The organism is Robiginitalea sp. SC105, from assembly GCF_014243345.1.
Taxonomy (GTDB): domain Bacteria; phylum Bacteroidota; class Bacteroidia; order Flavobacteriales; family Flavobacteriaceae; genus Robiginitalea.
Genome location: NZ_JACLZF010000001.1, coordinates 1,776,514 through 2,007,199 on the forward strand (window position 1 = coordinate 1,776,514; position 230,686 = coordinate 2,007,199).

The 230,686-nt window shown below is 56.9% G+C and carries 184 protein-coding genes and 2 tRNA genes (2 of these 186 running past the window's edge); 67 read left to right on the forward strand and 119 right to left on the reverse strand.

The features are described from left to right. The 3 genes from H7F20_RS07885 to nagB all read right to left on the reverse strand — a co-directional run. Window positions 1–953, reverse strand: partial view of a glycoside hydrolase family 3 protein gene (locus tag H7F20_RS07885; protein WP_185785551.1) — the 5' portion only. It extends 661 nt beyond the left edge of the window; 953 of the gene's 1,614 nt are visible here — the first part of the coding sequence; it begins with the start codon at window positions 951–953; the stop codon falls past the left edge of the window. Continuing rightward, window positions 946–2,211 (reverse strand): AmpG family muropeptide MFS transporter, encoded by a 1,266-nt coding sequence (locus H7F20_RS07890; RefSeq protein WP_185785552.1) that lies wholly within the window; start codon window positions 2,209–2,211, stop codon window positions 946–948. The genes H7F20_RS07885 and H7F20_RS07890 overlap by 8 nt, the downstream gene beginning before the upstream one ends. A 108-nt stretch (window positions 2,212–2,319) precedes the next feature. Continuing rightward, a complete protein-coding gene (gene nagB, locus H7F20_RS07895) occupies window positions 2,320–4,263 on the reverse strand; it encodes a glucosamine-6-phosphate deaminase (protein ID WP_185785553.1) in 1,944 nt (647 codons plus the stop codon). Between the two features lie 167 nt (window positions 4,264–4,430). On the opposite strand from nagB, the gene H7F20_RS07900 reads away from it, so the two are divergent. Then, window positions 4,431–5,180 (forward strand): DeoR/GlpR family DNA-binding transcription regulator, encoded by a 750-nt coding sequence (locus H7F20_RS07900; protein ID WP_185785554.1) that lies wholly within the window; start codon window positions 4,431–4,433, stop codon window positions 5,178–5,180. Window positions 5,181–5,237: 57 nt separating this feature from the next. After that, window positions 5,238–6,056 (forward strand): N-acetylmuramic acid 6-phosphate etherase, encoded by an 819-nt coding sequence (locus tag H7F20_RS07905; RefSeq protein WP_185785555.1) that lies wholly within the window; start codon window positions 5,238–5,240, stop codon window positions 6,054–6,056. Window positions 6,057–6,168: 112 nt separating this feature from the next. On the opposite strand, the gene H7F20_RS07910 is transcribed toward H7F20_RS07905, so the two are convergent. After that, window positions 6,169–7,287, reverse strand: a complete 1,119-nt coding sequence (locus H7F20_RS07910; protein WP_185785556.1) for a PQQ-dependent sugar dehydrogenase — start codon at window positions 7,285–7,287, stop codon at window positions 6,169–6,171. A gap of 127 nt (window positions 7,288–7,414) precedes the next feature. On the opposite strand from H7F20_RS07910, the gene H7F20_RS07915 reads away from it, so the two are divergent. Beyond that, window positions 7,415–15,925 (forward strand): T9SS type B sorting domain-containing protein, encoded by an 8,511-nt coding sequence (locus tag H7F20_RS07915; protein WP_185785557.1) that lies wholly within the window; start codon window positions 7,415–7,417, stop codon window positions 15,923–15,925. Window positions 15,926–16,042: 117 nt separating this feature from the next. Here the strand turns inward: H7F20_RS07915 and H7F20_RS07920 are convergent, their stop codons facing one another. The 10 genes from H7F20_RS07920 to H7F20_RS07965 form a co-directional block, all read right to left on the reverse strand. Continuing rightward, a complete protein-coding gene (locus H7F20_RS07920; RefSeq protein ID WP_185785558.1) occupies window positions 16,043–16,768 on the reverse strand; it encodes a hypothetical protein in 726 nt (241 codons plus the stop codon). Window positions 16,769–16,803: 35 nt separating this feature from the next. After that, complete coding sequence (locus tag H7F20_RS07925) at window positions 16,804–18,012, reverse strand: glutamyl-tRNA reductase (protein ID WP_185785559.1); 1,209 nt, start codon at window positions 18,010–18,012, stop codon at window positions 16,804–16,806. 81 nt (window positions 18,013–18,093) lie between these two features. After that, on the reverse strand, window positions 18,094–18,498 hold the full coding sequence (locus H7F20_RS07930; protein ID WP_255444011.1) for a cytochrome c: 405 nt from the start codon (window positions 18,496–18,498) through the stop codon (window positions 18,094–18,096). After that, window positions 18,495–19,373 (reverse strand): hypothetical protein, encoded by an 879-nt coding sequence (locus tag H7F20_RS07935; RefSeq protein WP_185785560.1) that lies wholly within the window; start codon window positions 19,371–19,373, stop codon window positions 18,495–18,497. The genes H7F20_RS07930 and H7F20_RS07935 overlap by 4 nt, the downstream gene beginning before the upstream one ends. Continuing rightward, on the reverse strand, window positions 19,370–20,683 hold the full coding sequence (gene nrfD, locus H7F20_RS07940; protein ID WP_255444012.1) for an NrfD/PsrC family molybdoenzyme membrane anchor subunit: 1,314 nt from the start codon (window positions 20,681–20,683) through the stop codon (window positions 19,370–19,372). Before nrfD ends, H7F20_RS07935 begins: the two co-directional genes overlap by 4 nt. Next, window positions 20,680–21,657, reverse strand: a complete 978-nt coding sequence (locus tag H7F20_RS07945; RefSeq protein WP_185785561.1) for a 4Fe-4S dicluster domain-containing protein — start codon at window positions 21,655–21,657, stop codon at window positions 20,680–20,682. Before H7F20_RS07945 ends, nrfD begins: the two co-directional genes overlap by 4 nt. A gap of 9 nt (window positions 21,658–21,666) precedes the next feature. Continuing rightward, window positions 21,667–21,942: a hypothetical protein gene (locus H7F20_RS07950; RefSeq protein WP_185785562.1), complete on the reverse strand. Its 276-nt coding sequence runs from the start codon at window positions 21,940–21,942 to the stop codon at window positions 21,667–21,669. Between the two features lie 2 nt (window positions 21,943–21,944). Continuing rightward, window positions 21,945–22,826, reverse strand: a complete 882-nt coding sequence (locus H7F20_RS07955; protein WP_185785563.1) for a DUF5777 family beta-barrel protein — start codon at window positions 22,824–22,826, stop codon at window positions 21,945–21,947. 12 nt (window positions 22,827–22,838) lie between these two features. Beyond that, window positions 22,839–23,234 (reverse strand): hypothetical protein, encoded by a 396-nt coding sequence (locus H7F20_RS07960; protein ID WP_185785564.1) that lies wholly within the window; start codon window positions 23,232–23,234, stop codon window positions 22,839–22,841. 45 nt (window positions 23,235–23,279) lie between these two features. Beyond that, window positions 23,280–24,338: a hypothetical protein gene (locus H7F20_RS07965; RefSeq protein WP_185785565.1), complete on the reverse strand. Its 1,059-nt coding sequence runs from the start codon at window positions 24,336–24,338 to the stop codon at window positions 23,280–23,282. Between the two features lie 348 nt (window positions 24,339–24,686). Here H7F20_RS07965 and H7F20_RS07970 point away from each other — a divergent pair. Together H7F20_RS07970 and H7F20_RS07975 are read left to right on the forward strand one after the other, a co-directional pair. Continuing rightward, a tRNA-Pro gene (locus H7F20_RS07970) sits at window positions 24,687–24,760 on the forward strand. Between the two features lie 316 nt (window positions 24,761–25,076). Continuing rightward, window positions 25,077–25,922, forward strand: coding sequence for a hypothetical protein (locus tag H7F20_RS07975; protein ID WP_185785566.1), 846 nt, complete (start codon window positions 25,077–25,079; stop codon window positions 25,920–25,922). A gap of 99 nt (window positions 25,923–26,021) precedes the next feature. Here the strand turns inward: H7F20_RS07975 and H7F20_RS07980 are convergent, their stop codons facing one another. From H7F20_RS07980 to H7F20_RS07990, 3 genes are all read right to left on the reverse strand, one after another. Next, the gene (locus H7F20_RS07980; protein ID WP_185785567.1) at window positions 26,022–26,795 is read right to left on the reverse strand and encodes a hypothetical protein; all 774 of its coding nucleotides are present in this window, start codon (window positions 26,793–26,795) and stop codon (window positions 26,022–26,024) included. A gap of 98 nt (window positions 26,796–26,893) precedes the next feature. Further along, window positions 26,894–27,472, reverse strand: a complete 579-nt coding sequence (locus H7F20_RS07985; RefSeq protein ID WP_221898705.1) for a DUF502 domain-containing protein — start codon at window positions 27,470–27,472, stop codon at window positions 26,894–26,896. Between the two features lie 225 nt (window positions 27,473–27,697). Beyond that, a complete protein-coding gene (locus H7F20_RS07990) occupies window positions 27,698–28,705 on the reverse strand; it encodes a helix-turn-helix transcriptional regulator (RefSeq protein WP_185785568.1) in 1,008 nt (335 codons plus the stop codon). Window positions 28,706–28,982: 277 nt separating this feature from the next. Here H7F20_RS07990 and H7F20_RS07995 point away from each other — a divergent pair, with 277 nt between their 5' ends. After that, window positions 28,983–29,354, forward strand: coding sequence for a hypothetical protein (locus H7F20_RS07995; protein WP_185785569.1), 372 nt, complete (start codon window positions 28,983–28,985; stop codon window positions 29,352–29,354). A 74-nt stretch (window positions 29,355–29,428) separates the two neighbouring features. Here H7F20_RS07995 and H7F20_RS08000 read toward each other — a convergent pair whose 3' ends face one another. The 23 genes from H7F20_RS08000 to H7F20_RS08110 form a co-directional block, all read right to left on the reverse strand. Further along, window positions 29,429–31,726, reverse strand: coding sequence for a tyrosine-protein kinase domain-containing protein (locus tag H7F20_RS08000; protein ID WP_185785570.1), 2,298 nt, complete (start codon window positions 31,724–31,726; stop codon window positions 29,429–29,431). Between the two features lie 76 nt (window positions 31,727–31,802). Continuing rightward, window positions 31,803–32,552, reverse strand: a complete 750-nt coding sequence (locus H7F20_RS08005) for a glycosyltransferase family 2 protein (protein WP_185785571.1) — start codon at window positions 32,550–32,552, stop codon at window positions 31,803–31,805. 41 nt (window positions 32,553–32,593) lie between these two features. Then, entirely contained in the window at window positions 32,594–33,142 is a 549-nt protein-coding gene (locus H7F20_RS08010; protein WP_185785572.1) for a WcaF family extracellular polysaccharide biosynthesis acetyltransferase, read from the reverse strand. A 77-nt stretch (window positions 33,143–33,219) separates the two neighbouring features. Beyond that, entirely contained in the window at window positions 33,220–34,329 is a 1,110-nt protein-coding gene (locus tag H7F20_RS08015; protein ID WP_255444013.1) for a glycosyltransferase, read from the reverse strand. A gap of 23 nt (window positions 34,330–34,352) precedes the next feature. Next, window positions 34,353–35,336: a glycosyltransferase family 1 protein gene (locus H7F20_RS08020; RefSeq protein WP_185785574.1), complete on the reverse strand. Its 984-nt coding sequence runs from the start codon at window positions 35,334–35,336 to the stop codon at window positions 34,353–34,355. Continuing rightward, window positions 35,329–36,765, reverse strand: coding sequence for a hypothetical protein (locus tag H7F20_RS08025; RefSeq protein ID WP_185785575.1), 1,437 nt, complete (start codon window positions 36,763–36,765; stop codon window positions 35,329–35,331). Before H7F20_RS08025 ends, H7F20_RS08020 begins: the two co-directional genes overlap by 8 nt. Window positions 36,766–36,796: 31 nt before the next feature. Beyond that, window positions 36,797–37,915 carry a glycosyltransferase family 4 protein gene (locus tag H7F20_RS08030; RefSeq protein WP_185785576.1) on the reverse strand — a complete coding sequence of 373 codons (1,119 nt, stop codon included), beginning with the start codon at window positions 37,913–37,915 and terminating at the stop codon, window positions 36,797–36,799. Beyond that, a complete protein-coding gene (locus tag H7F20_RS08035) occupies window positions 37,912–40,158 on the reverse strand; it encodes an oligosaccharide flippase family protein (RefSeq protein ID WP_185785577.1) in 2,247 nt (748 codons plus the stop codon). The genes H7F20_RS08030 and H7F20_RS08035 overlap by 4 nt, the downstream gene beginning before the upstream one ends. A 50-nt stretch (window positions 40,159–40,208) precedes the next feature. After that, window positions 40,209–41,141: a GDP-L-fucose synthase gene (locus H7F20_RS08040; RefSeq protein WP_185785578.1), complete on the reverse strand. Its 933-nt coding sequence runs from the start codon at window positions 41,139–41,141 to the stop codon at window positions 40,209–40,211. Between the two features lie 2 nt (window positions 41,142–41,143). Further along, complete coding sequence (gene gmd / locus H7F20_RS08045; RefSeq protein ID WP_185785579.1) at window positions 41,144–42,262, reverse strand: GDP-mannose 4,6-dehydratase; 1,119 nt, start codon at window positions 42,260–42,262, stop codon at window positions 41,144–41,146. A 92-nt stretch (window positions 42,263–42,354) separates the two neighbouring features. Then, complete coding sequence (locus H7F20_RS08050) at window positions 42,355–43,659, reverse strand: MraY family glycosyltransferase (RefSeq protein WP_185785580.1); 1,305 nt, start codon at window positions 43,657–43,659, stop codon at window positions 42,355–42,357. Window positions 43,660–43,973: 314 nt separating this feature from the next. Continuing rightward, entirely contained in the window at window positions 43,974–44,735 is a 762-nt protein-coding gene (locus H7F20_RS08055) for a LytTR family DNA-binding domain-containing protein (protein ID WP_185785581.1), read from the reverse strand. Then, window positions 44,732–45,766, reverse strand: coding sequence for a sensor histidine kinase (locus H7F20_RS08060; RefSeq protein ID WP_185785582.1), 1,035 nt, complete (start codon window positions 45,764–45,766; stop codon window positions 44,732–44,734). Before H7F20_RS08060 ends, H7F20_RS08055 begins: the two co-directional genes overlap by 4 nt. Window positions 45,767–45,870: 104 nt before the next feature. Beyond that, a complete protein-coding gene (locus H7F20_RS08065) occupies window positions 45,871–46,293 on the reverse strand; it encodes a hypothetical protein (protein ID WP_185785583.1) in 423 nt (140 codons plus the stop codon). A gap of 148 nt (window positions 46,294–46,441) precedes the next feature. Then, window positions 46,442–47,224, reverse strand: a complete 783-nt coding sequence (locus H7F20_RS08070; protein ID WP_185785584.1) for an ABC transporter permease — start codon at window positions 47,222–47,224, stop codon at window positions 46,442–46,444. Further along, the gene (locus H7F20_RS08075) at window positions 47,217–47,924 is read right to left on the reverse strand and encodes an ABC transporter ATP-binding protein (protein WP_185785585.1); all 708 of its coding nucleotides are present in this window, start codon (window positions 47,922–47,924) and stop codon (window positions 47,217–47,219) included. The genes H7F20_RS08070 and H7F20_RS08075 overlap by 8 nt, the downstream gene beginning before the upstream one ends. After that, complete coding sequence (locus tag H7F20_RS08080) at window positions 47,921–49,231, reverse strand: nitrous oxide reductase family maturation protein NosD (RefSeq protein ID WP_185785586.1); 1,311 nt, start codon at window positions 49,229–49,231, stop codon at window positions 47,921–47,923. The genes H7F20_RS08075 and H7F20_RS08080 overlap by 4 nt, the downstream gene beginning before the upstream one ends. 8 nt (window positions 49,232–49,239) lie before the next feature. Further along, window positions 49,240–49,533, reverse strand: coding sequence for a cupin domain-containing protein (locus H7F20_RS08085; protein WP_185785587.1), 294 nt, complete (start codon window positions 49,531–49,533; stop codon window positions 49,240–49,242). Window positions 49,534–49,536: 3 nt separating this feature from the next. Next, window positions 49,537–49,965 carry a nitrous oxide reductase accessory protein NosL gene (locus tag H7F20_RS08090; RefSeq protein ID WP_185785588.1) on the reverse strand — a complete coding sequence of 143 codons (429 nt, stop codon included), beginning with the start codon at window positions 49,963–49,965 and terminating at the stop codon, window positions 49,537–49,539. After that, a complete protein-coding gene (locus H7F20_RS08095) occupies window positions 49,965–50,561 on the reverse strand; it encodes a hypothetical protein (RefSeq protein ID WP_185785589.1) in 597 nt (198 codons plus the stop codon). Before H7F20_RS08095 ends, H7F20_RS08090 begins: the two co-directional genes overlap by 1 nt. Before the next feature lie 84 nt (window positions 50,562–50,645). Beyond that, window positions 50,646–52,601, reverse strand: a complete 1,956-nt coding sequence (gene nosZ / locus H7F20_RS08100; protein ID WP_185785590.1) for a Sec-dependent nitrous-oxide reductase — start codon at window positions 52,599–52,601, stop codon at window positions 50,646–50,648. A 35-nt stretch (window positions 52,602–52,636) separates the two neighbouring features. Further along, window positions 52,637–53,212: a fasciclin domain-containing protein gene (locus H7F20_RS08105; protein ID WP_185785591.1), complete on the reverse strand. Its 576-nt coding sequence runs from the start codon at window positions 53,210–53,212 to the stop codon at window positions 52,637–52,639. Between the two features lie 6 nt (window positions 53,213–53,218). Further along, on the reverse strand, window positions 53,219–53,725 hold the full coding sequence (locus H7F20_RS08110; protein ID WP_185785592.1) for a cytochrome c: 507 nt from the start codon (window positions 53,723–53,725) through the stop codon (window positions 53,219–53,221). A 121-nt stretch (window positions 53,726–53,846) separates the two neighbouring features. Between H7F20_RS08110 and H7F20_RS08115 the strand changes: the two genes are divergently transcribed. Continuing rightward, the gene (locus H7F20_RS08115) at window positions 53,847–54,278 is read left to right on the forward strand and encodes an Rrf2 family transcriptional regulator (protein WP_185785593.1); all 432 of its coding nucleotides are present in this window, start codon (window positions 53,847–53,849) and stop codon (window positions 54,276–54,278) included. A gap of 127 nt (window positions 54,279–54,405) precedes the next feature. Continuing rightward, window positions 54,406–54,482: transfer RNA gene (locus H7F20_RS08120), tRNA-Pro, on the forward strand. A gap of 422 nt (window positions 54,483–54,904) precedes the next feature. Here H7F20_RS08120 and H7F20_RS08125 read toward each other — a convergent pair. After that, on the reverse strand, window positions 54,905–55,291 hold the full coding sequence (locus tag H7F20_RS08125) for a GerW family sporulation protein (protein ID WP_185785594.1): 387 nt from the start codon (window positions 55,289–55,291) through the stop codon (window positions 54,905–54,907). A gap of 10 nt (window positions 55,292–55,301) precedes the next feature. Next, complete coding sequence (locus tag H7F20_RS08130; protein ID WP_185785595.1) at window positions 55,302–55,853, reverse strand: hypothetical protein; 552 nt, start codon at window positions 55,851–55,853, stop codon at window positions 55,302–55,304. A 228-nt stretch (window positions 55,854–56,081) separates the two neighbouring features. On the opposite strand from H7F20_RS08130, the gene H7F20_RS08135 reads away from it, so the two are divergent. The 4 genes from H7F20_RS08135 (at window position 56,082) to H7F20_RS08150 (ending at window position 61,964) form a co-directional block, all read left to right on the forward strand. Further along, entirely contained in the window at window positions 56,082–56,756 is a 675-nt protein-coding gene (locus H7F20_RS08135) for a hypothetical protein (RefSeq protein WP_185785596.1), read from the forward strand. A gap of 66 nt (window positions 56,757–56,822) precedes the next feature. Beyond that, window positions 56,823–59,078: a xanthine dehydrogenase family protein molybdopterin-binding subunit gene (locus tag H7F20_RS08140; RefSeq protein ID WP_185785597.1), complete on the forward strand. Its 2,256-nt coding sequence runs from the start codon at window positions 56,823–56,825 to the stop codon at window positions 59,076–59,078. Window positions 59,079–59,191: 113 nt separating this feature from the next. Continuing rightward, entirely contained in the window at window positions 59,192–59,659 is a 468-nt protein-coding gene (locus H7F20_RS08145; protein WP_185785598.1) for a (2Fe-2S)-binding protein, read from the forward strand. Between the two features lie 43 nt (window positions 59,660–59,702). Continuing rightward, window positions 59,703–61,964, forward strand: a complete 2,262-nt coding sequence (locus H7F20_RS08150) for a molybdopterin cofactor-binding domain-containing protein (protein ID WP_185785599.1) — start codon at window positions 59,703–59,705, stop codon at window positions 61,962–61,964. 10 nt (window positions 61,965–61,974) lie between these two features. Here the strand turns inward: H7F20_RS08150 and H7F20_RS08155 are convergent, their stop codons facing one another. Next, the gene (locus tag H7F20_RS08155; RefSeq protein WP_185785600.1) at window positions 61,975–62,745 is read right to left on the reverse strand and encodes a class I SAM-dependent methyltransferase; all 771 of its coding nucleotides are present in this window, start codon (window positions 62,743–62,745) and stop codon (window positions 61,975–61,977) included. An 88-nt stretch (window positions 62,746–62,833) separates the two neighbouring features. On the opposite strand from H7F20_RS08155, the gene H7F20_RS08160 reads away from it, so the two are divergent. The 3 genes from H7F20_RS08160 to H7F20_RS08170 all read left to right on the forward strand — a co-directional run bounded on the left by H7F20_RS08160 (window position 62,834) and on the right by H7F20_RS08170 (window position 65,826). Next, window positions 62,834–63,631: an AraC family transcriptional regulator gene (locus H7F20_RS08160; RefSeq protein ID WP_185785601.1), complete on the forward strand. Its 798-nt coding sequence runs from the start codon at window positions 62,834–62,836 to the stop codon at window positions 63,629–63,631. A 64-nt stretch (window positions 63,632–63,695) separates the two neighbouring features. After that, entirely contained in the window at window positions 63,696–65,063 is a 1,368-nt protein-coding gene (locus tag H7F20_RS08165; protein ID WP_185785602.1) for a serine hydrolase, read from the forward strand. A gap of 61 nt (window positions 65,064–65,124) precedes the next feature. After that, on the forward strand, window positions 65,125–65,826 hold the full coding sequence (locus tag H7F20_RS08170; protein WP_185785603.1) for an intradiol ring-cleavage dioxygenase: 702 nt from the start codon (window positions 65,125–65,127) through the stop codon (window positions 65,824–65,826). 84 nt (window positions 65,827–65,910) lie between these two features. On the opposite strand, the gene H7F20_RS08175 is transcribed toward H7F20_RS08170, so the two are convergent. The 8 genes from H7F20_RS08175 to H7F20_RS08210 all read right to left on the reverse strand — a co-directional run bounded on the left by H7F20_RS08175 (window position 65,911) and on the right by H7F20_RS08210 (window position 72,129). Then, on the reverse strand, window positions 65,911–66,150 hold the full coding sequence (locus tag H7F20_RS08175; protein ID WP_185785604.1) for a hypothetical protein: 240 nt from the start codon (window positions 66,148–66,150) through the stop codon (window positions 65,911–65,913). 241 nt (window positions 66,151–66,391) lie between these two features. After that, on the reverse strand, window positions 66,392–66,799 hold the full coding sequence (locus H7F20_RS08180) for a hypothetical protein (protein ID WP_185785605.1): 408 nt from the start codon (window positions 66,797–66,799) through the stop codon (window positions 66,392–66,394). A 30-nt stretch (window positions 66,800–66,829) separates the two neighbouring features. Continuing rightward, window positions 66,830–67,597 (reverse strand): OmpA family protein, encoded by a 768-nt coding sequence (locus H7F20_RS08185; protein ID WP_185785606.1) that lies wholly within the window; start codon window positions 67,595–67,597, stop codon window positions 66,830–66,832. A 190-nt stretch (window positions 67,598–67,787) separates the two neighbouring features. Then, window positions 67,788–68,636 (reverse strand): fumarylacetoacetate hydrolase family protein, encoded by an 849-nt coding sequence (locus H7F20_RS08190; protein WP_185785607.1) that lies wholly within the window; start codon window positions 68,634–68,636, stop codon window positions 67,788–67,790. After that, window positions 68,633–69,547, reverse strand: coding sequence for an SMP-30/gluconolactonase/LRE family protein (locus H7F20_RS08195; RefSeq protein WP_185785608.1), 915 nt, complete (start codon window positions 69,545–69,547; stop codon window positions 68,633–68,635). The genes H7F20_RS08190 and H7F20_RS08195 overlap by 4 nt, the downstream gene beginning before the upstream one ends. 5 nt (window positions 69,548–69,552) lie before the next feature. After that, window positions 69,553–70,341: an SDR family NAD(P)-dependent oxidoreductase gene (locus tag H7F20_RS08200; RefSeq protein WP_221898706.1), complete on the reverse strand. Its 789-nt coding sequence runs from the start codon at window positions 70,339–70,341 to the stop codon at window positions 69,553–69,555. Beyond that, entirely contained in the window at window positions 70,328–71,086 is a 759-nt protein-coding gene (locus H7F20_RS08205) for an SDR family NAD(P)-dependent oxidoreductase (protein ID WP_185785609.1), read from the reverse strand. Before H7F20_RS08205 ends, H7F20_RS08200 begins: the two co-directional genes overlap by 14 nt. 176 nt (window positions 71,087–71,262) lie before the next feature. Continuing rightward, complete coding sequence (locus tag H7F20_RS08210; RefSeq protein ID WP_185785610.1) at window positions 71,263–72,129, reverse strand: AraC family transcriptional regulator; 867 nt, start codon at window positions 72,127–72,129, stop codon at window positions 71,263–71,265. Window positions 72,130–72,453: 324 nt separating this feature from the next. Here H7F20_RS08210 and H7F20_RS08215 point away from each other — a divergent pair, with 324 nt between their 5' ends. Both H7F20_RS08215 and H7F20_RS08220 read left to right on the forward strand, forming a co-directional pair. Continuing rightward, the gene (locus H7F20_RS08215; RefSeq protein ID WP_185785865.1) at window positions 72,454–73,425 is read left to right on the forward strand and encodes a phytanoyl-CoA dioxygenase family protein; all 972 of its coding nucleotides are present in this window, start codon (window positions 72,454–72,456) and stop codon (window positions 73,423–73,425) included. A gap of 230 nt (window positions 73,426–73,655) precedes the next feature. Beyond that, complete coding sequence (locus H7F20_RS08220; RefSeq protein WP_221898754.1) at window positions 73,656–75,314, forward strand: carboxylesterase family protein; 1,659 nt, start codon at window positions 73,656–73,658, stop codon at window positions 75,312–75,314. A 36-nt stretch (window positions 75,315–75,350) separates the two neighbouring features. Here the strand turns inward: H7F20_RS08220 and H7F20_RS08225 are convergent, their stop codons facing one another. Beyond that, window positions 75,351–76,841, reverse strand: a complete 1,491-nt coding sequence (locus H7F20_RS08225) for a sulfatase (protein WP_255444015.1) — start codon at window positions 76,839–76,841, stop codon at window positions 75,351–75,353. Between the two features lie 203 nt (window positions 76,842–77,044). Between H7F20_RS08225 and H7F20_RS08230 the strand changes: the two genes are divergently transcribed. Continuing rightward, on the forward strand, window positions 77,045–77,743 hold the full coding sequence (locus H7F20_RS08230; protein ID WP_185785612.1) for an NRDE family protein: 699 nt from the start codon (window positions 77,045–77,047) through the stop codon (window positions 77,741–77,743). Window positions 77,744–77,761: 18 nt separating this feature from the next. On the opposite strand, the gene H7F20_RS08235 is transcribed toward H7F20_RS08230, so the two are convergent. Next, window positions 77,762–79,498 carry a sulfatase gene (locus H7F20_RS08235; RefSeq protein WP_221898707.1) on the reverse strand — a complete coding sequence of 579 codons (1,737 nt, stop codon included), beginning with the start codon at window positions 79,496–79,498 and terminating at the stop codon, window positions 77,762–77,764. A 158-nt stretch (window positions 79,499–79,656) separates the two neighbouring features. Between H7F20_RS08235 and H7F20_RS08240 the strand changes: the two genes are divergently transcribed. Further along, the gene (locus H7F20_RS08240) at window positions 79,657–83,271 is read left to right on the forward strand and encodes an alpha-L-rhamnosidase (RefSeq protein WP_185785614.1); all 3,615 of its coding nucleotides are present in this window, start codon (window positions 79,657–79,659) and stop codon (window positions 83,269–83,271) included. A 4-nt stretch (window positions 83,272–83,275) separates the two neighbouring features. On the opposite strand, the gene H7F20_RS08245 is transcribed toward H7F20_RS08240, so the two are convergent. From H7F20_RS08245 to H7F20_RS08265, 5 genes are all read right to left on the reverse strand, one after another. After that, window positions 83,276–84,694 (reverse strand): cytosine permease, encoded by a 1,419-nt coding sequence (locus tag H7F20_RS08245; protein ID WP_185785615.1) that lies wholly within the window; start codon window positions 84,692–84,694, stop codon window positions 83,276–83,278. Window positions 84,695–84,738: 44 nt separating this feature from the next. After that, a complete protein-coding gene (locus H7F20_RS08250; RefSeq protein WP_185785616.1) occupies window positions 84,739–85,905 on the reverse strand; it encodes an alpha-hydroxy acid oxidase in 1,167 nt (388 codons plus the stop codon). Between the two features lies 1 nt (window position 85,906). Beyond that, a complete protein-coding gene (locus H7F20_RS08255) occupies window positions 85,907–87,280 on the reverse strand; it encodes an FGGY-family carbohydrate kinase (RefSeq protein ID WP_185785617.1) in 1,374 nt (457 codons plus the stop codon). Window positions 87,281–87,290: 10 nt separating this feature from the next. Continuing rightward, a complete protein-coding gene (locus H7F20_RS08260) occupies window positions 87,291–88,571 on the reverse strand; it encodes a TIM barrel protein (protein ID WP_185785618.1) in 1,281 nt (426 codons plus the stop codon). Window positions 88,572–88,663: 92 nt separating this feature from the next. Beyond that, window positions 88,664–90,763, reverse strand: coding sequence for a bifunctional aldolase/short-chain dehydrogenase (locus H7F20_RS08265; protein WP_185785619.1), 2,100 nt, complete (start codon window positions 90,761–90,763; stop codon window positions 88,664–88,666). A 93-nt stretch (window positions 90,764–90,856) separates the two neighbouring features. Between H7F20_RS08265 and H7F20_RS08270 the strand changes: the two genes are divergently transcribed. From H7F20_RS08270 to H7F20_RS08285, 4 genes are all read left to right on the forward strand, one after another. Beyond that, a complete protein-coding gene (locus H7F20_RS08270) occupies window positions 90,857–91,879 on the forward strand; it encodes a GntR family transcriptional regulator (RefSeq protein WP_185785620.1) in 1,023 nt (340 codons plus the stop codon). A 206-nt stretch (window positions 91,880–92,085) separates the two neighbouring features. Next, window positions 92,086–94,839, forward strand: a complete 2,754-nt coding sequence (locus tag H7F20_RS08275) for an alpha-L-rhamnosidase (protein WP_255444016.1) — start codon at window positions 92,086–92,088, stop codon at window positions 94,837–94,839. Window positions 94,840–94,986: 147 nt separating this feature from the next. Beyond that, window positions 94,987–95,991, forward strand: coding sequence for a formylglycine-generating enzyme family protein (locus H7F20_RS08280; protein WP_185785621.1), 1,005 nt, complete (start codon window positions 94,987–94,989; stop codon window positions 95,989–95,991). Window positions 95,992–96,057: 66 nt separating this feature from the next. Beyond that, the gene (locus tag H7F20_RS08285) at window positions 96,058–97,386 is read left to right on the forward strand and encodes a Gfo/Idh/MocA family protein (RefSeq protein WP_185785622.1); all 1,329 of its coding nucleotides are present in this window, start codon (window positions 96,058–96,060) and stop codon (window positions 97,384–97,386) included. 1 nt (window position 97,387) lies between these two features. On the opposite strand, the gene H7F20_RS08290 is transcribed toward H7F20_RS08285, so the two are convergent. Continuing rightward, entirely contained in the window at window positions 97,388–99,778 is a 2,391-nt protein-coding gene (locus H7F20_RS08290; protein WP_185785623.1) for an alpha-L-rhamnosidase C-terminal domain-containing protein, read from the reverse strand. A 137-nt stretch (window positions 99,779–99,915) separates the two neighbouring features. Between H7F20_RS08290 and H7F20_RS08295 the strand changes: the two genes are divergently transcribed. Next, a complete protein-coding gene (locus H7F20_RS08295) occupies window positions 99,916–101,190 on the forward strand; it encodes a serine hydrolase (RefSeq protein ID WP_185785624.1) in 1,275 nt (424 codons plus the stop codon). Window positions 101,191–101,192: 2 nt separating this feature from the next. Here H7F20_RS08295 and H7F20_RS08300 read toward each other — a convergent pair whose 3' ends face one another. Together H7F20_RS08300 and H7F20_RS08305 are read right to left on the reverse strand one after the other, a co-directional pair. Further along, window positions 101,193–102,440: a sodium:proton antiporter gene (locus tag H7F20_RS08300; RefSeq protein WP_185785625.1), complete on the reverse strand. Its 1,248-nt coding sequence runs from the start codon at window positions 102,438–102,440 to the stop codon at window positions 101,193–101,195. Window positions 102,441–102,529: 89 nt separating this feature from the next. Further along, on the reverse strand, window positions 102,530–103,894 hold the full coding sequence (locus tag H7F20_RS08305) for a rhodanese-like domain-containing protein (RefSeq protein WP_185785626.1): 1,365 nt from the start codon (window positions 103,892–103,894) through the stop codon (window positions 102,530–102,532). A gap of 156 nt (window positions 103,895–104,050) precedes the next feature. On the opposite strand from H7F20_RS08305, the gene H7F20_RS08310 reads away from it, so the two are divergent. The 13 genes from H7F20_RS08310 to trxB all read left to right on the forward strand — a co-directional run bounded on the left by H7F20_RS08310 (window position 104,051) and on the right by trxB (window position 123,340). Continuing rightward, a complete protein-coding gene (locus tag H7F20_RS08310; RefSeq protein ID WP_185785627.1) occupies window positions 104,051–104,971 on the forward strand; it encodes a dihydrodipicolinate synthase family protein in 921 nt (306 codons plus the stop codon). Between the two features lie 54 nt (window positions 104,972–105,025). Then, entirely contained in the window at window positions 105,026–106,624 is a 1,599-nt protein-coding gene (locus H7F20_RS08315) for an aldehyde dehydrogenase (NADP(+)) (protein ID WP_185785628.1), read from the forward strand. Further along, window positions 106,621–108,360, forward strand: a complete 1,740-nt coding sequence (locus tag H7F20_RS08320; RefSeq protein ID WP_255444017.1) for a DUF885 family protein — start codon at window positions 106,621–106,623, stop codon at window positions 108,358–108,360. Before H7F20_RS08315 ends, H7F20_RS08320 begins: the two co-directional genes overlap by 4 nt. 3 nt (window positions 108,361–108,363) lie before the next feature. After that, window positions 108,364–109,371 (forward strand): 4-hydroxyproline epimerase, encoded by a 1,008-nt coding sequence (locus H7F20_RS08325; RefSeq protein ID WP_185785629.1) that lies wholly within the window; start codon window positions 108,364–108,366, stop codon window positions 109,369–109,371. A gap of 92 nt (window positions 109,372–109,463) precedes the next feature. Further along, window positions 109,464–109,868, forward strand: coding sequence for a hypothetical protein (locus tag H7F20_RS08330; RefSeq protein WP_185785630.1), 405 nt, complete (start codon window positions 109,464–109,466; stop codon window positions 109,866–109,868). A 108-nt stretch (window positions 109,869–109,976) separates the two neighbouring features. Next, window positions 109,977–113,759, forward strand: coding sequence for an efflux RND transporter permease subunit (locus H7F20_RS08335; protein WP_185785631.1), 3,783 nt, complete (start codon window positions 109,977–109,979; stop codon window positions 113,757–113,759). Beyond that, window positions 113,756–114,988 carry a TolC family protein gene (locus H7F20_RS08340; RefSeq protein ID WP_185785632.1) on the forward strand — a complete coding sequence of 411 codons (1,233 nt, stop codon included), beginning with the start codon at window positions 113,756–113,758 and terminating at the stop codon, window positions 114,986–114,988. Before H7F20_RS08335 ends, H7F20_RS08340 begins: the two co-directional genes overlap by 4 nt. A gap of 63 nt (window positions 114,989–115,051) precedes the next feature. Next, complete coding sequence (locus tag H7F20_RS08345) at window positions 115,052–115,597, forward strand: DUF3347 domain-containing protein (RefSeq protein WP_185785633.1); 546 nt, start codon at window positions 115,052–115,054, stop codon at window positions 115,595–115,597. A gap of 26 nt (window positions 115,598–115,623) precedes the next feature. Next, window positions 115,624–118,146: a heavy metal translocating P-type ATPase gene (locus H7F20_RS08350; protein WP_185785634.1), complete on the forward strand. Its 2,523-nt coding sequence runs from the start codon at window positions 115,624–115,626 to the stop codon at window positions 118,144–118,146. 7 nt (window positions 118,147–118,153) lie between these two features. Next, window positions 118,154–118,870, forward strand: coding sequence for a hypothetical protein (locus H7F20_RS08355; protein ID WP_185785869.1), 717 nt, complete (start codon window positions 118,154–118,156; stop codon window positions 118,868–118,870). A gap of 5 nt (window positions 118,871–118,875) precedes the next feature. Then, window positions 118,876–120,594, forward strand: a complete 1,719-nt coding sequence (locus H7F20_RS08360) for an efflux RND transporter periplasmic adaptor subunit (protein ID WP_185785635.1) — start codon at window positions 118,876–118,878, stop codon at window positions 120,592–120,594. Window positions 120,595–120,628: 34 nt separating this feature from the next. Then, window positions 120,629–122,227 carry an arylsulfatase gene (locus H7F20_RS08365; protein WP_185785636.1) on the forward strand — a complete coding sequence of 533 codons (1,599 nt, stop codon included), beginning with the start codon at window positions 120,629–120,631 and terminating at the stop codon, window positions 122,225–122,227. Between the two features lie 141 nt (window positions 122,228–122,368). Then, entirely contained in the window at window positions 122,369–123,340 is a 972-nt protein-coding gene (gene trxB / locus H7F20_RS08370; protein WP_185785637.1) for a thioredoxin-disulfide reductase, read from the forward strand. An 82-nt stretch (window positions 123,341–123,422) separates the two neighbouring features. On the opposite strand, the gene H7F20_RS08375 is transcribed toward trxB, so the two are convergent. From H7F20_RS08375 to H7F20_RS08410, 8 genes are all read right to left on the reverse strand, one after another. Further along, window positions 123,423–123,863: a hypothetical protein gene (locus H7F20_RS08375; RefSeq protein ID WP_255444018.1), complete on the reverse strand. Its 441-nt coding sequence runs from the start codon at window positions 123,861–123,863 to the stop codon at window positions 123,423–123,425. Window positions 123,864–123,973: 110 nt separating this feature from the next. Beyond that, on the reverse strand, window positions 123,974–125,041 hold the full coding sequence (locus tag H7F20_RS08380) for an aminotransferase class I/II-fold pyridoxal phosphate-dependent enzyme (RefSeq protein ID WP_185785638.1): 1,068 nt from the start codon (window positions 125,039–125,041) through the stop codon (window positions 123,974–123,976). Between the two features lie 49 nt (window positions 125,042–125,090). Then, the gene (locus H7F20_RS08385; protein ID WP_185785639.1) at window positions 125,091–126,107 is read right to left on the reverse strand and encodes a dipeptide epimerase; all 1,017 of its coding nucleotides are present in this window, start codon (window positions 126,105–126,107) and stop codon (window positions 125,091–125,093) included. Between the two features lie 110 nt (window positions 126,108–126,217). After that, complete coding sequence (locus H7F20_RS08390) at window positions 126,218–126,940, reverse strand: head GIN domain-containing protein (protein WP_185785640.1); 723 nt, start codon at window positions 126,938–126,940, stop codon at window positions 126,218–126,220. Window positions 126,941–127,081: 141 nt separating this feature from the next. After that, a complete protein-coding gene (locus H7F20_RS08395) occupies window positions 127,082–128,833 on the reverse strand; it encodes a PspC domain-containing protein (RefSeq protein ID WP_185785641.1) in 1,752 nt (583 codons plus the stop codon). A gap of 1 nt (window position 128,834) precedes the next feature. Continuing rightward, complete coding sequence (locus H7F20_RS08400; protein WP_185785642.1) at window positions 128,835–129,170, reverse strand: PadR family transcriptional regulator; 336 nt, start codon at window positions 129,168–129,170, stop codon at window positions 128,835–128,837. A 110-nt stretch (window positions 129,171–129,280) separates the two neighbouring features. After that, window positions 129,281–129,772 (reverse strand): nuclear transport factor 2 family protein, encoded by a 492-nt coding sequence (locus H7F20_RS08405; RefSeq protein WP_185785643.1) that lies wholly within the window; start codon window positions 129,770–129,772, stop codon window positions 129,281–129,283. Next, window positions 129,772–130,254 carry a DUF4870 domain-containing protein gene (locus tag H7F20_RS08410; RefSeq protein ID WP_185785644.1) on the reverse strand — a complete coding sequence of 161 codons (483 nt, stop codon included), beginning with the start codon at window positions 130,252–130,254 and terminating at the stop codon, window positions 129,772–129,774. Before H7F20_RS08410 ends, H7F20_RS08405 begins: the two co-directional genes overlap by 1 nt. A gap of 133 nt (window positions 130,255–130,387) precedes the next feature. On the opposite strand from H7F20_RS08410, the gene H7F20_RS08415 reads away from it, so the two are divergent. The 5 genes from H7F20_RS08415 to H7F20_RS08435 all read left to right on the forward strand — a co-directional run bounded on the left by H7F20_RS08415 (window position 130,388) and on the right by H7F20_RS08435 (window position 134,267). Further along, on the forward strand, window positions 130,388–130,846 hold the full coding sequence (locus H7F20_RS08415; RefSeq protein WP_185785645.1) for a DUF4442 domain-containing protein: 459 nt from the start codon (window positions 130,388–130,390) through the stop codon (window positions 130,844–130,846). A gap of 162 nt (window positions 130,847–131,008) precedes the next feature. Continuing rightward, window positions 131,009–131,815, forward strand: coding sequence for a TIGR00266 family protein (locus H7F20_RS08420; protein ID WP_185785646.1), 807 nt, complete (start codon window positions 131,009–131,011; stop codon window positions 131,813–131,815). Window positions 131,816–131,821: 6 nt separating this feature from the next. Then, window positions 131,822–132,475, forward strand: coding sequence for a DUF2461 domain-containing protein (locus H7F20_RS08425; RefSeq protein WP_185785647.1), 654 nt, complete (start codon window positions 131,822–131,824; stop codon window positions 132,473–132,475). A gap of 44 nt (window positions 132,476–132,519) precedes the next feature. After that, on the forward strand, window positions 132,520–133,575 hold the full coding sequence (locus H7F20_RS08430; RefSeq protein WP_185785648.1) for a hypothetical protein: 1,056 nt from the start codon (window positions 132,520–132,522) through the stop codon (window positions 133,573–133,575). Between the two features lie 80 nt (window positions 133,576–133,655). Further along, window positions 133,656–134,267, forward strand: coding sequence for an NUDIX domain-containing protein (locus H7F20_RS08435; protein ID WP_185785649.1), 612 nt, complete (start codon window positions 133,656–133,658; stop codon window positions 134,265–134,267). Here H7F20_RS08435 and H7F20_RS08440 read toward each other — a convergent pair. Beyond that, window positions 134,261–135,598, reverse strand: a complete 1,338-nt coding sequence (locus H7F20_RS08440; protein WP_185785650.1) for a D-alanyl-D-alanine carboxypeptidase/D-alanyl-D-alanine-endopeptidase — start codon at window positions 135,596–135,598, stop codon at window positions 134,261–134,263. The two genes, H7F20_RS08435 and H7F20_RS08440, sit on opposite strands and share 7 nt — an antisense overlap. 104 nt (window positions 135,599–135,702) lie before the next feature. Here H7F20_RS08440 and H7F20_RS08445 point away from each other — a divergent pair, with 104 nt between their 5' ends. Next, a complete protein-coding gene (locus tag H7F20_RS08445) occupies window positions 135,703–135,900 on the forward strand; it encodes a hypothetical protein (protein ID WP_185785651.1) in 198 nt (65 codons plus the stop codon). A 33-nt stretch (window positions 135,901–135,933) separates the two neighbouring features. On the opposite strand, the gene H7F20_RS08450 is transcribed toward H7F20_RS08445, so the two are convergent. Next, the gene (locus tag H7F20_RS08450) at window positions 135,934–136,887 is read right to left on the reverse strand and encodes a LysR family transcriptional regulator (RefSeq protein ID WP_185785652.1); all 954 of its coding nucleotides are present in this window, start codon (window positions 136,885–136,887) and stop codon (window positions 135,934–135,936) included. Between the two features lie 97 nt (window positions 136,888–136,984). Here H7F20_RS08450 and H7F20_RS08455 point away from each other — a divergent pair, with 97 nt between their 5' ends. Continuing rightward, a complete protein-coding gene (locus H7F20_RS08455; RefSeq protein WP_221898708.1) occupies window positions 136,985–137,158 on the forward strand; it encodes a hypothetical protein in 174 nt (57 codons plus the stop codon). A 78-nt stretch (window positions 137,159–137,236) separates the two neighbouring features. On the opposite strand, the gene H7F20_RS08460 is transcribed toward H7F20_RS08455, so the two are convergent. The 3 genes from H7F20_RS08460 to H7F20_RS08470 form a co-directional block, all read right to left on the reverse strand. Beyond that, window positions 137,237–137,674 carry a DUF2141 domain-containing protein gene (locus tag H7F20_RS08460; protein ID WP_185785654.1) on the reverse strand — a complete coding sequence of 146 codons (438 nt, stop codon included), beginning with the start codon at window positions 137,672–137,674 and terminating at the stop codon, window positions 137,237–137,239. A 178-nt stretch (window positions 137,675–137,852) separates the two neighbouring features. Continuing rightward, a complete protein-coding gene (locus H7F20_RS08465; RefSeq protein WP_185785655.1) occupies window positions 137,853–138,233 on the reverse strand; it encodes a hypothetical protein in 381 nt (126 codons plus the stop codon). Between the two features lie 44 nt (window positions 138,234–138,277). After that, entirely contained in the window at window positions 138,278–138,886 is a 609-nt protein-coding gene (locus tag H7F20_RS08470; RefSeq protein WP_185785656.1) for an FMN-binding negative transcriptional regulator, read from the reverse strand. A 234-nt stretch (window positions 138,887–139,120) separates the two neighbouring features. On the opposite strand from H7F20_RS08470, the gene H7F20_RS08475 reads away from it, so the two are divergent. The 6 genes from H7F20_RS08475 (at window position 139,121) to H7F20_RS08500 (ending at window position 143,325) form a co-directional block, all read left to right on the forward strand. After that, window positions 139,121–139,954 carry an alpha/beta fold hydrolase gene (locus tag H7F20_RS08475; RefSeq protein WP_185785657.1) on the forward strand — a complete coding sequence of 278 codons (834 nt, stop codon included), beginning with the start codon at window positions 139,121–139,123 and terminating at the stop codon, window positions 139,952–139,954. A 210-nt stretch (window positions 139,955–140,164) separates the two neighbouring features. Beyond that, window positions 140,165–141,502 (forward strand): 2TM domain-containing protein, encoded by a 1,338-nt coding sequence (locus H7F20_RS08480; RefSeq protein WP_185785658.1) that lies wholly within the window; start codon window positions 140,165–140,167, stop codon window positions 141,500–141,502. A gap of 102 nt (window positions 141,503–141,604) precedes the next feature. Continuing rightward, window positions 141,605–141,886 carry a 2TM domain-containing protein gene (locus tag H7F20_RS08485; RefSeq protein WP_185785659.1) on the forward strand — a complete coding sequence of 94 codons (282 nt, stop codon included), beginning with the start codon at window positions 141,605–141,607 and terminating at the stop codon, window positions 141,884–141,886. A gap of 28 nt (window positions 141,887–141,914) precedes the next feature. Further along, window positions 141,915–142,217: a 2TM domain-containing protein gene (locus tag H7F20_RS08490; protein WP_185785660.1), complete on the forward strand. Its 303-nt coding sequence runs from the start codon at window positions 141,915–141,917 to the stop codon at window positions 142,215–142,217. 27 nt (window positions 142,218–142,244) lie between these two features. After that, a complete protein-coding gene (locus tag H7F20_RS08495) occupies window positions 142,245–142,556 on the forward strand; it encodes a 2TM domain-containing protein (RefSeq protein WP_185785661.1) in 312 nt (103 codons plus the stop codon). A 13-nt stretch (window positions 142,557–142,569) separates the two neighbouring features. Then, window positions 142,570–143,325, forward strand: a complete 756-nt coding sequence (locus H7F20_RS08500) for a LytTR family DNA-binding domain-containing protein (protein ID WP_185785662.1) — start codon at window positions 142,570–142,572, stop codon at window positions 143,323–143,325. Between the two features lie 61 nt (window positions 143,326–143,386). On the opposite strand, the gene H7F20_RS08505 is transcribed toward H7F20_RS08500, so the two are convergent. Further along, window positions 143,387–144,571, reverse strand: coding sequence for an LETM1-related biofilm-associated protein (locus H7F20_RS08505; protein ID WP_185785663.1), 1,185 nt, complete (start codon window positions 144,569–144,571; stop codon window positions 143,387–143,389). 171 nt (window positions 144,572–144,742) lie between these two features. Here H7F20_RS08505 and H7F20_RS08510 point away from each other — a divergent pair, with 171 nt between their 5' ends. The 4 genes from H7F20_RS08510 (at window position 144,743) to H7F20_RS08525 (ending at window position 148,687) form a co-directional block, all read left to right on the forward strand. Beyond that, on the forward strand, window positions 144,743–145,420 hold the full coding sequence (locus tag H7F20_RS08510; RefSeq protein WP_185785664.1) for a DUF4331 family protein: 678 nt from the start codon (window positions 144,743–144,745) through the stop codon (window positions 145,418–145,420). A gap of 20 nt (window positions 145,421–145,440) precedes the next feature. Further along, window positions 145,441–146,211, forward strand: a complete 771-nt coding sequence (locus tag H7F20_RS08515; protein ID WP_255444019.1) for a DUF4331 family protein — start codon at window positions 145,441–145,443, stop codon at window positions 146,209–146,211. A gap of 91 nt (window positions 146,212–146,302) precedes the next feature. Next, the gene (locus H7F20_RS08520; RefSeq protein ID WP_185785665.1) at window positions 146,303–147,592 is read left to right on the forward strand and encodes a hypothetical protein; all 1,290 of its coding nucleotides are present in this window, start codon (window positions 146,303–146,305) and stop codon (window positions 147,590–147,592) included. A 396-nt stretch (window positions 147,593–147,988) separates the two neighbouring features. Then, on the forward strand, window positions 147,989–148,687 hold the full coding sequence (locus H7F20_RS08525; RefSeq protein WP_185785666.1) for a glycosyltransferase: 699 nt from the start codon (window positions 147,989–147,991) through the stop codon (window positions 148,685–148,687). A gap of 43 nt (window positions 148,688–148,730) precedes the next feature. On the opposite strand, the gene H7F20_RS08530 is transcribed toward H7F20_RS08525, so the two are convergent. The 7 genes from H7F20_RS08530 to H7F20_RS08560 all read right to left on the reverse strand — a co-directional run bounded on the left by H7F20_RS08530 (window position 148,731) and on the right by H7F20_RS08560 (window position 158,081). Beyond that, complete coding sequence (locus tag H7F20_RS08530) at window positions 148,731–149,519, reverse strand: anti-sigma factor domain-containing protein (protein WP_185785667.1); 789 nt, start codon at window positions 149,517–149,519, stop codon at window positions 148,731–148,733. Further along, entirely contained in the window at window positions 149,519–150,049 is a 531-nt protein-coding gene (locus H7F20_RS08535; RefSeq protein ID WP_185785668.1) for an RNA polymerase sigma factor, read from the reverse strand. Before H7F20_RS08535 ends, H7F20_RS08530 begins: the two co-directional genes overlap by 1 nt. Before the next feature lie 50 nt (window positions 150,050–150,099). Next, entirely contained in the window at window positions 150,100–150,687 is a 588-nt protein-coding gene (locus H7F20_RS08540) for a superoxide dismutase family protein (protein ID WP_185785669.1), read from the reverse strand. Between the two features lie 133 nt (window positions 150,688–150,820). Beyond that, on the reverse strand, window positions 150,821–152,035 hold the full coding sequence (locus tag H7F20_RS08545; protein WP_185785670.1) for a bifunctional alpha/beta hydrolase/OsmC family protein: 1,215 nt from the start codon (window positions 152,033–152,035) through the stop codon (window positions 150,821–150,823). A 79-nt stretch (window positions 152,036–152,114) separates the two neighbouring features. Further along, window positions 152,115–152,834: a DUF2490 domain-containing protein gene (locus H7F20_RS08550; protein ID WP_185785671.1), complete on the reverse strand. Its 720-nt coding sequence runs from the start codon at window positions 152,832–152,834 to the stop codon at window positions 152,115–152,117. 15 nt (window positions 152,835–152,849) lie between these two features. Next, window positions 152,850–154,799: a S9 family peptidase gene (locus tag H7F20_RS08555; protein WP_185785672.1), complete on the reverse strand. Its 1,950-nt coding sequence runs from the start codon at window positions 154,797–154,799 to the stop codon at window positions 152,850–152,852. Window positions 154,800–154,847: 48 nt separating this feature from the next. Further along, window positions 154,848–158,081, reverse strand: coding sequence for a hypothetical protein (locus H7F20_RS08560; RefSeq protein ID WP_185785673.1), 3,234 nt, complete (start codon window positions 158,079–158,081; stop codon window positions 154,848–154,850). Between the two features lie 157 nt (window positions 158,082–158,238). Between H7F20_RS08560 and H7F20_RS08565 the strand changes: the two genes are divergently transcribed. The 7 genes from H7F20_RS08565 to H7F20_RS08595 all read left to right on the forward strand — a co-directional run bounded on the left by H7F20_RS08565 (window position 158,239) and on the right by H7F20_RS08595 (window position 164,877). Beyond that, entirely contained in the window at window positions 158,239–159,087 is an 849-nt protein-coding gene (locus H7F20_RS08565; RefSeq protein ID WP_185785674.1) for a DUF4886 domain-containing protein, read from the forward strand. A 64-nt stretch (window positions 159,088–159,151) separates the two neighbouring features. After that, window positions 159,152–160,000, forward strand: coding sequence for a LytTR family DNA-binding domain-containing protein (locus H7F20_RS16025; RefSeq protein WP_185785675.1), 849 nt, complete (start codon window positions 159,152–159,154; stop codon window positions 159,998–160,000). Window positions 160,001–160,261: 261 nt separating this feature from the next. Then, window positions 160,262–161,239: a cupin domain-containing protein gene (locus H7F20_RS08575; RefSeq protein WP_185785676.1), complete on the forward strand. Its 978-nt coding sequence runs from the start codon at window positions 160,262–160,264 to the stop codon at window positions 161,237–161,239. A 218-nt stretch (window positions 161,240–161,457) separates the two neighbouring features. Then, entirely contained in the window at window positions 161,458–162,012 is a 555-nt protein-coding gene (locus tag H7F20_RS08580; RefSeq protein ID WP_185785677.1) for a hypothetical protein, read from the forward strand. Window positions 162,013–162,057: 45 nt separating this feature from the next. After that, window positions 162,058–162,921: a hypothetical protein gene (locus H7F20_RS15880; protein ID WP_221898709.1), complete on the forward strand. Its 864-nt coding sequence runs from the start codon at window positions 162,058–162,060 to the stop codon at window positions 162,919–162,921. Between the two features lie 139 nt (window positions 162,922–163,060). After that, window positions 163,061–164,575 (forward strand): S10 family peptidase, encoded by a 1,515-nt coding sequence (locus H7F20_RS08590; RefSeq protein WP_185785678.1) that lies wholly within the window; start codon window positions 163,061–163,063, stop codon window positions 164,573–164,575. 122 nt (window positions 164,576–164,697) lie between these two features. Next, window positions 164,698–164,877 carry a quinol oxidase subunit 4 gene (locus H7F20_RS08595; RefSeq protein ID WP_185785679.1) on the forward strand — a complete coding sequence of 60 codons (180 nt, stop codon included), beginning with the start codon at window positions 164,698–164,700 and terminating at the stop codon, window positions 164,875–164,877. Window positions 164,878–164,936: 59 nt separating this feature from the next. Here the strand turns inward: H7F20_RS08595 and H7F20_RS08600 are convergent, their stop codons facing one another. The 9 genes from H7F20_RS08600 to H7F20_RS08640 all read right to left on the reverse strand — a co-directional run bounded on the left by H7F20_RS08600 (window position 164,937) and on the right by H7F20_RS08640 (window position 181,362). Further along, window positions 164,937–166,361, reverse strand: coding sequence for a TolC family protein (locus tag H7F20_RS08600; protein ID WP_255444020.1), 1,425 nt, complete (start codon window positions 166,359–166,361; stop codon window positions 164,937–164,939). After that, window positions 166,358–167,035: an ABC transporter ATP-binding protein gene (locus H7F20_RS08605; protein WP_185785680.1), complete on the reverse strand. Its 678-nt coding sequence runs from the start codon at window positions 167,033–167,035 to the stop codon at window positions 166,358–166,360. Before H7F20_RS08605 ends, H7F20_RS08600 begins: the two co-directional genes overlap by 4 nt. A 33-nt stretch (window positions 167,036–167,068) precedes the next feature. Further along, a complete protein-coding gene (locus tag H7F20_RS08610; RefSeq protein WP_185785681.1) occupies window positions 167,069–169,525 on the reverse strand; it encodes an ABC transporter permease in 2,457 nt (818 codons plus the stop codon). 24 nt (window positions 169,526–169,549) lie between these two features. Further along, window positions 169,550–171,988: an ABC transporter permease gene (locus tag H7F20_RS08615; RefSeq protein WP_185785682.1), complete on the reverse strand. Its 2,439-nt coding sequence runs from the start codon at window positions 171,986–171,988 to the stop codon at window positions 169,550–169,552. A 37-nt stretch (window positions 171,989–172,025) separates the two neighbouring features. Then, window positions 172,026–174,440, reverse strand: a complete 2,415-nt coding sequence (locus H7F20_RS08620) for an ABC transporter permease (RefSeq protein WP_185785683.1) — start codon at window positions 174,438–174,440, stop codon at window positions 172,026–172,028. A gap of 37 nt (window positions 174,441–174,477) precedes the next feature. After that, on the reverse strand, window positions 174,478–176,862 hold the full coding sequence (locus tag H7F20_RS08625) for an ABC transporter permease (protein ID WP_185785684.1): 2,385 nt from the start codon (window positions 176,860–176,862) through the stop codon (window positions 174,478–174,480). 37 nt (window positions 176,863–176,899) lie between these two features. After that, window positions 176,900–179,302, reverse strand: a complete 2,403-nt coding sequence (locus tag H7F20_RS08630) for an ABC transporter permease (protein WP_185785685.1) — start codon at window positions 179,300–179,302, stop codon at window positions 176,900–176,902. A gap of 72 nt (window positions 179,303–179,374) precedes the next feature. Then, a complete protein-coding gene (locus tag H7F20_RS08635) occupies window positions 179,375–180,058 on the reverse strand; it encodes an ABC transporter ATP-binding protein (protein WP_185785686.1) in 684 nt (227 codons plus the stop codon). A gap of 50 nt (window positions 180,059–180,108) precedes the next feature. Beyond that, window positions 180,109–181,362: an efflux RND transporter periplasmic adaptor subunit gene (locus tag H7F20_RS08640; RefSeq protein WP_185785687.1), complete on the reverse strand. Its 1,254-nt coding sequence runs from the start codon at window positions 181,360–181,362 to the stop codon at window positions 180,109–180,111. A gap of 207 nt (window positions 181,363–181,569) precedes the next feature. Between H7F20_RS08640 and H7F20_RS08645 the strand changes: the two genes are divergently transcribed. Both H7F20_RS08645 and H7F20_RS08650 read left to right on the forward strand, forming a co-directional pair. After that, the gene (locus H7F20_RS08645) at window positions 181,570–182,913 is read left to right on the forward strand and encodes a sigma-54 dependent transcriptional regulator (protein WP_185785688.1); all 1,344 of its coding nucleotides are present in this window, start codon (window positions 181,570–181,572) and stop codon (window positions 182,911–182,913) included. Beyond that, window positions 182,903–184,246 (forward strand): PAS domain-containing sensor histidine kinase, encoded by a 1,344-nt coding sequence (locus H7F20_RS08650; RefSeq protein WP_185785689.1) that lies wholly within the window; start codon window positions 182,903–182,905, stop codon window positions 184,244–184,246. Before H7F20_RS08645 ends, H7F20_RS08650 begins: the two co-directional genes overlap by 11 nt. A 98-nt stretch (window positions 184,247–184,344) precedes the next feature. Here H7F20_RS08650 and H7F20_RS08655 read toward each other — a convergent pair whose 3' ends face one another. The 7 genes from H7F20_RS08655 to H7F20_RS08685 form a co-directional block, all read right to left on the reverse strand. Beyond that, window positions 184,345–185,595, reverse strand: a complete 1,251-nt coding sequence (locus tag H7F20_RS08655; RefSeq protein ID WP_185785690.1) for an amidohydrolase family protein — start codon at window positions 185,593–185,595, stop codon at window positions 184,345–184,347. Between the two features lie 156 nt (window positions 185,596–185,751). Then, window positions 185,752–187,980 carry a DUF5916 domain-containing protein gene (locus H7F20_RS08660; protein WP_185785691.1) on the reverse strand — a complete coding sequence of 743 codons (2,229 nt, stop codon included), beginning with the start codon at window positions 187,978–187,980 and terminating at the stop codon, window positions 185,752–185,754. 1 nt (window position 187,981) lies between these two features. Next, entirely contained in the window at window positions 187,982–190,321 is a 2,340-nt protein-coding gene (locus H7F20_RS08665) for a glycoside hydrolase family 3 N-terminal domain-containing protein (RefSeq protein WP_185785692.1), read from the reverse strand. 76 nt (window positions 190,322–190,397) lie between these two features. Next, window positions 190,398–190,961, reverse strand: a complete 564-nt coding sequence (locus H7F20_RS08670) for a YceI family protein (protein WP_185785693.1) — start codon at window positions 190,959–190,961, stop codon at window positions 190,398–190,400. 238 nt (window positions 190,962–191,199) lie between these two features. Next, window positions 191,200–192,177 (reverse strand): sugar phosphate isomerase/epimerase, encoded by a 978-nt coding sequence (locus tag H7F20_RS08675; RefSeq protein WP_185785694.1) that lies wholly within the window; start codon window positions 192,175–192,177, stop codon window positions 191,200–191,202. Between the two features lie 52 nt (window positions 192,178–192,229). Then, window positions 192,230–193,648 (reverse strand): amidohydrolase family protein, encoded by a 1,419-nt coding sequence (locus H7F20_RS08680; protein ID WP_255444021.1) that lies wholly within the window; start codon window positions 193,646–193,648, stop codon window positions 192,230–192,232. Next, window positions 193,645–194,208, reverse strand: a complete 564-nt coding sequence (locus H7F20_RS08685) for a YdeI family protein (RefSeq protein WP_221898710.1) — start codon at window positions 194,206–194,208, stop codon at window positions 193,645–193,647. Before H7F20_RS08685 ends, H7F20_RS08680 begins: the two co-directional genes overlap by 4 nt. Before the next feature lie 118 nt (window positions 194,209–194,326). On the opposite strand from H7F20_RS08685, the gene H7F20_RS08690 reads away from it, so the two are divergent. Next, the gene (locus tag H7F20_RS08690; protein ID WP_185785695.1) at window positions 194,327–197,728 is read left to right on the forward strand and encodes a ThuA domain-containing protein; all 3,402 of its coding nucleotides are present in this window, start codon (window positions 194,327–194,329) and stop codon (window positions 197,726–197,728) included. A gap of 106 nt (window positions 197,729–197,834) precedes the next feature. Here the strand turns inward: H7F20_RS08690 and H7F20_RS08695 are convergent, their stop codons facing one another. The 7 genes from H7F20_RS08695 to H7F20_RS08725 all read right to left on the reverse strand — a co-directional run bounded on the left by H7F20_RS08695 (window position 197,835) and on the right by H7F20_RS08725 (window position 207,528). Continuing rightward, window positions 197,835–199,163: a serine hydrolase gene (locus tag H7F20_RS08695; RefSeq protein ID WP_185785696.1), complete on the reverse strand. Its 1,329-nt coding sequence runs from the start codon at window positions 199,161–199,163 to the stop codon at window positions 197,835–197,837. A gap of 138 nt (window positions 199,164–199,301) precedes the next feature. Then, on the reverse strand, window positions 199,302–200,951 hold the full coding sequence (locus tag H7F20_RS08700; RefSeq protein WP_185785697.1) for a M1 family metallopeptidase: 1,650 nt from the start codon (window positions 200,949–200,951) through the stop codon (window positions 199,302–199,304). Between the two features lie 52 nt (window positions 200,952–201,003). Beyond that, window positions 201,004–202,323: a hypothetical protein gene (locus tag H7F20_RS08705; RefSeq protein ID WP_185785698.1), complete on the reverse strand. Its 1,320-nt coding sequence runs from the start codon at window positions 202,321–202,323 to the stop codon at window positions 201,004–201,006. 6 nt (window positions 202,324–202,329) lie between these two features. Continuing rightward, window positions 202,330–203,667: a M28 family peptidase gene (locus tag H7F20_RS08710; protein WP_185785699.1), complete on the reverse strand. Its 1,338-nt coding sequence runs from the start codon at window positions 203,665–203,667 to the stop codon at window positions 202,330–202,332. After that, window positions 203,664–204,293 carry a TMEM175 family protein gene (locus H7F20_RS08715; protein WP_185785700.1) on the reverse strand — a complete coding sequence of 210 codons (630 nt, stop codon included), beginning with the start codon at window positions 204,291–204,293 and terminating at the stop codon, window positions 203,664–203,666. Before H7F20_RS08715 ends, H7F20_RS08710 begins: the two co-directional genes overlap by 4 nt. A 59-nt stretch (window positions 204,294–204,352) precedes the next feature. Then, the gene (locus tag H7F20_RS08720) at window positions 204,353–205,255 is read right to left on the reverse strand and encodes a PD40 domain-containing protein (protein ID WP_185785701.1); all 903 of its coding nucleotides are present in this window, start codon (window positions 205,253–205,255) and stop codon (window positions 204,353–204,355) included. A gap of 62 nt (window positions 205,256–205,317) precedes the next feature. Then, complete coding sequence (locus H7F20_RS08725; protein ID WP_185785702.1) at window positions 205,318–207,528, reverse strand: bifunctional alpha,alpha-trehalose-phosphate synthase (UDP-forming)/trehalose-phosphatase; 2,211 nt, start codon at window positions 207,526–207,528, stop codon at window positions 205,318–205,320. 100 nt (window positions 207,529–207,628) lie between these two features. Between H7F20_RS08725 and H7F20_RS08730 the strand changes: the two genes are divergently transcribed. Next, window positions 207,629–209,431: a glycoside hydrolase family 15 protein gene (locus H7F20_RS08730; protein WP_185785703.1), complete on the forward strand. Its 1,803-nt coding sequence runs from the start codon at window positions 207,629–207,631 to the stop codon at window positions 209,429–209,431. Here the strand turns inward: H7F20_RS08730 and H7F20_RS08735 are convergent. The 6 genes from H7F20_RS08735 to H7F20_RS08760 all read right to left on the reverse strand — a co-directional run bounded on the left by H7F20_RS08735 (window position 209,428) and on the right by H7F20_RS08760 (window position 218,908). Further along, window positions 209,428–210,849 carry a pyridoxal-dependent decarboxylase gene (locus H7F20_RS08735; RefSeq protein WP_185785704.1) on the reverse strand — a complete coding sequence of 474 codons (1,422 nt, stop codon included), beginning with the start codon at window positions 210,847–210,849 and terminating at the stop codon, window positions 209,428–209,430. The two genes, H7F20_RS08730 and H7F20_RS08735, sit on opposite strands and share 4 nt — an antisense overlap. 116 nt (window positions 210,850–210,965) lie before the next feature. Further along, on the reverse strand, window positions 210,966–212,777 hold the full coding sequence (locus H7F20_RS08740; RefSeq protein WP_185785705.1) for an acyl-CoA dehydrogenase family protein: 1,812 nt from the start codon (window positions 212,775–212,777) through the stop codon (window positions 210,966–210,968). Window positions 212,778–212,796: 19 nt separating this feature from the next. Further along, window positions 212,797–213,987 (reverse strand): acetyl-CoA C-acyltransferase, encoded by a 1,191-nt coding sequence (locus H7F20_RS08745; RefSeq protein ID WP_185785706.1) that lies wholly within the window; start codon window positions 213,985–213,987, stop codon window positions 212,797–212,799. 85 nt (window positions 213,988–214,072) lie between these two features. Next, window positions 214,073–216,478 carry a 3-hydroxyacyl-CoA dehydrogenase/enoyl-CoA hydratase family protein gene (locus tag H7F20_RS08750; protein ID WP_185785707.1) on the reverse strand — a complete coding sequence of 802 codons (2,406 nt, stop codon included), beginning with the start codon at window positions 216,476–216,478 and terminating at the stop codon, window positions 214,073–214,075. 20 nt (window positions 216,479–216,498) lie between these two features. Further along, window positions 216,499–216,966 carry a MarR family winged helix-turn-helix transcriptional regulator gene (locus H7F20_RS08755; RefSeq protein ID WP_185785708.1) on the reverse strand — a complete coding sequence of 156 codons (468 nt, stop codon included), beginning with the start codon at window positions 216,964–216,966 and terminating at the stop codon, window positions 216,499–216,501. A 172-nt stretch (window positions 216,967–217,138) separates the two neighbouring features. Continuing rightward, the gene (locus H7F20_RS08760; RefSeq protein WP_185785709.1) at window positions 217,139–218,908 is read right to left on the reverse strand and encodes a long-chain fatty acid--CoA ligase; all 1,770 of its coding nucleotides are present in this window, start codon (window positions 218,906–218,908) and stop codon (window positions 217,139–217,141) included. 138 nt (window positions 218,909–219,046) lie between these two features. Here H7F20_RS08760 and H7F20_RS08765 point away from each other — a divergent pair, with 138 nt between their 5' ends. After that, the gene (locus H7F20_RS08765; RefSeq protein WP_185785710.1) at window positions 219,047–219,466 is read left to right on the forward strand and encodes a hypothetical protein; all 420 of its coding nucleotides are present in this window, start codon (window positions 219,047–219,049) and stop codon (window positions 219,464–219,466) included. Between the two features lie 8 nt (window positions 219,467–219,474). On the opposite strand, the gene H7F20_RS08770 is transcribed toward H7F20_RS08765, so the two are convergent. The 3 genes from H7F20_RS08770 to H7F20_RS08780 form a co-directional block, all read right to left on the reverse strand. Continuing rightward, the gene (locus H7F20_RS08770) at window positions 219,475–219,930 is read right to left on the reverse strand and encodes a DinB family protein (protein ID WP_185785711.1); all 456 of its coding nucleotides are present in this window, start codon (window positions 219,928–219,930) and stop codon (window positions 219,475–219,477) included. 16 nt (window positions 219,931–219,946) lie between these two features. Continuing rightward, a complete protein-coding gene (purL, locus tag H7F20_RS08775) occupies window positions 219,947–223,609 on the reverse strand; it encodes a phosphoribosylformylglycinamidine synthase (RefSeq protein WP_185785712.1) in 3,663 nt (1,220 codons plus the stop codon). A gap of 101 nt (window positions 223,610–223,710) precedes the next feature. Continuing rightward, window positions 223,711–224,925 carry an RsmB/NOP family class I SAM-dependent RNA methyltransferase gene (locus tag H7F20_RS08780; RefSeq protein WP_185785875.1) on the reverse strand — a complete coding sequence of 405 codons (1,215 nt, stop codon included), beginning with the start codon at window positions 224,923–224,925 and terminating at the stop codon, window positions 223,711–223,713. 60 nt (window positions 224,926–224,985) lie between these two features. Here H7F20_RS08780 and H7F20_RS08785 point away from each other — a divergent pair, with 60 nt between their 5' ends. Further along, window positions 224,986–226,017, forward strand: coding sequence for a YCF48-related protein (locus tag H7F20_RS08785; protein WP_185785713.1), 1,032 nt, complete (start codon window positions 224,986–224,988; stop codon window positions 226,015–226,017). Window positions 226,018–226,024: 7 nt separating this feature from the next. On the opposite strand, the gene H7F20_RS08790 is transcribed toward H7F20_RS08785, so the two are convergent. The 5 genes in view from H7F20_RS08790 to H7F20_RS08810 are tightly spaced (at most 60 nt apart) and all read right to left on the reverse strand, a layout consistent with a single transcriptional unit that may run on beyond the window. Continuing rightward, window positions 226,025–226,477, reverse strand: a complete 453-nt coding sequence (locus H7F20_RS08790; RefSeq protein WP_185785714.1) for a hypothetical protein — start codon at window positions 226,475–226,477, stop codon at window positions 226,025–226,027. Beyond that, window positions 226,470–226,997, reverse strand: a complete 528-nt coding sequence (locus H7F20_RS08795; RefSeq protein WP_185785715.1) for a hypothetical protein — start codon at window positions 226,995–226,997, stop codon at window positions 226,470–226,472. Before H7F20_RS08795 ends, H7F20_RS08790 begins: the two co-directional genes overlap by 8 nt. A 40-nt stretch (window positions 226,998–227,037) precedes the next feature. Next, window positions 227,038–227,586 carry an RNA polymerase sigma factor gene (locus tag H7F20_RS08800; RefSeq protein ID WP_185785716.1) on the reverse strand — a complete coding sequence of 183 codons (549 nt, stop codon included), beginning with the start codon at window positions 227,584–227,586 and terminating at the stop codon, window positions 227,038–227,040. A gap of 60 nt (window positions 227,587–227,646) precedes the next feature. Beyond that, window positions 227,647–229,470, reverse strand: coding sequence for an ABC transporter ATP-binding protein (locus H7F20_RS08805; protein WP_185785717.1), 1,824 nt, complete (start codon window positions 229,468–229,470; stop codon window positions 227,647–227,649). Continuing rightward, window positions 229,467–230,686, reverse strand: the 3' portion of a protein-coding gene (locus tag H7F20_RS08810) for a phospho-sugar mutase (protein WP_185785718.1). Its footprint extends 499 nt past the window's final position; 1,220 of the gene's 1,719 nt are visible here — the last part of the coding sequence; the start codon falls outside the window, past its right edge — the gene reads right to left on this strand; its stop codon occupies window positions 229,467–229,469. The genes H7F20_RS08805 and H7F20_RS08810 overlap by 4 nt, the downstream gene beginning before the upstream one ends.

The window sequence follows — 230,686 nt, forward strand, 5'->3', positions numbered from 1 at the left end:
GCAAAGCAAAGCATGTCGTTCCCGGCGGCAAAGGCCCGCCACGCCACTTCACCTAGCTCGGGGAACATCTTGCTTACCGCATGCATGTTGAGCGCATCGCTGATCACCGGGCCTTCAAATCCCAGCTTTCCCCTGAGGGTGCCTTGGATGATGGCTGCGGAAAGGCTTGCCGGCATGCCGGAGGGGTCCAGGGCAGGTACCGAAAGGTGCCCGGTCATTACGGCATCGGCCCCTGCCGCGATCAGCGACCGGAAAGGGGCCAGCTCCACCTGGTCCAGGGCTTCGGCGGTTTTGTCGATGACCGGCAGCGCCAGGTGGGAGTCGACCCCCGTATCCCCGTGCCCCGGGAAATGTTTGGCGCATCCCAGGATGCCACCGTTGCGAAGCCCGCGGAAAAGTTCGGTTGCCCGATGGGCCACGGCCTCGGGATCCGTCCCAAAGGCCCGGTAACCGATTACCGGGTTCGCGGCATTGTTGTTCACGTCGGCAACGGGCGCCAGGTTCCAGTGGATGCCGGCTTCCCGGCAATCGGCCGCCATCCGGAGGCCGGTCTGGTAAATCAGCGGGTCCCCCGGTTCCAGTGCCCCCAGGCACAGCGCATAGGGGTAGCCCTCCCCGTTCTCAATCCGCATGGCAAGCCCCCATTCGGCGTCCATGGCGATCAGCAGTGGGTGGGATGCTGCAGCCTGGTAGCGACGGATCAGGGATTTAAGGTTGCCCAGGCTGTCCGGGTTCTTCGGGATTTCCTTCTCACCTTCAAAATTTGTTGCGGCGCTGGCCGGGCTGTGGAAAAAGCAAAGGCCGCCGATATGGTAATCCCGGATCAGGCGTTCCAACCGGCCGATGGCTTCCTCCGTATCGTTGATAAAGGCAGCAGGCATGAACAGTTGTCCCACGCGCTCTTCGAGGGTGGTGCGGTCCTGCATTTGGCTGGATGTAGGGAACTCAGGCATCGGATGCGGATTTTTTGCCGTATTCGGCAGGATACCGGATTTTGGAAAGCATCAGCAGGGCCGGCAGGGCGGCGATGACCACCCAGGTAAAAAAACCGCCATACCCCAGCCATTGCTGCATGTACCCGCTGATCATGCCCGGGAGCATCATGCCGAGCGCCATAAAGCCGGTGGCTATGGCATAATGGGCCGTTTTAAACGGGCCGTCCGCAATATAGATGAGGTAGATCAGGAAGGCTGCAAAACCGAACCCGTACCCGAATTGTTCAGCTACCACGGTGCCCACCACTGCCCATGTATGGTCCGATTGGGTGAGTGCTAGCACGGCATAGAGGATATTGGGCAGGTTCAGGGAGAGGATCATGGGCAGCATCCACCGCCGGAGCCCGTCCCGGGAAATGAGGATCCCCCCCAGGATGCCCCCGGTAGACAGGCAGATGACCCCGACGGTCCCGTAGATGGTCCCGACTGCCTCCGTGGAATAGGATAGCCCGCCTGCGGACGCGTCGTCGAGCAGGAAGGGTGCGGCCATCTTGACCAGTTGGGACTCGCCGAGCCGGTAGGTCAGGATAAAGGCCAGAGCCCACCCGATATGCGGCCGGTCGAAGAAACTCCTGAATATTTTCCAGAAGCCCCCCGGGCCGTCCGGAGCCCGCGGGGTTTCATAGGCAGGTGTGGCGAAATAATTGGACAGGGTCATCAGCAGCATCAGACCGGCCGTGGCCGTGAGGGTGACGGACCAGGCCCTGGTGTTGTCGCCGTAATAGGTTTCCAGGAAACCGGCCAGGATGACGATCAGCCCCTGGCCGGTAATCATGGCCAGGCGGTAGAAGGTACTGCGCATCCCCACGAAAAAACTTTGCTTTTTCTGGCTCAGGGCAATCATGTAATAACCGTCCGAGGCAATATCATTGGTGGCTGAGGCAAACGCGGCAATCCAGAAACAGGCCAGGGAGGTGATCAGGAACTGGTTGGTGGGCAGGCTGAGGCCGGCAGCCAGCAGGGCAACCGATATCAGGAGTTGCATGGAGAGGAACCATTTGCGCTTGGTGCTGCGCAGGTCCACAAAAGGGCTCCAGAGGGGCTTGAGGACCCAGGGGAGGTAGAGCCAGCTCGTGTAGAGGCCAATGTCGGCATTGCTTACCCCCAGTTGTTTATAGAGTATTACCGATACGGTAACCACCAGCACATAGGGGAGTCCCTGGGTAAAGTACAGTGTGGGTACCCAGAGCCAGGCCCGTTTATCTTTTGGCGTCATTATGCGAATTTGGCTTAAATGTAATAAATGCCTGCGGACCGACGGGTAGTCAAAAAAATAAGCCCCGGCTATGCTGCCGGGGCCTAAGATTCGAATTATGCAGGTCGCTTACAGGAAATGGTAGCGCACAAAGCCTTCCATAGCCTCGTACTCTGCCATGCCAAGGGCATTGTATTTCCGGGCGGTCTCCTTGTTCCGCTGTTCGGCCCGCTGCCAGAATTCCCGTTCGTCATTTCCCGGGAACATGGCGCTGTCCTTCTGGGACTGGTGCTTGAAGATGGCGTTCTTTTTCCGCTCCATGTCCTTGGGGCCGATGGGGACCGCCATTTCCATGTCGGCGATGTCCCATTCCTGCCATGCCCCGCGGTAAAGCCATACATAACAGTCTTTCAGCCATTCGGCCCCCTCCTCCTTGAGTCGTTCAAGGGCCTGGAAGATAATCTGCAGGCACACGCGGTGGGTCCCGTGGGGGTCGGAAAGGTCCCCGGCGGCGAATATCTGGTGGGGTTTTACCTTTTGCAGCAGGTCGTAGGTGATCTGTATGTCCTTTTCGGAGTGGGGTTTCTTCTTAACCGTTCCCGTCTCGTAAAAAGGCAGGTTCTGGAAGTGGGCATTGGACTCCTTTACCCCGCAGTAGCGGCAGGCTGCCAGGGCTTCCCCTTTGCGAATCAGTCCCTTGAATTCCTGAATTTCCGGGCTGTCCACAGCCCCGGGTTCCTTGTTGGCAAGGAATTCCCGTACCTCGCGGAATTGTTCCATCAGCGCCTTGTTGTCCCGCTGCACGTCCGTGGCAAAATCGAGGAATCGGATCACTTCGTCGTCGAACACGGCAATGTTCCCGGAAGTCTGGTAGGCCACATGTACCTCATGCCCCTGGTCGACCAGGCGCAGGAGGGTGCCGCCCATGGAGATCACGTCGTCGTCCGGGTGCGGGCTGAAAATCAGGGAAGTTTTCGGATAGGGATCCTTGCGTTCCGGCCGGTTGCTGTCGTCCGCATTGGGCTTGCCTCCCGGCCATCCCGTGATGGTCCGCTGCAGGGCATTGAAAACCCGCAGGTTGATGTGTTCGGCCGACCCGATTTCCGCCACCAGGTTCCCCATGCCATATTCGTTGTAGTGTTCGTTGGTCAGTTTCAGGATGGCCGTGTCCAGTTTTTCGGAAAGCCAGAGCACAGCCTTCTTGATAAGGGCGTCATTCCAGTCGCACTCGGAAACCAGCCAGGGCGTATCTGTCCGGCTCAGGGAGGAAGCTGCTGCCATATCCAGGATGACCTCACAGTTCGGGTGGTGCTGCAGGAAAGTGGCGGGTACCGATTCCCGGACTTTTCCCTCCACAGCCTGCTTGATGATACCGGACTTGCCTTCCCCCCAGGCCATCAGAATGATCCGCTTGGCGGCCAGAATGGTGCCGACCCCCATGGTGATTGCCTTGGTGGGGACGTTTTCCAGGCCAAAGAAGTCGCTGGCCGCGTCCAGGCGGGTAACCCGGTCCAGGCGGACCATCCGCGTAACGCTCTTCAGGGAGGAGCCCGGTTCGTTAAAGCCGATATGGCCCGTCCGGCCTATGCCGAGTACCTGTATATCCAGGCCTCCGGCCTCGCGGATTTTTTCTTCATAGGCCTTGCAGAAATCCCTCACGTCTTCCTTGTCGAGCCGCCCGTCGGGTATATGGATGTTTTCTTTTTTGATGTCGATATGGTCGAACAGGTGTTCGTTCATAAACCGGACATAGCTGTGGATGGAATCCGGCTGCATGGGGAAGTACTCATCCAGGTTGAAGGTGATGACATTCTTGAAGCTCAGGCCTTCTTTCCGGTGGAAATCCACCAGGTAGTCGTACACCTTGGTCGGAGTGGAGCCGGTGGCCAGTCCGATGACGGCTTTCTTGCCCTGTTTCTGCCGCTGGCGGACCAGCCCGGCGATTTCTAAGGCTACCTGGTAGGAGGCAGTCTCCGAATTGTCGTAAATCCGGGTGGGGATCTTTTCGAATTTGCGGGATTCCTCATCCGTGGGGATGACGCCATAGGGAGAGGTAGTTGCGATTTCGGTCATAGTATAGCTGTTTGTTTGCTGGGACAAAAATAATAATAAAATTTGATATTTGCAGCTTTTTGCAGTTTAGTTTGCAGTAACATGCAATATTTAACCTTAAATTAAACAGCAACCTCAGAAAACTGCAAGTTCAGGAATTTACTATCTTTGCCGCAAATCCCTTTAAATTGCTCAAGGAAGAACGACAGCGCATTATCCTCAGTGAAGTGGACCTGCACAACCGTGTCCAGTTAACGGACATGGCTGATTTGCTGGAGGTTTCCATAGATACCGTGCGTCGGGATGTCAAGGAACTCGATGCGGAGCAGAAGCTCCGCAAGGTCCACGGAGGGGCAGTATCCCTGGGTTTCATCAGCCCTGCCACCGGCAGTGGCCACACCTATGCGCTGGAAGAGAAACGGGTGATTGCCCGGAAAGCGGCCGGATTGCTAAAAGAAGGCTCCGTAATCTTCATCGATGGGGGTACCACTTGCCTGGAGCTGGTCCGGGAGCTGCCTGAGAACCTGAGTCTGACCTGCTTTACCCTCAGCCTGCCCGTAGCCTTGCAGCTCCTTTCCAAACCCAGGGTGGAGGTGATCCTGATCGGGGGGAAGATTTCCCGTGAAGCCCAGATTGCCACGGGGGCCAGTGCGATTCACGCCTTATCCGACATCCGGGTCGATTACGGTTTTATCGGTACCGGGTACGTGGATGCCCTGCATGGCCTTACCGAATTTGACTGGGAAGTCGTTCAGGTCAAAAAATCCGTGATCGAGGCTTCCCGAAAGGCGATCTTACTCTGTATTTCCGAAAAACTCAATTCCCAGCACCGGTACCGCACCTGCGATATCAGCGCCATCAATACGCTGGTTACGGAACTTCCACCGGAGCACAACCGCCTCAACCCGTTCCGGGAACGGGAAATTCACCTGTTATAATCAATCCATCCCCAGTCACTTTTCACAAACCATTCATTCGCAAATCTCCACCGGACCATGTCAGATTTTCACAAGATTACCGAGCAGGCATCCAACCACGACCACCTCGAAAAGCTGGATGCCGCCGCCCTGTTGGAAAAAATCAACCAGGAGGACCGCAAAGTGGCCCCCGCCGTGGCCCGCTGCATTCCCGAAATCGCAAGGCTGGTAGCTGCCATGGAGCCGCGTTTTTTGAGCGGGGGCCGGCTGTTCTACATCGGCGCCGGGACCAGCGGGCGCCTCGGGATTCTCGATGCCTCCGAAATTCCGCCCACCTACGGCATGCCGCACGACCGGGTGATCGGTCTCATCGCCGGGGGAGACCAGGCCATCCGCAAAGCGGTGGAGCACGCGGAAGATGACACGGAACAGGCCTGGAAAGACCTGGCCGCCTACGATATCGGGAAACTGGACACCCTGGTGGGGATAGCGGCCTCGGGTACAACGCCCTATGTACTGGGAGGTATCCGGAAGGCCCGGGAGGAAGGAATCCTGACGGCCGGGATCACGAACAACCCCGGATCCCCCCTGGCGGCAGCCGCCGAGATTTCCATCGCGGTCGACGTGGGCCCGGAATTTGTCACCGGCAGTACCCGCATGAAAAGCGGCACCTCCCAGAAGCTGGTCCTCAACATGATTTCAACGTCCCTGATGATCCGTATTGGCAGGGTGAAGGGGAATAAGATGGTCCACATGCAGCTCAGCAACAACAAGCTGATCGACAGGGGGACGCGCTACCTGATGGAAAGTCTGGACCTGGATTACCAGGCGGCAGGGGCAGCCCTGAAGCGGTATGGCTCCGTGCAGGAGGCATTGCAAAACCTGAAGAAGGATTAGGAAGCGGGCGGGGGTATCAGCGCGGGCCCGTCCCGGCAACCTCCTCTTCGGTTACGGGAGGGTCTCCTCAGGGCGGTTGCCCCAGGAATTCCGCACTTAGGGAATCCTCATTTCAGCCGTTGGGGAGCAGCCGGTAGATGCCCTTGCCCTCTACGGCAACGTATACATATCCGTCGGGTCCCTGGCGCACGTTGCGGACCCGGCCGATGCCGTCCATCAGTTTTTCCCGTTTTACCACCGCGGCACCCTCGAATTCCAGCCGTTCCAGGTACTGGAAAGACAGAGACCCGACCAGCAGGCTCCCCTGCCATTGGGGATAGCGCTCCGAGGTTACGAAGGCCATGCCGCTGGGTGCAATGGAGGGTACCCAGTAGTGGATGGGCTGCTCCATGCCCGGCATCTCCGTTTGGTCGGTGATGGGCGTGCCACTGTAATTGATGCCATAGGTAATCACGGGCCAGCCGTAATTGGCCCCTTTTCGGACGATATTGATTTCATCACCGCCCCTTGGGCCGTGTTCATGTATCCAGATTTCACCCGTCTGCGGATGCCGGGCCATGCCCTGGGGGTTCCGGTGCCCGTAGGAGTACACCGCATCCAGGCCATCTGAGCCCACAAAAGGGTTGTCCTGGGGGATGCTGCCATCCGGGTTGATCCGGTACACCTTGCCCCCGTCCCGCTCCGGATCCTGGGGGTTGACATCCCGCTGGCCGCGTTCCCCTATGCTGAAATACAGGTGGTCCGCCTCGTCGAATTCAATCCGTGAACCAAAGTGCTGGCCTGCGGTGGTATTCGGGGTCGCCTTGTAGAGGACTTCAAGGTCTGTCAGGCTGTTACCTGTTAATTTGCACCGGGCCAGGGCCGTATGCCCGCCGGATCCAGGCCCGTCTTCTGAGGCATAGGTCAGGTAGATCCAGCCATTGGAACCATAGTCCGGGTGGAGTTCGATATCCAGCAGCCCTCCCTGTCCGCGGTTGTATACCTCGGGGACCCCGGAAATTTCGTTCCTGGTGCCATCCTTAAACCGGAGGAGCCTGCCGGCTTTTTCGGTGATCAGCAGGGAGCCATCCGGGAGGAAGGCCATCCCCCAGGGGATATCCAGGTCGGGGACCAGCAATTCAGGGGTGAATACCTCGGATTTTGGCGTGCTTACCTCGTTTTCAGGGCCCTGTGCACAGGAGTTCATCGATAATGTGGCCAAAAAAGCAGATAAAACAATACTATTTCGCATCTTGGTTCGTTAGAATCTAAAGTATAATAGGCATTACGCCTAAGTTAAAGGGTTTCTATAAGATAAATAATTACCCCGGCGGATATTCGTTTCCCAAATCGCGGATAAGCGCCACAAGACTTAACCTATGCTCCCGAAAAAGAACAGGCATCACTGGTATGCCCTGTTGATGCTAGTGGCCACTATCATCAGCTCTTCAGCGATTGCTGGCGGTACTCTGGGAAGCTTTTTGTCCCGTATCGACAGTTCGTTTACCCAAACTGCTTCATCCAAGGAGCAGGCGGCAGTTCGTCCACAGGATTCCGCGTCTTCCGGAATGGATGTGTTTGCAGCCGCTTCATCCCCGCTCTTTGCTACCATCATCCAGAATGCCGACGAGGAGGTCACCTGTGCGGACAACGGGTTCACCATAGCGCGGTTCAACCTGTGCGGGGATTTTGACGATCGCATCATCTCGCTGAGCGGTAGTTATGGCAGTTATCAATGGCAACAACTGGTACCCGGTGGGAGCTGTACCTTTGATGTGAATGAGGACTGCCCGCCCATTATCGGGAGTGAGTGCAACACCAACTGGCAAACCATCGCCAGCTCTTCCACCCTTACCCTGAACGCCGCTTCCATCCCCGCCTCCAGTGGGGCCGAATTCCGCGTGCGCGCCGGGGGAGGGGCCTACTATTACTTCAAGGTCAAGAAAAGCACCATTACCCAGACCCATGTCAAGCGGGACTATATCTGCGGGGTACCCGGGCGGATACAGATCACGAACCTCTCCAGCGCCTATGAATACAGCATCGACAGCGGTACCGGCTTTGGCCCCTGGCAAACCTCGCCCATCTTCGGCAACCTGGACCCGGGGACCTATGTGGTCAAGGCACGCCTGCAGAATACGCCGAATACCTGCGAATACCCCTATGCACCCATAGTCGTTGAGGAGCAGGAGATCGATATCGACGTGGAATTCACCGATGCCCAGTGTTCCGGGGAAACCGGGAGCATTACGGTGACCGTCAACGATGTGCCTGGCCCATTCAAGTACACCCTGCTGGATGCCTCCGGGGTCCCCCAGGAGTTCACCACCTTCATCCCGAACAACCCCTATACCTTTGCAGCTGTTGGCTTTGGCACCTACAGCGTCCAGGTGGAGACCCAGCAATGCGCCGGCGACCCGGGCAACGGGATCCCGCCGCCCCGGCAGAGCCTGGATATCAACGGGAACCCCATCGTGATCGGGAACGGCCTGATGGCCCTGAGTGCATCCACGGAGGTAAATGAAAGCCTCAGTTCAGACCCGGCCTGCGGCGCCAATGATGCGGATATCATCGTCCGGACCTCCGGCGGGGCCGGTCCCTATACCTTTTCCGTCAGCGACGGGGGGAATTCCGGCGGCTCCTACACGGGGCAAACGACCTATAATGTCACGGCTGCCGGGACGTATGAGTTTTATATTACCGATGCCAACGGTTGTACCATCACGGCGACCGCCAGCGTGGAAGAGCTGACGCCTCCCGTCGTAACGGCCGCGGGTACGGACGGGGACTGCAACAACGGAGCCCGGATCACCCTGAGTATCGTCGATGCCAAGGGCTATAACCTGCAATTCCGGGCAGACCCCGGAGACCCCTGGTCCACCAACCCCGTGCTGAGCGTGCCTACCGGGACCTACAACCAGATCCAGGTACAGTACCAGCAGGCCGCCTTCAGCTGTATCTATACGCTGCCCACCACCATTTCCGTGACCAATGTGGGGGCCATCACAGGCAATGCGGTCAAGATCCAGGACCGGCTTTGTAACGGAGCCGGCGTGGATGGCGGGATCATCGAATTCCAGGGGCCGTATTCCGGGGGTTCCGGCAGCGGCTACCAGTTCAGTATCGACGGGGTGAATTTCAGCACCCAGGAGACCTATGCGAATCTTGCGCCGGGAACCTACACGCCCATTATCCGGGATTCCGGGGGGTGCCGCCTGGAGCTTACGGCCATCACCATTGCCGACGTGGACCCGCCCACCGACCTGGCCTTCGCCCAGAGTGCCATCAATTGTGCGACCGGGACTTCCGATGTGCAGCTGACGCCCACCAGCAATGCCCCTGTCGTCCTCTATGAAGTGATCAGCCCCATCACCCTGAACAATGGGGGGAGCGACACCTTTTCGGGCCTGGCCGTCAACACGGCCTATACCTTTCGGATCACCGATGCCAACGGGTGTAGCTATACCGAAAGTTTTACACCGGCGGTCATCAGTTCCATCCGGGCCCGCGTCAAATCCGGGGGAGATACCCGGGTCTGTACCGGGGCCTCGGACGGGACCGGGACCTTCCTGGTAGACGGGTTCACGAACAACTATACCTATAATATCAACGGCGGGCCGGAAAGTGCCCCCCAGAACGATGCTGAGGTCAACCTGCCACCTTCTGGCGCGGGGACCTATACCATCACCGTTACCGACGCGGATAGCGGATGTTCGGATACGTCCAGCATTACGATACAGGAGCCCGCCAGCCCGATCACCCTGACCGGCAGCGTGACCACCATGAGCTGTGCCAACGGCAACACCGGCCGGGTAGTGGCGACTGCCTCTGGCGGCTGGGGCACCTACCGCTACAGCCTGGAAATGCCGAACGGTTTCGTGAGCGGACCCAAAAGCGGACGGACCTTTGGGAACCTGACCCAGAGCGGGAATTATATCCTCAGCGTGGAAGACGCTGAGGGGTGTACGGCCACCTTCAATTTCAGCCTGACAACCATAGATGCGCCGGCTATTGCCCTGGATGCAGGGGCATCCGATTATTGTTATGTGCCGGGTACCGGGGCCACCCTTGCGGTGACCTCCACGGCCGGGACCGCACCCCTGGGATCCCACCAGTACCGTATCAATGGGGGCGCCCTCCAGGCCAGCCCGGTATTCAGCGGCCTGAACCCGGGTAACTACACCATCGAGGTAGTGGACGGCAACAATTGTTCGGACGCGGTGACCGCTACCATCAACTCCCAGCTTCGGGTCACCACGAGCATTGACGCGGAAATCCCCTGCGGCGGTGCAGACGGCGGCATCCGGGTCCAGGTTACCGGCGGGTACCTGGCCGGGGCCGGGCCCAAACAATACGAGGTGAGCATCGACGGGGGTACTTCCTTCGGGGGTGCCGTCCCGCTGACCAGCAACAGCTTTACCTACAACACCAACGTGTCCGGGGATTACGTATTCCGGGTAACCGACAACCAGGGCTGCGTGGCAGTATCCACCCCGATTACCCTCAGCCCGCCGGTGAATATCGACCCGGCTACGGCCGTGGTAACCCCAGCCAGCTGCGGGGAGACCAACAACGGGATCGTCACGATTACCCCGGATGCCACCAGCGGCATCCCCCCCTATGAAATCAGTTTTGACGGCGGGGCCTTTGGTTCCCAGTCCGTGTTTTCCAACCTGGTTGCAGGCCAGACCTATACCTTTGTCGTCCGGGATGCCCGGGGCTGTGAAACCATCCCTGATGACATTACCATCCCCCTCGACGGGACGCCCCCGCCGGATGCCACCGTGGCCCCGATAACCGCAACCTGCGCTGCCGGGACCGTGGAGGGCAGCATCCAGGTCACGTCCGTAGCCGGCGGCACCGCCAACTATACGTACATCCTGCAGGACGCCTTTGGCGTGGAACTCGACCGCATCGGCCCGACGGCCAGTACTTCCGAAACCTTTGCCAACGTCATCCCGGGAATTTACACCGTGGTGACCATCGATGCCCTGGGCTGCCGGGACGAAGACACAGTTACTGTAGACCAGACCACCCTGGATGTGGTCCCGGACCCGGTGCCGGCCCCGACCTGCGATCCGGGCGGTTTTACCAACACCGTGGAGATCGTCGGTGGGGTAGGACCCTTCCTGATCCGCCTGGCTACGGACCCGATCCCCCCGGTATCGCCCAACAGCCCGCCGCGGCGCCATACCTTCAGCGGCCTGCAGTTCGGGGTTTCCTACGAGGTAGAAGTCACCGACCTGGGAACAGGATGCATCTACCTTGATGTAATCGACCCGGTCGACGGCCCCAGCCCCCTGGACGTGACTGCCACGAGCACCCCGGGCTATTGCGATGCAAACCGGAACGGGCAGATCCTCTTTGAGGTAATCGGTTTTGCGCCCGGCTCGGACCTGCTCATCGAATTGCTGAATACGGATGACGGCACGCGGATCACTATCGACAACCCGACCAATGTCAGTCCGACCTATTCCGGTTCGCACGAGACGCTGCCGGGCAACTACCAGGTCATCGTCACCGACCTGACGAACGACTGTACGGATGCCACAGCCATCATGATCGACCAGAATACGCCCTCCATCGACATCCTGGCCCAGGAACCGGCCAACTGTAATGCCTTCGGGCAGTTTACCGTACAGGGATCCGGCGGGGGAGGCGGCCCGTATACCTTTGCCTTTATGGATGCCGGCGTACCCCCGTCCCCTGGGGATTTCGATACGGCGACCACCTTTATTGGCCCGGCCGGGAACTACGACATCTATGTGCAGGACGCCACCGGGTGTACCTCTTTTGCGATCGCCCAGATCATCAACCTGGAACCGGACCTGCCCAGCCCCGCCTTCGTGGTGGAAAACCAGTGCGACAATACGGTGACTTCCTTCGATATCCTGGTGCAGATGCCTTCCAGTGTGGATACGCCCCGCTTTACCCTGAACGGGGACGAACAGTTCCCGGTCCTCAACGGCGGGTTCTGGGAGCATACCTTTACGGTTGCAACCCCCGGGGATTACACCGTGGACGTAGTGGATGCCAATGGTTGTACGAGCCAGGGGACGGCTACCGTCTATGAATTCCTGAGCGCCTCCGGCGGGTTCAGTACAGACCCCACCTGCAATGCGCCCGATGGGGAGATCACCATCAGCACCCTGGGCGGCAGCGGGGACTTTACCTTTGAGTTGCGCACCGGCGCCGGCGCGTACCTGGCAGACAATACCACCGGCGTCTTCACCGGCTATGCCCCCGGGGATTATGAGGTGCTTGTTACCGACAATATAGTGACCGACGGGGTGATCAACTGTTTCTTCCTCGTAGACGGGATTACCCTGGATCCGGCCATCCCGCCCGTGATCAGCGCCGTGCTGGATACGGATATCTCCTGCAACGGAGCCGATGACGGCGCCATCGACGTCTTCCTCCAGGCGGGCACGGATGCAGACAGCCCGATCACCTATACGCTCTACCAGGCCGGGACCTCGACGGTCGTCCAGCAAAACAGTTCCGGTTCATTTACAGGGCTGTCATCCGGCACGTATGACGTCACCGTGGTGACCAGCCGCGGGTGCGAAGACCGGCAGGATGACATTGAAATTTCCGAGCCGACGGTGTTCTCCATCTCGGCCAACGCCCCGGATTTTGCCTGCGAACCCGGTGCCAACCGCTACAGTTCCACCATTGTGACCGTCAACGTGGTGGACGCAGGTACACCTGGTTACCAGTACAGCATTACGGGCTTTGGGAATTACCAGACCTCGAACACCTTTGAGATCGTGGATAATGGTTCGCCCCAAAACATCGTGGTGTATGCCATCGATGCGAATGGCTGCCAAGACACCTTTGCACTGCCAACCCTCAATCCTCCTACGGACGTGCTGCCGACACTCTCCCTGCAGGCGGCCCTCACCTGTACCACGGACGAGCGTATCCGGGTAGACGTAGTGGGAAGCACTGATTTTACCCTTTCCGTGGCCAGCGGCCCGGCGGCCCCGGCTCCCAGGACGAACAACCCGGGCGACAGCTTTGTGGAGATGGACCTGCCGGTGGCCGGTGGCTACCTGCTGGAAATCACCGACAATATCGGCGGGTGTACCTATCCGCTGCCCCTGCACGAGGTGTTCGAACCCACCTATCCCGTCCCGGTCATCAGCGAAGCCAACCCGGTGCGCTGCGCCATCCCGGGGAATGACGGGGCCCTGTTTATCGAGGTTTCCGACTATACCGGGGTATACGACTACCAGGTCTACCGGGTAGACAGCGGCGGGAACCGCATCCTGCCGGCCCTGGCCAGCGGCAGCTTTGATACGGCCAATTACCCGGATGTGAGCGGGGATCCGGCCCGGATTACCGGCCTGCCCGGCGGCAACTTTATCGTGGATATCGTTTCCCAGGATTCCCCGGGATGCCCGGCCGAATCCAACGTGGCCACCGTCCGCGCCCCCAATGGCCCCCTGCTGCCGACTCTCGAAGAGGAGGGCAACGTATCCTGTAACGACAACCTCGGGGTTATCGTGGCTTCCGCTACCGGTGGCTGGGATATCGCCCCCTATGAGTACCGCCTCCTCCGGGATGACGGGAGCGGCTATACGGAGGTAGTGGCCTTCTCTGCCAGCGACCGGTTCGAGAACCTGAGCAGCGGTGACTACCGGGTGGAAGTCCGGGATATCGAAGGCTGCATCGAAGCGGCAGATATCACCCTTTCCCCGATACCGCCCATCCTCGTGGGGATCCGCGAGCCCCAGGCACTGATCTGCCCCGGCGGCAACAATGCCATCCTGGAGGCCTATGACCCGGCCACAGGCGATGCCACCACGGCCCTGACCGGCGCTTCGGGCGGTGTCCCGGGTTCCGGATACAAGTACCAGCTGATCTACCTGGGCAGCAATGACATCACGGACGAAATCTCCCGCAGCGGCCTGCAGGACACCCCGGTGTTCGCCGGTGCGGCGGGGGAAGGGTACATCAGCACGGGCTGGTATGCCATCGAGGTATCCTCCACCTACGACTGCGTCGGGGTGAGCGAACCCTATTTCGTAAACCCCCCGCCCCCCATCATCCCAACCCTGGTACAGGTCCGTGCCCCGGGTTGCGGGGGGCAGGGCGAAATGCGCCTGAGCATCCAGAACCCCGAGCCTGGGTTCGACTACGAATACCGGTCCATTACGGCCCTGCCATCGGATCCCTTTATTTCCATGGGACCCGGACAAACCTCCGTACTGATCATGGGAGGCCCCGGGTTCTACCAGTTCGACGTCCGCAAGATCAACGCCTCCAATGTATGTGACGTGGTCCGCGCCAACGGGCTGACACTCATCGATGCCCAGGACCTGGACCTGGTGGTCAACCTGCCGGACGATATTTCCTGTGCCAATGAGATCGACGGCCGGATCGAATCCTTTGCCAGCGGCGGGGTAGGGAACAACAGCTTTATCCTGTATGACGGGGATCCGGGGCCGGACCCTTTCAACCCGCTACCGGGCGCAACAGTGGTCCGCGGGCCCCAGCCGGACGGCACCTTTGAACAGCTTTCGGACGGGAACCAGTATTACGTGGCGGTAACCAGCGGGAATACCTGCGGCGATGTGGAAGGCCCCCTGACCATCATGCGCCCCGCACCGATTGTCTTCACCGCATCTGCCACTCCGGTTTCCTGCGCGGGCGAGGACGACGGCAGCATTACCGTTGAGGTGACCAGCGGGGGCGAAGGCCTGATCCAGTTTGCCATCGCGCCGAATTTCAATGAGTTCTTCAGTGACCCGGCCACCCCGGGGCGCTATACCTTCACCGACCTGGAAGGCGCACCCGGAGGGCGTACCTACGACATCCTGATCCAGGATGCGGAGGGCTGTTCCGAGCTTACGACGGTGACGGTAACCGAACCCCAACCCTTGGAGCTGAGCTTTTCGGCCACGGATGAAACATGTATCGGTGCGGCGGACGGATCGGCCCAGCTGACTATTACGGGCGGCACCCCCTTTGTGGATGCCTCCGGGATCCCGTATTACGAAACGAGCCTGGATTCCTCCGCCGATGTGGACTACGTCCGGAACGATGCCCTTTTCTACGACAACCTGTTGGGCGGGCAGTCCTATGTGGTCTTTGTCCGGGATGCCAATGGCTGTATGGCCAATATCGTCGTCCCCATCGAGATAGGCGTGGACCTGACGGCCACCGTGGATGTGCGCTACGGGTGCGACGGGATTTTCCCGAACAATTCGGCAGAAGTAACCCTGAACGACAGCAACCTGTATTCCGGGGTGCTGATCGCGCTGGACCCCCTGGACCCGACCGATGCCATTACGGCCGAAGCCACGGATGTCCGCAGTTGGGGCGACCTGCCTGCAGGGGACCACATCGTGTACATCTACCACGAAAACGGCTGTACGATCTTTGAGGAATTCACCATCGACGACTACCAGCCGCTGACCCTGGATGCCATGCAGACCGGCCCGAATGAAATCACGGCCACGGCCAGCGGCGGTTTTGGCGGCTACGAGTATTTCTTCAACGGCGATTCCTTTGGCAGCAACAATGTATTCACCATCAGCTACGATGCCAATATCCGGATCCGGGTGGTGGACCAGCAGGGATGTACGGTGGAGATCAGTTTCCCCTTCGATTTTGAGGGTATGGTGGAGCTGCCCAATTATTTCACCCCGGACGGGGACGGGATGAACGACCAGTGGTCGCCCGGAAACCGGGAATTCTTCCCGAATATCGAGATCAAGATCTACGACCGCTACGGCCGGGTCGTGGCCATCCTGGACCAGGTCAGGAACTGGGACGGCACCTACGAGGGATCGGACCTGCCCAGCGGCGACTACTGGTATGTAGTCAATGCCAACGACAATGAAAAACAGCAATATGTAGGGCACTTTACCCTTTACAGATAGCCAGCGATACGTGGAGCAAGTTGGTACCGGCATCCGGATGTATTTCCGGGTGCCGGTTTATTTATTTTGGAAGGTGATCCGCGGGTCCCCGGTAACTGCCTGAAAATTGCTGGCCAGCTAGTGGAGCAAAAGCCCGTCCTCGAGCAGGATATCATACCGGTAACCCGCCCCAAAATCGCGGTTTAGGCTGACCCGGGCGCGGAAGGTGACAGTCTGCCCGGCCTCTGTGGTGGCCCCTGTCGTGAGCACCAGCTCGGCCGATTCTTCATCAGGGTCCCGGAGGTGCACCCAGTTTCGGCCCATTATCCCCGAATTTACCTTCGTACAGATACCGGTTACTTCTACCCAGGAGCCGGCATGTTCCTCAGGGCTTTTCAAGAGTTGGTGGATCCCTATGCGGGTCACTTTTTCCGGATTGCCCTCCGGGGACACCGGGTTTTCGGATCTGTCCCCCTGAAGGGCATGGGGATTGGGGGGCCCCTTGCGCAGTCGGGAACGCTCTGATTCTGTCACCAATCGGGTTACCAGGTAGAGCGTATCGAATACCCGGCCCAGGGCCGGACTTTCAAAATTTTTCTTCTGAACTGCTTCATTGTAGAAATACGTGCCCCCTTTGGTGGCGTTCCCTGTGCGGGTGGCAATCCAGTATACCCGATCGCCTTCGTTTACCTGCAGGTACCAGTAGTTATCTGCCGGAAGGACTTCCGATACGCGGACCTCGTGGAGGTCCAGGACCACATCGCCAGTGTTTGAAGGTTGCGTAGTTGTGGCACTTAACTGGTAATCCCTTTCTCTTGGCCCTCCGCAGGAAAGCAGCAGACAGGCAATCAAGGCAGTCCACATTTGGAGATTTATCGGTTGTTTCACGGGAATCCGTTTTAATTTGAGCACGGTACAGGTAATTGGGGTCGGGAATTGCCCTCGTCTTGATAATGGATGGGCGGCTCCTCGTTATGCCGGATCACTTCGCGGATCATCCGGTTGGCAATCTGGTCAATCTGTTCCGGGCTTGCAAGCGGATAGGTGGATTGCAGTTGCTTCCGGATAGATCGCTTGCGGCGGGCCAGCAGTTGCCGGAAGGGTTCTTTCTGCACCCAATCCATATAGGCTTGAAGTTCTTCGGCGAGAATCCGTTCCACCGTGCGGATTGCCGCTTTGCGTTTGGCACGGGTGCCTTCCAGTTGGGCTGTAATGGTATCCAGGTCGCATCGGATTACATGTTTATGCGCACCGAGGGATTTGTCGATATTTCCCGGTACAGCGAGGTCGATAAGCAAAACCTTGCGATCAGCCGCAATCCCGCCCGTAATAAGCCCGGGACAGTCGGACACTGCGGAAACCACTACGTCGAACGCTTCCAATTGGTTTTCCCTGAGCCGGACCCAGGGCCAGCTCTTTATATTGTTTTCCCGTACCAGGGCCATCATTTTTGCCTCCGTGCGATTGGTGATGCTCACATCCCGGAAACCAAATCGCGGGCTGTACTTCAATACCTGTCGGATAATGTCCCCGGCTCCCACCAGCAGGATCCGCTTATTTTTGGCATCCGTTCCAAAACTGTCCTGGACCATTTTAAGGGCCTTGTAGGCGGTGGATGTGGTCCCGTCCCGGAAGGCCGTTTCGTTGCGGATCCGTTTATGTGAACGGAAAACGGTCTGCATGCCCCTTTCCAGGAGCGATCCCTGCCTTCCCCTCCGAATGGCACGCCGGTAGGCTTGCTTCACCTGGTGGTGGATTTCGGCATCCCCGATAACGGACGATTCCAGACCGGCCGATACAGCAAGCAGGTGCTGAAGGGATTCCCCGGTGGCATCGCAGCAGGTAAACAGGTTCTTTTCCCGGGTCCCGGGTTTGCCCGGGGAATGTGTCAGCAGGTAATCGCGAAGTTGTCCGGCGGTCGTGATGCTGGATTCGAAATAGACTTCCGTCCGGTTACAGGTTACCAACAGCAAAAATCCGGTAATATCGGGAAAAGCTTCCTGTAGGCCCTGTAAAAAGGATTCTTTGTCCGCTTCTGTAAAGTGGAACCGCTCCCGCTGGGAAACAGTGGCCGAATGATGGGATATACTGGTGAATCTGAGTTGCATACTATTTAATTGGTAGGTTTAGACCGGCCTGCACCCTGCGGGCCGGGCCATTACGAATAGAATTTTCGGGGTGGAACAGGACTATTCTTTCAGGGTTCTCACATAATTTACAATGAGCCACCGGTCTTCATCATCCGGTAGTTTTTTGGCAAATTCCGGCATATCGTCGCGTCCAAAGGTGGTTTTGTAAAACAGCGCCCCGTCGGTTTGAGCCTGAAAATCCGAGGTGGAAAAATCCCCCAGGTTACCTGTGAGGTCGGCTGCCTTGGGGCCATCCCCATACCCCTCGGACCCATGGCATGATTTGCAATGCTTGGAATAGAGGGATTTGCCGATGGCCATATTTTCCCGGTCGGACGCATCGGTTGGGTTTTTCATGTCCTTGTATTCCTTGGGTACCACCCAGGTATCCTGGTAATTGGTAGTGAAAGCGAACAGAAACAGGGACAGGATCCCTGCAGCGGTTAGTAGCATCTTATTTTTCATGTCAGATCATTTTTGGATTTAGAAATTTTGTAAAGATTTATCAGTAAATAGGCAATCGTCCCCCAAACCCCCAAAATCAGCAGGTTAGGTATCGTAAGCAGGAATATGGGGGTTTTATCGGGCGGCGACCACATGGTGCGTTCATCAAAAGTAGACTGGTCCGTTACCGGGACTCCGAGGGGTGCCGTAAAGCGGCTTTTGACCGTGCCGTAGTCCTCGTGGTCGGAGACCCGGGCCTCGAAGGTAAGGTTGCCATCGACACCTGGTATATCCCCGGGAACGGGGACCATAACACTGCCGGAGTCATCGGTCAGGTTGAAATCCCCGCCGATGGCCAGTGGCCGGAAGAGCCTGGAAACGCTTATGCGGACCGGATTCTCGCTTACCGGTTCTCCGGAGTACTCGTCGGTGAGGGTGGCTTTCACGTAATGCTGGTCGTTTTCTTCTACGATGTGGATATCCAGTATGGCGCGCCTGAAAGAAATCTCCCGTTCGACCTGTTTAAAGTCGGGATGATCCAGAGAGATTGCACGGTAGGTGTAGGTGCCGGTAGAATCCCGGTTGCATGCCCCGGGTTCCTGTAGGACAAAAACAGTTTTACCCATGTTGTCCGTAATTGCAGAACCCGTGGCCACCAGGCTGTCGTTCGGATACACGCAGAAAAGGTCAAAACCAAGACCCTCTGCAGGTTCAAAACCATTTTCCCCACGGAACCGGGCCTGAAGTTCCACTGCAGAAAAGTCCGGCATTTCAGCGATATGGTTCAGGGAGACCCGGACCTGGTTTTTTTCCTGGGCGCTCAGGTTCAGGCCGCTACATAGCAACAGGGCGGATGCCCAAAGGAGGTGTCGGGTATATTTAAGGCAAGGACTCATAGCTCCCGGTTTTTAGCAGTTGATGCTTCCCGTTCTTCGATGGCATGGTGAATCGGGACTATCGGAAGAATCCGGACCAGCAGCGTGATTATGAGCAGCGCCATCGCGAGGGTACCAAAGGTCACGGTCCATTCCAGTCCCGTTGGGAAGTAGTGGTGCCAGCTCTCCGGCACTCCTTCAATAGGCAGAAACGGGTGCAGCAGGGTTGGCGTGACAATGAGGTAGCGTTTCCACCAGGCACTGACTACAACCACCAGGCTGATGACAAACAGGGGCATCGGTTTGCGAAAGCGGGGGAAAACCAGCAGGACAATGGGCATGACCAAACCGCCTGCGGTAACAAACCAGAAATAGGTGCTGTACGCACCCGTAAACAAGGATTGCAGGTGCTGGGCCTCTTCAACCGTATTTTTGTATGCGGGCACGAGGTACTCGTTTACGTTGAAATACAGGTAGACAAGGCAAAGCAGTACCAATAGGCGTCCCATCCGGTCAAAATGCATATCCGTGATAAATTTTTCCAATCCGTAAGCGCGGCGTATCACGTACATAACTGCAATAACCGCGCCAGCCCCGGCGACGAAGGCGCCAGCAATGAAATATGGACCGAAGTTGGTACTGTCCCAGCCCGGGCGGTAGGTGGTTGCGAAAAGCCAGGCCGTGACGGTGTGAATCCCGAATGCCACGGGTATGATGAGTACACTAAGCATCTGGATGGAGGTCCGGTACAGTTTTTTTTGCCGTTCCGAATTGTTCCAGTTGAGCGATAGTTTCGCGAACCTGCGGCTTAATTTGGGCCGGTCTTTAAAATACCGTTTCAACAGGGCAAAATCGGGTAACATGGGGTAATAGAGCAGCAACAGGCTGATGACCAGGTAGGTGGTGATCACGATAACATCCCAGATGATCGGGGATTGCAGGCGGCCATGGGTAAACAGGAAAAACAGCCGCTCGGGCCGTCCCATATCGATAATGATGGTGAGCCCGGCCATCACTATGGCCGCGACAGCAATGATTTCCGAAATACGCGTGAGCGGGGTTGCCCATTTGGCTCCGGAAAGGTGGAGCACTGCCGAAATCAGAGATCCCACCAGGCTGATGGCCACAAAGAAAACGAAATTGGAGATGTAAACCCCCCAGAGGGCGTAGTCCCGCATCCCGGTTACTACGAGTCCTTTTTGCAACTGGATGCCATAGGCGATTAAAGAGGCGAGGATAATGGCCAGCAGGCAGGCTACCCAAACCTTACCCACCCGCGTAAACTTACGGGGTGCCAACTTCTCCAGGATTTCCTTTTGTGCTTCCATCATTCTTCGGATAAGTCAACCGATTTGTAGGGTTCGTAATTCTCAAGTCCTTCCTGGAAATCCACCAGGCGATTGGAGGGGGGCAGGTAGTAAACGCTGGGCTCTGTCCCCAGTTGCTCCAGCAGGCGGTAGCCGGCCCGTTCCTCAAGTAACTCACTGAGGCGGAAGGATTCATCCCCGTTGGTCACGGTATCTTCGTAGGCGTCCCCAAAGAAAAACACGCCGTTCGGGCAGGCAGTCACGCAATGGGGCAGCTCATTTTTATCGATCATGTGCGGACAGAAATCGCATTTGTCGACGGTTCCTTTCAGGCTGGGCATCCCGGCATAATCCGGGGAGCTTTCCGTGTGTTCCAGATGCATGTGGATCTCGGTGGTTTCCCCCTGTCTGGGTTCCTCCCAGTTGAATACCCGGGTGGAATACGGGCAGGCAGCCATACAAAAGCGGCACCCGATGCAACGCTCATTGTCGATCAGCACCAGGCCGTCACGCCTTTTGAAAGTCGCATCCACCGGGCAAACCTTGACACAGGCGGGTTTATCGCAGTGCATGCACATGGTGGGCTGCCAATAGGGAGCCGTTTCCTGCGATTCCTGCATCTTGTATACCTTGATCCAGGCGTTTTCACCGGTTATGAAGTGGCTCTTGTTGCAGGAGGAAATACACTTCTTGGCATTTTTGCACCGGGCCAGGTCTACCACCATCACGAACTTCCGGTTTGGGAAACCCTCGCGGACCCGGTAATCGTCCCCCTTCAGGTTCTCCGTTTCCGACAAGGCGGTAACCGGTACCTCTATAAGGTGGCCGTCGGTAGTCATTAATTCCACGGTTTCGGAATTTGCGGAAGCGGATGCAGCGGCACCTGCATCCGAGCAACTTTTGAGTGCCTGCAGTGCGCCGGTGGCCACGCTGCCCAGCAGGGCGGCTTTTACTCCGTTCCGGACAAATTCCCGTCGTTTGTTGTTCGTATCATCCATTAGCTAGGCTCATTCATTGTCTATGGTGTCCAACCAGCTCTTCAGCGAGTCGTTTGAAATGTTTTTGGCCACTACCCGGGCCCGGTCAATCGTGCCTTTGGGTACACGCACAGTGGTTCCATCAGGCTTCAGCAGGGTTTCATAGGGCTCGTCCAGGGATTCCCCCCCGGTATTTTGCCCGGCACCAGGCCCTTCCGCGGCCCCGGCCAGGAACGGTATGGCCAGGCCGCCTGCGAGCAGTGGCAGCAGTTTTCTCCTTGGGATGCCGTTTTTTTCGTCTTCCATTTTTAAAAATTGTATTTACGGGTGATGTTGAAGCCTATGAGGTATTCTCCTTTAAAAAAATCGTTCTGGTTGAACATGACATTTTTCTGGGGTACGATGCCGTAATAGTTACTGATAAACAGCTGGAATGCGTGGCCCGAAGTGCCGAATTCAACTCCCAGGCTAAACCCCGGTTCCGGGTCCATATCCAGGTCTACTCCATTGAGGTGGTGTACAAAGGGCTGGGTATAGTCCAGCAGGATGGCCGTTTGCGGGCTGATCTTATACCGTCCGCCGGCTGAAAGGGCGATCACATCATTACGCATGCGCTGGGGTACCAGGTTGTAATGGGAAACGCTGCCGCCCACCTGCAGGGACAGGTTACGGTTGAACCGGCGTGCTACGATCAGTTGGTTGAAAAAGGAGTAACGGGATTGCCTGGTCGGGAAGAGGCCTCTTCCCTTGTTCCGGGCGTCAATGGTAAAATTCCCGTAATAGCTGACGCTTACGGGTATCCTGCCGGAGCGGGTCTGCTGGATCAGGCCCAGTTTCCAGCTGAAGTCCTGCAAACGGTCTACCTTGGTGGTCCCGTATCCGATCGTCAGCCGGTCGTGTATCGCATAGGAGGCCCCAACCCGGATATTCGCGGGTCCCCAGATCCCGATCAGGTCGTTGTTGTTGCTTCCTTCTGCATTAATCAGCCCGAAACGGTGGGAAAATACAATTTCCAGGGTGTTTTTCGGGTACAGGACATTGGTTGGGTTGTCTATGATATGGGAACTCTCGAACGCAGCCCTTTCGGGTTTATCCTGCACCGTGTCCCTGGCGGTTTCCTGACCGAGGGCAACACCATGTGCGATCAGGCCCGACGCCAGTAACAGGAAGCCCTTTTTTAAGATGTCCATGTTTGGAAGTTTTTAATTGTTTTCGGCGCCCCGGTCTATCCAGGTTTTGATTAGCTGTATTTCTTCTGGGGTCAATTCAAAAGAGATTTGTATGCGGTGGCCAACCCCGGGCAACCGTTGGTAGAACAAGCTGCCCTCGGCATTGCCGGCCTGTATGTACCCCCCTTGCTGCAGTGCCGCATAGGCCTGCCCCACCCGGAGGTCCGGGTCCTGGATCAGGCCGTTGTGGCACTGGGTACAGTTCTTGTTCGCCCGGGAAAACAGGGGTTCGATATCATCGGCAAATGAAATCACTATATCGTCTGGCAGGTTATCAATGGGTGCTTGCGGCAACTCCTGGTCGTAGTAACAGGAGCCCACGAATAATAGTAATCCGATGCCCATACATATTCCGAGTACTCGTTTCATGCGCTAAAATTTTTCAGTTCCGGAAGCAGTTGCACCTGTGTCCGATCAATTTTCAAGGGCCTCGATGGAATTCTTGAGAAGTGCCTTGGCATAGTTCGGATTGTGCACTCCCATGCTCTTGTCTTCCATCAGCATCCTCCAGTTCCAGGTTGCCTGGGCGACATTTGCAGGGAATACTCCCAGGACTGCACTGCTGTCCGGGGCAATGGAACCGGCCGCTATCAGGAGGTCGCGGAGCCGATCAAAGTCGGCTTCAAAACCGTCCACCTCCGATGGTGGTCCACCCGTATGGCAATTCAGGCAGGTGTTTGTAGTGGGCTCCCAGGTGTGCCCCCCATCCGAGCCATTGGTCGTGGGGCCCATGTGGCAGGCGATACAGGAAGATCCCTGCCGGTGCCCGGCCGATCCACGCCCGGGATAGTCCAAGGCCCCGGAAATATTCGCGCCAAAGATGCCCTCCAGCATGGTGGACTGTGGCCCGTGGTGCGGCCCGAAGCGGCTACTGGTAATCTCAAAATCCGCCGTTGGCCCGGGGATGTCATATTGGTTACGGGGCTGGTGGCAGTTCACGCAGAGGTTGCTCAGGCCCAGCTCATCCGAGGCATTCCGGATATCGATGGTGATATCCGGGTCCAGGAAGAGGTCCACCGGCGTGATACTGCGGACCGCCTTATCATTGCCGTCCTCCTCGAAATTAAACGATCGGTGCATATCGTGGCAGGTGGTGCAGCTGATCGGGTCCGGGACATCGTAACCATCCGGATTGGCTGTGGCAAAACCCAGCGAGTCGATGTAGAGGTTGGACAGGTAGTCCTGGAACCCCTGGTCATTGTGGCAGCGGGCGCAGGTGGCACTTGCGCCAAAGGATCTCAGGTTGGCATGTGCGGATTCCGAATATGCCAGGAGGATGGGTTCCCGGTAGGCGTTGGAGTGACAGTTGATACAGGAGGTGGTGCCATCCACCCCGTCCATCCCGTCGATCCCGTCGATGCCGTCGATGCCGTCGGCCCCGGGAGGTCCCGGTATGGGGTCGCTGGTACACTGCACCATAAAGGTTGCACTGGCAACCAAAAGCAAAAATCTAATAAATCCGAATGTTTTCATAAGGCCGGTCATTTAAATAAGATTGCACCTAATGTAACCCAGGTTACAAAGAAGAACTATGACAATTATCAGGTTATTTGGGATTTCAGGGTTGGAATAAGGTCGCGGGCCGGTTGCCGCCGGGAATTCCAGAACCTCCATTTGATAGGGCATGAGGTGATAAGGGGACCCTAAAAGTTCATTTTTGTTGAGGATAGTTTCGCTATTGTTTTATATTTGCAAGCCGAAAGAAATCCCAGGCTGGTTTTCTTTCGGAATGTGAACAGGCGAGCAAGTTCACACGAGGCCAACGCACCAGCTGGCCCTTCGCTAAAAAAGGTCCACCGGACCTTTTTTGACCGCTCAGTCCGGGATGTAGTTCAGCCTGGTAGAATACACGCATGGGGTGCGTGTGGTCGCTGGTTCGAATCCAGTCATCCCGACGAAGCAAACCCCGGCAACGCAAGTTGCCGGGGTTTTTTATTTCCCGCAGGCGCTGAAGCTCGCTTCAAAGCGCCGGAGGGGAATGAAAAACCCTAGCTGGGTGTAGCCCAGCCGGTGTTTGCTTCAGGCCACCCCCAACGCTGGATCACCGAGCGCAGTGAGGTAATCCAGGCTCGCTTCAAAGCGCCGGAGGGGAATGAAAAACCTATGCTGGGTGTAGCCCAGCCCGGCTGAACCCTTGAATTTTGTCGAATATCCGGATCCCTGGGCAATCTCCTGCCCGGCAATGACGTTCCAACAGGAAATACCACTGTTATGAGGTGCCCTTTCGTTTTATTCCTGCTGACCCTGACCCTGATAGTATCCTGCAGCAAGGATGAGGCCCCACCGGATGACCTGGTGGAGGCCACCCCCGTAGATGGTGCGGAAGAGACCCCGGGAGACGGGACAGAGGAAACGCCCGCAGATGGGACGGAAGAAACACCGGGAGAAGAAATGCCCCCGGAGGAATCCGAAAACCCCCAGGGCGATTGCCCGGCGAACGTGGGTTATGTATTCGCGGAATCGGAAGGTATCGTATCCATTGAGTTTGAAGACAGCGCCTATCCGGATGGCTGGGTACTGAAAACAGACGTGAGCGGCGTTTCTGGAGACGGCTACCTGCAGTGGGAAGGAAGCCCCAGCCTGGGAAGCCCCGGTAATGGGACCATCACCTTTCCGATACGGATCGCTACAACCGGGACCTATCGATTTACCTGGTATTCGTCCTTTAGGAAGGGGGACAACGGTACCGAGCACAATGATTCCTGGTTGCGATTCCCGGATGCGGATGATTATTTTGGCAGGCAGGGGGATGGCAGTACGGTATACCCGGCAGGTTCCGGGAAGGAGCCCAACCCGAATGGTGCTTCCGCAGACGGGTGGTTCAAGATTTACCGCAGTGGCAACGACAACGCCTTCAGCTGGCAGGCCAGGACCTCAGACAATGATCCCCACGATATCTATGTGACCTTCTCTATGCCGGGAATCTATCTGATGGAAGTCTCTGCCCGGTCTGATTTCCACGGGATCGACCGCATTCTGCTCTTCCGGGAGGACATTTCCCAAAACATGGCTATCGATCGGGCTGCGGAATTCAGCGTGAAGGAAACCTGCAACTGACCCCCTGCTACCTGAGGGCCTTCCGCGATCATGTCCGGCTTATCCCATAAAAAAAGGCCCCCGGTGGGAGCCTTTTTTTTTTACCAATGCAAATATCATTTAATCATCGATCAGGTCGATATGGGCCTTGATGGCCTGGCGGATACTTTCGGCCAGGTCGTTGTTGCCATCCGGGTCCATGGGGCTGATTTCAATGGTGCCGTCCTCGTTCCCATCTGCCGCCTGGGTGAGGTCCACCCCCGCTGTGCTGTCAAAAACCAGGCTCAGGTCAAAATCGATCACGATTCCCTCGGGCGTTTCGGAAATCGTTATATCGAAGTTCTGGTCCTCGAAATCGACTTCCACCTCATCCTCAAAATCATGCCAGAAGATAAAAGGGGTACCCTGAATAGTTCCCTGGATCAGCACGGACTTACCAAAAAGGTCACTGGTGGCATTAGTCCCGGCATCGAACTTGAATTCCAATTCTTCAAAGTTGCCCATGGGCAGGGAGACGTTCAGGAAAGTAACCTGGCCGGCCAGCAGGTCCAGCTCAAAGGGGCCGTCCAGTTCAATCTCATCCTCATAATCGTAATAGCCATCGTCGTCCCAATGCTCGTTCTCGTCGTCCTCGTAATCGTCCCCGGGGTCCTCCATATCGAACTCCAGTTCAAATTCCTTGAGGTTCAACCTGAAATCGGTGATCTCCACGTCGCTGTTGATGCTCTTGGCCGTAGCCGATTTAGCGGTGGAACTATTCAGGGTACTTTTGGCACTCACGCTCAAACGTCCGGTCCCTGCGGGGTCTTCATCTTTGGAGCATCCGGTCAGGACAAGGGCAAAGAGCCCTATCAGGGCGGTAAATAACTTCGGTAGGAAATGGGTAATTTTCATAGTACAGTATTAGGTTTTTATACAGATAACAACCAACACTGGGTTTACCCTACCCGTTGTACCGGATTTTTTTCCAATCCCCGTGGACCCGGTCCGGACTACCGCGTCAGCAAATCCCCTGTTCCCAATCCGATCCGCTGTAAATTTTTTACGGCTTCGGGTACGCTGATCCCCAGTTTCCGGACCCGGGAGGGCTCTACGTAGAGTACGCTGCCCGACCAGGGGCTGGGCGCGCCCGGGAGGTAGACCACCACCTTGTTGTCCGGGGTGCGTTCAATCTCAAAGCAAAGCTGCTCGTTGTCGTCAAAGGTGACCAGTACCGGTATAAAATTTTCCGAAGCCTCTTCGGTAGACTTCAGGCTCTCCGTAAATCCTTTTACCATGGCATATCCGGGGATCTTGACCAGCAACCTGCTTTCAATGCCTTCCCGAAGTTTTTCCATGATTTTCTGCCTGGCGAACAGCCCGGCGATAAAACAGATGGAGAGGATCAGCAAAACCACGAGGATATCGGCAAGTGCCACACCCGCCAAGTTATCCAGCGGAATCAGGTTGCCCAGGGGTTTGGCAACCTGCAGCAGTAGCTGGTAGGCCTTGGATAGGATGATCAGGAGCAGGATGAACGGGGTCAGGAATAGCAAGCCCCCCACAAGGGTTGTACGGATGAATTTTATCATAACTTTTGGTTTAGCAGGGCAAAGCCATCTGGTTACCAGCTGCCGGAAAGGGGCTGAATGATTTATTCTTTTTTAAAAACCAGGCATTTGCACCCAGTGAAAAGATATGAAAATTAGCGAACCGGGTACCCGTTCCCAATTTCTGCCGGTGAAACGGCCCGGGTGCTGAGTTCCCTGTGGCCGGCACGTATTCCCTGGCATTGGCCACCCAAAAAAGGGAATCCTTCAGGAAGAACTCTTGTACGAGCTCGGCAGGACGCCGTAGCGGGACCGGAACATCTTAGAGAAATGGCTGCGACTGGAATACCCGATGCTGTAGCAGATCTCGGAGATATTCATATCAGTGGTTTCGATCAGTTCCCGGGCCAGTTCCAGGCGGATGTTGCTGATGAACTCGTGGGCGGAGTGTCCGTACAGGTAACGGATTCCCTTTTGCAGCTTTTTTACGGGCAGGCCAATCTCCCGGGCCATGTCCTCGAGGGTTATTTTCCGCTCGATATGGTCCCGGATGTTGTCTGCCAAATCCCGGACACGTTCCAGTTCGGATGCGCTGAGGTCGGTGGGTAGCGCAGTGCCCATGGCCTGGTCTTCCCGGTGGGCCTCGAGCTGGGAGGCGAGCATGCCGATCACCGCCCCTTCCGTGAGCAACCGCCCCACCAGGTCCGTCCGGCGGTTGTTCACAATGGTTTCCACGTACTGCCCAATCTTGGTGTCGATGGATCCCAGCAACCGGAAGGGCCCCTCCTGTCCGCTGCGGCTGATGAGTTCCTGCAGGTAGGCTTCCAGGTGGTTTTTGGCCTTGAAGTCCGCCTTTTTCAGGAGCTTAGGGTTCACGATCAGGTAACAGCTCTTGAATGGGACGTTGGCTGGTATGATAAATTCTGCCTGGGTACCGGGCTTGCCCATCAGCAGGAAATTCTGCCATTGGCGGATCTCCTGGTAATCGGCCTCATGGCCGAATTTATGCAATTGGTGCCCGGAAAGGTGGTAGCCAAAATAGTAGGGTTTGTCCTCGGAAAAATTCAGGTCGAGGGTCAGGTCGGAAGTAAAGGTGATGTCATAGACCCAGGCCGTCAGCCCGGACAGCAATTCGAACAGCTTGATGGTCCCGGAGCCCCGGTTGTTATCCAGGAGGAGGTTCCCCGAAACCGGGCCTTCCTGCAACTTGGCGTTCAGGTATACGGCGAATTGCCGCAACATATCAATTGGGGAGCTCTCCCGCAGGCCTAACATGTAATACCGCTTTAATTAACCCTTCATAGCAATACGGGAAGATACTATTTTCCCTTATTTTTCCTACACAAGGAATCTTTAAAATTTGGATCGTGACCCGCGGGGTCCATGGAAAGTTTTAACTTGCTTTTGCCCGGAAGAATAGCACGCCCGGGCGCGTCAGGGCACCTTGGTAATATTCAGTCCCGCGGCAAAAATGAAAAACACTTATATGCTGACCCATGAGATACCCGAAAACCCTTACAATCCCGAAAGCGCTGAATAAACCCAAAAACCTATGAAAATACGAATCCGGGGAAACACGATCCGCTACCGGCTCACCCGCCCCGAGGTGGACACCTTTTGCCGGGAGGGCTATCTGGAGGAAGAGACGGTATTCCCGTCCGGGACATTCCGCTATGTGCTCCAGGCGGAGGATTCCATTTCGGAACCCATCGCGGATTTCCGCGATGGGTGCGTGGTGGTTTCCCTCCCCGCTTCCGCCCAAAGCGACTGGCTGGCCGAAGACCGGGTGGGATTCAGCAATTCGGCCGACTGGAACGACCCAGCCCGCCTCTCCATCCTGGTGGAAAAGGATTTTGCCTGTATCGATAACCCTGCAGAAGACCAGTCGGAGAACTTCCCGAACCCGAAAGGGGAGGCGTGCTAAAACGGGGTGCAAGCCGGATACCTCCGGGTCGTGGAAGGTGCTTTGCTACGGAGGGCGCCAAGAGCCCCGACCCCTTAGTAATGGTACCGCCTGGAATTCAGGGATCCCACGTCATTGAGTACATAGGCCATGTTGGGAAGTTGCTTTTTCTGGGAGAGCTCCCGGGAATGCCGCACCATGTTTTTATCGGAAATGCCCGAACGCACCAGGTACACCGTTGCGTCGGCATGCTTGCCAATCAGCAGCGGGTCGGCCACTGAGAGGGAAGGGGGAGAATCGATCAGGACAATATCGAATTCCGCCAAAGCCCGCTCGATGAATTGGGCAAACCCCTTACCTGAGAGGAGTTGGGTGGGGTTCGGCGGCATCTTGCCCCCAAAGCAGACCTTCAGGTAATCCAGGTTGTCGAACCCGCCCATGATAATGTCCTTCCACTGCACGCGGGATTCGCTCAGGTATTCTGATAGCCCGTAGGCAAAGGAATCCGGCTTGAAGTACTTCATCAGTTCCCGGTTTCGCAGGTCGGCGCCCACCAGCAGGACCTTGTGGTGCATGCTGGCGTAGGCCTGGGCCATGTTCAGGGCAGTGGTGGTCTTGCCCTCCCCTTTGACCGAGGAGGTTACCAGGATGCAGTGGCCCGTGCCCTCCGCCTTTTCCGGCAGGAGCGTATCCAGGTTGGTCGTCGCAATCCGAAACGATTCGGCCAGGACCGAGCGGTCTTCCGAATTGATGACTTTCCGGGATTTCTTGAAGGTAGGGATCTCCGCCAGTATGGGTACGTCCGGACTCAGGCGGGCCAGGTCGCCCCGAATCTGGATTTTCCCGTTCAGCGTAAAGTGCAGGTAGAGCACGATAAAGGGCACAAACAGGCCCACCATCAGGGACATGGGGTAGACAATCCGTTTTTTGGGCGAGAGGGGCTCGGTGTCGGTGAGCGCATAATCCACCACCTTGATCGAGGGGGCTGTAACCGCATAACTCAGGGCCGCCTCTTCCCGTTTTTGAAGGAGCAGGATAAAGAGGTTTTCCTTGATGTCCTGCTGGCGTTCGATAGAGCGTAACATCTTCTCCTTTTCGGGCAGGCGGGAAAATACCGTATTGGCCCGGTTTTTCTCCCGGGTAAGCTGCCGCAGGGAGAGTTTGAGCTGCGTCTGGTAGATGTTGAGCGTTTTCAGGATGTTCACCCGGGCGTTCTGCAACTGGGCGGAAAGGGCGATCAGGGTTGGGTGGCTTTCCCCCACGCTGCTGAGAAGTTCTTCCCGTTGGATCACCGTCCGGTTGTAATCTGAAACCATGGAATTGAGTCCCGTGTTTTCCAGGCCTACATCCACAGGCAGCAATTCGTAGGAGGATTGGGCGGTAACCGCTTTTTTAAGCAGCTCGGCCAGGGACACCTGGGTCTCCAGCTGGGTCACCTCGTCTTCCGCCACGGCCCGCCGCTGCAGGGAAAAATCCACATCCGATTCAATATAGGACAGGTCGTTGGTCCGCTTGAAATCCTCCTTGCCCACTTCTATGGAATCGAGCTCCTGGGACAGGCTCAGAAAGCGTTGGTCTATAAAGTCCAGGGTGAGCTTCGATATCCGCTGCCGGTCCCGGATGCCGTCCTCGTTGAATTTGTTGATCAGCTCATTCAGGATGGCCTCAGAACGGTCCACGCTTTCTCCCTTGATGGAGAGGGCGAGGATTTCGCTGTTTTTACTAACATGAGAAACCCGTAGCTTTTTCGCAAGGTTAAGCACGGCCTGCTTGACTGGGGTCAATTCCACTCGGAATAGGATGCTCGTATATTCTTCTGGTTCTTCGTCGGGTCGCAGCGTAATGTCAAAGGGCAATTCCGTCTCCAAGGAGTCCGGTTCCATCAGAGATACGGAATAAGTCCGGTCGGCCTCGTCCGTAATTTTCGCATTCATACCCTGGATTGATACATGGAAAGAACGGGAGACTGTTAGACTATCCTCGGTAACCAGTTTGGTCACGCCAAAAGGCGGGTTCCAGATCTCCGTTGTTTTGATGTTACCCACCTGGAAATAGGAAATATCCAGGTTGAGGGACTCCACCACCTGTTTCAAAATGCGGTAGGACCGGAGTACCTGCACCTCGTTCTCCATATTGGCCGAAGTCCCCTGGCCAAGCAGTGACAAGGCGTTCTGTGAGATATCTACCCTCTCGGATTCGTCGATGATCTCGATCTTGGCAACCGACTCGTAGGTCACCGGAGCATAACGCATGTACAGGTAGCCAAGCCCCAGGCAGATGACCACCCCCAGCAGAAACCAGGGCCAGTAGGGGAGATACCGGCCGATCACCTGTTTCAGATCGCCGCCGCCTTCACCTTCGTCTTTGTCGAATTCTAATGTCGATTTTGCCATAAGGTTTCCGGATCTGGGAGCAGTAAAAATAGGAAAGATTTTAAAGTACCCATGAATTCTACTGTAATTAACGTTATCAGAAAAACTGGGAGAGTTTTGAAAAATTTTTCAGGAAAAGTGCGTAAAGTGGTCTGGGTATTCCGTTAGCCTTCAAGGCACGTAGGTCTTCAAGGGATTTTCTAATGATGTTCCTAATACTGCGGTTGCTGACCCCACCGACGCGCATCTTGGTAATGACCTCAGGGATATAGGCAAATCTATATTGCGGATCTTGCATTACCCTTAAAATAAAGTCATAATCTGCTGCGATTTTATAGGATAGATTGAATCCACCATGTGTTTCATAAACTGATTTCCTGAGAAATAATGCAGGATGGGGAGGCATCCAACCTCTTTTAAGCAGCTGCACATTGAAGGACCGGCTTTTCCAGTGGCGAATTATATGATTGGCGTCCGATTTCCGCACATACTGTAAATCGCCATATACTCCATCAACCTCATCTGTTTTAAAAAGTTCAATTATTTTGCCAATCACGCTTGGTCCAGCCAAAAAGTCATCTGAATGTATAAAGCCTATAACTTCTCCTTGTGACATAAAAAGAGCCTTATTCAGAGCGTCATAGGTGCCACAGTCCGGTTCTGAATTTACGCGAGCCCCGGAACTTGCATTTTTGTAATCTTCTAGAAGTTTCAAGGTTCCGTCTACTGATCCTCCGTCCTGGATGAAATGCTCGATATGAGGATAGTCCTGAGCAACCACTGAATTCAAACAATCCCTAAGAGTTTGACAACTATTGTAGGTAGCGGTGATGAGGGAGACTTTCAAACTATTAATTGTATAAATAAACCTTATAAATCAGACTCGCTTTAACTGATGACTCGTTCTCTAATATTTTTGGCCGGATTACCCATGTAAATCCGGTAGGATTCCAATTCTGATGTGGCAACAGAGCCAACACCTAGGACTGAATGATTACGACATATTACACCAGGACATACTATGCCCCTAGCTCCAATCCAAACCCCTTCTTCCAAGGTAATTTTCTTTGTAATTAAATCAAACTCCGGACTTTTATAATTATGGTTACCACAGAGGAGCATAGCCCCTTGAGAAATGCAGACGTTGGAACCTATGAAAACAGATGATAAATTATCTATCCATACATTTTCTCCTATCCAAACATGATCAGAAATTTCTAAAAACCAGGGATATTTAATTGAAACACCCGGCTTTATTATAAGCCCTTTACCAACCTTAGCACCAAAAGCTCTCAACAATATTATTTTAAACTTTGTTGGGAATGGAATAGAAGTTTTTATAAAAAGACGGTTACACGCATACCATAGTACTCGCTTTGGCAAACCTCCTGGATTGTACCAGGTATTATCATATGACTTGAGTTTGACTTCTTTCAAAATTTAGTGTTTGTCTACCCGTTTTAAGAGTTTGTGAGATATACTTCAATAACTTCAAAATTGGAAATTTTGCTTATTCAGACAATAAAATCTGGTCTTGGTACTTTTCCTAACATCCATTGATAAAGTTGTAACATTTGTTTAGCAACCACATTGATATCATATTGATTTTCAACCAGTAGTCTGCCATTTAGTCCCATAATTTCCAATTCCTCCTGATTCATACTCATAGCCTCTTCCAACGCAATTTGAATGGACGTCCGATCAATATCCACCCACCAGCCACAATTATACCCAGGAAGGCCACTCCAGGGTGCCCCTTTAGTAGTAATTACCGGAGTGCCACAGGCTAATGCTTCGGGAACTACGATACCGAAATTTTCGCTAAAAGTTGGAAGAACAAAAATGCTGGCATTTTGGTAAAGATTGGATTTTTCTTTTCCATATACAGGAGGCTTGATATTAATAATATCTTCAAGTCCTTTACTGGAAATCAATCGATTTAGAGAGTTAATATATTTTTTGTTTCCATTGCCGACAATCTCTACAATCCAATCTCTCGATAACTTTGCAGGCAATTCTGACCAGGCATTAATAAAAAGTTCTAATCCCTTTTTAGGATGAATACGCGAGAGAAATAATGCTTTTTTGATTTTTCTTTTACCTGTAACCTTAAGAGGGAAATTGTTCAATTTAATCCCATTTGGAATTACAGCAATGGGATTTGTAAACCCTAAATCCCTCAGATTTTCTGCCTCCGTGGTGCAGGTGGCATGAATACAGGATGCGTTTTTCAAGTCTTTTCGCTGATATAAATGAAGAGCAATTCTCTTTTTCCAAAATTTCTGTGATAAGGACCAGGGTTCAAGCATACCACGAGGTGATATTATATAAGGGATTCCATTTTTCCTTGCTATCACCGCAGATTTATGGAGTGAGATAGGCCAGATTGTATGGATATGCAATAGATCCGGACTTAGTTCTATGATCTGGTTCTTCAATTGATGGAATTGTCCCGTAATACTTTTGGAGTAGGTTAAATACCTATAAAGTGCTCCTTCCGCTTCAGAAATGGAATTGTCACTCTTTTTTGTGTGCAAATAAAAATGGCCTTCGGCATTGAGACCAACTAGGGCGGTAAGGATATCATCCACGCTGCGCGGAGGTCCACCATATGACTTGTCCATTGTAGGTACTATATAGGAGATTTTCATTGTGCTTCAAAGACTTCCTTGTACAGCTTCATAAAAGATAAAGTAAATTGTTGTTGGGAAAACCTTTGTGTATTCTCATAACCTTTCTGTATCAATTCCACCCTGTATGTGTTATCATTCATAATTTTAATTATGGATTTCCTGATTTCTTCAATGTTGTATGGGTCAACGAGGTGCGCTCCATTTCCGGCCACGAATGGCATGGATGATCTATCTGAAGTTAAAACAGGAAGCCCGCACGATTGGGCTTCTAAAATGGGTAGTCCGAAACCTTCTCTTGTTGAGGCAAAGAAAAGCAGGTCGGAGCTGTTGTAGCATTCTTCCAATTCCTTGCGTTGGATATTAAAATGCTGTACGAAATCAATCTGGTTTAACTCCAGGAATCGTTTAAGTTCTGCATTAATTCTCCCGACAAGGCATAATCGGGCATTTGGAATATTTAGTATTGCTTTCGCCAGACGAAGCTGATTTTTCAATTCCAATGATCCGATTGTCAAGATAGTAAATCCAGTTGCATCCTTTACTACCTTCCTCTTTTCAACTGGAATAAAACTATTAGGAATGACATGGGTCTTGGCCCCTGCAATCTTGAAATGTGCGTCCAATTGATTTTTAGTAAATGGAGAAATTACGGTAATGGCATTTGCAAATTTCATGGGTAACCTGTACCACAAGAAACCCATTAACCATTTCTTCATTCCCCCGAGAATTTCGTAGTGATTACAGTCGTGAATTGTGAGGATTGTTTTTTTCCAGAAAAGGAAAAACGCCATATAGTGGACATCGCCGGTAATATGAATATTTTTCTCCTTTACGCTAAATGCAAACCAAAAAAGCCTAAAAACATCAGAGGGAGATTTTAGGTCACATGGTAATTCTTTACGATGAACAAACCCCAACCTTTCCAATGGTTTAAATACATTTTCGATGCTTTTTCTGTCTGGACTTTGTAATCTGTAAAGAAGAATAATTTTAGACATTCAGCAAATGTTTTTGTCTAAACATCAATCTATGAATTAAGAATATTATAAATATATTTTGCAGTATCTCAGCAATCTTGAAATAAATATCTGATTCAACCTTCAAGAGCGAAATAAGTAGCGTGATATATATCAATCGATGTAAAAAACGATTAGTTAAATTATTCTCCAAATAGGATATAAAGAAACCAAATAAAGCAAAAGCCATGAATGTTGTGATATACCCCCCCTCAAAAAAGGCCCAGCCATAGGTGGAAGGGGTAATTGACGTCCTATTTTGTCTACCGGTAGATGTTTTATATAAAGTTCCACCAATGGTCGCTACCGGCTTATCCGGGATTAAAAATCGTGGGATTATCCATGATATGGGGAGATATATGTATCGATTGAAGTATTTATATTCATTCCAGTCTTTCTCATTTTCAATACTATACATTAAAACGGGAAAAAGAGATATTCTGTCCTGATAGCTATCTGTACCACTTTGAAAATTTTCAGCAATTCCATTTTCAAAAGTTCTTTCTATTGCATTTATGAAAACTGTGATTTTACCGGAAGACCTTTCTTCGCCTAATTCTTTTCGATAATTGTTATTTATAGGATAAAGAAAAAGGACAAAAATTACTCCCAAGGTTATTAGTACATTGTTTAATTGTCTGCCTGACATAATAAATGGAATTATAACCAATAAAAATGGTACGATTATTTGTTCCTTCATTCCTGATAGAAAGCCAAATATTATTTCTAGCAAGAAGAACCCGGCGAATGATAACTTAAACAACAATGTCCTGTATTCGTATAGGAAAAATAAGGATGAAAGTATGAGTAGTATTAATGGGCCTAGTATATCAACAATGATTATTAAAAATGAAAAGGATGAAAGATTGTACTCTAAGTCTGATTTATAGCCTACAATCCCATTTAAAATAAGGTAGATTTGTACTAGACCTACGAGTATTACACTTGTGTAAAAAAAACTTCTATTTCGTATTCCAAATCGAATTGTAGATTTAGAACTGTTAATCGAGTAAAATTGTTTAGCCAATACTTCTCCGCAATCTATAGCGAGCAATCCTATTAGTATAGTAATTATTGCAGGCAACGCTGTCAATGATTTAACATAAACAGCCTCTAATAAAACCAAATGACTATTTTGGTCTAGGAAAAATAGCAGGAATAGAAAGTTTAATATTAAAAAAACAAATGTTGAAAGTCTAAACCAATCAAGAAGTTTGGGTCTTTTAAACCTGTACCAATTTTTTAAAAAACGAATAATTGTAAGTTCAATTATTATAAAGCTAAAGACAGTTGCAATAATTAATTCTTCAGAATCTATGCTGAAAAGGACAATAATAAAATAGAATAAATATCCTACCCTTATTGACCTAATTAACCAATAGAAAGATGTTGTGTTTAGTTGGAATTGCATTTACCGTTCTTATGTCGACTAATATTCAAAATTATAGTTTGAGAAGATTTTCATGATATCTTTTTCCATATGCATTCCAACTAAATTCACTTATTGATTCAAGATCAATATATTTTCTGATGCCTATTTGGCTTGCTGCTAAAGCGAGGGCCTCAGTTACGTTTTGCTCGAGCGATTTCAAACTATATTCATCCATTTCTACGATCCATTTTGGATCAGAAATAAACGATTTTAAATCACGCCCCCCTGTATATTTTGAACAAACCAGGGGTAGACCACAAATTATTGCTTGTAATTGAACCATTGCCAATCCTTCTTCTCGGGAGGGAAGCACAAAGATTTTGGCTTTTTTATAGAATTCAATGAGTTTTCTCTGGTCGACGGCATCCACATGATCCATATTGCTGGCATCAGGAAACTCCATATCCACAATAGGACCGACATGTAGGAGTCTGTAACCTGTCCTTTCGCATAATTTTATCAATAGATCACTTCCCTTCCGAAAACTCCATTGACCTACCATTAGGATGTCATATGGATTCTCTTTGGTTAATTCTGTAGGTCTAAAATCGATGGTGCTAACACCATAAGGATTAATAAGTAGTTTTTGGTTTGGAATACCATTTTTAATAAAGCTGCGTCTCACGTGATCTGATGCGATTGAAATATAGTCTGCAGTTTTATAGCCCCTTAAATCACGAGAAATAATAAACTTAGGTTTGGCAGTTTTCCCTTTGTATCTAGGATTCCTACTGAGCACTTCAACTTCATCTAGAACATGACTATTCCCCCTTTCCAGAACAGTTACTGCGCCATATTTCCTTTTCAAATATTTTAAGGAATATAAATGCATTGGACTTTGACCAATGAAAACATCACATGGCCTTGAAAACCATGCTGTGTAGTAATCAAAAGTGATTTGAAAAAGGAATTCCGACCAGATAGCCTGTTTGGTCAGGCGCATCAAGGCAATGAAGGGTAATGCGACCAGGAAATAGGAGTAGTTATTTTTAGGATGTAACCCAAAATGCTTCGCTCGTTTGTCGGGAACAAATGAGTAAAAACGTACTTCATGCCCAAGTTCGCTCAATTCTCTTGCCAGGTCCAGAAGATGGGAACGACCTCCGAATGAAGCAATATTGATTTTCATCTCTTTGCTTTTAACATGATTAGTAATTCGTGAAAGTACGAGTCACTCAGGTAAAGGATTAACAGATAGATAACTGGGGCGAAAATCCCATTTATTAGGAGCACTAAATACAGGTTCTCAATATATTCCCTGGATAAAAAGAAGCAAAACCCAAAAACCAGCATACTTATTGCGAAATATTTCAGAATTGGCGATAAAACTTCATACCAGTCAACACCATAAAACTTAAGAGCTCGGATGGTGAGAAACGGTGAAGCAAAAACATGGAATATTGCAACGGATATTATGGTACCTTTTACACTGTAGGCATATGTAAAAGGAATTATTAAACCCAAGAACAATAGGGCGGAAAAAATTGAATATTTAGCCTGTTTTCGAAAATCCCCCCTCAACTTTAAGGACAAGGGCCAAAGCGTACCAATTACTGAAAATCCGATACCCAAAGACAGCATTTGAATTAGCGGAATAGTTGGATTCCATTTTTCTTCGAGAAATAATGTCACCAAAGGTTGTGCCGTAGCAGCCTGCCATAAAGCAAATGGCATACCAGCCATTGAAAGAAAAATTACGAACTTGACCAACAGGGGGGGGATTTCGCCAGATCTTGATTTCGGAATCTTCATAAGTGTTGGAAATAGTACAGGGGTTATACTATTAACAACAAACCCAATTACCTGAACACTTAAACTATAGGCAAGATAATAGATTCCTACTGTCGCTTTAATGACAAACAACCCCAAAACCAAATAGTCGGCTTGTTGAATAACCCTTTGAGAAGCGGCATGCAGAAACCCCCATGAACTATTGGAAACAAGATGTTTCCATCTTCTGAGAGTGAGCCTTTTTGTTATTTTAATATCAGCAAGGTTGTTTAAGTATAGCAACCTTAGAATGGATAGGATTACAGGGGAGATGACAAAACTATAAACACCAAATGAAAACAATGCCAGCCCGAGTATTAGTAGCTGGTTCAAAAAATCATACTTGATTTGAACTTTTGAAACTTCTTTAAACCGCAGGTCTATTCTTAGTTTCGATTCTGAAACGGTACTAAGGGCATTAAAAGGGACTGATAGGCTATATATCAGTACGAGATGGGTAATTTGAATATCCTCATAAATAATTCCCCCCAAGAAACCGAGCCCAACAGTAACTAACAGGCATAATAAGCCGGTAACAAGACTTATGGATTGAGATAGCGGCAAAAGAACATTAAAGGATTTCCCTCTGTTTATCAATACATCTTGCAAACCGAAATTTTGAAAAAGAAATGCAAAGCTGGTTATGGATAGGGCCATGGCCATTTTCCCAAAATCATCTGGAAGCAGTATCCATGCCAGTGCAAATTGACCAAGAATTGAAAATATTTTTGATAGCACAATTTGAACACTTATCCACTTGGCCCCAAATAAAAGATTACGAGAAATATCTTTTAAATACCGAACCTTGTAGAGCCCAAATTCCTTTCGGATTTTTGTATTCAGAATTCGAAATCGATTATCGTTCAATTTTTTGAAAAGGCCTTGTATGCGAGCAAGACCGGTTCTGTTTTTACTGTAAATCCGCTCCCGGACTTTGGCAGAAGACATGTAGTGGTTTTCACCATTAATAATGCTATATACAGTACCTGGAATTGGAAATGGCAATAATTCTTGTCCCGAATTCAACGCCTTTTTTTCATGAGCGTAGTGCAAATTGGGGTGACGAATTATCAGATCTTCAATCAGTTCAGGCCTTATAATTATACCAGAACCGCAAATGGTACTGAAGTTATTGATGTTAAGGTAAATAATCCCGCTACCTTCCTGATAGATCCAACCTTTCTTGAAATACCATCCTTGAACTTCAGGTGACGAATGTTTTTCAACTATTTCCACAACCCGATTTGATATACAATCGTCGGCATCCGTAACCATAACAAATGGTGTTGGATTTTCATTTACGAATTCAATTCCGGCCAATATTTTTTTACACTTATCCTGTTCTTTTAGCGACCAGTGGACTTCTTGATTGTCATTAAGTAAAGCTGGAGGATTAAAATCGACATGGAGATAGTGGACATTTGGATGCTCAATAGTCGTATCAGGCTTCTCGTGGCAAATAACCACCACCCTAAAATTAGCTGAGGTCTGATTGAGAATTGATTTTAAGGATCTTTCGAATAATGCTGAAAAGTGAGACCATGAATGTGTAACCATTGTACTTTTAACAGGGACAATAAAAGTTACTGCAGGTTTATTCATGACTTTTCATCGAATACGGATCGAAAGATATTTAGGCATTCTTGTAAAGATTAAGATAAAAATGACTGTAAAAACCATTCATGTGTCTGCTGAATACCTTCATCCAATCCAATCTCCGCCTTCCACCCCAGTGCCTTCATCTTGGACACATCCATCAACTTCCTTGGCGTCCCATCCGGCTTGGAGGTATCCCATCGGATTTCCCCCGTATGCCCAACGGCCTTTTGGATAATCCCGGCCAGTTCCTTTATTGTGATGTCAGTACCTGTTCCCACGTTATACAGGTTGTCCGGTAGCGGGTGCTCGAGGGCATGCACTACAGCGCGGGCCAGGTCGTCTACATGCAGAAACTCGCGCCGGGGGGTGCCGCTGCCCCAGAGGGTTACCGGGGCGTTGCCGTTTTGTTTGGCTTCGTGGAATTTCCGGATCATGGCGGGCAGCACGTGGGAGGTTTCAAGGTCAAAATTATCGTTCGGGCCGTAGAGGTTGGTGGGCATGAGGCTCACATAGTTGCGGTTGTATTGGTCGCGCAGGGCCTGGCAGAGGCGTACCCCGGTAATTTTAGCCAGAGCATAGCCCTCGTTGGTGGGCTCCAGGGGGCCGGTCAGGAGGTATTCTTCTTTCAGCGGTTGGGGCGCCATTTTGGGATAGATGCAGGAGCTCCCCAGGAAAATAAAGTTGTCCACGTCGTTTTGGTGGGCGCCCTGGATGAGGTTGTTCTGGATTTGAAGGTTTTCCAACAGGAATTCGTATTGGTTCCGGCTGTTGGCCAGGATCCCGCCTACGCGCGCCGCAGCGTCCACGATTGCATGGGGCTTTTCCTTCGCGATAAAGTCATGGGTGGCCTGGGTATCCCGCAGGTCCAGCTCGGAGCTCGACCGGCCTATAAGGTGGGTGTACCCGGAGGCTTCCAGGGCCCTCCAGACGGCGGAACCCACCATCCCCCGGTGCCCTGCCACGTATATTTTAGTGTCTTTTTCCACAATTATTCGAAATAGTTGGGGGTGGGAAATCCGCCGTGGTTCAGGTGCCGGTCTTTCTGCATGAGCAGCAAGTCGCTCGCCATCATTTCTTTCACCATGTCCTCCAGGGTGCAGGAGGGTTTCCAGCCGAGCTTTTCATACGCCTTGGTGGCATCCCCTACCAAAAGGTCCACCTCGGTGGGGCGGAAGTATTTCGGGTCAATGCGCACCACTTCCTTTCCCTTTTCCAATTGGTAATCCGGGTGGTTGGAGGCGGTTACGTATCCCGTTTCGTTTTCGCCCGTTCCCGAAAATTCGAGTTCCACCCCGATCTCGGCAAAGGCCATGCGCACCAGGTCCCGCACCCGGGTGGTTTTACCGGTGGCAATCACCCAGTCCTCGGGTTCCTCTGCCTGCAGGATCATCCACATCATCCGCACGTAGTCCCGGGCATGGCCCCAGTCCCGTTCCGCATCCAGGTTGCCCAGGTAGAGTACCTCTTGCAGGCCCATGGCAATCCGGGAAACGGCCCGCGTGATCTTCCGGGTCACAAAAGTCTCCCCCCGGATGGGGGATTCGTGGTTGAACAGGATGCCGTTGCAAGCAAACATATTATACGCCTCCCTGTAATTGACGGTGATCCAGTAGGCGTAGAGCTTCGCCACCCCATAGGGGCTCCGGGGGTAAAAAGGGGTGGTTTCGGTCTGGGGCACCTCCTGTACCTTTCCATAGAGTTCGGAAGTTGAGGCCTGGTAGATCCGTGTTTTCTGCTCAAGCCCCAGCAGGCGCACGGCTTCCAGGATGCGAAGTGTGCCGGTTCCGTCGGCATTGGCTGTATATTCTGGGATCTCAAAGGAAACCCGGACATGGCTCATGGCGGCGAGGTTGTAGATTTCATCCGGCTGGATTTGCTGGATCAGGCGAATCAGGTTGGAACTGTCCGTCATGTCCCCGTAATGGAGGATGAAATTGCGGTTTTCCACGTGGGGGTCCTGGTAGAGGTGGTCGATGCGCTCCGTGTTAAAAAGGGAGGAGCGCCGCTTCAATCCGTGGACGATGTACCCCTTCTCCAGCAGGAACTCACTGAGGTAGGCCCCATCCTGTCCGGTGACCCCGGTTATAAAAGCTACTTTTTGCTTCATTGATTCGTTTCTTCTGTCTGCTTATCATTTATTCAAAAAAAGCTTGATACGGGGGATTTTTGATATGTTGGTTGCGGGGTTTGGTCCCTGTATTATTTTAAGTCCGGTTGTCCCTCCAGGTGTTTTTCACGGTACGATTTACCGGCTTTTTTCCAGGATTCGGAGCGGTCTCGCTTTTCGCCGGGCTCTTTAACAAAAGCCTGTTTGGCATGGGTGAATACGCTTTGACGTTTCCGGTAGATTTCCTGGGATTTCCGCACAAAGTAGTTTTCCGGCTGGCTTTCCGGCACCATGATGGGTCCGGAAGTAGCAGGGCGCGGCACCGGCAGCACGAATGGGTACATATAGAGCGCCACTCCGGCCAGGAAGCCAATGAGTAGCTGTAGGGTGGGGTCCCAGTCATTGACGGCCCAGACCAGTCCGATGAGCAGCAGGTTGCTCAGAATTATGGCCGCGGTGGCCTGCTTGTGCGTAAACCCCTTGTCGATAAACCGGTGGTGGATGTGGTTGCGGTCCGCGCTAAAGGGGCTGCGTTTATTGAAAATTCGGATAGAGAATACCCGCAGCGTATCCAGGAGCGGGTAGGACAGGATGGCCAGCAACATATTGGGTGCATGCTCGATGGAGTCCATCGAGCTCAATGTATTATTCACAGCCACGAAGCTCACCCCCTGCCAGGCCAGCAGGTAGCCCAGGAACAGGGAGCCGGAATCCCCCATGAACAGCTTGTCCTTCTCCGAAAAATTATATCCCAAAAAGCCGATGATGGCACCTACCAGCGCAAAGGAGGTGACGGCCAGCAGCAACTGGTTGTTGACCAGGAAAAACACCCCGAAAACCAGGCTGGACAGGGTGGCCAGGGAACCGGCCAATCCGTCGATGCCGTCGGTCAGGTTAAAGGCGTTGATGATGGTGATAAAGACAAAAACGGTGAACAGTACGGATACCGCATAGGGCATTTCCCCGAACCCCAGCATGCCGCCAAAGCCGGTGATCCGCAGGTCGGTCAGCACAATGACTATTGCCGCCGCCAGGATCTGCCCGCCGAATTTCTTCTTAGGGGCGAGCACCACGAGGTCGTCCTTCATGCCCAAAAAAAGCAGGACGGTGGAACACGCCACCAGGGAAATTAGTTTTCGCAGGTCCCCGTACGGGAAGTCGATAAAGAGCCCGAAGAGCATCAAGGTAAGGCAAAACGCAAGGAACATCCCGATCCCCCCGAAGGTTGGGGTCTTCAGGCTGTGCGAACTGCGCTCGCCGGGTTCGTCCATCAGGTTCTTCTTCTGGACAATATAGATGATGACGGGGAATATCCGTATGCTGACGGCCCAGGAGGCAAAAAGCACCAACGGGATGACATAGTTGGTTTGGAATAGTAAACCAATTTTCTCTAGCATGGGGCGGTGTTCTCGATGGTTGGTTTCTGGCAGCTAGTTAAACAAATATCTACTCAAAACCCAGTTTGAAAGCTATCAGTTTTTCAATACTTATCCACGGAATTTTCGATCAAATGCAGGTTTCCGCTATCAATTTGCGGGGTTGGGGGAATCTGGTGGCATAAAAACGGGATTCCATAGAAATTACGGGCAAAATTTGCCTGTTTTTCAATGTATTGACATGCCTTAGGAAAGGTCCAATGTGGATAATTATTCGAATTTGCCGGCTGGACCGGAAGCCCTGGCCGAAAGGGGAGGGGTGCTGAAGCCCCCCCTCAGGAGTTGATCCACTCCTTGAATTCCGGGGCTTTGGCCTTGCTGACCACCACGCGTTCCCCGGAGGGCGGGTTGAGCTGCAGGATCAGCTTCCCGTTGAAGTAGTATTTGATGTTGGCTATGGCATCCCGGTTGACCAGGAACTGCCGGTTGGCGCGGAAAAATCGGGACGGGTCCAGGGAAGCTTCCAGCTCCTCGAGTTTGCCGTCCAGTGCATGGGACTGCCGTTCAAAGGTGGTGGCCTTCACGATGCCCGTATCGATATGGATATAGGCGATTTGCGCCGTCTTAAGGGGGATGAGCTCGTCCCGGTGGGCAGCCAGGAGGGTGGATTTGTAGGTACGCGACCCGCGGTTGAGCAGCTCGAGCAACCCGGACACCTGCTCTTCCCGGATGGCTGGGGCTTCCTTCTGGTCGTGGAATTGCTTGAGGGCCTTTCTGAGGTCCTCCGGGTCGATGGGTTTGAGCAGGTAGTCGATGCTGTTGACCTTGAAGGCCTTCAGGGCGTACTGGTCGTAGGCCGTGGTAAAGACCACCGGCGAATGGATGGGCACCTGCTCAAATATCTCAAAGGAAAGGCCGTCGGCCAGGTGAATGTCCATAAAGATCAGGTCGGCTTCCCCTCCGCCACCAAAGTAGTCCACGGAAGCCTTTACCGAATCCAGGACGGTTAGGATCCGGATCCCCGGGTCAATGCGCCCCAGGAGGTAGGCCAGGTTTTCGCTGGCGGCCAGTTCGTCCTCGATGATGACCACTTTCATGCGACAGGCTTTAAGGGCAGGGTAACCGTAAAGGTATCGGCTGTCCTGCGGATCACGATATCCGTTTTCTTGATCAGTGAAAACCGCTTCTGCAGGTTGGTCAGCCCATAGCCCGTCTGGTCCGGGAGGGAGGTCCTTTCGCGGATCTTGTTGGCCACCACCAGGGAGTCACCCTCCGAATAGATTTCCACCTTCAGCGGGTTGGATTCGGATATTTCATTGTGTTTCACCGCATTCTCCACCAGGAGTTGGAGGGCCAGGGGCGGTATGGTGGCGGACAATAGTTCCGGGGCGATGTCCAGGCCGATGTCGAACCGGTCGCGGTACCGGGTTTTGATCAGGTAGGTATAGCTTTCCAGGAACTTGAGCTCCTCGCGGACCGGGACCAGGTTGTTGTCCCCGCTCTGAAGGATGTACCGGTACATGTGCGAGAGCTTGCGGACAAACTTGGTGGCGGGTTCATTGTCCCGGATCAGGGAAGTCAGGGAGTTCAGGGAATTGAACAGGAAGTGCGGGTCCACCTGGTTCTTGATGGCTGCGAGCTCATTCTGCAGGTTCTGTTGCTTGAGGCGTTCGTATTCAATGAGGTTTTCCTGCTGTTCGGTCTGCAGCCGGAGGATACGCGCTATAAAAAACAACACCAGCAGCAGAATGGCATATCGGAATTTGAGGAAGCCGATGTCCTCCCGGGTCAGCTCGGTTTCCGCCAGGAAGCCGTGCAGGAATTCCCAGAGAGCAATAAACAGGACCAGGATACCGATATCGGCCAGGATCAGAGCGGTAAACCGCAGGTAGGGGGGCCAGGTAACCCGGGTATAGGCGAGGTTCGCATTCAGCTGGAGGATGAGCCAGCCGAAGGTTACCAGAAAGGCGATGCGGAACAGGAAATCCGCAAACCAGATACCCGAAAATCCCATCTTCCCTTCGATCATCATGTTGTATAGGTACACGTTCCTCGGGATGGACACCAGCAGGGCCAGCAGGAGGGATATCCGGAGGATGGTCGCTTGTTTGATGGGTTTGGCAGCCATGATCGATCTGTATTCGGTGTTAAATGTACTATAAAAAGGGGCCCCCTGAGTAGCGGGGGCCCGAAGTGCGGGGCCGGGGCCCCTCAATCAAACAATCAACGTACTTATTGAATCCTTTCGGCGGTACGGGTATCGGTTACCGACTGGCCCAGGTACGGGTCAAACCCGGCAGGCAGGTAGGGCGTGGTGTCAAAACCCAGGTCGACGGTTTCTTCCACCTTGATCAGGGCAGGGACCTCATGGTCGGAAAGCTTCCCGGCGTAGGCATCAAAGTCCTCCGGCAGGTAGGCCGACGGATCAAAACCCAGGTCGATGTCCGCCTCCGCTTCTACGGTCTCCAGCGTCCGCGCATCGAGGTCCAGGACTTCCGACTGGGCCCGCAGGCTGGCTTCGAATTCCTGGTTCATCTCGGCGACCAGGTCGTGGCAGGGTCCCGGATATATGTTATGGCAGTCGGTGTTTGCGCTAAGCGGGAAAACCGAACTTCCCAGCAGGCTGAAACCTAAAACGAGTGTTGCAATTTTCATGGTATATAAATTTTAAAGAATTGTGTTTTCAATGATTTACGGGACAAATATAGGCCGGCATCCATGCGTCGGGAGGGTTGTTCTGACCGAAGCGTCCGAATTTGGTGGTGAAGCATCCGGATCCCAGGGTGAAGTTTTCCCGGAGGCGTCAAAAATCCTTCCGCCGCGCTTGCCGGGTGAGCCACCAGATGGGAAGCCCCGTCCAGAGGAGCAGCACCCCGAGGGAGATCAGCAAGCCGGCCTCCGTGCCGAAAAATTGTTTGAATACCGCCCCGGTATATCCCAGCAAAGCCGAGATATCGAGTTTCAGCAGGATCAGTGTGCGGGACAGGTCGATGGGGTTGAGCAGCGTCCCGGCCAGGGAGAAATTATCCAGGGGGTAGGCCTCGAAGAGGATGAGCGACAAAAGGAAGAGCCCGTCGTAGATCACGGCAAGGAAGAGCCACAGGAGCACGGCGTATCCAAACCCCTTGATCTTGTTCGCATTGGACAGGGCGATATTGAAGGACAGGGCAGTGAATATCAGTGTGAGGAAGCCACCCGTCACCAGCAGCAGCCCGAAATCCCAGATGGCGCTGCTTTTGAACAGGCCGTAAAAAACAAAGGGGATGCCCAGGCCCAAAACGAGGCTCAGGCACAGGGAACCGGCCACCCCGAAATACTGGCCCAGGAAGATTTGCGTCCGTTTCAGGGGCTGGGCGAGCAGCAACTGGGTGAATTCACGGGAATTGTAGAAATACATCACCCCGAAAATGGTTGCGATCAGGGGTACCAGGACGATGATCACATTCATCAGGGTGATCACCGCTTTGGAGAGGTCGTTGTTCAGGAACAGCAACATAAAGCCAAGGGCCAGGTAGAAGATGAAATAGACATAGCTCCACCGGCTCCGCATCAGGTCGTAAAAGCTGTATTTGAGTATTTTAAACATGGTCTTTCATCGCTATGGCCGCAATGGCGTGCTCCACATCCTGCTGCCCGGTTTTGTTCTTCAGTGCGTCCAGCGTTCCCCGGAAATAGATTTTGCCTTCGAGCAGGTAGATGACCTGGTCGGCTACCTCTTCCACAAACTGCATGATATGGGTGGTGACCAGGAGGGTTTTCCCCTGCTCCCTCATTGAGTGGATGCGTTCCTTCAGCCGGATCAGGGAGGCGGGGTCCAGGCCGGTGGTCGGTTCATCCAGGATATAGAGCGGGGTGTCGAACATAAAGGTCAGCACCAGATTCACTTTTTGGAGCGTTCCCCCGGACAAAGCACTGAGCCGCTTGTCCAGGTGGGGTTCCAGGCGGAACATCCCGATCAGGGGGGCCGGGTCTGCGGTTTGTTTCCTCAGGTCGAGGATCATGTCGATGAGTTCGCCAACCCGCAGGTTGCCCGGGAAACTGGCAATCTGGGGCAGGTAGCTGATCGCTTCCCGGTACCCCGGGTTCCTGCGGATATCGGCCCCGCCCACCGAGATCGTTCCGCGGTCGGGGAGCACCATCCCGAGTATGCACTTGATGAGCGTGGTCTTCCCGGACCCGTTTGGCCCGAGTACGGCGTAGATGCCGCCTGGCTTCAAGTCCAGGGCCAGCCCCTCGAGGACCTGGTTTTTTCCGAATCGCTTGTGCAGGTTTTTAATCTGTATCATAGGTTGCGTTTCATTTTGGGGTACGGGTCCACCAGGTTATCCGGCGTAAAGACGGGGGATACTTTTTCCGAGAAATCGATCAGGTCCATAAACAGGCTCCTGAGGAGGACGATGGTTTCCGGTGTGCGGTTCACGATATAGGAGAACAGTTTTACCGGTCGGTAGGGGACGTCCCCCCGGCCGTCCCTGTCCAGGTCGTAGCCCGCGTAATCGCTCCAGAAGTTGCCCCGGAATACATTGTCGTTCACATTGCTGTTGTAGGAGACGTCAAAGGCGTTGTGTAGAAAGTCATTGCCGCTGAACGTATTTGCGTAGCAGGCCCCCCGGACCTTGATGGCCCAACCGTTATTGGCGAATACATTCCCGCGGTATGCAATGCGGTTGGACCCCTCAATGCTGATGCCTACCGTGTTTTCCTCAAAGGTGTTCCCGGTGATCTCGGCATCGTTTATCTCCTTGAGCAACAACCCGAAACTGGCGGTTCCCCAATTTTTCCGGAAGGTGTTGCTGTGCATTTCAATGTGTTTTGAAAACATCACGGCCACCCCGGCCCCGTTGTTCTCAAACCGGTTGTTCCGGTACTGGTCGTCATTGGAGAACATAAAATGCAGTCCGTAGCGGATATTATCGGCACTGGTGTTGTTTTCGATCAGTATCCGGTCGGAAAATTCCAGGTAGATCCCGTCCCGTACCCTTTTAACAATATTGCCGGTAACCACCACATCCTTGCAGTACCACAACTGGATCCCGTTTCCCGAATTGAATTCTTCCTCGGCCTCGCCCCGGATGGTATTGTCCTCCACGAGGCCTTCACGAGACTTTTCCAGGTAGATTCCAAAAAACAGGCCTTCCATCACGACGTTCCGGATGGTAAAGGCCCGGCTGTTGACCACCCGGATGGCGGCATTGTCGCGGGTGTAGCTGACCCCCACATTCCGCACTTCGAGGCCGTCGATGGTGACGCTGTCCGCCTCGATGGTAATCACTTCGCCTTTTTTTTCCCCGTCGATGACGGCCCGCCCCTCCGCGATCAAAGTAAGGGGTTTGTCGATGGCGATTTCCGATTCCCGGTAAGTACCCGCCCCGATCAGCAGCGTATCGTGGGCCGTGGCCAGGGCGATGGCTTCCCGGAGGCTGCTTACCCCGCAGTCCGGGCATACCCGAATAGTGCCCGGTTGGGCCAGGGCCGGCACCCAGGTCAGGCACAGGGTTAATAGCAAAATTAAGCTAAGCGCGCCTGCTGCATCGGGGAAGGTGCTGCCGTGGGGTGCAACCCGGGGTCTCAGATATGTTAGGCGCTTTGCCATGTGGGCAGTTATCGGATGATCAGGAATTTCGAATCGGTACAGGCTGTAACCCGGTGGGGCGTATCCCGCTCAAACCGCAAAGCCTCCAACCTGTCCAGCCGGTAGGAGGCATCCCGGATCTGGAAATCAATGGACCCTTCCAGGACCACCAGGAGAGCATCCCTGGGGGAGACGTGTTCCGGGAAAACCGCAGCCTTTTCCAGGCTGATGCTCAGCACTTCCGGGGTGTTTTCCACGGACAGCCTGCGGATTTGCAACTGGTCCATGGGTTGGCGGAGGATGGTATCGTCTTTTTGGTACATGTGCTAGGGGTTTATAGTTTTTCTGACTTGTTGCCAGTCGTAGAGTTCACCGCCGAACCGCGCCAGGGCCTCCCGGGCATCCCCGGGGTGTGCAAAGGCCGTCAGGTAGGCGCCCATGGGGCTCGGCAGGTTTTCGCTGATCAGGTAGGAAGCCTCCCGGGCATCGGTCAGGCCGCCGGGATTGGCAAAATCGGTGACCAGGTAATGGGCCATCTCCACGCCGGGTACCTCCCGGAGGTAGTTGATCATGCACTCGGTGGCATCGAACTTATAGACCTTGCCCTTGTCGGTGACTAACTCGGCAGCGTGTTGCCTGTCCACGATGGTCATCCGGCAGAAATGGCAACCATCCGTCCCGTAGGCGATGGGCCGGGGCCCGGTCTGGCAGGCAGACAGGATCGCAATAAGAAGTAGGGGTATCCATCGTTTCATCATGCCGTAATTTTATGTTTCGACCTGCGTCCCATCCGGTACGCCACAAACCCGAGGAGGATCCCGGCGGCCAGGAAATAGGCACCTGCCTGCGGATAGGAGTGGGCCGTAAAATTCAGGATGTGCTTCGTGCCAAAAAAAGGCGGCTGGAAGCCCATTACGGACCCGTCGGGGTTGGTGAACTTCATGATGGCCCGCGGGTCCAGGTCATGGCCGTAGTCATGCTCCCAGAGATAGAAATCAACCAGCCCTGCCGAACTTACCAGAAGCATCATGAGGAACCAGTAGAGGTACCATTTATAAGTCCCTTTCCAGGCGATCAACAGCCCGATCAGCGAGGTCAGGATGATCCCTATGGGGAAGATCTTGAATTCCGGGATGGCATCGGGGATATACTTCATCCCCACATAATGGTTCATCAGGTTGATGTTCTTGATGTCGTGGGGGTTGGCATCGGTAAAGTCGTTGATATGGATATACATTCCCAGGGGTGTCGGGTACTGCGGAGCTTCCAGGGTGATCTTCCACAAGGGGAAGACAAAGAGGAGCAGGGGTAGCAGGGCCGCTGCAAACATCATTAATCGTCCTTTTTTCATGGCTTCGGGTTCTGAAGGTTAAAAGGGCCGGCCTGAGCCGGCCCTCTGATTATCAGGATATGGCTATCCCGGGTTTTACGGGGCTTATTCGCCCAGCGACCAGGTCAGCTCCGTATTGGAGTTGGCCGGGGACACGCGGACGTATCCCTGCATTTCCTGGTGCAGGGCCGAGCAGAAGTCCGTACAGTAAAACGGCCAGACACCGGGTTGTTTGGGTTCCCAGACAAAGGTCTCGGTCTGTCCGGGCATGATCAGCAATTCGGAGGTATTTGCCCCGATCATCGAAATCCCGTGGGGAACATCATAGTCCTGTTCCATGTTGGTGACGTGGAAGTAGACCTTGTCGCCCACCTTGACCCCCTCGATATTGTCCGGGTTGAAATGGCTTCGGATTGTGGTCATGTAAATATGAACATCCTTGCCATCGCGTTCCACCCGGACATCGGCATCGGTGGAAACACCATAGGGGTGCTTGTTGTCTTTGAGCTCAAAGATCTTCTTGGACCGTGCCTTGACGATATCCGCGGCAATCCCCGCGGCATAGTGGGGTTCCCCAACCGTCGGGAAATCCAGCAGCAGTTCCATCTTATCCCCGGAGATGTCGTAGAGCTGGGCCGATTGGGTCACCTCCGGCCCGGTGGGCAGGTAGCGGTCCTTGGTAATCTTGTTCATAGCCACTACGTATTTGCCGAAGGGTTTCCGGGAGTTTCCGCCCGGGATCATCAGGTGCCCGACAGAATAAAAACAGGGCTGGCGGTCTACCACTTCCCAGGTACCCAGTTTCCATTTGACCACTTCAGAGGAGATAAAGAAGGTGGTATACGCATTTCCCTCCCCGTCGAACTCCGTATGGAGTGGGCCCAGGCCGGGCTGGCTGACCGTGCCTGCCAGTACATCCTCAAAACTCAGGATCGGGATGCCGTAGGCGTCCCCGTCGTATTTTTCATTCTCGATGGCTTCCAGCATCCTGGTAAAGGAATGCACTGTCAGGTCCGCCGATAATTTCCCGTTCCCGACAATATATTCCCCGGAAGGGTCCACATCACATCCGTGGGGGGATTTCGGGGTTGGCAACAGGAATACGGCCCCGGGGACATCCGCCGGGTTTACCACGCGGACCTCCTTCTTCATGGTCGAAGTGGCCATCTGGGTACTCTCGTCATACACGTTGTGGGCGTAATTGGCCGGCATCAGCGTACCGCCCCCGTTGTTTACATATTCCTCGATTTTCTTCCAGTTGACGGCCGCAATGAAATCCTTGTCGTTCTGGGAGGCGTTCACCTCCAGCAGGGAATTGGCCTCTTCCGTGTTATAAGTGGTAAAGAAGAACCAGCCGTGGGATTTGCCCCGTCCAGGGTGGGAAAGGTCGTAATCAAACCCCGGCATGATCAGCTGAAATTTGATATCCATCCCGCCATCCTCCGGGTCCACACTGATAAAGGTGAGGGCCCCCTTGAAATTTCCCTTGTATTCGGATATGGGCATATCCCGCTGGGGGATGGGTACCGAGAAACGGGTCCCCGCCACCACGTATTCCGTGTTTTCGGTCACAAAGGCGGAACTGTGGTTCCCGGCGCTGTTGGGCACCTCGATGATCTCCGTGGTCTCAAAAAGGCTCAGGTCTACTTTGGCAATCCGCGGGGTATTGTTCCCGTTGATAAATACCCAGCGGCCATCCAGTTCGCCCGCTGTTTGCGAGATATCCGGGTGGTGGGAGTCATCCCAGGGAATAAACCCGTGGGAGGTGTTCAGCATGGGCCTGGTCTCTTCGTTGTACCCGTAGGCCTTTTCGGCGTCCTGCGAAAACACCGGGATTACCTTGAAAAGGCGTCCGGAAGGCAGGCCGTAAACCGAGAGCTGGCCGCTGAAGCCGCCCGAGATAAAGGCGTAGAATTCGTCGTGTTCCCCGGGGGCTACATATACGCGTTCTGCCGCGTTCGAGGTAAGGGCCCCGTTGGAACCCTGGCCCCCTTCCCCGCATCTTACAAAAAACAGGGAGGCAACCAGGAACGTTGCAATGGTGTATTTGAATCGTGTCATTTTTTTGGTGTTTATGTTAATTGCATTGATGGTTGTTATTCAGCGGGGGGCAGCAGTACCTTGTCCACCACATGGACAATCCCATTGCCGGCCGGTACACTCGCAAGGATCCGGGCGCCCCCTACATATACCTCGTCCCCTTTGACTTCGACGGCTACGTCCTGGTTGTTGGCCTGGCCGAGTTTTTTGAATTTCTTCAAAAACTCCTTGCTGTAATTCCCGGGGGTCACATGGTATTTCAGGATGTTTGCCAGGACTGCCTTGTTCTCGGGCTTGAGCAGGTCCTCCACCGTACCCTCAGGCAGTGCGTCAAACGCCTCATTGGTAGGTGCAAAGACCATCAGGGGCCCGGCATTGACCAGGGCATTTTCCAATTCGGCGGCCTGGACGGCAGCCACGAGCGTGCTGTGGTCTTCCGACCCGATGGCAATGCTCAGGACGGTGGGACGGGAGACGTCGTCTTCAATAAATGCCTGCCCGGTACGGGCGGGTTCACCGGAAACTTCGGGTTCCGGGGTGGCGGCGTCCCTGCCTGTATCCTTGCAGCTGCCAAAAGCGAGCAAAATCAGGCATGCGCCCAGAAAAACGGTTAATTGCTTGGGTGTTTTCATAGTTAGCTATTCTAAGGTTCTGAAGTATTCGAGCACAGCGCGGGCCTGTTCCTCGGTCAGGCCCTGGTTGGCCATGGGCGAGCCGTTGAATTCCATCAGCAGGTCCCTGGCAAGCGGGTCCTCCTTGACCATCACTTCCGGGTTCAGGATCATATTCATGACCCATTCCGGCGTGCGGCGTTCCAGGATGCCGTTGGGGGGAGGCCCGATGAAGCGTTTGCCTATTTTATGACAGGCCAGGCACATCTGGTTGTAAATTTTCTCGCCTTCGGCTGCCATGCCGGTATCCACATCAGGATCCAGGGTTACCGACTGGACAGGGCCCACGCCCTTGTTGTCCAGGGCCACCCGTTCCGAGGCGTTCACCCCTGGTTCCGGGGTGGTGGCGGGGGCGGCAGCAGGTTCGGATTTGCGTTGCATTTCAAATCCGTCGTTTTTCTTTTCTTCCTTCCCGCCGCAACTCATGATGAGGAGGACCAGTAGCAGGGTGGGGTATTTCATGTATCTTTTCATACCATATGGGATTACAATTCGAATCAAAATTACTGGGAGAATCAGGGGAAAAAGATGATATATATCATAAAAAGGATAAAAATATCTTTTGATCTTTATATAAATAAACCGAAATTGCGGCATGCTCTCAAAATCATCCAAATACGCCATCAAGGCGGCCATCTATCTGGCACTGAATACAGATAAGGATAAAAAGGTCCTTGTCCGCGACATGCACCAGAAGGTGAATGTTTCCGAATCCTACCTGGCCAAGCTGCTGCAGGAACTCTCCCGTCATGGCATCATTTCATCTACCAAGGGCAGGGGAGGGGGCTTTTATACCACCGATTCCAACCGGCAACGGACGTTGATGGATATCGTTAAGGTCATCGACGGGCCGGATAATGTAAATGCCTGCGTGCTGGGCATCGCCCATTGCGACATGTCCAATCCCTGTGCGCTGCACCACCTGGTCGGGCCAGGGAAGTCGGCATTCAACAGCGTACTGGAAAACACCACCCTTCAAAAGCTCGCCGAAGACTACAGGGGCGAAGCGCCCTATTTTCCGCTCTGATAGCCCATTGCCGGTGAATCTGCTGGCTCGTCGTGAAATCCTCCCTATACGGTACATGTTTCGCGCAGATCCATCCCCGGAATTTTGTCCGGAATCCAACAAAAGTTTTATCTTTGCCCACCGGTTTCGGGATGTAGCGCAGTCCGGTAGCGTACTTCGTTCGGGACGAAGGGGTCGCAGGTTCAAATCCTGTCATCCCGACCAAGCAGAAAAGCGGTTTGCGAGAGCAAACCGTTTTTTATTTCGACCAGCGTCGAAAGGTTTCTTTCGTAAGCTGGGAGGAGTAAAAAACGAGTGGGCGTCATAACGCCCGCTTTTCTATTTGCAATGAGGGATAAAACGGATTGCGCCGACCAACGGGAGTCGAAATCCGAAGTCTCATCGTCCTTGAACGGCCAACACACCAGCAGGCTCCTCACTACAAAAGGTCCACCGGACCTTTTGCGTCCGTTCGGCCCTCTGTTTGCACCCAAGGATGCCCAGGATTGCGCCGAGCCCTGCGAGGCGAAATCCCAAACCCGCAGAAAACCCATTTTCACAAGCGGATCGAAAAATAAAAGGGGAAAAACCGGACAAGCACACAGAACCTGCACACCCATCCGGCCGATGATTCAATGAATAAACCCCTAGGCCATTTCAGCTTCTTCCTTGCGGTTTTTGTTTTTGGCCAGTTTCTCGATCAGGTCGGGTACCTTTTCAAAGGCTGCAGCCAGCCCGTGGGTCTTGCCGGCGGCGAGGAAGGAAATCTCCTCTCCCCGGGTGACCAGGAATCCCATGGGCTCGATGCCAACCCCGGCACCAGCGCCACCGCCCTGGCCTTTTCCCTTGTGGTTTTTGGCGTCAAAGCCTTCGCCTTCGCCGGCACCGGTACCAAAGCCCATGCCCACCTTGATGACGGGCACGCACTTGAAGGCACCCAGATCAAAGGGCTCCCCGATGATGGTTTCGGTTTTTGCCTCCGACTTGATGAAGTCGGTAATCTTACCCAGTAATTCTTCGAAATGCAGTTCCATGATGTATTATTTAATTGTTAATGAATGATTTAAGTAATCGGAGGGGCCTGTTTTCCAGGTGCACCACCAATTGGTTCCTTCCCTCGAAGTTGCAGTTGAAATTCCCCAGCCGGCCGTTGAGGAGTGCAAAAGCCGGATAGAGTTTGGCATTCAGCGGGAAATTTCCGGTATCCAGGTACAGGGTTAGTTCCCGTACCCGGAAGGTCCTCAGGATGCGGATGATTTTCCGAAACCCCGGCCGCTTCCGCGAAGATTTCCGTTTCTGCTTCTTTTTTTCAGTATCTGCCGGTTTGTGGGTGGGCCGTGCTTTTAGCGGGTAGAAGTAGAAATTCCGGAAGAAGGCCTGCAGGCGTATCCGCAGGATGTTTTCCGGGTCACCTTCCACACGTACCCGGACCAGTCCCCGCCACCGGGCCCAATATTCGTTCGTGCCGGTATTGAGGTATACTTCCAGGGGGAGCAACAACAGGCCGACCAACAGCAGCATCAGGAAAACCAGGATGGCGATCAGGTACATTTTTCCTTTTTCGGCAAAGGAACCCTGCAATTTGAATTTCGACAATGACCTGGGTCAGGAAGCCAGTTTTATACTTCGGGTGTACCAACAGGCAGATAGGGGCTGCCCGTCTCTGCACCCAACGGGAAATAAGGGGCAAAGTTGTGGATTCAGCAGATATTCGCGCCGGTTCTTTGCAGGAACTGCTTTATATTTGAAAATCATGGCAATCAGCTTTACCACCTTTGGGTTTACAGGCCGGATGCCCATAAAAAGAAAAATTCTGAACCAAATATGATTAAATCCCGATTTATTTTAATAGCCCTGGGGGCAATGATGCTGCAGGCTTGCGGCGGTGTCAAAGTACTGAGTTCCTGGAAGGCCGAACCGCCCACCCTGGCGAAATTCAAAGAAAAGGAAGTCCTGGTCATCGCCCGGACCGCGGACAATGCGGCCCGTACGGCCTTTGAGATTGAAATTGCAGAGGCCTTGAGCGCCAAAGGCATCAGTGCAACCGAAAGCTACAAAAAAGTGCCCCGGCTCAACCCCCAGCAGGAACCTTCGGAGGAACGCGCCCAGCGGGTCCTCTCGATGATCCGAAGCGAGGGGTTTGACGCGATTGTCCTCACCACGGTAAAGGACAAGCAGCAGACCGTACATACCTCCACCACCGGGGTATCGGTCAGGGCCTACGGGGGCTACTACCCGGGGTATTACGGCGGTTTCAACAGCTACTATATGTATCCGTATGCCTATGGCCCCTATTACGGCACGGCCGGGTATATCCCCATGGGGACCACCACGAGCAAGTCCACCACCTATGTCCTGGAGACGGTGGGGTACAACCTGGATGAAGAAGCGGAAAACCAACTCGTCTTTGTGGTGTCCACCGAGTTGTCGGACCCAAAGGATGCCTATAAAACCGCGGAGGAGTACGTGAAAAAGGTCACGGAAGCACTGGAAGACTGAAATCCAGTGAAATAATCCGTAAATTTAAAGGGGCGCCCGGTTTGGCGCCCCTTTAAATTGTGAAGCATGCAAAAGAGACAGAATACCGCGTTTACCCGGCGACAGTTTTTTAGATCCACGGCCCTGGCGGGGGGAGGCCTCGTGCTAGGGGTTAGCTGGATGGCTTCCTGCGGCAATCCCGGGGAAGTGGCCCCAGGGCCCGGGGAGGCGGACTGGGTGGAGCTCAATGGCTATATCAAAATTACCCCGGACGGCCGGATCACCATCATCTCCCCGAACCCCGAAGGGGGGCAGAACGTCAAGACTTCCATGCCGATGATCGTGGCGGAGGAACTCGATGCAGACTGGGCCAGTGTCACCGTGGAACAGGCACCCCTCAACACCGAATTGTATACCCGCCAGTTCATCGGCGGGAGCCAGGCACTGCGCCAGGGCTGGGAACCCCTCCGCAGGGCAGGGGCAGCGGTGCGCGCGATGCTTATCGAAGCTGCCGCTGCCGATTGGGGGGTACCCGCCGGGGAAATCCGCACCAGCGGCGGCCGGCTTTTGCACGAGGCCAGCGGGCGGGAAGCAGGTTACGGGGATTTTGCCACCGCGGCGGCTTCCCTGCCGGTTCCCGAAAGCGCCCTGTTAAAAGCCCCTACGGAATTCCGCCTGATCGGGACCTCCCGGAAAAATGTGGACGGCAGGGCGATTGTGACGGGAAAACCGCTCTTCGGGATCGATGTGGCCCGGGAGGGGATGCTGATCGCGATGGTGGTTCACCCCCCAGCTTTCGGGATGCAGCTGGATGCCGTCAATGAGGAATCCATTCGCGACATGCCTGGTATCCGGGGCGTCTTTCCGGTAAAGGTTTACCCGGACGACTATACCTGGCAATATTTTGACACCTGTTCCTTTAACGAGGTTGCCGCCATTGTTGGGGAAACCACCTGGGAGGTGATGCAGGCCCGGAATGCCCTGGAAGTCAATTGGTCGAAAGCCCCTGCAAAAAAGGTGGTCCGGGACCGTTTCGGGACGGAGCAGACCCTGGAGATGCCCGCAGGCCTGGAAAGCACCGGCCAGCAGGATGCGCAGATCGCGAACCTGCCGGGAAATGAAATCCGGGAACAGCGCCGGGACGGCGACCCCGAAGCGGCCTTCCGGGATGCGGCCCGGGTGATCAGCCGCGACTATACGGCCCCCTTCCTGGCACATAACTGCATGGAGCCGATGAACTTCTTTGCCCATGTGACCGAAAACAAAGCCGAACTGGCAGGCCCCCTGCAAAAGCCGGAATACACCGAGAAGACCGTTTCTGCACGCCTGGGCATCCCCCTTGAAAACATCGACATCCAGATAACCCGCCTTGGGGGCGGGTACGGCCGCCGTTCCTATGCCCACTGGCTGGTGGAAGCCGCCGTGATCTCGAAGGAGGTCGGGGCACCGGTCAAGCTGGTTTACACCCGGGAGGACGACATGACCTCCGGCATCTACCGCCCCAGGTACAAGGCGACCTACCGGGCCGCACTGGATGCCCGCAACCGGCTGACGGGTTTCCACGTAAATGCCGGGGGCATCCCCGAGAGCCCTCTGTATGCCAACAGGTTCCCGGCCGGCGCAGTGGCCAACTACCTGGCCGAGGATTGGGAAATCCCCTCGAACATCACCGTGGGCTCCTTCCGGGCCCCCCGGTCCAATTTCATGGCCCCCGCCGAACAGTCCTTCCTGGACGAGCTGGCCGAGGCGATGGGGAAGGACCCCATTGAACTGCGCCTGGAACTCCTGGAGCAGGCGCAGGCAAACCCTGCGGGGCAAGACAACGATTACGACCCTGCCCGGTACGCAGGCGTGCTGGAACTCGTTCGGGATAAATCCGGCTGGGGGCAGGAGGAACCGGGGATTTACCGGGGCGTGTCTGCCTATTTCTGCCACAACACCTACGTGGCCCAGGTCCTGGACCTGAAAATGGTGGATGGGCGGCCAAATGTGGAGCGGGTTTATTGCGCGGTAGACTGCGGCATCGTGGTCAACCCGGATGCGGCCCGGAACCTCGTGGAAGGCGGGGTAGTGGACGCCATCGGCAATGCGTTCTACGGGGAGCTGACCCTTGCCGACGGAAAACCGGAACAGGCCAACTTTGACGCGTACCGGATGATCCGGATGGCGGAGGCCCCGAAGGAGATCCACGTCCATTTCGTACAGAACGGCATCGACCCGACCGGGCTGGGGGAACCTTCCTTCCCCCCGACGTTTGCCGCCCTGGCCAATGCGCTCTACCGCGCTACCGGCAGGCGGTTTTACAGCCAGCCCTTTATGAAGTCCCTGTCGCTGAAAGCCTAGGCTGCCTGCATCTGCAGGCCACAACCGGCAACTTATGAGAAGGGCTGGCACCTGGTAAAAAGGACTGGCAGCGAGAACTAAATTATTGTATATTTAAAAGAATTTCAGATACCATGGCAACATACAACCTCAACATCAACGGCAAATCCATGGAAGTGGATGCCGATCCGTCAACGCCCCTGCTTTGGGTCCTCCGCGACCACCTTAACCTGGTCGGCACCAAATACGGCTGCGGGATCGCACAGTGCGGCGCCTGCACCATCCATTTGGGGAATACCGCGACGCGCTCCTGCATGCTCCCGGTATCCTCGGTGGGCAACCAGGAAATCACCACAATTGAAGGGCTTTCCGAAAACGGCGACCACCCGGTACAGCAAGCCTGGCTGGAAGTGGACGTGCCCCAGTGCGGGTACTGCCAGGCCGGTCAGATCATGTCGGCGGCCGCCCTGCTGAAGAGCAACCCGAACCCGACAGATGCAGACATCGAAGGTGCCATGAACGGCAACATCTGCCGATGCGGCACCTATGTGCGGATCAAAAAGGCCATCAAGCTGGCCGCATCCAGTTCCTCCGAGGCATAGGCCCGGAAAATCCATCTTCCCAACGAATCAAAAAAGACACACAATGACGCATATACAAACCAAGATCGGACGCCGAGCCTTTATCCGGAATACCAGTATGGCCGGGGGCGGACTGGTGCTGGGCTTCAGCTGGCTCAATTCCTGCAAACCCAAGGAGGCAGCCGAAATGGCCGTGCTGGAAATGCCGGAGGAATGGTTCGAGATGAATGCCTTCCTCAAAATCGGGGATAACGGGGTAGTGACCATCATGTCGCCCAACCCGGAAATCGGCCAGAACGTAAAAACCTCCATGCCCATGATCGTTGCGGAAGAGCTCGATGTGGACTGGGACAACGTCATTGTGGAACAGGCGGCCCTGAATACGGAAAACTTCACCTGGCAGGTTGCCGGGGGAAGCCGCTCCATCGCCAACGGCTGGCCCGCACTGCGGATGGCCGGCGCAACGGCAAGGCACATGCTCCGGGAGGCAGCTGCCCAGGCCTGGCAGGTGCCCGCTGCAGAAATCACCACTTCTGACGGGGTACTCCACCACGAGGCCAGCGGCAAATCTGCCGGTTACGGGGAAATGGCTGCAGCGGCCGCTCTGCTGGAGGTACCGGAGGAAGTCACCCTCAAGGAGCCCTCCGAATTCAAGATTGTCGGGACTGCCCGCAAGAATGTGGACGGCCGGAAAATAGTCACCGGGAAACCCCTCTATGGCCTGGACGTACAGCGGGAAGGCATGCTGATTGCGTCCCCCGTCCACCCGCCGGCATTCGGTATGAAATTAAAGTCATTTGACGCCGAGGGCGTGAAGTCCATGCCCGGGATCCGGGATGTATTCTCCATAAAACTTTACGATGACGATTACAGCCGGGGCGCCTTTGACCATACGGCCTTCAATGAGCTGGTCATCGTCCTTGGGGAAACCACCTGGCAGGTCTTTCAGGCCAAAAAAGCCCTGAACGTTGAATGGGAAGCCACACCCGACCAGGCGTTCCCCATGACCTTCTTCGGCAACGACATTGTGGTGAACCACCCGGCGGGGGCCGAAAATTCGGCGGACCACCGCATGCAGATGGAAGAGCTCAATGCCCGCACGGGCCGGGTTGTCCGCAAGGACGGGGACCCGGAGGCCGCCTTCCGCAACGCCGCCAAGGTGGTTGAAAGCACCTACAGCTGTCCGTTCCTGGCGCATAACACCATGGAACCGATGAACTTCTTTGCCCATGTCACTGAAGACCGGGCGGAACTCCTGGGCCCCACCCAGACCCCGGAATGGATGGAGCCGGCGGTTGCAGCGCGCCTGGGGATGCCATTGGAAAAAATCGATATCATGATGACCCGGATGGGCGGTGGTTTTGGCCGGCGGCTCTACGGCCATTTCCTGGTGGAGGCCGCGGCCATTTCCCAGCGGGTGAAGGCACCCGTCAAACTGGTATACACCCGGGAAGACGATATGTCCCAGGGTACCTACCGCCCTGCCTATATGGCCACTTACCGGGCGGCCCTGGATGCAGACGGCAACATGACCGCCTTCCACGTAAGAGCCGGCGGGGTGCCCGAGAGCCCGCTATTTGCCAACCGGTTCCCGGCGGGAGCGCTGGAGAACTACCTGGCAGAGGACTGGACGCTTGAATCGAACATCACGACCGGCGCCTTCCGCGCGCCCCGGTCGAACTTTATCGCCGGTGCCGAACAGGCCTTCCTGGACGAGGTGGCCGAAGCGGCCGGGAAAGACCCGATCGAATTCCGCCTGGAATTGCTCAAACGGGCCCAGGAGAACCCGGTGGGGGAAAACAACGACTACGAAGCCGACCGGTATGCGGGCGTGCTGGAACTGGTGCGGGAAAAATCAGGTTGGGGTCAGGATGCCGGCGGCAAGAGCCGGGGTGTCTCGGCCTATTTCTGCCATGACAGCTACGTGGCCCAGGTACTGGATGTGGTAATGGAAGGCGGAAAACCAGTGGTTGACCGGGTGTGCACGGCCATCGACTGCGGGATCGTCATCAACACGGATGCCGCCACCAACCTGGCCGAAGGCGGGGCAGTGGACGGGATCGGCCACGCCATGTACAGTGCGCTGACCTTCAGGGACGGGGCACCGGAACAAACCAATTTTGACCGTTACCGGCTGATCCGCCACAGCGAGGCGCCGAAAAACATCGATGTGCATTTTGTGAAGAACGAAATAGACCCGACAGGGCTGGGGGAACCCCCTTTCCCGCCGGTTATGGGGGCGCTGGCCAATGCCATGTACAAGGCAACGGGCCGCAGGTATTACAACCAGCCTTTTATTACGGACAAGCCGCCGCTTGTGGGTTAACATACCAGGCTCAGCCGCCTTTTTTCACGAATACCATACAGTGCTGCCAGGGCAGGTTGCCGAAGTTGCGCCGCAGTTCAAAACCGGCTGCTTCCATCTCTTTTACAGCCTGGGCCTCCGACATTTTATGCAGTTCCTTGATAGGGACCTCCGGGTCCTCTTTCCGGTACTCGATGAGGTAGACGGCCCCCCCGGGTTTCAGGGATTCCCGGATGGACGCGAGCATTTCCACCGGAAAGGCGAATTCGTGGTAGACGTCCACCATCAGGACCTTATCCACGGTATTTTTAGGTAGGTTGGTGCTTTTTTCGCCCCCCTGGACCAGCTTGATATTCTTCAGGTCCAGTTCCCTGTTCTTCTTCCGGATGGCAGCGAGCATTTCCTCCTGAATGTCGACGGCATAGATATGGCCCGGCTCCGCCATGGGCGCCATTTTGAAAACGTGGTAGCCGGATCCCGCCCCGATATCGGCCACGATGTCCCCGGGTTGTATATCCATATTGCGTAAAAGCTTCGCGGTTTGCTCCTCGGCCTCCCGCTCGGGGCGCTCCAGCCAACGCATCCCCTGAAAGCCCATCACATGGGCGATTTCACGTCCCATATACCATTTACCCGTACCAAAAACGCTGCCGTTCTTATAGGTGTACGGTTCTTCCTGCTTCGTTCCAGGCCCTGCGCCCCCGCGTGTTTCCGGAGGTGTTTGGGCCTTCTCCTGTCCCCGGCAGGAACCCAGGGGTAAAAGGATCAGGAAGGCAAAAAGCGGGTAGCACAAATGTTTCATGGCAACTGTTTTTGCCTTAAAGATACAGTGATTGGCAAAATGGACGGATTATGGTTATTTTCGGATTCCTTTATATCGAGGCTCCTCCATGCAAATCGAAAGCCACCTCCCCGAACCTGCGCTCCGGCATCTCTTAAAAGAGTACTATTATTTCTCCAGCGGGGAGCAGGCCACTTCCCGGTTTGTCCCGGTCATCGACGATTGCTGTTATGACTTCATCTTTTTCAGGGAACGGGAAAGCACGCTTGTCTGGGGCGGGAAGCCATCGCGGATACCGGTACCCTACAAGGTATTTACGATCCACCAGCTCCGCCCCCCCTATCAAATCCGCTTCGGGGACTCCCTGACATTTTTTACCGTAAAAGCACAGCCCTGGGCAAATGCCCATTTTTTCGGGCGCCTGGGCAAGCCAGGTGTTGCCGATTTGTTGCCCGTATATCCCCGGCTGGAGGGGCTTTATGCCTCATTGATGGAGGCGCCTTCCCCGGAAGTTTGTTTTGGTTTGGCCGATAATTTTTTCAGGGATACTGCCGATGCATTGTCCCCCGGGGCCCAAATGGCCCGGCAGCTGTGCCAGGCCATCGCGGAATCGGAAGGGCGGATAACCGTAAAAGAACTCAGCGAGTCCTTTGAGCGGTCCCGGCAGTACCTCGGAAAGGTATTCAGGCAGGAAGTGCTGTATTCGCTCAAGTACTTTATCCTTACCGTCCGCATGATGGGGCTGGTGAAGTTCCGCATCAAAAACCCGGAGGTTTCCATGACGGAACTCTGTTACCGGTTCGGGTATTTTGACCAGCCGCACTTCAACCGGGACTTCAAGCGCATTTGCGGGGTCACACCTACCCGGTTTTTCGGCAATCTGCCCGAATTCCTCCTGCGGCACTGAGGGTTTCCATTTTTACAATGTTCTTTGCGAGGATCTCCGTTGCTTTGCCATAAACTATCTGGAGATGATACGGAATACCCTTATTGCCCTTTTAACACTCGCAAGCGGCCTGTCCTGCCCGGTACAATCGCAGGCAGGCGGCCTGGGACAATCCCAAGCAGGTGGCAAGGGAAGCGTTTTGGTGGCGACCGACCCCCGGGCGGTCCTGGCAGACAACTACCTGGAAAAGCTGACGGCCCTGCATCAGTTCAATGGGGTCGTCCTGCTGCGGGCCGAAGGAGAGCTCTTGCTTCGGAAAGCCTATAACATGCCTTCAAAGGGACTTGCCCACCTGGCAGTAACCCCGGAGAGTCGCTTCGACCTGCGATCCGTGGCCAAGCTCTTTGCAAAGGCCGCTGTTCTGCAACTGGAGGCAGGGGGGCAACTCAAACGGTCAGATACAATCGGGAGCCACCTGCCGGGTTTCCCGAATGGGGGTGAAATCACCATCCGGCACCTGATGGACCACAGTTCCGGGCTCCCGAGGGAATTCAACGATTCATTGACAAACCTCCTGGATAAGACCCCTCGGGAACTGGTGGCCCTCGCAGCCCTGGAACCGCTGGAATTCAAACCGGGAACCCGGGAGCAATACTCCAACGTCGGGTATCAGCTGTTGTACCGCATCATCGGGAAATACTCCGGGGATGAAACCTTTTCGGCCTATCTGCAGGAACACTTCTTTAGTCCGCTGGGCATGGAAGCCTCCGGGAGCAATTTCGGGCCGGATACCACCTATTTGAGCAACTATGCCTACGGACACTACGAGGACCGGGATGGCTCGCTCCGGTGCGAAGACCGTTTTCCTCCCGATGATTTGCAACAGGGAAACCTGCATGCCACGGTCGATGACCTGGATCGCTTCCTCTCATGGCTCGCCCCCGGAAAACACGCTGGCCTGGCCGCTGAAAACCGGATTTCCCATGCCGGGGGCACCCGGGGCAAGCGGGCCTATGTGGAGAGAAGTTTTGAGCCGGATTATCAGTTGGTTTTCCTGGCCAATTACGATGGGATCCCATTTGAACAGTTGGTAACTGACCTGCGGTTGATCCTGGCCGGGGGGGAGTTACCCCTGCCCGAACGGGTTGAGCGAAAAGCAGTGGCAGTGGCCCCGGAAATCCTGAGCCGGTACGAGGGCACCTATGATTTCGTGGAAGCAGGCCACCTGATCCTGGACCTGAAACTGGAGCAGGACAGCCTGCGCGTCTATCAGAAAGGACAATACAACGGGGTCTTGTACCCGGAAAGCGAACGTGTGTTTTTCGGGGATCCAAACTCTGCGGAGTCCCTGGAATTCGTGCCGGATCCCGATGGCCGCTATTTCATCCTGATGGATTTCCAGGGCGTGCGCTGGAAAGGGATACGAATCTCCGGTGGGGCAGAAACCGAATAAGACCGATTGGAAGGTCCTTGGCATAAATTTTGTAAATTATAGTGTAGGTAACCTACCCTATATGTATTCCAATTCGCTATTTTTTTTACGAAGCAGCCTGGGGATATGCCCAGTCCTGGATTGTTGGCAAACCGTCCGTCTGACGCTCCTGCTGATCCTTGCGATCGGTATTCTTGGTTGCAACGGGCAGCAAAAACGCAATTCCCTTGCTGAGCGCAGGGTAGGAGGGCCCTGTGAAGGGTGCGAAGCATTGCTTGAATTCGGGGATCGAACGCTCCACTCAACGGATACGCTGCCGGGATTTAAAGCCAATACACCCAAAATCAAGCTTACCGGGACCGTGTTCGAATCAGATGGCAAAACGCCGGCAGAAAACATCATTTTATATTTCTATCACACGAACCGGGAAGGCATCTACGAGAAACGGGGGGATGAAACCGGCTGGGGCCGAACCCATGGTTACATCCGGGGATGGTTGCGGACAGGCCCTGATGGGTCTTATACCCTGTATACTTTCCGGCCGGGCGCCTATCCCAGCCGACGGGAGCCGGAACATATCCACCTCACCGTAAAGGAACAGGGAACGATCCCCTACTACCTGGAATCCTACCATTTTGAAGACGACCCGTTGCTAACCCCGGCGGTCCGTGACAACATGAGAAATAGGGGCGGGTCGGGGATTGTTCTTCCTCAATCGGAGAACGGTATCCTGACGGTCCACAGGGACCTGATCCTTGGAATGAATATTCCGGATTACAATTAACCGGTCAATGTCGACCGAGCTGGCTGGGCGCCCGCCGTCAATCCAGGTTGCCCGGACCCTGCGGGCCGCCTGTACGCCGCGTATTCATTTCTTTTCCTTGTCCGCTACGATGAATTCTATGGCATTTCCCTCCGTTTCGGCAAACCGAAAGACGATGCAATCGTTCTCCGCTTCGTTGTACCAGGGCTGCTTTTTGCTGAAGAGGCTGGAATGGGTAAATTCATACCCCATTTTGATCAATTCCTTATGGGCTTCCAAAATGGGCATCCCGTTGAGTTTGTCCAGGTCGCCCGACGCTTGGTTCTGGCCTGTTGCTGAAGCCATAACCAGAAGCGCAATTGTAAGGGTCAGACTTTAATTGGATTTTTTCAAGGGGTAAATGTTCGTTTTTAACCAATAGAATGGATATGGTCCGTTGGATTGCTTGATAGTATCCAACAAAAAGAAAATTATTAAAGGCCTTTAAAGGCCTTTAAAGGCCGTTTGGCTCCATTTACAGGGGCTTAAATAAGCAGCAGCATCGCAATAAATACGATGCTGCTGAAAAATAGTGGTTTTCAGGTTTTTATACCCCCGCCTTCAGGATTTGTTGCCATTTGGCCAGTTCATCCCACTCATCCAGTTCGGCTAATTTTGCCTGGGCCGGCCAGGTCAGGGTCATGCCGCGGTGTGCGGCAAAACGGTTTCCACCATCGTGAATGATCTTTTCGAGCGTAGCCACGGTGGTGTTAGATAACTGATTGTAATTTTTAATCCCCTTCTGGTTGAGGAGTTCCTCGATTTTGGGGCCGATACCTTCGATTTTGGTGAGATCCTGCTTCCCGCCCGGACCTGCCGGAGCTCCTCCGAGAAGTTGTTTCAGCAGCCAGCCCAAAAGGAAGCCCAGGATAAAGGCTCCGAGCAACCATAGGAGCCAGGGCCAAAAAACGTCCGACCCGTCGCATGCAATTGTATTTATCTGTAATAGTTTCATAATTGAGGTATTTTATAGTGTTGTGATTGGTTATTCGATAATATGTACTTCCACACGGCGGTTCATCCTTTTGTTTTCCTCCGTATCGTTGGGCCTCATGGGCATGGATTCCCCTTTTGACTGAATGTCTATCTTGTCAGCACTCACCCCAAGGCTTATCAGGTGATTTTTGTATTCCTCTGCCCGCTTCATTGCGAGGTTTATGTTGTATTCATTCGTGCCATCACTGTCGGTATGCCCCGTGATCATGATCCGGTCTCCTGAGGACTTGAGAAAGCCCGACAGTTCGTCAAAATAAGCCAGGATCCTTGGATTGGTGATTTCCTCGTCCGAGTCGTATTTGTAGAAAACCACGGTTTTGTCCAGGCGCTCGATGACATCTTCATTGTTGATTACCCATTTGTATTTCAGCTCGTGAAGCATATTCATTTTTGTCCCTTCGCAATCTGTCGAAGGGTGAGCTGCCGTATGGATTTGTGCTGCAGGCATTTCCGTAAACAATGCTTTCACTTTTTCTGCCCGGGCAATCCCTGCCTCTTCGCTTTCTCCTTCGAAATAGGGACCTGAAAGCAACAGGTTTTTCTCATCCGTACGCGCTGAAATAATCTCCGCTTTTTTATCCGGCCATAATTCGTTGGTTACGACTGCGCCGGTTTCGCAATCAAAGACCAAAGGTCCGTATTGAACCACTTCCGGTTCTTCGGGGCAGCAAACCACCGTATCTCGATACCACCCCCATGCCAGCCAAAGCAGCAATAGGAAGAGCAGCAGAATAATTATTGACAATACTTTTTTCATATCTCGGGTTTTGTGGTTGGTTTTTAATGGTTTATGATATTCGTTAATATAGTCTAGTATAAAATAACCCAGGGATCCCTGATTTTTCCCTTAAATGTAACCGGAGGCCTGTTTCATTTTTTGCTTGTTGGGTCTGCGCACCATTTCTCCTAAGATAAATTATTATTGGGAAATAGGCTTCATCGGAAATTCAGGCGTCCTCGCAGACCTGCCGCTGGCAGCCCAGGCCCTCGATGGTCAGCTCCACCACATCGCCGGCTTTCAGGTACACCGGGGGCTTCATGCCCAGGCCCACCCCCGGTGGCGTCCCCGTCGAAATCAGGTCACCCGCCTCCAGCGTCATGAACTGGGACAGGTAATACACCAGGTAGTGGCAGTTGAATACCATGGTTGCCGTATTCCCCTGCTGCCGGGATATGCCGTTTACCTCCAGGGCCATTTTCAGTCGATGTACATCGGGGATTTCGTCCGGCGTAGCCACCCAGGGCCCCAGGGGGTTGAAGGTGTCGCATGACTTCCCCTTGGTCCATTGCCCACCCCGTTCAATCTGGAATTCCCGCTCCGATACGTCATGGGAGATGCAATACCCGGCGATATGGTCGGCCGCCTCCGCTTCCGACCCCAGGTAGCGCGCATCCCTGCCGATGATAATGCCCAGCTCAACCTCCCAGTCGGTTTTTTTGCTCCCCCGAGGGATCAGCAGTGCATCGTAGGGGCCGACCACCGTATTGGCCCCTTTCTGGAATACAATGGGTTCCTTCGGGAGTTCCATCCCGCTTTCGGCCGCATGGTCCGAGTAGTTCAGCCCGATGCAGATCACCTTTCCCGGACGGGCCACCGGGGCAGCCCAGCGGGATGCTTCCGGGACTTCGGGCAGGCCGGAATCCCCGCCGAGCAGCTCGGCCAGGCGGGCCAGGCCCCCGGAGTTGAAGAAGGGGCGGTCCCATTCCGGAAAATGCGCGGACAGGTCCCACCGTTTTCCATCCCTGTAGATGCCCGGCTTTTCGGCCCCGGGCGGGCCAAATCGAATGAGTTTCATGAGGCGTCGGTTTTTGGTGCATAGGCAAAGCGGTCGGTTTCCCGCCCGCGGAACCCGCAGTTGCGGAAGACGAACAGGGACCCGGCCAGGGGCTGGTTGGCCAGCGCTTCGGAATCCAGCCCTTTCCGGGCCGAGGTCACATACAGGTCGCCCAGGCCGGGCCCGCCGAAGGTGCAACTGGTGATGTGGGCAGCAGGCAGGCTGAGCCCCAGCAGCTTTTTACCGGAGTCCGGGTCCCAACGGGCTACCTGCGAGCCGCCCCAGTGGGCGATCCAGAGCTTGTCTTCCGAGTCGATGGTCATGCCGTCGGGGAACCCTTCGGATTCCGGGATGCCAAAGGCGATCCGTCGGTTGGACAGGGTTCCGTCTTCCCGGTTGAAATCAAAGGCCTGCACGGCCCGGGTGGGCGTATCGATGTAATAGAGGGTGGTCCCGTCACCGTCCCAGGCCAGGCCATTGGAGATGGTAACCCCCGGCACCCGCACCGATGCGGTTAAATCCTTACCTACACAGTACAGGTTCCCGATGGGCTGGTTTTCGGAAAGGGGCATGGTCCCCGCCCAGAACCGGCCCGCAGGGTCGCACTTTCCATCGTTGAACCGGAGTTCGGGGCCCCTGCCTTCCAATTGGAGTACCGGCTGCTGTTTCCCAGTGGAACGCTCAATGAACGCCATACGCGTGTCCAGGGCAGCCAGGAGTTGCCCGCTTTCACAAAGGGCAATGGCACCGAGCAGGGAACCGGTCTCCAGGCTCTGGTGTTCACCCGATTCGGGATGGTACTGGTGGAGCTGCCCCTTCAGGATATCCACCCACAGCAGGCACTGGGCACGGGAATCCCAAACGGGGCCCTCCCCGAGTTCGCAGTGGTGGGCAAGGGGGACTTCAAAAGCAACAGGGGGTATCGATGGCATCTGCGTCAGGTATTTAAGGTTCTAAAGCCCCCGTCTATCGGGTAATCGCAACCTGTTATGAAGGAGGCCTCGTCCGAACACAGGTACAGTGCCAGGGCGGCTATTTCCCCCGGCTTTGCCATCCGGCCTACAGGCTGGGTTTTTGAGAGCTTCTCAAACATTTCGGATTCCCTGCCGGGATAATGCTGTTTCAGGTACCCGTCCACAAAGGGCGTGTGCACCCGGGCAGGGGAAATGGAGTTGCACCGGATGCCGTAATCGAGGTAATCCTTTGCCACGGATAGGGTCATGGTCAGGATCGCCCCCTTGGTGGTGCTGTAGGCAAAGCGCTCCCGGAGGCCTACCGTGCCTGCAATGGACGCCATGTTCAGGACCACCCCGCCCCGTTCCTTCATCAGCGGCAACACGGCGTGCAGGACGTTGTACACCCCTTTGATATTTACATTGAGCAGGCGGTCCATATCCGCCTCGCTGGTGGTTTCCACCGTCCCGATATGGGACACGGCCGCGTTGTTTACCAGGATGTCCGGGGTTTCCCCATCCCGAACCAGGCTTTCGACCACCCGGCGGACTGAGGACGCATCTGCCTGGTCACACAAATGGAAAGCGGCAATTCCCCCGGAATTACGGATGCTTTGCACCCTGGCCTCCCCGGCTTCCGCATCCGTATCCAGGATGCATACGCGTGCGCCCCGGGCCGCGAACATTTCGGAGATGGCAGCCCCGATCCCTTTGGCTCCCCCGGTCACCAGGGCGAATTTCCCCTCGAGGCGGAACAGGTCATTCGTTTTCATAGGGGGATGGGCTTACGGCGGTCCAGCCGCCATCTACTATGAGGGTTTGCCCGGTAATGTGGCGGGCATCGTCCGATACCAGGAAAAGGGCCGTCCGGGCAATGTCGGTTGTTTCGGCAGGCCTGCCCATCGGGGTGAGGCGGGACCAGAGGGCATCGTAATTGGGGTCTTCCAGGGTGCGTTCCGTTTTGGTGGCCCCGGGGGCAATGGCATTGACCCGGATCCCGAGATCCGAGACCTCCAGCACCAGGTTCCGCGCCAGCAATTCGATGGCGGCTTTGGTCATTCCGTAGGCCCCCAGGTTTTTGTGGGCCTGGTGGCCGGTTACCGAGGACATGAACAGCAGGGCACCCCCATCGCCCTGTGCCTTCATCTGACGGGCGGCCGCCTGCGCGAGGAAAAAGGTGCCGGCCAGGTTGACTTCCATCACCCGTTCGAAATCGGCCCTGGAATAATCGAGGAAGCCCCCGAAGAGCGTGATCCCTGCATTGGCGATGGCGATGTCCAGGCGCCCCCCCTGGGAGGTGGCTGCGGCCACCATCGCTCCGATCACCCCCGGGTCGCTGGCATCCCCGGGAACCGGTATACAGGCTGGCCCGAGTCCGGAGGCGGCTTCCTCTGCCAGACCGGCATCGGCATCGTTGAGGACCACCCGGGCACCCTCGCCCAGGAGTTCCCGGCAGATTTCCAGGCCGATGCCTTTTCCCGCGCCCGTAACGATGGCCGTTTTGTCACTGAATCTCATGAATTATTGGTTAAGGGGTTTGCCCTTCCTGCCAAGATATGAAAATTCGTGGGGTTCCCCGGCGGGTCCATGGAATTCCAACAGGGGACGTTTACCATCCCAAATTGGGACAGGCTGTTTTCCCGGTAATGGGGTTGATGTCCCGCCGGTATGGCGGAAAAATGAGTGGGTGCCCTTCAGGAGCGGGTAGCGGGAAACCCTTTCCGGTGCGCCTCCCGAAATGCGCTCGGGTTGCTCCCGGTAATCCGGTTGAAGACCCGGTTGAAGTAGGAGAGGCTCTGGAACCCCGAAGCAAAGCAGGCATCGCTGACGGAGCTGCCGGCCAGCAGTTCCCGCTTGGCCTGGCTCACCCGGTAGCGGTTGAGGAATTCCGTAAAGGTATAGCTCGTCATTTTTTTGAAATATCGGCAAAAGGCTTCCCGGCTCAGGCTGCAGGTATCGGAGATCGCCTCCAGGGAAATCGGGTCCTGGTAATTGGCATCGATGTACGCGAAGATTTTCCGGATCCGCTCCTGGTCTGATGTGCTGGCGGGGTTTTGGTAGGGTTTCTCGTGCAGTAATTCCGTTTCGCCCGATTCCGCCAGCGCCTGCAACAGGGCTACCAGGCGGAAATACTGTTCATAGGGGGTCAGGCCTTCCAGTTCAAACAGGGATGCCCCCACCTGTCGCTTCAACGCCCCCCGGAAGGCCACACCCTGGCTGGAAAGCCTGAATAACCGGTTGATCCGGTCCAGTTCCGGGGTCCCCAGAAAGTGGGATTCCACCCATTCCTTTTTCAGGTGAAGCACCACCTTCCGGTATTCGGTGGTCACCCCATAGTCAAAATTCAGATGGGGGATGTTGGACCCGATCAGTACCAGGTCGCTCTCGTTGTACCGGGAGAAATGTTCCCCCACGTGGCGGTTCCCCCAGGCATTTTCGATATAGACCAGCTCGTATTCCGGGTGGAAATGCCAGAAAAACAGGTCGCTCAACCTGGGGTTGAACATCAGGGAGAAGGAACGGGCCGCCGAACTCGTAATGGTTTCCAGCCGGATCTGCATCTGCTTGGGTTTAAAGTATACCCTGTTCAGGGTGTTGCCTCTTTAAGCTGTTATCAGTTTCAGGTCTTAACAGTTTTGGGTGCGCTAGTAAAACTACCTGAAAAATCAATTTAGTACAACTATTGATCAAAGGCCTTCATCCTTATCAACGTCCCAAATCGCAAATTTGTATAATTAATCGTTGAAACAAGGTGTAAAATGCGAGATGGTTCGCATTGGATCACACAAAAATGATTCCGTACAGGCTTTTGCCTGTTAATATTATTCAACCTGAGCGGTTTCTACGGACGGAGAACCGCAGGAAAAACCTTAAATTAGATGAAGATGGACCCAAACACCCAAACCGTGATTCCAGACAACCAGCACAAAGACATCCCGGGCAACCCTTCCACCGCAAAAACCAGCCGTGTAAGGTTGCGCGAACACGCCACGGCCGATTCGCTCCGCGTACTTACGCCAAAGGACTGGTCCTTTTGGAGAGAGAACGGCTATATCGTCGTAAAGGGGGCCGTTCCCAGGGAGCAGGCCCGGCAAACAGCAGACTTCCTGTGGGAATTCGACGAGAAGGACCCCAATGACCCCGGCACCTGGTATGCGCCCCCACGGGCGGCCATCCAGATGAAGGAACTCACCGGCACCGGGATGGTGGAGGTCTACAACCACCAGCAGCTTTGGAACAACCGCCAGAACCAACGGGTGTACGATGCCTTTGTGGATATCTGGGGCACCGAAAAACTCTGGGTGACCATTGACCGGGCCAACCTGAATTTCCCGATCCGGCCCGGGCATGAATACAAGGGTTTTATCCACTGGGATTACGACCCGGAGACCAAACCGCAGCAGGTACAGGGCGTACTGGCACTAGCCGACCAAACAGACCCGGAAATGGGGGGATTCCAGTGTATCCCCTGGCTGTTCCGGAATTACGATACCTGGAAACAGTCCCAGCCCGCGGACCGCGACCACTTCAAGCCGGATATCACCGGCCTGGAAGACAAAATCGTCAAGGTACCCCTTGAAGCCGGGGACCTGCTCATATTCAACAGCTCCCAACCCCATGGCATCCGGCCCAACCACTCGGGCGACAAAGTTCGTATCGCCCAGTATATCTCGATGATGCCGGCCGAAGAATCCAACGCGGACCTTCGGCAATGGCGGATCCGTTCCTGGAAGGACCGGATTGCGCCCGAAGGCTATGCGTTTCCCGGGGATCCCAGGAACTGGGAGCAAACCCGGTATGACCGGGCCAAATTGTCCCCCCTTGGCGAGAAGCTGCTCGGGTTGAAGGACTGGTAAAATGCAGAAAAGCCTGCATTTTATAAGCCTGGGGCTCCCGTTGAGGGAGCCCTTTTTTGTCTGCCGGAGGTCCTGGATTACCGGGGGATTTTCCGCAATCCGGAATTGCCGGCTATTTTGTATCTTCTAACATGAAATAAATCCAATTAATCCCGGCTCGGGAGGTCACTGCTCCCGCCGGTTAAACCCAACCCAATATGAAGACAAACAGAAGAAATTTTATCCATACCATGGGGGCGGGAGCCGCCGGGATCGGCCTGGCCTCCGGTATTTCCCTCGGGGCCTCCAAACCCGGCCCGGGAGCCGCCTCCCCCCACGATGCTGAAGACCAGGTATTGTTCATCGGGGACGACACGGCCATAGCCGATACGGTTTACGGCAAAGTGCAGGGGTTTATCCTCCGGGACATCTTCCAGTTCCGGGGAATCCCGTATGGGGCTGATACCAGCGGCAAGAACCGCTTCATGCCCCCGCAGAAACCGGAACCCTGGTCCGATGTACGGCCTGCGGTCTGGTGGGGCAATTCGGCCCCCCAGGACATGGAAAACCGCTATGGCAACCCCTGGTATTCCTTTGCAGACCATTGGAATTACGACGATGTCAGTGAGGACTGCCTGCGGTTGAACGTCTGGACGCCGGCTATCGCAGACGGGGGGAAACGCCCGGTTATGGTTTGGTACCACGGAGGCGGATACCGCAACGGTAACGCCATTGAGCAGGATGGCTACATGGGGGAGAACCTAAGCCGCAAGGGGGACGTCGTATTCGTTTCCATCAACCACCGTCTGGGCCCGATCGGCTTTTCCGACCTTTCCGGGGTCGGGGGCGACGCGTTCAAGGATTCCGGGAATGTCGGGGCCCTGGATATGGTGGCTGCCCTGGAGTGGGTAAAACAGAATATCGCCAACTTTGGCGGGGACCCCGGGAATGTCACAATCATGGGCCAGTCCGGGGGCGGCTCCAAGGTATGTACGCTGGCTGCCATGCCGGCAGCCCGGGGGCTTGTCCACAAGGTGGTCCCGCTAAGCGGGTCGTCCACCTCGGCCCTGGACCAGGAGTACAGCAGGAAGCTGGGCGCCTATATCCTGAAGGAGGCCGGGTTGCAGCCTTCGGAAATCGGGAAGCTGCAGGAAATGCCCTGGAAGGACTACCTCGAGCTCGCGGGCCGCGCCCAGGACGCTATGGAAAAGGAAAATCCTGAGGGCGGCGGCTTCCGCGGTGGTTTCCGGCCGGTGGCGGACGGGGTGAATATCCCCAAAGGGACTTTTTATTCGGAAGCCGGCGGGGTATCGTCCGATGTGCCCATGCTCATCTGCAGTACCTTCCACGAGTGGGGAATGTCCCGCACCAACCCGGAGCTGGAACAGATCGATGAGGCAGGCGCCAAGAAAATGATGTCCGACCGGACGGGATTCCGGGGCGGGCTGGGTGACAAGGCCCCGGAGGTGTACGACGCCTATGCCAGGGTCTTCCCCGCGGCCAAACCCATTGAGATCATGTGCCTGGTTGCCAGCAACCGGAAAAGCGTGGTGGAGACGGCCAACGCCAAGTCAGGGCAACCGGCGCCGGTCTATGTGGCCTGGTTCGGCTGGGAACCGCCCCTGTTCAACAACCGCATGCGGGCCTTCCATTGCCTGGATATCTGCTTCTGGTTCAACAATACAGACCTGATGCTTACCCATACGGGGGGCGGCAGCCGGCCCAGGGCGCTCTCGGAGAAGATGTCCGGGGCCCTGCTGAATTTTATGCGCACCGGCAACCCCAATGGCGGGGGCCTGCCCGAGTGGGCGGCCTACTCACCCGAGAAAGGGGAGACGATGATCCTGGACGACCAGTGTGAACTTCGGAACGACCCGGACCGGGAGGCTCGGGAGGCTTTGCCCTCCTAGGCCTTGCGGACTTGTCGGTTGTTTACCCGGGTTATATCAGTATTCCCCCCGGTGCTTGAAGTCGCCCCAGCGCGGTCGGTCGGTGCTCTTTAGCGGGATCTGCATCCCGCCGGTGGTCTCCAGCCAGGTATAGAGGGAATCGAGCATCTGCTTGATGACGTCCTGCTTTTCAGGGGCCCCGATGAGGTTGTACATCTCGTGGGGGTCGTTCTCCAGGTCGTAGAGTTCATTGCGGTCCCAGATACCGTGGTAGCGGATGTACTTGTATTTGTCGGTCCGCATCCCGAAAACCGTCGGGGTCATCGGGAAGTCGTTTTCCCAGTAGTATTCGTAAAAGATATGCGCGCGGCTGCCCCCGGGTTCCGCCCCGGTCAGGATGGGCACAAAGGAGACGCCCGGCATCTCAGCGGGCTGGGCGACCCCGGCTTCGGCCAGGATGGTGGGCGCCACATCGATGTTCTGCACCATGGCTGTGGGGGTCCTGCCCCCTTCAAAAAGTTCCGGGCACCGCACCAGCAGCGGGACCTTTACGGATTCCTCGTAGAAATGCCGCTTGTCGATCAGGCCGTGCTCCCCCCAGCTGAAGCCGTTGTCGCCCATGTAAATGATCAGGGTTTCCTTGTCCAGCCCCTCTTTTTCGAGGTACTCCAGGACGGCGCCCACGCTGTCGTCCACGCCCAGCAGCGTCTCGCAATATGCCTGTACGAGTTCCTGCATGTCCGTATTGCTGTGGTACATATAGTCCACCCCGTGCCAGCTGACCCGCTGTTTGGCGACCCATTCCGGCCATTTCAGGTCGCGCCAGGCCCCGGTTTTGGTCTGGTCGTAGGTGGGCGGCAGGTCTATTTTCATCCCCGCGTACCGCCCTTTGTGGCGTCTGGCCGGCTGGAATTCCGCATGAACGGCTTTGTGGGACAGGTACATGAAAAAGGGCTTGTCCCTGTCCCGCCTGTCCAGCCAGTCCACGGCGTGTTCCGTGAGCAGGTCCGTGATGTACGTGGAATCTTTGTATTCGATCCGCTCCCCGTTGATGTTCAGCGTGGGGTTATAGTAGACGCCCTGCCCGAAGAAACTCTCCCAGTGATCAAAGCCGGGACGGGGCTCATCCGTATGGCTGCCCATGTGCCACTTGCCCAGGAAGGCCGTTTGGTATCCCGCTTCCTGCAGGTATTGCGGGAAATACGTGAGGTTCCCGGGGTTGGGTGCCTGGTTGTCGACAATGGTATGGGTATGGGAGTAGAGGCCCGTCAGGATGGAAGCCCGGCTGGGGGAGCAAAGGGAGGTAGTCACGAAGGTGTTTGGCAGGTAGGCCCCTTCGGCGGCCAGGCGGTCCATATTCGGGGTTTCCAGCCAGGGGACTTTTCCGGTGAAACCCATATAGTCAAATCGGTGGTCGTCGGTCAGGATAAAGATGACGTTGCGCTGTTTTTTCTGGGGCTCCCCCGGTCCCGGGCCGCCGGCCCGCAGGCCAGTGGTCAGGACGATGAGGAGGAGGGCCCACAGCCGGAGCGATAATTTTGATTGCATCGATTGATTGGTTAGTGTGATTTGCATGGATTGCCTGTTTTGCCTGATTGGGATGGGATTGTCCTGTTAAAAATAAGGATTTGTGTGTAACTTGGGACAAATGCCTTCCGGGCACCCATACCTTATTCCTGGTTTGGCGCACATTCCGCGGACCCATGCCCCCGGAATACCGCGCTAAACCTGCAACGCAACGAAGAACGATTATGTGCACAGTCAGTTATGTACCCCTTACCTCCGGCTATATCCTCACCACCAACCGGGACGAAGACCCGAAAAGGGAAACCCTCCTGCCCCGGGCCCGTACCCTGAAAAACGGGGTACAGATCATGGGGCCTGTCGACGGTCGGGAAGGGGGGACCTGGATCGCCGCGGATACAACGGGCCGGACGGCCTGTATCATGAACGGGGCCCTTGAGAATCACAGGCGGAACCCGCCCTACCGGATGAGCCGGGGGCAGGTGGTCCTCCAGGCCTTTGAAGCTCCCGATTTTGACCAGTACCTGCGGGATGCCGACCCGGAAGGCCTGGAGCCTTTTACGCTTTTACTCATCGAACCCGGCAGGCTCCAACGCTGGGTATGGGACGGCAGGCATTCCCATCAATTCGAGCCCGACCCCCGGTCCGAACGCCTGTGGTCCTCGGCCACCCTCTACACCCGGGAACAACACGCCCACAAAGAAGCTTATTTCAGGGAGGCACTGGAAGCCCAGGGCATCAGCCGGGAAGCCCTGTTGAAGATCCACGGGTGGGAGGGGGCTACCCCGTTTGTCCTGGACCGTCCCGAGGTGCGGACCGTCAGCATCACCCAGATGCTCCTCGAAGGGGAGCGGATGGACCTGACCTATTACCAGCTGGATACGGCCGAAACAGCCCGTATTACCATGCCCGTTTCCATCGGTTAAGGAGGGTTGCCAAGGGGGTTATCTCGGGAGATATCGCACGGTTTTGCTGGGTACGTATCCGATCCGATGGGCCCGGGCCATCAGTTCCATCCCGGGTTCCGGGGAGACAGGGCCCGTGTAGGGTTGCCAGGCCCACTTTGGTTCGCCACCGGGGACCACCCACTGATAGCCGATGGCGGCACCTTCCGTAGCACAATCCAGGGCCAGCCCTTCGTCGGACTCCCCGATCGTCGGCAGGGACGTCACCGGCTGTTTCCCGCCGGGCCAGATACTTTCCAGGTACTCCCTTTCCGGTTGCATCCCCAGGTCGCCGGTATCTTCGATCCACCGGTCGAGTTCCCGTCGCAACTCCCCAAGTTTGGCAGCATGGGCTGGGTCGGAAACCAGGTTGCGGAGTTCCAGGGGGTCTGCCCGGGTGTCGAAGAGCGCCTCGGGGTTCTGCCCGGTGCCGAACCACTGAAGCTGGATGCTGTCCAGGGAACCCGCCTGCTGCAACTCCAGCAACTCCCGCATGGACGCCATTTGTTCCCGGTAGGGCACGGGTTGGTACCAGGGCTGTTCCGGGAGGTAATTCCGGATGTATTTATAGCGGTAATCCCGCACGGCGCGGAGGCGGCCGTGGCAGCAGCCGTCAAAATCGTCTGCAGCCGCATGGATGTATTCTCGCGGAACCGGTTCCCGGTATCGCCCCAGCCAGGGTTTGCCGTCCAGACCATCCGGTGGCTGCATCCCGGCCAGGGATAAAAGGGTGGGCTTGAAATCCACAAAGCTCAGGAGCTGCCCGTCGTCCTGCCCGGCCAGCTGCGCTCCGGGGAACCGGACCAGCAGGGGCACCTGCAGGCCTGTATCGTAGAGGGTGCGCTTGCTCCGGGGCAGAACGCCCCCGTGGTCGGTATACCAGAAGATGATGGTCTCGTCCAGCAGCCCGTCTGCCTCCAGCTGGGAAAGGATCTCCCCGACCTGCCGGTCCATGAGGACGATGTTGGAATAGAGCCGGCGCAGGTCCTGCCGCACGGTGGGGGTGTCGGGCAGGTATGGGGGGACTTTAACGGGAAGGTCGGCCGGTACCTGCAGGGAATCGTTGGCCCGGCCCCAGATCTGGGATTCGTGAGTCACCCCGAAATTGAAGATGGCAAAAAACGGTTGCGCGGGATTAGTGCGGTTCCGCCAATGGGCCGTATCCCCGCTGGCATCCCAGGCGGTCATCTCGGCGCGGAACTGGTAATCCTGTTTGGAATGGTTGGTGGCATAATACCCGGCTTCCCGCAACAGCGTGCTGTGCATGTGCGTGCCCGCCGGGGGGAGTGCTTCGTATATGCGGCGTCCGCCCTGCCATACCGTGTCCTGGAGCTCGTGGTAGAAGTCCCACCAGGGGCCGGTGCGCATATGCATGGCCCCGGCACGCGTGGGGTACATCCCCAGGGCAATGGCTGCACGGCTGGGGGCGCAGACCCCCGAAGGGGAGAACAGGCGGGTATACCGCACCCCTTCTGCGGCCAGCCGGTCCAGGTTGGGCGTGGGTACAGTGGAATCCCCATAGGCGGCAATGTAAGGGCTCAGGTCTTCGGCTACCAGCCAGAGGATGTTGGGTTTCTCGGGAAGCTGCAGGGAGGCATAGTCGGGAACGGCAATGCCAGGTACTTCCCCGGCCTCGCTTCCAGGTATGGTGCTGTCGGATGCAGTTCGGGAACACCCCAGCAACGCGATGGCCGGCAACAACAGGGCGGAATGCCTCAATAGGCTGCGGATTTTCATCAGGAGGCTGCGGATTATCATCGGGGTAGGAGTTCTGGAATTTTAAATTTAGCGTATTTTACAATTACAGCGCCCGGGAGGTACAAAACAGTCCGGAACAGTTGGCCCGGCGGATTGGATTATTATTGGTATACCCTAAAAACCAAAAAACGCATTACATGTCAATTACTTGCAGATCGTCCCGGCTCGGACTCCTTTTCCTTTCGTTTCTATTCAGTGCTTCCCTCAGCAGTCAGGTCCGGGTCGACAGCCTGCGGACCGAATATCTGGACCGCCCCCTGGGCCTGGATGAGGCGCAGCCCCGATTTTCCTGGCAACTGCTCACAGACGGGGATGCCCGGGGCATCCAACAGGCAGCCTACCGGATACGTGTAAGCGGACCGGGCGATACCCCGGCCTGGGATTCCGGCCGCCGGGAAGGGGCCCGTGCACTGAACATCGCCTACGAAGGGGAGCGCCTGTTGCCCAAGACCCGGTATTCCTGGAGCATTACCGTCTGGGACCAGGACAACCGGGAGCACCAGGGGGGCAGCTGGTTCGAAACCGGCCTGCTGGATACCGACCCGGATTCGGAAGGCTGGAAGGGTGCGGCCTGGATCGGGGGTGGCCCGGAGGACCTGCAACTCTATTCCCATTACCTGTCGGTTTTCCAGCTGGACTTCGGCCTGCAGCTGGACGAAGCCTCCCGCAGCACCCGGGCCGCGTTCCTGATCGGTGCCAACGATCCCCGCCTGATGGATGCGGACAGGAACCTGCAGGGGGTGGCCTCTGGGAGGGACGGGCATTATATCAGTTTTGAGCTGGATATCAGCGGGTTGGAAACGGCAGACGGCCTGGCAAAGCTCCATGTTTATCGGGTGGGGTATGCCCGGGGGGATTCCCCGGAAACCCCCTTCAAGACCCTGGATATCCCCAGGGATCTCCTCAACCCCGCCAATCAATACGCCCCCCACCGGGTGTTCCTGAAATCGAACTTCGGCATATTCCAGGTGTACCTGGACGGTGAGGACGAGGCCCATGAAATCTCAAAAGCCGAAGGGGGCGGGGGCCCGTTCGGCCCCCAGGGCTTCAACCTGAACCCGGTGGGGCCCGGCAACAACTACATCAGTTTCCCCATGCTGGCGGATATCGGTTTACACCTGCATCCCGGGCAGCAGGCGACCTTTACGGGCATAACCGTCCGGAACTACCGGGAACCGGCCAACATCCTCTTCCGGGAGGAGCCGGGCACGGGCTATTCCGGCCTGTTTTCCGATCACTTATCCCCGGCCTTCCGGGCTGCCCCAGCAGGCTTAATGGCCGATGGGGGCGAGGAGGGGCTGCTGTTAACCGCGGACCCCAGCCACAGCGCGGCGCCCATGCTCCGCCGGGCATTTATCCTCGAAGACAAACCCATAGCCCGGGCCCGGGTCTATGCCACGGCGCGGGGGATCTACGAACTCCACCTGAACGGCAACCGGGTGGGCGACTATTACTTTACCCCGGGCCTGACCCAGTACAACCGGCATCACCAGTACCAGGTTTACGACGTGGCGGACCAGCTGCAGGCAGGGTCCGAAAACGTGCTTGGCGGCTGGCTCAGCGAGGGCTGGTGGAGCGGCAACATCACCTACAGCGGGGAAAACTGGAATTTCTTCGGGGACAGGCCCTCCCTGCGGGCGCTTTTGGAAGTCACCTACCAAGACGGCACACAAACCACCGTGGCTACCGAACCGGAGTCCTGGAAATTATTTACGGAAGGGCCGCTGCGGTACGGCAGTTATTTCCAGGGGGAGGTGTACGATGCCCGTTTGGAAGCCGGGGTTTCGGGTTGGTCCGCACCGGGCTATGACGCCTCTGCCTGGCGACCCGCAGTGGAAGTTCCCCTGGAAGGGACCACCTTTCCGGGGCTGGACTATGCCAACCTGCAGCTGATCGGCCAGATAGGCCTGCCCCCGGCGATTGTAAAAACCCTGGAGGCGGATAGTATGGAGGAAGTGCGCCCCGGGGTCTTTGTCTACGATATGGGGCAGAACATGGTGGGGTTCCCGGAAATCCGGATACGGGACGGGCAGGCCGGGGACACCGTGCTGCTCCGGTATGCGGAAGTACGCTACCCGGAGCTCCCCGAATATGCGGGGAATGAAGGCATGGTCATGATGGAGAACATCCGCGCAGCCCTGACCCAGGACCTGTATATCCTCAAAGGCGGGGATGAGGTGATCCGGCCCCGCTTCACCTTCCACGGGTACCGCTTTATGGAACTATCCGGGGTGGGGCAGGCACCTGCAAAAGAAGATGTAAAGGGGTTGGTGGTCAGTTCCATCCGCCACCTGGACTCCCACTATGAAACCTCCGACCCCCTGGTCAACCGGTTCTGGGAGAACATTACCTGGTCGCTGCGGGCAAATTTCCTGTCCATCCCCACCGATACCCCGGCACGGAACGAACGGATGGGCTGGAGCGGGGACATCAACGTCTTTTCCCAGGCCGCCACCTACCTGGCCGGGGTGGCCCCGTTCCTGTCCCGCCACCTCCTGGCGATGCGGGACATACAGCGGGAAGACGGACGGTTCACGGATGTGGCCCCGGTCGGGGGCGGCTTCGGCGGGACCCTCTGGGGGAGTGCCGGGATGATCCTCCCCTGGGAGGTGTACCTGCAATACGGGGATACGCGCATCCTGGAGGATCACTACGACGCCATGGCCCAGTACCTAGATTTCCTGGACAGCCGCATCGACCCGGAAACCGGCAGGCTCGAAGAGGGGCCCCTGGGCGACTGGTTGAGCCCGGAAGGCAGCAAAAACGACAATTCCCTCCTTTGGGCCGCCTACCACGCCTACGACCTGAAGATCATGGCGGAAATTGCAAGCCTCCTGGACAAGGGGGAGGACGCTTCCCGCTACCAGCAGCGGTACGAGGAGCGCAAGGCGTATTTTAACAAGACCTATGTAGACCCGGAAACCCACCGGACCATCCATTCCGGGTTTGCCGGCCGGATGTTCGGCCCGCCACCTCCCGGTTACGAATCGCCCGAGCCAGGCGACCTGGTGGATACCCAGGCCTCCTATGCGATTCCGCTCAATTTCGGGATATTCAACAGGGAGCACGAAGGCCCGGCTGCAGTGCATTTGTCCGAAACCGTCCGGCGCGGGAACCCGGACGATACAGGTGTGCAGCGCCCCGCGTATTCGCTGATGACGGGTTTTATCGGCACGGCGTCCATCAACCACGCGCTTTCCCGCCACGGATATGATGCGGATGCCTACCGCTTGCTGCGGCAGCGGGATTACCCCTCCTGGCTGTATCCCGTGGTCAACGGGGCGACCACCATCTGGGAGCGGTTGAATTCCTATACAGTGGAAGACGGCTTTGGCGGCAATAACAGCATGAACTCCTTTAATCACTATTCCTTTGGTGCCGTGGCATCCTGGATGTACAACCATTCCCTGGGGATACAGCGCGACCCGGCCCACCCGGGATTCCAGCACTTTATCCTGGCCCCGACCCCGGACCCGGACGGGGAACTCCGATTTGCCCGGGGCCATTACGACAGCCCCTATGGCCGGATCGAAAGCAGCTGGCAGCTGACCGGTGACGGGGTGGACTATGCCTTTACCGTACCCCCGAACAGCCGGGCCACCCTTATTCTGGATGCAGTGAGCGCGAAACAAATCACCGAAGGCGGCCGAAAACTGAAGCGCAGCAAGGGCATTTCAGGGATCGCCGAAACCGCCGGCCAGGTGCGGATGGAACTGGCCTCCGGGAATTACCGCTTCCGGGTCGCGGAATAGCCGGCTACGCAGCCTTGGGCTTTACGTGGGCCAGGCGGCTCAGCCACAGGAAGAGCAGGCCGCTTACAATCCAGGCAGGCAGCGTCAGGAAGGACAGGAAGATCCCCTGGGTGACCGAGAGCAGGTAGAAACCGCCGGCGCTGAGGAGCCATGCCAGCAGGACCGCCCGGTTGATCCCCAGGTTGTGGAATTCCGCGTAGTTGGGGACCAGGCCGGCCCGTTTCCCGAAAAAGTGTTCAAAGGCAATAACCGCCCCAACCGGGGCCAGGATAAACCCGTAGAGTGCCACGAAATCCAGCAGTTTCATGGCAAAGGCCGGAAACAGCCCTGCAAGTGTGGCGATGCCCCCGGCCAACAGGGTTACCCGGAAGGTGGATGCCTTGGGCAAAAGGGCCTGGAAGGCCAGGCCGGCCCGGTAGATGGTCGGGTTGGCGGTGGTCCAGCCGGCGAGTACCACGGCGATGATGCCGAAAAATCCAATGGCGTTATAGGCCAGGGGCCCGGGTGCCACCGTGGGGGCCGACCCCATCCCCAGCATTTCCTGGGCTTCGGGGGTCCGCAGGTAGACGGCGTAGAGCAGGGCAGCTGCGATCCAGGCCATGTAGTGCCCCACATACATGCCGGCTGCCGTGGTCCAGCCGCTGCTGGCCTTTTTGGCAAAACGGAAAACGGACAGATCGGACATGCCGATGTGCATGGCCGCATTGGCAAACCAGGACCAGAGCACCACATGCCAGAAGGTGTATTTGATCTGGCCCGGGAAGGGCTCAGAGCCTTCCCCCCAGATATCCCAGAATTCCCCGAAAGAGCCGATCCCCAGCTGGCGCAGGGCCACCACCCCGCAGGCGACAAATGCCAGCACGATCACCGGAGACATCCAGTTGGCTGCCCTGGAGACGGTTTCATACCCCTTGGCGGCGATCAGGGAGATGGCCGCCCCGATGGCCAGTACGATGAGGACCCAGGTTAGGCCGCTGGGCATGGTATCGGTCAGTTTGGGCATCTCCATATCAAAGGGCACGCCCACGGCGGTGGCGGAGACGGTAATCATCGCCCCGGCCAGGAAACAGAAGAGGATGCCGTTGGCCAGGTTATACCCGATGACGAGCTTTTTCCCGCAGATCTTCTCCAGGTGGTAGTAAAGCGTCAGCCGGTGTTTGACCGCGATTTCCGCCGTCAGGTAACGCCAGCTCAGCACGGCCAGCAGGTTGCCCACCAGCAAACCGATGATCAGGTCAAAGGCGCTCACGCCCGTGGTCAGAAAGAGCGGGCCGATCACGAATTCCGTTCCTGCCGCGTGTTCCCCGGCATACATGCCCAAAAAGCTCTTCCAGCCTTTCAGGCGGGATTCCGGTACGGGCTGCCGTTCAAATTCGCCCCCGGCCAGTTCCTCGATCTGTTCCTCTATGTCGAATTGTGTCATGGATTCAGTTGTTTGGTTGGTTTTGCGGGGTTCCCCGCGCTTTATTAAGATGAATTCCGGGCAGTCCGGTGGGTGACCAGGTGTTTGGGAAGGTCTTCCACCCGCTCGCAGCAGAGTTGGTCCATCACCTGGCGGAACTGGGTTTTCAGCATGGCCATGGTATGGTCGCCCCCACGGGCCCCCAGGGCGCCCACCCCGTACATAAAGGAACGGCCCATAAAGGTGAAATTGGCCCCGCAGGCCATGGCGCGCGCCACGTCCGGGCCACCCCTCAGGCCACTATCCACCATCACGGTGATCCGGTCCCGGTACCTGGCGGCCAGCCGGGTCAGCGGGTGGATGGTCGCCTCGCCGGCGTCGAGCTGCCGCCCGCCGTGGTTGGAGACGATGATCCCGTCAAAACCGAGTTTCACCGCCTGCTCGGTATCCCATTCAGAAGCCACGCCTTTTAAGACCAGTTTGCCCTTCCACTGATCCCGGATGGGTTTGATTTTTTCCGCGTCCAGCAGGCCCGAAAACGTGCGGTTCATGAACGCCCCGAGCTGGCGGAGGTTCATGCCCCCGGGCATATAGGGTTTCAACGTTTCAAATGTCGGCTGTCCGTAGCGAAGCGTCTGCATGGCCCATCGGGGCTTGCCCAGGACCTGCAGGACATTGGCCAGGGACATTTTCGGCGGGAGGGCCAGCCCGTTTTTGATGTCGCGCGGCCGGTAGCCAAAAGTCGGCACATCGCACAGGAGTACCAGCACGGGGCAGCCTGCGGCATCGGCACGGCGGAGGATATCCTTCCGGATCTCCGGCTCAATCGGGTTGTAGAGCTGGAACCAGGCCCGGCCCTCGGTGAGTTCGGCTGCCCGTTCAATATCCGTGGTGGTGACTGTACTCAGGATAAAGGGGAGGTTATGTTTCAAGGCAGCTTTGGCCAGGATTTCCGGGGCATTGGGCCACATGAGCCCCTGCAGACCCACCGGGGCCACCCCCAGCGGCATGTCGTACCGGTGGCCAAAGAGTTCGCAGCTGGTATCCACACCGCCAAATTCGCGGATATACCGGGGTTCCAGCTGCACCTCCCGAAGCTCCCGGGTGTTGCGGTGCAGGTTGATATCCTCGTTGCACCCCCCATCCAGGTACTCAAAGGCGAATGCCGGCATCCGGCGTCGCGCCTTTTCGCGCAGGGCGTCAATGGAGGGATAGCGGGTGTTGAAATCCATATCAGGACAGGGTTAATGGTTTGTGTTTTTTTAATGCGTAGTGCTCCTGGAGGAAACCCTTGGGGATGTGCCTGCCGGAAACTGCCAGAGCAGCACCCAGGGCCGAGCCCAGGGAAGCATCCGTGGTGCGGATCCGGATGGGCGTCAATAGCTGGGAAAGCATTTCGATGAACACTTCGTTGCGGCTGAATCCGCCGTCAATATAGAGCCTTTTTATGCCGGCGTCCCCGATTACGTGTTGGATATGGCTGCTTTGCAACAGGCAGAGCTCGTAAACCAACTGGTGGTAGGCTGCTTTGTAGGTATCGTGGACCCAACGGGTATTTTCGGGGCAATTGTCACTTTCCAGGCTTTTCCAACGGAAGGCTGCCGTGCCCGCCTTGCGGATGGACCGGAAGCATTTTGGGTCGAAGGCCACCTGGTGGTAATAGTCCCTGGGACAGTCGTACCGGCTGGCCAGTTCGTCCAGTTGCAACCGGAATTCGTTGCCCAGGAACAGGCGGGAAGCCAGGACCGGTTGTCCGTCGGTACGCATGTAGTTGATGCAATCCCGTTCCCGGTCCGCCACCGTCAGCCGGCCCCCGGTAAACGGGTTCAGGGCAATGCTCCAGGTACCAGTGGAGAGGAGGACAAAAGGCTTGCCGATGCTTTCCAGGTAGGGCAACAGGGCAGCCGAACTGTCGTGGATGCCCGGCCCGACCAACAGGTCGTGTCCGCCCCATTGCACCCGTGCCATCGTATCTGCCGGGACCAAAGGCGGGAGCAGGTGGTTAATCCCTTCTTCCTCCACCCATCGGTGGTAGGCCTGGCGGGAATAGTCCCAGAGCGCCGTGTGGCAACCAATGCTGGTGAATTCCGAAACAGGAATTCCGGTAAATACATAGCTGAGGTACTGGGGCAGGTGCAGGCTGCAGCGGATTTTCCCGAAGGTCTCCGGTTGTTTTTCCTTAAGCCAGTAGAGTTGCAGGCCGGAATTCAGCATCCCGGCCCGGGAAGTGCCCGTCGCCGTACAGAACCCGGTTTCCGGTCCATAGCGGGCATAAAAGGATTCTTCCACGTCCCGCGGCATGGGTTTGGTATAATTGTAGAGGGGGGTGAGCACCTTTCCCTCCTGGTCCAGATGGGCCAGGCTCGCCCCGTAGCTCGAAAAATTCAGGGTGCCGACTGCGTATTTTCCGGAATTCAGGATGTTCCCGAGGGTTTGCTGCATCCAGGCCACAAGGGCCTGCAGGTCCTCGGTGGGGTAGCCGTCTTCGTCCCGGGTCAGGGGGAGTTTGTGGTATTCCCGGTAGACCTCCCGGAAATCCTCATCGAAGAGGAAGAACTTCTTGTTCGTTTTTCCGATATCGAAAACGGCAGTCAGCGGTTTTTTCATCGGGTGGGGTTCAAAGTCCTGTTGCTACGGTTTCGCTTCCCCGCTGATCGGTCAGGTGGCGGCGCACATCCAGCTGGCGGTATGCAGCCAGGGGGTCAAGGGCTGCTCCGGATTGGAGCCGTGCCTGCCGGAGCAGGGGCCGGACATCGGTCCGGTAGGCATCCTGCAGGATTTCCTGGCAACGGACCACGTCGTGTTCCTGCTGCGCGTTCCCGAGGGCTTCCTGATCTACGAGCAGCGCCTTGGCGTAGGCTTCCCGGATGGCTTCCAGGGATTGGATCAGGTCTTCGAGGGGGTCCTTGGTGTTATGGCTCGCATCGATCATCCAGGCCGGGTAGGGGTTGCCCGGGTTGTTTCGCATGCCGTAAACCAGTTCGTTGAAGATCAGGAAGAGGGCATAGGGCTTGATGCTGCCCACGGTCAGGTCGTCGTCCCCGTATTTGCTGTCGTTGAAATGGAAGCCGCCCAGTTTCCCCTTGTACATGAGGGTCGCTACGATCTGCTCGATATTCGTGTTGGGCAGGTGGTGGCCCAGGTCCACCAGGGTGTAGGCCTTTGGCCCGCAATGGTTGGCCAGCATGAAAGAGGTGCCCCAGTCCTGTATCACTGTACTGTAGAAATTCGGCTCATAGGGTTTGTATTCGATGAAGAGCTTCCAGTCCCCGGGAAGGGCCGCATAGATCTGTGACAGGCTGTCCGCCGCGCGGTCAAGCGCCTGCTGGAAATTGGCTTGCCCCGGGAAATTGGCCCCGTCGGCCAGCCAGACCGTCAGGCTTTTGGAACCGAGCTTTTCCCCGATGCGGATTACCTCGATGTTATGGGCAATCGCCTGCTCCCGGCTCGCATGGGCGCTGTTGCTCAGCGAACCGTATTTGTAACTTTCCGGGGCCCCTTTCGGGTCCTGGAAGGTGTTGGAGTTCATGGCGTCGAACACCAGGCCAGCTTCGGAGGCCCGCTCCCGGATGGCCCGGTAATCCTCAGGGACGTCCCAGGGGATGTGGAGGGAAATGGCCCCGGCCGAACCGGTTAGGGCGTGCAGCAGCCCCACATCGTCTATTTTTTCTTCCAGGCTCCTGGGCTCGCCGGGCATGGAAAAGCGCCCGAAACGCGTGCCGCCTGCCCCCAGCGCCCAACTGGGGATGGCCACCTGGAATTCCGAAAGTTTCCGGACCACCTCCCCGGCATCCCGGCCGGATTTGTCGAGTTGTCCGGACAGGAAGCCGAAGGAGGCTTCCTGGTCGGCCGCCCCTGTTTTATTGATCGTTGCGACTAGGTCCCTGGATATTTTCATGTCATTGGGTTGAGCAATCATTTGGAATGACCCCTGGGTCCCGCAACCGGGACCCGAGCCTTTCACTTGAATTAACTAAACAAAAACCGTTTCTACCGCGTAAAGGCATTGGCCATGCCCCCGTCCACATTGATCATGTTGCCGGTGGACTTCTCCAGCACGCCTACCAGGGCAAAGACCCCGGCTGCGATGTCTTCCGGGTAGATAATTTCGTTCATCAGGTTGCGCTTGGCATAAAAGGCCGGCAGTTCTTCCACAGAAATCCCGTAAGCCCTGGCGCGTCCCTCGGCCCACTTGCCTTCCCAGATCTTGCTGCCGACAATAACGCCGTCCGGGTTCACTGTGTTCACGCGGATCTTCTCCGGCCCGAGCTCTGCGGCGAGCAGGCGGACCATGTGCTGCTGGGCAGCTTTGGCCGTCCCGTACCCCACATTGTTGGGGCCTGCCACCAGCCCGTTTTTGCTGGCGATGCTGATGATATCCCCTCCCAGGCCCTGTTTCCGCAGGATGGTGGTGGTCTCCTGTGCCAGCTCGAATTGTCCTTTGACCAGGACATCCTGCAGGAGGTCCCAGTCTTTTTCAGTGGTCTCGGCAAGGGGTTTGGAAATGGCCAGCCCGGCACTGTGCACCAGGATGTCCACGCCCCCGAACTCCAGGCAGGCGCTGTGGATCGCCTCGCGTATGGAGGCCTTGTCCGTCACGTCGCAAACCGCAGCGGCGGCCTGATCGCGCTTATAGGTGGCAAGCGCTTCCTTCAGGCGGTCCTCCGCAATGTCCGAGAGTACCACATTGGCCCCTTCTTCGACCAGTTTGTCGGCAATGGCCTTGCCGATGCCGCCTCCGGCACCGGTGACAAAAGCAACCTTCCCTGAAAGCACCTTAGGTTTGGGCATCCGCTGGAGCTTGGCTTCTTCCAGCAGCCAGTATTCGATATCAAAGGCCTCCTGCCGGGGCAGGGAAGTATAGGAAGAGATCGCCTCGGCCCCCCGCATGACATTGATGGCATTGATATAGAATTCACTGGCCACGCGCGTGGTCTGTTTGTCCTTGGAAAAGCTGAACATACCCACCCCGGGATAGAGGATGATCACCGGGTTTGGGTCCCGCATGGCCGGGCTGTTCTCCCGCTTGCAGGTATCGTAATACTCCGCGTATTCCCGTCGGTATTGTTCAAAGGCCGGTTGCAGTTTGGAGAGTGTGGCCTCCGGGTCCGTCAGGTCTTCCCCCGGGGCGAGGTCCAGCACGAGTGGCTGGATCTTGGTCCGCAGAAAGTGGTCCGGGCAGGACGTACCCATGGGCGCCAGCCTTTTCAGGTCGTGGCTGCCGGCAAACTCCAGCACGGGGTGCGAATCGTTGAAATGCCCGATCATCCGGCGGTGGGAGGAACACAGGCCCCGCAGCAGGGGCATGAGCAGGGCCGCCTGTTCCCTGCGTTTCCCGGCTGGGAGGGAAGCGACCTTCCGGCCGCCGAATACCTGTTCCTGCGCCTTGATATTTTTGGTGATAAACTCCGAAGCCATTTCGATGACTTCCAGGCTGTTCATATAGCATTCGTAGGAGGTATCCCCCCAGGTGAAGAGGCCATGGCTGCCCAGCACGATTCCGCGGATCCCCGGGTTTTCCTCCAGGCACTTTTCCAGTTGCAGGCCCAGGTCAAACCCGGGTCGCTGCCAGGGCACCCAGCCCATGGTATCCCCCCAGATTTCCCGCGTGACTTCCTGGCTGTCCGCAGCGGCCGCAACTGCAATCAGCGCATCGGGGTGCAGGTGGTCGATATGTTTGAAGGGCAGCAGGCCGTGCAGGGGGGTGTCGATGGAGGGTGCCCGGCTGTCCAGGTCATAGATGCAGTGGTTGAAGAGGCCCACCATCCGGTCTTCGTCGTGCAGGCCCTCATACACATTTTTCAGGCTGCGCAGGCGGTCCGTGTAGAGCCCGGCGATGCCCGCGCGGGTGAGGGTGCCGATATCGCCCCCGGAACCCTTGATCCACATCACTTCGGTGTCCTCCCCGGTAAGGGGGTCCTTTTCGATGGTCTTGCAACTGGTATTGCCGCCCCCGTAGTTGGTTATCCGCAGGTCCGCACCCAGGATGTTGGAACGATACAGGAAAAGGGCCACCTGGTCGTCGCCAAGTGCGGCGGCCTCCTCTTCGTCCCAGAGGTAGTCGACGTGCTTGAAGGTTTTTGTTTTCATCTGCTAAATCTTACTTTCATTACCTTGTAAAAATATCCCCATTTGCGGTATTGGCCGTTCTGTACTGTTCAGTTTGGATTAAGTTAAGAAATAATGCTCGAGTTTATCGAAATCAAGGAGGAATCCAAGGTTCCGAAATACAAACAGGTGACCGATTCCATCCTTTCTGCCATTGGCAACAAAAGGGTCCGTGCCGGCGACAGGCTGCCATCGGTAAACCAGTTGCTGATCGCTTTTGACATTTCACGGGATACGGTGGTTCGCGCTTATGACCACCTGAAAAAAACCGGTGTCATCGAATCCGTGCCTGGAAAGGGGTATTATATCCGAAATGACCAGCTCGAGTTAAAAGCACGGGTATTTTTGCTCTTCAACAAACTCAGCGCCCACAAAAAGATTATCTACGATGCTTTTTCCCGCAAACTCGGGGACAGGGCAACCATCGATTTCTTTATCTACGAAAACAATTACCGCCATTTCAAGGAATTGATTCTGGCCGCAAAAAACAGGGATTACAGCCACTTTGTGATCATTTGCCATTTTGAGGAAGGGGGGGAAGACTTATGCAATTTTATGAAGTCGGAAATACCAGCGGAAAAACTGATCGTCCTGGATAAACGCCTTCCCGACGAGTGCCCGGGTGCTTCCGCCGTATTTCAGGATTTTGAAAAGGACATCTACCGCGCTCTGGTCGAGCTGAACCCCCAACTGGAAAAATACCGCCGGTTGTGTTTGCTGATGCGCGAGAAGACGTACCACCCGGTGGAAATCAAAAAGGGTTTTATCCGATTCTGCGGGGAATACGCCTATGAGTTCACGACGGTCGGGGCCATAGGGGAGGAACTGCCCGAAGCCGGGACCGCCTATATCAACCTAAAGGAAGACGATTTGGTGGCGCTGATCAAGCAAATCAAACGATCCGACCTGGTCATCGGGCAGGACGTGGGGATCATATCCTATAATGACACCCCCCTGAAGGAGGTATTGCTGGACGGCATCACAGTCATTTCCACAGATTTTGAGAACCTGGGAGCGACGGCAGCCGAACTGGTACTGGGTCGGAAAGGCGAGCAGATAGAAAACCCGTTTTATGTCATTGCCAGAAGTTCGCTTTGACGAGTCGCCAATTCCATCAAACATGCATTGGAAATTTCGGATCCGAAGGAAAATCCATTGGCTGTCATCGCGCATATAAAGCATCCTCAATTACCCCGTCCGGAAGGATACGGAATGGATATTTTTCTTAATTTAATTCATCTTGAAGCAATGCCAATTCCCGGCTCGGGGACCTCGGGACTTCCTGGCCGAAAAACCAACCGATTATGAAACTGAACTTCCTTCTGACCCTTCTGCTTATGCTCAGCGGAGTGCTGAGCAACGCCCAGTTGACCATTGAACAAACCTGGGTGGAAAACCGGGATTCCCCCAGGGGGATAATCACGCAGAGTCCCAGGTTGAGTTGGGCAATGGTCTCCGACCAGAGGGGGGCAGCCCAGTCGGCCTACCAGGTCCGGGTAGGGCAGGTGGCTGGTGCCAACACCGATCCGGAATGGGATTTCTGGGATTCCGGCAAAGTTGCGTCCGAACAGTCCGTTCACGTCAAATATGCCGGACCCATCCTGGAAAGCGGGCAAAAATACGCCTGGCAGGTACGTGTCTGGGATGCAGACGGGCGCAGGAGCCGTTGGAGTGCTACCGGTTTCTGGCAGATGGGAATGCTCAACCCGGAGACCGGGTTTATGGCCCAATGGATCCGACCCGGTTCTGAGGAAGATACCATCAACCGACCGAGTCCTTATTTCAGAAAGGAATTCTCAATCGGCAAACCTGTTAAATCTGCAACGGCTTACGTAACCTCCCACGGGATGTACGAGGCCCGAATCAATGGGCAGCGTGTGGGGGATGCGTACCTGACACCGGGATGGACGAGTTACCAAATGCGACTGCAATACCAGATGTACGACGTGACCGATCTGCTTCGTGAAGGGAACAATGCGGTTGGGGCGATCCTGGGGAACGGATGGTACCGGGATTACCTTGCCTGGGGCGACCGGCGCAACCATTACGGGAACGATGTTTCACTGCTGATGCAGGTAAATATTACCTATGCGGACGGAACTACGCAGCAAATCCTCAGCGATGGCACCTGGATGAGCAGCACGGGGCCTGTCCGGAATTCTGAAATCTACGACGGGGAAACCTACGACTCCACGCGGGAACTGGATGGCTGGGATGTGGCCGGATATGACGACTCCGGGTGGGACCGGGTACAGGTCGCGGATTTCGGGAAAGACAATCTGATCCCCACCGAGAACGAACCGGTCCGGAAGCACGAGTCATTTGAACCTGCAGAAATCATGACGACGCCCCAGGGTGACGTGGTAGTGGACTTCGGTCAGAATTTGGTGGGCTGGGTACAACTCAGGCTCGGCGGGACGGCCGGGCAGAAGGTAAGCCTGCAGCATGCAGAAGTCCTTACCAGGGAGGGTAATTTCTACACGGACAACCTGCGGGATGCGGATCAAAAGGCAACCTATATCCTAAACGGAAGCTCCGGCCAGGTCCTGGAACCCCATTTTACATTTTATGGTTTTCGGTATGTAAAGGTGGAGGGGTTCACCCCCACAATTGACAATATGACTGCTATTGCCCTGTATTCGGATATGGACCAAACCGGCGAATTCAGTTCGTCCAATGAACTGCTCAACCAGTTACAGCACAACATCCAATGGGGCCAGCGGGGAAATTTCCTGGATGTGCCGACGGATTGCCCGCAGCGGGACGAGCGCCTGGGCTGGACCGGGGATGCCCAGGCCTTTTTCCGGACGGCTGCTTACAACTACAATGTAAACCCCTTTTTCTCCAAATGGCTGAAGGATTTGTCTGCAGACCAGCTGGAGAATGGTTCGGTGCCTTTTGTTGTGCCTAATGTGCTCGGGCCGAATGCTTCCGGGAGTGCCGGTTGGGGCGACGTGGCCACCATCATACCGTGGGAAAGCTACCTGCTGTACGGGGACAGGGAATTGCTGGAGGCCCAGTACCCCAGCATGAAGAAATGGGTAGAATTCATTCGCTCCAGGAGTAATGAAAACCTCTGGAATACGGGTTTCCATTTTGGTGACTGGCTGTTCTTCCGGCCCGATGACGACAATGACGGTCGGGCCGCAGTAACAGACAAATACCTGATATCACAGGCATTTTACGCCTACTCGATACGGCTCCTGCTCAAAGCGGCCCGGGTGCTGGGCCAACACGAGGATATCCGGGAGTATGAAGCCCTGCTTGACGATGTCCTTGCTGCTTTTCAATACGAGTACCTGACCCCATCGGGGCGGATGGTTTCCGGGACCCAGACCGCCTATGTCCTGGCCCTGCAATTCGATTTGCTACCGGAAGATCAGCGCGAGCAGGCGGCGGACCGGTTGGTTGAAAACATCCAATCTTACGGGTACCACCTGACGACAGGTTTTTTGGGGACCCCATACCTGGCCCACGTGCTCAGCAGGTACGGGCACTCGGACATCGCCTACCGGCTGCTTATGCAAGAATCCTATCCTTCCTGGCTGTATCCGGTGACCCGGGGGGCCACCACCATTTGGGAACGCTGGGATGGGATCAAACCGGACGGGACTTTCCAGACCCCGTCCATGAATTCCTACAACCATTATGCATATGGCGCCATCGGCGACTGGATGTACCAGCATATTGCCGGTATCCAGGCTTTGGAAGAGGGGCCAGGTTACCAACGATTCCGAATCGCGGCCACACCCGGGGCGGCTATCGAACATGCCGAAGGCACACTTCGTACCTACTACGGAAAAATAAAGAGCGCCTGGGCGTTTGAAGGGGACAGGTATATCCACAAGGTGCATATCCCTGTGAATACTACGGCAAGATTAATCATGCCATATGGTACTGTTGAAACTATCCGTGAAAGTGGGCAAATGGTTAGCCGCTCCAGGGGCATCAAGCGTTTAAATGACCAGGACGGCAAAGTGCAACTGGAGCTGGTGTCGGGCACCTATTCCTTTGAGGTCCCGGCGGCCATTAGCCGGCTAGGATTGGAAGAGCAATAAACTCATTTGGACTGGCTCCCCTTCGTCCGAATTAATACCCGTTATTTTTAGGGTGATATCCATATAACGCAACCGAAGGGTCAAAAGAAAGGCAACAGGTCGTTTTTCCGGCAAACGTCCTTCGAATTTCATAATTTATCATGCAATATGAGAAACAGGCTTTATTTAGCTGCCCTGGTGGGACTCTTCCATGCTTCGGTTCACACCCAACAGGGAGCTGGAACCCCGAAGGAGGCCCGGACCCCAAAGGAAGCCCGTCCGGGTCAGGCGGCCCAACCCCCGCAGGATGTCTACACCCAGCAGATCGGGGGGACCGATCTGACCCTGGAGATGGTCCCTATTCCCGGCGGGCAATTTACCCCGGCCGCCCGGTCAGCAGCAAGCGCAATGCGGGAAGTCCGCGTGGAACCCTTCTGGATGTCGTCCCGGGAAATCACCTGGGGCCTTTACAAGTTGTTCCTGGAGCGTACGGCCGATACCGAGCCGCAGCCGGATCCAGGGAGGGACGTGGACCTCGGCGTGGATGCGGTTTCCGGGGCCACGGTGCCTTATGTGGATATGAGCCTGGGCATGGGGACCGGGAAAGACTTCCCGGTGAGCAATGTCACACGAAGGGCCGCCGCCCGGTTCTGCAAGTGGCTTTCCGCCAAAACCGGCTATTTTTACCGGTTGCCCACCGAAGCCGAGTGGGAGTACGCGGCAAGGGCCGGGACAGAAACCCCCTCTTTCTATGAAGACGGGCCGGACAACCTGGATCGCTTTGCCTGGTACGATGCCAATAGCGGCGGGACCTACCACCCCGTGGGGACAAAGGAACCCAACCCCTGGGGACTTTACGATATTTACGGGAATGTGGCAGAATGGACGCTGGACGATTACCAGGCGGGCAGTTACGGGGAGCTGGCCTCGGATTTCGATGCGCCCGCATCCGAATATCCCGGCACCCTGAGGGGAGGCAGTTATCGCGACCCGCCCGGGAACCTGACCAGCACCTTTCGGATGGCTTCCGACCCCGTCTGGAAGCAGCGCGATCCCCAGTTCCCGCGCAGTAAATGGTGGTTTACGGATGCGCCATTTGCAGGCTTCCGCATTGTGCGCCCGGCACAACCGCCCCCACCTGCGGAATTTTCCCGTTATTGGGATACGGAATAAAACAAACAGGAACCATAAAAGTAATCAAAGTCAATCGATCGAAGAGCTACCTTAAACTTCAGAAAAATGAAAAAATCAACCCAGACAAACGATACGCGGAGGACCTTTATTAAAACCTCGGCCCTGGCGGCCTCGGCAGCCCTGCTGCCTTCCCTGGAGATGCAGGCAATGGCCCGGGTATTCAATGAAACCAAACTGAAAATTGCCCTGGTCGGTTGCGGCGGCAGGGGGACGGGCGCTGCCAATCAGGCGCTGCAGGCCGACCCGAACGTGGAACTGGTGGCCATGGCCGACCTGTTCGAGGACCGGCTGAACGACAGCTATGGTAACCTGGCCGAAGCCTATCAGGGAACCGGAAAAATCAACGTGGCAGACAAACATAAATTCGTCGGTTTTGACGGGTTCAAAAAGGCGATCGACCTGGCCGACGTGGTCCTCCTTGCCACGCCGCCGGGCTTCCGGCCCTACCATTTTGCCTATGCGGTGGAAAACGGCAAACACGTCTTTATGGAGAAACCGGTGGCCACGGATGCCCCGGGGATCCGCAAGGTCCTGGAAACCGCCAGGCTGGCCGACGAAAAGAAACTCAACGTGGTGGTGGGCCTGCAACGCCACTACCAGGAGAACTACATCAAAACCCTGGAACAGATTCAGTCCGGGGCCATTGGCAGGATCCGATCCGGCCAGGTCTACTGGAACAGTGCGGGCGTCTGGGTGCGGCCGCGCGAGGCCGGCCAGTCCGAGCTGGAATACCAGATGCGCAACTGGTACTACTTTAACTGGATCTGCGGGGACCACATCCTGGAGCAGCATATCCACAATATCGATGTGGCCAACTGGTTCCTGGGGGAATACCCGGTATCGGCCCAGGGGATGGGCGGGCGCCTGGTGCGCACCGGGCAGGACCACGGGGAAATCTTCGACCACCATTTTGTGGAATATACCTATCCGAACGGGGCGGTCATCGCCAGCCAGTGCCGGCACCAGCCAGGCACCATGTACCGGGTAGGCGAATGCTTCCAGGGCACCGGAGGTTCAGTGGTTACCAACGATGCGGGCGTGGCGAAGCTCTACGATCTCGACGGGAAGGAAACGGCCTCCATCGCCAGTACGGAAGGGCACAACCCCTACCAGGAGGAGCATGTGCAACTGTTTGCCTCCATACGGGAGGGCGGGCAGATCAATGATGCCTACAACGGGGCGCGGAGCACCCTGACAGCGATCATGGGCCGGATGGCCACCTACACTGGCCAGGTCATCAGCTGGGAAGAAGCCATGAATTCCCAGGTGCGGCTCATGCCGGAAGAAGTTACCTGGGAGACCACCCCGCCCTCCCTACCGGATGCAGACGGTCGCTACCCGATCCCCACGCCCGGACAGTACCAGGCGGTCTAGGTCAGAGCCGGATGTCGTTTGCGCCCGGGCGCAACGCGAGTTCCGCCTGGTTCCAATATAAGGTTCCGGTAATCCCTGGGGGCAGGGTGATACTGCCGTTCAGCCCCCCGTTCGCGGACTTTTTCAGTTCCGTTTTGATAAACCCGGCGGGGTGGGGGATTTCCCCTGCTACCGCTTCCAGGTCCCCGAGGCTGGGGCGGATAGCGACCGATTTGAAGCCAGGAGCGGCGGGTTGTATCCCACAGACCAGGGACAGGAAATAATAGAGGGGGGAGGCGCTCCAGGCGTGGCAGTCCGAGCGGGTCGGATCGGACTGCTCGGCAAAGGTGGTCAGGCCCCTGTCCAGCATGGTTTGCCAGGGCCCCAGGGTTTTCAGGTAGCGATCGCCCATCCCTGCGGCCTGCAATGCCTCCGTTACGTAAAACGAGAAGTAATAGGAAGCCGGGGCCATGTCTTTTGCCGAGAGGACGCGTTCCATAAAGCTGGCCTGCTCTGCCGGGGGCACCAGCCCGGTAAGCAGGGCGAGTGCATTGGCGTGCTGGCTGTAATAGACCTTTTCGGGGGTATCCGCAAAAAGGCCCCTCCCCGGGTCCCAGCAGGAATCGCGGACCGCCGCGCCAACCTGGTCGGCCAGGCCCCGGTAGCGCACGGCCTGCTCCGGGTATCCATATGCTTCGAGGAGTTCGGCACCTTTTTTCAACACGTATACATAATACAGGCTGATAATGGCGGATTGCCCGTCCCGGGTCCCGGGCGGCACCCCGGAATCCCATCCGTGCCCGTTCACCCAGTCCACGAAATTCCACCACTCCAGTTTGCCCAGCATGCCATTGGGTTCCAGGTGGCCTTCATACCAATTCAGCACACTCAGCATGCCCGGCACCAGTTCCCGAACGGTCTCCGAATCCGGGGTCAGCATCCAGTAATCGTGCATCATCGCAATCCAGACCAGGGAAAAGGTCGGGATCAGCTGGGGGTCATAGCTCGGGTAGCGGCTCTGGGTGAGCCCGAACGGCATCTTGGAATCCCGGTAGGAGTGAAGCGCATTCCTGAAAAGCCGGGTATCCCCGGACACATAGGTGGATACCAGGCATTGGATGCGCGTATCCCCCGTATACTGCAATTGTTCGTAATAGGGGCAGTCAAAATAATTTTCGCCCGAACAGAGTCGCTGGGTGCGCCAGCCCACTTCCCAGACGGGTGCCAGCCATTCGCGGTTGGCCGTGAATTGGGCCTTTTCTTCAAAGGGATATCCGGTAAAACGGGAGGTAAAGCCATCCAACACCAGGGGAGCACCCCCGGTTTTGATCCGGACTTCCACATAGCGGAAGGTCCGCCACCAGAGCGATTCGTGCATCCTGTCTGCGCCCCCGTCCGGCAGGATCACATCCGTATTCCCGCGGATGGATTTACCTGCCACCTCGTTTCGGTTGCCCTTGCCCCCGTCGGGGTTATACAGGCTTTCGGCGTAGGTGAATTCCAGGCGGCTGCCCTTGCCGCCTGAAAATCGCACTACCGGATAGGCGGTGGTCAGGTGGCCCTGGTCGAACAAAAGGGTGACTTCCCGGTTGGCCGGTATGTTCAGCGGCTCCGTCCCGCGGAAGGCCTTATCAGCCGCATCCGGGGGGTCCATGCGCCTGACGGCCCAGAATTCCTGGGCGGTTTCCTCCATCAGGGGGATGGTCCGTGGAATGAGTACGTGTCCGGCAATACCCCCGAATTTTTCAAGGCTCAGGGTGGGCCGGCCCGCTTCCCCTTCCCGTGACGGGACAAACCCGTCGCGGTAGCCGGCTTCCTGCCATCCCCAGTTGTGTGCCGCGGCATCAAAGGATTCCCCGGGCCCTACCACGTAGTAGGCATTGAGTTCTACCGGGAGGGGTTCAAATGCCCCGCACCGGCCAGCCAGCCAGCTGCCGTCTGTATCGGCAAGCCTTTCGGCCGGGCCGTCCCCCTGCAGGATGAACCCGGTTCGGACCGAATGCTGGGCCACCGGGCGGTGGTCTGCAAAATTCCAGACCGTGGCGGCCAGGACATTCACCCCTTCTTTCAGGTAAGGGGCCAGGTCCAGGCTTTCATAGCGCCAGTTGAGCCGGTCGCCCCTCGCCGGGCCAAACGTAATGTACCGGCCGTTGACATAGAGTTTATACCGGTTATCGGCGGAGACATGTACCACGAAGGATTCGGGTACGGCATCCAGGTTCACTTCCTTTTTGAAATGGAACACCCCGAAGGTATCGCCAGGGTCTTCCGGATGCGAAATCCAGCGGGCCGACCAGGCGTGGCGCAGTTCGGGGTTGATTTGATCGGTGGCCTGTGCGTTGGCCAGCAGGGGTACCAGGAAGGCCAGCAGGCCCATGAGCAACCTGGCTGGACAGAGAGATGACGTTTGCATTTGGGTTGGTTTTAGGGTCGCAGGGTGCAGGAAACACCTTCTTCAATATAGGATTTTTATAGTAAATTACAGGGTTCGATTTTCGGGAGAAGCCTTCCCTTTTTCCTTTTGGCCCGAACCACTAAAAAAACCAACTGATGAAACCATCCAACTTTTTCAACCGCTTATTTTTAGTCCTTTGTTTTGTTCTCAGCACCGGGCTGCAGGCCCAAAGCCTTCCGACCGGGGATCCCGGGGCACTGGGGTTTTCGCCCGACCGGCTGAGCCGGCTCGATGCGGCTTTTGACCGGTATGTAGAGGCAGGGGAGCTGCCCGGCGGGGTTATCCTGGTAGCACGGAAAGACCAGGTGGCATACTACCGCGCCTTCGGCTACGCGGACCTGGAAGCCCGTAAACCCATGCCCAGGGAGGCCCTTTTCCGGATCGCCTCCCAGTCCAAAGCCATTGTCAGCGTCGGCATCCTCCTGTTGCAGGAGGAAGGCAAACTGCTTATCCAGGACCGCTTATCGAAATACATTCCCGAGTTTGCGGAAACCACGGTGGCGGTCAGTGACGATGCCGGTTACCGGGAGGAACCTGCAAAACGCCCCATCACGCTCCGGGACCTGCTCACCCACACGGCCGGTATTGGTTATGGATGGGGCCCCGCACAGGAAAAATGGGAAGCTGCGGGGATCATGGGATGGTATTTTGCGGACCGGGACGAACCCATCCTGGAAACCGTCAGGCGGATGGCCGCCCTGCCGAATAGCGCACACCCGGGGGAGCAATTCGTCTATGGCTACAACACGGATATCCTGGGGGCGGTAATCGAGGTGGTTTCGGGTCAGCCGCTCGATGTGTTCCTGAAGGAACGCATATTCGGTCCGCTCGGGATGGAAGACACGTTTTTCTACGTACCCCGGGAAAAGGCGCCCCGCCTGGCCACCGTATACACCCCGGCCGATGGGGGAGGCCTGGAACGGGCCCCCGACGGGCCGGGGATGAACACCCAGGGGAATTACGTCAACGGTCCGCGAAAAAGCTTCTCAGGGGGCGCCGGCCTGGTATCCACAGCCGCGGATTACTACCGTTTCCTGCAGATGATGGAGAACGGGGGGACCCTGGGCGGGGTACGATTGCTGTCTCCCCGCACCGTGGAACTGATGACGGTCAACCATTTGGGGGAGGAAGTGGATTTCGGACCGGGACGCGGGTTCGGCCTCGGTTTTGAGGTAGTCACCGATATGGGCCGCAACGGCACCTACGGTTCTGTCGGGCAATACGGCTGGGGCGGTGCCTATCACAGTACGTACTGGGTGGATCCCAGGGAGGAACTGATCGTCGTGTACTTTACCCAGGTCCGGCCCAACACCCGGGTTCCCGACCACGGATTACTGGGGAACCTGGTATACCAGGCGCTGGTGGACTAAGGTCATTCCCACCATTTGCGCAACCGGCTCACCAGCGCCCCGACGCTGAGCCCCTGTACGATGATCGAAAAGATCACCACGATATAGGTAACGACCAGGAACAGGTCCCGGTACATATCCTCGGCGAGGCTGAGGGCCAGGGCGATGGAGATGGCGCCCCTCAGTCCCCCCCAGGTCATTACCACATGGGTGTGCTTGACAAAATTCAGGCGCTTCTCGTAAATCTTGATTGGCAGGTAGAGGGATACATGACGGCAAACCAGAGCGATGGGGATCATCATTACCCCGGCGATCACGTATTCGGTTTCCACCTCCAGGACCAGCATTTCCATGCCCACCAGTACAAACAGGATGGTATTGAGCAGGATATCGATCAGTTCCCAGAATTTGTCCACATAGAGCTCGACGGTTTCGGACATCGCCTGGTTCCGGGAATGGGTCCCGCCGATCATCAGACCGGCAGCTACCATGGCCAACGGGCCGGAAACGTGCAGGTATTGTGCGAGCACCATCCCGGTCATCACCATGGCAAGGGTCAGGATCACCTCGATGTCGTATTCGTCAATCGTGCGCATCATCCGGTAGGTGATCCAGCCCATGACGATCCCGAGCAGCAGGCCACCGAACACCTCCAGCAGGAAAAGGGACAGGATTTCCGTAACGGAGACGGCTTCCCAGCCGCCGGCTGCCATGCCGAAGAGGGTCAGGAAGACTACCACGCCCACCCCGTCGTTGAAGAGGGATTCCCCTACAATTTTAATTTCCAGTTTTTCGGGGGCCCCAACCTTCTTCAAAATGCCGAGGACCGCAATGGGATCGGTAGGGGAGATCAGGGACCCGAACAGCAGGCAGTAGATAAAGGGCACCTCCAACCCCACCAGGCCGAGCACAAAAAAGGTAGCACCGCCAATGAGGAAGGTGGATACCAGCACCCCGAAGGTGGCAAACAACAGGACCGGCCATTTCTGTTCCTTGAGCTTTTCCAGGTCGGTGTGGAGTGCCCCGGCAAACAACAGGAAGCCGAGCATCAGATCCAGCAGGACGGTGCGGAAGTCGATTTGGGACAGGATGTATCGTTCGGCTTCCAGCAGCGTGCTGTCAAAGGCGCTCAGGGCGAATACCCCCAGGGTGAAGGCAATGGTGATGACCGTTAGCCCGATCGTATTCGGAAGCTTTACGAACCGGGTATTCAGGTAGCCAAAAAGGGCCGAAAAAAGAACGAGGACCGTGGTAATAACAAAATAATCCATAGCTGGCGTTTGTCTCGGGGGTTGAACCCAAATCGCGGCTAATATACTACCTGCGATCCATACTACCAGCTATGGATGGTTCCTTCCTGTTATTTCTGATGTACTGCAGCTCTGGGTTTGAATTCGGCAACCGCCTCACTGAGGTCAAAAGCTTTTTGACCGGGAAGGACACTTTCGAGGATGCTGCTGCCTGCGGCACTCCGGTACCCTCCGGCGCAGTGCACCACAAAGGGCTTGTCCGTGGGCAGCTCCCCGGTCCGGTCCCGCAGTTCATTCAGGGGGATGGTCAGGGCCTGCTCAAAATACTTGCCGTCGGCCACCTCACTGGGGTTCCGTATATCTACTATCGTATAGGCCCCGGGATGGTCTTTAAAGGCTTGCAGGTCCAGTTTCTCTGAATGCGCGCCCGGTGAGTCCGCGGCAACTACCACGGCCCGGATGGTTTTCTCGTAACCGATTTTGGCTACACGGGCCAGTACGGCATCCCGTTCGGAAACGGAGCCGATAACCAGGTAGTACGGTTCTTCAGGAAGCAGGATGGAGCCCAGCCAGGTCTCGATCTTATCGCTTTCGTCCCGGGCCATGATGTTGATGCTGCCCGGGTAATGGCCTGCCTTGAAGGTATCGCTGCTCCTGGTGTCCACAACAGGGATGCCCGGTTCCAGGGAGTCAGGCCCCAAAAGTAACGGTACCTGAGCCATCGAGGGTTCATAATCGTCTGGTCCTTCCTTGTTCGTATCCACGTCATACCCGAAATAGTGTGGGATAAAAGGTTGCCCTTTCAGGATCTCTCCTACGAAATCTTCCTCGGATTGCGACCGGAACGCCCAGTTTCCCATGCGTTCGTTGCCCAGGGTACTGGAGGCGTCCGAGGAGAGGTTTTTGCCACAGAGAGACCCCGCCCCGTGGGCCGGGTATACCAGGGTTTTGTCCGGAAGGTCTGTGAATTTATCTTGCACGGTGCGGTACATCATCCGGGCCAGTTCTTCCCGTTTTGCGGTGAGGTTCCCTGCTTTCTCCCGCAAGTCGGGCCGCCCCACATCACCTATAAACAAGGTATCCCCGCTGAACATGGCGTAGGTATCCCGGGAATCCCGGGCCATTACGGTAATGCTGTCGGGAGAGTGTCCGGGGGTGTTCAACGCCCATATTTCGGCCTCCCCAAGCTGGAGTTTGTCGCCCTCATCAAAGGTTTTATGGGGATAACTGGCGCCCACCAGCTTGCTGGCGTAAATGACAGCGCCGGTTTCTTTGTGTATCTGCAGGTGGCTGCTGACAAAATCGGCATGGGGATGGGTCTCGAAAACAGCGGTGATCCGCGCATTGTGCTCCTCGGCAAACCGGTAATAGGGCATCGGGTCACGGGAAGGGTCTACCAGCGCGATTTTGCCCTCGCTCAGGATGGCATAGGAATAATGGGCCAGGGGTTTATCTTCGAATTGTCTGATTTTCATAAATATATTTTTTATACAGGCACAAAAATACCGGATGTATGGGGGCAATGCTGTAACCCGTGTTACACAAGCTACGGGTCGAATCCGCCAAAAATGTCTCCCCCCGGCCCCTTAATTTAAGCAATGGATATGTATCTTTAACGGCAAATACTTCAGATGAAATTTACCTGGGAGGGCGTCATGCCCGCATTGACCACGAAGTTCGATGCATCGGACCAATTGGATACCGGATTATTCCGCAAGAATGTTTTGGCTCAGATAGATGCCGGGGCAAGCGGACTTATCCTTGGGGGAACCCTTGGTGAAGCCAGCACCCTGACGGAAGCTGAAAAAGATACCCTGACTGCAGTGGCCCTGGAAACTTCCGGAGGAAAGGTACCCGTAATCGTCAATATTGCCGAGCAAAGCACCACCGGAGCCCGTGCAGCTGCCAGGCGCGCAGCCTCCAACGGAGCAGACGGGCTGATGCTCCTGCCGCCCATGCGGTATAAGGCTACCGCCCGGGAAACCGTCGCCTATTTCAAGGCAGTTGCAGGCGCCACCGACCTGCCTATCCTCATATATAACAACCCGGTGGATTACGGGATCGAAGTGACCCCGGATATGTTTGAAGAATTACTGGAAGCCTGCCCTACGGTGGGTGCCGTGAAGGAATCCACACGGGATATTTCCAATGTTACCCGCCTTCGCAACCGGTTCGGGGAGCGGCTGAAAATACTTACTGGCGTGGATACATTGGGCCTGGAAAGCGTATTGATGGGGGCAGATGGCTGGGTTGCGGGCCTGGTATGTGCCTACCCCAGGGAGACGGTTGCCGTTTTCGCGCTGGGAAAGGCAGGAAAAATACGGGAGGCCCGGGCCATTTACCAATGGTTCCTGCCCCTTCTGGAACTCGACATCAGCCCACAGCTCGTGCAGAATATCAAGCTGGCGGAAGTCGCCACCGGGCTGGGTTCCGAACACGTCCGCCCGCCTAGGTTGCCCCTGGAGGGCGCGGAGCGGGAACGGGTCCTTGGGATTATAAACAGGGCGATGGATCGGCGGCCGCTCCTGCCGGAGTATAAACAGTACCTGTAATACTGGGCAAGGGGCCACCATCCTCCTCCCCGGCAATCAAGATAACTAGTTACCATGCAACAACCTATCACCGGCAAACAACTCATCGGCTTTTCAGAAATTTCGGCAGGCCAGGAAACCTTTCAGAGCATCAATCCGGCTACCGGGGAGGCAAACCCCTGGCATTTTTCCGAAGCAACCAGCGGGGAGATTGACCAGGCCGTCGGGCTGGCGGCCCGGTCTTTTGAGGCCTATTCCAGGACTCCCGGGAACCGAAGGGCCGCTTTCCTGCATACCATTGCCGACCAGCTGGAGTCGGACAGGAAATCCCTGGTTGCCGTGTATATGCAGGAGTCCGGTTTGCCAGAAGGCCGTGCCAACGGGGAACTCGGCCGGACCACGGCCCAGCTGCGGTCCTTTGCGGAACTTGTGGATGAGGGTTCCTGGGTGCAGGCGCGCATCGATACGGCCCAGAGCGACCGGGAGCCCCTGCCCAAACCAGACATCCGCAAATGCCTGATGCCACTGGGGCCTGTGGTGGTCTTCGGCGCGAGCAACTTCCCCTTTGCCTTTTCGACCGCAGGGGGCGATACGGCTTCTGCCCTGGCTGCAGGCTGCCCGGTTGTGGTCAAAGGACATCCCATGCACCCGGCTACCGGGGAGCTGGTCGCAAGGGCGGTCATACAGGCTGTACGGAAATCCAAAATGCCTGAAGGGGTGTTTTCGTATTTGCAGGGGACTTCCAGGAGCCTCGGGGAGCAACTCGTCAAACACCCGTGCATCGCAGCGGCGGGCTTTACAGGAAGCCGTGCTGGTGGGCTGGCTTTATCTGCAATTGCTGCGGGCCGCGAGGTCCCTATCCCGTTCTTTGCCGAAATGGGCAGCGTAAACCCCGTGGTCCTGCTGCCGACTGCTCTGGACCCGAAAGCCGGATGGGCCAAATCCTACGCGGGTTCGGTAACCCTGGGGGTCGGGCAGTTCTGTACGAACCCCGGCCTGCTGTTCGGCATTGAGGGGCCTGGTTTGGACCGCTTCGGGAAAGCACTCGCCGGGGAAGTTGCTGCCATCCCTCCGGCCTGCATGCTCCACCCCAACATGGCCGGGAATTTCATGGAAATGCGCAATGCCCTGGGGCAGCAGCCGGGGGTCCGGTACCTGACCTCGGACGATCCCCCTGCGGGGACCAATGAAGTGCCTGCCACGGTGGCTGTGGTCGGGGGTTCGGATTTTACGGGAAACCCGAAACTGCAGCAGGAGGTCTTCGGTCCCTTTACCCTGTTGGTGTCCTGCAGGGACGTGCAGGAACTGGAAAGTGCCCTGGTCAGCCTGGAAGGACAACTCACCGCATCCGTCCTGGGTACTGAGGAAGAATTTAGGAACCACCCGGGCGTGTTGGATAAATTGCGGTCCAAAGCGGGTCGGATCCTCTTTAACGGGGTACCGACGGGGGTGGAAGTCTGCCCTTCCATGCACCACGGGGGCCCCTTCCCGGCAACGACGGATTCCCGGTACACCTCGGTGGGAACGGATGCGATCCTCAGGTGGGTCCGGCCCCTCTCGTTCCAGAACTGTCCGCAATCCCTCCTCCCCGAGGTATTGCGGAATACAAACCCCGGCGGGGTATGGCGCCTGGTTGACGGCACCTGGTCGGACGAAAGTATCATTACCTTATGAAACAACGCGCCTGGCCTGTAGCAGCAAGCTGCTGCATGGCCATTTCCAGTATTTTGTTCTCAATCGGAGTCCGGGCCCAGGAGGGAACTTCACCCCTGGACAGCATCCTCCATGAAGTCGCTTCTTTTGAAGCCTATGACTGGTCCGAATATCCCCTCGGGTTACATACGGTGGAGCGCTTCCGCCGGGAGGCCGATTTTGCCACCGAAATGGTGGGACGCATCCAGGGCATCGATCCATCGACGCTGGATGAAACGGACCGGATTTCCCTGGACCTGCTCCGGTTCAGCCTCCAGGACGAAGCGGACCAATTCCGCCTGGGCATGCACCTGAACCCCATCCAGGCCGACCAGGGGTTCCACCTGAACCTCAATTACCGCATCCGCCCCCTGAACAATTACAAGGAAGTCAAATCCTACCTGAAAATGCTCCGTGCCTTCCCGGACTATGCAGACCAGCATTTTGAACTCATGCGGGAGGGCCTGGAGCGCGGTATATCGCAACCACGGGTGATCTTTGAGGGGTATGCCTCCACTTATGAGGACCACATCGTCGAAGATTACCAGGAAAGCGATTTTTACGGGCCCCTCCGCGACCTTCCCGCCGGGCTCAGCCCCAGCCAGCAGGATTCGGTACTGGACGCAGGGCGGGAGGCCATTGAAACGGCTGTGGTTCCGGCTTTCCGGTCCATCAGGGAATTCTTTGAAACCGAGTACCTCCCGGCCACCCGGGAGGCCATCGGCGTATCGGCTACCCCAGGGGGGCGCGCCTTCTACCAGAACCGCATCGATTTTTACACCACCATCCCGGGATATACCGCGGACAGTATCCACCGGATCGGCCTCTCGGAAGTGGCCCGGATCCGAAGCGAAATGCAAACGATTATCGATACGGTGGGGTTTGAAGGCAACTTTGCCGATTTCCTGGATTACCTGCGGACCGACCCGCAGTTCTATGCCGGCAGCCCGGAGGAGCTGCTGATACATGCCCGGGATATCGCCAAGCGCATCGACGCGACCTTGCCGCGATTTTTTAACACACTGCCCCGGCGTCCCTACGGGGTTGAACCCGTGCCGGATGCCATCGCCCCCAAGTATACTGGCGGGCGCTACAAGCCACCCTCGGGACCCAGGGAAGCCGGCACCTACCTGGTCAATACCTATAAACTGGAAAGCCGCCCCTTGTATACCCTGCCCGCACTTACCGCCCACGAAGCGGTCCCCGGGCACCACCTTCAGGGTGCCCTGAACCGGGAGCTGGCGGACAGCATCCCCGATTTCCGCCGTCGCCTCTACCTTTCCGCCTACGGCGAGGGCTGGGGGTTGTACGCGGAATACCTGGCCGCAGAGATGGGGATCTATCGCAACGGCTATGAAAAATTCGGGCAGCTGACCTATGAGATGTGGCGCGCCTGCAGGCTGGTGGTGGATACGGGTATCCATGCCCTGGGGTGGAGCCGGGAGGAAGCGGTGGATTACATGCGCCGCAACACGGCACTTTCCCTGCATGAAATCAATACGGAAACCGACCGCTACATCGCCTGGCCGGGGCAGGCCCTTTCCTATAAGATGGGGGAGATCATCCTCCGGAAACTGCGGGCCGAAGCGGAAAATGCCCTGGGCCCCGATTTCGACATAGGGGAATTCCACGAGGTGATCCTCGAACAGGGGACGGTTACCCTGCCCATCCTGATGCGCCGGGTCCGGGCCTATATCGAGAAAAACGCAAACCCCTGATCCATGGGCCGGCATGTCTTCAAATGTATCGACGGCCACACGGCGGGGAACCCCGTCCGGGTAGTGGCTTCCGGGGGGCCACAGCTCTCCGGTCGCAGCATGTCCGAAAAACGGCAGCATTTCCTGCGGGAATTTGACTGGATCAGACAGGGGCTGATGTTCGAACCCAGGGGCCACGATATGATGAGCGGCAGCATCTTTTACCCGCCCAGCGACCCGGCCAACGACCTGGGGATCCTGTTTATCGAAACCAGCGGTTGCCTTCCCATGTGCGGTCACGGAACCATCGGGAGCATCACCATCGGCCTCGAGGAGGGCCTGATCCGGCCGAAGGTCCCGGGACAGGTCCGGCTGGAAACCCCTGCCGGCCTGGTCCGCATCCGGTACGGGCAGGAGGGTGAAAAAATCGAGTGGGTCGCCCTCACCAACGTACCGTCCTTTGTGGCGGCTTCCGGTCTCAGCCTGGAAACCCCTTCCCTGGGAAACCTTCGGTTCGACGTGGCCTACGGGGGCAATTACTACGCCATTGTGGATCCCCAGCCGGACTTTTCGGGATTGGAAAACTACCGGGCGTCGGAGCTTATCCGCTTCAGCCGGGAACTCCGGACCCTGATTGCGGCCCGGTTCCCGGACCGCTTTGTTCACCCGGAAGACCCCAGCATTAGGGGGGTATCCCATGTACTTTGGGCGGGCAAGCCGCTGAAGCCGGATTCCACGGCCAGGAATGCCGTGTTCTACGGGGACAATGCCATTGACCGCTCCCCCTGCGGCACCGGTACATCCGCCCGGATGGCCCAGTGGCACCAGCAGGGGCGGTTGGAGGTCGGAGAACCCTTCCTGCATGAAAGCTTTATTGGCTCCCGCTTCGAGGGGCGGGTATTGGAAAAAACCCGGGTGGGGGACTTCCCGGCAATCATCCCCGAGATTCGCGGGTCGGCCTGGGTCCATGGATACAATACGCTCATTATTGATGAGTCCCATCCCTTCCCAAGGGGTTTTCAGGTGATTTAGGCAGGCGGCGCAGTTCGGAAACCAAACAAACCCTCCTAAACTTCTCTTAAACAATACAATAATCCGCCGAATTTTGTAGTTTTGATGTTGTTATGAAGCCATTGGCCCATAAATCCGGCGCAGTTTTACTCGCCTTCCTGCTCTTGTTCTCCACGTTGTCTTTCAGCATGGACATGCATTTCTGCGGGAAGACGCTGGTGGACTTTAAGCTCTACCATAAGGCAGAAGGTTGCGGCATGGCCATGGACGATTCCGCCACGACCGAATCCGGCTGCTGCAATGACGTGGAAATTGTCGTGGTCGGCCAGGATGACCTGGACAGTGCCAAGGCAGATACACATACCGGACAGATCGAAGTCCTGGCGACCTTCATTGCCAGCGGATTTCCCTTTCTCCTGCAACTGGAACCCCGGTCGGCCGAACTTCCCTATGAGGCCTATTCGCCTCCCCGCCTGGTCCGCGACATCCCGGTTCGCCACCAGGTATTCCTGATTTGATTAAGCTTTTTTTGAAATGCGCCCGGGGCCGGAAATGGCCATGGGCTACTCCTGTTTGCGGCTTTAGCCGGAAGCGATTGTAAATCAAAAGAAAGCTAAATCGACACCATGCTGAATAAAGGCATAAAATTTCTCATCGAAAACAAACTGGTCGCTGTATTGCTGCTGGTCCTCTTTGTGGGCTGGGGCACGGTCAATGCCCCGTTTGGCTGGAAGACGGACTGGTTGCCGTCCGATCCGGTCCCGGTAGATGCCATCCCGGATATAGGTGAAAACCAGCAGATCGTTTTTACCCGGTGGCCCGGCAGGTCGCCCCAGGATATCGAGGACCAGGTGACGTACCCGCTTACCACTTCCCTTTTGGGGATCCCCGGGGTCCGCACCATCCGCAGTTCCTCCATGTTCGGGTTTTCCAGCATTTACATCATCTTCGAGGAAGGGGTGGAATTCTATTGGAGCCGAAGCCGGATCCTCGAAAAACTGAATTCGCTTTCCCCCGGCCTGTTGCCGGATGGGGTCAGCCCGGCCCTCGGTCCCGATGCGACCGCCCTGGGGCAGATTTTCTGGTATACCCTGGAGGGGCGTGATGCCCAGGGGAACGTAACTGGCGGCTGGGACCTGCAGGAACTCAGGAGCATCCAGGATTTTTACGTTAAGTATGCCCTTTCGTCTGCCAGTGGCGTCTCGGAAGTCGCTTCCATTGGCGGGTATGTGCAGGAATACCAGATCGATGTGGACCCGGAAAAGATGCGGCAATACGGCATTGGCCTTGATCAGGTGGTGGGGGCCGTCCGCATGAGCAACCGGGATATCGGCGCCCAGACCATTGAAATCAACCAGGCGGAATACCTGGTCCGGGGGTTGGGGTATATCGAATCCCTGGACGACCTGCGCAATGCGGTGGTGGCCTCCGAGGATTTTACCTCCCTGCGTCTGGGGGATATTGCAAACATCTCCCTCGGCGCGGCAGAACGGCGGGGCATCCTCGACAAGGGCGGGGCCGAAGTGGTCGGGGGCGTGGTCGTGGCGCGATACGGTGCCAACCCACTGGAGGTCATCAACAATGTCAAGGCCCAGATCGCGGAACTGAGTGACGGCCTGCCTTCCAAGGAACTCAGGGACGGGCGCATCTCCCAGTTGACCGTGGTGCCTTTTTACGATCGCACCGAATTGATACAGGAGACCCTGGGGACCCTGGAGGAGGCCCTCACGCTGGAGGTACTCATCACCATCCTGGTCATCGTGGTCATGGTCTTCAACCTCAGGGCTTCCGTCCTGATTTCCGGGTTACTTCCCGTGGCCGTCCTGATGGTGTTTATCGCCATGCGCTACGGGGGGGTGGACGCAAATATCGTGGCGCTTTCCGGGATCGCCATTGCCATCGGTACCATGGTGGATATGGGGGTGATCCTGAGTGAAAATATCATCCGCCACCTGGACGAATCGGAGGAGTCCGTCCCGGTGAACACGGTGGTCTACAACGCCACGGCAGAGGTATCGGGTGCCATCCTGACTGCCGTGATGACGACCATCATCAGCTTCATCCCCGTGTTCACGCTGATCGGGGCCGAAGGCAAGCTCTTCCGGCCCCTGGCATTCACCAAGACCTTTGCCCTGGCGGCTGCCCTGGTGGTGGCCCTCTTCCTCATCCCGCCCTTTGCGGCCTTCCTTTTCCGGAAAACGCCCCAACGGAGCCGGTTGCGACTGCTGGCCTATGGTTTGTTGACCGCTTCGGGCGTCGCGGTGCTTGCAGGAGGATTCACCATAGGGCTGGCCCTGGTGGCCTTCGGGCTCGTCGGTTTGCTGTCCCAGCCGGCCGTGGCTGGCAGGCTGCCCGCCGGCCTGGCCCGGATCGGAACCGATCCTTCCCGGCTGAACCTGGGGATCACGGTGGTAACCATCATCTGGCTGCTGACCGTTTATTGGCGCCCGCTGGGACTGAACCAGAACCTCTTCCTGAATTTCCTGTTCGTGTCGCTTATATGTACGGTTTTGCTTGGCGGCTTCATGCTGTTCCGGAGAAGCTATACCCCCATCCTCCGGTGGACCCTGCGGAACAAGCTCTTGTTCCTGGCGGCACCAGCAGCGCTGATCTGTTTGGGGTTCCTGATCATGCGCAATACAGGGAAAGAATTCATGCCTGCTCTGAACGAGGGTTCCTTTTTGCTGATGCCTACCTCAATGCCTCATGCCGGTGTGGCGGAAAATCAGCGGGTGCTGCAGCAGCTCGATATGGCCGTGGCGGCCATCCCCGAAGTAAAATCGGTGGTGGGTAAAGCGGGCAGGACGGAATCGGCCCTGGACCCCGCTCCCCTTTCCATGTATGAAAATGTGATCCAATACAAACCGGAATACCTGCAGGATCCTTCCGGGAAGCGGCAGCGATACCGGGTAGACCCGGATGGGCTTTTCGTGCTGAAGGACGGCGGCCGGGTGACCAACCCCAATACGGCAACGGATTCCGCGACTGCGGTCTATTTTGCCGATGTGACCCACTCCATGCTCATCCCGGACGCGGACGGGGCCTATTTCCGAAACTGGCGCCCGGAGATTGAATCCCCCGACGACATCTGGGACGAGATCGTTTCCGCAACCCGTATCCCCGGGGTCACCTCAGCCCCCAAGCTGCAGCCCATCGAAACACGGTTGGTCATGTTGCAGACCGGTATGCGGGCGCCCATGGGAATAAAGGTCAAGGGACCGGACCTCAGGCAGATCGAAGCCTTTGGCCGGGAACTCGAAACGATATTGAAAGAAGCGGACGGAGTCAAGGATGAAGCGGTCTTTGCCGACCGGATCGTGGGCAAGCCCTATTTGCTCATCGATATCGACCGGGAAAGGCTCGCCCGTTACGGCCTGCTCCTGGATGACGTGCAGCAGGTGCTGGAGGTGGCCCTGGGGGGCAAGGTGCTCACGCAGACCGTCGAGGGACGGGAACGCTACGGGGTACGCGTCCGCTATCCCAGGGAACTTAGGGACAGCCCCGAGGATATTGGTTCGGTGTATGTCCCTGTGCCAGGGGGCAACCCGGTCCCGTTGAGCGAGTTGGTGGAAATCCGCTATGAGCGCGGGCCAATGGCCATCAAAAGCGAGGATACGTTTTTGGTGGGCTATGTCCTTTTTGATAAGATGGACGGCTATGCCGAGGTGACCGTTGTCGAAAATGCCCAGCAGCTTATCCGTGAGAAGATCGATTCCGGCGACCTGTTGGTGCCCGAAGGGATCAGTTACCGGTTTACCGGTTCCTATGAAAACCAGGTACGGGCAGAGCGGACGCTTTCCGTGGTGGTGCCCCTGGTCCTGCTGATCATTTTCCTGATCCTCTATTTCCAGTTCCGCTCCGTGACCACTTCCCTGATGGTCTTCACCGGTATTGCCGTGGCATTTGCCGGCGGTTTCATCATGATCTGGCTTTACGGGCAGGAATGGTTCCTGAATTTCGGGTTATTCGGCGAAAACCTGCGGGACCTGTTCCAGATGCACCCGGTCAACCTGAGCGTTGCCGTTTGGGTCGGGTTTATCGCGTTGTTCGGGATTGCCACGGACGACGGGGTGGTCATGGCCACTTACCTGATGCAGAGTTTCCGGCGCAACCAGCCCGAAACGCTACCGGAGGTCCGGGATGCCGTGGTGGAAGCCGGTGAAAAGCGTATCCGCCCCTGCCTGATGACCACGGCCACCACCGTCCTCGCCCTGTTGCCCGTGCTGACCTCCACGGGAAGGGGGAGCGATATCATGATCCCGATGGCCATCCCCAGTTTTGGGGGGATGCTCATTGCCCTGATCACGCTTTTTGTGGTGCCGGTGCTCTATTGCTGGCGGGAAGAATTGCGATTGAAACGCCGTAGCGGGAAAACAGGCCCGGAAACGGTCAAAACCAAATGGATATGAAAGCGCGTTACTACCTGATGCAACTGATCCTCGCCCTGGGTGTTTTCCAGGGCCTGCAAAGCCAGGAGATCCGTTATTTTATAGACCTGGCCGAAGCCAATAACCCGGACCTCCAGGCGCTCCGGCTCCGGACCGACCTGGCAGGCGAGAAGGTCAATGAAGCAGGTGCCCTGCCGGATATCGAAATCGGCGCTGGGGTTTTTGTCAGTGAACCGGAAACCCGGACCGGTGCCCAGAAGGCGCGGTTTTCCCTCCGGCAAATGCTTCCCTGGTTCGGCCAGATTACCGCCCGGGAAGCCTACGCCTCCAGTATGGCAGAGGTCGAATACCTGGACTGGGTGATAGCCCGCCGCCAGCTCCGGCTGGATGTTGCCCGTTCCTATTACGGCTTGCAGGCACTCCGGCAGCAGATCGGGATCCTGGAAGATCAGGCCGGGCTGCTGGAAGCCTATCGGGAAATTGCGCTGGCTTCCGTGGAAACAGGCAGGGCTTCGGCCGTGGATGTCCTCAGGCTGGATATCCGCAGGAATGATGTGGATGCCCGCAGGCAAATCCTCGAGAACCAGTACCAGTCCGGGTCCTTTGCCTTTTTCCGGCTGATCAACGCGACGGAAACCGCCATTGGCTTTCTGGTCACCGACCTGCCGGCAGATTTGCCCGCAACGGAAATGCCCGCACTCGGGCCCCACCCGGAACTCGAAAAATACGACCGCCTCTACGAATCGGTTTCGAAGGAAGAAGCGGTAAACCGGAAAGCTGCCGGGCCCCGGATAGGCCTGGGGGTAGATTATATCCCTGTGGCGGAACGCACCGATATGTCCGTCCCGGACAATGGGAAGGATATCCTGATGCCCATGGTGTCCTTTTCGGTCCCCCTGTTCAACGGGGCCTACCGTTCCCGCACCCGCCAGAATGAGATCCGGCAGGCCACCCTGGAGGCCGAGGAGGTATCCCGCCGCAACCGCCTGGAAAGTATGTTGCGGGAGGCCTGGCAGGGGCAGCAATCCGAACGCATCCGCTATGCCGCGTTGGCGGAAAACACCCAGCGGACCCGGCAGGCGATAGAGATCCTGCTCCGCAACTATGAAACACAGACCGTGGACTTCGATGAATTGCTGGAAATGCACGAGCTGGAACTGAAACTGCAGCTGCAGCAGACCGAAGCCCTGGCCGCCTTCCTGTCCGAAGGGGCACTGGTCAACTACCTGGCCGGGGAATCCGATCTTTAAGGGAACCCCTGCCGAAACGATAAGAAACATGGAATACATTGATTAATTTTAAACTGAAACAAGATGATACAAATGAAAATGAATGCACCAAAAATGACCGGCCTGATGCTGGCTGCGATTACCCTGATGGTTTCCTGCAAGGAGGGGCCTAAAACAGCGGAAGACCCCACCCCGGTGGAAGCCGTTACGGCACAGGACGGAGGTATCGGTTTCCGGGAATCCGGGACCAACCAGGTCTTTGAGGCGTACCTGGACCTGAAAGATGCGCTGGTGGCGTCCGACCCACTTGCAGCCGAAAGCGCCGCAACACAAATGTTGCGCGCCCCGGGCCTGGACAACCCGGCAGTCAGGGAGGAACTGGAAACCTTTTTGTCGGCAGAAGGGATCGAGGGGCAGCGGGAAAGTTTTTCCAGCCTGGTCGCAAAATTGGAACCCGTACTCCGGGACCACCTGAGCACCGGGACGGTTTACAAGCAGTTTTGTCCGATGGCCTTCAACAATACCGGCGGATACTGGTTCTCCGATTCGGAGGAAATACGCAACCCCTATTTTGGCGATAAAATGCTCAAATGCGGCAAGGTGGATGACCGCCTGGTCGCGCAACCCTAACCCAGTAATGAAACCGTGCAATGGAAATGAAACACACCTATGACATAAAAGGCATGAGTTGCGAAGGCTGCAGGAAGCATGTCGCGGAATCCCTGTCGGCGGTCGAAGGGGTGCTTTCCGTAGTGGTAGACCTGGAAAAGGGCCAGGCGGAAATCGAGATGGGATCCCATGTCCCTATCGAGCGTTTCCAGGAGGCCCTCAGCGACAGCCACTACAGTATCCACCTGCCCGGTGACGCTCCCACGTCGCATGCATCCGGGAAGGCACATGCAGCGCAAAGCGGTAAAAACACCCCTCAGGCGGGAAAGGGCACCGGTACGTATTACTGCCCGATGCACTGCGAAGGGGACAAGACCTATACGGCGCCCGGGGATTGCCCTGTTTGCGGCATGGACCTGGTGGAACAACAGGACTTCAGCCAGGCTGCCAAACAGCAATACACCTGTCCGATGCACCCGGAAGTCGTCCGCGACGCCCCGGGAAGCTGCCCGATTTGCGGCATGGACCTGGTGCCCATGAAGCCGGAAGCCAGCGAAGGGGATAAGACCTATCGCAGGCTGTTGCGGAAATTCTGGATCGCCCTGGCGTTCACCCTGCCGGTTTTCTTTATCGCGATGTCCGAAATGCTGCCCGGAAACCCGCTCTACAGCTGGATGCCGCGCAGCTACTGGAACTGGGTACAACTGGGCTTGTCCCTGCCGGTGGTGTTCTACGCCACCTGGATGTTCTTTACCAGGGCCTACCGCTCTATCCGGTACTGGAACCTGAACATGTTTACCCTGATCGGGATTGGCGCGGGCGTCGCCTGGCTCTTCAGTGTTTTCGGTATTGTCTTCCCGGACTTTTTCCCGCCCCAGTTCAAGACGGCCTCCGGGGATGTCCACGTGTATTTCGAGGCAGCCACGGTGATCCTGACACTCGTGCTGCTGGGGCAGTTGCTCGAAGCCCGGGCCCACAGGAAAACGAATTCCGCTGTCCGGGAGCTGCTGAAACTGGCGCCCAACAAGGCCGTCCGTGTCCGGGATGGCAGGGAAGAGGAAATCCCCATCGACGCCATCGAAATCGGGGATACCCTCCGGGTAAAGCCCGGGGAGAAGATCCCGGTGGACGGAACGCTGACCGAGGGGCAAACCACGGTGGACGAATCGATGATCACCGGGGAACCGATGCCCGTGGATAAGGCGGTGGGGGACACCCTGAGGAGTGGTACCCTCAACGGGAACCGGTCCTTCCTCATGTCGGCTGAAAAAATCGGCTCGGAAACACTGCTGGCGCGGATCATCCAGCTGGTCAATGAGGCCGGGCGGAGCCGGGCACCCATACAGAACCTGGCCGACCGGGTCTCGGCCTATTTCGTGCCCACGGTCGTCCTGGTTGCCGTACTGACTTTTGCCATCTGGGCGTTTTTCGGGCCGGAACCCTCGTACGTCTATGGCCTTGTCAATGGTATAGCCGTACTCATCATTGCCTGTCCATGCGCCCTGGGGTTGGCGACTCCCATGTCTGTAATGGTAGGGGTCGGCAAGGGGGCCCAAAACGGCGTGCTGATGCGCGAGGCGGCAGCTCTTGAAACCCTTGCCAAAGTGGATACGCTTATCGTGGACAAGACCGGTACCATCACAGAAGGCCGGCCGGCGGTGGAAACGGTGGTCGGCCTGCCCGGGGTCTCAGATCCCGATTCGGTCCTGGAGCGGGCTGCTTCCCTGAACCAGCAAAGCGAACACCCCCTTGCGAGGGCCACGGTGGAGTACGCCAAGGGGAAAGGCCTGAAACCCGGTAAGCCCGAAGACTTCCATTCTGTAACGGGAAAAGGCGTGACAGGGAAGCTGGGCGGGCAATCCCTGGCCCTGGGCAACCGGGCGCTGATGGAACAGGAGCAGGCCGTTATCCCCGAATCCCTCGTGGAAAAATCCGGGGGCTTTCAGGATGCGGGCAAGACCGTTTCCTACCTGGCCGCTGATGGCCAGGTCATCGGCCTGATCGTCATTGGTGACCGGATCAAGGAAGGCAGTGGGAATGCCATCCGGGAATTGCAGAAAAAAGGGGTGGCGGTCATCATGCTTACCGGGGATAACCCCCGGACGGCGCAAACGGTGGCGGATACCCTGGGATTGACTGATTTCCGGGCCGGGATGCTCCCCGAAGATAAACTCCGGGAAGTGGAGCGGTTGCAAAGTCAGGGCAAGGTCGTGGCCATGGCAGGGGACGGCATCAACGATGCCCCTGCCCTTGCAAAAAGCGATGTGGGCATCGCCATGGGCACCGGGACGGATGTGGCGATTGAAAGTGCGGGGATCACCCTGGTAAACGGGGACCTTCACGGGATCGTCAAAGCAAGGAACCTCAGCACAAAGGTCATGCGGAACATCCGGGAGAACCTGTTTTTTGCGCTGGTTTACAATACGGTGGGCGTTCCGGTGGCAGCCGGGGTACTCTATCCTTTTTTCGGCGTCCTGCTGTCGCCCATGATAGCAGCTGCCGCCATGAGCTTCAGCTCGGTATCCGTAATTGCCAATTCCCTGCGCCTGAAATCCACCAAGATCGATTAAATAAATGATGGTAACCAGAAAAACCGCGCGGAAATTCCGCCTGACGCACCGCTACCTCGGGATCTTCCTGGGGATACAATTCCTGATGTGGACCATGAGCGGGTTGTACTTCAGCTGGACGGATATCGACGAAATTCACGGGGACCATTTCCTGAAGGAGGTACCCGTGGAAACCGAGTTTTCCGGGTTGCTCGGTACCGATAAGCTGGACATTGACCAGCCCATATCCAGCCTCCGGTTGCTGGATATCGGAGGGGAGCCCTTTTATTGGGTGAACGGGGCCCATTTGGTCCATGCCAGGACGGGAGTGAAAAAACAGGAGGTTTCGCAGGCAGAAGCCCTGCGGGTTTCTGAAAGGGAAATGAAAACCGGGCTCCGGGTTGCCGGGATCCGCAGGATCGACAGCGTCGGCCCGCACCATGAATACCGCGGACGCCCTTTGCCGGCTTATGAGATCAGTTATGTCACCCCGGAGAACCTGAAGGCCTACGTGGCCGTGCGCAATGGTGCCTTCCAGACCGTGCGCCACCGGGGCTGGCGTTGGTTCGATTTCCTGTGGATGACCCACACGATGGATTACCAGACCCGGGACGATTTCAATACGGGCCTGTTGCGGGCCTTCTCCCTACTGGGCCTGGTCACGGTGCTGAGCGGGTTCGCCCTTTGGTTTATCAGTTCGCCGACCCTCAGGAAGTGCATTCGACTATTAAAATTTAACAAATGACTACGATGAAAAAAACAATCTTTGTAATCGGCGGCGCCCTGCTGGCAGGCCTCCTGCTGGGGTATTTTATTTTTTCAGGGACCCCGGAAGGACCTGTGGTACCCGGGAATCACGAACATGGGGAAGCGGCAGGGGTTGAAATGTGGACCTGTTCCATGCACCCCCAGATCATGCAGCCCGAACCGGGCAATTGCCCCATTTGCGGCATGGAACTGATCCCGGCCGGTAGCAGCGCGGACGGGCTGGCACCGGGACAGCTCCGCATGTCGGAGAATGCCCTTGCCCTTGCCGATGTGCAAACAACCCGGCTGGGTACCGGGCAAGCGGTGAACCGTACCCTCCGGCTTTCGGGGACCATCGAGCCCAACGAAAAGAAAATTGCCACGCAGTCCGCTTATTTCGACGGCCGGATTGAAACCCTCTCGGTCAATTTTGAGGGCGAGGCGGTCCGGAAGGGGCAACGGCTGGCAACCCTCTATGCCCCGGAACTGGTGGCTGCCCAGCAGGAATTGCTCACCGCTTCCGGGATGAAGGAGACCCAACCCGACCTGTACCGGGCGGTACGCAAAAAGCTCGACCTCTGGAAGCTCTCTGAGGCGCAGATCCGTGAAATTGAAGCTTCGGGAAAGGTGCAGGAGTACTTTCCCGTCTTTTCGGATGTATCCGGCACCGTTTCGGAAATCAAGGTGGCTGCCGGGGACTATGTGCAGAAAGGGGCTCCCCTGTTCCGCATTGCCGACCTGGGGACGGTCTGGGCGGAATTCGACGCCTTTGAAAACCAGCTTTCCATCCTTGAAGAAGGCCAGCTGGTGACCATACGGGCAGCTGCCGTTGGAGGCAAGGAATACAAGGCCCCCATTGACTTTATCAGCCCGGTCCTCAATGCCACTACCCGGACGGCGGTCGTTCGCGCTGTCATAGACAACGCGGGCGGGGCACTCAAACCGGGGATGTTTGTCACCGCCGAGCTCGAGGTTGCCGCGGACGCTGCCGAAAGCGGCCTGGTCGTCCCCCGGAGTGCGGTGCTCTGGACGGGTGAAAGGTCCGTGGTCTATGTCAAACCCGATCCTGCAACCCCTGTATTCGAACTCCGGGAGGTGCAACTCGGTGCAGCGGTACCCGGCGGATACCGCATCCAGCAGGGGCTGCAAAACGGGGAGGAAGTAGTCACCAACGGGGCCTTTACACTGGATGCCGCGGCCCAGTTGCAGGGGAAGAAATCCATGATGAACCCAACCAGTGACGGGAAGCAGGCTCAATTGCACGACCATGGGGCAGGGGGACAGCAGGTCCCTGCAGCCAACCCCGTGAAACTGACCGATGCCCAGCAGGCACTTTTGCGGGAAGTGATCGGGCCCTACCTGCAGCTTAAGGATGCGTTGGTTGCTTCCGAAGCGGAAAGGGCGGGCGAGCTGGCCGCTTCGGCATCGAAACTCCTCGGATCTGCCTCCGGTGGCGGACTGGAAGCCCTGGCATTGGATTTCCGGGCCCTGGCCTCGGCAACGGGCATAGGGGAAAAACGGGATGCCTTTATCGGGCTTTCCGGGAAGATGATCGGCCTGGCCCGGCAGGTATCCGACCTCCCCGGCACCTTTTACATTCAGTATTGCCCCATGGCCAACAGCAACCAGGGGGCCTACTGGATCAGTTCTGATGAAGCCATCCGCAACCCCTATTACGGGGATGCCATGCTCACCTGCGGAGAAGTGCGGGAAACCCTGTAGCGCGTATCCGGGCGGTATTGGTTATATTTCCACTATGGAAAAGACGACTGCCCGTTCTATTTCATGGCTCCCAGTCCTGTGCCTTTTGGCGGGCGGGGGATGGCTGCTCACCGGTTGCGGGCAGGGGCAGGAGGCCCCACCTGTTGCCCCAAAGCCCAATATCATCTACATCCTTGCCGACGACCTGGGTTACGGGGACCTGGGCGCCTATGGGCAGCAGCGCATCGAAACACCAAACCTCGACCGCCTGGCTGCCTCGGGGATCCGTTTTACCCGGCATTATGCAGGGGCCCCGGTCTGCGCCCCTTCCCGGTATATGCTGCTGACCGGCAAACACAGCGGCCACAGTTATATCCGGGGCAATGACGAATGGGCGGACCGGGGCCCGGTCTGGGATTACCGGGCCATGGCACGCGACTCCACCCTGGAGGGACAGCGACCCCTGCCGGAAAGCGAAGTCCTGCTGCCGGAAAAGTTGCAGGAAGCCGGATACCGCACCGGTATGTTCGGCAAATGGGGCCTCGGGGCACCCCACACCAACTCCATTCCCACGGAGCGGGGCTTCGATTATTTCTACGGGTACAACTGCCAGCGGCAGGCGCACACCTACTACCCCCTCCACCTGTACGAAAACAATCGCAGGGTGCATCTTGAAAATGATACGATTGCGCCCCACAGCGGGTTCGAACCCGGGGTAGCGCTACGGGACTACGGGAGGTTCGATCAACAGGACTATGCCCCGGACCTCATATTTGACGCCATGGACCGGTTTATCCGCGAAGGAGACGGGAGCCCCATTTTTGTCTATTGGGCCACACCCATCCCCCACGTCCCCCTGCAGGCGCCCGAACGCTGGATTTCCTACTACCGGGATAAATTCGGCCCCGAGCCGCCCTATGAATCCGGGCCGGACAGCGGGTATTTCCCCCAGGAATTTCCCAGGGCCGCCTATGCAGCCATGATTTCCTACCTGGACGAGCAGGTAGGCCGCCTGCTGGACCGGTTGGCCGCTTCGGGGTTGCTGGAAAACACGCTGATCCTCTTCAGCAGCGATAACGGCCCTTCCTATGCGGGCGGCGCAGACCCGGATTGGTTTGACAGCGGCGGCCCCTTCCGGGAAACCTACGGGCGGGGAAAGGGTTTTGTTTACGAGGGGGGTATCCGCGTACCCCTCATTGCGAGCTGGCCGGGCGCCATCGCCGCCGGACAGGTGACCGACCACCTTTCGGCCCAGTACGACCTCATGGCCACCCTCGCCGGGCTGGCTGGTTTTGAGGTTCCCTCCGAAGGGGACGGGATCAGTTTCCTGCCGACGCTGACCGGCCGGGGGACCCAGCAAAAGCACGACCAGCTCGTCTGGGCGTTCCCTGAATACGGCGGGCAGCTGGCGCTCCGCTCCGGGCCCTGGAAAGTGGTCTTGCGGGAACTCAATAACCCGGCCGAAAACCCGGCCCCCGAGCTGTACAACCTGGATGAAGACCCGGGCGAAGGCACCGACCTTTCGGAACGATTCCCGGAAATGCTGGACAGCCTGCTCGGGGTACTTGCGCAGGAATATGAGGTGCCGGAAATCGCCAAATTCAGGTTGACGGAATGGGAATCCCGCTTGGAGCAGGCAAACAGCCGGAATTAGCGGGAAGGTTCCGGCAGGTATCCGAAGCAGCAGTGCCGGGTACATGGAAGGCCTGTGTTTTACTTAAAACTTTTGATAACTTGGGTTGTAAGGAACAGGCTTAAAATCCTACTTTTGCAGTTCAATTAATTGCCTTTTATTATGTCCGAAAGCACTGAACGAATCAAAACCCTTATCCTGGGATCCGGCCCGGCCGGTTATACCGCAGCTATCTATGCGGCACGCGCAGATCTGAAGCCTGTCATGTATACCGGGATGGAGCCCGGGGGGCAGTTGACCACCACCACGGAAGTGGAAAATTTCCCCGGATATCCCGATGGGATAGACGGGCCCACCATGATGGTCCAGCTGCAACAACAGGCCGAGCGATTCGGTACGGAGGTGCGTATCGGGATGGCCACGGCCGTGGAATTCAGCGACGAACCCGGCGGGATTCATCGGGTTACCATCGATGATACCACCGTGGTGGAAGCCGAAACCGTGATCATATCCACCGGGGCTTCGGCAAAATACCTGAATATCCCCAGCGAGCAGCGGTTGCGGGGAGGCGGGGTTTCCGCCTGTGCCGTTTGTGACGGTTTTTTCTATAAAGGGCAGGATGTGGCCATCGTCGGAGGCGGGGACACCGCCGCCGAGGAAGCCTCCTACCTGGCCAAAATCTGCAACAAGGTTACCATGCTGGTGCGCAAGGACCACCTGCGTGCCTCCAAGGCCATGCAGAACCGGGTGATGAACCTTGAAAATATCGATATCCGCTTCAATACGGAAGTGGATGAAGTGCTGGGGGACCAGGTAGTGGAAGGTTTGCGGATGGTAAACAACCAGACCGGGGAGAAGGAGGACATCGCCATCACCGGTTTGTTCATCGCCATCGGGCACAAACCGAACACGGATATTTTCAAAGGGCAGCTGGATATGGACCAGACGGGCTATATCATCACCAGGGGGAAATCCACCAAAACGAATAAACCCGGGGTCTTCGCCAGCGGGGACGTTCAGGACAAGGAGTACCGCCAGGCCGTTACGGCTGCGGGAACGGGTTGCATGGCTGCCCTGGATGCCGAGCGCTACCTTTCGGAAGTGGAAACCGGGGAGGAAGTAGGCCAGCAGTAACCGCTTGAAAAACTAAAATCCCGGAACACCTTCAGGGCGCCCCGGGATTTCCATCAGCTAATTCAAATACCTGATCTGCTGATCAATCAATACGTTTGTAGTTTTCCGAGAATTCGGGGTTGCCTTCCTCGTCCAGGGTAACCTGGCTGTAGGTGTTATCACCCAGGATCAGCTGGAACCGGAATTCGGTGGGCCCCAGGGTTTCCATAAAGTAATGGTCGCCGTACTCGATGTTTTCGATCAACTCGTCCGTGGTGATGTGATAGGACCCAAAACCAAAGCGGCCGATGGTGTCATTCGGGTCCGTACGAGACCACATGACTTTCCCGTTGTAGTACATCTTTACCTGCCGATAGCCTTCCTGCAAATTTGCCGTGTCACATACATTGTCGGCGTAGTTGCAAAAACTCTCGAGTTCCCAGGTTCCCTGGAGGCTGTGCATGGACGCCGGCGGGCTGGTAGTCATCGAAATGGTGGTTACAAACAAGGCTAGGAGGGAAAAGATACCGAAGGATTTTTTCATGGCGATAAAAAATTAGTGTCCTAATAAAGTGTTAAAAAGATACAATAATTTTTACTAAAGCCATATAAATGCAATATAATTTATAATGGGTTGAAAATTTTATTCCCAAATTATTGCAGATCCTGGAATGCGCCCAGGATTTTGGCCAGGCTCCGGATATGTGCCTCTGAATGGCTGGCCGTCAGGACGATACGCCCCGGGGATTCCGGTTGCTCAGCGGCATAGCTGAAGTGGGTGGCCAGCACGTTATTGGATTCCAGAAAAGCCGCCAGGGCTGCCTTCCGGAAGAGGAAGACCGGAAAATGCGCCCCGCCCGTCACCCCCGGCAGGTCCCGCAACCACCCCGAAAACAAACGGACATTCGCCCAAAGCCTTTCGAATTGCTCCAGGTAGAGCCCGGAATCCAGGGCCGCACAAAACGTGGCCAGGGCGGCCGGGGGGGCAGGGCTCGCCCCGGCAAATGCGGGTTCCTGCCTCAGGGATTGGATCCGGGTTGAGGTCCCCAGGATCAGTCCGGCGGTAACCCCCAGGGCCTTGCCCATGGAGGCGCAGACCATCAGGTCCCGCACGGCCAGTCCCCTTAACTCCGGGAAAGATCCCCGTCCCCCGTCCCCCAGGACCCCTGTGCCATGCGAATCGTCCGCGATGAGGATTACATCGGTCAAATCCAGGGTTCTCAGCTTTTCGACTACAAACCGCGGCCCGTCGGAAAAATCGATGGTATCGGTGAACAGGACAGCCTGTTTGCCGCCCTGTTGCCGGATTTTCAGCAAATCCAGCTCCAGCGCTTCCCAACTGCTCGCCCTGCCGGAGCGGGCGGGCAGGAGCGCGGCGTGGCAATTCGGGCTGAAAAGGCAATGGTACCCATTCCCGGAAAATGCATCGGCCAGCAGGCGGCCGGCCAGGAACCCGGAAGATACCGTAATACAGGCTTCACTTCCGGTCCAGGCAGCCAGGGCTGCCTCAGTTTCCCCGTAAATGGCGGGTACCAGCTGCCCCTCCCGGGAGGCCCCCCAGTGGGTCCCCATTTCCCGGGTGAAACGGGTCATCAGTTCCTGAAAACCCTCATGGGATTGCACCCCCAGGTAGGAGGTGCCTCCAAAATACAGCCATTGGGCGCCATCGGAGCGGAATTCCGCCCCCGGGATCCTGGATACGCTGTGTGTTTTTTTCTCCATTTTCAAGGGGATTGGGCCGGTATGGGGCAACCGGATCCGGGATACCTCATCATGCGTCGAGCAGGGTTACCCCGCATCCCCCGGTTTCAGGGAAAATGACGGATGCATCCTCCCGGATGACCACCCCCCGGGCAATGTCCCGGCGGAGCAGCATGGCGCCGTCCATGTCCACATAGTCCAGCTGGGGTAGCAACTGGGCGATGGCCGAAATGCCCACGGTGGATTCCGTCATGCAGCCCACCATGATTTTTAGCCCGAGCTCCCGCCCCCTTTGGATCATCCTCCGTGCCGGGGTAAGCCCGCCGCATTTGGTCAGTTTGATATTGATGCCGTTGAAATGCAGGCCGCACGGGTCTACATCCGACTCCGTGATGCAACTCTCATCCGCGATTACAGGCAATACGCTGGAATGGGCCACGTATTCCATCCCCTGCCAGTCTTCGGCAGGCAGCGGCTGTTCGATGAATTCCACCCCCAGCGGCTTCAGGGCCCGCGCATTTTCGAGCGTTTCCGCAACCGTCCAGGCGCAGTTGGCATCCACCCGGAATACCGCATCCGTATGTGCCCGCAATTCCCGGATCAGGGACACATCCCGGTCCGTGCCGAGCTTGACCTTGTATACCGGCCAGGGCCGCTCCTTCATTTTTTCTACCATCTTCTCGGGGGTATCCAGGCCAATGGTGTAGTTGGTTACCGGGAGGTTTTCCAGGCGGGTGCCCCAGAGGGCGTAAAGCGGTTTTCCCAGGCATTTCCCGTGGAGGTCGTTGCAAGCCATGTCCAGCGCACAGCGGGCAAAGTTGGACAGGTCCAGGCTTTCCAGCAACCGGAAAAATTCCGCGGGATCGGTGCCGCGGAAGGCTTCCAGCGGCTCCCGCGCACGTTCGATTTCGGCGGTCAGGGTGTCCAGGGTAACCCCGTAATACGGATTGGAAGTGGCTTCCCCGTATCCCGTTTTTCCGCCGGAGGAGAGGCTTGCGATGAGTGTGGGCTGGGTATCGTAGCGTTCCCGGGATATCCCGAAGGTATGCGCCAGTTCCAGCTGGTAGCGTTGCAGCTTGAGTTTCACGTCTGCCGATTTTTTTACCGAATGTAAGGAATAGCAGCAAAAAACCCCTGCGATTTTCACAGGGGTTTTAAGCAGGCGGTTCGTGTCCTGACTGATGATTGGTGATGGGATCAATATTTATGAACGCTCCCCGATGCAGATTTTTTGGCCTGGACACTGGCATCCCCGGTGTAGAGGATGTCGGCCCCGCTGCTTGCATCTGCCGTCAGGGATTCCGAGGCGTGGACGCGGATGTCGGCCCCGCTGCTCGCATTGGCATGGCATACCTTGACTTCCAGGTCCTGGGCTTTGATATCGGCCCCGCTGCTCGCGTCAGCATACAGCAGGTTGGCCCTGCCGCTGAGGCGGATATCGGCCCCGCTGCTGCAATCGGCCTCCACTTCGTCGGCCACCAGGGTGGCATCCAGGTCGGCTCCGCTGCTCGAATCCAGGCGGATCGCCCCCACTTCAAGGGTCCCCTGTGTTTGCAGGTCGCTGCCGCTGGAAGCGCTGAGTGCGGTGATTTCCGGCAGGCTGACATAGATGTTCTTGGTGGCCCGTCCGATGTTTTCAATCGCGTGGATTTTCAGTTTCCCCTCGCGGATATCCGTACCGATCAGGTCGATTACGTTTTCGTCCGCTTCCACCCGGATTTCATAGTCGTCGCCCTGGGTCACAAAGACATTCAGGCCCTCGGAGGCCGAAACGGAAGTGAAGTCGCCGGTAACGGTTCGGCCTTCTTCGACTACTACGCCATTGCCTTTTTTACCCGAGCCCCAGTTCATGTCCAGCATGCAGGATGATGCCAGCAGGGCCAGGATGAGTCCGATTGTTATTCTCGCTAGTGTTGCCATGATATTCGATTTTTGATTGTGGGGGAAACCCCCGGTTTAACTTTTGGTTCTGGTTGTTTTTATTTTGTTTTCAAATTTGCGGCAGGGGCGGCTTTTGCACCAATCCTTCCTACCGAATTGTCGCGGATGGGGGACGAACTGTCATCGCCCGCCTTCGTCCGCCTTGATCCGGACCCCGTTTTCGTCGATTTTCATCCGGAAGCTGTCCTCTTTGTCCTTCAGGTCGATATCCACGCCATTCTCGTCGATGATGATACGGTTGTCGCCATCTCCGTCCTCCCAATCGCCATTGCCCACGTCATCCGGGCAATCCGTGCAAACCAGGACGCCGTCGGCGCCCATCTTCCACCGGTAACGGACGATTTCCCGGTGGTATAGCCCGCGGTCGTTTTGGGTCCGCCGGCCCAGGTAATTGCGGGCCGAAGGCTCAAAGAGGAGCGGGGTGCCTTCCGGAACGAAGAGCGTGAGCCGCATTTCCTGGTTCCGCACCTTGTTGTCCACATCGGTGGTAAAGAAATTGTCCAGGTTCAGTACCGAACCGGCCAGCGCATACTGATATTGAATTGCGGCGGCGCGGTCGCGCGCATCCTCATAGGATCGGCCGTCGGCGTCTTTGCGGAGGCGCAGGTAGGCCACCGAATCCTCGGCTTTCCGGATATCGAGCATCAGGTCGTCCGAGTATAACACCGGCTGATCGTCGGCGTCGTACCGGATACGCATGCCGCCTACCATGGGGCCGGACTGCCCGTCAAACGCCCCGCCCCGGAAGCGGATGCGCAGCGTATCGCTGGCCGGGGAGGCAAGGGCAAGGGTATCGCTGGAGGTCACGCTTTCCGTATACGCATGGGCGGATACCTGCCGGATGCTGAGCACGGCCAGGCAAATCACGGAGATCAGCCAGAGGCCCAGCAGGGAGAATTTGGCGATATTCCCGATGGATTTCAGGTTGTTCACCAGGATTTTCAGGCCCAGGTACAGCAGGAAGAAGAACGGGATGCCCACGGTGAGGAAGACCAGCAGGGATACGATCCAGACCGGTGTTTCCGTTGAATTGAGCAGGCCGATCAGGTCGACGCCGGGGATATGCACCGCGTCCACGACCCCCACTGTAAAGAGTGCGATGAACAAGCCGATCAGCGTGGCGGCTCCGATGATAATCAACAGGATGCCGATGAACTTGCCGATCACCTTAAAAAAGAACATGATGACATCGCCCAGTGTGTCGAAAAAGGTCTTTCCGCTGCTTTTTACTTTGGAACCCACCTTCTCGTAATCCACGCTGCGCACCCGTTCGGCCACATCATCAATGCCTTCCTTTACCTTCCGCTCGATATTGCTGATATTGACCGGTTCCCCGGTCATATCCAGTTTCTGAGCAGTGGTTGCCGCCTCGGGGACCAATATCCACAGGAGGATGTAGGCGATAAACCCGAAGCCGCCGGCGAAGATGGCCAGGAGGATGAATATCAGGCGGATCCACAGGGCGTCTATGCCCAGGTAATGCTCGAGCCCGGCACACACACCACCGATGTATTTGTGGTCGATGTCCCGGTAGAGCTTTTTGGCGGCCCGCGTGGGACGGCTGCCGGTGGAGGTTTCGCTTTTCGGGGCGTCCTCAAAGATGTCCTCGTCAACCTGGTAATCCTCGGGCTGCCCCATGATGGCGATCACGGCGTCTACCTCCTTTTGGGTGATGACCTGCCGTTCGTTCTCCATTTTCTCGTAAAAGAGCTCCGCGATACGCGCCTCGATATCGGCGATGATCTCATCGCTGCCCGGGGTCCCCGCAAAGGATCGCTTGACGGCCTCGAGGTACCGGAGGAGCTTTTGATATGCATTTTCATCGATGTGAAAAAGCATATTGGCCAGATTTATATTTACAGTCTTGTTCATTTTACTTGTTTTTTGCGTTGGTAACCACATTTACGGCGGTACGGAGCTCGTCCCAGGTGGTGTTCAGCTCCTTAAGGAAAATAGTCCCGGTCTCGGTGAGGCCGTAATATTTACGGGGCGGTCCCGAGCTGGATTCCTCCCAACGATAGGAAAGCAATCCCGCGTTCTTGAGGCGGGTTAGCAAGGGATAGATTGTCCCTTCAACCACCAGCATCTTTGCGTCTTTCAGGGTGTCCAGAATTTCGGAGGCGTATTTGTCCTCCCCGCTCAGGATGGAGAGGATGCAATACTCCAGGACCCCTTTCCGCATTTGTGCCTTTGTATTTTCTACATTCATAATTTCGGGTCTTAATCCGCTGCCCCGGGGGATGAGTCCTGGGCGGTGGGGGTTAACTGTTCGTTTTTTGATCTCATGATGATTTGATTGATGAATAAACTCGGTGATGCCTAATGCAGGCTGATGATCCGGTGCATTTTCCAACCGTCCCCGGCCTGTTTCCATACGGTTACAAACCGGCTTGGTTTGGAGATGGCGTCCGGTTCCCGGTTGTTGAAAAACGTATGCAGCCCGATTTCGACGGCGCCAAACCCTTTTATTTCATGGACTTCCACGCTGCCCGCCACCAGGCTGCGGGTTACTTTCCCGCAGATGTTGACCTCAATGCTCTGGAGAATCTCTTTTTTTGAGGTACTCAGCCCGCCCTGGTCGTGATAGAATTCCAGGTCGTCGCTCAGGAGTTTCCCCTGGGTTTCCATATCGCATTGGTTGTAGGCGGTAAAGTAGCTGTTGTCCAGCTCCAGGATGGTGTTGTACAATTCCGAATCTTCGGGCACCTGGGCCGTGGCGTCGAGCAGGGCCCCTACCAGGATGGCGAGCAGAAGCAACAGGTGACGAATACTGGCATACAGGGGTGGACGGTGCAGGGGGTATGTTTTCATTATCGGATAAATTTTATGGTGAGCGGGTAACGGAAATACTGACCTTCGTTGGTGCGGATGGTCGCCAGGATCGTATAGACGATATTCACGGCGAACAACCCCATGCCAATCAGGCCCCCGATGCCGACGGGCCACCAGAAAAGGGGGAAGTCCATCAGGCCGGTTTCCCAGTTGAAGTGGAACGATTCAAAATTGTGGTGGTCGTTCCAGGAAAAGAGGCCATGGTCCAGCAGACCCGGGAGGGAGGCAATAAAGAAGGGGATACTGATGGCCCCGACCAGGAACGTATACAGGAACATGCTGATCTGGAAGTTCAGGGCCTGTTTGCCGTTGTAATCCACAAACTCATGCTGGTTTCGGTTGGAAAGCCAGAGCACCAGCGGGACCAGAAACTGCCCGAAAGGGATAAAGAACCTGGACAGGGTGGATCCGTGAATGAGAGCAGACAGGTTTCGCTCGTGTTTTGATAGTGTTTCTGTCATGGCCTAGTTGTTTCTTATGCAAATATATATACTAAAGAAGGTATTGTGCAAAACATAGTACTAAAAATTAACATAGTTTTAACAAAATTAGTTCCCTGTATTTTTGATACATTTAGGGGTAAATCCCATGCTTATGGCCCTGTCGGCAAAAACGTTCAACCGCTTCATGTTTTTTAAATTGCCTGCTGCCTGGTGGTGCGGGGTGCGGCTCAGGAGCCTGAACGGTGACCAGGCGGTTTGCACCGTAACCCACCGCTGGATCAACCAGAACCCGTTTCGATCCATGTTCTGGGCCGTGCAGGGGATGGCGGCAGAATTTGCAACCGGGGCCCTGGTCATGTACCATATCCGCGACAGCGGGCAGCCCGTATCCATGCTCGTGCTGAACAACAAGGCTAATTTCTCCAAGAAGGCCACCGGCCGAATCCGCTTTACCTGCACCGATGGCAGAGAGGTCCGGGAGGCGGTGGAACGGGCAGTAGCCTCCGGGAAGGGGCAAACGGTCTGGATGCGCTCCGTGGGGACGAACACCGAGGGTGTGGTGGTCAGCACCTTTGATTTTGAATGGACCCTGAAGGTAAAGGGTGCCTGAACCGGCCAAATAATGGCTGCTCGCCTGAGGATTCGACGGGAGGCCCCGGGACTGGCCTGCGCCGGGGGGTGATTTTATCAAATCGCATCGATCCTTGTAACAAAGGAAGTTTTTTAGTACTTATCCGGTAGAAATAGGAATGAATTAAAATCAGTTTGTGACATGGGCAACAAAAACCACGAAATCGACTATGAAATTTTTGGGGAGGAGATGCAGTACGTATCGGTGGAACTCGACCCCAACGAGGGCGTCATCGCAGAAGCCGGGAGCTTCATGATGATGGACCCCGACATCAGGATGGAGACCATCTTCGGGGACGGTTCCGAAAGGGACAGCGGGGTACTGGGCAAGATTTTTTCCGCCGGCAAGCGGATCCTGACCGGTGAAGGCCTCTTTATGACTGCTTTCTACAATGTGGGGCAGGGGAAGAAGCAGGTCAGTTTTGCCTCCCCGTATCCCGGGAAGATCCTGCCGATCGACCTGTCCGAGAAGGGCGGGAAATTCATCTGCCAGAAGGACGCTTTCCTTTGCGCGGCCAAAGGCGTATCGGTGGGCATCGAATTCTCCAAAAGGCTGGGCCGCGGCCTCTTCGGGGGCGAAGGTTTCATCATGCAGAAACTCGAGGGGGACGGGATGGCTTTCGTGCATGCCGGGGGGACCATGGCCAAACGCACCCTCCTGGCCGGAGAGGTGCTCCGGGTGGATACCGGGTGCATCGTCGGGTTTTCCCAGACCGTGGACTACGACGTCGAGTTTGTCGGGGGGATCAAAAACACCATCTTCGGGGGCGAAGGCCTGTTCTTTGCGACCCTGCGAGGCCCGGGGACCGTCTATATACAGTCACTGCCGTTCAGCCGGCTCGCGGGCCGGGTACTCGCCTCGGCACCCAAAGGCGGCGGGAAAGACAAAGGGGAGGGGAGTATCCTCGGCGGACTGGGCGACCTGCTCGACGGGGATAACCGGTTCTGATCCTGCATGGATTTTTTAGCCCTCTTCGATTTCCTGGAATCCCTCAGCCGGAACAACCACAAGGACTGGATGGACCGCCACCGCGCCACTTACCAGGCCCTTCGTGAAGATTTTATCGCCTGGCTGGACCGCCTGGATGCGCGCCTCGCAGAAATGGACCCGGACTATTATCCCACCCCCGGCCGGGTGGGTATCAACCGGATCAACAACAACCTGATGTTCCACCCGGACCGGCCCGTTTACAAGGACCATTTCGGGGCGGGCCTCGACAAGGCCCCGGGGACGGCGGATTTTTATATCGAAGTCGGCCTGAGCCAGTCCATGCTGGCCGGGGGGGTTTGGCGGCCCGGCCCCGACAGGCTCCGAAAGGTCCGGGAAGCCATCGATTACGACGGGGAGGTATTGCAGGCGATCCTGGACCGCCCGGCTTTCCGCAAGGCATTTGGCGGTCTCTACCCGGACCAGAAGCTCACCCGCATGCCCAAGGGCTACCCGACAGACCACCCGCATGCCGATCTGTTGAAACACAAGACCTTTGCGGTGGCTGCGCCCCTTAGCCGGTCCCGGATCCTCGCACCGGATTTCGAGGAGCACATCCTGAATACCTATCGGGAAATGCTCCCCTTCCGACGCTATCTGAACCGCGCACTCAGCGTATAGCCATCTGGAAGGAAATGCGTATCTTTTTGGGTAAATTACAGGCCATGAGCCGGAAACTGGTTTCCACCCTAAGCGTGTTTTTACTTTTGCTTCCCTTCCGGGGGATCTCCCAGGGGGAATCCACGGACAGCCTGCAGGCCGGCGCGGACCGGTTGTTCGCCTCCAGTGAACCCCTGCCCATTACCATCCGGGCCTCCATCGAAACGCTCAAAAGGGACACCAACGATTCCACCTACCTGGATGGGATGATGTATTACCAGTGGCCCGGCGAACCGGATTCCCTGGCGCTCCGGCTACAGGCCCGGGGAAATTTCCGCAGGACCGAGTGCTATTTTGCGCCCCTGAAACTGACTTTCCGGAAAAAGGATGCCCGCCCGACCATCTTCCGCGACCAGCGGGAACTCAAACTGGTCCTTCCCTGCCTGATCGGGAGCGAGGGGGACGACCTTGTACTCAAGGAATACCTGGCGTACCGGTTTTTCGAGCGGCTGGCCCCCTATTACTACCGCACGCGCCTGGTGCAGGTAACTTTTATCGAATTGAAGGGGCGCCGCGAGCGCACCCATGAGCTCCTGGGCTTCCTCATTGAGGACCACGGGACACTGGCCAGGCGTTACGGCGGCAAGCGCATCCGCAGGGACATGCCTCCCCAGATGCAGGATGACCGCCTCACTGCCCTGAACAACCTCTTCCAGTTCCTGATCGGCCATACGGATTTCTCCATCCGCAAGCAGCACAACCAGCGCCTGTACTATATTGACGAGACCTACGTGAGCATCCCCTACGACTTTGACATGTCCGGGTTTGTAAATGCTCCCTATGCCACCGTCTCCAATACCCAGCACCTCAAGGGCAACATTACCGATGTCCGCCAGCGAATCTACAAGGGGTACCAGCGGCCGGATGCCGTATTGCAGGAAGTCCGGTCCGACATCCTGGAAAGCCGTGCCGACATTTTTGACATCATGGCCTCGGTAAAACCGCTGTTCAAGGATGTCAGGCAGCTGCGCGTAGCCGAAGAATACATCGGGGAGGGTTTCAATATCCTGGAGGATGACCGCCATTTCCAAAGGCGCATCCTGGAAGCCCTGCGGGAATAAGTCCGCCGGCCCGGGAAGCGGGGGAATCATCAAAAGCCGTATTTTCGGGGCAACGCCATTACCCATTTACGCCCATCCACATGAAACAGCCTTCCGACCGACTGAGAAATGTCCGCAGGGAAACCCTTTCAGATGCCTGGTATACCCTGTACCGTTACCGGTATGAGTACCTCCGGTCCGATGGGCGGTGGGACGCACAGGTGCGGGAAGTCTACGACAGGGGGAACGGGGCGGCCGTATTGCTGTATGACCCCGGGAGGTCCAGGGTGCTGCTCACCCGTCAATTCCGGATGCCCACCCTGGTTAACGGCAATGACGGGGGCCTGCTGGTAGAGGTGTGCGCCGGATTGCTCGACAACGACCATCCGGAAGTGGCCATCCGGAAGGAAATCCTGGAGGAAACCGGGTATGCCGTCGGTGCGGTTGAGAAGGTGCTGGAAGCCTACAGTACCCCGGGTGCGGTGACCGAAAAACTTCATTATTACCTGGCGGCCTACTCCCCGGAAATGAAAACCGGGGCCGGGGGCGGGGTGGAAGCCGAATCCGAGGATATCGAATTGCTGGAATATACCTATGAGGAGGCATTGGGGGCAGTCGCCTCGGGCGACATACGGGACGCCAAGACCCTGGTGATCCTGCAGTATGCCGCATTGTTCGGGCCACTGCGCCAGGGATGGCAACCGGGTCAGTAGGTATCCCTTACCTCGCGCAATATCCGTTGCATCCGGTTTTTGACGTTCCCCGAAGGCTCCGTAAAATGGTTGTTCATAAAGGCGAACAGCACCAGTTTCCCGGATCGCGTCCTAAGGTAGCCGCTGAGGTTGTGGTTGTTTCCCAGGCTGCCGGTTTTACCGAACAGGTACGGGGCCTCCCCGTCCCGGTAATAATCTTCAATGGTCCCGTTGCGACCCCCCTGGGCGAGCAGGGCAAACAAGCGGGCCTCCGGGAATTCCCGGTAGAGTTTCCCAAGGAGGTATACCACGGACTCAGGCGTGAACAGGTTGTACCGGCTTAACCCCGACCCATCCACCCAACGGGGTTTTTGAGGCAGGCCGGGCAGGTACTCCTCCAGGACAAAATCCCGGGCCGAACGGAAACTCAGGGTATCCGACCGTGTACCGGAGACCGCCAGCATCAGTTGCTCGGCGATAAAGTTGTCGCTTTCGGCCATCATTTTTTTCAGGAGGGTGTCCACTGCCATCCCCGGCAGGGATTCCAGGGAGTCAGGCGGCAGGTGCCGGCCTTCGTGGATGCGGCTGCCAGTGGCTTCAGACCAGAGCTGCCTTTCGAGCCCCGGGCTTACCCGAATCGGGATATCCAGGGTATCCCCGGATTCGGGAACCTGATAAAACAGGTTCCGGGTTTCCGCCCGCAAACGGCTCCCGTTTTCAATCTGCAAGCGGCTCCCGCTGCCCGCCAGAAGGCTGTCCCCGAACACAGCGGGTTCGGCACGGACCCCATCGGAAGTGGCGGTCAGGCGCAGGATATTCCCGTGGATGGGAAAGGCACTCCGTCCGGGCATATAATACTGGTCGAAGTCGTCCCAGGACCAGCCCGGGCCGTAGGTCGGGTCAGCCAGGTTCGTATTGACCATGGTGATTTCCGGGAAGCCCCTCATGAACCGGAGTGCCGTGCTGTCCCGCAGGTCCGGGTGCAAGGCGGCCGGGTCCCCGGTCCCCACCACATAGAGCGTATCGCCGAGTCGGGCATATTTGAGTGCCGGGATGTGTTGCGGCAGGGTTTTCAGGGCGGCATAAAAGGTGAATAGCTTCACATTGCTGGCCGGGGTAAAGTACTTTTCCGGATTCAGCGCATAGAGGGTATCCCGGGTGCGGGCATCGACCAGCAGCAGTCCGGTAAACTGGTTGGACTGCGTTTCGGCCCGGAATTCCCGCTTCAGGTACCGGGAGACCTTCCGGGCCGGGGAACAGCCCGAAAAAGCGAGCAGCAGCAGGAAGACCACGGCTGCCGACCCCATGGTTTCCATACCCCGGTAGTGCCCGTTAACAGGGGTTTTACACATCCTTAATAGAATTTATCCAAGTTTTAACGATTCCGGAGCAATAAAAGAAAGACATTTTTGGTTAATTTTAAACAAACAACGTCTAACTAAACAAAACTCAAAGAATGGCTGGTACCATGTTGGAGTACACCAAAACGGTGCTCCAAAAAGTGAGTTTCGATGCGCGTTTATTCAGCAGGGAACTCCAGAAAGCTATCCAAAGACTATTGCCAAACGAACTTGAAGAATTGCGCAACTGGCTGCTGCTCTTCACAACTGACAAACCGGAATTGCAACATAGCCTGCAATACCTGCCCGTCTGATACACGCCCCGCTTCTGCGGGGTTTTTTTATGTCTACGGCTTCCCGGCAACATGCCGGGCAGGACTGATGATCTTTACGTCCTGGAAGGCGATGGCCCCGCGTACCACAGAGGCAATTACTTCCTTCAGGGAATCGGTTATCTGGAATTTCAACTCCTTTTTATGGTAGATCAGGCTCACCTCCCGGGCCGGGGGTGGCTCCTGGAAATAGCGGAGCTTCTTCATGCTGGCCTCCCCCAGGTCCAGCGTGTGCAGGTAAGGCAGCAGCGTCATGCCCAGGCCCTCATCCGCCAGTTTGATCAGCGTCTCGAAACTGCCGCTCTCCAGTTGGAAGTGATCCGATTCCAACCGCCCCCCGGCCTTGCAGAGGTTGATCACGCCATCCCTGAAGCAATGCCCGTCCTGCAATAACAGGATATCCTCCAGGTCCAGGTCCTCGGGCCGGATTTTTCCCATCCCTGCCAGTCGGTGGCCTTCCGGGATATATCCCACAAAGGGCTCGTAATACAGGGGGCGCTCCACCAGGTTGTCGATCCGCAGCGGGGTGGCCGCGATCCCGGCGTCCAGATGGCCTTCCTGCAGGTTGGCGATCAGGCTTTCCGTGCTCTGTTCCTTGATGATCAACCGCACCTTCGGGTACCGGTTGATAAAGGGCTTCAGGAACATCGGGAGCAGGGTGGGCATCACGGTCGGGATGACCCCAAGGGTAAAAGTACCCCCGATAAAGCCCTTTTCCTGGTCCACGATGTCGCGGATGCGCGCTGCCTCATTGACGATGTTCCGCGCCTGGTCCACGATTTTCTGCCCGGCTTCCGTAATGCTGATGGGCTTTTTGCCCCGGTCGAAAATCAGCAGGTCCAGTTCGTCCTCCAGTTTTTGTACCTGCATGCTCAGGGTGGGCTGGGTGACAAAACACTTCTCGGCTGCAACAGTGAAGTTCCGGTATTCAGCAACGGCCAGGACATATTGCAGTTGGGTGATGGTCATCTGAGTTGGTTTGGTCACTTAAAAGTATAAAATGTATCGATAGTATTGGTTGTTTGCCATCCGGATATCCGATAATTTCATGGAAAACATCGGACCCATGGAACTTGACTGTATCGGCCTCCCTTTGGCCCGGTCGCGGGAACTTGCCGGGCAGCTCAACCAGCTGCCGGCCAATTTTCAGGCGTATTACCGGAACCTCCGGGGGATCCACTGGAATATCCGCGGCAAAAGCCATCCCACAGGATGGCTTTTTTATGCGGTCTACTGCTAATTCGGGGGATGCTGTAAGGAAACCCGGGAAACCCGCCGTTTCAGGGGGCAGGTTGCCGGTCCCAAACACCCGGCGGGACTAAAAGCGGATATCCAGGTCCACATCTTCCCAGCCGACTTCGAATGCACACGCCCCGAAAGTGGGCGGCCCCAAGGCCATGTCATTGCCACTCATCCCGTAGGGCTCCATGGGCATCCCGCTGGCTTCAAAATCCATGCGCTGATTGCTGTTCTGGTCATGAAGGACGGAAACGGCGTACGTGCCCGGGGCCACATCCTCGAAAGTGAAGGTGAGGGATCCCGCTTTGGCTTCTTTTTTGAAATTTTTGATCCCGGCACCTTTCATAAAGGTTGCATCGGTGTGCAGGGCTGCCAGGATATCTCCCTGGTCGTTAAGGACGTTTTCTATAGTTACCGTTACAGTGACCCCTTTGAATTCCTGGGCGGAAACCCCCATAAGGCTCAGCAGGGAGAGGATCAGAAAAAATACTAGTTTGAGTAAGGCGAAGGGTTGCATAGGTTTTCTTTTAAGATTAAACATGGCCCAAAGATGTCCAGAGGAACGGAATGGGGGAAAACCATCCTACCGAATTGAAGAAAACCGGTTCCGAATCGTAAAGAGGGGGTTTTTTGGCAGTGGCCCATACCTCTCTGCCCGTGCGGGCGGGGTTCAGTTGCCGCCGTATGCCCAGGGTTCAGTTGCCCCCGGGGGAATCCGCTTTTGGCTTGCCGAGGATTTCCACCACCCAGTAGATCAGCTGGCCGATGCCGTTGGCGAATATAAAGAGCAGGATCCAGACCAGCAGGAGGTTGTTGTGCTGCAGGTTCGGGTTTTTTACGGCGTGTACGATATAAAAGACCAGGCTCCCCAGGCTGATCAGGACCATCAGCACGACGATCAGGAAAAACAGCCCAAGGCCACCTAAAAAGGAGGCGGGGGGTCCCCCCTGGTCTTCCAGCCCGTCGATATTGCCCAGGATCGCAAAGATAAAGACGGCATATCCCGCAAAGAGGAGCATCAGGCCAGCGAGGGGCGCAAGGGCAAAGAAGCCCTGCCAGAATTTGTTGTTCAGCATGATCAGGAGATTTTCCTACAAGGTATCGAATTCGCCGGTCAGAATCAAGGCTGCAGGTATCTTTTCATGGCTGCCGCCACGGCGGCGGAGAGACCGCCCCGTCGGGTGAGTTCTTCCATGATCCGGCCGTGGTCTAGCTCCCGGCCCTGGGAGAGTTTCAGGGCAACATCCACCCGGTCAACGGTTACGGTGAACCCCACAATCCCGCGGACCTGCCGGAGGGTTTTTGCGGAAAGTCCTACCATGGTAACCGGGCGCTCGGAGTCCCTTTCGTATTTATCCATCAAATGGCCCAGGGATACGCGCAGTTCGGCCGCATCCTGGAAGCGGAAGGAGCCCTGCACATGCGCCGCAATGTAATTCCAGGTCGGGACCTCCTCCTCCTCATACCAGGAAGAGGATACGTAACTGTGGGCTCCCTGGAAGATGCAGAGGACCTGCTGCCCGTCCTTGATTTGGCGCCATTGCGGGTTGGCTTTGGCAAAATGGCCAAAAAGGGTCATCGGCCCCGGCCCCGGTTCGATTTCAAGCGGCAGGTGGGTGGCCAGGGGGGCGGCTTCGCCATTGGAAACCAGCAGGCCAAAGGCATTGGACTCCAGGAATTCGCGGATAAGCACGGGGTCTTCCAATCGGTATTTTTCGGGGATGTACATAACAAGGCAGTGACAGAATCTCAAAGGTAGGAAAACGGGCGGTTTTTCGGCCGGATACGGAAAGGGTCCACGGTCTGCAGGCGGGGGAGTCCAGGGGAAGGCCTGGGGAGGTTTAGTGGGAGGACTGGAGGGAGCCAGGGGAAGCCCTGGGTAAGCCCGGGGGATAAAGCACGGAATAAGGCCCTTCCCGGCAAGGGGTTTGGCATAGTTCCGCTAGTTTATAAAAAAAAGCATATGCCATTTATCACACACAGCAAACAAGAAGCACACAGTATTTATTACGAAGATTACGGCAAGGGACGGCCGGTGATCCTGATCCACGGGTGGCCGCTCAGCAGCAAGATGTGGGAGCAGCAGGTCTGGAAGATCGTGGAAGCCGGATATCGGTGCATCTCCTATGACCGCAGGGGTTTCGGTATTTCTTCCGCCCCATGGGACGGATATGATTATTCCAGCCTGGCAGGGGACCTCCATGAGCTCATCGAACAATTGAAACTCGATAATTGCCTCCTGGTCGGGTTTTCCATGGGCGGGGGGGAAGTGATCCGCTACCTGACCGATTTCGGGGACAACCGGGTTGCCAAAATTGCCCTGGTGAGCTCCATCATCCCGCTTGTCAAGCAACGGGAAGACAACCCGGATGGGGTACCCTTAAAAACCCTGGACACTATCAAGGATGCGCTGCAAAAGGACCGGGTGGGATTCCTGAAAACATTTTCCAAAGGATTCTACAATTTTGACGAAAACCAGGGGAAAGACCGGGTAAGTGAGGCCCAGCTCGACTACGACTTCATCATTGCCTCCCACGCTTCCCCACGGGCCACCATCGAGACCGCACTGGCCTGGATGCACACGGACTTCCGGAAGGAGCTGGCAAACGTTAAGGTGCCCGCCCTGATCGTCCACGGGGACGCGGACCAGACGGTCCCCATAGGCACCTCGGCGCATCAAGCGGCCAAAGGTATCAGCGGCAGCACGCTCAAGGTGCTTGAGGGTGCCCCCCACGGCCTGCACCTGACCCATGCACGGGAGCTGAACGAATTGCTGATCGGCTTCCTGAAAAAATAATTCAGTCCAACAACTCAGCCGCCGAATCCGACAGTTCGGTAGGCTGCATTTTGATTGCCCGGAGCATTTACCGGTTCTTTGGAACTCGTGGGGAATGCCTCCGGGTTTCTCAATGGGTGCATGGGCACGTCTCCCTCGTACGTCTCCCCGGACCGTTCGGGCTTTACCCGTAGGCAGCTCCCGGAACATTTGCTACATTTATCTGTAATTATGGGAACCAGGCGCTTTATCATTGAATTCGGACGGGCCACGGTAGTGGGAATCGCCATCTACGCGGTTTTCCTGACCATCTATTACTTCACCGGCAGGGGAATCGCCTGGAACCTCGACACGCTCTGGGACTTCCTCGAAAACATGGTGTTTGCCTGGTACATCTACATGGCCAATGCCTACGTGATCATGTATGCCATGCGCCGCTGGGGGTACCGGATTTTCCAACCGAAGAACCTGGTCCAGTCCCTTCTTGGGAATGTGCTGGTGTCCCTGCTGGCCATATTCATTGCCAACTTTACGGTTTATGTCCTGCTGAACGGGGAACCCATGGATACGTTCCTGGCGCGTCAGACACCGGAATACTATTCGGTTTCCCTACTGATTGCCCTGGTGGTGTCCGGGATCTTTTACCTTTTTTATTACTACAAGTACCGTCAGGAGACCCGGGTCAAACAACAGAAGATCATCGCTGGTACGGCTTCCGCCCAGTTCGATGCCCTGAAGAACCAGCTGGACCCCCACTTCCTGTTCAACAGCCTGAATGTCCTCACCAGCCTGATCGACGAAGACCCCGAACAGGCGCAGCGGTTTACCACGTCCCTCTCCAAGGTCTACCGGTATGTACTGGAACAGAAAAACAAGGAGCTTGTGACGGTGGATGAGGAATTTGCATTTGCCCGGACCTATGTACGCCTGCTCAAGATGCGTTTCGAAGACAGTATTGTCTTTGATATCCCGGAAAAAAGCCGGAACCCCGAAGCCCGGATCGTGCCGCTTTCCCTGCAGCTCCTGTTGGAAAATGCCGTTAAGCACAATGTGGTCACTTCCTCCAGGCCCCTGCATATCAGGGTCAGCGAGGAGGGCAACAACATTGTGGTCTCCAATAATCTGCAGGAAAAGCAGGTGGTCAAAAAGTCCAGCGGAGTGGGGCTGCAGAATATCCGGCAGCGTTATGCGCTGCTGACGGACCGGCAACTCGAAATCGGGCGCAGCGCTTCCGAATTCCGGGTCTCCCTGCCCATACTTACCCGACAGGTGCGTGCCGGGAGCGCCCACCGGGATTATATCGAGGACAAACGTTACGAGAAAGCGCGGGAGCGGGTGGAGGCCATCAAGAACTTTTACGGGAACCTGGCTGCCTATTGCGTGGTGATCCCCTTTCTGGTCTGGCTGAATTTCAGGAGTACGGAATTCCCCTGGGCGCTGTTCCCGGCCGCCGGCTGGGGGTTTGGCCTGGTGATGCACGGGCTGGAGGCCTATGGCTACAACCCGCTCTGGGGCAAGACATGGGAGGAGCGCAAGATCCGGGAGCTGATGGAAAAGGAGGATTTTTAATGCCCTCCGGTTCGGTAGCCACTTCCGACAATTCAGTCGGAAATTCTTCGTAAAGGAAGCTTTGGATAAGATCTTTGGAATGTAATTATAAATGATACTCCGATGAACGAACCGTCTCAAGCTGCCCGGTACCTGCGCGCCAAAGAACGCGTGGCATGCATACGGGGCTTTTACTCAAACCTTTTTGCCTACCTGATCGTAATCCCTTTCCTGGCCTGGCTCAACTGGAGGACCTCCGGTTTCCCCTGGGTTATTTTTCCCGCCCTGGGCTGGGGCTTTGGACTGGCCATGCATGGTCTGCGGGCCTTTGGGTACGACCTGATCCTCGGCAGGGGATGGGAGGAGCGCAAAATCCGCGAATTCATGTCGAAAGACGACCTTTAATAAATTGAACGACCAAAATACCACCGTCATGGAAGATTTCAACAAGGAAAGCAAATACCTGAGGGCCAAGGAGCGCGTACAGGAACTGAAGAAGTTTTACGGTAATGCAGTTGCCTATGTTTTTGTAATTTCCCTCCTGGCCATCGTGAATTACCTGACCTACTGGGAATACAAATGGTTCCTGTGGGCAGCCCTGGGTTGGGGCATCGGGCTCTTTTTCCACGCCATCCGGACCTTTGACCTGAATCCTTTTTTCTCACGCGACTGGGAGGAGCGGAAGATCCGTGAATTCATGGAGGATGAGGAACGCCGGCCCGGCAAATGGGAATAACCAATAACGCATCCGAAACAGTATCCGATGAATGAGAACGATAAACTAGAACGCGCCAAAAAACGCGTCGCGGAAATCAAGGGATTCTACGTCCACCTGAGCATTTACCTGGTGATCAATGTGGTTATTCTGGTGGTCCACCAGGTCAATGGCTTCCACGAAAACGGGGGCTGGTTCGCCTGGAATACGCTTTTTACCCCCCTTTTCTGGGGGATTGGCCTGGCTTTCCACGGCGCCAAGGTTTTCGGCTGGATCCCTTTCTTTGGCAAAAAATGGGAAGAAGAGCAGATCCGCAAGTACATGGAAAGGGACCGGAAGGAATCCGATAAATTCAAATAACCCAAGAACCGTTGTGAATACCATTATCATTGAAGACGAAAAACCCGCTGCCCGCCGCCTGGCGCGTATGCTGGAAGGCCATGGCCTGGACGCCTCGGTCATGCTGCACTCGGTGGAAGAGGCCATCAACTGGTTTGAGCAGCACGGGGACCCGGACCTGATTTTCCTGGATATCCAGCTCTCCGACGGCCTGTCCTTCGAGATTTTCGATGCCGTGGACGTGCGCTGCCCCATCATTTTTACCACGGCCTTTGACGAGTATGCGCTGCAGGCCTTCAAGCTGAACAGCATCGATTACCTGCTCAAACCCATAGACGAGGACGAGCTGGCAGCAGCCCTGAAGCAATTCCGGGAACGGGCAGCCGGCAAGGCCCCCCTGCAGGTCGATTTTGAAGACATCCGCAAGTTGCTGGTCAACCCCCTGGAACGGGAGTACAAAAAACGGTTTACGGCCCGGGTGGGCCAACACCTCAAAATCCTCAATGCGGATGAAATCGAATGCTTCCTTTCCGAAAACAAGGGGACGTATGCCGCCACTTCGGAGGGGCGCACCTACCTGCTGGACACCACGCTGGAACAACTCGAGGAAGAGCTTTCACCCTCAAAATTTTTCAGGGTCAGCCGGAAGTTCTTTGTAAACATCGACCACATCAACGATATCATCGCCTACACGAATTCCCGCCTGAAAATCAAGATGAACCGCTATTCCGAGCAGGAAATCATCGTGAGCCGGGAACGGGTGAGGGACTTTAAGCTTTGGTTGGAATAAATTACTTCAAATAGCTGGTAAACAGCTATAAAAAATACATCATAGATATTTCTTATACCAGTTATTCCTCCTTGGGATCCACCCGGTTTTCATCAAAAGAGGAGGGGAGCAGGCGTGGTACCAGGCTGATGAACATGGGCAGTAAAACGGCCCCGCCGGGAAGCAGGAAAATGGCCAGGGAAGGAATGCTTTTGAAGATATCCACCAGTTGTTCCTGCACCTTGGCTTTCTCCTCATCGGTAAGTTCCCGTATGGTGGACTTGGAAAGGAGGTACATCAATTCCCGGCTCTGGGACAATTCGTTTTGAAGGCGCTTGCTGTTGCGCCGGATCAGTTTGTTCACCACCTTGGTCATGCCGTCATAAAAGCGGCCGTCATGCAGCACGGATAATTCGGTGGCGTGCTGCGAATAGAACAGGGTGACTTCGTCCAGGGCTGTACGGATATAGTCTTTTTCCAACCCCAGGTCTTCCCCCAGCCGATAGACAAAGTCGGATTCCTGGTATTCCAGCTTCCCATCCTCCCAAACCGTCAGGCAGGCCACGTCCAGGAAATAACGGGCCGCCCCGGTCCCCCGGTACCCCCCCAGCAAGTCCCGGTAGCCGAGATCCGGTTCGGCATCTGGATCCTCCATAAACGTAATGGATGAGCGGAAGAGTTCCCGGAGCCGCTCGTCCGTGGGGTTCTTCTTTTTGCTCCCGAGAGCCTCCGAAGTGATGTTGATGGTAACAAACTCCAGGTTCCTGGCGTATGGCCTCAGGTCCTGGTGGCCGTCCAGGTAATGCTTGTAGGTGAGCACATCCACAAAGAGGAGCGAATTGGTGATGATGCTGTTAAAGGTCTTGGACAGCATGTTTGCTTCAAGGTAGATCCGGGAATCCATCAGTTTTTCGAGCTGGGTGGACGTTTTCTTGCCGGTGAGTATTTTCTGGAGGAATCCGATACGCCCCACCTCCAGGTCCTTGTAGAAATTGAATACGGATTCCAGGAAATGCGGGAACCGCACCTTCTGGTTTCGCAGCTGATAGGTGGCATAGAGCCCGTACAAGAGGTTGAGTTTGGCGTTCTCGTCCTGCGTGAGTTCGTGGGTTGGCTTGATAAAGGAGGGGATGGCGATGTTCATGCCATAGGAGAAGCCCAATTTGCGGAGTGCCTCGTAGAGCTCCCCGAAATTGCCAAAAGGTTCCGATTTTTTTGCGGCCAGATACCCGAATTTATCGATCCAGCCCGAAGATGAAGGATTCACGACCCGTCGGATTTAGGGGGGCAAATTAATTTTTATTTCCCAGCACAGGTAGCCCCAACGGATAATTTAAAGCCCCTCCCCGATAGCTTTAACGATTTTTTAACAATTCAAACCAAACCCTGCGGGATTCGTTGCGTAAGTGTTGGCGAATCACCTCTTAAATAAGAAACAATGAAAAGAAGACCCATTTTTGGAGGCGCCGTTGTCCTGGCCGGCCTTGCCGCACTGTTTGTGGCAGCCGACCACATCGACGCCCCTTCTGCAGCCGGAAGTACTGCGGATATCGCCGATTTTTTTGCTTTTGAACCCAATGAAGGTTCCCCGAACACGGTTTTTATCGTGGACCTGCAATCGAATGTATTGCCGGACCTGGCGTACGGCAGCTTTGACGAAGAAGTGCTGACCGAGATCAACATCGACCTGGACGGGGACCTTGTGGAGGACCGCGTCATCCAGGCAATCCCCAGGAGCGGGACCATGTATTTCTTCCTGTCGGATTCCCCCCGGACGGGAACCAGCAGCGCGGTACAGGCCGATTCCCCTATCGGGAGCGTCGCCATTTCCGGACCCTCGGCCACCGTGGCCACCACCACGGATGGGGTGCGCTTGTTTGCCGGGCCCCGGCAGGACCCGTTTTATTTTGACTTTTTCCAATTCAATGCGGTGATCGGCGGTATGGCCCCGGAGGGGTTCCTGCCCCCGGGAGAGGCAGCCGATACGTTCGACGGGGCCAACACCCTGTCTATCGTCATCGAAATCCCCAACAGCATGCTGGGCACCCCTACCGGGCAGAATGCCCTAGGTGTACCCGTATACAAGACGTGGGTCACCACCAACCGCAAATCCTGAAACCTTAAAAAAAGAATCCAATGAAATTAAACACCTATTTAGCAGGCCTAGGGCTCCTCGGCATGATGAGCCTGGCTGTAGCCTGCAGCGACGACGACTCTCAGGAACTGGGCATGGCCCCGACCTGCATGGACGGAATGATGAACGGTGACGAAACCGGAATTGACTGCGGCGGCAGCTGTGCCCCCTGTATGGACGGGATGGCACCCGATTTCAGCGGCACCTATGAGCAACAGGACCATATGGGCCGCCCGGGTATCAACACGGTACTCAGTGCCGATATGGAAGGGGAGGCCAGCGTAAAGGACGCCCACAACGCCTCCATTCCCTCGGAGATGACTGCTGCCTTCCAGGCGGGGTTCCAGGCGCGCCTTGAAGCGTACCACGACGTGTATGCCAACCTGCTCGGCCTGGACCCGGCCGATGTGAATTACGAGACGAATATCCTAGGCCTGGACGCCGCCACGCTGACCACCTACCTGTCGGCCGATGTGCTTGAGGTGGCCCCGGATGCCCCGACCACCTATTTTAACCCCGGAACCGACAACGACAATGACGGTCGGATCCTGGTCCCCGACGGGGATGAGATTGGCCTGACCGGCCGCACCCTCCGGGACGATGTGATCGATATCAGCCTGATCCTGCTTTTCGGCGGGGCTGAGGGCGACCGGTTCAGCGGCCAGGACCTTGATGGGGACGGCATGCAGGACCTGCCCAGGCTCACCTCGGATGGAGTGTCCCTGACAGCGGATATCAGCGCCGACTTCCCGTACATAGGCGCCCCTGAATAAGCGAAAATTGCTGTGAAGAAGGACAGGGGAGGAGCCCGTTTCCCCCGACGGCCCTCCCCTTCTTTTTGATGAACCTGAAAAACACTGTATTGTGAAAATTATACCCTACCTATTGTGGATCCCGGCACTTGTGATGCTCGGGTGCCAGCAACCCGCCGACCAGGCGGTCACCCACCCGGACGATTACAACAGCTACCTTGGTAGTGCACCCACCGGGCCTGATTCCAAATATTTCCGGATCTGGAATTCCAAGATCCGCCCGGACAGCATGCAACTAACCAGTTTTGGCGTGGTGGCGGGTGAATACGCCCGCGCTTTTGAGCATTCCGGGAATATTGAATACCTCAAAATGGCCGAACAGGCCCTCAGGCGGGGCGTGGAAATCGCTGCCATCGGGAAAGCCGACTTTTACCGGGCACTGGCGCGAAACTATATCTCCCAGCACCGCTTCCGGGAAGCGGCCTTGCTGGCCGATTCCGCTATGGCCATGGGAAGCGGCATGCGTGCCAACCACGCGCTGCAATTCGATGTCCTGATGGAGCTGGGCCGGTACGATGCCGCCGAAAAACACCTTGGGGAGATCGCCGATATGGCCCGGATGGATTACCTGATCCGCCTGGCGAAATGGAGCGACCACCAGGGGGACCTCAAAAAGGCGATATTTTGCCTGGAACTGGCTGCGGGTAAAGCGCAGCGCAGCAAAAACCCGGCCCTGGTCCAGTGGTTCTATACGAACCTGGCCGATTACTATGGGCATGCAGGGGAAATCGAAAAATCCTACCGCCACTACCTGAAAGCCCTGGAGCTGGATCCTTCCAACGCCTATGCCAAAAAGGGCCTGGCCTGGATCGTCTATTCCCACGAGCGCAACCCGGCAGAGGCCATGCGCATCCTCGATTCGGTAACCTCCTATTACCGCACCCCGGATATCTGGCTACTCAAGGCGGATATCGCCGGTGCCCTGGGCAAACACCTGGACCGGGCGGCATACCTGGACCGGTTTTCTCAAATGATCCAAAACCCCGATTACGGGGGGATGTACAATTCCCACGCCATTGCCCTTTACCTGGAGACAACCGGGCAGGTCGAGAAGGCCCTGACCCTTGCCGGGGAAGAGGCGACGAACCGGGCAACTCCCGAGGTCTTCAGCCTGCTGGCCTATGCCTATTACCGCAACGGCCAGGCCGACAAGGCCCTCGAACTGGTACGCGACCAGGTGGATGGCCGAACCCATGAACCTCAACCCCTGTTATACGCAGCAGAAATCTACAAGGCGACCGGCCGGGAAGGCCGTGCTGCCGAACTCGCGGGGGAACTGGAGGAGGCCGTTTACGAGCTGGGCCCGGAAACCGGGGCGCGCCTGAGATCCCTGAAAATGTAGTAAGGTCAATACAGGAGGTTCCTCAGGATTAAATTGGACCCTGCTGCAACGAAAGCCCGGCATCCGATGGATTTCCGGGCTTTTCATCGAATACTGTGAATAATTATCACCTGAAATGGAGCGAATAGACTATTTTAGTGTGTTCAGAACCAAATCAACCCGCGGGCTGCCCCGCCTTCGGGTACCGAACTTTAAAACTATATGTCATGGAAATCCTGCTTTTCTCCATCTGGCTGGCTGTAATGGCCACCTCAGGAACAATGGTCTACCTGGCCCACCACTCCCTCAGGAAAACCCGCAAAACCGGAAGGTAACTGCCTATGGTGCACTGATACCGGTTCCGGAAATCCACAGGTCTCGGGAAACATCCGTACATTTTACGTATACTTCCCGACCATGATCAGTGTGGTGATTCCCGCCCATAACGAATGCGAAAACCTCCGCCGGCTCCTGCCGTACCTGCTCGGGTTGCAGGCAGGCGGTCCTGTGGAACTCCTGCCTGTCCTCTCTGCCGCCACTGATGACGGTTCAGCCGGAGTGGTGCGGCAATGCGGCCTGGAGCCCCTGCAATGCACGGAGACCTGCCGTGCCTCCCAGATGAATACCGGTGCCCGCCGGGCCCGGGGCAGCACCCTGGTATTCCTGCACGCGGATGTCTGGCCCCCCGAACAGTTTTTCGAAGACATCCGGCACACCCTGTCCGGTCCCTTCCAGGCCGGTTTCTTCTCCTATCGATTCGACCTTGACACCCTGCTCTTGCGGATTAACAGCCGCTTTACGCGTAGGGATGGGTTCTTTACCGGGGGAGGGGACCAGTGCCTGTTTATCGAACGGGAGGCCTTTGACCAGCTGGGCGGGTTTGATCCCGGCCAGGTGCTGATGGAGGATTTTGAATTCTTTGGCCGGATGAAGCGCGCCCGGTTGCCCTATCGGATCGTACCCAACGACCTGGTTGTTTCGGCCCGGAAGTACCGGGTTAATTCTTACCTGCGCGTGAACCTGGGCAACCTCATGCTCCTGATCCTGTTTCGGTGCGGCTGCCGCCCGGCTGCCCTGCGCAAGCTCCACAACAGCCTGCTGCGGTCCGTTGAATAAGTTGGGTGGAAGGTCCGGGGATTCTGGTGGTTCCCGAAGGGCGCTACACCGCCCCGAGGGTATAGAGCTGCTCCAGGGTAGGCGACTCACTCCCACCGGCAGGTTCCAGGGTGATACCAAAAGCTTCGGATTCGTTCGGGTTGTTGAGGGCGAAGATGCGGTTTTCCTCAGCAGAAAAGTCTTCCAGCAACCCCAGGCTGGTGGGGGTCAGGGGGTCCAGTTTCAGGGACCAGACCTGGTAGACCATTCCCGGGGGCGGTTCGGGCAGGCCGAGGGCATCGATCAGCAATTGCCCCGACTCCCGGTTCCAGTAAACCCTGGCATAGGCCTCCGGAGCAGCCTGTTGTCCCTGCAGGGGGACTACTGAAATATCCCGTGCCCGGAGTTCCCGCATCAGGGAATCGGTACCGGCCAATGCCTCCCGGGCGGCTTCCACCTGCTCCTCGAGCAGCTGGTTGTCCAGCTGAAGTACCTGGACATCCTCTCGCAGGCGCTGCCTTTCGGACGCCATCCAGATGAGCCCTGCCCCCAGGAGGAGGGCAGCAGCCCAACCTGCCCAGGTGATCCAGGGTTTCCGGCTGGCCTGCAGGGTGCGGACGCCGGGGGTTTCAACCCCGATCTCCTTCCCGACGGGTCCAAATGCCAAAGCCGATCCCTTCGGGGCCATGCTTTCCCCCAATGCGACATAGGCATTTTCGATGGCCTGGATTTCGGCCTGGATTTCCGGGTGTTTGGCAGCGAGGCGCTGCACTTCGCGGCTTTCAGCCTCGGAGAGCACCCCGGCCACAAACAGCTCCAGAATCCCGGAATCTATGTAGGCTTGCACATCCATCAGTTCGGCAGATTTTTACGGAGTCGGGAGATGCAATTGCGGTTCCTGGTTTTCACCGTCCCCAGGGGAACATCCAGGAATTCCGAAGTTTCCTTCTGCGTCAGGCCCTTAAAATACAGCAAATCGATGATTTGATGGCATTTCTTTCCAAGGTCCCGGATCAGCTCTTTCACGCGATTGATGTCCACGCCAAAGTCTTGCGCTTCCGCCTCTTCTGCCATATCTACGAAGAAACTGGAATGAAGGTTCAATTGTTGTTCCTTGTGGGACTTTGACCGCAGTTCGTCGATGGCGGCGTTCCGGGCAATGTTGAGGATCCAGGTAAAAAAGCGGCCCTTGCCTGCGTCGTACTGGTCCCGGTAATTCCAGATTTTGACAAATACGTCCTGGGTAAGCTCTTCGGCCCGTTCCCTGTTGCGCAGGATCGAATGAACCACCCCGCAGATAGCGGTGGAATAGTTCGTGTGCAGCTGTTCAAAGGCAACGGCGTCACCTTTTTTGAAGCGGTCAATCAGGGGGTCCTGTTCCAAGCTCTGCCGGATCTGCTTTTTATCGGGTTAGATGAAAATAAACCCGGGGGTTACTGGATGATTCCGGTGCAACTGACACGCGCACCTGCCGCCCCGCTGGGCTGGGAAGTAAAGTCGTCACTGCCCTGGTGCACGATTACGGCCTTGCCAATGAGGTTTTTGTTGGGGTCATCGCAACCCAAACACCACTGGTCCGTTTCAAAGTGCACAGCGGCGGTCCCGTCTGCAGCAGCGGTGAAATTGCCGATATCCCCTTTGTGATACCCGGCGTCATCCCCCCATTTGCCGTGCGGCTGCCCGGTGGGGTTCCAGTGTCCGCCCGCAGAGGTGCCGTCGGCTGCGGTACAATCTGCTTTTTCATGGATATGGATCGCATGGTCTCCGGGGGTCAGGCCGGTAAATTCGGCGTGCATCATGACCTGCCCGTCTTTCTCGGTAAAGGTCACATCCCCCTGGACACCGCTTTCACTTTTGGGTTCCATGGAAAATTTAACGACTTCTTCGCTGCTTTCCTCGGTGACGGCTTCCATGGTTTCCTCCATTTCATCCGCCGCGGCGTCCGCTTCTTTTTTCGCTTCCTTGCAGCTGTAGCTCAGGGTAAAAAGAACTGCGAGAATTCCTATAGTGGTCTTTTTCATTTTACTGGTTTTAGGTTCGACTAAAAATACGGAATTATCCGGTCGGAGGCAACCTCGATCCGGTTTTCCTTTGACCAGATCGCGGGCTTCCGGGGCACCGATGGGCCATCACCGCCATATTCATGAGCCGTGGTCAGGGCAGCAGGCGGGTGAGTATTTGAATGGGGCCGTGCAGGGTCCTGTGGACCGGGCATTTATCTGCAATCTCCAGTAATTTTTGTACCTGGGCCTCCTCCAGGTTCCCGAACAGGCGGATTTCCCGGCGGAAGGTATCGATCCGGGCACCTTCGTTTTCGCAGGCATTGCAATCTGCCGCATGCTCCTTGTCGTGGGAGGTATGTACCTCCACCCGTTGCAGGTCCCATTCCTTGCGACGGGCATACATTTGCAGGGTCATCACCGTACAGGCCGAAAGGCCGGCCGCAACCAGCTGATAGGGGGAAGGGCCCAGGTCCTCCCCGCCGAAATCCTCGGGTTCGTCTGCCAGCATCCGGTGGTTGCCCACGCGCATCTCGGTGGTAAACCCGGCATCTTTTTCGAGGCTTGCCACTACCTGCCGGTCGGTTTCCAGGCCCCCGCTGCCCGGAACATCCAGGTAGCGGGTAGCCCAGGAGGCGATCACGGACCCGGCGTACCGCGCATCTTCTTTTTTCCCGAGCAAATGGTCGGCCCCGTCGAGGGAAATAAAACTCTTCGGATGGCGTGCAGCCCGGTACAGCAACTCGGCATTTTTTATCCCAACCACCGTATCCTGGGGGGCATGCAGGAAAAGCAGGGGTTTCCTCAGGGCATCCAGACGGTTTTCCAGGGGGTGCTGCTTCAGGTCCTCCAGGAACTCCCTCCGGATGCGGAACGGACGCCCCCCGATCTGTACCTCGGCGCTGCCCTCGGACTGGATGGTCTCCAGCGAACCACTGAAAAGATGGGCCACATGTCCGGGGCTCGCCGGGCTGCCAATGGTCGCCACGGCGCGGACTGCGGGGAGTTCAAAGGCCGCTGCCAGGCAGGCGGTACCCCCCAGGGAGTGCCCGACCAGCAGGGCAGGAGCCGCATGCTGGGATTCCAGGAAGGCCGAGGCAGCCATCAGGTCCCGGATATCCCCGCTGAAACCGCTGGCGGAAAAATCCCCCTCGCTGCTTCCCAGACCCGTAAAATCAAAGCGCAGGACACCAAAGCCTGCTGTGGTCAGGGCCCGGGCTATTTCGCGTGCCGCCCGGAGGTCTTTGGAACAGGTAAAGCAATGCGCGAAGAGGGCGAACGAATGGGGCTTCCGCCCCGGGGGTAATTCCAGGCGTCCGGAGAGCTGGTATCCCCCGGCTGATGGAAAACTTACGGGTGCTGATTTCATGGGTGGATGAATTTTAGACGGGTTCCGAAAAGGGACCCCAGCCTAAATGTAAGGTTTTCATCCTGCTCCCGGAAGCAGGTCAGGGCTCAGGGGATCCCCTGCGCAAATCCGGGTTGAAAAAGATCCCCAGCTGCAGGCGGTCGTAATGCGCCGTGCGGAAATGGTTTTTCAGGTACCCCGCCTGCACGCTCAGGGCAGGGCTTAGCCGGGCCCCGAGTGCCAGGTAGAGCCGGTTTTGGCCGAATACGTTATCCTGTAGGTTCAGGAATACCTCGTCGTACCAATTGATAAAGAAGGTGTCCCCCAGGGGATGGGTGAGCTGCAGGCGGTAGCGCGCCCGGTGCTGGGTTTCCGTTGGCCCGTCAAAATCCAGGAATCGCTGTTCCAGCCGGTATCGGTGTTCAAAGGCCAGCTTCCCGACGGCATTCCTCAGGATAAACTGCTGGAAGATCCGGTGTTCCGAAATCTTATCGGCCAGGGCGGGCCCGTCCTCAAAGGTCGGGTCGGTCCAGATGTAGGCATAGCCAAAGGTGGCCATGGCCTGGTCCGAAATATGGTAATTGAGGCCGGTCCGGAGGAGCAACTGGTTGAAGTTGCTGGCCAGGTCGTAATACCGGAACTGGGCCTCGCTGTGCACGCTGAGCCGCTCACTGATCCGGTTCGTGCCAAAGTACATATACCAGGCCCCTAGTTGGTCCTCCCCGTTTACCTGGGCCTGCAGGCTGCTGCCTGCCAGACTAAGAACAAAGAGCAGGCCGGTAACCCGGCCTGCCTTGAAAACATCATTAAATAATCGCATACAATTGGGTCTCTCCTATTGGCTGTCGCCTGGCAGTTCGGGTTCTTCCATGGCGCCGTCCCGGATGGGTGCTGCCGGTTCGCCTTTCAGGTAGGTATCCAGGAAGTTCAGGACGCGCCCGTAGGCTTCGATCTGGTTTTTCTTCTTGACAAAGCCGTGGCCCTCGTCCTCAAAGAGCACATATTCCACGGGCACCCCGTTTTTGCGGACCCCGGCGACGATCTCATCGGATTCCACCTGCAGTACCCGGGGGTCCTGGGAACCCTGGAGGACAATCAGCGGCTTGGTGACCTTATCCGTGTGGAACAGGGGGGATATGGCCCTTAATCTCACGGAGTCCGCACTGTAGGGGTCGCCCATTTCCTCGTAGAGCGCATCCTTGAAGGATTCCCACCAGGGCGGGATGGAGCGCAGGGTGCGGATCCAGTTGGTCACCCCGAACAGGTTCACCCCCACGTCGAATTCCTCCGGCGCATACGTCAGGGCGGCCATGGTCATGTACCCCCCATAGGAGCCACCGAGGATACCGATCTTTTCACCGTCGATCTCTGCCTGGGCAGCCAGCCAGTCCTTGCCTGCAATCTGGTCCTTCAGGTCCTTGTCCCCGTGGTTCTGGTCGTCCATGCGGTAAAAGCTTTTCCCGTACCCGGAACTGCCGCGGTTGTTCACCGCCAGGATGGCGTAGCCGTGGTTGACCAGGTACTGGATTACCGGGCTGAACCCCTGGCGGGACTGCCCGCCCGGGCCGCCGTGCACCCAGACCAGGGCAGGGACCGGGCTGTCGGCACTGGCCTGGTGGGGTTTGTAGTAGATAGCGGGAATTTCCAGGCCGTCAAAGGACGGGAAGCGCACCACCTCGGCCTGCACCAGGTGCTCCGCTGCGATCTCCGGGTTCAGTACATTGGAAAGCTGCCGCATTTCCTTGCTTTCGAGGTCGTACACATACAGGTCGGAAGGGGTATGGGAGCCACCGGCATAGAAACGCATCATGGATTCGTCGTCCGAAAAACCGACACTTGTAATATCCATGTCCTCAAGGGAAGGCAATTCCAGCGGCTTGCCCTCGGCCATGTTCCAAACCTCGATGCTGTTCTTGGCATCCTCGTTGATATAGGTCACCCGGTAGGTGCCCTTTTCGGTAAAATAGCTGCCGATCACATCCCAATCGCGCTGCAGGACCTTTTGGCGGCTGCCGTCGCCCGGGTTGTAGCGCATCAGGTAGGCAAATTCTCCCCCCTCGTCTGTGGTATAGTAAAAATACCCGTCCGGCCCGAAGTCCTGGGCACTGTTGGCCGATTGGTTTTCGTTTACCTTGGTCAGGGACTCCTCGTTCAGGTCATAGAGGAACAGGTCGCTGTCGTTCGTATTCAGGTTCCGGGAAAGGGCAATGTACCGTTTGTCGTCCGAGATCAGGTCCACGCTGTACCCCTCATCGTTCTGGTAGACCAGGGAAGGCGTGAGGGTTTCAAGGTCCATTTCGTAGAGGTCGGTAAAGCGGTTGTCCCGGGCATTGCTGCCGTAATAGAAGGATTGCTTATCCTCCGACCACCCGTAAAAAAGGGCGCGGGCGCCCTCGTCCGGGGTCAGGTCCCTGGAGGTGCCATCGCGGTCCATCAGGTGAATGTGCCAGATTTCATCCCCGTTGTTGTCCATCCGGAAGAGCTTCCGCTCATCGTCCGGAAAATAGGAAATGGCAAAAACCGAGGAACTGTCCGACGCGGTTACCGGCACAAAGTCGCCCCCGGAGGTGGGCACCGTGTACATGTTGTAGATGCCGGAGCGGTTGCTGGAGACCAGCAACTTGCTGTTGTCCGGGCTGAAGCTGCCGCCGCCGACATTTTCATTGTCCATCATCTGCTCGATGGTGTAATCCTCCAGGGTATCTGCTATCGAAGGTTCAGGTACCTCTTCCTTACAGGCCAGGGCCGTCGCAAGGAGGGCTAATACAAATAAGAGTCGTTTCATTTGTTTGTTTGTTAGGTTATAAAAATCCGTTGTTTCCCTGTTGGACGCCTATTCCATCGAAAAGGTTTCGGTTTCCACAAAGGGAGTGAGGTCCAGGGACTCCATTTGTTCGCGATAGGCCTTCCATGGGTCCCCAAAGAACGCATTGGTCGCCGACAGGGCCTCTTTGAGGTCTGCCTCGGCATACTCCAGCAGGCGGCGCTCGGTGGCGGTCAGGCCCCCGGGCCGGCTGGAAGCATAGCCATAGGCATTCCCGAGGCGCTGCACGACTGTCATCTCCGGGTTTCGGGTAATGCCCTGCCGCTTGTCCTCCTTGCCAATATACCTGGCGATGAGCGAATCTATCGACTTGACGATTTCCCGGGAGGCTTCGATCTGGTCTTTGTAGGCCTCCTTATCCTTTTTCTTGAGTTCCTTTTCGAACTCCCCGGCAACATTCTTGCTTTTTACCAGTTGTTCCACCGCATCGGCTGCGGTTTGCTGCCAGGCTTCCAGTTTTTTCGCCGTTTCATAGGCATCGGTCAGGGCTTTTTGAGGAATGTCCAAACGCGGGTCGCTGCTGACGGTAACCGTGGTGCTGTCGGTAGCTTCCCCCAATTGAGCCACTACCTTGTAGGTGCCGGGCAACACGTCCGGCCCCCCGGGTTCGCGGTTGCGCTTGCGCAGGGACCGGGAGGGGCGGTCGGCTCCGGCCTCGTCCAGCCCCCAGTAGATGCGGTGCAGGCCGGCGGAATCCGGGGTTTTGTACTTCAGGGTACGGATCAACCGCTCCCCGTCATAGAATTTGAAGATGACGGAATCCCGGCTGTTTTCCTCCTTGTTATCGTTGTCGGATTCCGCTTCCCCTTCCGGATCCATCCCGGTAGTTTTCGTTTCCTTCGAATCCTTTTTTGCGGCTTCCAGTTCTTTTTTACCTGTTTTCAGGTAATAGGTAATCATGGCGCCGCCCCGGCGGTTTTCCCCGTTGTATTCGGCATCCCCCCCGAAGCGCGACCCGGTGGGTTGCTGGTAGGCGGCGTGGTAGGCGGTTGGGGTGGGGAAGAGCCCGATTTCCTTGTTGAGCACTGCCGGGTTTCCGGCGATGGCCCGCAGGGGCCGGATATCGTCCAGTACCCAGGCGGCGCGTCCAAAGGTGCCGATGACCAGGTCCTGTTCCCTGGGGTGAATCACCAGGTCCTTGGTGGATACCGTCGGGTAGCCGTGGTCCCATTTGGACCAGCTCGATGCCCCGTCCATGCTGTAATACAACCCGTCGTCCGTGCCGAGGAAGAGCAGATTCGGGTTTTCCGGATCCTGCACGATAGACAGCGTATAAGAGGCCACGTCCTCCCCGTCCACGATGCGTTCCCAGGTTCGGCCGTAATCCCGGGTCCGGTAGGCATAGGGGGTGTAGTTGAAGCGCCGGTAATCATTGGCGATGAGCAACGCCTCCCCCGGGTTGTCCGGGGAAGCCTTGATCTGCGGGATCCAGCTGCCCTTGGGCAGGCCCTTGATGTTGGTGCCCACTTCCGTCCAGGAACCGCCCCCGTCCCGGGTGATGTGAACCCGGCCGTCATCCGTCCCCACCCAGAGCATGTTCCGCTCGGCCGGGGAAGGTTCTATAACCAGGATGGTACAGTGGTTTTCCGCCCCGGTGGCATCCATGGTGAGGCCGCCGCTTTCGCTCTGTTTGAGTTTGGCCGGGTCGTTGGTGGTCAGGTCCGGCGAAATGACCGACCAGGTCAGTCCCTTGTCCGTGCTTTTGTGGACAAACTGGCTGCCGAAGTACACCGTGTTGTTGTCAAAGGGATCCTGTCCGATGCCCGCGTTCCAGTTGAAGCGGAGCTCGGTAGTGTCGTCCGGGGGGGTGGGCCGCACCGAGTAGTCGTTCCCGGTGAGGTAGTCGTACCGCCGCACATAACCCTGCTGGCTCATCGCATAGCCATATCGGGAATCGTCCGGGTCGGGCACTACGTCAAAGCCATCTCCGAAGGCGATTTCCTGCCAGTAGGAATTCCGGATGCCCTGGGCGCGCCAAACGTAAGCCGGGCCTCGCCAGGAACCATTGTCCTGCATGCCGCCATAGACGTTGTACGGGTACTCTTCATCCACTGCGATATGGTAAAACTGGGCCACGGGGAGGTTGCCCACAAAGCGCCAGGTTCTGCCGCCGTCACGGGTCAGGTTCAGCCCCCCGTCATTTCCATCCATCATGAACTGCCCGTCCGTGGGGTGGATCCACCAGGCGTGGTGGTCCGGGTGGACGCCGTTGTCCACCCCATAGGCGGGCATCAGTTCCGTAAAGGATTTTCCCCCGTCTTCAGAGACGTTCACATAGGTAAACACCGAATACACCCGGTTTTCATTTTCAGGGTCCACCCACAGGTCAGAATAATAAAACGGGCGGTTCCCGATGTCGTCCCCATCGTTGATCTTTTTCCAGGTAAACCCCCCGTCCTCGGACCGGTAGAGCGCATTCTTTTTGGATTCCACCAGGGCGTACACCCGGTTGGGTTTATTGGTGGCCATCGCCAGGCCGATGCGTCCCAGGTCGCCCTTGGGAAGGCCGTCCTCTTCGGTGAGGTGTTTCCAGGTCTTTCCCCCGTCATGGGTCATGTACAGGCCGCTGCCGGGACCCCCGGATTCGAAGAACCAGGGCCAGCGACGATGTTCCCACATGCCCACCAGCAGTTTGTTCGGGTTGGTCGGGTCCATGATCATGTCGCCCACGCCCGTTTTATTGTTGACAAAGAGGATCTTTTCCCAGGTCTGCCCCCCGTCCGTGGTCTTGAAGACGCCCCGTTCCGGGTGTTCCCCCCAGGGGGAGCCGATGGCGCCCACGTAGACGGTATTCGGGTCGGTCGGGTCGATAAGGATGCGGTGGATATGGCGGGTTTTTTCCAGCCCCATCCGCTCCCAGGTCTTGCCGGCATCCAGGGATCGGAAGACGCCATAGCCGCCGTTGAGGCTGTTCCGGGGGTTCCCCTCACCGGTACCCACCCAGATGACGGAAGGATTGCTTTGCTGGATGGCTACCGCCCCGATGCTCGCGGTCACCTGGTCTTCAAAGATGGGCTCCCATTTGACACCACCTGAGGTGCTTTTCCAAAGGCCGCCGGAGGCAGTCCCCGCATACATGACCTCCGGGTCGGAGGTTACCACATCGATGGTGGTGACCCGGCCGCTCATCCCGCCGGGGCCTATATTCCGGGGCTTGAGGTCGCCTGCGAGTTTTGTGTTGAACTGTTGGGAAAACAGGGGGGCCGCTGCCAGGAGCAGCGCACAGAGTAATTGATTCTTCATGTCTGATTTAGTTAGCGCTCTAAAATACAAAAAGGGGATAGGGGATTTCTTAAAGCTCTGTTAATACGAATCCTTCGGGCCCGGTGCAAAACGGACATCTTGCGAATTCTATTTACCTTTAAGGAAACCGGGCCCGGCCCGAAAACCCCGCATTTCATTGAAAAACCTTTTCCTGTTCACTTTCTGGGTCCTCGCAGGGATGTCCGCCCAGGGGCAGCCTGCGGCCAATGCGGATTCCACCCACGTGCTCTTTGTCGGCAACAGCCTGACTTATTACCACGATATGCCGCAGATGCTGCAGGCAATGCTCGCCGAGGGGGGCCATACGGTCCGCATCCACCAGAGCACGGTACCCGGCATGTCCCTTCGTGGGCACCTGGACCAGATCATCACACGCATGGACGGGGAGTCCACCTACACGCGGCCCAAAATGGATGGGGAAATAACGGGTACGGAGAATGCGCTCAGGGAAAGGGAATGGGATGTGGTGGTCCTGCAGGAAGGGACCGTGCCCGTTATGATCCCTGAAGCCCGGGCATTCCTGGTGGCCCCTGCTATTGCCAGCAGCAAGGCCTACCTGAATGCCCCGTGCCGGTTTATCCTGTTCAATACCTGGGCGGCAGACACCACCTATCCCCGCCGGTACTGCTACCCCTCCGGCCTGATCGATGCCTCCCTCCCGGATGATGCTTACTGCTCCGGGGAATTCGGCAACCTGTCCGAACACACCCGGGCACTGAACGCGGGCTATGAGGAGCTCGCAAAGGCCGCCAATATGGAAAAATCCAACCACGGGGATTTATTCGAAAGGATCCGGAATGACCACGGTGAAATCGACCTTTTTGACGATGCCTTCCACCCAAGCGCAGCAGGTGCTTTCCTGAATGCCTGCGAGTTCTATTACCTGCTCACCGGGAGTAACCCAACCGCACTCGAGTATACCGGACCCCTGGATGCAGACCAGGCCCAAACCCTCAAACGGGTGGTGGACCGGTACCACCAGTAGTCCCTTTCATAGAGGTTGGGAAACGCGGAATTTTTTTAACTTGAATTGAAAAAACAGGAACCCCGTGCGGCAAGACACCTCCTACGACTTCTATTTGGAGACCCCTTACAAACGGGCCATCAGCCTGGGGCTTGGCTGCTTCCTCTATGCATTTCTCGTGGTTTTCCTGCCCTTCGGTGTAAACAACTATGACCCGAACCACCAGTACAGGCTTGATTTTTTTATCGAAATCGGGTACTTCGGCCTGATCGTCATTGGGTTGACCGCCCTGAACGAATTCCTTGTCAAACCACTGGTAATCAGACGAGCACGGCTGAGGCAGGTATTGCTATGGTCCCTCTGGCTGATGCTTTGCCTCGGCCTGGGCACCTATTTGTTGTACAATATCCTGGGAAACTGGCACGATCTCAGCCTGGGGAGTGCGGTTGGCTTTGTGCTCAATTGCGCCTCCGTATTCATATTCCCGATGGTCGGGATCTTTTTCTATTTCCGTTACCGGTCCCTCAGCCTTCGGTACCGGGAGATGCGGGTTAACTGGCAACAGGAAAGAGATCCCAACCAGTTGTTGCGCTTTACGGGACAGGGAAAAAATGAGGGTTTTGCCGTGACGGCTTCCGATTTCAGGTTCGCCCGGGCACAGGATAATTATGTGGCCCTGTACTACGTGAAAGCCGGGCACCTGAAAAGCGAATTACTGCGCACCACCCTGGCCGAAATATCGGAAACCACCGGATATCCGGGGCTGATCCGCTGCCACCGCTCCTACCTGGTGAACCTGAAGCAGGTCCACTCCTTTACCGAGGGCCATCCACTGCAGCTCACCCTCCGGGATGTACCGGATCCCATCCGCGTTTCACGCTCGTACAGGGAAGCGGTTTTATCCCGATTAAGGCCGGCTTCCATCCCGGCCTGAAACCTGCCCCTGAAGGCCTCCTGAGGCAACTTTATCCTACCCCTCTCCAACCACTTTGGCGGTTTGATGCATCCCGATGCCCCGTTTATCCAGCCCCCTGGCCTGATTCATTCGCCCCGGGAAGTTTCCATCCACCCCACGGGAATTTCCGCTCGCCCCAAATACCGCCCATTCGCCACAAAGCCCGTATGTAAGGGTAACAACGAGGTCGCGGCCATCGTCTGTATAGCAGAACAATGTCCAATTAAAATCAATAACACAATGAAACCAACAACGATTATCAAACAACCGGGAGTCCTCATTTTTTGCACACTTATGGCCTTCTTTATGGTCTTCCCACTCAAGGCCCAGGAGCCCGGAAAAATCCCCCCCACAGAAACGATCCTAAAGGAGTTTGCCGAAAGCTACCGGCGCGATGTGATGGCTTTGGATGCCGATTTTGGCATCCGGGTGGGCCAGGACTGGTGGCAGGTACGCGTAAGGCGAGCTGAAAAGCCCTATGCGGTTGGTAAAGAGCTGCAGTACACCTACCACGAATTTGGCCCGAATACGGTAACCCTGCGGAAAGGGGCACCGGAAAGCCCTACCTGGTTCTTCCGGTTCGACGACCGGGAGATACTGGAAAAAATCTTCACCGGAGTACTTACGGCCAGTACGGCCGCCGCCAAATCTACCGGAGCGGATTACGTGGCCTTTGATGTGGAGGACATGGAGGGTTTCCGCTCCACGCAACAACACACCGCCTTATCCTACCTCACCATGGAGCATTTCTGGAAGCGCTCCCCTGTGGAGGTGACCCGCTTCGCCAGGGAAAGTTCCCTCCCCAGTCATGGCGCCCAGATCGTCTCCCTGTATACCATGAAGGATAAGCGAATCGGTTGGTTTACCCTGGGCCAGGAAGAAGCAGCCAATGCAGACCGCGGGCTCGATAAAAGCCAGGTGCCCAACCTGTTCATTATAATCAAGGGCCGGGGCAAGGCTGAGATCGGGGAGGAGCATATAGACCTGGAGCCGGGGATGAGCGTCTTTGTGGCACCTTATATGAAGCATATTCTCTACAACCCCTACCCGGAGCCGCTGGAAGGGATCCTGGTGTTGTTCGGGGATAATATCGACTATGCCCGGGGCCAGTCCTATTTGTCGTTCCTGGAGGAGGAATATGCCTTCTACGGCGAAAACGAGGCCCGCGTGGCAGCTGAAAGGGAAAAGGTGGCCGAATCCAATCCGCGCGGGCAGTAATTCCCGGTTTTGCCGGCCTGTTTAGAAAAAACCCCTGGTAGATTTGTTGATGATGAAACCGGGTGGGGCAGTGACCCACCCGGTTTTAATTTACCGGCCAGGGCTGCAAACAGAAAGCAGGCCAGGGTATTTTTGTGGAAACACGCCCGAATCCGTTCAGCCACTGTAACAATCCGTTCACTGAACCGACCTATGTTATAACCATCAAGATCCCATTAATGCCCAAACGATCACTTGTCACCAGGGCCTTGATTGCCTTACTCGCAGGGTTGCCCGTACTGGCGCACGTCCTCTGGGAATATTTCCACGGAGGGATAACGGCCCACCACCTGCTGGCAAGGCAGGATTTACCGGCCATCTCGAACGGTTGGGGCCTTCTGACCATCCCCGTTCTGGCCTTTTATGCCCTGTGGCGGGTAGAAAAACGGACCGGGAAGAAGACGAAAAATGCAATAACCGAACCGCCTGTTGTGATCGGGTTTCTACTGGCGCTGGCTTTAGGCATCTTCCTGGCATCCCTCTGGGAGTTTGGACTTGCGGACTTCATGCCCTTTGTGTTGTTCTCCCCCCTTGCTCTGGCCTTTTTTCTGCCGGTGTACCGGGCCGAGTGCCTGCTGGGATTTGTAATGGGGCTGACCTACACCTTCGGGGGCGTCCTGCCAATTTTCATTGGCGTCCTGCTCTGCATCTTATCCTATATCATCTACAGGCTCGTCCGCGCCGGCCTGCGCCTGGCCAGCGAAAGGGGATCCGGTGATAAGCAGGTTGATTAACAAAGACTTCACAGCTTTTTATTTTGATTTTCAATACCTTGTGGCATGGACCCGAACACCTCCCGCCGGTATTTCCTGAATTCTTCGTTTTTTGGCCTGCTGGCCGTTAGTATCCCCAATATACAGTATGCCCATCCCGGCCACATCCGCCGGACCGAATCCGTGAATACTGCCGACCCGGAGCTATCCCCGAACTATCCCGCCCTGGACCAGGGAACGGTGAGCGAAGTGGTCGGTGCCAGCCACTTTGACCTCGACCGCGTCAAGGTCCTGGTCGAACCCAGGCCTGAACTGGCCCGCGCCTGCTGGGATTGGGCCTTCGGGGATTTTGAAACCGCCCTGGGGGCGGCATCCCATGTGGGGAGGCGGGATATTGCCAGTTACCTGATGGAAAAAGGGGCCCGGCCGGATATCTTTACCTATGCGATGTTCGGGGCAATCAATGCGGTGAAGGCGATGATTAGCGAAACACCGGGGATACAGGGCATCTATGGGCCGCATGGCATCTCCCTCCTTTCCCATGCCCGGACCGGGATGCGGGAAGTAGCCGGATTCCCGGTCGACAAGGCACGGCAGCAGCAGCTGATCGACTACCTGCAGGACCTCGGGGATGCCGATCCCCAATGGCCGGACCAGCCTATGACAGAGGCCGAAAAGGAGCAATATCTGGGGGATTATCGTTACGGGCCCGGCGATAAGGACGGCTTCAGCGTCCGGAAAAATATGCGCGAGATGCTTTCCCTGGGCCGCCTCGGCGCATTCGGGGGAGGTTTGTACTACCTGGGGAACCATGCGTTTGTGTACAACGGCACCCCTTCGGTCACCGTTACCTTCCAAATGGCTGGGGAGCGTGTTGCAAGCCTCACCGTGGAAGAACCGGGCCTCCGGCTCCTCGCCCGGAAGGTATAGTCGGGCAGGGGTGCAAACTCGGGGCTGCTCTGGGTGGAAGTGGCTGCTTCCGGGTAGAATTCGCGGTAATTTCTTTGTCATTTCCTGGGGGAAGCGCTACCTTTTGAGGTTTTAATCCGAGACTGAAACCAACCACCCTATGAAAATAACTTTCCTGATCGCCCTGGCCCTGTGCCTGGCTCTGCCATCCCTTGCGCAGGACACCAAAGACCAACTCAAAAACGACCGGCCAATACCCGAGCCGCTGTCTTTTACCAGCGAGCAATCGGTGACCATCCAGGGGCGCACCTATACCCTGGATACCGAGGTGGGTACCCACCTGTTGCGAAATACGGAGGATGAGCCCATTGCCCAGTTCGGGTTCACGCATTACGCCCTGAAAGGGGGGCGCGACGACCGGCCGATCATCTTCGCTTTTAACGGGGGGCCGCTTTCCGCCAGTTTCTGGCTGCATTTCGGCATCCTGGGTCCCAAAAGGGTGGTGGTGGAAGACCCCGGTTACACGGGGCCGGCCCCCTATCAGGTGGTAAACAACGAATTTTCGCTTCTGGACAAAGCCGACCTGGTGATGATTGACCCGGTAGGGGTGGGGCTGAGCAAACCCGTCGGTAAATCGGAATTCAAGGATTTCTGGGGGGTGGACCAGGACATCAACAGCATTGGCCTGTTTATTGAGCAATTCCTGATCCGTGAAGGCAAGATGGCCGCACCCAAATACCTGTTGGGGGAAAGCTATGGCACCTTCCGCAACGCAGGCCTGGTCAAATGGCTGCAGGACCGGGGGGTAGCGATGAACGGGGTGATCATGGTCTCGGCTGTTTTCGAGCTGCAACACCTGCTGTTCGGCCCCGGGGATGATGTGGCCTACCTGGTCCATTTCCCAACCTATGCCACCACTGCCTGGTATCACGACAAAATCCCCAACAAAAATCCGGACCTGGCCGCATTTGCCGCAGAGGTCCGCCGGTTTACCGAGAATGAATACGCCCCGGCCCTGCTCAGGGGCGATCGACTCACCGCCTCCGAAAAACAGGCCATGGCGGCTAAACTGGCCGCCTGGACAGGGGTCAGCGCCGATTTCTGGTCCCGTGCCGGGCTGCGGGTGACCAACCAGGAATTTTTCCAGGAGCTCCTGCGGGATGAAGGCAGGACGGTGGGACGCCTGGATTCCCGCTTTACGGGCATCAATGAGGACCTGATCGGGCAGTACGCTGCAACCGACCCCCAAAGCGATGCCATCTCCCCGCCGTACATCTCGGCCTTCAAAAACTACCTGTACGAAGACCTGGGGGTGGATAAAAAATTGACCTATGTCACCACTGCCGGCCAGCGGGACGGCTTCCGCTGGGACTGGAAACACGACGGGAATTCCGCCTGGGGCGGGCAGGTCGCCATCAGCACGCTGCCGGACATGACCACCGCCATGAAGCGCAACCCGAACTTGAAGATCCTGATCCTGAATGGGTATTTTGACCTTGCAACCGTCTTCTACGGGGTGGAGCACTCCATCAGCCATATGAACCTTCCGAAAGAGCTGCGGGACAACATCCTCATGAAATACTACCCCGCCGGGCATATGATGTATACGCAACCCGAATCCATGGCCCAGTTCCGGTCGGAGGTGGGGGCATTCCTGGATGAAACGTCCGAGTAGTCTGCTTACGGCCCCTGCCTGACAGCCGGGGACTTGTCTTTTGCACCCGATACTAATTCTGGGCACGAAGCGTTTGGTTAATAGGCCGGTTTTGTACCCGCCGCTAACCAAATCTTCCGATCATGAAAAAGTATGCCCTATTTGTTTTGATTGCCCTGTTTTCCCTGGGTGCCTGTAAGTCCATCCAGACCACAGGTAATGGTGGGCTGCCACCCGGGCAGGCCAAGAAAATAACCGGTGAAAAGTCAGCGAAGGCTTATGCCCCCGGGCAGCAGAAAGCCAAGGGGAGAGGGGGCGCCTGAAACGACCTATCCATCCCGATTCCATTCAACCTGGACCCATCCATCCCGGACCTCCCGCTTTACCACTGTGCATTCCCGCGGTAGTACTCCAGCACCCGGACCCGCAGCAGGTATTCGTATTGCACGTTGGCCAGGTTGATGCGCGCATTGTCCAGGTTGTTTTTGCTCACGATGTATTCCGTGCTGTTTGAGACGCCGTTGTTAAATCGGATTTCATTGATCCGGAAGGATTCCTCGTAAGCCGCCACCTGCTCTTCAAGCACCCGGTACCGCTCCAGGGCGGTTTCCATGTCGGCATGGGCACCCCGTATGGCCTGGCGGAACCGCAATTCGGACTGGTCCAGGGCCACCTCGGCCCGTGTGCGCTCGATCTTTTGCTGCTTGAGGTTGTTGTGGGCCCTCAGCCCGTTGAAAAGGGGGATGCGGGCACTCATTCCGTAAAAGGTACTCAGGTTGTTATCCAGCTGATCGCGATAGCTGATCGGGTCTGCCTGGAAAAGGATGCTTTCGCTCAGTACCGGGTAATCCTGCCCGGCGATGGTTACGAAATCCCCGGTTTCCGTTATTTCCGTACCCGTTTCCGTAAAGAGGTTTGCCAGGCTGGAATAGTTGGAACGAAGTCCCGCAAAGAAGGAGATTTCGGGCGTGAACCGGCCCCGGGCAGCGGCTACGCCTTTCCGGGCGGCTTCGAGCCGCAGGCGCCGCGCCTCGATAGCGTCCAGGTTGGCCAGGGCATCCGCGTAGACCTCCCCGGCGGAGAGGCCGTAGGGCTCGAAATCCATCAGGATACCCAGGCGCTCCGGGTCAATGGGGGCTTCCGAATTCATCAGCCGTTCCAGTTCGAGCACGGCGGCCGTAAGCGCATTCCGCGCCTGGGCGAGGGTCGCCCGGTCGGAGGCATACTGTCCCTGCAGGTCGCGGAAGGCCGCCGGGTTGCCGGTTTCCTGGTCAAACAGCGTTTGAAGTCGCACTACCTGTACCTCCGTGGAGCCAATGCGCCCCTCGGTTAGCCGGACGAGCTCCCGGGCATTGAGCGCCTGCAGGAAGGCCAGGGTGACCTCCAGGGCCAGTGCCTGCCGCGCCGCTTCGTATTCCAGGTCCGCAGCCTTGAGGTTCAGGCGTTGGCGTCGCATCGTGTTATACTGGCTGAAGCCATTGAACACCAGGGCATTGAGGCTTAACCCAATATTGGAAAAGGTGAGTTTTTCGTTGATATAGTCGTTCGTAAAGGGGTCAATGCTCCGGCCATCATTGATACCCAGGTCGAAGTCGCCGTTTACCCCGGGCAGCATATCCCCGGCCGCCAGGCGGTAGTTGACCCGGGCGGTTTCGGCATCCAGGCGGTTCCCCGCCAGGTCCAGGTTGTTTTCCAGGGCACGGGCTATACAGGCTTCCAGGGTGAGTACCCCGGTATCCTGGGCGGCAACCATTTGGGCGGCAGCGAGCAGCAGGATGGGCAATAGGATTCTGAACAGGTTGATCATAATTCGGGTGTATCGGTCCAGCTCCCGTCCAGCAAATGCAGGATGCGCGTGCCATAGGAAGCGTTGAATTCGGAATGGGTGGCCTGTACGATGGTCATCCCTTCCCTGTTGAGTTCTTTAAATAATTCCATTATTTCCCTGCTCTGGCGTGAGTTGAGGTTCCCGGTGGGTTCATCGGCCAGCAGGATCTTGGGCCTGGAAATCAGCGCCCGGGCCACGCCCACCAGTTGTTGTTGCCCCCCGCTCAGCTGGCTGGGGAACAGGTCCTTTTTCCCCACGATATTGAAGCGGTCCAGGATGTCCCCCACCAGGGCCTTCCGCTCCGAGGATTTTACCTTCTGGTACAGCAGGGGGGTCTCGATGTTTTCATATACCGTCAGCTCGTCGATCAGGTGGTAGGCCTGGAAAATGAACCCGATATGCTCCTTCTGCAGCCGCGCCCTTTCCTTATCGCGCATTTGGTGGACAGCCTCACCCTGGAAATAATAATCCCCCTCATCGAACCCGTCGAGCAACCCGATTACATTCAGCAGGGTGGATTTCCCGGAGCCTGAGGGCCCCATCACGGAGACAAACTCCCCTTCGTCAATTTCCAGGTCCAGGTGCTTGAGCAGGAAGGTGCGGTTCCCCCCCTGGTTGACCCATTTATAGATATTTTCCAATTTCAGTAACATGCCATTTGCTTTATGTGAAAAATCGGTTGCATCCTATTCGGTGCGCAGGCTTTTTACCGGGTTTTGCATCGCCGCCCGGATCGCCTGGAAGCTGATGGTTAAAAATGCGGTTGCCAGGGCAATACCGGAAGCGGAAACAAACAGGTCCCAGCTCGAGTCGATCCGGTAGGTGAAATTCTGCAGCCACCGGTCCATGAAAAACCAGGCAACCGGCAGGGCAATCAGGGTGGCAATCCCAACCAGTTTGACGAAATTCCTGGAGAGCATCATCACGATGGTGCCCACAGAAGCCCCGAGGACCTTGCGGATGCCGATTTCGTGGACGCGTTGGCGGGTGGTGTAGGCAGCAAGCCCGAGAAGGCCTATACAGGCAATAAATATCGTCACGAGCGAAAAAAATGTGAAAACCTTCCGGGCAGTGCGTTCCGAATCATACTGGTTGGCAATGGTCTGGTCCAGGAACTGGAAGGTAAGGGGCTTTTCCGGGACAAACCGGGACCAGACCCCGCGGACCTGGTCGAGTACCTGTTCCATGGAGCCCCCGGCCACCCGGACAGCGGTGAGCTGCATGACATTGTTAAACCGGGCACCGCTTGTAAAAATCAGGGGCGTGATGGGCTCGTGAAGTGACTGGTAGTGGTAATCCCTGACCACCCCGATGACGTGGTAGGTATGTTCACTTCCGTCCGGGGCATTGAGGAAGCCATCGGGGGTAATCAGCCGCTGGCCGATAGGGTCGTCCAGTCCGAGTTCGGCGGCCGCCTTCTGGTTGATGACCACGGCCAGGGAGTCTGTCGGAAAGTCTTCGGAGAAAAACCGGCCGGCTACCAGCTCCAGGTCCAGCGCCTTTCCGTAGTATTCGTCCACGATGATCCCCCGCCCGGTAATGGGTTCATTCCTTTTGTCCAGGGTGGCCCAGCTCACCCCGAAGTAATTCTGCTGGCCAGGCAGCGCTGTGGCCCCGGATACCTGCTGCACACCCTGCAGGGCAAGTAATTCGTTTTTGAACGCCCGGGTGTCGGTCCCCAACAGGTCGGTCCGTTCAAGGATCAGCGTATGTTCCTTGTTGAATCCGAGGCGTTCGCTGGTCATGTAGTTCATCTGACGGTTCACGATCAGGGTGCAGATGATCAGGATTACCGAGATGGCGAACTGCAAAACCACCAACCCGCTCCGGAGGTTCCTCCCCTGGCTGCCCGAATGGAATTTCCCGCGCAGCACCTGGATGGGGTTGAACCGGGAGAGGACGAAGGCCGGGTAGACCCCGGCCAGGGAACCGGTGATGCAGGTGAATAAAACCAGCAAGAGCAAGGCGCCCGGCGTCAGCAGGGAGGCCATGCTGAAATCCTTGCCTGAAATATCATTGAAAACAGGCACCAACAAGGCGAAAAATCCAATGGCAACTGCCATGGCCATAAGGCTCATCAGGAAGGATTCGGCAATGAACTGTGCGATCAATGCTTTGCGCACCGATCCAAAGGTCTTGCGGATACCTACCTCCTTGGCGCGTTCCGATGAACGGGCGGTGGCCAGGTTAATAAAATTGACGCAGGCGATAAACAGGATAAATGCGGCCACCAGGCCAAAGATGTACAGGGTGGTTTCACTGCCGTTTACCCGGAATTCGTTCTCGAGGTGGGAAGTCAGGTAGATATCCTTCAGGGGCTGCAGGTAGTAGGTATAGCCATTCCCGGCTGCCATGAAATCGTCTATGGGCATGAAAAAGGACCGTTGGATGTTCCCTGCGGCATACTTGCGGATGATCCCCGGCATGGCCGCTTCGACCTTCTCCGGGTTCGCTCCCTGGTGTAGCCGGAAATACGTGTGGGCGGAAAAACCGACAAAATTCTCCTGATCAAAATTTTCGTTCCCCGCGGTGGAAATCAGCGCATTGAAAGTGAAGTGGGAGGCCTCCGGCCAGTCCTCGTACACGGCGGTAACCTGAAGTGGCTGTTCGTTGTTGATTTCGGGGATCAGCATCTGTCCCACCGCCTTGGCGGGGTCACCGAAATACTTGCGGGCCGTACGCTCGCTCAGGACGATCGAGTTCGGCCCCTCCAGCGGGTCCCCGTCATCGCCGAACAACCGCCTGGATTTGAACAGGTCAAAGAAACCCGGATCTGCCAGCAGCACGCCGGTCTCCTCGAATCGTTCATCGCCCTGCCGTATCCGGAGCGTGCCGTTGTTGAAGAAGTTGAAGACGCGGACCGCCATTTCCACCTCGGGTAATTCCTCCGTAACCACCTCTGCATAGGACTGGGGGATAATGGAATAGGAGCTTTCCCGTGTAGGGTATTTGCGCTTGACCACCATCCGGTAGATGTTGTCGGCATCGGGCCGCCAGGCATCCACGCTCCGCTCGCTTTGGATGAACAGCACGATCAGCAGGCAGATGGCTGCACCCAGCGCCAGTCCTGCGATGTTGATCAGGGAATAGGCTTTGTGTTTGAGTAGATTCCTCCAGGCGATTTTAAAGTAGTTGCGTAGCATGGCATTTGTTTTTTGATGGATGGGTCATTCGGTCCGCAGGCTGTTTACAGGGTTTTGTAAGGCAGCCCGTAAGGCCTTGAAAGCCATGGTGAACAAAGCGATCGCCAGGGCTGCGCCCCCGGTTGCCGCAAATATCCACAGTTCGATTGGGGCCCGGTAGGCAAAATCCTCCAGCCAGGCGCTCATGGCCCACCAGGCGATGGGGCTGCCGATGACAAATGCCAGCAACACCAGTTTGAGGAAATCCCGGGAAAGCAGGCCCAGAATATTCCCCAGGGATGCCCCGAGCACCTTGCGGATCCCGATTTCCTTGGTGCGCTGCTCGGCCACGTAGGTGACCAGCCCGAATAAGCCCAGGCAGGCGATCAGGATGGCCAGTACGGCAAAACTGAGGGCTACCCGGCCCATGCGCTGTTCCTGCCGGTACATCTGGTCAAAGGATTCATCCAGGAAGGTATAGCTGAAAGGCATTCCCGGTGCCATTTCATGAAACTGCTGCTCCACCTGTGCGAGGGTTGACTCCAGGTCCCCTGGGGCCATCCGCAGCGCAGTGGCCCAGTCGTTCCGCCCAAGGCGCATCGCCAGGGGACCGACGTTCTGGCGGAGGGATTCGAAGTTGAAATCCCTCACCATGCCGATGATCGTGTAGATCTCCGCCTCTTCCTGATCCGGGGCACTCCTGTAGTAAAGCTTGCTGCCGACGGGGTTGGAAACCCCCAGGATTTCCGCTGCCCGCTGGTTGATGATCAGGGCCGTGGAGTCCGACCCGAATTCGGTGGAGAAATTCCGCCCTTCCAGGAGCTCCATGCCCATGGTGGGGATATAGTCGTAGTCCGTCCGCCAGATCTGCATGTTGAACATATTGGTTTCACTCATTACCGGATCCGTTGAAAAGGAGGTATCGCTTCGGGAGGAATTCGCCACCGGCAGGTACCCTGCAAATGCTGCTGACCGGACCCCCGCCAGGGCGGCGACTTCCTGCTTGAAGGCCGCGCGGTTGGACCCGGGGATGCCACCGGTATCCACCACGGCCACCTGTTCCTTGTCAAAACCGATCCGGGCCTTCCGGATAAACTCCAGCTGGTTGTAGATCACCAGGGTGCCTACGATCAGGATGATGGACACCGCAAACTGGAAAACGACCAGGGCGTTTCGTAAAACCGGTTCCGCCTTGCTCCCGGAGCCTTTTTTGCCCTTGAGCGCCCGGATGGGGTTGAAGGAAGCCAGGAAAAAAGCAGGGTAGACCCCGGCCAGCACCCCCACCAGCAAAGGCAGGGCTCCCAGGAAGAGCAGGTAACCCGGGCGGAGCAGGTCGGCGAGCACCAGTTCCTTCCCCGATATTCCATTGAACCAGGGCAGGAGCAGGGCACAGATCCCGACCGCCAGGACCAGGGCAATATAGGCCAGCAGGACAGATTCGGTGAGGAACTGCCCGATCAGTGCAGGTTTCCGGGTACCCATGGTTTTGCGGATGCCCACCTCTCGTGCCCGGCCGGCCGAACGGGCCGTGGACAGGTTGGTGAAATTCACGCAGGCGAGCACCAGGATAAAGAGGGCTGCAACGGAGAAGATATAGATATTCTGGATGCTGCCGTTGGGTTCGAATTCTGCCGTCCGGTCGGAATGCAGGTGGATGTCGGTAAGGGGCATGAGGGAATATTCAATCCGGTTACCGCTTTTGCGGAAGGTTTCCAGGTCCGTCTGCATATATTGCTGGAGCAGGGGGGCCAGGTACTTTTGGATCACCTGTTCGAACTTTGCCGGAAATTCCGCCGGGTCGGCCCCTTCGCGCAAGAGGATATAGGTGTTAAAATTGTGGCTCGCAAAATTCCCGAAGTCGTAATTGACATTGGCCATGGAAAAGAAGAAGTCGATATGGAAATGCGATTGTTCCGGCAGGTCCTGGAAGACGGCGCGGACCTGGTAGGCGGTTCCGCCGGCGTCGTCGGTTTCCAGGTTCTGGCCAATGGCTGCCGCAGCCCCCCCGAAATAGCGTTCTGCGGCGGATTCGGAGATCACCACGGCGTTGGGTTCGCTCAGGGCCCCCTTCCCGGTCCCGGCTACCACCGGCAGGGTGAAGACATCAAAGAGCGTGGAATCGGCGTGGGCCACCCGAGGTTCGTTCAGGTATTCGTCCCCGTGTTTGATGAGTTTGGCCCCCGAGTTGTTGTAAAGGCGTACAAACTCCTCCACCTGGGGGAATTCGTTCTTCAGGGTTTCCCCCATGGGATCTGAGGTTTCGGACATATGCAGGTCGGTCTCCCCCATCCGGACATCCGAATGGACGCGGTAGATGCGTTCGGCCTTGGCATGGAAGCGGTCGTAGCTCCATTCATCCGCCACATACAGGGCAATCAGCATGAAACAGGCCAGGCCCAGGGCGAGCCCGAAAATATTGATAAAGGAGAAGACCCTGTTTTTTCTCAGGTTCCTCCAGGCGATTTTCAGGTAGTTGCGGATCATGGCGTTTGTTTTTTTGATTGAGTTGTTTGATGCTTTTCTATTCGGTCCTCAGGCTGTTCACTGGGTTGGACAGGGCCGTGCGCGCCGACTGGACCCCGATGGTCAGCAGGGCAATGGCAAGGGCCCCCAGGGCCCCGAGCAGGAATACCCACCAGTGCAGTTCGATGGTATAGGCAAAATCCCGCAGCCAGCTGCGCATAAACCACCAGGCCAGGGGGATGGCAATCAGGGATGCCAGTCCGATCAGCCTGGCGTAGTCCATCGAGATCAGGCGGACAATGCTGCTTGCAGGAGCCCCGAGTACGCGTCGGATTCCAATTTCCTTCCGCCTTCTTGCAAGGGTCAGGGTGACCAGGGCAAAGAGGCCGAGTACTGCGATAAAGACAGCCAGGGCCGAGGCCACTTTTACGATGGTCCCGGTGCGGCGTTCTGCCTGATAGCGGGCGGCCAGGGACTCATCCAGGAAGGTGTGCTCGAAATCCTGGTCGGGCGCTACCGAAGCCCAGGCTGTCTTGAGCAGGTCTACCTGCCCTACAAGGCTCCCTCCTTTCAGTCGTACCGTGACCCTGGGCTGGGGGGAAAAGGCCATGCCCACATTTTCCGTGTAGCGCATCATGGAATCCGGCTGTAGCGTCAACACGAGGGGGGTTACCGGACTGTGGAGGGATTCGTAGTTGAAGTCCTCGAGCACCCCGATGATGCGCGGGGGGAAGCGGCCCGGAAGTTTCTGGCCGATGGGTTCCTGAAGGCCAAACTGCCTGACAAAGGCTTCATTGACCACGGCAGCCCCGGCCCGGTCGGAAGTGACCTGGGGATCGAACGACCGCCCCTCCTTGATGCGGAGCTTCATCGTTTCCACGAAATACGGATCCACCAGGTTGTATTGAAAGCTTTGGTAGGCGTTCTGTTCATCGGTAAACCCCATGGTGATCCAGGGTGTCTCGGCAAAACTGTACAGGTCTACAGACACATTGGCCACTTCCGGATGGGACAGCAAGGCAGTCCGGTAGCGTTCCGCCAGGGGGATGCCTTCCTGCCGGCCCATATTGGTGGGTACCACGATGAGGTGCTCACGTTCATACCCCAGGTCTTTTTCCTGAAAATACCGGATTTGTTGCCCGATAAAGACCGAACAGATAATCAGGGCAATGGAAGCAGCAAACTGGGCAACCACGAGGCCCTTCCTGAGCAGCGCAGACCCCCCTGCGGCGGCCATCAGGCCCTTGAGTACCCTGGCCGGGTTGAACCGGGAGAGTACCAGGGCCGGGTAAAACCCCGAAAGGAGTGTCACGGCCAGGGTAAGCACCAGGCAGAAGCCTGCAAATCCCCAGTCGGCCGGGAAGTCAAGGTCGCGGACAATCAGGTTGTTGAAGGGGCGGAGCAGGAGCAGCGCCAGCCCGAGGCCCAGCAACACGGCCATACAGGTCACCAGGAAGGCTTCCCCCAGGAATTGCCGGATGAGTTCCCGCCTGCGGGCCCCCAGCACCTTGCGCACCCCCACCTCCCGGGCCCGGTTGCCGGAGTGCCCCACGGACAGCAGCACAAAATTGGCGCAGGCCACCAACAGGATGATGAGTCCCACCGAGGCCAGGATATAGCTGTATTTCGGGTCGCTCACAGGCTGGTTGCCGGCGGGAAGGCTGTTGTTCAGGTGGATGTCCGTTATGGGCTGCAGGTAGATATCAAAACCACCCTCGGGATAGTCTTCCCCCAGGGCCTTGCGCATCATCGCCGGAAACTTGGCCGAAGCGGCTTCGGCTGTGGCATCCTCCCGGAGCAGGACATAGGTTTCCGTATTGACATTGAACCAATTGTCCCGGGCCTGTTGCGGCATGAGCGTACCGGCATTGGCATAGGAAATGAGCATCTCGTACTGAATGCTGGAAGCCTGGGGTGCGTCGGCAACCACAGCCGAAACGGTGAAGCGGCGCTGTTCATCCCCCAGATCCATTTCCAGGTCCTGCCCCACGGCCCCTGCATCGCCGAAATACTTCCGGGCCGCAGATTCCGAGAGGACCAGGCTTCCGGGCCCCGCTAGGGGCGCCGCGGTATTGCCGCGCAGGACGGGGAAGTCGAACAGGTCAAAGAAGGAAGGGTCTACCATGAGAACCGCTTCGGTAAAACGGTTGGCCCCCAGGGTAACGATGGGCCGGAGGCTCATCACCCGGCAGGTTTGCTCCACTTCCGGTATATCGGCTTCCAGGGTGGGGCCCAGGATCAGGGGGGTAATGACATTTATGAACCGCTGGTCCTGGAAGGCTTCGTCCTGCCAGGCCCGGTACAGGCGGTCCGATTGGGTGTGGAAGGCATCATAGCTCCATTCGCTGCGCACAAATAACAGGATCAGCAGACAACAGGACACGCCTACCGCCAGGCCGCTGACCTTCACGAAAGTATACCCCTTGTAGCGCATCAGGCTTCTCCAGGCGATTTTCAGGTAGTTGCGGATCATGGCGTTTGTTTTTTTGATTGAGTTGCTTGATGCTTTTCTATTCGGTCCTCAGGCTTTTTACGGGGTTCGACCAGGCGGCCTTGCTGCCCTTGAGCACGATTATGGCCAGGGTGATCAAGAGTACGGCTGCCGTAGCCAATGCGAATACCCACCATTCCAGGGGTGTACGGTACTGGTAATTCTGCAGCCAGCTCTCCATCAGGAATGCCGTGAGCGGGATGGCGATTGCCCCGGCCACGACCACCAGGCCGATAAATTCCCGGGTAAAGAGTGCAAGGATATCTGTCACAGACCCGCCCAGGACCTTCCGGATGCCGATCTCCTTGGTTTTCTGCGCGACGAAAAAGGACACAAGCCCATAGATACCCAGGCAGCCGATCCCAATGGCCAGCAGGCTGAATAGTTTGCCCAGGGTCAGGAACTGGGTTTCCGTGGCGTACTGCTGGGCCACCCGCTCATCGACAAATTCGTATTCGAAAAGCAAATCGGGGAAAGCCCCGGTCCAGGTCTTTTCAAGGTGGGCGATCCCCTCCCGCAGCCGGCCGGCTTGCAGTTTTACGGCAAATTCCCCGTAGTTGCCCGGTTCAGGGGCAATAAAAACAGGGTTGATACGCGAGGTGAAATCGGAATCATGGAAGTCTTCCACCACCCCTACGATCCGGCCACGGACATACTTCCCGCCCACGGCGATCTCCTTCCCCAAAACGGCCTCCGGGGATTCCGCGCCCACCATCCGGGCAAAGGTCCGGTTTACGAGAACTTCATCCACGGTATCCCGTTTTTCAAAAAAGTTGCGACCGGCCACCAGGTCCAGCCCAAAGGTGCCCAGGTAGTCCCTGTCGGCCACCTTCACATCGATGGCAAATTCTTCAACTTCCGGCCTGCTGTTGTATCGCACACTGGTTCCCCAGATGTTGTTCGGGGCGCCCGGGCTGGCAAAGCAGGAGGAAACCTGGCTGATGGCCGAATGGTTGGACAGGCGCGCTTTCAGGCTTTCGAGCTGCCGGGGCTCCAGGTCAGAAGGAATGGGCAGCATGAGGACGGACGTGTCATAGCCCAGGTCGGACTCCACGGCATACCGGAGCTGCCTGCCAACCACCAGGGTAGCGATGATCAGGCCGATGGAGATGGTAAATTGAAGCGTGACCAGTACCTGGCGCGTGCGCAGGCCGCCTGAATCGCGCTGGGTCAGCTTTCGCTTGAGGGCGAGTACCGGCGGGATCCGGCCCAGGACCACCCCGGGGTAAAAACCCGCCAAAAGGGTTACCAATACGAGGATTCCCAGCATAAAAAGTATCGAGCCGGGGTTGACCAGGGACTCAAAACCCAGGGAAAGGCCCGTAATGTCATTAAAATAAGGCAGGGCCAGCCAGGCCGTGAGCAGGCCGGCCACAAGCGCGAACAAGCTTAGCAGAAAGACCTCCGAAAGGAATTGCCGGAGCAACTGGTGCCTGCCGCATCCCAGGACCTTGCGTACCCCTACTTCGCGGGAACGGTTCAGGGACTGGGCGGTGGTGATGTTGATGAAATTGATACAGGCCAGCAGGAGTACCAGGAACCCGATCAGGGAAACGATCCAGAGGATGCGTTCCTGTATGCCCCCGGGGTACAACCCGCCCAGATGGATGTCCAGAAGCGGCTGGAGCCGGTAATGGTGGATATTTTTGGAATCCGGCCGGTACTTGCCGGGCAGGGCGGCCAGCTGGGCTTCAACCGCTGCGGGATCCGTCCCCGGGCGCACACGCACAAAGGTCTGCAGCATGCTGGTGATGCCGCGGAAACTATCGCTGGTCACCCATTCCGAATAGACTTTAAGGGTCGGGAAGGAAACCAGGATTTCCCGGTCGAACAGGGACTTTTCGGGGAGCGGGTCCAGGATGCCGGCTACCCGGATCGTTTCGGTATTGCCAAGGACAAAGGTTTCGCCAATGGCATCCCGGCGGCCGAAGAGCCTCATGGCCACTTCTTCGGTGATAAATGCCAAATTGGGTGCCTCCAAGGCATCTGGAGTGCCCCCGCGAACCGGGAAGTTGAAGATTTCTAAGAATTCCGGCTCCACGAATGCCAGGGTTTCCCGGTACTTCTGCGTGGCCCCGTCCCGTTCCACGGCCAGCACGTCCTCCTGCCAGTCCGCATAGCGTGCCACTGCTTCCGAAAAGGTGAATTCGTTTCGGATCTCATTGGCCATCCCCGGGGGGACGCTGCCTTCATACTCGATATAATCGGTTTCCTCGTCCGTATTCAACCGGTAGATCCGGTCCGCGTCGGTATGGAAATCGTCGAAGCCCAGGTGGTGGGAAACAAAGAGGTAGATCAGAACGGCGCAGGCAAAGCCTATGGTCAGTCCCAGCAGGTTGATCAGGCTGGTGGTCCGTCGCTTTCTCAGGCTCCTCCAGGCAGTAATGAAATAGTTGCGGATCATGACGGTTTATTTGCGATTGATGGGTTGGATGCGTTGCTTATTCTGTCCGGAGGCTCTTTACGGGGTTTTGTGTGGCCGCCTTGATGGCCTGGAAGCTGACGGTAAGCACCGTGATGGTCAGTGCACCGAGGCCGGCAGCCACGAAAATGATCCAGGTAATGCTGGTGCGGTAGGTGAATTTCTGGATCCACCCGTCCATCAGCCACCAGGCGATGGGGAAGGCCACCAGGCAGGAGATCAGCACGAGCTGCAGGAAATCCCTGGACAGGAGCATCCAGATATTGGAGACCTTTGCCCCGAGCACTTTGCGGACGCCAATTTCCTTGGTGCGCCGCTCGGCGACAAAAGCCGTCAGGCCGAACAAGCCCAGGCAGCTGATCAGGATTGCCAGGATGGTAAAGACCATCGCCAGGTCGGCCACGCGCTCCTCGGCCGCAAATTTCCGGCCGTATTCCTCATCCACGAAGTCATACTGGAAGGGGAGGTTTGGGAACTGGCGCTTGAAGACGGCTTCCACGGTCGCCAGGTTTTCCAACACGCTGCGTTCCGGGTTCAGCTTGAGGTTGTAATAGCTGATTTCATCGTAGCGGTCAAAAACGAAAAACGTCTGCTTGACCGGTTCGTAAGGGGATTGCATGATCATGTCCTCGACCACCCCGATCACTGTGAGGGGCGGGTCGGGGTCTTCCTCGTCGTCGTCCCGTATGATCATCCCAACCGGATCCTGGACGCCCATATAGGCCACGGCGGTCTCATTCAGCAGGATTCCGAGGGAATCCGTGGCGAAGTCCCGGGAGAGATCCCGTCCCCGGGTAACCTTCAGTCCCATGCTTTCGACGTATTCGGGCGTGATCGCCACCCAGGCGAAATCTTCCTGGAACCCCGGGTCCTTGCCTTCCCAGGTGAAACCGGAGCGGTTCGACCACACCGAGGTCGTCGGGCTGCTGGAAGCCGACATTTCCAGCACCGCACCGGAATTCTTGAATTCGTTGCGCATCAAGTCGTATTTTCCTGAAAAATCCTGGCTCATGACCGGGATCTGGATGAGCCCGCTGGTATTGTAGCCCATCGGACGGTTTTTGGCATGGTGGATTTGCTTCATGATCACCAGGGTACCGATGATCAGTGCCACGGATATCGTGAATTGGGTCACCACCAGCACCTTGCGCGGCAGGGCTGAAAACCGCCCGGCCCGGAAGGTCCCTTTCAGCACCTTCACAGGCTGGAAAGAGGAGAGGTACAGGGCAGGATAGCTGCCTGCCAAAAGGGCCGTCAGCAGGATAAAGGCAAGGGTTGCGGCCCAGAAGGTTCCATTGGCCCAAGGGAAGCTGATCTCCTTGGCCGTGATTTGGTTGAACCCTCCCAGGGAAATCAATACGATGCCGACAGCCAGGACAAAAGCCAGGGCTGCCGTCAGCAGGGATTCCCCGAGGAATTGCCGGATGATCTGCCCGCGGGATGAGCCGATGGACTTGCGGATGCCCACCTCACGGGCGCGTTTTTCGGAACGCGCAGTGCTGAGGTTCATAAAGTTGATACAGGCCAGTATCAGCACAAAAAGCCCGATCCAGCCAAAGAGCCAAACATACTCGATACGGCCTCCGCTCTGTACGCCATTTTCGAACCGGCCGCGCAGGTACCAATCCGTCATGGGCAATAGGGTGAGCTGTGGGTTAAAAGTCCGGCCTTCATCCGTCACCCGGTCATATTTCACGTTCCGTATGGCCTCGGATGCCTGCTTCATATCGATCCCTTCCCGCAACTGCACAAAAAGCTGGAAGGAGTTGTTGCCCCACGTATCCATGGCATTCCGGATCCATTCCTGGCTATCTGCATAAAATTTCCAGGGGATCAGGTAGTCCATTTCCCCGAAGTTCGTATTGGTGGGGATGTCCCGGTAAATTGCCGTCACCTTCATATCATATTGGCTGTTAAGCCGTAAGATCTGACCCACCGGTTCATCTGTACCGAACAATGCCGCGGCGGCTGATTGGGAAAGCATGATGGAATTGGGCTCTTTCAGCCCGTCGGCGGCCCCTTCCAGGATTTCCAGGGAGAGCATGTCCACAGCGCCCTCCTGCATGGCATTCCCCTGCCGGCTGATTTTTTTATCCCCTATTTCCAAATAGTTAGGGAATTGCCAGGAGGACATGACGACATGCTCAAAGTACTGGTCGTAACTCTCCCGGATGGCAAACTCCAGCGGCCTGGGGATGGCAGAGCCGGTCCCCTGCTTCCCGTTGAAGGTCTGGGTCTGGTAGAACTGGGCAATCCGGTCCCTGTTCGGGAAATGCGAATTGTAATTCAGCTCGTCCCAGATCCATAGCCCGATCAGCAGGGTGACGGCCATGCCGGCAGCTAACCCAATGATGTTGATCCCCGAATAGATTTTGTTCTTCCAGAGATTCCGCCAGGCGATCTTAAAATAATTGCGCAACATAAATTCGTTTTTTGATTGGACCTTCCCGAAGGAAGGTTTTGATGAATAAACCCCGTTTATGACCGGGGATGGTCAATAGGTTGCCAGCACATTTTCCGTTACTTTCTGCCCGTCGAGCATCCGGATGATCCGGTGGCTGTACTTGGCGTCGTGCTCGCTGTGGGTAACCATGATGATGGTGGTGCCATTTTCATTGAGCTCTGTAAGCAGGTCCATCACCTCGTTCCCGTTGGTGCTGTCCAGGTTCCCGGTGGGCTCATCCGCCAGGATGAGCTTCGGGTTGTTTACCACGGCCCGCGCCACGGCCACCCGTTGCTGCTGCCCCCCGGAGAGCTGCTGGGGGAAATGGCTCCTGCGGTGCATGATCTGCATTTTCTCGAGCACTTCCTCCACCCGGGCCTTGCGGTCCGCAGCCTTTACCCCGGTGTAAATCAGCGGGAGTTCCACGTTTTCAAAAACGGTCAGCTCGTCGATCAGGTTGAAACTCTGGAAGACAAAACCGATATTGTGCTTGCGGAGATTGGCGCGTTTGCGCTCGTTGAACCCAGACACCTCGATACCGTTAAATTCAAAGCTGCCGCCGTCGGCATCGTCCAGGAGCCCCAGGATATTCAGCAGGGTGGACTTGCCGCATCCCGAGGGCCCCATGATGGCCACGAATTCCCCTTCCTTCACCTCAAACGAAAGCTTGTTCAGGGCAATGGTTCGTACCTCCTCGGTACTGTAAAACTTCTCTAATTCTGTTACTTTGATCATTGTTATTCCGTGTTAGTACAATTTCTTTCTTGATTCGTATTCATGGGGGATCAGTCCTTGAGGACCAGTTCCTGTATATCCCCGTAATTGTCATAGCTGCTGGTAACCACCCGGTCCCCCGGCTGCAGGCCGCTCAGCACCTCGTAATATTCCGTGTTCTGGCTCCCCAGCGTGATATCGGTCCGGTAGGCGGCCCCCCCATCCTCGCTCACTTTGAAGATCCAGTTGCCCCCGGTTTTCTGGAAAAAGCCGCCCTTGGGAACCAGCAATGCCTCCTTTTCCTCGCTCAGGGCCAGCCGGATCTGCAGCGACTGCCCGCGGCGGATGCCCTCCGGGGCCTCCCCGGCGAATTCCATGTCTACCTGGAAACGGCCGTTGGTCACCTGGGTGTAGACCTTTTTGATGATGAGTTCATGGCGCTCCCCGTTAAAGGGGAAGGAGCCCCGCTGTCCGGTATAGATCCGGGAGATGTAGTGCTCGTCGATATCCGCGCGCACCTTGTAGCCACTCAGGACATCGATCTGCCCCAGGCGTTCCCCCTTGTTCTTGGATTCCCCTATTTCGGCATCCAGGGAGGTGAGCTGGCCTTCTATGGGCGACCGAACCACCAGGTCGGCCACTTTCCGCCGCATGAGTTCCAGTGCGTTTTGCGTACGGGCCAGGGAATTGGCGATCTGCCGCTCCTCCTGGCTGACCGAGATGGAATCCTGGCGCAGGATCTCCTCGGCCAGTTCCATCCGCTCCTTCTGGTAGTTGTAGTCGTTTTCGGCAATGATCAGCTCCTGCCGACCAATGGCATCTTTTTCGTACAACCGCTTGTTGAGTTCATACAACCTGCGCGCTTCGACCAGGCTGTTTTCCACGTCGGTATACTGGTTGAGCCTGTTGATGGTATTCTGGCGGGCCGCATTCTGGGAAATCTGCATCTGCGTCAGCAGGTTGTACACCTGTGTTTCCTGGTTTACCAGGCTGAGTTCCAGGTCCGTGTTGGAGAGCCTCAGGATGGGTTCGCCCTGCTGCATCATCGCCCCGTCTTCCACGAATTTTTCTTCCACCCGCCCGCCTTCGAGGGCATCCAGGTAGATGGTGGTAATGGGAAGTACGATTCCATTAACGGGGATATTTTCCTGGAAAGCGCCCCGCTCTATGGTACTTACCGTAATCCGTTCGGTCTGTACGTTGAGCCGGGCCCCTCCACCCGTGGCGATTGCCACATAGATAATCAGGGCGAGGAGGGCAGCACCTCCGGCAATCATTGCTATTTTTCGATTGTTGAATCGTTTCTTTTCAATCGGGATATCCATAGTTGCATTAACTGTTCGTACTACCTGTTGTTAATTCCGTGCCAAAAAAATAAAATTCTGAATTACAATACATTATGAATTTTTGACCTATGGGGAGTGTCCGGTTTTGATACACCTGGTGTCCGGTAATGAAACACCTGTCAGCCCGGTGGAAAAATGCAGGATCCCAATTCATGCAAAGCCGGTGAAAATCGTAATATTGTGTATATGTCGCTTAAGAAAGCCCGAATACTGGTCATTGACGACGACGAAGATGTGCTCATCGCGTTGCGGCTCCTGCTGAAATCCCAGGTGGCCGAAGTCGTTACGGCCCGTAACCCGAACCAGATCGGCAGCCTGATGGAGGGCAGGGCTTTTGATGTGATTATCCTGGATATGAATTTCAACGGGTTGGTCCACACGGGCAACGAAGGGCTCTACTGGCTGGGCAAAATCCGGGAAAAAGACCCGAAAGCTGCGGTAATCCTGATCACCGCCTACGGGGATATCGACCTGGCGATCCGATCCCTGAAACAGGGCGCCTCGGACTTCCTGGTCAAGCCCTGGCAAAACGAGAAGATCCTCGAGGCGGTACGGGAAGCCGCCCGGCGCAAGGGGAATAAGCCCAAACCGGCCCCGGTGGGCGAGGACGACCAGATCGTGGGGGAGAGTGAACCCATGGAACACGTATTCACCAAAGTGCGCAAGGTGGCGCCCACCGATGCCAATATCCTCATCCTTGGCGAGAACGGGACCGGGAAGGACCTGATCGCCCGTGCAATCCACGAACACTCCCTCCGGAAGGGAGGCCCTTTTGTCAAGGTGGATGTGGGGGCGCTTACCGAGACGCTCTTTGAGAGCGAACTCTTCGGATACCGGAAAGGGGCGTTTACCGATGCCCGGGAAGACCGCAAGGGGCGTTTCGAGGCGGCCCAGGGTGGGACCCTGTTTCTGGACGAGATCGGGAACATCCCGCTGCGCCAGCAGGCCCGCCTGCTTACGGTACTCCAGAACCGTCAGGTGACCCCCCTGGGGAGCAACCAGCCCATTCCCGTGGACATCCGCCTGATCTGCGCCACCAACCGGCCCATGGAGGAATTATCGGATGAAAAGACATTCCGGCGCGACCTGATTTACCGGATCAATACCGTGGATATCCTGATCCCCCCGTTGCGGGAGCGGGGGGAAGACCGGAACCTGCTCGCCCGCCATTTTGCGGAGCGGTATGCGGAAAAATATGGGAAAGGCCCTTTCTCATTAACCGAAGCCTTCCTGGATAAACTTGGGGAGCATGATTTCCCGGGGAATGTCAGGGAGCTGCAGTACGCCCTGGAACGCGCCGTCATCATGGCCGAGGACAATGTGCTTCAGGGTAGCGACCTGGTGTTCTCGGCCATCGAAAAGCCCAGGCCTTCCCCCCCGGCCACCCGGACCACCAATTTGGAAGCCCTGGAAAAGAACACCATATTGAAAGTGATCGAAAAGAACAATGGCAATATCTCCAAATCGGCCAGGGAGCTCGGTCTGACGCGTACCGCCCTCTACCGCAGACTCGAAAAATATGACCTTTAGGAATTATTCCACCTTCCTGCTGCTCAGGACTTTCCTCCTGACATGTGCCCTGGCGGCCTTCCTGTACGGGATCCTTGCCCAGTCGCCCTATTGGGCAGTGGGGGGCGGGGTGATGACCCTGGTTTTCTTCCGGTCCCTCTACCGCAGCGTCATGCGGCGATTCCGGGAGATGGATGATTTTTTCGAGGCAGTCAAATACCGGGATTTCTCCCGCTGGTTCAGCGAAAAACACGGTTCCCTGGAAATCCGGCAACTGCATCGGGGGTTCAACCTGGTCAACCAGACCTTCCGGGACATCAACCAGGAGCGGGAAGTGCAGTTCCAGTACCTGCAGAAAATCCTGGAAATGGTGGAGGTGGGAATTATTGCGTATAACCTGGAGACCGGCAAGGTATTGTGGGTCAACGAATACCTGCTGAAGATACTGGACCTGCCCTCCTTCAAACGCATCGGGTTTATCGCAAAGCGCCTCCCGGAGGCGTACGAGGAACTCTTCGAAACCTATCACGCTGCTACGGTTTCCGTGCAGTTGCCCCTTCGGCGGGATACCCTTCGGGTCCTGATCGCTGATACGGTTTTCGAGGTGGGGGAGTCCTCGTATAAACTGGTCGTGATGCAGAATATTGAAGAAACCCTGAACCGGAACGAAAGCGATGCCTGGAAAAAACTCCTCAGCGTGATGACCCACGAGATCATGAACAGTATTGCCCCCATCAGTTCGCTTTCCCAGACCTTGCAGGGGCACGTCCGGGAGGCCATAGACAACCCGGGGACCGAACTGGAACTCGAAGACCTGGATGCAGGGATCGGGAGTATCCGCAAACGCAGCGAAGGGCTTATGAAATTTGCAAAGACCTACCGCAGCCTTCACAAGGTCACCCAACTGAACCGGTCTACCATCGCCAGTGAAGACTTATTTGCCAATATCCGGATCCTGCTGGAACCCTCCCTGAAACAACGGGAAGTGGAGCTGTCCTTTTCCAGCCCCCAACCCGACATCAAGCTGGATATTGATACCTACCTGATCGAACAGGTCCTGATCAATTTAATTATCAATGCGATGGATGCCTGTGAAAACCGGTCCGATGCCCTGGTGCAGGTGATGGCCAGGAAAGATACGAACGGGCAGCATACCATTCGGGTGGTCGATAACGGCAAAGGGATACCCGAAGAGATACAGGAAACGGTTTTCGTTCCTTTTTTCAGCACGAAGAGCACGGGTAGCGGGATCGGATTGAGCCTTTGTAAGCAGATCATGACCCTTCACGGGGGCAAGGTGCGGCTTCGCAGCCAGGTAGGTATGGGCACTGAAATCAGGTTATTGTTTCCTTGAAGAACAATTGATTCAATCGGGTAGGGGGCCTCCTCACCGTCGCCCCAGTTACAAGTTCGGCCTTTGGCCTGCAATTTCCAGGCACCCGCGCTACAGCTCTACCGCCCCATGCCCCTGACCACGGATCCACTGCGCATCACAAATGCCACGTTTCGCAGCGCTTTGATATCTTTTGAAGGGTCTCCGGGGACGGCAATGAGGTCGGCCCAATAGCCCTTGCCGATCCTTCCCAGGCGGTCCAGGTGGAAGGTTTCCGCATTTACCGAAGTGGCCGCCCGGAGGACAGCCACAGGCTCCATGCCATAAGCGGCCATTAATTCCAGTTCCCGGTAGTTTTCCCCGTGTGTAAACACCCCCACATCCCCGCCAAAACCGATGGTGACCCCGGATTCCAGCGCCTGGGCAAAACTCTGTTTCTTTTTGGCGATCCGGTCCGTATCCGGGCTCCCGGTCCACCCTTTATAACGCTCAATGGCATCGCCTGCCGCCAGGGTGGGGTAGAAGACCACGCCCAGCTCCCGCATGCGGGTAAAGATTTCCAGGGTGCCCCCGTCCCCGTGTTCGATGGTCTCCACCCCGGCCTCTATGGCCCGGCTCATGCCTTCCGGTGTGCTGGCATGGGCCACCACGTACTTCCCGGCCGACCGGGCTGTCCGGACCATGGCCCCGAGTTCTTCCGGCAGGAATGTGGGGGCGGATGGTGCCCCTGGAGACCACCGGTAATCGGCATACACCTTGATAAAGTCGGCCCCTCCCCCGAGTTGCCTGCGGACTGCCCGGATGACGTCAGGCACCCCGCTGGCCGGTTCGGCCCCCAGGGGTACGGTAACGCCTTCATGGAAACCTTTGGGCCCGTAGGCTCCGGTGGCCACGATGGCCGGGCCAGCCACGAGTAACCGGGGACCCGGTATGATCTTTTTTTCAATCGCTTGTTTGAGCCCAACGTCTGCATACCCGGCCCCTTCGGAACCCAGGTCGCGCAGGGTGGTGACCCCGACCATCAGGGAATTCCTGGCGTGAACCGCCCCCCGGATGGCCCGTTCGGCCACCGATTCCTTCAGCACCTGGTCGTTCCAGTCCGTCTCGTTATAGGGGTGCAGCAACAGGTGGCCGTGTCCTTCGATCAGCCCGGGCATCAGGGTCATCCCGGCCAGCTCCAGCGTTTGGGTGTCCCCAGGCAGTTGCAGGCCCTGTGGAGGGCCTGCATAGTGGATGGTGGAATCGGCAACCAGGACTACCCAGCCGGTATGTAGTGTCTCCCCGTCAAATACCCGATCCGGCCGGAGCAGGAGCTGGGCCTGTCCCCATTGACAGGTAATCAGAAGTGCAAATAGCAATAGGTGCTTCATCTTAAATGGCATTTGAAGTCAAGGTAAAGTTTTTTGAGGAAAGCCTTCCTGCCAATTTTAGTCGTTGCCGGACCGGACATTTGATTCGCCGGTGACCCGGGCAGGGGGCAACCCCCTCTACCGGCGAAGTACGGGCAATTAGAGTGTCAGCCAGTATTAGAGTGTCAGCCAGTAGTTGATCTTCAGTACCACACCGCGGTTGCGGTTGACCTGCAGGAAAGGGGAGCTCAGGTAATTGTCCGTATAGACCAGGAACAGGTCGGACATGGGCGCGAACCGCCACTGCAGCCGGCTGTTGATATTGAAGTTGTCCGACTGGGTATTGTACTGGAAAAAAGTGGTCCAGAAAAGCTTGTTGGAGAAGTTCACCTCGGACCGCTGGCCGATCAGCGTCAGGTCGGCCGATCCATAGGGCTCCGGCAACCTCAGGTAATTCTGCTCCAGGCTGAAGTTGAAATTCCCCCAGGGCTGGATGCGGTAGGTCAGGCCTGCGCTGAAACGGTTCAGGGTCCCGTTGTAAAACTCCCCTACCTGTACTTCCCCTTCGTAGGCCAGCGGTTTGCGCGCATCCGACTGATAGGCGACGGCCGCCTGGCTGTAGGTGTATTTCCCCGGCGGCAAGGGTTCCTGGCCGGTGAACCGCGTGGCAAACAGCAACCGGGTATCGTTGTCCTCCACGCTGGCCCGCATGGCGCTCGTATTGCGGAACTGGATTTCGTATTCCACCGAGCTGCTCCTCTCGTTGAAGGTCCAGTCCGGTTGCCAGTCCATCACGTTACGGAGGCTGAAGCCATGGGCAATGACTGCCCGGTCCCCGGCGGGCCGGAAGGTATAGCCAACCCTTTTGAAAAGGTGTTCGTACCCCAGGTGCACGATGGTGTCATTGGCGGCATCGTAATTATCCAGGCGCGGGATAAACCCGATGTCCGCATAGTAATCCGTATCGATCCCGAAATAATCCACAAAGAAATCCAGGTTGCGGCTGTTGTGCTGTACCGCCAGGTTCCGGAAGGTCCCCAACCCGATCTCGGGCTTATCGGAAAGGTGGAGGCCCCCGAACACATTCCAGCTGCCGGTGAGGTTCAGGTAGTTGAACTCCAGGCCTGCGTTCCGCCCGTAGTCGTCGTAATCCAGGCCCTCCCCTTTGACCACCGCCTGGCGGTTGGTCACATACCCCTTGATGAGGGAGCGTTTCAGGAGGCTCTGGTTAAAGGTGGCGATGGTATAGTTCTGCCCGTTCCGGCCTTCTTCGGCCTGGGTTTGCAGGTTGAGCAGGCCCAGGCGGAAGCGCTTGGTGAGGTTGCCGCTCAGGCGGGCGCCAAAGAGGATGGGTACCGGCATGCGGTTTTCGTCCAGGCCAATACGGCGCGTGAATATCGGTCGGGCGGGTGGGGTACCGAAACTGGTGAACAGGTCGTTGTTTTCCAGGAAAAAGGGTCGGCGTTCCGGAAAATTCAGGCTGAAGCGGGTGAGGTTTGTCTGCTGTACATCCACATCCACCTGGGAGAAATCCGGGTTTACCGTCAGGTCGAGGTTCAGGGAGGAGGTTAGGGCCAGTTTGGCATCGATCCCCGCGTCGAACTCGGTGTCGGTGCCCACCGGGTCCGCTTCCTTATCCCGGTAGAGGGAGGTGCGCACGTAGGGGATCAGGGAAACATTCGTCCCGGTCTTCTCCGGGGCTTTGTCCCACACCAGGGAGCCTGTATACCCCAGGTCTACCAGGTTGAAATTCACCGGCATGGGCGTCCAGCTGTGATACTGGTTTTCCTTCAGGTCGTTGCGGAAGAAATTGATCCCCCAGGTGTCGATCCCGGCCTCAAACCGGAGCGTCTTGAAGGGGATAGCCATTTCCACGATCCACCGGTCGTCCAGTCGGGTGACCGCCGAAAACCAACGGTTGTCCCAGCTGAAATTCAGGTTGCCGAAGGCATTCTGGCTGAGCAAATCCTCTGATTGTACATTGAAGGGGCTCACCCCGAAGAGGAAGCCGTTGGTCCTGCGGTTCAGCGGGTCGATGACCACCCCGAAGCCGTCCCCGTCAAAAAACCTGCTATCGCGTTTGAGGGTTTGTACCACATACTGGTCCGAGTCATAGCATACGGCCGAAATATACAGGAAGCGGTCGTCGTAGGCCATCCGCACCTCCGTGCGCTTGGCGGCCCGTTCCCCGTCCGTGGGGAATTTTTGCCAGAAATCGGTGGCCACATCGGCATTTTGCCACGCGGGTTCCCCGAGCAGGCCGTTGAGTTCAATGGGTTCTTCGGTCCTGGCGATCCTTAACCCGTAGGTGGTGCGTAAATCCTCCAGCCCGGGTTGAGACCAGGCGGATGTAAAAAGAAACAACATCCCGGCGAAAACCGGGATGTATTTTTTAAGGTATGCCATGTTATTCCTTTCCGGGTGCGTATTTTTCGGTTCGTGCATCGCGGATCGGGCCTTCCCAGTTGAGGCCGAAACCAAAATCATAGGCATTGCCGGCAGTGTCCACGTGGGGTTCCATATCCAGGGGGACGTCTTCGAACTGTGCCTCCACGGTCATCATATCCACAGGCATCTGCATGGGCAGCAACCCCGAAGGCTCCACCGCACCGGTCAGAATATCCAGTACGGCCTGGTCCTGCACATTGAAATTCAGCACCAGTCCCTGGATTTGCGCTTCAAATTCGGAAACTACCGTCGGGTTGGAGAGTTTCAGGATCACGATCACCGGTTTGCCATTCATGGCTGCCACGGTCTCCAGGACGAGTTCCAGGTCCGATTTGTTTTTGGCAGTAACGGTCTTGCCCCGGTAACTCCGGTTCAGGACATCCCCTTCCCGGGCATCCCCTGCCAGGCTGGGGTCCCTTGCCGTATCGGCGGTATAGGTGTCGTACTGCAGGCTGATGGGGAAAAATCCGTTGCCCCCGGATTCTGCATCTTCCGGATTATAGCCCGCGGTCCGCCCGTTCTGCGGGTCGGTGATTACCACAAGTGCGACATCGGCCGATTCGGGGCTGTCCGCCAGGTCGAAGTACTTTCCTGCCAGTTCCCCGCTCATGGGCATTTCCATGCGACCCGGGATGACATCCCCGAAAAAGCTTTGGGAAGGCGGCACGAACCGCTCCGGTATGTATACGGAAGTTTCCCTGGACAAAGGCAGGATGCCTTCCTCGTTTTTCAGAACGACCACGGACCGCTGCTGGGCCCGGTAACCCGCATCCATAAATTCAGGTTTGCCCACAGTTGCCTCGGTCTCCAGCACGTCCCGATAGGGGTTTTCGAATAATCCTACCTGGAAGATGTTGGTGAGCAGGCGCCTGGCAGAGGTTTCGAAACGGTCCCGCATAAATTCCTCCCCGTGCTCGGCAACCCCCATCTGATAGGCTTCCAGAACGGGTCCTGCGGCATTGTTCCCGCCAAACTGGTCGCAGCCGGCCATGAGGATGCGGTAATGTCTTTCCGCAACGGTCAGGTCCTCCACGCCCCAGGGGGTGCGTCCGAAAACCGCCATCCCCTCATCGGGGCGGGTAACGCCCCAGTCTGTGCAGACCACCCCATCATAGCCATACTTGCCGCGGAGCTGGTCGGTGATGAAATACTTGCTGAAGGCATTCCCCACATTATCCCCCCCGGGATCCTGCCCAAAGGAGATGGTGTAATAGGGCATCACCGCTGCAGCCCGACCCGTACCTCCTTCCAGGGCAAAGGCCCCTTCGACAAAGGGCTTCATGTGCATCTGCAGGTTGTCGCCCGGGAAAACGGCAAATTTGCCAAAGCCGTAGTGCGCATCCCTGCCGCCTTCCCCGGCACCCCCGCCAGGCCAGTGCTTGACCATGGCGTTGACACTTTCATACCCCCAACCACCGCCGATCATCGCCGAATCGGATGAGGTCTGGAAGCCATCCACATAGGCCCGGGCCATATCGGTAGACAAGCCGGGGTCGGCCCCGAAGGTCCCGCTGAAACGGTACCAGCGCGGGTCTGTGGCCAGGTCTACCTGAGGCGACAGGGCGGTGGCAATCCCCAACGCCCGGTATTCCACCGAGGCAATGCGCCCGAAGGCTTCCACCAGCGCGGGGTCAAAACTCGCTGCCAGGCCCAGGGCATTCGGCCAGCGGGAAATATCCCCCCCGGCCCCCAGGGTGTATTCTTCGTCCGATTCGGCTTCGTGCCGGGGATCGCTGCTGTTGTTGGCCGGGATCCCGAGCCCGAGGCCTTCCACCAGGGCCTGTACATTGTTGTTCCAACGGGCCGCTACGGCCGGGCTCTCCACGGCGGTCATCAACACGTGGCGGAGGTTGTCATCCGTCAGGAAGGCCCTTTGCTGGTCGGTAAGGTCCGAGGGGAGGGCCCCGCTTTCCCCCAGGGGTTTTCCATTATAGGTGCCCCCGCCGCCGAAACCCCCTCCGGGTATCCGCTGGTGGGCGCTGTAAAGCATCAGTCCGGCGATCTGTTCCACGGACATGCGCCCTGCGAGGTCACTGGCCCGTTCTGCAACTGGCAGGCGCCAGTCTTCGTAGGGCTCCAGGGTGCCATTCTGGTTGAGGTCCTTGAAGGCAAAACGGTCTGCCTCCAGGAGTTGAACCCCGGATTCGGGGGAGTATCCGAGGGTTTGCCCCCCTTCGTTCTCCACTAGGTTGTATCCTTCTTTCGGGGTTTCTTTCCATTTGGGGCCGCAGCCACTCAGTAGCAATGCAGCCAGGAGGAAGCCCGGAATGCTCGCCGTGCGATAGTTTTTCGGAAACATGTTAGGGGGATTTGGTTTTTGGTTTATTGGAATGCGGCTCCGCTTTCCTGGCGAAGCCTTTTACGGTGTTGAACGGTTACTGTTGCGCCATCTCCAGGCGGATGGTGATATCCAGTTCGTTTCCGATAGTGGGTGTCTCCCCGCCCACACCGAATTCAAGCCGGTCAATGGTGGTTTCCAGGCGGACGCCCGCCTTGAGTTTCTCGCTCCGCTGGTCGGTGATCACCCCTCCGACCTTGCCTTTGAAGGTCACCTCCTTGGTAACTCCGTGGATGGTCAGGTCCCCTGTAAGGTCAAAGGTGCCTTCGCCTGTGGAGGTGCTGGAGTTGGTGGTAAATGTCATTTCCGGGTAGGTTTCCACCTCGAAGAAGTCCGCGCTGCGCAGGTGGTTGTCCCGGCGTTCTACCCCGGTATCAACGCTGGTCGTCTGGATGGTCGCCGTAAATTCTGGGGTGGCAAACGAATCCCCGGCCGTTGCGGAGATGTCGAATTCCCCGAAGGTCCCCGTGACCGTAGAGATCATCAGGTGGGGGATTTCGAATTCCACACTGGAGTGGGCGCCATCGGCTTTCCACTCGGATTGGGCACTCAGGGTCAGGGTGGCCAGCAGGGCCAGGATCAGGAAGTTGAATTTTTTCATTGTCAATAGGTGTTAGGTTTGCAAATAAATTTTAGAAATGCGTTTGTGTAAAAATCATTTTTTAAGAAGGCAGGTCGCTACCGGAAGGCAGCCTGGGCGCCGGAAAGTTAAGTTTAAGACGCAGAACCTGCTGTAGTTTAGAACCCTACAGCGCCAAAAGGTTTAATCCCAACTGTGGATTTAACATTTCGGGGGAACAGCCGGGTGGCGGGAAAACCGCGCCTGAGGCCCCACCTGATTATTCCAGCGAGCGGAGATACGCATAACTCGCGCTGAGTGCGGACTGGGGGTCGGCGACCATGTCCTGTTCCACAAAAAAGTGTTCGACCCCGGTTTCCAGGGCCGTATCGAGGATGGGCTTAAGGTCCAGGGCACCGTCCCCAAGGGTAGTCATGTTCGGGAACAGGCCCACCCACTGGGAGGGGTCGCCCCCGTCCCCCGCGAAATATTTCAATTCCTTCATATCCTTGATGTGCATCATTTTGTAGCGCCCCTGGTACCTCCGAAGGTATTCCGATGGGTTGGCGCGTCCCGATACGGTCCAGAATAAATCCATCTCCAGGAATACCCCTTCCGGGTCTGTGGCATCCATCAGCACCTCAAAGGGGACCTGCCCGTCGCTTTCCTGCAGGCCGTAACCGTGGTTGTGGTAGGCAAAGCGGATCCCTTCCTCCCGGGCGGCTTTCCCGATGACGTTAAAGCCGTCCGCCATCCGTTTGTAATCATCCAGCGTCTGCCGCCGGTCTTCGGGGATGGACGGAAGGGTTACATAGGTGGCGCCCAGGTCCCTGGCTGCGGCAGCCAGGGCGGGCAGGTTATTTTCCAAAGTATCCAGGTCCGTATGCATGGAAGGTACCCGGAAACCGAAAGAATTGAGCAGGGATTTGAAGGCTGCCAGTTCGTACCCGAAGAATCCGCTGGCCGTGAAGCCCAGCATGGGCTCCAGGCTGGCCCACCGCTCTTTGTTCCGTCGATCGCTGAAGGGGTAGGGCCCGTAGAGTTCCAGTTCCTCATACCCCATGTCCGCCAGCATTTTCAGGGCCGCTTCCGGGCGGTCATCCAGCATTTTAGGAATCGAAAACAGCTGCACCCCGATCCGCTGGATTTTCCCGGATAGCCCGGTTTCAGGTAGTTGTCCCAATAACCGGGAAGGAAGCAGGAAGCTGCCCGCAGCCGTCAGGGCAGTGGTCTTTAAAAATTGGTTTCGGTTCATCATCGTAACAGGGTTTTTTGTAAAGTTATTTGTTTCCCAACGAAACGGCCCGGGTCTATTCCCCGGCCGCATTTTGGGCGATCTCCTCCAGGCGGGCATCGATGGCTTCGCGCGAAAACCACTGGTCTCCCAGCATCAGCCCGCGGAGGTCCTTCAGGGCATCGAGGTCTTCCAGGGGGTTGCCGCCCACCAGGAAGAATTCCGCCCGTTTTCCCGCCTCCAGCGTACCGGTCTCATCCTGTATCCCGAAAAAGCGGGCAGGGTAGAGGGTGCCCATCCGTAGGATTTCCTCCGGGGGGATACCCGCATGCTGCATCCCGTCGATTTCGTGGTGGATGGAGAAACCCGGGACATTGAAGACCTGGGGGGCATCCGAACCCAGCAGGAGGCCGAAGCCATTTTTCTGCAATTTGCCGATCAGCTTCAGGCGGATGGCGTTGAATTGCTCCCACTGATCCGGATCCCAGGAAGGGTCCGACATATAGGCCTCCTTGGTCTGTTTCCAGTTGGCCAGTGTTTCGGCAGGCATGTAGCGCATCTCCGGCTGGGCCAGCAGGCTGTCGGCATCCGTGGGTGCAAACCAGCGCTCGAAAAGGCTTTGGGTGGGCACGACGGCTACATTGTAGGCCAGGGCCAGTGCCACCAGGGCGTCCATGGAACCGGTGTTCGCCAGGGGCGTGAAATTAAAGCCGAAAAACCCGTTTTCGGCGGGGGCTACATTCGCAGATTCGGGAACGAGCCCTTCCAGGAACCCGTCCACGTGGTCGATGGTCGCATACCGGCTTTCCAGCGCGTGCCGGATTCCCACATCCACCGGCACGTGGCCGGCAAACGGGATGGCATTTTCCCGGGCCGTTGCCACCAGGGTGTCAAATACCGGCCGCAGGATCCCCGGGTGGATCTTCAGGAAATCATAGCCCTCTGAGGCATACTGGCCCACCAGGGTGCGTGCCGCTTCGGGGGTGGGCACGGTATTCCCGTTCAGGGAGGGGCTGGAAGTAAAGATTCGCGGGCTGATGAGTTCCCCGGCCGCCTGTCTTTCCCGGAGTTCCAGGTGGTACGGATGCCCCAGCATCCCGCGGATGGTGGTAACCCCGTTGGAGAGGTAGAGGAACAGGGTTTCCTCGATCCGCCGGGCCGATGTGGGCGGGGAAGGGATGTGGGCGTGCATCTCGGTCAGGCCCGGCACCGCATAGGCGCCCCCGGCATCGATGGGGTTCGGATAGGCCCCGGCATTTTCAACCATCGGGCCAATGTGTTGGATCCGGCCCGAGTCCACCACCATCACCTGGTTTTCCAGGACCTGGCCATTTTCGACATCCACCACATGGACGTTGGTAAACAACCGGGCGGTCGGGCTGGGTGAATCCGAAGGCGTCCCCTGGCAGGCCAGCATGCAGCAGGCCAGCAAGCAGGAAACAAACATCCCGGAAACCCTTCCCGGGGAACAATTTAACTGGTCTCTTGTCTTCATTCGTATCGGTTTTTCTTTCCGGCCCTGAGCAGCCGGGTGATTTCTGAAATGCGCCTGGCCCGCGTGGTTTCCCTTTTCGCCTGGAACAGCCAGTACAGGTAACTCTTTTGATGGGTCCAGGAGATTTCCTCGTAGAAAGCCCGGGCATCCGGGTGGGCCCCGAAAGCGGCTTCAAGGTCGTCCGGGATCACCCCGTTTTCCACATCGTCCAGGGCACTCCAGGATCCGTCGGCCCTGGCTGCCGCTATACGGGCAAGTCCCGCCGGGTGCATCTTCCCGGCCCTGGTGAGCTCGTCAAGGTGTTGCTTGTTCAGCCTGCTCCAGACGCTTCCCGGTTTCCTGGGACAGAAATATTGCCGCCTCTTCCCGTTTCCAAGGCTTTTGACCGTGGAATCGATCCAGCCGAAGCAGAGCGCTTCCCGTACTGCTTCCTCCCAGCGCATACTTTCTTTTTCATGGTCGACGGTATAAAAAACAAGGAAGATGCCCTGGCTTTTCGCGTGATGCGCTTCCAGCCAACGGCGCCATTCAATTGCTGTCGGAAAGTAGTGGGACTCCAAACCCTGGATGTTTCAAATACAACTTCTTCTTAAAATTATTAGAAAGTTAACGGTTTTTTTGGCAATCAATACGTGTAATATGTACATTAGTCAGCCAAACTAAAAAACATCCCTGTACATGAGATTCTTACGCTTTATCCTGCCGGTCCTGTTGGGGTTGGCCCTGACCATTTCGTGCGATAAAGAGCGCACGGGTCCCCCCAAGGTACTTGTTTTCAGCAAGACAATGGCCTTCAGGCATGCATCCATCCCCAGCGGAATTGCCGCCATCCGGAAACTGGGGGCCGAGAACGGCTTCGAGGTGGATACGACCGAAAATGCAGATCGCTTCAACGAGGAAAACCTGGGCCAGTACAGTGCCGTGATCTTCCTGAGTACCACAGGCGATGTCCTGGATGCGACCCAGGAGGCCGCCTTTGAACGGTATATCCAGGCGGGCGGCGGATATGTGGGCATCCACGCAGCCACCGATACGGAATACGACTGGGGCTGGTATGGCAAGCTCGCCGGGGCCTATTTCCAGAGCCACCCCGCCGGGACGCCCGAAGCGGATTTCCACGTGGTGGACCGCAGCCATCCCGCCACCGAATTTTTCCAGGATACCGTCTGGCACCGGACGGACGAGATGTACAACTTCAAGAAAATCAATCCGGACATCAACGTACTGGTCACCATCGACGAATCCACCTATGAAGGAGGGGAGAACGGGGATTACCACCCCATGGCCTGGTACCACGAGTACGACGGGGGGCGCGCTTTCTATACCGCCCTGGGGCACACGGACGAGACGTATTCCGAGGACCTGTACCTGAAACACCTCCTCGGCGGCATACAGTACGCCATCGGCAAGAACCTGGAGTTGGATTACGACATGGCCCATTCCCAGATCCCGCCGGAGGCCAACCGGTTTACCAAAGTACAATTGGTGGGAGGGAAGTTCTACGAGCCAACCGAAATGACCATCCTCCCCAACGGGGATATCCTGGTGGCCCAGCGCAGGGGGGAGATCATGCTTTACGAAGCCGCCACGGGGGATTTCCGGCAGGTGGCCTTACTGGATGTCTACCACAAGACGCTGCACACCCCCGGGGTCAATGCAGAGGAAGGTGTCATGGGCCTGCAGAAAGACCCGGACTACAGCAACAACCATTGGGTATATGTCTACTACGCCCCCACCGGGGATGAAGAAAAAAACATCCTTTCGCGCTTCAAATACCAGGATGGGAACTTTGACCTGGACTCGGAACAGGTCATCCTGGAAGTCGCCAGCGATCGGGAAATCTGCTGCCACACTGGTGGTTCCATCGCCTTTGGCGGGGACGGGTTGCTTTACCTGTCTACCGGGGATAACTCGACACCATTCAACCAGCAGGATGTCCCCTATGTGAACAACGGGTACGCACCCCTGAACGACCTGCCGGGAAGCGAGCAATTCGACGCCCGCCGTTCCTCCGGGAACACCAACGACCTCCGCGGCAAGATCCTGCGGATCCGCGTCAACGAGGACGGCAGTTACAGCATCCCTGAAGGCAACCTGTTTGCCGAGGGGACCGAAAACACCCGCCCGGAAATCTATACCATGGGCCACCGCAACCCCTACCGGATCTCCGTGGACCCGAAGAACGGCTACGTGTATTGGGGCGATGTGGGACCCGATGCCCGGGGCGACAGCCTGCAGACCCGTGGGCCGAGGGGGTATGACGAAATCAACCAGGCCCGGGAGCCCGGCAACTATGGCTGGCCGCTTTTTATCGCCAACAACAAGGCCTATGTGGATTACGATTACAGCACGGGCGAAAGCGGCGAGGCATTTGACCCGGAACACCCGATCAATGACTCCCGGAACAACACCGGCCTGAGAGAACTGCCTCCGGCCCAGCCCGCCATGGTATATTACCACTATGGGGAAAGCTCCGAATTTCCGCAGGTAGCCTCCGGTGGCCGGAATGCCATGGCCGGGCCTGCCTATTACAAGGACCTCTACAACGGCGAGGGATCCCTGCCGGATTATTACGACGGCAAGGTACTGGTATACGAATGGATGCGCGGCTGGATGAAGTCCGTGGAACTCTTCGAGGACGGCACCTTCAACAAGATGGTTCCGTTTGCGTCCGATATTGAGCTAAATAACCTGATCGATATGGAAGTGGGCCCCGACGGACGGGTGTACCTGCTCGAATACGGTACCGGCTGGTTTACCGCAAACGACAACAGCGGCCTGAGCTATATCGAATACAATGGCGGCAACCGCCCGCCGATGATCGAAGGCCTGGAAATCGATCTCACCTCCGGTACATCCCCCCTGGCCATTCAGGCGACCCTTGGGGCTGAGGACCTGGAAGGGGATGCGATGCAGTATATCTGGCTGATGGGCAACGGCGACAGTTTGGTCACCGACGTTCCTACCCTTTCCTATACCTACGAGAAAAATGGGGAATATTCAATGATGGCCCGGGCCATGGACAATTCCGGGGAGATCTCGGAAGGCGTTTCCGAAACCATTTTTGTCGGAAATACCAGGCCCGAGGTGCGCATCTCCATGGAAGGGGGGAACGAATCCTTCTTTATGCCTGGGGTACCCGTCAAGTACAGCGTGACCGTAATGGACGAAGGGGCTGAAATACCCGCGGACGACAACCTCTATATCTCGGTGGATTACCGGGAAGGGATGGACGATAGTTCCAGGGATTTCGGACACCAGCAGGCTTCCGCCACCATTACCGGGAAGGCGCTTACCCAGAGCCTGGATTGCAAATCCTGCCACAAGGAGAATGAGGCTTCCATCGGGCCGGCCTATATGGAGGTATCCAAAAAGTACCAGGAGGGACGGCGCAATACAAACCGCCGCTACCTGATGGATAAAATCCGCAACGGCGGCAGTGGCGTCTGGGGAGAGGTGGCCATGGCGGCCCACCCGGACCTGAGCACGGATGAACTCGAACAGATGGCTACCTATATCCTGTCCCTGGCGGATGAGCGGCCCCGGCCGCCTTCCCTGCCGGCAAGCGGCATGATCATGCCGGATGCCTCCCAGGCGGCCAACACGATGATCCTAACCGCATCCTACACGGACCCGGGCCTCAATGGGGTCAAACCCCTGACGGGCGGGGACCAGCTGGCACTGACCGGCAACCGTATCTCCCCCCGGGAAGACATGCCCAAGGAAGGGATGCAGTCCATGAGCTTCGGAGGGATGGACCTGGTCCTGCTCAATGCCCCACAGGGCTGGCTGAAAATGGACGGGTACGACCTGACCGGAGTAAAATCCCTGGTATTGCAGGCGGGATGGCAATCTGCGCCCGCAGCCGGATCGGATTTTGAACTGCACCTGGGTAGCCCGGATGGCGAACTCATCGGGAGTGGCAGCCTGGACGCCCCAAGTGGGCAGGGGGCCGCGATCCCGGTAACCCTGACGCGGGAACTCAGCGGGCGCCAGCCCATCGTACTGACCTATAAACGGCAGGAGGCCGAAGGGGATGAACCGGGGATGATGGCCATTATGGGCATACAGTTCCAGTAGGGAGATTGGATGCCGGCTTTCGTTTCCGGCAAAAAGGAACATACCAAAATAAAAAAGGGCGCAACCGCGCCCTTTTCTATTTTCTATAATTGTTTTCCCATTCCTCTCAAAGCCCCTGGCCTGTTTCCGCGGCTGTGGATCCCGGGGAGTCCGGGTCGGGGGCCGGTTTGTACGGGCCGTAGACGGCATCCCGGAATTTCTTGTGCAGGCGCACCGGGTCGTAGGGGAACAACTGCACAAACAGCACGGCCGAGAGTTCGTTTACGGGGTCTATCCAGAACAGGGTACTGGCGGCCCCGTCCCAGAAGAATTCCCCTACTACCCCGTTGTTTTCCTCGGCATTGGCCGGTGGGGCCACACGGACGGCAAAATCGATCCCAAACCCGACACTCCCTTTGCTGGGCAACCAGGAGCGTTCCTCCACGCTGTCCGGCAGGTGGTTGGTAGCCATCAGTTGGACGGTCTCAGGACGGAGGATGGTGGTGCTGTCCAGGGTCCCCCTGCCCAGCAGCATGCGGGTAAACCGCATGTAATCGTCCAGGGTGGAGGTGAGCCCCCAGCCCCCGCGGGTGAGCGGCCAGCGTTGCAATTGTTCGATCTTGGCGGTCGAATCCGGGAGCTGGGTAAGCGTGGCGTCTTCTTCCAGACGGTACATGGCCGAAAAGCGGCCGCGGTCCTCTTCGGGAACATAATAGCGGGTTTCTTCCATGCCCAGGGGGTCCAGGACCTTTTCCCGCACATACTCCCCATAAGGCTGGCCGGAAATTCGCTCGACCATGAATGCCTGGACATCCACGCTCGGACCGTATTCCCATTGGGAACCCGGCTGGAACCAGAGGGGCAGGGCCCCGAATTTGGCACCGAGCTCCTGCAGCGTGTTTTCCCGGTTGAGCGGGTCGGAGGCTGCCAGTGCCTCGCTTAACCCGGGGATGTCCGGACGGTTCGGGAAACCAGTGGTGTGGCGGGTGATATCGCGGATGGTAATGGGGCGGTCCACCGGTTCCAGCAACATGCGTCCCTTCCCGTCCACGCCCGTATATACCTGCATGTCACCGAATTCCGGGGCGTATTTGGTAAGCGGGTCGTCCAGCTGGAACGCCCCGGTTTCATAGAGTGTCATCAGGGCCGTCCCGGTGATGGGCTTGGTCATGGAATAGATCTGTACAATGGTATTCCGCGCCATCGGTATGCTGTCTTCCCGGTCGGCATAGCCATAGGCGCCGAAATAGGCTTCCTGCCCTTTTTCATAGACCAGGGCAGAGATCCCGGCTACCTGGCCACGGGCCACCATATCCTGTAGCAGGGAGTCGATGCGCGCGGTTGTGCCCGGGGTGACCACAGCATCCGCAGATGGGGAATTGGACGCATTTTCTGCGGGCCCCTTGCAGGCAAACAACAGTGCGGTACAGACAGTGGTAAACAGGTATTTTTTCATATCGGTGATTTAGGTTGATCTTTTGATCGTTTTACACATTCCCGGGCGTTTTGCGGATACCGGGGCCAATTGCGGATACCGGGCCTTATCAAGGGACTTCCGGCCGGTATCAGTTTTTGCCCCCGCGGTGTGGACTTCTTAATCATCGGCGGCCCCACGGGTATCCACCACCCGGGGCTCAATATAAAAATTCGGATCAAAACGCAATGGGGCGCCGGCCGCCAGGGGCACCGTTTTCCAGGCAGCTTCCGGGAAAATCCAGCGGGGTTCCCCGTCTGCCTCGATCCGGATGGGCATGTCAAAACCCTCCACGATTTCCGTGTAGCGGAATTCCAGCTGGTCCCCGGCCCGGCGGTACTCCAGGGTCGGGACCATGGTGGTGCGCAGGTACTGGTCAAAAAAGGCGCTGAGGTCCTTGCCGGTATGGGCGCTGAGGTACGCCTCCACCTGGCGGGTGGTCACCGTCTGGTGGTAAAATTCCGAATTCAGCCCCCGCAGCACCGAGCGCCAGAGGGCATCGTCCTCCACCAGCTGCCGCAGGGTATGGAGCATGTTAGAGCCCTTGTAATACATATCCCCGGAACCCCTTTGGTTCACCCCGTAAGGCCCGATGACCGGGCGGTCGTTCCGGATATTCTGCCGGGTGCCGATCACGTATTCCGAAGCTGCCCGGGTGCCAAAATGGTAGTCCAGGTACAGGCTTTCGCTGTACGCCGTAAACGATTCGTGTATCCACATATCGGCGATGTCCCGGTAGGTGATGTTGTTTGCAAACCATTCGTGCCCGGCCTCGTGAACGATGATAAAATCGAAACGCTTCCCCCAGCCCGTGCCGGAGAGGTCCCGGCCGAGGTAGCCGTTGGTGTATTGGTTCCCGTAGGTGACTGAACTCTGGTGTTCCATGCCCAGGTAGGGGACTTCCACGAGCTTGAAGCTGTCCTCGTAAAACGGATAGGGCCCGAACCAGTATTCGAAGGCCTGCAGCATCATGGGTACCTGAATGAACTGGCCTTTGGCTTTTTCGAGATTTTCGGGCAGCACGTAGTAATCCAGGTCCAGGGAGCCCTTCTCCCCCATGTAGGTTTCCCCGAAATGGGCGTAGTCCGCAATGTTGACGTTTACCCCGTAATTGTTGATCGGGTTGGCCACAAACCAGTGGAAGGTCCGCCTGTCGCCCAGGTCCTCCACCTTGCGCAACCGCCCGTTGGAAACATCCATCAGGGGTTTGGGAACGGTTACGGCAATCGCCATGCTGTCCGGCTCGTCGTACATATGGTCCTTATTGGGCCACCACGCACTTGCCCCGAGGCCCTGGCAGGAAGTCGCCGCAAAAGGCTGGCCCTCGCTGTCGCGGCTCCAGGAGAAACCCCCGTCCCAGGGCGCCCGGACGGCGACCCGGGGCTTGCCGCTGTAGGCGATGGTCACCGATTCAAAGGTCCCTGGTTCCTGCTTCTTTTTGAGTGCTATAAAATGCGCATTGCCCTCGCTCCGGTATCGCAAAGGCTGCCCGTCCTGCCAGATCCCGTCGATCTGCAGGGGTTCCTGCAAGTCGATTTGCATCCGCTGGCCTGCTTCCAGTACCCGGTAGCGGATGGTGTTCCGGCCGGAGATGTGCTCCGTTTCCGGGTCGACCTCCAGCTCCAGGGAATAGTAGTTCAGGTCCCACCACGCGCGTTCCGGGGTTATGCTGCCGCGGAGGCTGTCCTGCCGGGTGAAGGATTCTGCCTCCTGGGCAGGGGCGAGGGAGCACAGGCCTATCAGGCCAATCAGGGGAAGAAGGTGTTTCATCTTTTCAGTTTACGCGCGTCCGGGTTCAAAAATCCTGCCATGATTCCTGTGTTCAGCGGGATACCCCCGCGGGACCCGCCAGGATATAGGCGTAATCGCTCTGCCGTACGATGGAGACCAGGTCGGATGCGTTCAGCAGTTCGTAGATTGCCTGTCGTTTATCGGTTTGGTTGTTGTAATAGGATTTACAGATCAGGTAGCCGACGGTGTACCCCAGGTCGTGAGGCCGGTCGTCGATGCTGCCGCCGTTGTAGAGCCAACGGGAATTGTCGCTTCCCAGCAGGTCCTCCCGCAGGTCGGCAAAGATCCGGTAGTGGTTCTCCGGGTCTTCCAGGAATTGCAGGTTCTCATTTGCCAGGGGTTCCCCCGAACTCAATTCTACCAGGAAGTCGCAGACCCCTTCGCTGATGACCCCTGCAAGGACGGATTCGCCGAGGAGCGTATCCCGGTAATTTTGCTGGAAATGCATCAGTTCGTGGAGCGTGAGTGCAGGGAGGTCCCCGAAGTTCATGATCGCCCCCCGCTGCCAGTCCGTGAGCTGGTCTGTGGGCATCCCATCCGACCTGCCGTACATATCCCCTCCGACAAAAAGGCCCATTTCCGTTGCAGTACCCCCGGTATTCAGGATACCGGGCACCACGAAGACCTTGGGGAAAACGGCCTGGGGATACAGGGACTGGAAACGCTCCATCCAGCGGGTGGTTTTTGCACGGAGCGACAGGATGCTGTCGGGCCGGAATTGCTGCCGGAGGTACCGGTAATAATCCGGGGCACCGTTGACCATCTGCCCGTACATCTGGTCAATGCTCCCATAGCGGACGGTGTAGAAATCCCGGAGTTCCCTGGGCCCCTCCAGGATGAAGGCGCGCAGTTCCCGTCGGGCGGCAGTGGTATCGGCCATGGCCCTTTCAAAATAGGGCCAGAAGGCCTCCATGGAACCCAGCTCCATGCTGAAGTTGGATACATGCCCGACCGCTGCCGCAATGGAATCCAGCCGGTATCTGAGTCGTTGTAGGGACGGGTCCGATTCCGGGAGCCGGAGCTCGGCGAATTTATCCAGGATATTGGGATTGGCCATGCCCCGGTCAATCGCCTGGTGGATCAGGGAGACCACCGAATCGGGCCGGCCTGCCGATTCGAACGCCCAGGCCGCGATCAGGTAGAGTTCGGAGGATTTCAAATCCCGGTTCTCAGCAACCAGCAACTCCCCCAGCTCCTGATGCTGCCCCAGGCTGTCCAGGGTGTAGTAGGCCTCAAACAGCTGGTTGATATCCGGCAGGTATGACCTTGCGAGCGGGTCGTCGGCTGCGGATTCCCGGCACCCGGCCGCCAGCAGGGCCAATCCGGCCATAAGAAGGAGCGATTGCTTCATAGGTTCTTAATTCCTGAGGATGCCCGACGGAAAGGCCACCAGACTCTCATGTCCGTCGGCGCCCACCGCTGCAACCCCGAAAAAATAATTGTCGATTACGATTCCCTCCAGGGTATGTTCCGTGCCACTAATCAGGCGGAAGTGGTCCCAGGTGGGGGAGGTCGTATCCCGCCAGTAGACCTTATAGGCCACGGCACCGGGGACCGGGTCCCATTTGAGGCGGGCCGATGGCTCGACGATCCCGCCGATCAGTACATTTTCCGGGGCCGCCGGGGCCCACCCGAGGGAAGCTAGTGCAATGGCGTTGACCGCCGTCAGTTTGGCGGCATAGTCAAAGTCGACCGCCTCGAGGACATCCCCGTAGAGGATGCCATCCTCGAGCCGGATATCCTGGTGCTGCTGGGTGTAATTCTCATGGGCTTCCATGATCCGCACCCCCGCATACCCCGCATCGTTGAAGGGCCGGTGGTGCCCACCCCGGCCGAAGCGGTCCAGGCGGTAAATCATCATCGGGTTCATTTCGGGCATATAGGTCAGGGTGGTTTTGTGTACATACCGCGCCAGCTGTCGGGATATGCCGTCTACCTCCCCGCCGAAAAACCGGCGTGCCCGTCGCTGTTGTTCGGTTTCGTTCGGGGGGACCGGCTCTGAGAAAATCCGGAAGTCCCGGTTGCTCACAACCCCGTCTACGCCGGTGGTATTGCCGATCATGTCGTTGTTGAGGATACCGATGATTTTCCAGTCCTGTTCGCCGGCGTATTCGGCCAGGCCCTTGCCCCCGAAAAGCCCCTGCTCCTCCCCGGACAGGCCGGTAAAGACCACGCTGTTCCGGAATTTATAACGGGATAAGACGCGGGCGGCCTCCAGCACCCCGGCCATCCCGCTGGCGTTGTCATTGGCCCCGGGGGAGTCCGAGGTGAAATCCGTCGCGTCACTGACCCGGGAGTCGATGTCCCCGCTCATAATGACGTAGCGCCCCGGGTTGTCGGTACCCCGGAGGATGGCCACCACGTTGACCACCCAGACGTCCCGGATGATCCGGTTGTTTTCGCCTTCCGGCACCAGGTTGCGCTGGTAAAACACCTCCAGGCACCCCCCACAGTCCGCGGAAATTTTATCAAATTCCTTTTTGATCCAGCGACGGGCCGCCCCGATTCCACGCGTATCGGATACCGTATCGCTCAGCGTATGCCTCGTGCCAAAGCCGGCAAGGGTGGAAATGTCAGACTCCAGGCGGTCGGCCGAAACGGAGCCGATGATGTCGTACATGCGCGGATCGGCCTGGGCCAGTAAGCCTGAGGAAAATAAAATCAGGGTTGGGAGGAGAAGTAGTTTCAATTTCATAAATCGATGTCTTTGAATTTGCGTTTAAACCATTGGGAATGCCAGTAACACAAAGGCCCCAGCAGCCCGTATATAAACCCGGGCAATCCGATCCCGATACCGACCTGGGCAAAGGCCAGTACCATGGATAGGAGCGCTACCAGGACGTAGATAGAAAAATGGCGCGCGTAGAACAGGCTGATCAGGGCCGGCTCAATGGCGCGGAGTTTTTTAAAGGAGCGGAAATACATCCCCGCGAAGCACAGGAAGATCAGGGCAAAGCCCAGGCCGTACATCCGGAAGAGGTTGGCAAGCCCCTCTTTGGTGATGGCCTGGTCGCCCAGCCAGGAACTCACCAGGGATTTCAGCGGGAACACATAGTACAGGATGAAAAAGAGCAGCAGGGTATTGATCGCGATGATCCAGTTATCCACATACCCGGACCTCCGGAAATAATTGTAGTGGACCGTCCAGAACGCCACCAGGACAAAAAAGCTCGCTGCAAAAGCCAGGAAACTGGTCCCCTTTGCCCGGAGCACCTCAAAGTTGCCATCCCATTCGAACCCGACCACCAGCAGGGTAGCGGCAAAGGCCAGCACCCCATCACTGAAGGCTTCAAGTCGTCCGGTGTTATGTGGAAATTTCATGGTTAGTCACAAATTTCGGTCATTCAGCTGATTTTCCCGCCCCAAAATCTCCGAGATCGCTATTCGGGTTCGGCCACCAGGGCCAGCAGATCGCCCCCGGGATTGAGGGCCAGGCGGCTGATCCTGCCTATCCCGGGCGGCAACCGGTACCCCATTGTCCACTTGCCATCCCCATCGGTTCGGTAAAGCAGGAGCGCGTTCCCCTGCCCGCCCACCACGGTTCGTTCATCCCACCAGCAGATGTCCTGCATGCCTTCCGGGAGTCGGGTAATCTCCGAAGTGGCCCCGGAAACCGGGTCCATGGATTTGAGGGTGGGGCTCCCGCCTTCCAGGGCTACAAAACTGATGCGGCCCGTCCCGGGGATACGCTGCAGGGACCGGCCCACGTTTTTCTGGTGGGTATAGGCATTCCCCGCCCCGGGACGCGCCACCACGAGGTCCATCCCCTGTTCGGTCAGGACGGTGCACACCAGGATATCCGGGGATACCCAGAGGTGGTACCCGACCTTGAGGTCCTTCAGCATCAGCCGGGAGGTATCGCTGTTGTAACGGTACAGGCGCTGGAGCCCGCTGGTATCCAGGCGGATGGCCGAAATATCCCGGGTGCCTGGGATTGGGAGGGGGGAGTATTCGCTCCCGCCTGGGGTATCGCTGAGCCATTGAAGCTCCCCGGTGCCCGGGTCGTACCGGGCGATGTCGGTCTGCCCGGCACGCGTCCGGGAATACAGCAGCAACCCGTCCCCGGTAAAGGACGGCTGGTTGTCGTACCCCGGGTTTTCGGTGATATTGACCGGGGTCCCCAGTAGCAGGGAATCGCTGTTGGGCAAAACGGGGATCAGGTAGATTTCGGAATCGGGCTGTGCATGGGTACCCTGGATTCCGGCCAGGAAAACCAGGGCTGACCCAAAAAGCCTGAAGCGTTTTCCTAAGCCGCTCAGACCTGCAGAAATCCGGGGGCACATAAGGTGTGTATTTGCCATTGAGAAATGTAGCTATTTCGGGGTAGCTGTGCAACCGAATGCACCTATACTTCCGCGAAGCGCCCGAGTAACTCACGAACGGCACCAATGCCGTCCAGGTAGTACCGGGCCTGGGTTTTCATCCGGCCCACCTTTACGGTGACGGCCTCCTTTGGCAATTCCTGGAACATGAATTCGTCCGTCCAGTCGTCACCAATGGCAAAGATGAAATCGTATTGCTTGCGCGAAATCATCCGCATGGCCGCCCGGCCCTTATTGACATTGCTGCTTTTGATTTCCACGACCTTGTTCCCGTTCATTACGCTCAGGTCGTCGTTTGCAATCAGGGAGGTGAGCACCGTGTTGAGTTCCATGGTCCGTTTCTGCCCAAAATCCGGGTCCGTGTTGCGGTAGTGCCAGGCCAGGGAATAATTCTTGTCCTCGATAAAGGAGCCCGGTGTCCGGTCCACAAATGATTCCAGTACGGGACGGATTTTGGCCATCCAGTTGTTCTTGACGTTTTCCAGCATGCTGAAGGGTTTGCCGTTTTCGCTGATCCAGACCCCGTGCTCCACGATCATCGCATAATCCTTATGCCGGAACCACCGGGTAAAGGTGTCCTTGTCCCTGCCACTGATCAGGAATACATCCGTGCGGCCCTGGGCCTGGAGTTTGTCCAGCAATTCCATCAGTGCGTCATCCGGGCTGGCGTCCTGGGGGTCGTTAGTAAACCCGGCCAGGGTGCCGTCGTAGTCCAGGAAGAGGATCCGGCTATTGGCCTCCCGGTACTTTTTCAGCAGGGTGTTGGTAAGGTCCACAGAGAGCTTCCGGGCCACCAGGGAATAATCCTGCCTTTTCTGGACAAGCAGGGAATCCATGAAGTCGTTTGCCCATTTTTCGACATTGTAGCGCTCCAGGCGTTTTTGCATGGCGGCATTGCGCCGTTTTTGCTCTTCCTCCGGCATGTTGATGGCCTGGTAGAGGGAGTCTGCAATCTGTTCAAAATTGTTGGGGTTGATCAGCAGCGCCTCGTTCATCTCGTTGGCCGAACCGGCCATTTCGCTTAATATCAGGACCCCGGTCTGGTCCGTGCGGGTGGCGACGTATTCCTTGGCCACCAGGTTCATCCCGTCCCGGATGGGGGTGAGCCAGGCGATGTCGCAGGTGGTATAGAGGTCGATCAGGCTGTCGAAGGGCAGGGAGCGGTAAAAGTACCAGATGGGTGTCCAGCTCACCGTGGAGAGCTCCCCGTTGATCCGCCCGACGAGTTCGTCGATTTCCTTTTTGAGCCGCTGGTACTGGGGCACCTTGGACCGGGAGGGAACCGCGAGGATGATCAGGCGGACCTTTTCCCGGTGTTCCGGGTATTTCTGGAGGAAATATTCAAACGCCTTGATCCGCCGGGCAATCCCCTTGGTGTAGTCCAGGCGGTCGATGGACAGGAAAAACTTGGCGTTCGGGGTGGAAGCCTTGTGGGTATTCAGCCGGTTCTGCAGGTCGGATATTTCGGAAGGGTCCATATCGCGATGCCGTTTTGCCGCTTCGTTGAATTTCTTATAGTCGATCCCCATGGGGAAGGAATCCACCTTGACCACCCGGTCTTCCAGGTGGATCTCATTAAAGGAAACCTCCAGGCCGAGCAGCCGGCGCGCTGAACTGAGGAAATGGCGTTCGTAATCGTAGGTGTGGAACCCGATCAGGTCCGCTCCAAGGAGCCCGCGAAGTACTTCCCGCCTCCAGGGCATGGTGCGGAAAATTTCATAGGAAGGGAAGGGGATGTGCAGGAAAAAACCGATGGACAGCCCCGGGCGTTGCTCGCGCACCATCCGGGGGACCAGCATAAGCTGGTAGTCGTGCACCCAGATCACGTCGTCGTCCGAGGCAGCCTCCACGATGGCGTCGGCAAATTTCTGGTTCACCTGTTCATAGGTTTCCCAGTTGGACAGTTCGAATTCCGAATACTCCATGAAATAGTGGAACAGGGGCCAGATGGTCCGGTTGCTGAACCCGTAATAGAACCCGTCAATTTCTGCCTTTCCCAGGTCTACGCGCGAACAGCCGTGGTCCGCCAGCGCCCGGTCAATTTCCCCCTCCAGGGATTCCGGGATTTCCTCTGCGGTCAGGCCGCTCCATCCAATCCAGAGGCTCTCCCCGTCCCGGTGGACGGATTTCATCCCGGTGGCCAGACCGCCCACGCTGGGCGTCGCATTGAGTTTTCCGTTTTGGATTTGCAATTGAACCGGCAATCGGTTCGAAATGATGATAGTTTTGGGCATATGCCGGGTTTTTAACCGTTTTTGCATTCATTTTGCCTAAATTTCGTCAAATTGCAGCGCCTAGCCAATAAATTGAGGACTTTTAAAGATTCCGCAACCCATGGATAACCTGGATTATGGTATTATCGGAAATTGCCGTTCGGCGGCACTGATTTCCAAAACGGCTTCCCTGGACTGGTGCTGCCTGCCTGAATTTGATTCCTCTTCTGTTTTTGCCCGTATCCTGGACGAAAAAAAAGGCGGGTACTTTGCCATTGAGGCAGATCCCTCCTATACGATCAGCCAGCGGTACAAAAAGGATACAGCCCTGCTGATCACCCGCTTTTCGGACGGGGAAAACATCTTTGAAGTGCGGGATTTCATGCCCCGCTACCACAAGGAGAACGGCAACTACCACGCCCCGCCCGAGATTGTCCGCTATATCCGGCATATAAAAGGGCGTCCGGTGTTCCGGGTTGCGTACGACCCCAAACTGGAGTATGCCCTGGGCCTTACGGAGACCTTCGTGAAAAAGAGCTTTATCGCCAGCGTGAACCACGGGGAGAAGTACGATACGGTATTCCTCTACACCTCCTTCAACAAGAATGCCGTGGTGGAAGGCCGCCCGCTGGAATTGAAAAAGGACGGCTTTTTCCTGCTCTCCTACAACGAAAAACTGGTGCGGCCAACCACCAAGCGGATGTACCTGGAACAGGAGCGGACCAAGGTTTACTGGCTCAACTGGAGCAACCAGACCCCATTGTACAAGGCCTATAACGACCAGATCCAGCGGTCCGCGGTAACCCTGAAGCTGCTCAGCTACGAGCGGTCCGGTGCCATCCTGGCAGCGGCGACCACCTCCCTGCCGGAAACCATCGGGGAGACCCGGAACTGGGACTACCGCTTTTGCTGGATCCGCGATGCCTCCATGGTGGTAAAGGTCGTTTCCGAGCTTGGGCACAAGAACGTCGCCAGGCGTTACCTGCGGTTTATCGTGGACCTGATCCCGGACAAGGACGAGAAGCTGCAGATCATGTATGGCATCAACAAGGAGAAACGGTTGACCGAAATCACCCTGGACCACCTGGACGGCTACCAGGGCTCCCGGCCCGTCCGAGTTGGGAATGCAGCCTATAAACAGCGGCAGAACGATATTTACGGGATCCTGATGGATGTGATCTACGCCCAGCTGGTGCGTTTTAAGAACGACATTGAAAACGGGGAGGAGCTGTGGACCCTGACCAAGGGCATTGTGTGGATCGTCCAGAAACACTGGCGGGAACCCGACAAGGGCATTTGGGAATTCCGCACGGAGGACCGGCATTTCACCTTTTCCAAGGTGCTGTGCTGGGTGGCCATTGACCGGGCGATCAAGATAGCGCGCATCTTCAGGAAACAGCGGAAGATCGAACGCTGGACGGCCCTGGAACAGGAAATCAAGCACGATATACACGCGCATGCCTGGAATGAGGACATGCAGGCGTTCACCCAGTCCTACGGGTCGCCGCACATGGATGCCTCCGTCCTGCTGATGGAGAGCTACGGGTTTATCCACGCCCGGGACCCGAAGTTTGTCAGCACGGTGCGGGCCGTCGAAAAACACCTGAGCAATGACGGGTTGCTGTACCGCTACCGGAACGAGGACGACTTTGGCCTGCCGTCTTCCTCCTTTACCATCTGCACGTTCTGGTTTATCAACAGCCTGTTCAAAATAGGGGAGGAGGACCGGGCCAGGGAACTCTTCGACCGGCTGCTCTCCTACAGCAACCACCTGGGCCTGTTTAGCGAAGACATCGACTTTAAAAGCAAGCGGCTCCTGGGGAACTTCCCCCAGGCCTATTCCCACCTGGCGCTGATCGAATGCGCCATCAACTTTTCACAAAAGGACTCCGTGGAAAAGGTCCTGGAATCCATGCAGCGCTAGCCGGCTCCATAAGACTCAAGCAACTCCAGCAGCTCCGACAGGTGCGCCCTGGTCGTAAACGGGTTCATCAGGCTGGTGCGCAGGTAGGTCAGCCCGTCCAGGCGCGTCTGAACGATATAAAATTTCCCGTCCTCCAGCAGCCGCCGGCGGATGCGTTCATTCAGCGCGTTGCAGGCTTCCCTTTCGGCACCCGTGGGTGTCCGACGGAAGCAAACGATGTTGGACTGCGGGGTAAGGGCGAGTTCCCATCCCGGACGCTCCCGGAGCATCCCTGCAAACTCGCGGGCCAGATCGTATTGCCGGTCCAGGTAGGCCGGGAATATGGACTCCCCGTACTGGTTGATGACCGCGTGCCAGCAAAAGACACTGGTCAGCTTGGTGCATTCAAAGGTCCGCTTGGCCAGGTTGTACCAGTCCTCCTCCCGGCTCTCGGTTAGCAGGTAATCCGCCTGCTGGCTGAAGGTGGTGTAGGACACGCCCCCATCCCGGAAAAGCAGTGCCGTCGTCAGTACCGGAAGCCCCATCATCTTATGGCCGTCGATGACCAGGGAATCGGCCCGGTGGATGCCCCGCATCAGCCCGCCGTATTTGTCGGAAAGGATGGCAGGCCCCCCGTGTGCCCCGTCGACGTGCAGCCACAGGTTCAGGGGTTCACAGAAATCGGCCAGTTCGTCCAGGGGATCATAGCTGCCGGTTGCCGTGGACGGGGCACTTCCCACCAGGGCGATGGGTTCCAGCCCGTCGGCCAGGGCCTTTTCGTAAATCCGGGGAAGTTCGCCGGCCAGCATGGAGTTGTCCGGGCCTACCGGCACTTTGAGGACCCCGGCATCGCCCAGCCCCATGATACGGGCGGCCCGGTCCACGCAATAATGGGCAGCTTCCCCGACCAGAATAGCCTGTTTCCCGGAGTATCCCTCATTCCAGACATCGGTGCGGCCCCGGGCACGTCGGGCGGCCAGCAGGGCGGTGAGGTTGGCCAGTGTCCCCCCGGAGGTCAGGAACCCCCGGGCTTCCGCCCCGAAACCGGCACGCCTGCAGAGCCAGTCGGTCAGCTGGCGTTCCATGGCGGTCGGCGCCATCCCCATTTCGTATATGGCCATCCCATTGTTGAGGAGTTCCCCCAGGAGGGCGGCCAGGGAGGCCAGCGGCAGGGGAGGGGCCACCTGGTGCCCCATGCATCGGGGATGGTGGACGTGGGTGGTATGCCGCAGCACGGCGGTTGTCCACGCCCCAAAATCGGCCGTATCGGGAAAATTTGTCCAGAAGGTCAATTCGTCCGCCGGTTCCCGGTAATCCAGGACATTGCCACGTCCCTGCTGCACCGATTGCAGGTGGTTTGCCAGCGTATCGATCAGCCCTTTACCCAGCTGCCTGAAAGCCTCGGGGTCGTAGGCCTTTTCCAAAAGCGATTGTGCCATGGCCTAAATGTAGTCCGGAGCGTCGAGTTGTCAAAGCCAAATCGGCCGGCCGCAACTAAAAACCGCCTCCCTTGCGGAAGGCGGTTTCACTTCTGTCGCCAAAAGTGCTACTTGAATTAGTCAAAGGTATACCCGTTTTCTTCCGTCACCTTGTCCGCGATGAGTTCGCGCAGGGCGGCAACGTTGGGTTGGTTTGCGTATTTGGTAAAGCGCTTGAGGCCCATGAGCATCATACGCTGCTCATCCCCCTCCGTGAAGGAAACGATGGCCTCCTTGCCCTTGCGGATCACGATGTCCACGGCATCATACAGGTTGAGCCGCGCCATCGCGATCTGGGCGGCCTGCGCTTCTTCCCCGGTGCGTTTCGCATTTTTCTCGGCCCTCAGGACTGCCGATTCGGCCATGTAGACCTGGATCAGGATATCTGCCGCCGCCAGCAGTACCTGCTGGTGTTCTTCGAGTTCCGTCCCAAAGGTTTGCACGGCTTTTCCGGCAATCATCAGGAAGACTTTCTTCAGGCGGGCGATCAGGTCCTTCTCCTCTGCAAACAATTCGCTGTAATCCGGGGTTTCGAAAGAGGGGATGCCCAGCAATTCCTCCCCCACTGCCGTGGCGGGCCCGAGCAGGTCCACATGACCCTTCATCGCTTTTTTGACGAGCATGCCCACCGAGAGCATCCGGTTGATTTCGTTGGTGCCTTCGTAGATACGGGCAATCCGTGCATCCCGCCAGGCCTTCTCCATGGGTGCGTCGGCGCTGAAGCCCATCCCCCCGAAGATCTGAATCCCTTCGTCCGTGGTTTCCTGTACGTCTTCGGAGACCGCCACCTTGAGGATGGAGCACTCAATGGCGTATTCCTCCACGCCCTTGAGTTCGGCTTCCCCGTGCGGGTTGCCGGCGGCAACCCGCATGGCGATGCGGTCTTCGATATTTCTGGCAGCCCGGTAACAGGCAGCCTCCCCCACATAGGCATTGGTGGCCATGGTGGCAATTTTCGATTTGATGGCCCCGAATTCGATGATGGAGGTCTGGAACTGCTTGCGCTCCTTGGCGTAACGGACCGCTTCGTCCGTGACCCGCCGCTGGGCTTCCAGGCAGGCGGCGGCCAGCTTGATCCGGCCCACGTTCAGGGCATTCATGGCAATCTTGAACCCGTTGCCCCGTTCCGAGAGCATATTCTCCACGGGCACTTTGGTGTCGTTGAAGAATACCTGGCGGGTGGAGGAGGAGTGGATGCCGAGCTTCTTCTCTTCATCCCCCAGGGAGATCCCGTTCTCCGGGTCGTTCTCCACGATGAAGCCGGTGATGTATTTGTCGTCTTCAATACGGGCAAAGACGATGAACAGGTTGCAGAACCCCGCGTTGGAGATCCACATTTTCTGTCCGCTGATAAGGTAGTATTTACCATCTTCGGAAAGGACGGCCTTGGTTTTGCCCGAATTGGCATCTGATCCGGCCCCGGGCTCCGTGAGGCAATAGGCCCCGAACCATTCCCCGCTAGCCAGCCTGGGCACGTATTTCTTTTTCTGTTCCTCGGTTCCGTACAGGGTGATGGGCAGCGTCCCGATACCGGTATGTGCGCCAAAGGCGGTGCTGAAGGACCCGGTGGCCCCAGATATGTAATCGCAGACCAGCATTGTATCCACAAACCCCAGGCCCATGCCGCCGTAAGCCTCGGGGACGGCAATGCTCAGGAATCCGAGTTCCCCGGCTTTTTCCATGCACTGCCGGGTGTATTCGTAGTCTTTCTTTTCGAAGCGCTCCCAGTGCGCCCAGAGTTCGCGGTCCACGAATTCAACGGTGCTTTCACGCATCATCCGCTGTTCTTCCGTTAGGTCTTCCAGGGTGAAGATGTCTTCGCACCGGGTTTCCTTTACCAGGAACTGGCCGCCGCGCAGGATTTCTTTTTCTTGGGTCTGAGTACTCATGTTCGTTTGTTTTTTAGATTCAGGATAGGAATTCAAAGACGCCTGCTGCTCCCTGGCCGGTACCCACGCACATGGTGACCATGCCGTGCTTGCCCTGCAGGTTGCGGAGTCGCATTTCATCAAATAACTGTACAGAGAGCTTGGCGCCCGTGCAGCCCAGGGGATGGCCCAGGGCGATGGCCCCGCCGTTGACATTGACGCGTTCCGGGTCCAGGCCCAGCTCGCGGATCACAGCCAGGGACTGGGACGCAAAGGCCTCATTGAGTTCAATAAGCTCCAGCTGGTCCTGTGCAACCCCCGCCAGTTTCAATGCCTTCGGGATTGCCTTGACCGGGCCGATCCCCATGATGCGGGGTTCCACGCCCACAGCGGCATAGTTCACCAGACGGGCAATAGGTTCCAGGCCGAGTTCCTTGACCATCCCTTCGCTCATGACCAGGGTAAAGGCAGCCCCGTCGCTCATCTGGGACGAGTTGCCCGCAGTAACACTGCCCCCTTCTGCAAATACGGGGCGCAGCCGGGCCAGGGCTTCTTTGGAGGTATCGGCCCGGGGCCCTTCGTCCTGGGACACCGAATAGTGGTCTGTGGTCTTTTTCCCGTCCTTGCCCACAAAGGTGTGTTCCACCTCTATGGGCACGATCTGGGATTCAAATCGTTTTTCCTTCTGTGCCTTGAGGGCTTTCTGGTGGGACTGGTAGGCAAATTCGTCCTGGTCCTCCCGGGAGACCTTGTACTGTTTGGCCACCGCTTCGGCCGTAAGCCCCATACCCCAGTAATAATCCTCATGCCCGGCCTTGGCCAGCTTGTAATCCGGTACCGGTTTGTATCCCCCCATGGGGATATAACTCATGCTCTCTGCCCCGCCGGCCAGGATGCAATCGGCCATGCCGCTCTGTATCTTGGCCGTGGCAATGGCGATGGTCTCCAGCCCAGAGGCGCAATACCGGTTCACGGTAACCCCCGGGACGTCCTCGATCTTCAACCCCATCAGGGAGATCAGCCGGGCCATGTTGAGGCCCTGTTCGGCTTCGGGCATGGCATTGCCGACAATCACGTCGTCGATGCGTTGTTTGTCCAGGCCCGGAACCTGCTCCAGCAGGTAGGCGATGGTTTCGGCCGCCAGTTCGTCGGGCCGCTTAAAACGCAGGGTCCCCCTCGGGGCCTTGCCCACTGCCGTCCGGTACGCTTTTACGATGTATGCTGTTTTCATGGTAGTATGCTACTTTTTGTCTTCTTTAGTTGTCTGTCCACCGGCTGCTTATCCTTTTCAGGAAAACGGGTGCAACCGGACTGCATCAATTGCGCAGCGGTTTGCCTTTTTTGAGCATGTGCTGGATGCGCTCCAGTGTTTTGCGTTCCGTACAAAGGGACAGGAACGCTTCCCGTTCCAGGTCCAGCAAATACTGCTCGCTTACATAGCTCGCCTCCGACAGGTCGCCCCCGGCCATCACCCAGGCGAGTTTGTTGGCGATTTTCTTATCGTGCTCGGAGATGTAGTTTCCGGCCTGCATGGAATCAGTCCCCACCAGGAACATCCCCAGGGCCTGTTTCCCCAGTACCTTCACATCGGTCCGTTCGATGGGCCGGGTATAGCCGCGGTCTGCGATCAGCCGGGCATAGGCCTTTGCGGTGGCGATTTGCCGGTCCTTGTTCACCACAATGACGTCCTTGTCCTTCTGCAGGATGCCCGTGTCAAACGCTTCATAGGCGGAGGTGGACACCTTGGCCATGCCAATGGTCAGGAAGTATTCGCGGAGTACATTGAGCTCCACGTCGTTCTTCCGGAAGGTATCCGACGCCCGGAGCGTCATTTCCTTGGAGCCCCCACCGCCGGGGATCACTCCTACCCCGAATTCCACCAGCCCGATATAGGTTTCGGCCGCGGCCACCACCATGTCGGCATGCAGGTTCAGTTCACAACCGCCGCCGAGGCACATCCCGTGGGGGGCTGCAACCACCGGGATGGAGGAATACCGCATGCGCATCATCGTATCCTGGAAATATTTTATGGACATGGCCAGCTCGTCGTACTCCTGTTCCACTGCCAGCATGAAGATCATGCCGATGTTGGCGCCCACGGAGAAGTTTGCTGCCTGGTTCCCTACCACCAGCCCGTCGAAATCCGCCTCGGCCAGGTCCACGGCCTTGTTGAGGCCCGCCAGCACCTCGGCGCCGATGGTATTCATCTTGGAGCGGAATTCCACGTTCAGGATGCCGTCGCCCAGGTCCTGGACCACCACGTCCTTGTTTTTGAAGACCGCCTTGCTTTCGCGGATATTATCGAGGATGATATAGGCATCCTGCCCCGGGACTTTTTTAAATTCCCGGTCCGGTAAGTCGTAAAAGTACGTTGCCCCATCCCGGACCTCGTAGAAGGAATCCTTTCCTCCCGCCTGCAGCTCTTCGACCCAGGAGGCCACCGGCTGGCCGGCGGCTTTGGCGAGTTCAATCCCTTTTTCTAGGCCGATGGCATCCCAGATCTGGAACGGACCGTGTTCCCAGCCGAAGCCCGCCTTCATGGCGTCGTCTATCTTGTAGAGGGCATCGGTAATTTCCGGGATGCGGTGGGATACATAGGCAAAAAGGGCGCCGAAGCTGTTCCGGTAGAATTCCCCGGCCTTGTCCCTGCCGGCTATCAGTACGGGGAACCGGTCGATCACCATGTCGATGGCCTTGGTTTCCTCCAGGGTGTCGAATTTGGCGCTCTTGCGCTGCCGGTACTCCATCGAATCGAGGTCCAGGGTCAGGATTTCGCTGGAACCGTCATCCTTTTTCACCTTTTTGTAAAAGCCCTGTCCGCTTTTGCTGCCGTACCATTTGTTGTCTGCCATGGTGCGGATATACCCCGGGAGGGCAAACAGGTCGTGTCGCTCATCGTCCGGGCAGTTTTTGTGGATCCCTTCGGCCACATGGACCAGCGTATCGAGCCCGACGACATCCACTGTGCGGAAGGTGGCCGATTTGGGCCGGCCAATGACGGGCCCGGTCAGTTTGTCCACTTCTTCGACGGTCATCCCCATTTCCTTGACGGTGTGGAACAGGCTCATAATGCTGAAGATGCCGATGCGGTTCCCGATAAATGCAGGGGTATCCTTTGCCACCACCGAGGTCTTCCCAAGGAACTGTTCCCCGTAGTTGTTCAGGAATTCCAGCACCTCCGCTTTGGTGTCCGGGCCGGGGATGATCTCGAAAAGTTTCAGGTAACGCGCCGGGTTAAAGAAGTGCGTGCCGCAGAAATGCGCCCGGAAGTCCTCGCTGCGCCCCTCGCTCATAAAGCGGATGGGGATCCCCGAGGTATTGGAAGTGATCAGGGTACCCTTTTTGCGGTGGGTATCCAGGTTTTCAAATACTTTTTTCTTGATGTCCAGGCGCTCGACGACCACTTCGATGATCCAGTCCGCCTCCGCCACCCGGGCGATGTCGTCTTCCAGGTTGCCGGTTTCGATCCGGCTGGCAAAATCCGGGTGATAAATGGGCGAAGGTTTCGATTTCAGGGCCTGGGTCAGGGAGTCGTTCACCAGTCGGTTGCGGACAACCGCATCTTCCAGGCTCAGGCCGCGGGCCTTTTCCTTATCGGTCAGCTCGCGGGGAACGATGTCGAGCAAAAGGACTTTCACCCCGATGTTGGCGAAATGGCACGCGATACCGCTGCCCATGATTCCGGAACCGATAACCGCCACCTTGTTGATACGTCTTTTCATGCTTTAGGTACTATTCTGAATTATTTATTCCCGGCAGCCTTGGCATCCGGAGTTTGATCGTAAATTTTCCGCTCGGAGATCAACTGGTTGATCACGGTAGTGACCTCGAAGAAACCCGACAGTTCCTGGGCCCCCACCGCTGCCCGTACCGCTTCATTGAAACGGAGCACCACCTCCTTGGACTTTCCGCGCATTTCCCGCCCGAATTCCGTCAGGTGGATTAGCACCCCGCGTCCATCCTCCGGGTTGGGCCTGCGCTGGATCAGCTCCCGTTCCTCCATGCTTTTGAGAATCCGGGAAAGGCTGGTGGCCTCCATGCCCATGCGGGGCCCCAGCGCTGTTGATGGGGTTCCTTCCTTGGGGTCGATGCTCAGCAGGCAGAAACCCACGGCCATGGTGGAATCGAACTTCCTGGCCTCCTCGTTATACATCCTTGCCACGGCCTGCCAGGTAGCGCGCAATGCGTAATCAATTGTAATGTCTTTCATACCTCGCGGGGATGTTTTTCAAATATAGCAAAATTTATTATGCATGCATAATAAATGAATTAAAAAATAATGGGAAAGGGGAAGCAGGAATGGGACAGGGCAAGAGGCGATGCCTCGAGGGAAAACGGGTAACCAGTGCACCCCGGTCTGCCGCCTGACTTTGCCGGGGCGATTATTGGCGGTAGATATCGTCGTAAAGGTCCCTGTAGCGCTCAAGGATGCTCTTGCGCTTCAGCTTCATGGTAGGGGTGAGGTGGCCATCCTCCACCGTCCAGGCATCCGGGGTCAGGCGGAACTGCTTGACCTTTTCCCAACGGGCGAAGTCCTCGTTGGCCTTTTCGACTTCCTCCTGGTAGCGCTCCTGTACCTTTGGGTCCCGGATCAGTTCGGCGTTCCCGGACGCGTTGATCTCGTGGCGCCTGGCCCATTCGGCGAGGAAATCAAAATTGGGCTGTATCAGGGCGGCCGGCATTTTTTCCCCTTCGCCCACCACCATGATCTGTTCGATGAAACGGGATTGTTTGAACCGGTTTTCCAGGAGCTGGGGGGCTACGTATTTGCCCCCCGAGGTTTTGAACATCTCCTTTTTGCGGTCGGTGATCCGCAGGAAGCCATCTGCATCGATCTCCCCGATATCCCCGGTATGGAAAAAACCGTCCGACAGTACCTCGGCCGTGCGCTCCGGGTCCTTGTAATATCCCAGCATCACGTTGGGCCCCTTGCAGAGGATTTCGCCGTCTTCCGCAATCCGCACTTCCACCCCGGGGATGATGCGGCCCACGGTGCCGATTTTCCAGCCACGGTTGCGCTGGTCGTTTACCGAAATCACGGGGGAGGTCTCCGTTAGCCCGTACCCCTCCATCACCGGGATGCCTGCTGCGCCGAAAATCCTGGCCAGTCGGGGTTGCAGGGCCGCACTCCCGGATACCATGGTTTCCAGGTTCCCGCCCAGGGCCTCCTTCCATTTGCTGAATATCAGTTTGCGCGCCAGGGAAAGCCGAAGACCATACCACCATCCGTTGGCGCCGTAGGGTTCGAATTTCAGCCCGAGTTCCACCGCCCAGAAGAAAAGGGCCTTTTTGACCCCGGTTAAATCGGCCCCCCTGGCGATGATCTTGTCGTACACTTTTTCCAGTAAGCGGGGAACGACCGTCATCACATTGGGTTTCACTTCTTTCAGGTTTTCGCTGATGGTATCCAGCCCCTCCGCAAAGTGGACCGAGATCCCACAGTACTGGTAGAGATACAGGATCATGCGCTCAAAGATGTGGCACACCGGCAGAAAGCTCAGGGAAAGCCCTCCCTGTTCAAAGGGGACGCGTTCCTCGCTCGAAAGGACGTTTGAAACAATGTTGTCGTGGGAGAGCATCACCCCTTTGGGCCTGCCGGTAGTCCCCGACGTATAGATGAGGGTGGCCAGGTCGCCAGGTTTTACCGCAGCCTTGCGGGCCTCTACCTCCTGCTGGTTCCCGTCGTCCGCCCCAATTTCCAGCAATTCCTTCCAGTTTTTGCAGCCCGGCAGCGTATCAAAACTGTATACTTCTTTCAGCCTGGGGACCTGTCCGCGGATGGCCTCCACTTTTTCCAGGACTTCCTGGCAGGATACGAAACAGTAGGTGCACCCCGAGTGGTTCAATATATAGGCGTAGTCATCCTCCGAGATGGTCGGATAGATCGGCACGTCCTGCGCCCCGACCTGCAGGATACCGGTATCCATGATGTTCCATTCCGTGCGGTTGGTCATGGAAATCAGCGCTATCTTGTCGTCTGCGGCCACCCCCAAGCGAAGCAGCCCCCGGCTGACCGCATTGGCCTTTTGCAGGTACTCCCTGGAGGAGGTGTAGGTCCATTTGCCGTCGTATTTGGTGGCAAAGGCGCGATCCATGTTGTATTTTTCGAGTTGGAAATACGGGAAGTCAAAGAGTCGGGTAATGGTTTGCATAGTTTGTTTCTAAAGCGTTCTCGCAAAATAAGAAAAGGCGTTGGTATAATAAAGCAGGACGCAACGTTTTGGAACCGATTCCATCTTCCGGATACAACTTTCAACCGAATTCAATTACTATCAACAAACAATCTCCCCATGAAAAAGTTTACCCTGATTTTCTTTTTGTTTACAGGCCTTGCCGGGCTGGTTTCCTGCTCCAGCAACGACGACGGGCCTGAAACTACCTTTGAGCAACTGGTGATCACCGAAGCTGGCCTGCCCGCGTCCTTCAACCTGGGAGAACTCTACGAGATCCCGATCACGTACGAGCTTCCCGACGGCTGCACCCAATTCTTCACTTTGAATGTGGGCAGCCCGACCCAAAACATCCGGGAGGTGGTCGCAATCGGCAGCCGGACCGACTCCGGAGGCTGCACCCAGGCTGTTTCAGAAGGCACCGAAACCCTCATTTTCCAGGTGCTATTCAACCAGACCTATACGTTCCGGTTCTGGCAGGGGGATGACGCCAACGGCAACCCGCAGTTTCTGGAGGTCGAGGTGCCCGTAGTGGAATAGGCTGGCGCTCAGACCAGTTTGCGGATCGACATCATGTACCCCAGGTGCAGGCCTTCGTGGAAGTTGTTGAAGGCGACTGCCTGGGGGAGGTCCGTGATACGGAAACCTGCCGAATTGGTGAAGGGCCTGAAAGTGCCGAAGCGATTCTCCCGGATATCCTCCTCCAGCAGGGGTACCGTGTCGGCCAGCAGTTTCCCGATCAGGGCAATTTCCTCCTGGCCGACATCACCTTCTGGGCGGGAGCCCCGCTGGTATTTCGGGATCAGTTCCTGGGGGATGTGCAGCACCTGGCCCGAGAGGCCGTAGACCAGGAGTTGCTGGACCACAAGTATATGTCCCAGGTTCCAGATCAGGTTGTTCGAGAAGCCATCGGGCACCCGGTTGAGCTGCCCGGCATCGAAGGCATGCAGGAACCCCTGCAGGTTTTTGCGGTTGGTGCGCCAGATGTCCAGTTCTTCTTCCATAGGATAAATTATTTTATCAGCTGTGGGCCTCGATCCATTTCCGCGCATTGACAAACGCCTCGATCCAGGGCGATATCGCATCTTCACGCCCGGGCTCGTAATAGGCCCAGTTCCACGGAAAAATAGACCGCTCAATATGGGGCATGGTCACCAGGTGGCGGCCGCTGTCGTCGCAGAGCATAGCGGTATTGAAATCGCTGCCGTTGGGGTTGGCCGGGTACCCCTCGTACCCGTAGGTGGCCACGATATTGTACCGGCCCGCCTCATAGGGAAGCGCAAACTTTCCTTCCCCGTGGGAGATCCATACACCCAGCGTGGTGCCGGCCAGGCTTTCGAGCATGACCGACCGGTTGGGGGAAATCTTTACCGAGGTAAAGGCACTCTCGTGTTTGCCGGAATCGTTATAGGTGAGTTTCCCATGCACCTCGTGGTCCGGGTGGATCAGTTCAAGTTCCATAAAGAGCTGGCAACCGTTGCAGATTCCGACGGAAAGCGTATCCGGCCGGGAGAAGAAGCGCCTGAGTACCTGGTTGGCCTTTTCGTTGTATTTAAAGGCCCCGGCCCAGCCCTTGGCGCTGCCCAGAACGTCCGAATTGGAAAAACCGCCGACAGCGCCGATAAACCGGATTTCCTCCAGGTTTTCCCGCCCGGAGATCAGGTCGGTCATATGGACGTCTTTCACGTCGAATCCGGCCAGGTACATCGCATGGGCCATCTCCCGTTCCGAGTTGCTGCCTTTTTCCCTCAGGATGGCTGCCTTGGGTCTTTTCCCGGCCGGGGATTTGAAGTTGGGCAGCGCCCCCCGGAACTTTTTGGGGAACGTGAACTGCAGGGGCTGCTTTTTGTACGCCTCATAACGGGTACGGGCCAGGTCCCCGGCTGTTTGCCGACGATCCAGCAGGTAGGAGGTCTTGTACCAAATATCCCGCAGTTCATCCACATTCAGGTCCATGCTCTGGCGGTGGTTTTTGATATGCACCCGCGGTTCGGCCAGGGCTTTTCCAATGCGGTGGAATTCCACCCCGGCAGCACGGAGGTCCTTTTCTATTTTGGCGTCCACGGCCTGGAATACGACCCCGGCATTCTCCGAAAAAAGCAATTTCTGGGAATCCGGTTCCCCAAGGCCGGTCAGGTCGAGGTCTGCCCCGGTGCCGGGGGTTGCAAAACAGAGTTCCAGCAGGGTGGTCACCAGCCCGCCGGAGGCTACGTCGTGCCCTGCGAGGACCTTCCCTTTTTTGATGAGGTCCTGCAGCGCGTCAAAGGATTTGGCAAACCTCCTGGCATCCGCCACATCCGGAGCCTGTGCGCCTATTTTACCCAGGACCTGGGCAAAGGAGGATCCCCCCAGGGCATAGCCGTACCCCGAGAAATTGATGTAGTAAATGGGCCCGCCATCTTCCTGCAAAACAGGTTCCACAACGCCCTGCCGGTCGCTGCAATGGGCTGCTGCGGAAATAATCACGGTGCCGGGGGCCAGTACCTCCCGGTCTTTGTATTTCTGTTTCATCGACAGCGAATCCTTGCCGGTGGGAATGTTGATCCCCAGGGCAATCGCAAATTCGGAGGCTGCCTCAACGGCTTCGTACAGGCGGGCGTCCTCTCCGGGGTTGTTGCAGGGCCACATCCAGTTGGCCGAGAGGGACACGGATTTCAATCCTTTTTCGAGCGGGGCCCAGACCAGGTTGGTCAGCGCTTCGGCGATGCTGTTCCGGCTGCCGGCGCCCGCGTGGATCAAACCGGATACGGGCGAATGCCCCACGGAGGTAGCCATTCCGGCTTTCCCGCCAAAGTCAAGCGCCATCACCCCGCAATTGTTCAGGGGCAGTTGCAGGGGGCCGGCGCATTGCTGCTTGGCCACCAGCCCGCCCACGCACCGGTCCACCTTGTTGGTCAGCCAGTCCTTGCAGGCCACGGCTTCCAGTTGGAGGACCTGTTCCAGGTAGGTGTGGAAAAGCAGCACCTCATAAGATAGCTCCCCATAGGTCCGGTCCAATTTGGTGTCCTGCATGATGGTCCTGGGGGAGCTCCCGAACATATCGGACAGCGCCAGGTCCATGGGCCGTTCGGTTTCGGATGCGAACGTAAAGCGATGGTCGCCCGTTACCTCCCCTACGTCATACAGGGGGGCGCGTTCCCGCTCGGCGATCCGGCGCAGCAGCTCCAGGTCGCTGGGGGCGATAACCAGGCCCATGCGTTCCTGGGATTCGTTCCCGATCAGCTCCTTGGCAGACAGGGTCGGATCCCCGACAGGAAGCTTGTCCAGGTGGATGAATCCGCCGGTCTCCTCCACCAGCTCGGAGAGGCAGTTCAGGTGACCGCCGGCCCCGTGGTCGTGGATGGAGACTACCGGGTTCTTGTCGCTTTCCACCAACCCCCTGATGGCGTTTGCGGCCCGCTTCTGCATCTCCGGGTTGGAACGCTGGACGGCGTTCAGTTCGATGGCCGTGCTGAAGGCCCCGGTATCCGCACTGGATACGGCCGCCCCGCCCATGCCGATGCGGTAATTGTCCCCGCCCATTACCAGGATGCGGTCGCCCTGTACCGGTTTGTCCTTCAGGGCCTGGTCGGCTTTGCCATAGCCGATCCCCCCGGCCAGCATGATGACCTTGTCGAACCCCAGGGTCCGCGCATCCTCTTCGTGTTCAAAAGTAAGTACCGAGCCGCAGATCAGGGGTTGCCCGAATTTGTTCCCGAAATCCGAGGCCCCGTTGGACGCCTTGATGAGGATATCCATGGGGGTCTGGTACAGCCAGGGGCGGGCTTCGGTGTTTTGCTCCCAGGGGCGGTTTTCCTCCAGGCGGGAATAGGCGGTCATATAGACAGCGGTTCCGGCCAGGGGGATGGCCCCCTTGCCGCCGGCGAGCCGGTCCCGGATCTCCCCGCCCGAACCGGTGGCCGCCCCGTTGAAGGGCTCCACCGTGGTGGGGAAATTATGGGTTTCCGCCTTAAGGGACAGTACGGAGCGGAAGGGCTTCTCCTCGTAAAAGTCCGGTTTGTCCGCGCTCCGGGGGGCAAATTGCACGAGTTCAGGGCCCCTGACAAAGGCCACGTTGTCCTTGTAGGCCGAAACGATGCCGTTCGGGTTTTGCTCGGAGGTCTTGCGGATTAGTTTGAAGAGGGAATCCGGCATCTCCCGGTGGTCGATGATAAAGGTGCCGTTGAATATTTTGTGCCGGCAGTGTTCGGAGTTCACCTGGCTGAAGCCGAAGACCTCGGAATCCGTCAGGGGGCGCCCGAGGCGCTCGCTCAATTCCTGGAGGTAGGCCACCTCTTCCTCGCTCAGCGCCAGGCCTTCGGAGGCGTTGTAGGCAGCGATATCATCGATGCGGCGCACCGGCTCGGGATCGTGTTCAATGGTAAAGAGGTCCTGGCCGAGGCCGTCGAATTTCTGGCTCAGCATGGGGTCGAACCCGGTAAAATCCCCGGGGACGGCTTTGTAGGATTCGATGCGCCGGATACCGCTGATGCCCATGTTCTGGGTGATTTCCGTCGCATTGGTGCTCCAGGGCGTGATCATGGCAGCGCGGGGGCCAACAAAAAAGGCGTCCACGGACGCCGAATCGAGTTTGGGCTGGTTGCCGAAAAGCCAGGTCAGCTTGAGGATGGCTTCGGGCGTGAGGGGTTGTTCGGATTGTACGGCAAAAATCTTGGAACTGGGGTCACCGAAAAATTGGATCATTGGGTACCGGCTTGTTAATTGGACGATGCGGTCACAAAGGTACCAATTTTAGCGGTAAGCATGTTTGCGAATAATTAACAAACCAGTCCCGGTATTGTTGATTACCCCTGCTTGCCCAACAGCGCTATATAGAACCCGTCAAAGCCCGATTCGTGCGCTGATACGGGCAGTTCCTTTTCCAGGCCAAAGCCCTGGCCTGCTTCGGATTCGAGGAACCGGGCCACTTGTTGCTGGTTTTCCTGGGGCAGGATGGAACAGGTGGCATACACCAGTTTGCCACCGGGCTTCAGCAGCCTGCTGCAGTCCTGCAGGAGCTGCTGCTGGGTAGCCACTACCTCCGGGATGAATTCCGGGCGGAGTTTCCATTTGGCATCCGGGTTCCGCCGGAGTACGCCGAGGCCCGTGCACGGCGCGTCGATCAGTACGCGGTCGGCCGAGCCCGCAAGGCGTTTGAATGTCTTGGAAGATTCGATGGGCCGGGTTTCGATGTTGAAGGCACCCGCCCGCCGGGCGCGTTTTTTTAATTCCCTCAATTTATTGCTGTGGATATCCATGGCGAGGAGCTGCCCTTTGTTCTGCATCAGGGCGGCCAGGTGCAGGCTTTTACCGCCTGCGCCCGCACAGGCATCGATGACGCGCATGCCGGGTTCAGCCCCGAGGAGTGGGCCTACCAACTGGGAGGAGGCATCCTGGATTTCGAACCAGCCGGACTGGAACGCCTGGGAGCGGAATACATTGGCGCGTTCGCGCAATTTGAGGGCATCCGGATACCCGGGGACGGCATCGGTCTCAAACCCTTCGCCGGAAAGCGACTCCCTAACCTGCCCGGGGGTAGTTTTCAGCCGGTTGACGCGCAGCACCACTTCGGCCTGTTCGTTCAATGCCTTCAATTCGAGTTCCCATTTTTCGGAACCCAGGCTTTCCGATCCGAGGGTATCCAGCCAGTCGGGAACAGATTCCCGGATGGCACGGGTCCCCTGCAGCGCATCGAAGCGTCCCTTGATCCGACGCTCGGGGGTCTGGTTAAATTCCTTCCAGTCGGGCAGGGGATGTCCCCGAAGGACGGCCCAGACGGCAAACATCCGCTGCAGGTCCTGCCGCTTGAAGGGGGCGGCCACCTCTGCGATCTCCGCGTACAGCCTGCGGTAGCGAACCATTTCGTAAATCGTTTCTGCAATAAAACCCCGGTCCCGGCTCCCCCAGCGCTTGTCGCGGCGGAGCAGTTGCTCCACGGCCTTGTCGGCATAGGTGCCCTCGTTGAAGATCTGGTCCAGGCCGTCCCAGACGGCTATCACTAAATTCCGGTGCATTCGCATCATCCGGCAAAGGTATCGTTTTGGCCAGAATAAAGGTATCTTTAAGCAAAAACCCGGACGATGCGATTATTCTTTTCCGCCCTATTGAGCTTTTTGGCCCTGTCCTGTGCCCCTTCCCCCGGATCCCACGGCTACCGGCAGGTCACCGTATCGGTTATCTATGAGGATTCCGCTTCCTTCCGCGCCCTGGACGTGCTGCAGGGGAGTATCGGTTTTGCCGGCAGTGAAGGGGTATTTGGAAGTATTTCCACCGCGGATGGCACGGTTCGCGCCGGCCGCCTGGAGCATCAGGGAGCGCATCCCGAATTCCGTGCAGCGGCCCATACGGAGACGGATTTTTTCCTGTTGTCGGCCGGGGACCCGGCCCTGCTGTATAAGACCGGGGATGCCGGATCCATGGAGCTGGTCTATTCCGAGACCGGACCGGGTGTATTTTACGATGCCATGGCTTTCTGGGATAACTCGGACGGGCTGGCGGTCGGGGATTCCCGGGATGGCTGCCTGAGCATTTTGAGAACCCGGGACGGCGGTAACAGCTGGCAGAAGCTCGACTGCGGGGACCTGCCGCCTGCCCTGCCCGGCGAAGGCGCTTTTGCCGCCAGCAACACGAACATTGCCCTTTCGGGCGACCAGTGCTGGGTGGCGACCTCTGGGGGTCGGGTTTTCCATTCCCCGGACCGCGGCAAAAGCTGGGAAGTCTTTGAAACCCCTGCGGAAACCACCCGCGACAGCCAGGGGATTTTCAGTATCGCATTCCACAACGACCAGTTGGGTTTTGCCATTGGCGGGGACTACGCGGATCCGGATGTAACTACCGGAAACAAGATGGTTACCCGGGACGGTGGCAGGACCTGGTCACGGGTGGCGGAAGGGGCATTGCCGGGATACAAAAGTTGTGTACAGTTTGTGCCGGGGTCCGGGGGGGAGGACCTGGTGGCCGTCGGATATACAGGGATCGTATATTCCCAGGACCAGGGCAATAGCTGGCGGCAATTGTCGGAAGAGGGGTTCTATTCCCTGCGGTTTACCAATGATTCGGTGGCCTATGCCTCCGGCAGGGGCCGCATCGCCCGTCTTGTATTCTTAAAATAAGGGGACATCAGGGCTCGTTGCCACTGCGTTTGCGGAATTCGCTGAGCAGCCTTTTGCGGAACCTGTGCTCGGCCTGGAAAAGCAGCAGCGTGCGTGTGGCTGAGAATTTCTGAGCTAACTCCAGGTTGAACTTCTTGTCGAGTTCTTCCTCCAGTTCTTCCAGTTCGAGGTAGCGGTTGAGGATATTCCGGGCTTCCTGCTCGGAGTAGTTGCCTGCCTCGATCCTGCTGTAAACTTCCTTCCACTTGGCATCACGGAGCGCTTCCTTTTCCGCCTCGTAGGCGTTATACATAGGCCAGAAAACAGCGGCCTCATCGGAGCTCAGCCCGAGCCGTTCGGTAAAGAAGGCAATTTTCAGCGACTTGATTTTCTCCTTGTTTTCCCCTTGCTGCGAGTGGACCTGCAGCCCGAAGATAAGGGTCATTGCCAGCGCGATAAGTAGGGTAGGTTTCTTATTCATCGCCATTCCAATATAGTTCATCAACAGTTTCTGAATCCTGGTTCAGGTAATCGAGTATCTGGTCTTCTTCCGGCAGGGATTCCAGGACATCGCTCAAGGCGATTTCTTCCAGAGGCAGGGATTCTGCCAATTCATAGGCACCCATGTCGTCCCCGTCGTCTTCCAGGTAGCGCTGGATTTCAGTTTGGGCCAGGTCTTCAAATCCGAGGGCATCCGCCGTGGACGCTGGCCAAAAGGTGACCAGCAGGATGACGGCTGCTGCTGCGGCAGCTGTCCACCCCAGTCGGGCAGGCCAAAGGCGCCTTACCTTCCCCCGGGAATCCCCGGGTTGCTCCCCGGCCAGGCGTTGGGTTAAACGGTCCTGGAAGTTTTCGAAGTATCCCCCGGGCACACGGAATCCCGTCTCTTCAGGCAAACCGGCCCCGCCGGATGCCTGCAGACGGTCCTTAATCCGGTCCGCAAAACCCTCGAAGTAGTTTTCCGGAACTCGAAATCCCCCGTTGTGCTTATTTGACTTCATTACTATTTAGATTCCAATTACTTAAAAAGGTTTAATCCCATTATGCATTAATTTCCTTTAGGTAGCTTTCAATCTTTTTTACCGCCAGGTGATAGGAGGCCTTCAGGGCACCTACGGAGGTATCCAGCAACTCCGACATCTCCTCGTATTTCATCTCGTCAAAATACTTCAGGTTGAACACCTCACGCTGTTTATCCGGCAGCCGCGCCAGCGCCCGCTGGAGCTGAAGCTGGGCCTTGTCCCCGTCAAAATACGGGTCGGCCTCGAGGTTGGATACCAGGTATTCCTGCAGGCCCTCATCGGAAACCCCCAGGCGGCGCGACCGCTTCTTCATAAAACTGAGGGCCTCGTTGGCTGCAATCCGGTACATCCAGGAATGGAGCTTGCTTTCCCCTTTGAACGTGCCGATATGTTTGTAAATCTTGATAAACGTGTTCTGAAGCACATCGTCCGCGTCGTCATGGGAAATTACCATCCGCCGGATCTGCCAGTACAGCCGCTCCTGGTACTCGGCCAGCAGGGTCCTGAAGGCAGCTTCCTTGCGGGAAGGATCCTGCAGGCGGGCGATTAAATCGGCTTCGTTTGACATACGGTTGTTCGAAATTTAGATGCCAGCACCCGGAAAAGGTTTAAACCCTATCCCGGTGGATCAGGCCAGCTGCTGCATTTCCACCAGGCGCTGGTAGACCCCGCCCCGGTCCAGCAATTCCCGGTGAGTCCCCTGTTCAACGATTTGCCCCTGCTGCATCACCACGATCCGGTCTGCGCTCTGGATGGTACTGAGACGGTGGGCGATCACCAGGGAAGTCCTGCCCTTCATCATCTTTTCGAGGGCATCCTGCACCAACCGTTCACTTTCCGTATCCAGGGCGGAGGTGGCCTCATCCAGGATCATGATGGGCGGGTTCTTCAGGACGGCCCGGGCAATGGAAAGGCGCTGCTTCTGCCCGCCGCTGAGCTTGTTGCCCCCATCGCCGATATTGGTGTCATAGCCTCTGGGCAACTGCATGATGAACTCGTGGGCATTCGCGATGCGGGCAGCTTCCTCCACCTCCTCCGGGGAGGCGCCTTCCCGGCCCAGGAGGATATTGTTCATAACGCTGTCGTTGAACAGGATGGAGTCCTGGGTGACCAGACCCATCAGGTGCCTCAGGGAGGCCTTGGTCACCTGGCGGATATCTGTGCCATCCACGGTAATCCGACCCTCATTGACATCGTAGAACCGGGTAACCAGGTTGGCGATGGTGCTCTTGCCGCTCCCGGACTGGCCCACCAGAGCAATGGTCTGCCCCTTGGGCAGCTCCAGGCTGAAATCTTTCAACACGGGTTCATCCTCATAGCGGAAGGACACATTTTCCAGCCTGAGGGAAGACTGGAAACCGCTGAGTTCCTTCCCGTCCGAAGGGTCGGGGAGGGTGGATTCGGTTTCCAGTACCTCCAGCACCCGTTCGGCTGCGGCATTCCCCTTTTTCACCCCGTAGGAAGCCTTGCTGATAGCTTTTGCCGGGGTCAGGATGTTATAGGACAGGCCCATGTACGCAATAAACGAGGCGGCGTTCAGGGATCCTTCCACCAGGACCATTTTCCCCCCGAACCAAAGGAGGATGCCGATTACGAGAATCCCGAGGAATTCCCCGACGGGGGAGGCGAGGTTCTGCCGGTTGAGCAGGCTGTTCGAAAACCGGAAAAACCGGCCGGTGGAATCCGAGAAGGACCTGGAAAACCGCTTTTCGGCATTGAACGCCTTGATGACGCGCAGCCCCCCAAGGGTCTCCTCGACGATCGACAGGAAGGCGCCCTGTTCCCGCTGGACGCGGTCCGAATGCCGTTTGAGCGACTTGCCGATGCGGGAGATGATGATCCCGGCCAGGGGGATGAAGATAAATACAAAGAGGGTAAGCTTTACGCTGATAAAGAACATCGCCAGGATGGTGAACAGGATGGTCAGGGGCTCCCGGACGATCAGTTCAAGGATGGAGAGGAAGGAGTGCTGGATCTCCAGTACATCCGAGGTGATTCGGGCAATCACGTCCCCTTTCCGTTTCTCGGAATAAAAGGAAACGGGCAGGCCGACGATTTTGTCGTAGATGGCATTTCGCAGGTCCTTCAGCACCCCGTTCCGCAAAAAGGTGATGTAGTACATGGCGAGGTAGTTGAAGAAATTCTTCAGGAGGAACAACACCAGCACCAGACTGATCACCCAGACGAGCGCCTGCATTTTGTCTTCCCCGGCCACGGCACCCAACTCGTAATAAAGCGATTCCTTCACATAGGATTCCAGCTGGCCAATCCCTGTGTAAACCGGCTTTTGGGCAATGGGCTCCGTTTGCTGGAAGAGGACTTCCAGCATGGGGATCAATGCCACGAATGACAGGGCGCTGAATAGCGCATAGAGGATATTGAAGAAAATGTTCAGGATCCCGTAGCGCCTGTATGGGGCGGCAAAACGGAGGATTTTCCGGAAATACTTCATCCTTCCAGGTTCAGTTCGGCGAGGATGCGGTCGATCTTTGCCTCCAGTTCCCGGTGCACTTCAGGATAGTCGGCCACCTGCTCCATGGGGGCATTGACGCTGACATAGAATTTGATCTTGGGCTCCGTACCGCTCGGGCGCGCTGCCACCCGCGTGCCGTCTGCGGTGTTGTAGATCAGCACGTTGGAGCTTGGCAGGTCGATCGGGCTGCGCTTCCCGCTGGCGACCTCTAGGGACGTGAGGTCGTTGTAGTCATCGATTTGCACCACCCGGGAGCCGTCGAGCTCCTTCAGGGGATTTTCTTTGAAATCCTTCATCATCTGCCGGATTTCCCGGGCCCCGTCCATTCCCTTTTTGACCAGGGATACCAGGCGTTCCCGGTAGCAGCCAAAATCGGCATAGCACTTCAGCAGTTCCCGGTAAAAGCTGCTGCCGTCCGCCTTGGCCTGGGCTGCGATCTCGCAGGCGAGCAGGGTGGAGGTGACCGCGTCCTTGTCGCGCACAAAGTCCCCTACCATATAACCGTAACTCTCCTCGCCGCCACCCAGGAATTCCTGATCGGGGTAATCCTCGATCATTTTGGCGATCCATTTGAAGCCGGTCAGGGAGGTCTTGCATTCCACGCCATAGGCAGCGGCCATGGCCGGCATCATGGGGGTGGAAACGATGGTGGTTGCCACAAATTCATTACCTGCAAACCCCTTTTTCTTGCGGGCATCCAGCAGGAAGCGCGTCATCAGCACCATGGTCTGGTTCCCGTTGAGCAGTTCCAGACGGCCCTCGTTGTTGCGGACGGCAATACCCAGGCGGTCGCTATCCGGGTCGGTACCCACCACCATATCGGCGCCGATGGCTTCCCCTTTTTTCAGGGCCAGTTCCAGGGCGGCCGGTTCTTCCGGGTTGGGGGAGGCAACCGTCGGGAAGTTCCCGTCGGGTTCGGCCTGTTCCTCGATAATCGTCACCTTCCGGTAGCCGGCCTGTTCCAGTACCTGCGGGATGGCGGTAATGGAGGTGCCGTGGAGGGAGGTAAACACGATTGAAAAGTCATCCTTACCGGAGGCTCCGATACTTCCATTGGAAACGGAAGCTGCGAAAAAGGCCTCGTCCACCTCCGCATCGATGGTCTGGATCAATTCTTCGTTCGGGCTGAAACGGATATCCTCGTACCCCAGGCGGTTGATCGCCCCTATGATCTCCCCGTCCTGGGGTGGGACAA

Excerpts from the sequence above, each read along its gene's own strand:
- H7F20_RS07890 (WP_185785552.1), bottom strand. The coding sequence starts at position 2,211 with ATGACGCCAAAAGATAAACGGGCCTGGCTCTGGGTACCCACACTGTAC.
- nagB (WP_185785553.1), bottom strand. The coding sequence starts at position 4,263 with ATGACCGAAATCGCAACTACCTCTCCCTATGGCGTCATCCCCACGGAT.
- H7F20_RS07905 (WP_185785555.1), top strand. The coding sequence starts at position 5,238 with ATGTCAGATTTTCACAAGATTACCGAGCAGGCATCCAACCACGACCAC.
- H7F20_RS07910 (WP_185785556.1), bottom strand. The coding sequence starts at position 7,287 with ATGCGAAATAGTATTGTTTTATCTGCTTTTTTGGCCACATTATCGATG.
- H7F20_RS07915 (WP_185785557.1), top strand. The coding sequence starts at position 7,415 with ATGCTCCCGAAAAAGAACAGGCATCACTGGTATGCCCTGTTGATGCTA.
- H7F20_RS07920 (WP_185785558.1), bottom strand. The coding sequence starts at position 16,768 with ATGTGGACTGCCTTGATTGCCTGTCTGCTGCTTTCCTGCGGAGGGCCA.
- H7F20_RS07925 (WP_185785559.1), bottom strand. The coding sequence starts at position 18,012 with ATGCAACTCAGATTCACCAGTATATCCCATCATTCGGCCACTGTTTCC.
- H7F20_RS07930 (WP_255444011.1), bottom strand. The coding sequence starts at position 18,498 with ATGAAAAATAAGATGCTACTAACCGCTGCAGGGATCCTGTCCCTGTTT.
- H7F20_RS07935 (WP_185785560.1), bottom strand. The coding sequence starts at position 19,373 with ATGAGTCCTTGCCTTAAATATACCCGACACCTCCTTTGGGCATCCGCC.
- nrfD (WP_255444012.1), bottom strand. The coding sequence starts at position 20,683 with ATGATGGAAGCACAAAAGGAAATCCTGGAGAAGTTGGCACCCCGTAAG.
- H7F20_RS07945 (WP_185785561.1), bottom strand. The coding sequence starts at position 21,657 with ATGGATGATACGAACAACAAACGACGGGAATTTGTCCGGAACGGAGTA.
- H7F20_RS07950 (WP_185785562.1), bottom strand. The coding sequence starts at position 21,942 with ATGGAAGACGAAAAAAACGGCATCCCAAGGAGAAAACTGCTGCCACTG.
- H7F20_RS07955 (WP_185785563.1), bottom strand. The coding sequence starts at position 22,826 with ATGGACATCTTAAAAAAGGGCTTCCTGTTACTGGCGTCGGGCCTGATC.
- H7F20_RS07960 (WP_185785564.1), bottom strand. The coding sequence starts at position 23,234 with ATGAAACGAGTACTCGGAATATGTATGGGCATCGGATTACTATTATTC.
- H7F20_RS07965 (WP_185785565.1), bottom strand. The coding sequence starts at position 24,338 with ATGAAAACATTCGGATTTATTAGATTTTTGCTTTTGGTTGCCAGTGCA.
- H7F20_RS07975 (WP_185785566.1), top strand. The coding sequence starts at position 25,077 with ATGAGGTGCCCTTTCGTTTTATTCCTGCTGACCCTGACCCTGATAGTA.
- H7F20_RS07980 (WP_185785567.1), bottom strand. The coding sequence starts at position 26,795 with ATGAAAATTACCCATTTCCTACCGAAGTTATTTACCGCCCTGATAGGG.
- H7F20_RS07985 (WP_221898705.1), bottom strand. The coding sequence starts at position 27,472 with ATGATAAAATTCATCCGTACAACCCTTGTGGGGGGCTTGCTATTCCTG.
- H7F20_RS07990 (WP_185785568.1), bottom strand. The coding sequence starts at position 28,705 with ATGTTAGGCCTGCGGGAGAGCTCCCCAATTGATATGTTGCGGCAATTC.
- H7F20_RS07995 (WP_185785569.1), top strand. The coding sequence starts at position 28,983 with ATGAAAATACGAATCCGGGGAAACACGATCCGCTACCGGCTCACCCGC.
- H7F20_RS08000 (WP_185785570.1), bottom strand. The coding sequence starts at position 31,726 with ATGGCAAAATCGACATTAGAATTCGACAAAGACGAAGGTGAAGGCGGC.
- H7F20_RS08015 (WP_255444013.1), bottom strand. The coding sequence starts at position 34,329 with ATGGACAAGTCATATGGTGGACCTCCGCGCAGCGTGGATGATATCCTT.
- H7F20_RS08020 (WP_185785574.1), bottom strand. The coding sequence starts at position 35,336 with ATGTCTAAAATTATTCTTCTTTACAGATTACAAAGTCCAGACAGAAAA.
- H7F20_RS08025 (WP_185785575.1), bottom strand. The coding sequence starts at position 36,765 with ATGCAATTCCAACTAAACACAACATCTTTCTATTGGTTAATTAGGTCA.
- H7F20_RS08030 (WP_185785576.1), bottom strand. The coding sequence starts at position 37,915 with ATGAAAATCAATATTGCTTCATTCGGAGGTCGTTCCCATCTTCTGGAC.
- H7F20_RS08035 (WP_185785577.1), bottom strand. The coding sequence starts at position 40,158 with ATGAATAAACCTGCAGTAACTTTTATTGTCCCTGTTAAAAGTACAATG.
- gmd (WP_185785579.1), bottom strand. The coding sequence starts at position 42,262 with ATGAAGCAAAAAGTAGCTTTTATAACCGGGGTCACCGGACAGGATGGG.
- H7F20_RS08050 (WP_185785580.1), bottom strand. The coding sequence starts at position 43,659 with ATGCTAGAGAAAATTGGTTTACTATTCCAAACCAACTATGTCATCCCG.
- H7F20_RS08055 (WP_185785581.1), bottom strand. The coding sequence starts at position 44,735 with ATGAAAGTGGTCATCATCGAGGACGAACTGGCCGCCAGCGAAAACCTG.
- H7F20_RS08060 (WP_185785582.1), bottom strand. The coding sequence starts at position 45,766 with ATGGCTGCCAAACCCATCAAACAAGCGACCATCCTCCGGATATCCCTC.
- H7F20_RS08065 (WP_185785583.1), bottom strand. The coding sequence starts at position 46,293 with ATGAAAATTGCAACACTCGTTTTAGGTTTCAGCCTGCTGGGAAGTTCG.
- H7F20_RS08070 (WP_185785584.1), bottom strand. The coding sequence starts at position 47,224 with ATGTTTAAAATACTCAAATACAGCTTTTACGACCTGATGCGGAGCCGG.
- H7F20_RS08075 (WP_185785585.1), bottom strand. The coding sequence starts at position 47,924 with ATGATACAGATTAAAAACCTGCACAAGCGATTCGGAAAAAACCAGGTC.
- H7F20_RS08080 (WP_185785586.1), bottom strand. The coding sequence starts at position 49,231 with ATGGCAAAGCGCCTAACATATCTGAGACCCCGGGTTGCACCCCACGGC.
- H7F20_RS08085 (WP_185785587.1), bottom strand. The coding sequence starts at position 49,533 with ATGTACCAAAAAGACGATACCATCCTCCGCCAACCCATGGACCAGTTG.
- H7F20_RS08090 (WP_185785588.1), bottom strand. The coding sequence starts at position 49,965 with ATGAAACGATGGATACCCCTACTTCTTATTGCGATCCTGTCTGCCTGC.
- H7F20_RS08095 (WP_185785589.1), bottom strand. The coding sequence starts at position 50,561 with ATGAAAAAAGGACGATTAATGATGTTTGCAGCGGCCCTGCTACCCCTG.
- nosZ (WP_185785590.1), bottom strand. The coding sequence starts at position 52,601 with ATGACACGATTCAAATACACCATTGCAACGTTCCTGGTTGCCTCCCTG.
- H7F20_RS08105 (WP_185785591.1), bottom strand. The coding sequence starts at position 53,212 with ATGAAAACACCCAAGCAATTAACCGTTTTTCTGGGCGCATGCCTGATT.
- H7F20_RS08110 (WP_185785592.1), bottom strand. The coding sequence starts at position 53,725 with ATGAAAAGATACATGAAATACCCCACCCTGCTACTGGTCCTCCTCATC.
- H7F20_RS08115 (WP_185785593.1), top strand. The coding sequence starts at position 53,847 with ATGCTCTCAAAATCATCCAAATACGCCATCAAGGCGGCCATCTATCTG.
- H7F20_RS08125 (WP_185785594.1), bottom strand. The coding sequence starts at position 55,291 with ATGGAACTGCATTTCGAAGAATTACTGGGTAAGATTACCGACTTCATC.
- H7F20_RS08135 (WP_185785596.1), top strand. The coding sequence starts at position 56,082 with ATGATTAAATCCCGATTTATTTTAATAGCCCTGGGGGCAATGATGCTG.
- H7F20_RS08140 (WP_185785597.1), top strand. The coding sequence starts at position 56,823 with ATGCAAAAGAGACAGAATACCGCGTTTACCCGGCGACAGTTTTTTAGA.
- H7F20_RS08145 (WP_185785598.1), top strand. The coding sequence starts at position 59,192 with ATGGCAACATACAACCTCAACATCAACGGCAAATCCATGGAAGTGGAT.
- H7F20_RS08150 (WP_185785599.1), top strand. The coding sequence starts at position 59,703 with ATGACGCATATACAAACCAAGATCGGACGCCGAGCCTTTATCCGGAAT.
- H7F20_RS08155 (WP_185785600.1), bottom strand. The coding sequence starts at position 62,745 with ATGAAACATTTGTGCTACCCGCTTTTTGCCTTCCTGATCCTTTTACCC.
- H7F20_RS08160 (WP_185785601.1), top strand. The coding sequence starts at position 62,834 with ATGCAAATCGAAAGCCACCTCCCCGAACCTGCGCTCCGGCATCTCTTA.
- H7F20_RS08165 (WP_185785602.1), top strand. The coding sequence starts at position 63,696 with ATGATACGGAATACCCTTATTGCCCTTTTAACACTCGCAAGCGGCCTG.
- H7F20_RS08170 (WP_185785603.1), top strand. The coding sequence starts at position 65,125 with ATGTATTCCAATTCGCTATTTTTTTTACGAAGCAGCCTGGGGATATGC.
- H7F20_RS08175 (WP_185785604.1), bottom strand. The coding sequence starts at position 66,150 with ATGGCTTCAGCAACAGGCCAGAACCAAGCGTCGGGCGACCTGGACAAA.
- H7F20_RS08180 (WP_185785605.1), bottom strand. The coding sequence starts at position 66,799 with ATGAAACTATTACAGATAAATACAATTGCATGCGACGGGTCGGACGTT.
- H7F20_RS08185 (WP_185785606.1), bottom strand. The coding sequence starts at position 67,597 with ATGAAAAAAGTATTGTCAATAATTATTCTGCTGCTCTTCCTATTGCTG.
- H7F20_RS08190 (WP_185785607.1), bottom strand. The coding sequence starts at position 68,636 with ATGAAACTCATTCGATTTGGCCCGCCCGGGGCCGAAAAGCCGGGCATC.
- H7F20_RS08195 (WP_185785608.1), bottom strand. The coding sequence starts at position 69,547 with ATGCCATCGATACCCCCTGTTGCTTTTGAAGTCCCCCTTGCCCACCAC.
- H7F20_RS08200 (WP_221898706.1), bottom strand. The coding sequence starts at position 70,341 with ATGAAAACGAATGACCTGTTCCGCCTCGAGGGGAAATTCGCCCTGGTG.
- H7F20_RS08205 (WP_185785609.1), bottom strand. The coding sequence starts at position 71,086 with ATGAGATTCAGTGACAAAACGGCCATCGTTACGGGCGCGGGAAAAGGC.
- H7F20_RS08210 (WP_185785610.1), bottom strand. The coding sequence starts at position 72,129 with ATGCAGATCCGGCTGGAAACCATTACGAGTTCGGCGGCCCGTTCCTTC.
- H7F20_RS08215 (WP_185785865.1), top strand. The coding sequence starts at position 72,454 with ATGGACCCAAACACCCAAACCGTGATTCCAGACAACCAGCACAAAGAC.
- H7F20_RS08220 (WP_221898754.1), top strand. The coding sequence starts at position 73,656 with ATGGGGGCGGGAGCCGCCGGGATCGGCCTGGCCTCCGGTATTTCCCTC.
- H7F20_RS08225 (WP_255444015.1), bottom strand. The coding sequence starts at position 76,841 with ATGCAATCAAAATTATCGCTCCGGCTGTGGGCCCTCCTCCTCATCGTC.
- H7F20_RS08230 (WP_185785612.1), top strand. The coding sequence starts at position 77,045 with ATGTGCACAGTCAGTTATGTACCCCTTACCTCCGGCTATATCCTCACC.
- H7F20_RS08235 (WP_221898707.1), bottom strand. The coding sequence starts at position 79,498 with ATGAAAATCCGCAGCCTATTGAGGCATTCCGCCCTGTTGTTGCCGGCC.
- H7F20_RS08240 (WP_185785614.1), top strand. The coding sequence starts at position 79,657 with ATGTCAATTACTTGCAGATCGTCCCGGCTCGGACTCCTTTTCCTTTCG.
- H7F20_RS08245 (WP_185785615.1), bottom strand. The coding sequence starts at position 84,694 with ATGACACAATTCGACATAGAGGAACAGATCGAGGAACTGGCCGGGGGC.
- H7F20_RS08250 (WP_185785616.1), bottom strand. The coding sequence starts at position 85,905 with ATGGATTTCAACACCCGCTATCCCTCCATTGACGCCCTGCGCGAAAAG.
- H7F20_RS08255 (WP_185785617.1), bottom strand. The coding sequence starts at position 87,280 with ATGAAAAAACCGCTGACTGCCGTTTTCGATATCGGAAAAACGAACAAG.
- H7F20_RS08260 (WP_185785618.1), bottom strand. The coding sequence starts at position 88,571 with ATGAAAATATCCAGGGACCTAGTCGCAACGATCAATAAAACAGGGGCG.
- H7F20_RS08265 (WP_185785619.1), bottom strand. The coding sequence starts at position 90,763 with ATGAAAACAAAAACCTTCAAGCACGTCGACTACCTCTGGGACGAAGAG.
- H7F20_RS08270 (WP_185785620.1), top strand. The coding sequence starts at position 90,857 with ATGCTCGAGTTTATCGAAATCAAGGAGGAATCCAAGGTTCCGAAATAC.
- H7F20_RS08275 (WP_255444016.1), top strand. The coding sequence starts at position 92,086 with ATGAAACTGAACTTCCTTCTGACCCTTCTGCTTATGCTCAGCGGAGTG.
- H7F20_RS08280 (WP_185785621.1), top strand. The coding sequence starts at position 94,987 with ATGAGAAACAGGCTTTATTTAGCTGCCCTGGTGGGACTCTTCCATGCT.
- H7F20_RS08285 (WP_185785622.1), top strand. The coding sequence starts at position 96,058 with ATGAAAAAATCAACCCAGACAAACGATACGCGGAGGACCTTTATTAAA.
- H7F20_RS08290 (WP_185785623.1), bottom strand. The coding sequence starts at position 99,778 with ATGCAAACGTCATCTCTCTGTCCAGCCAGGTTGCTCATGGGCCTGCTG.
- H7F20_RS08295 (WP_185785624.1), top strand. The coding sequence starts at position 99,916 with ATGAAACCATCCAACTTTTTCAACCGCTTATTTTTAGTCCTTTGTTTT.
- H7F20_RS08300 (WP_185785625.1), bottom strand. The coding sequence starts at position 102,440 with ATGGATTATTTTGTTATTACCACGGTCCTCGTTCTTTTTTCGGCCCTT.
- H7F20_RS08305 (WP_185785626.1), bottom strand. The coding sequence starts at position 103,894 with ATGAAAATCAGACAATTCGAAGATAAACCCCTGGCCCATTATTCCTAT.
- H7F20_RS08310 (WP_185785627.1), top strand. The coding sequence starts at position 104,051 with ATGAAATTTACCTGGGAGGGCGTCATGCCCGCATTGACCACGAAGTTC.
- H7F20_RS08315 (WP_185785628.1), top strand. The coding sequence starts at position 105,026 with ATGCAACAACCTATCACCGGCAAACAACTCATCGGCTTTTCAGAAATT.
- H7F20_RS08320 (WP_255444017.1), top strand. The coding sequence starts at position 106,621 with ATGAAACAACGCGCCTGGCCTGTAGCAGCAAGCTGCTGCATGGCCATT.
- H7F20_RS08325 (WP_185785629.1), top strand. The coding sequence starts at position 108,364 with ATGGGCCGGCATGTCTTCAAATGTATCGACGGCCACACGGCGGGGAAC.
- H7F20_RS08330 (WP_185785630.1), top strand. The coding sequence starts at position 109,464 with ATGAAGCCATTGGCCCATAAATCCGGCGCAGTTTTACTCGCCTTCCTG.
- H7F20_RS08335 (WP_185785631.1), top strand. The coding sequence starts at position 109,977 with ATGCTGAATAAAGGCATAAAATTTCTCATCGAAAACAAACTGGTCGCT.
- H7F20_RS08340 (WP_185785632.1), top strand. The coding sequence starts at position 113,756 with ATGAAAGCGCGTTACTACCTGATGCAACTGATCCTCGCCCTGGGTGTT.
- H7F20_RS08345 (WP_185785633.1), top strand. The coding sequence starts at position 115,052 with ATGATACAAATGAAAATGAATGCACCAAAAATGACCGGCCTGATGCTG.
- H7F20_RS08350 (WP_185785634.1), top strand. The coding sequence starts at position 115,624 with ATGAAACACACCTATGACATAAAAGGCATGAGTTGCGAAGGCTGCAGG.
- H7F20_RS08355 (WP_185785869.1), top strand. The coding sequence starts at position 118,154 with ATGGTAACCAGAAAAACCGCGCGGAAATTCCGCCTGACGCACCGCTAC.
- H7F20_RS08360 (WP_185785635.1), top strand. The coding sequence starts at position 118,876 with ATGAAAAAAACAATCTTTGTAATCGGCGGCGCCCTGCTGGCAGGCCTC.
- H7F20_RS08365 (WP_185785636.1), top strand. The coding sequence starts at position 120,629 with ATGGAAAAGACGACTGCCCGTTCTATTTCATGGCTCCCAGTCCTGTGC.
- trxB (WP_185785637.1), top strand. The coding sequence starts at position 122,369 with ATGTCCGAAAGCACTGAACGAATCAAAACCCTTATCCTGGGATCCGGC.
- H7F20_RS08375 (WP_255444018.1), bottom strand. The coding sequence starts at position 123,863 with ATGAAAAAATCCTTCGGTATCTTTTCCCTCCTAGCCTTGTTTGTAACC.
- H7F20_RS08380 (WP_185785638.1), bottom strand. The coding sequence starts at position 125,041 with ATGGAGAAAAAAACACACAGCGTATCCAGGATCCCGGGGGCGGAATTC.
- H7F20_RS08390 (WP_185785640.1), bottom strand. The coding sequence starts at position 126,940 with ATGGCAACACTAGCGAGAATAACAATCGGACTCATCCTGGCCCTGCTG.
- H7F20_RS08395 (WP_185785641.1), bottom strand. The coding sequence starts at position 128,833 with ATGAACAAGACTGTAAATATAAATCTGGCCAATATGCTTTTTCACATC.
- H7F20_RS08400 (WP_185785642.1), bottom strand. The coding sequence starts at position 129,170 with ATGAATGTAGAAAATACAAAGGCACAAATGCGGAAAGGGGTCCTGGAG.
- H7F20_RS08405 (WP_185785643.1), bottom strand. The coding sequence starts at position 129,772 with ATGAAAACATACCCCCTGCACCGTCCACCCCTGTATGCCAGTATTCGT.
- H7F20_RS08410 (WP_185785644.1), bottom strand. The coding sequence starts at position 130,254 with ATGACAGAAACACTATCAAAACACGAGCGAAACCTGTCTGCTCTCATT.
- H7F20_RS08415 (WP_185785645.1), top strand. The coding sequence starts at position 130,388 with ATGGCCCTGTCGGCAAAAACGTTCAACCGCTTCATGTTTTTTAAATTG.
- H7F20_RS08420 (WP_185785646.1), top strand. The coding sequence starts at position 131,009 with ATGGGCAACAAAAACCACGAAATCGACTATGAAATTTTTGGGGAGGAG.
- H7F20_RS08425 (WP_185785647.1), top strand. The coding sequence starts at position 131,822 with ATGGATTTTTTAGCCCTCTTCGATTTCCTGGAATCCCTCAGCCGGAAC.
- H7F20_RS08430 (WP_185785648.1), top strand. The coding sequence starts at position 132,520 with ATGAGCCGGAAACTGGTTTCCACCCTAAGCGTGTTTTTACTTTTGCTT.
- H7F20_RS08435 (WP_185785649.1), top strand. The coding sequence starts at position 133,656 with ATGAAACAGCCTTCCGACCGACTGAGAAATGTCCGCAGGGAAACCCTT.
- H7F20_RS08440 (WP_185785650.1), bottom strand. The coding sequence starts at position 135,598 with ATGTGTAAAACCCCTGTTAACGGGCACTACCGGGGTATGGAAACCATG.
- H7F20_RS08445 (WP_185785651.1), top strand. The coding sequence starts at position 135,703 with ATGGCTGGTACCATGTTGGAGTACACCAAAACGGTGCTCCAAAAAGTG.
- H7F20_RS08450 (WP_185785652.1), bottom strand. The coding sequence starts at position 136,887 with ATGACCATCACCCAACTGCAATATGTCCTGGCCGTTGCTGAATACCGG.
- H7F20_RS08455 (WP_221898708.1), top strand. The coding sequence starts at position 136,985 with ATGGAACTTGACTGTATCGGCCTCCCTTTGGCCCGGTCGCGGGAACTT.
- H7F20_RS08460 (WP_185785654.1), bottom strand. The coding sequence starts at position 137,674 with ATGCAACCCTTCGCCTTACTCAAACTAGTATTTTTTCTGATCCTCTCC.
- H7F20_RS08465 (WP_185785655.1), bottom strand. The coding sequence starts at position 138,233 with ATGCTGAACAACAAATTCTGGCAGGGCTTCTTTGCCCTTGCGCCCCTC.
- H7F20_RS08470 (WP_185785656.1), bottom strand. The coding sequence starts at position 138,886 with ATGTACATCCCCGAAAAATACCGATTGGAAGACCCCGTGCTTATCCGC.
- H7F20_RS08475 (WP_185785657.1), top strand. The coding sequence starts at position 139,121 with ATGCCATTTATCACACACAGCAAACAAGAAGCACACAGTATTTATTAC.
- H7F20_RS08480 (WP_185785658.1), top strand. The coding sequence starts at position 140,165 with ATGGGAACCAGGCGCTTTATCATTGAATTCGGACGGGCCACGGTAGTG.
- H7F20_RS08485 (WP_185785659.1), top strand. The coding sequence starts at position 141,605 with ATGAACGAACCGTCTCAAGCTGCCCGGTACCTGCGCGCCAAAGAACGC.
- H7F20_RS08490 (WP_185785660.1), top strand. The coding sequence starts at position 141,915 with ATGGAAGATTTCAACAAGGAAAGCAAATACCTGAGGGCCAAGGAGCGC.
- H7F20_RS08495 (WP_185785661.1), top strand. The coding sequence starts at position 142,245 with ATGAATGAGAACGATAAACTAGAACGCGCCAAAAAACGCGTCGCGGAA.
- H7F20_RS08510 (WP_185785664.1), top strand. The coding sequence starts at position 144,743 with ATGAAAAGAAGACCCATTTTTGGAGGCGCCGTTGTCCTGGCCGGCCTT.
- H7F20_RS08515 (WP_255444019.1), top strand. The coding sequence starts at position 145,441 with ATGAAATTAAACACCTATTTAGCAGGCCTAGGGCTCCTCGGCATGATG.
- H7F20_RS08525 (WP_185785666.1), top strand. The coding sequence starts at position 147,989 with ATGATCAGTGTGGTGATTCCCGCCCATAACGAATGCGAAAACCTCCGC.
- H7F20_RS08530 (WP_185785667.1), bottom strand. The coding sequence starts at position 149,519 with ATGGATGTGCAAGCCTACATAGATTCCGGGATTCTGGAGCTGTTTGTG.
- H7F20_RS08540 (WP_185785669.1), bottom strand. The coding sequence starts at position 150,687 with ATGAAAAAGACCACTATAGGAATTCTCGCAGTTCTTTTTACCCTGAGC.
- H7F20_RS08545 (WP_185785670.1), bottom strand. The coding sequence starts at position 152,035 with ATGAAATCAGCACCCGTAAGTTTTCCATCAGCCGGGGGATACCAGCTC.
- H7F20_RS08550 (WP_185785671.1), bottom strand. The coding sequence starts at position 152,834 with ATGCGATTATTTAATGATGTTTTCAAGGCAGGCCGGGTTACCGGCCTG.
- H7F20_RS08555 (WP_185785672.1), bottom strand. The coding sequence starts at position 154,799 with ATGAAACGACTCTTATTTGTATTAGCCCTCCTTGCGACGGCCCTGGCC.
- H7F20_RS08560 (WP_185785673.1), bottom strand. The coding sequence starts at position 158,081 with ATGAAGAATCAATTACTCTGTGCGCTGCTCCTGGCAGCGGCCCCCCTG.
- H7F20_RS08575 (WP_185785676.1), top strand. The coding sequence starts at position 160,262 with ATGAAACCAACAACGATTATCAAACAACCGGGAGTCCTCATTTTTTGC.
- H7F20_RS08580 (WP_185785677.1), top strand. The coding sequence starts at position 161,458 with ATGCCCAAACGATCACTTGTCACCAGGGCCTTGATTGCCTTACTCGCA.
- H7F20_RS15880 (WP_221898709.1), top strand. The coding sequence starts at position 162,058 with ATGGACCCGAACACCTCCCGCCGGTATTTCCTGAATTCTTCGTTTTTT.
- H7F20_RS08590 (WP_185785678.1), top strand. The coding sequence starts at position 163,061 with ATGAAAATAACTTTCCTGATCGCCCTGGCCCTGTGCCTGGCTCTGCCA.
- H7F20_RS08595 (WP_185785679.1), top strand. The coding sequence starts at position 164,698 with ATGAAAAAGTATGCCCTATTTGTTTTGATTGCCCTGTTTTCCCTGGGT.
- H7F20_RS08600 (WP_255444020.1), bottom strand. The coding sequence starts at position 166,361 with ATGATCAACCTGTTCAGAATCCTATTGCCCATCCTGCTGCTCGCTGCC.
- H7F20_RS08605 (WP_185785680.1), bottom strand. The coding sequence starts at position 167,035 with ATGTTACTGAAATTGGAAAATATCTATAAATGGGTCAACCAGGGGGGG.
- H7F20_RS08610 (WP_185785681.1), bottom strand. The coding sequence starts at position 169,525 with ATGCTACGCAACTACTTTAAAATCGCCTGGAGGAATCTACTCAAACAC.
- H7F20_RS08615 (WP_185785682.1), bottom strand. The coding sequence starts at position 171,988 with ATGATCCGCAACTACCTGAAAATCGCCTGGAGGAACCTGAGAAAAAAC.
- H7F20_RS08620 (WP_185785683.1), bottom strand. The coding sequence starts at position 174,440 with ATGATCCGCAACTACCTGAAAATCGCCTGGAGAAGCCTGATGCGCTAC.
- H7F20_RS08625 (WP_185785684.1), bottom strand. The coding sequence starts at position 176,862 with ATGATCCGCAACTATTTCATTACTGCCTGGAGGAGCCTGAGAAAGCGA.
- H7F20_RS08630 (WP_185785685.1), bottom strand. The coding sequence starts at position 179,302 with ATGTTGCGCAATTATTTTAAGATCGCCTGGCGGAATCTCTGGAAGAAC.
- H7F20_RS08635 (WP_185785686.1), bottom strand. The coding sequence starts at position 180,058 with ATGATCAAAGTAACAGAATTAGAGAAGTTTTACAGTACCGAGGAGGTA.
- H7F20_RS08640 (WP_185785687.1), bottom strand. The coding sequence starts at position 181,362 with ATGGATATCCCGATTGAAAAGAAACGATTCAACAATCGAAAAATAGCA.
- H7F20_RS08645 (WP_185785688.1), top strand. The coding sequence starts at position 181,570 with ATGTCGCTTAAGAAAGCCCGAATACTGGTCATTGACGACGACGAAGAT.
- H7F20_RS08650 (WP_185785689.1), top strand. The coding sequence starts at position 182,903 with ATGACCTTTAGGAATTATTCCACCTTCCTGCTGCTCAGGACTTTCCTC.
- H7F20_RS08655 (WP_185785690.1), bottom strand. The coding sequence starts at position 185,595 with ATGAAGCACCTATTGCTATTTGCACTTCTGATTACCTGTCAATGGGGA.
- H7F20_RS08660 (WP_185785691.1), bottom strand. The coding sequence starts at position 187,980 with ATGGCATACCTTAAAAAATACATCCCGGTTTTCGCCGGGATGTTGTTT.
- H7F20_RS08665 (WP_185785692.1), bottom strand. The coding sequence starts at position 190,321 with ATGTTTCCGAAAAACTATCGCACGGCGAGCATTCCGGGCTTCCTCCTG.
- H7F20_RS08670 (WP_185785693.1), bottom strand. The coding sequence starts at position 190,961 with ATGAAAAAATTCAACTTCCTGATCCTGGCCCTGCTGGCCACCCTGACC.
- H7F20_RS08675 (WP_185785694.1), bottom strand. The coding sequence starts at position 192,177 with ATGATGAACCGAAACCAATTTTTAAAGACCACTGCCCTGACGGCTGCG.
- H7F20_RS08680 (WP_255444021.1), bottom strand. The coding sequence starts at position 193,648 with ATGAAGACAAGAGACCAGTTAAATTGTTCCCCGGGAAGGGTTTCCGGG.
- H7F20_RS08690 (WP_185785695.1), top strand. The coding sequence starts at position 194,327 with ATGAGATTCTTACGCTTTATCCTGCCGGTCCTGTTGGGGTTGGCCCTG.
- H7F20_RS08695 (WP_185785696.1), bottom strand. The coding sequence starts at position 199,163 with ATGAAAAAATACCTGTTTACCACTGTCTGTACCGCACTGTTGTTTGCC.
- H7F20_RS08700 (WP_185785697.1), bottom strand. The coding sequence starts at position 200,951 with ATGAAACACCTTCTTCCCCTGATTGGCCTGATAGGCCTGTGCTCCCTC.
- H7F20_RS08705 (WP_185785698.1), bottom strand. The coding sequence starts at position 202,323 with ATGAAGCAATCGCTCCTTCTTATGGCCGGATTGGCCCTGCTGGCGGCC.
- H7F20_RS08710 (WP_185785699.1), bottom strand. The coding sequence starts at position 203,667 with ATGAAATTGAAACTACTTCTCCTCCCAACCCTGATTTTATTTTCCTCA.
- H7F20_RS08715 (WP_185785700.1), bottom strand. The coding sequence starts at position 204,293 with ATGAAATTTCCACATAACACCGGACGACTTGAAGCCTTCAGTGATGGG.
- H7F20_RS08720 (WP_185785701.1), bottom strand. The coding sequence starts at position 205,255 with ATGTGCCCCCGGATTTCTGCAGGTCTGAGCGGCTTAGGAAAACGCTTC.
- H7F20_RS08725 (WP_185785702.1), bottom strand. The coding sequence starts at position 207,528 with ATGCCCAAAACTATCATCATTTCGAACCGATTGCCGGTTCAATTGCAA.
- H7F20_RS08730 (WP_185785703.1), top strand. The coding sequence starts at position 207,629 with ATGGATAACCTGGATTATGGTATTATCGGAAATTGCCGTTCGGCGGCA.
- H7F20_RS08735 (WP_185785704.1), bottom strand. The coding sequence starts at position 210,849 with ATGGCACAATCGCTTTTGGAAAAGGCCTACGACCCCGAGGCTTTCAGG.
- H7F20_RS08740 (WP_185785705.1), bottom strand. The coding sequence starts at position 212,777 with ATGAGTACTCAGACCCAAGAAAAAGAAATCCTGCGCGGCGGCCAGTTC.
- H7F20_RS08745 (WP_185785706.1), bottom strand. The coding sequence starts at position 213,987 with ATGAAAACAGCATACATCGTAAAAGCGTACCGGACGGCAGTGGGCAAG.
- H7F20_RS08750 (WP_185785707.1), bottom strand. The coding sequence starts at position 216,478 with ATGAAAAGACGTATCAACAAGGTGGCGGTTATCGGTTCCGGAATCATG.
- H7F20_RS08755 (WP_185785708.1), bottom strand. The coding sequence starts at position 216,966 with ATGAAAGACATTACAATTGATTACGCATTGCGCGCTACCTGGCAGGCC.
- H7F20_RS08760 (WP_185785709.1), bottom strand. The coding sequence starts at position 218,908 with ATGCAAACCATTACCCGACTCTTTGACTTCCCGTATTTCCAACTCGAA.
- H7F20_RS08765 (WP_185785710.1), top strand. The coding sequence starts at position 219,047 with ATGAAAAAGTTTACCCTGATTTTCTTTTTGTTTACAGGCCTTGCCGGG.
- H7F20_RS08770 (WP_185785711.1), bottom strand. The coding sequence starts at position 219,930 with ATGGAAGAAGAACTGGACATCTGGCGCACCAACCGCAAAAACCTGCAG.
- purL (WP_185785712.1), bottom strand. The coding sequence starts at position 223,609 with ATGATCCAATTTTTCGGTGACCCCAGTTCCAAGATTTTTGCCGTACAA.
- H7F20_RS08780 (WP_185785875.1), bottom strand. The coding sequence starts at position 224,925 with ATGCGAATGCACCGGAATTTAGTGATAGCCGTCTGGGACGGCCTGGAC.
- H7F20_RS08785 (WP_185785713.1), top strand. The coding sequence starts at position 224,986 with ATGCGATTATTCTTTTCCGCCCTATTGAGCTTTTTGGCCCTGTCCTGT.
- H7F20_RS08790 (WP_185785714.1), bottom strand. The coding sequence starts at position 226,477 with ATGAATAAGAAACCTACCCTACTTATCGCGCTGGCAATGACCCTTATC.
- H7F20_RS08795 (WP_185785715.1), bottom strand. The coding sequence starts at position 226,997 with ATGAAGTCAAATAAGCACAACGGGGGATTTCGAGTTCCGGAAAACTAC.
- H7F20_RS08800 (WP_185785716.1), bottom strand. The coding sequence starts at position 227,586 with ATGTCAAACGAAGCCGATTTAATCGCCCGCCTGCAGGATCCTTCCCGC.
- H7F20_RS08805 (WP_185785717.1), bottom strand. The coding sequence starts at position 229,470 with ATGAAGTATTTCCGGAAAATCCTCCGTTTTGCCGCCCCATACAGGCGC.